Here is a 230686-nt window from a genome sequence, read left to right as displayed (position 1 = left end):
TCGTTTCGTCGGTGATCAACCAGCGCAGACGCAACCTCGCCCTCCTGGCCATGCAAGGTGCCACGCCCTGGCAGCTGACCTCGCTGACTTGTATGCGCGTATTCATTTTGGCGCTCGCGGCCAGTGTGGTCTCGCTGGCGGCCTCTTTTCTGCTGGCCCATCCCCTCTATGCTTGGGAGACCTCACAGTTTTTGATCGGCAGGCAGCCTTTTATCGCCAGCCACCAGCTGGCTTCTTGGGTAGCAGGAACCTCATGCGGAGTATTGATGGCCTTGATCGGCACGCTGCTGACCATCCGGACCATCAGCAGGATCAGTCCCGTGGAATCTCTGCGTGCGGCAATCATCCCTCCAAAAACAGCAGGTTTAGCTCGTCGTATCGCCGCTGCCTTGTGTTTGCTGGCAGCCTTGGCAATCATGCTGATGCCGATTATGCAAGCGCGGACCATTCCTGGTGAGCAACTGGTCCGTTTGCGCACCGCGGCACCCATCCTGCTTATCGCCATGGGCAGCACTTTCGGCTTCATGCTCCTGCTGGCCGCAATCTGCTCGGCGGGTCCCTCCCTGCTGGGCACGGTCACCAGCTGTTGGACCAGGTTCGTCGCTCTTCGCCAGCCCTCATGGCTGGTCGCTTGCCGGCAAGCCAGCGCCCGCATGCGCAGCCTCAGCTCCACAGTCATACCTCTGATTGTGGGGATTTCATTGCTGATGATGACTGATTCCTTCTACCAGACCAGCGCCGATTCCAGTCGCCTGCTGCCTCCCAACCTGGATGTCAGCAGCTCTGATTTCTCCATGCTCATTACGCTCCTGGGCCCCGCGTTGGTCGTCACGTTGGCTGGAGTGTGCGCCGGATACCTGATTTCAGCCCACGGTCGAAGCCTGGATCTGTCCCTCATCTCGATTGCTGGCGCGGACCCGAACCAACTTGAAATCATGTCCGCTTTGGAAGGGTTCATCATGGCAACTACCGCCGTACTCATATCCTTTACCTCTAGCATCCTCTCGGTCATGGCTTATGCTGTCGGATTCCGCAAGGTCTTTGGCGCAGCCAGCATCGGCATACCTTGGGCTCACTGGGCGCTGGTCTACCTGCTTCTGACTTCGGCGGCATCACTGGCTTCCTGGGTCACGGTGCGCAAATCAGCAGGTCGTTCCCCTGCCGGTGTGATAGCACAGTACACTGGCGAATGAACCCGGGGATCCTCAGCATGACAGCGTGAGGGGGCGCGATGAAGGGTATGGCAACCAACCTATTCGAGCTATTGAGCAATCAACGCTTGACCAGGTTCGTCATGCCTCTGCTGAGCCTGGTTTACACGCTTCTCTATGTCAGCGCCCCCACGTTTCCTCCAGTCTGGGCCGGGAACATTCCTTTGCCCGTTTGGAAGACGGTCATTGGCCTGATCGGACTCCTGTGCTCCTGCCTGCTGTACTGGAGCAGACAATTTCCCCTGCTCATCACGACCATGGAGACCCTGGTATACGTTGGCCTGTCATTTGCCACCTCGGACGATAGCTTCCTGATACCACTTGTAGGGGCTCTCTATTTCTGCATCTGTTTATCGTCAGCACCCAGGATTGCGGCAGGCGTGTGTGAGGTAGTCGCGGCCGTCAGTCTGGTCACCGTCAGCATGCATGCTGGGCACATGCTCTTTCTGGAATGGTCGGCCAGGATGGCTGTCGTCATGGCGGTCGCGGCCATTGCCGTAGCTGTCAGGTCCTACCGGATTCGACGTGAGACGCAGCAGCGTGAAGAGCAGGAGCGCATCCGCTCTGAGATGCTTGCCAGGCAAAGGGATCAGGCTATATCGCGCGCCCAAGTAGCGGGGGAGTTGCACGACAGCGTGGGCCACGACCTCACCACGATCATTGCCCTGTCCCAGGGATTTGCTGATTCGGTTGAGGTCGAAGAGCTGCAAGAAGTGCTTAAGGAGATCAATCAGGTGTCCAGGGATGGATTGGCCGACACCCGACAAGCCGTCCGTACCCTTGTCCAAGAGCATGAGGCGCTACCTGAAGAGTCCGATGATGATGGGCGCAGGTTCGGTTCCAGGCTGCACACGCTCGACGAGCTCGACACTGTAATCGCCCATGCCCGCGTGGCTGGTCTGGCTGTCGTATCTACCGAAACAGGGCGTCAGCGGCACGATCCCAGACAGGACAACCTCTGCTTCATCATCAGCAGAGAGGCCATCACCAACACGCTCCGGCACGCCTCAGATCCGAGCGCCATCGTCATCTCCCGCGACTATGAGCAGGACGGCACCCTCCGCATCAGCATCCATGACGATGGGCATGGGGATGAGCATGGGCGAACCTTGGGCGATCGGGAACCGGCCATTCACGACCACCAAGGAGTGGGTCTCAAGCAGATTGGCGAGCAATGCCGACTGATGGGAGGAAGTCTGAGTTGCGGACCAGGCAAGAACGGGGGATGGACTGTAGAAGCTATCCTGCCTGGCGCCGGCGAGAAAGAGGGCAATGCCCATGATTGACCTGATGCTGGTCGACGACCTTCCGCTCCTCCGCAAGGGGCTGGTCCGCATGATCGAGGCTGACCATGATCTCCAGGTTGTCAGACAAGCCTCCAACGGTCAGGAGGCTGTGACCATGCTGCAAGAGTTGAAAGCAGCCACACAGCCGCTGCCTCGGGTGATCCTGATGGACGTTCGCATGCCGGTGATGGACGGCATCAGTGCCACTGCGGTCATTTCCAAGGAGTTTCCCGACATTCGCACGTTGATCCTGACCACCTATGATGAAGATGATTACGCCTTCACCGGTCTGCACGCAGGCGCCTACGGCTTTCTGCTCAAGGATGTGTCTACCAGAGACCTGCACCGAGCCATTCACGCGGTGGCCGATGGAGACGCAGTGCTCACCCCCCGTATTACAGCAGAGCTCATCAACCGCGACAGAGCCTATGCCCGGCATGAGGTCAGTGATCCGCAGGCCAGGCAGCAGCTGGATAAGTTGACCCCCAGGGAGTACGAGATAGCCGGGCTCATCGCTCAAGGGCTCTCCAACCGGGAAATAGGCCAGCGCCTCACTCTCGAAATTACCTCCGTCCGGCGTTACGTAAGTCGCATACTCGACAAGACCGGTCTGCGAGATCGTACGCAAATTGTCATCACATGGTTTCAGGCCGGAATGTCTGACTGACGTTCCATGACCAGTTGTTCCGGGCATCGCGAGGAGAAAAGCAGAAAGAACAAAAGATTCCAAAGTGACGTTTTCGTTGATCTAATAAAGCTGAAGCTAAGGACTAAAGCCCAGAATTCCAGTTTGGACGAACTTTTATTGAACCTTTGTCGAACAATCATTACACATTGTGATTCTTGCTGTATTGAGTTCCAGCTATTCGGTTATGGGCACGATGTGCCAACGGCGATTGTTCGCTTTGGAAAGCCAGTTCCGTTGAATGCTGCTCAGGTAAGCTGAAACACAAAGTGGTGGCCAAACACTCGACAGAGGAGGTGGACCATGGGAATCCGTCTGGTGAGGTTGGACCGGCCGGGGGCGGTGGATGCCGAAATGATCTGGGAATATCTGCAGGCCTGCCGTTCTCAGCTTCAGGATGAAGCGGCTGGTCTCGGCCCCCTGGAGGACTGCCACAGCCTGGATGAGGTTCGTCGGTCGGGTCTGCCCGAGGTGGCTCGTCAGGCGCGTGGCGATGATCTGCCGCCGGGATTTGTGCCCGCCCTGCAGTTCGCCGCCCTTGTGCCCAGCGGCAAACTGGTGGGGATGATTCAGCTGAGGTTGCAGCTTACGCAGGCGCTTTTGCGCATGGGCGGCAACATCGGCTATTCAGTTCGTCCGGATTGTCGCCGGCGGGGCTATGCCGGGCTGATGCTGGATGAATGTCTTCGGCGGGCGGCTGCTCTGGGCATGAGCAGGGTCCTGATTACCTGTTCCCCATCGAATCTGGCCAGTCGCCGGACCATCCTCTCGCGTGGCGGGCGACTGGAGAATGTGCTCCCCAGCAGATCTGGTCAGTCAGTAGAACGGTATTGGATTGATTTGTCTACGAAACGAACAGATCGGTAAACGCAATCTTGGATGCAAAAGCAGCTTTCATGTAATTGCTTCCTGGCTAGGGTCTCTGCAATGATTTTCTCCGGCTATGACGTATATGCGCATCCAGAACGCGAACTTATTTTAAGCTTATTTTGAGCGAATGCCGGTTAGTGTATATTTTGTTTTTATGCACATTCCGTGCATTATGTACGACGGCAAAGGAACCGCCATGGGACAAACAGCTTCGACACAGAAACCATCCGATAAGCCGCAAGTCATTGCTGTCAGCTTTTTTGCCCTGGCATTCATTCTCGCTCATGTTACATCGTTTGTCACCGGTTCACGGTTCTGGGGTTCATGCACGTACCCAGCAGCTTGGCTAATGATGATTGTCTTCATGATGGTAAGACACTGGCGGCGAAACAGTGAAGGCCAGCATCATTCGAGATAGCCAATACACGAAAAGGGCGAAATAGTGGGTTCCGTCGATAACTTGCAGAGTTTCGCATCATCGCCGTCGCTGTTCGTTCGCGCGGTCTACTGTTGTCGGCGGTCAACCTCCCCACTGGTGAGCATGAGCCTGGGGAACAAGCATCGCACTTTTCTCAATATCCGCTTTTGCTGATACTGGTATGACTTCTCTTACCAAAGTGCCGATTGGAACAAAGTAGATGTACCCGGCCGCCCCTTGGCGGCTCGCTTGATAAATGGGAATATGCTGTTCCAGCTGCAGGTAAACCAGTAGTGGAATCGGCGTTTGTCAGTACGTGCTCTTGGACGCCATAATTTGTGGGACGGTGGCGGTTTTATGTCTGATCCAGCTTGTATTTTATTAGAAAATGCCTGAAATTCTGGGCTCATGGGTGAGGAAAGAATATGGATTAATAAACTATCGTAGTTGAAGCAGATGGTCTCATGGCAAAGACCATCGGAGCCAAAAATCACCAGAATATGCTGGGCCGGAATTTGAACTGATTTTTTTCCTCTGCCTGCCCAGACTCAGCAAATTGAAATAGTCATGAATAGGCAAGCAACAATAGACGACACAACCCGCGCTTTACCACATCAGTATTGACGCTGAAAGGCTCTGGAATGGGCAATATCGAAGTAAGCGTATCGAACCTTACTGTTCGAATAAAGAACAAAACGATTCTCTCTCATCTTTCATTGGAGGTTGAAGAAGGGTCTTTCCATGGGGTCATCGGGCCAAATGGCGCTGGAAAGACAACCTTGTTCACCGTCCTGGAAGGACTGCAAAAACCGGTTGAGGGAACGGTCTCCGTTCTGGGCAAGACGCCCTATCCACGCAACTTGGCCCTGCTGCGCCAAATAGGCATCCAGCCTCAAAAGTCGTCCTTCTTCCCCAAAACGACGCTCCTTGAGCACCTTACTGCAGTGGCCGATATCTACCAGGTGCCCCGGTCGCGTGTGGACGATCTTATTGATGCATTGAAACTGGATCATGTGGCATCCAACAAGGTTGAATCATTGTCCGGCGGCGAACAACAGAGACTGGCCATCGCCACGGCTGTCGTCCACCATCCTCGGCTACTCTTTTTGGACGAACCCACTGCTGCCCTCGATCCTGAGTCGCGCCATGACCTTGTGAGCCTGCTCAAATCCAGTCAGCAATTGGCCGCCACGGTTCTTTATACAACGCACCATCTGGACGAGGCGGAGCGGTTGTGCAACGTGGTCTCGATCTTGGCGGATAAGCATATTCTCGTGACGGCCAGTCCTAGCAAGCTTATTGCGCAAGCAGAGATGGAATCGACCATTCTTCTTCCGAATGCCTTGGATCAGGCCGATCATGTAGCCCGTCTCGTGGGAGCTGACTATGTAAAAGCCACACCCGACGGTCTAACAGTTCGCACCAGGGATACCGGAGTTACTTTCGCGAAATTGGTTGATTCAGGGATCAATACAAGCCAGGCGCAAGTCAAGGATGGGCGTCTGGAGGATGTCTACCTTCGCCTTCTCGAAAAGGAGAACGTCAAATGAACAGCTTCAAAACTCTATTCAAGTTGATGTTCCACTACGATATTCGTGACTGGTCCACTTTGGTTTTCACCTTTCTATTTCCTATAGCCTTGTTGCTGGTCCTGGTCCTGTCTTTTAAGAGCTACGTTCCTGGAGTTGATATTGCCAGTCAAATCAGCGCCAATGTCATTGCGTTTGGTGCGGCCTACGTGGGTATTTTTGCCGGTGCTTCGCATCTTGCCCTCTGGCGTGAGAATGGCATGCTTCAGACGGTTCGCAATTTTCCTCTATCCTGGAATGTGATTATCCTCTCCCAGGCTGTTGTGGGTATCGTCGTCCTTCTGGCGCAGGCTGTAGTGCTTGTCGTCTTGGGGATGGTCATGGGAATGAGGCTGAAACCGACGTTTTTGTCGGGATTGCTTCCCCTGGTCCTTGGCTATCTTTTGTTCTTCTTCCTGGGTGTCATTATCGCCATGATAATTTACTCCATCGCAGGGGTATCCATCCTTGCGAACATCATTATTCTGCCCCTGGGCTTCATCGGCGGAGCTATGATGCCGCTCAATATGCTGCCGTCCTGGGTGCAGACCATCGCCCCGTATACGCCCCTATATCACATGAGGGAGGCCTTGTCGATGATGCTGATTGGATCGGGCACCTGGCCTCATGCCTGGCTCGGGATTCTATACCTGGCCGTGGGCTGCATGACCTTAGGGCTTGTTTCCATATACGGTTTTCGCTGGAAATAATACTGCTGGCGGTTATGCACCGTATCCCAAAAGACTTCTCGTTTCTTGAATGGTAGTTGCGGACTCGGTTTAGGGTAATTCCTGCGCGAACCTTTCTTCGCTGCCTGCAGCCGCCTCGGATATAAGAAGGATCTTGAGCATACGCTGACCCTTCAGTGTGAAAGAGACCGATAGATTCCTCGTGTCTTAGCGCGTCTGTGGCGTTCTTCTGAGAGAATGGCGTGTATGGTCTGGCTGATTGTCCTGATATGGGTGCTGGTGGTGGCGGCATTCATCGTATTCGTCATGCGTCTGGCGCTTGGCGAGTCCCAGGACCGTGCCTTCTCCCAGTCGCTGAATGAGCGCGTGCACAGGGCCGCCCGCCGTCAGCAGGAGCGAGAGAATCAGTTGCCACGTGTAGCAGGGGGGCATCTGTCTTTCGCCCCTGGATCGGGCGAGGATGCATCAACCGCTGAAGATTCCGAACATCCCTATCCGGTCTATGTCAATTCCTCCTCCGTGGTGGAAGTTCGAGGCATGCTGGCCTCCGATTCCACGGGCGAAATAAATCTGCCCCCGCCACCGAGCAGCGATTCCACATCGTCGGTCAGCCCTAGACAACAGAAGAATGCCGCGCAGTTGGCTTCTACGGCCTCTGGGCCTCCAGCTCCCAGGAACTCCACCCTGCGATCACCCAGCCCTGAGCCTTCACGTTCGCAGCGACGGGAGCCTCAGTCCACCACCTCCGACGTCATGCCAGCAGTCAAGAGCGGTTCGCAGGCGGGAACGAGCTATCCAAGCGGAAAGTGATCGTTGGTGGTGACCGTCCGTGTCCCTTTTCGCCTTTAGGCTGGTACCTATGACAACACAGCAACTCCTTATTCTTATCGCGGTGCTGATCGTCCTGGTGCTGGCCGTGGTCGGCATTCTGGTGGCGGTCCGTAAACGCCGGTCCCAGGGGGATTCCACGCGCCCCGGCAGGGCGGAAGAGCCTGATGCCTCCCCAGCGGATTCGCATGCATCGAGTGCTTCTCCTAATCCGGACGCTTCTACGGGTTCCGGCTCAGTCGATTCAAAGGAGTCCAGTCAGTCGTCCTCAGCCGGGCAGGCAGTATCGTCGGCGCAGGAGGAGCTGGCTCATCCGGAGGCCTCTGCATCTCGTATGACCAGGCTCAAGGCCAGGCTGGCCAAGAGCCCCAACCCCTTCGGCAAGGCCCTCTTTGCCATTCTGACCAAGGACCATCTGAGCGAGTCCGACTGGGAGGATGTGGAAGACACCCTGCTCATGGCGGATGTGGGCGCCGAGGCCAGCGAACAGTTGGTGAAGCAGTTGCGTGACGATGCCCGAATTACCGGGCAGAAGGACCCCGCGGCAGTGCGTCGTGGTCTTCGTCAGCGCCTGATCGATCTGGTCGACCCCAATATGGATCGAACTCTGGTGGCTGCCCGACCTCAGGCCAACAGGCCGTCGGTCGTCATCATGGTGGGCGTCAACGGCACGGGCAAGACCACCACGGCGGGCAAGCTGGCCAGACTCTTCGTGGCCGATGGCAAGTCGGTGGTCATGGGTGCCGCCGACACCTTCCGCGCCGCCGCCGCTGACCAGCTGGAGACCTGGGGCGGCAAGGTGGGTGTGCCCGTGGTTCGCAGCGACCGCGACGGCGCCGACCCGGCCTCTGTGGCCTTCGAAGCGGCTGAACGGGCCAAAAATGATCAGGCAGATGTCCTCATTGTGGACACCGCCGGCCGTCTACAGAACAAGGCTAATCTGATGGACCAACTGGGCAAGATCCGGCGGGTGATCGAAAAGAACCTGCCCGTGGACGAGGTTCTGCTGGTCCTGGATGCCACCACCGGGCAGAACGGGATGATCCAGGCTCAGGTCTTCGCCCAGGCCATCGGGGTCACGGGCATCGTCCTGACCAAGCTGGACGGCTCAGCCAAGGGCGGCATCGTCGTTTCGGTCCAGCGTGAGCTGGGTGTGCCTGTCAAGCTGGTTGGGCTGGGCGAGGGACCCGATGATCTGGCCGTTTTCGATCCCGAGTCCTTTGTCGACGGCATTCTGGGAGACGAGTAGTCCGGCCGTTCGGCTGGTCATAAAGTGGTCATCCAATAGTCACCCGGAGGTAATGCGACGGTGACCTGACCGTCATCCTCTTCCTGTTTGATGAATCGGGAAGTGGAAGAGAATCTGACGTAGGCTGTCCGGAGGGAAGCCCTCTTTATTGGGGACTGCCCGCCCGGATGGGGAAAAGAGAGGTGTAGGCATGGATTCTGGAAATGCTGCCTGGATGCTGGTAGCGGCATCCATGGTTTTCCTGATGACTCCAGCGGTGGCTTTCTTCTATGGGGGTATGGTCCGGGCCAAGGCTGTGCTCAACATGATGATGATGTCCACGCTGGCCATTGCCGTGACGGGCGTTATTTGGGCCTTCTGGGGCTGGTCGATTTCCTTTGCAGGCAAGGATATTGGTGGTATCTTCGGCGACCCCGTCACCGGCTTCCTGCTCAAGGATACGGTCACGGCCAAGGATGGGGTCTTCACCTCGCTTGATTCTGCAAACGCTGCCTACCCACATACGATAGACATTGCCTTCCAGGCCGCCTTCGCCATGATCTGCGTGGCCCTGATCTCAGGAGCACTGGCAGAGCGAGTCAAAATCAGCACCTGGATGATCTTCGTGGCCCTCTGGATTACCTTGGATTACGCGCCCATGGCCCACATGGTCTGGAATCACGGACTGCTGGCTGCTGATGGACCCATCTCCAATGCCATCGGAGCTCAGGCCCACGACTTCGCAGGCGGTACGGTCATTCACATCAATGCCGCAGTAGCAGCCTTGGTCATTGTGCTCATCATCGGCAGGCGAATCGGCTTCCCCAAGGAGTCCATACGCCCCCACAATGTGCCCATGGTCATGCTGGGCGCCTTCCTGCTCTGGTTCGGCTGGTTCGGCTTCAATGCCGGGTCTGCCTTCGCCGCCAATGGCACAGCTGGATATGCCTGGGTTTCCACGACCATAGCCGCCAGCGGCGCCACCCTGGGCTGGCTCTTTACTGAACGGATCCGTAGCGGGCACTACACCGCCATGGGTGCCGCATCCGGCATGGTCGCCGGTCTGGTGGCTATCACTCCGGCGGCCGATGTGGTTTCCCCGCTCTGGGCCATGGTCATCGGTCTTTTGGCTGGTTTCGTTTGCTGCCTGGCCTGCGGGCTCAAGTTCCGCTTCGCCTATGACGACTCCTTGGATGTGGTAGGCATCCACGGTGTGGGTGGCTTCTTGGGCACTGTGCTGATAGGCTTCTTTGGTACCGGTACGGGCTTCCTGGCCGGCGGCAATTTCCGGCAGCTGCTGGTTCAGTTCCTGGTGGCGCTGATTGCGATCATCTACGCAGCTGTAGTAACCGGTGTGATCGCCTTTGCACTGGAGAAGACCATTGGTTGGCGAGTCAGCAAGGATCAGGAGGTCATCGGCGTCGATCAGAGCGATCAGGGTGAGAGCGCATACGACTTCGGGTCCATTCTGAACTGATCAGAAAGGAAGGCAGCATGAAACTCATTACCGCCATCGTTCAGCCCGGGCGGCTGGATCAGATTAAGCAGGCCCTAAACGAGGTCGGCGTGCACGGCATGACTATCTCGTCAGCCCAAGGCTATGGTCGGCAGGGCGGCCATAAGGAGGTCTACCGGGGCAGCACTGTCAAGGTGGATCTGGTTCCCAAGGTGCGCCTGGAGGTGCTGACCGAGGATCGCCGTGTTGACGAGCTGGTCGACACCATCGTCCAGGCTGCCGCCACCAACACCGTGGGCGACGGCAAGGTCTGGGTGCAGACCCTGGACTCGGTGGTCAGGGTCCGTACCGGGGAGACCGGCGTCGACGCCATCTGAGGCCGTCACCTACTGACCAGTTTCGGCAGGATCCCGTCGCTGTGACCGATTTATGGTCCGGCAGTTGGGGTCCTGCTTTTTCTATGTCTTTTCAGGCTTGGCTGGCCTGGTCAATTGTTCCCATCCAGACATCGGTGCGCGTTCTCAGGCCATTGCAGATGGCCCTGACGCCGATGAAGAGGACATTGAGCACGGCCCAGAGCATGGCTATCCGCCAGGTGGGTGTCCAGTTCATGGCCAGAGCCGTCATGCCCAGCAGACCGATCACGTAGATTACAGCCGTCAGGGAGCAGGTGGCTGCCAGGTAGCGATAGTCTCCGGCCCCGATCAGGATCCCGTCCAGTGCCCACATCCATCCGGCGACGGGCATGAAGACCCCCTGGACGATCATGCCCACGGTGATCAGCGACCTAATGGCCGGCGTGGGGCTAAAGAGGGGAGCGGCGAAGAGGCCCAGGGCGATCATGACCAGCCCGACCAGCACTCCCATGGCCATGCCGGCCTTGGCTGACAGGTCGGTCATGACCCGTGCCCTCGACCGCTGTCCGGCGCCCAGCTCGTTGGCTACCAGTGATTGACCGGCGATGCCCACGGCATCCAGCATGTTCAGTCCGAAGTTCCAGGCCGAGTTGACCCCCTGGTAGGCGGCCAACACCTGCTCGCCCAGGTGAGCCGCAGCCACCACGGTCATAAAGAGGCAGACCCGCAGGGCCAGGGTTCGCAGGAAGAGCGGGAAGCCGTCGCCCATGCTGGCCGCCATGCCTGAGAGCCGGGGCCGCAGTTGGGCGCCTTCCTGACGGGCCCAAACCAGGGCGGGAATGGTCAGGAAGAGCCCCATGGCCCACTCGGCGATCAGGGTGGCCACGCCCGAACCCAGAATGTCCATGTGCAGGCCGAAGACCAGAAGGACCTCCAAAGCGGTGTTGAGAATGGCGCCTGACACGGCGGCCACCAGGGTGATTTTTACTTTCTGCAACCCACGGAAGATGCCGTTGGCCGCGTAGACCAGGAGCATGGCCGGGAGGCCGAAGACCAGAGCGTTCAGATAGGTCTGCGCTGCCTGCAGGACCGGCCCGCGGGCTCCCATCAGGCTGCAGATGGGCCGACTCAAAGCCAGGAGAACGGCACAGACGACCAGGCCGATGACGAAGGCCAGCCACATGCCGTCCACACCGGCCTGCATCCCCTCCCTGCGGCGGCCGGCGCCCATGAGTCGGGCCACCTGGGAGGTGGTTCCGTAGGCCAGGAAGATGCACAGGCCCACGGTGGTCAGTACCACGGTGGATCCGATGGAGAGCCCGGCCAGGGCCGAGTCGCTGATGTGGCCCACGATGGCGGTGTCGATCATGACGAAGAGCGGGGAGGCGATCAGCTGGCCGAAGGTGGGTATGGCCAGTCCAGCGATGGTCCGGTAGGTCGCCCGCCGCTCTTCCGGCGTGATTGGTCCGGTCTTGGTTTCGGTGATGTTCCTCTGGCTGCGCATGGACGTCATGCTAATGCTCTGGACTGAAGACACAACCCCTGGAAGTCAGTCCGTGGACGCCTTGCCGGTAGATGCTGTATCACCAAATAGGCCCGAGTGCAAGCTGGATTGATGATGTGGAAGACTGTCCCCAAGTTTTGCACAGAGTTATACCCATGAGGTGGATAAGTTGCGCACATGTCCTCTAGGACACGCCTTGAATGTGGATAACTTATTTTTCTATGCACATGCAGGGGCGACTCTGTGCTGCACCGGAGAGCTCGGTGCCTCCTGGTGAATGCCTTGGGTGAAATCCTTCTCTTAGGGCTGTTAAGGACGGTCTTCTTCGTAGAATCGTGGCTATGGCTTCCGACGACTACACCGACTACACCCATCCCGAACAGCATCCCACCGATCATGCTCAGACTGGCCGTGACATGCTCTTCGACCGGGTGCCCCCGCATGACGACGATGCCGAGATGGCCGTCCTGGGCGGCATGCTCATGAGCAAGGATGCCATCGGCGAGGTCAGCCAGATGATCGACATATCCGACTTCTACCAGCCCAAGCACCAGACCATCTACGAGGCCATCGTCACCCTCTTTTCAGCCTCCCAGCCGGTGGATGCGGTCCTGGTGGCCAACGAGCTGCTCAAGTCCGGCGACTTGGAGAAGGTGGGGGGCACTGACTATCTGCACTCCCTGGTGGCCTCGGTTCCTACAGCCGCCAATGCCACCTACTATGCGGAAATCGTCCACCAGCGGGCCATCCTGCGCAATGTGATTGCGGCCGGCACCAAGATCGCCCAGCTGGGCTACTCGGCCGAGGGCTCCCAGGCCGAGGACATCGTCAACCTGGCCCAGGCCGAGGTCTACGAGATGAGCGTGGGCAGGGTTCGTCAGGATTACGAGGCCATCGGGCCGGTCGTCCATGACACCCTGGACCAGTTGGACAAGCTGCAGAACGGCGACATGGAGCGGGGTGTGCCCACAGGCTTCAAGAGTATCGACGACGTGACCCAGGGCCTGCAGCCTGGTCAGATGATTGTGGTGGCCGGCCGCCCCGCCATGGGCAAGTCCACCCTGGGCATCGATTTCGCCCGCGCTGCGGCCCTCCACAACAACATGACCACAGTGGTCTTCTCCCTGGAGATGAGCAAGAACGAGCTGGCCCAGCGCATCATCTCGGCCGAGACCGACATCCCCCTGGTGGCCCTGCGCCGGGCGGACGACATTACCCCTGAGCGCTGGAACACCCTGAACACCTTCTGGAGCAGACTCCAGGATGCCCCGCTCTTCCTGGACGATTCGCCCAACATGAGCCTGATGGAGATCCGAGCCAAGTGCCGTCGGCTCAAGCAGACCAACGACCTGAAGCTGGTGGTCATCGACTACCTGCAGCTGATGACCTCGGGCAAGCGGGTGGAGTCCCGCCAACAGGAGGTCTCCGACTTCTCGCGCGCCCTGAAGCTGCTGGCCAAGGAACTGGAGGTCCCGGTGGTGGCGCTGAGCCAGCTCAACCGTGGTCCTGAGATGCGCAACGATAAGAAGCCCATGCTCTCCGACCTGCGTGAGTCGGGATCCATCGAGCAGGATGCCGACGTAGTCTTTCTGGTCCACCGGCCGGACTTCTACGACAAGGAGGACCGCCCGGGGGAGGCCGATATCATCCTGGCCAAGCACCGCAACGGCCCCACCGACACCTTCAAGCTGGCCTTCCTGGGCGAGAAGTCCAAGTTCAAGGACATGCCCCAGGACTACCAGCAGGGAGGGGTCTGAGATCATGCATTCCACGGATTCCAAGGCGCAGCCTGCCGATCAGCCTGGTCGTCCTGGTCGGCGCTGGCGCTCCCTCCTGGCCCTTCTGGTCGGCAAGACGGTACGCCTCGTTTCGCGTCTATCCCATCATGGCGGTTCGGCCCTGCCCGGCAAGGTGGTAGAGCGGATCGACCCGGACTTCCTGGCCAGGACCCTGTCGGGGCTGCCCCGTGGAGTGGTTCTGGTCTCAGGGACCAACGGCAAGACCACGACCACCCGGATGGTGGCCTCCATGCTGGAGTCCCTGGGCCTCAAGGTCTTCACCAACCCAACCGGGTCCAACTTCACCCGCGGCGTGGTCTCGGCCCTGGTCTCTACGCTGGGGCTGTCCGGTCGGCTGAATGCCGATATTGCCGTCCTGGAGCTGGACGAGGCCTATGCGGTCCACTTCGTGCGACAGGTCAAGCCCCGCTACGCCCTCCTGCTCAATGTCATGCGTGACCAGCTGGACCGGTTTGGGGAAATCGATACCACTGCCCGGCTGCTGGGTCAGGTGGCCCAGGCCACCACGGGCACGGTGGTCCTCAACCGTGAGGATCCGCGCATCGTCAGCCTGGCCGCCCAAACTCCGGCCCAGACTGGTGTGGCCTATTTCGGGCTGTCAGACGATCTGCTGACCTATTTCCCCACCGATGACGACATGCATGCCTCGGATCAGGATGCCGATGGTGCCGCTACGGCCAGCGCTTCCCGCCCGGTTCGCCCAGGTCACCGGCTGCCAGCCGAGGTGACCCTGGAACAGGTCATGGACCACAGGGCCGCCTTCCGCCTGGACGGTCGGCTTTTGGAGACCGATCTGCGTCTGGAGGGCGTCTACAACCTCTACAACGCCGCTGCCGCCCTGGCACTGGTGAGGGTCGTTCTGGAGGACAGGGAGCCTGATGATGCAGCGCTCATGGATGCCCTGTCAAAGGTGACGCCCGCCTTCGGCCGTGGGGAGGTCATCACCTACCAGGGCGCGCCGGTTGAGCTGGTCCTGGTCAAGAACCCCATGGGCTTCCGCCTGGCCCTGTCTTCCTTCGACCCTGCCGGCCAGGACACCATGATCGCCATCCGCGACGAGTATGCGGACGGGCGCGACATGAGCTGGCTCTGGGATGTGGACTTCACCTCGCTCAGGGATACCGGCGTAGCCATGGTCTCCGGCACCCGGGCCTATGACATGGCCCTGCGCCTGGCCTATGACCAGGTGCCCGCGGAGGCGATCGAGACCGACCTGGATCGGGCGCTGACAACTTTCCTTGAGGTGCATCCCGGCCGACCCAAGCGAATCTACTGCACTTACACCTCCATGCTTCGGCTCCGGTCTGCCCTCGGCAGGCTCACGAGCGTGGATGATGCTGGGGTGGGCGCATGAGCGAGCAAACCAGAAGGAGCGCAGGAATGCCGCAGACGCAGGATAAGGCCAAGGTCAAGGCCGTGGGAGACTATCCGCCGCTGCAGATCCTCTCCCTCTACCACCGTGACATGAACATCTATGGGGATTCGGGCAACATTCTCAGCGTGACCCGCCGGGCTGAACTGTACGGATTCCGTCCCATGGTCCGCTATTACGACCCTGGCGATGCCTGGCCGGAGCGGATCGATATGATTCTGGGCGGCGGCGGTCAGGACCATGGCCAGGAACGGATCATCGACGACCTGCGGGAGCGGAGCGGACTTCTGCGCGATCTGGCCGGCCAGGAGGTGCCCATGCTGATGATCTGCGGGCTTTATCAGCTCTTCGGACATTATTTTGAGACCTCCGACCATGAGCGCCTGGAGGGGGTCGGCATCCTTGACGTGCATACCATTGCCAAGCCCGAGCGGATGATCGGCAATCTGGTGGAGCAGGCAGAGGACTTCGGCAGGGTGGTCGGCTACGAGAACCACTCGGGTCTGACCTACCTGGGGGAGGGAGCACAACCCCTGGGCAGGGTGGACGAAGACGGTCGCGGCAACAACGGCAAGGACCACACCGAGGGGGCCCGATGGAAGAAGGTCATCGGCACCTACATGCATGGGTCGCTGTTGCCGAAGAACCCGGCCATCACGGACTTCCTCATCGAGGGTGCAGCCGACAGGCGGTACGGCCAGGACACCTTCGCCCAGATGAAGACTGCCATGGACGAGAAGAGCCGGAGCGAACTGGAGCGTCTGGATTCCCTGGCTGATCAGGCCAGCTGTATCGCTGCCTCCAGGCCCAGATGAAGAGGAACCTACGGTTCCGTCTGCGGGTCCTGCACAGATTTTGATGAGTGATCGTAGGGTAATGCCAGGGGAAAGATGTTGCGGTTCCTCTTGCCACGGTGTCGAATCGGATTGGTCAATGATAACCAGCTAGACTGTAAACAGAGACGGCCGCTCGTCTCTTGGCGGTCTAAAGGGCCCGGTACTTCAAGGGCGTATGAATGCTGGGAGGCATATCATGTCGGATTTGCATATTGGTGATGGATTGCACAAGGTGCTTCTGGCTGGCATCGGAGCGCTGGCCACAGGCGTGGAGAAGGGCCAGGAGGTCATTGACAACCTGGTCAAGAAGGGCGAGCTGACGGTCGAGCAAGGGAAGATTCTTAATACTGAGCTCAAGCGCAACAAGCAAAACCGTCCCGCTCCAGCACCCGCACCTGCTCCTGCTGACAATGCACCTGCTGCTCAGGCCCCGGCTGCTGGCGCGCCCAGGTCTGCGACTCATGTTGCTCCTGCTCCCCGCCGTCCCGACCATGAGCCTCTGGCGCCAATGCCGGATCGTCGGTCCGGGTCCATCCCCATCACTTCCAATGATCCCATCGCAGGTCAGCAGGGCTGAAAGCAGTCAATTACTGTCAGCGTCGGTCGTTTGCGCCGGAATGTCTGCCGCTGGTCGGCCATGCGGATAAAGGACACAGGTGAGTGGTGAGTATGGATGCCATGAACGGACATGATGCCCCGGTACAGACCATTGGCCTCTTCGGAGTCGGCACGGGAGAGCGGCAAGGGGCAGCAGGAAGGATTCGTCACAGGCGTGGGAGGGCTCGCCGACTGGCCGAGATGATCCGCATCGTCAACCGGTTCGACATCATCCACGGCCTGACCCCGGTCACCATGCGCCGCATGTTCGAGGCGCTTGGGCCCACTTTCGTCAAAGTGGGCCAGATTCTCTCCATGCGTTCGGAAATTCTGCCGGAGGCCTTCTGCCGTGAGCTCTCAAAGCTGCGCGCCGACGCGGATCCCATCCCTTATTCTGTGGTGACCGGAACCCTGGCCGCCGAGTATGGCCGTCCGCTCGACCAGATCTTCTCCTCCATAGACCCTGTTCCGCTGGGGTCGGCTTCCCTGGCACAGGTACACCGGGCCCGCCTGGTCAGCGGTGAGGACGTGGCCGTCAAGGTCCAGCGTCCAGGGATTCAAGAGACCATGGCCCAGGATATTGACATTATGCGCAGCATGGTCAAGTGGGCCTCCCGGTTCATCCGCAGCACCCAGGTGATTGACATTCGCGGGGTGGTCGAGGAGCTCTGGGAGACCTTCCAATCTGAAGTCGACTTCCAGCAGGAGGCTGAGAATCTGGCGGAGTTCAAGGATTTCTGTGACTCATACGCCTACATCGACTGCCCGAAGCCCTATCCCGAACTGTGCACCAGGCATGTGGTGGTGATGGAGTACATCGACGGGATATCCCTCTCACGGCCTGCCCAGTTGGTGGCCCAGGGCTATGACCTGAAGGAGATCGGCACCAAGCTGGTCGACAACTATGCCACCCAGATCATGGATCGGGGCTTCTTTCACGCCGATCCTCACCCCGGCAACATCATCATCCGCGATGGTTGCATAGTCCTGATCGACCTGGGGATGGTCGGTCGCCTGGACAAGGTGACCAAATCGGCCTTGAAGGATATGATTTTCGCAGTAGGCCGCGAGGATTCACCGGCCCTGGCCCAGGGGCTGCTCCGCTTTGCCGGTACGGGAGAGGCCCGGGCCGAGGATTACCCCTATCTCCTGGCCGACCTGGATGCGGTCGTCCAGCGATTCGGCAAGCTGGATCTGGCCGATCTGGACATCGCCGAATATGTCAACGCCGTTATGAAGCTGGCCGCCCGGCATGGCATCAAGGTGCCGGGGTCGGTCACCATGGTGGCGCGCTGCCTGGTCACTCTTGAAGGGCTCCTGGACGAGTTCCTGCCCGAGGCCAATATCGTGCAGATCATCACCGATCATGTCGTTTATAGCCAGGGCACAGGATCCATCCTCAAGGAGGAGACCCGGAAGCTGGGCATCCAGGGTGACCTGGCCCTGCATGGGCTTTTGGGTGCCCTGGCTGAGTCCCAGACCGCAACCAAGATGCTGACCCGGGGCCAGTTGCGCGCCAATGTGCAGCTAGTGGGTTCTGAGGAGCCTCTGCAGCAGCTGTCCGACATGGTCAACAGGCTGACCATGGCCCTCATTGTCGTTGGCCTCTATGTGGGCTCTTCGATCGTCTACTTTGCCCGCATCAAGCCGGTGGTCTTCGGCATCCCGGTGGTCAGCATGCTGGGCTATGTGGTGGCTTTCGTTCTTTCGGTCTGGATAGTCCTGGACATCCTGATCAAGCACCGGGCCCTCAAGCGTCGGCGACGCAACGGCGAAGCCTAGGCTGAGAGCCCGTTCATCCTATATGGATATAGATACTGTCTGATGCTGAATCAGTCGGCGAAGTCCTCCACGGTTTCAGGTGATTCGTGGTTCATGAAGGCGGATTTGCCGGTGTCCATGGACCGCAACCGGTTCATCTCCTGGTCGCTGAGCTGGAAGTCCCAGATATCGAGGTTCTCACGCATGCGCTCGCGGTGGGTGGTCTTGGGGATGACGATGACCCCGTCCTGAACCAGGAAGCGCAGGGCTACCTGGGCAGCGGTCCGGCCGTGAGCCTGCCCGATCTCGGTCAATGTCGGGTTGGTGAACATCCCCTGACGTCCCTCGGCGAAGGGTCCCCAGGATTCGATCCGGGTGCCGTACTTGTCCATGTAGGTGCGTTCCTGGGGGCGCTGGTGGAAGACGTGGGTCTCCAGCTGGTTGACGGCAGGGACGATTCTATTGAACTTGACCAGATCCACATAGCGGTCAGCGTAGAAGTTCGAGACACCGATGGCGCGCAGGACTCCCTGGTCATAGAGGCCCTCAAGGGCGTGCCAGGCTGCGTAGTAGTCGTTGAAGGGCTGGTGGAGGAGGACCAGGTCCAGGTGGTCGGTACCCAGCTTCTTCAAGGACTCCTCGACCGAGGCCTTGGTCTTGTCGTACCCGTAGTTGGTGATCCAGACTTTGGTGGTCAGGAAGACCTGGTCGCGGTCGAGGCCGCTCTGGGCCAGGGCATCTCCGACGGCCTGCTCGTTTCCATAGATTTGGGCCGTGTCGATGGCCCGGTACCCGGTCTCAAGCGCATCCAGCACCGAGCGGCGGCACTCGTCCTGGTTGGCGATCTGGTAGACGCCGAAGCCTTCCATGGGCATGAGGACGCCGTTGTTGAGCTTGACGGACGGAACAGATGTGGAAGAATCATTCTGCATGGTTTCTTGCTTCTTTCTTGACAGATTGCTTGATTGGGCTGGCTGAGGGGCCGAGCATGCCTTTGTGATCTGCTGGTTCAAGGATAGGAACTTAAAGCAGCTTGAAGTCAAGCCAGCAAAGCGCGTCCAGCTCCCTGCGATGCTAGCGTGGAGAGTGAAGTAGCTGATGGCTGGAGGCGATGATGGGGTCCAAAGCACGATTGGCCGGCAAGGTTGCACTGGGTCTGGGATTGGGGTTTTTGGGAGGCTGGTGCTGGGCTCTGGCTCCTGGTCTTTCGGTAGTCACGGGCCGGAGAAAGCCTGTGGGTCTGTCCTTGCAGCCCTACGCCCATAGGGGTCTGCATGATGCTGGCTCGGGGATGGAGACGACCAATCCCAATCCTGGACAGTCCGCCTACCTGCACCGTATCCATGACTGTCTGAAGATCACATCTGGCAAGCCCTTGGGCAAGCACGCCTCCGCTCCGGCCAACTCCCGTCGGGTGGTAGCGCCCGAAAATTCGCTGGCTGCCTTCGAGGCGGCCTGCAGGGCCGGTTACGGGATTGAGCTGGATGTCCATCTCAGTCGGGACGGGCAGGTGGTGGTCATCCACGATGGGGATCTGCAGCGGGTGGCTGGCGTTAATCGGGCAGTTGCTGACCTGACTTACGATCAGCTGCGTAAGATTCCCCTGTGCCCAAGCCCTGCTGAAGCTCTTGAGTCTGAGGAAGAGATCCCGGGCTCTGCCGACCACGACGGTGGCTCTGAAAGAGAAGGCGAGGATGGGAGCCCCAACGATCCCGAAATGCAGCATGTGCCTCTGCTGTCCGAGGTGCTCGCTCTGGTGGATGGCCGGGTGCCTCTGGTCGTCGAGATCAAGATGGACCGGGGCCTGGATCGGGAGCTTATGCGCCGGACCGATGCCCTCCTGTCCAAATACCAGGGTCCTTATGTGATTGAGTCCTTCAACGTCCTGGCCCTTGCCTGGTATCGGGTTCACCACCCCGGCATTACCAGGGGACAATTGGTCGCCCCCTACCATGGTCGGGTGGACACCTGCTCCTCGGCTCTGCGCTGGATGGCCGGGTCTCTCCTCTTCAATTGGCTGGGGCGGCCGGACTTCGTGGCTTGCGAGTGGCACAGCGGGCACTCAATGCCCATGCGTCTCTATCGATTCCTGGGTGGAACGCCTATCGCCTGGACCGTCCGCTCCGAGCGCGCGCAAGAGGCGGCCAGCCCGGACTTCGACGGCATCATCTTCGAGTCGTATCTGCCCGAGAGCTGAACCAGCTATACAGCCCGGAGGCTGCAGCGGCCAGGCCTATCGCCCAGAGTGCCATGGTCAGGAAGTAGCCGTAGGGGAGGGGCACGACGCTCATGTCTACCTGGTCGGACAACTGATGGAAGATGACGGCCAGCACCCCCGCCATGGCCAGGGCTGAAAGAAGGATGGCCGAAAGAGCATCGATTACTGACTCCCAAATCGAGGAGCAGACCAAGGTTCCACGTGAAACACCGGCGGCCTGCATTCTACGATTCTCCTGACGACGCTCATTGACCGCGATGGCGCATGCCTGGATCAGAAATATGGCCGTCAGGACGATGGCCCCGCTCGCCATCTGGGGCATGGCTCGCTGCACCTCCTGTGACCTTTGGATGTCGGAACGAATGTACTCCTTCTTGGTGCAGGCCTTGATGCCCTTGCTGTCCCATGAAGCGTTGAGCTTACTGATCAAATCGTTTGTCTGGACTCGGGGAGCGGTCCTGACCAGGGTGGTCAACCCACTGTTGTCGGGAGCCAGTTGCGACAGGCTGTCATCCATGATCAGGTAGTCGCCTGTCTGACCTGTCGGTGTCATGTCAACAATGGCGGTGATGGTCAGCGTGTGACGCTTTTCGTTTTTGTCGATTAAGGTCAGCGTGCGTCCGAGGGGATTCTTTTCCTGACCGTGGCCTTTCGATATGACGGCGACCTTACCTGGTCCCAGGTCTGCAGCCGAGCCTGTGATGAAAGCAGGACTGATCGTGTCAAGCGCCTTGCCGCTTTTGTTGATGTGCATGGCGCTTATGAAAGGTGCATCGCTTTTGCTGTCTGTGTTGCCCGCTCTTCTCCAAGATTCTTTGCTGTAGGTGACGGCGGATCCTACATCTGCGGACGAGCGAAGTTGCCGGTCCAAATCCCTGGTGTCTTTGGTATCTGTTGTGACCATGACTTCGGCAGCAACCGGCTTGTTTCGGCTGAGGGATAATTGCGCCCAGCTGGACCTTCCTAGGGCTATCAATCCGGTCACGATGACCAGCATCAGTATGATCGGCACCGCGATGGCGGTGGAGCTCCGATTTTCCTTCCGCGCCCTTTGCCGCGCCAGGAGACCTGCACCTCGGAAAGCCAGTTGGAAGGGGATGCCGATCAGGTTGGCGCACGCCGGAACCAGGACAGGAGCCAGGGCACCGATGATGACCAGCAGACAGCCGGTCGTGGCCAGGATCTGGATTTCAATGTCCATGCCATTGAAGCGGTGATAGACCATGGCCAGTCCTCCAGCCAGGCCAGCCAGGGCGATTATCAGGCGAAGAGGGCCAATTGATTTGGTTCCCGACCGATTTTCTGAGTCCTGCAAAGCCTCGATGGGAGAGATGGCGGTAATTCTTCTGGCGGCGAACCAGGTTCCTAAGAGGCCTGCCAGGAGTATCCCAGCGAAGGCGAAGACGATTCCCATAGGGTGGGGATGTGCGGTCATTTCCAAGGCTTCAAGACCTGAGTTGATCAGAGACTTGGCGAATGCGGGCACCAGCAGGCATCCCGCAGAACTGCCTATGAGGGCGGCCAAACCTACCGGAATCATGAATTCCAACAGGGAGATGAGTCTCACCGTGCGGGGAGAGGCGCCCGAAAGCCGCATCATGGCATATTCACGACGACGGCGCTCGATCAGGAACCCCACAGAAGTGATGACGAGGAAGATGGAGACGAACCCGCATATGCAGGCGTACATTATGGATATTTGTGTAGCGCTGTCTCGTAAAGACAGGGTCATAGCGCGGTCGTAGGAATTCATTGCGCGTGTATCTGGCATCCCGTCGCCCTTCCGAGCGGCAATGGCTACCTGGGCCCAGGCGCTGGTAAGGACTGAAGCGGCCATGACTGCCAGGACCATGACCGTGTAGGAGGACCGGTGCTCATGCAGAAAGGATCGCACTAGGGAGGCCAGGCCGGGAGTGTGTGCCTTGGATCGAACTGCGGTTTGCGAGCCGCCCCCGCCCATCGGTCCTGAGGCCCCGGTTCCTGCCAGTGATCCACCTAGGGAAAGGGACTTGCCCTCCATGGTGTGCTCCTTTCTCGCCCTTGAATGCTGCCGCTGTTCTTATTGCAACACCGGGAGATAGCCCACTCAGGGTGTTTTCAGGGTCAGACCAGGGGAGAACCAGGGTGGCAATGAGGGATTGTGCACTTGGCGAGGGGTGCGAGAGGACAGGAGGAGCACGGACGGAGTGGCCACCCTGCCAAGTGCCATCAGCTAGGGCTGTCATAGAAGGCTATTGAAAAAAGGATCCGAACCGTGCAGGGTTCGGATCCTCGCCAGGAATGGGGCTTATGCCCGCGTCAGTTCGTTGGCTCAGTCGATGACGCCGTAAAGACGATCGCCGGCATCGCCCAGGCCGGGCACGATGTAGGCGTGCTCGTTCAGCTTCTGATCGACTGCGCAGACCACCACCTTAAGGTTGATGGAGGGGTCCATCTCCTCCTTGAGGCGGTTCAGGCCCTCGGGAGCGGCCAGAATGTTGATGGAGGTCACGTCCTTGGCGCCGCGCTCGGCCAGGTATTTGGTGGCGGCGATCAGGGTTCCACCGGTGGCCAGCATGGGATCCAGCAGGAAACACTGACGTCCAGAGAGGTCCTCCGGCAGGCGGTTGGCGTAGGTGATGATGTCCAGGGTGTTCTCGTCGCGCTTGAGGCCGAGGAATCCGACCTCGGCCGTGGGCAGCAGCCGGGTCATGCCGTCAAGCATGCCCAGTCCGGCGCGCAGGATGGGAACCACCATAGGGCGCGGGGAGCAGAGCTTCTTGCCCACCATGGGAGCGACCGGGGTCTCGATGGGGTGATCCTCGATGTCCAGATTGCGGGTGGCCTCGTAAGCCTCCAGCATGACCAGTTCGCTGATCAGCTCGCGGAAGGTGTTGGAAGGGGTGTTTTTGTCCCGCAGTACGGTCAGCTTGTGCTCGATCAGCGGGTGTTCCAGTACGTGAAGTTCCATACCTCTCAGCGTAGCTCAGCGGGTCGGCTTCTGGTAGCGACCGGCAAGCCATGCTGTCTTTAATTTGGGAATGGAAATGAAAACGCCGAACCATGCAAGCGCCTGTCGGCGCAAACGCCGCTCGCAGCGGCAACAAACGGAGCCCGGGGCTTAGCCATGGTCCGACGCAGTCCCCATTGTAGGGCATCCCGGGTCTGATCTGCGCTCACGGCGCGCTTACGCTTCCGGCTTGAAAGGGTGGCGGGTTCTACTCCAGCCGTCCTCGCCGCCAGAGTGATGCGCCCCGCATGAAGTCACGGGCCGTCTGATTGAGGGAGTTGACGGTGCGCTGTGCTGCGTCCACCTCCTTGGCTTCCTGACCGTCCAGCTGCCGGCTTTGAGCATCCCGGATGGTGGTCTTGATGCCGCGGGCGATCACGTCGCAGAAGGCTCCGGCCCGTTCCAGGGCTATGGCGAAGTCGCCGGTGAAGGCTCCGGAGAGGATGGAGTCGGCGGTTCGAATGATGTCGTCGGCCTCCGGAGCCTGATCGACGCCGGCTATAGCTGATGCAGCGGTGTCGGTGGGTTCGCCCAGCCGCCACAGCCGACTGATTCCATCAGCGTCCTTACGCATCCAGCTGCGAAGCATGTAGAGCCGCCATAGGATGCCGGGCAGGGAGTCGGGGTCGCTATCGCTCCAGAGCTCGGCCACGACATCCACGCCCTCGCGGTCCACCAGGGTCAGAACCCGTTTTACGATGACGGGGTCGGCGCTGTGGTGGACCCGGTCCAGCAGGGAGGCGGCTGAAACGTGACTCATCTCGCTGATCTGCTGCGGGTCCATGCCTCCGGAGAGCTGGTCGGCGATGGCCGGATCCAGCTGGCCCGGGCGTGAGGGTCGGGATGCTCCGGTGCCGGACGCCACGAATCCCGTGCGGGAGGACCGGATTGAGGATGAGCCGATTCTGGAGTTGCTGTCAGTAGACAATGGGAGTCACCTTCTGTATGTCGATGATGGTCGGATGATTGGGGTCGCCGGTCAGACTGAGGACGACGGCGTTGCCGGTGGGCATGAAGGGGGAGTCGTCGGGCAGCCGTTTGGACAGCGATCCGCTGGAGCACAGCCCGCGCAGCTTTTCGAAGATCCCGCCCAGGACCGGGCGATGCATGCAAATCATTGTGGTTCGGTTTCCTGTCAGCAGGTCGGCCATCTGCCTGTCCAACCAGCTGTGGGCCTGTTGGGGGCGGCGATGGTAGGAGGACTCCGTCAGGCAGGCCACCATCTCCATGGGCAGACCTACCTCGTCGGCGTAGGGTCGTAACGTCTGCACACAGCGGATCCAGGGGGAGGACAGGAGGTGGTCGGGCGCGAAGCAGGCCAGCTCCCGAGCCAGGGCGTAGGAGGTGCCGGCACCCCTGGGGGTCAGAGGACGATTCGCGTCCTTGCCTGTCCACTCCTTGCGTGCCACTGCCTTGCCGTGGCGGACGATGATCAACTGACGAGCCCGGATGCCGCCCTGCTCCACCCTGTCCACGAAGGCATCCAGTATGGTTCTGTCGCTGGGGTGGGTCAATAGTTTGCGGGCTTCGGAGGCTCCGACCCATCGTATCTGGTCGACTTCCCTGGAATCAGGCCGGTGGATGGGTCCCAGCAGTGCGCTCTGACCGGCGGCGTGTTCCGAGTCGGTCAGCGTAGCCATCCAGTAGCAGATATGTTTGAGCCTGCCGCCCTTGCCGCCCCGGCATCGGCCCTCGTTGTTCAGGGGATATTCGGCATCTCCCAGGTATGGCCCCAGCCGGACAAGACAGCCTGTCTCCTCGCCCACCTCGCGCACGGCCGCACGCATGTGGGTTTCACGATTCTCCAGCTTGCCCTTGGGCCAGCTCCAGTCGTCGTACTTGGGGCGATGGACCAGACAGAGCTCCAGCTCGTCAAGGTCGGAGCGTGGGCTGGCTCCCGGGGCCGCCCGGCCGTCGTCGCTGAATTTCATCCATCCCTGGAAGCTTGTGCGCCACCGGTAGAGGATGGCTCCGGCTGCCTCGACCGTCCTGCTCATGGCCGGGTGCCATCCCAATCGTCTGCCTTGGCGGCGGCCCTGCTGGCCTGCAGGCGTATCATCATCGCCTGGCCCTGGGGGTTCGTGTGTGACGGTCGATCAGGTACTCCTGCGAGTCGACCAAAGGCTTGCCCTGGTCATCGCGGCTGTGGCGCACGTAGGTGCCGTCGGGCTGCATGTGCCAGGAGCTGGTGGTGTCGGCCATCTGCAGATCCACATAGTCGATCAATCCCTGCACCTGCTCGGGCGCAGTTATGCGGACCAGCGCCTCCACACGGCGGTCCAGGTTACGGTGCATCAGATCGGCAGAACCTATCCAGACCTCAGGTCCAGCCAGGGGACCCTCGCCGATCTGAGGACCTTGGGAGTTAGCGAAGGCGAAGATGCGGCTGTGTTCCAGGAACCGTCCCAGGATGGAGTGGACTCGGATATTCTCGCTCAGTCCGGGCACACCTGGTTTCAGGGAGCAGATGCCGCGCTCCACGATGTCGATGCGAACCCCTGCCTGGCTGGCCCGATAGAGGGCGTCGATGATCTTTTCGTCCACCAGGGAGTTGACCTTGATCCGTATCCACGCAGGCTTGCCGTTCAGGGCGGTCTCTTCCTCACGGGCGATCCGCTGCAGTAGCCCGGAGCGGACCGTGCGCGGGGCTACCAGCAGGCGGTGGAAGGAGGACTTGGGCGCATAACCTGACAGCTGATTGAAGAGCCGGGTCAGATCCTGTCCCACCACCGGGTCGCAGGTGAGCAGACCCAGGTCGGTGTATTGGCGGGCGGTCTTGGGGTTGTAATTGCCGGTGCCTACGTGGCAATAGCGACGCAGGCCGTCCTGCTCCTGACGAACCACCAGGGAGAGCTTGCAGTGGGTCTTCAGCCCAACAATGCCGTAGACCACATGGACGCCGGCCCTTTCCAGCTGACGAGCCCAGGCGATGTTGGCCTCCTCATCGAACCGGGCCTTGATCTCGACCAGGGCCAGGACCTGCTTGCCGGCGTGTGCGGCATCCACCAGGGCATTGATGATGGGCGAGTTGCCCGAGGTCCGGTAGAGGGTCTGCTTGATGGCCAGTACTCGCGGATCGGCCGCCGCCTGCTCCAGGAAGGCCTGAACCGAAGTAGAGAAGGAGTCATAGGGGTGGTGAAGGAGGATGTCATGCTCGCGGATGGCGGCGAAGATGTCCTGGGCCTGGCTGGATTCCACCTCGGCTATCTGTCGGTTGGTGGTGGGAATGAAGGGGCGAAACTTGAGGTCGGCCCGGTCGATGGACTGCAGCTCGAACAGGACCGTGCAGTCCAAGGGGGCAGGCAGCCGATAGACCTCCTCCTGGTTGACCCGGAGCTTGCTGGCCAGCAGCTGGGAGAGGAAGGGAGAGGCGGAGTCGGAAATCTCCAGGCGGATGGGCGGTCCGAACCGCCGCTGCAGCAACTCCTTCTCCATGGCATTGAGCAGGTTCTCTGCGTCGTCCTCTTCTACGTCAATGTCTTCGTTGCGGGTGACGCGGAAGGAGCGGGCCTCTTTGATGATCATGCCGGGGAAGAGGTATTCCAGGTGGGCGATGATCAGGTTCTCCATGGTGATGAACCCGTAGCGCTCCTCCCGGCCCTCTTCGTCGGTCAGATCGTCGACAGGAACCAGACGGGAGAGGTTGTCGGGAATCTTGACGCGGGCGAAGTGGGTCTTGCCTGAGGTCGGGTTCTCCACCAGGACCGCCAGATTCAGTGAGTTGCCTGAGATATAAGGGAAGGGGTGGGCCGGGTCGACGGCCAGCGGGGTCAGGACCGGAAAGACCTGGTTGCGGAAGAACTTGGTGAGCCGTTCCTGCTCTTGGCTGCTCAGCTGTGGCCAGCTCAGCAGGATGATGCTTTCGGCGGCCAGATCCGGCAGGATGTGGTCGATGACATAGTGGGCATGCTCGTCTTGGAGCTTATGCGCTTGTTCGGAGATGGCCCTCAGTTGCTGACGGGGACTCATCCCACTGGCGGCCGTCACAGCGATGCCAGTGTCCACGCGACGCTTCAGACCTGCCACGCGGACCATGAAGAACTCATCGAGGTTGCTGGCAAAAATGGCGGCGAAGTTGGCGCGTTCCAACAGGGGCACGCTCTCGTCTTCGGCCAGTTCCAGCACGCGTTTGTTGAACTTGAGCCAGCTCAGTTCCCGGTCAAAAAAGCGATCCTCAGGCAAGGGCGAGACCGGGTGATCCGAGTGCTTGGATACGTGCCGTGCCTGGCCGTCGGTCTCGGCAATATGCTCCGCGATCTGGCTGCGTAGCAAGGCCTTGGAGGGTGCGTCAAATTTCTGAACCATACCATAGCACTTTATTCGCAGGTGCCGTCCTCTGCAATCGTTGATAACGCTTGTGGATAAATAGGAACGGCCCCCCGCAGGAGGCCGTTCCCACAAGGTCGGTCCAGATGGAATCTCTGCACAACATCATCGTTGCAACGGTCAAGTCTTATACACCCGTTCAACGTATCGGTCCTAGTGGCCATACACTTTGTGGGCTTCCGTATTCTCGAACCGTCCTTGTATATGCCATTATGCCAGTTTTCAGGCCGCTGGCAAGCATGCCTGGCAGTTGGGGCGAAGAAAGTGGTCTGCTTGGTTTTTTGTGCGATTGCGTGCATTACGGCAGGCTGAATACGCCAAGTTTGGAGGAATCTGTTGCTTCCCTGTGATTATCTGAGGCCTTTCATGGATACGGGCTCAAAAATACTGCAGTTTCAGGCGTGTCGTAATCTCGATGAATTCGTGCACAGTGAGGACGAAGCGATGTGGAGGCATAGGGTCATTCGACCACATAATCCCGAGGGGCTGGTGCCGATGCCAGGGGGCGGATGTACTGGTTGCCATGACAGCAATGAGCATAGGTAGACCGCCGATGATGGTAAAAGGCGGCATGGAAGGGCGAGAGCCTGGCTGGGCCCCGCATTCCTTAAATTCAGTTGGGTTGCCTACTGAACACCGACCAGGGAGAGTGATGGGCGCGGTCCGACAGTTTGATTTTCCAGGATCCTCAGGATCGGATCGCCTGCAAGACGAGGATGTCGTTCGGTTCAAGCAACCCAGCCTGTCTGATCGGCGGATTGCGGGCAAAGATGCTGAATATGAGTCCGCCGTGACCGGTCTGGTCTTTCTCTCGGCATCTGGAGGAATCGGGCTGACAACCATGACGGCTCTGATGGCCAAACAGCTTCGGGACATGGCCCTGTCATGCGCCCTGGTGGATCTGGACCTGGATGGCGGAGGGATGGATGTCCTGGTCGGCATCGAGGGGGCGCCTGGCATGCGGCTTGGGCGAATCCACGCGCCCCTGGGCCGGGTGGATCCTCAGGCACTCCGTGAAGAACTGCCGATCTGGGATGGCATTCCGCTGCTCAGCAATGATCCTTGGAGTGCTCCGCCACAGGGCTGGTGGGACCTGGATGCGGCGGTCAGTGCAATGGCTGGATTTGCTGATCTCTTGCTGATTGATGCCGGTCGGGGCCAGGGTCTGGGTAATCTGCGCTCGCTGAAAGGGTTGCCTTCGCTGTTGATGGTGGACATGACCGTGCTGGGCCTTGCACGGGCGAAGGCGCTTCTCCACGCTCTGGACGGCCGAAGAGGTTCTGGTGATCGCGTCCAAGACAGTCCATTGATTTCATGCAGGCCCCCCATGGCTCTGATTGGCATGATGCCCACACAGCACCGGGTCAGTCATGGCGTCGACCCGGAACAGGCGGAGGATTTTCTGGGCCGATCGGTGGACGTGGTTCTTAAGCCGCAATCGAAGCTGTCGGCATCCGTTCTGGATGGGCGTGGCCTGGAACGGGTGCCGCGGGCCTACGCGCGGGCCCTTCATCCTTTGGCTGAGCGGATCGCAGGGATGATCGTCGTCGGGCAAAAAAAAGGAGAACAGATCTCTTCTCGCGAATCGGTTCGGTCTGGAGCTGTCAAATGATCATAGGAAGTGGGAAAAGCAATGAAGATCCATTCCCTGACAACGATTCCGATCAGCCGCCCACTTTCGGGTACTTGGACGGGCTGACGAACGATCCTGCGGTGACCGACATCGCAGTGACCGGTCAGGGCCATGTCTGGATCGACCGAGGCGCGGGCATGGAGGAGGTTCTGCTTCGGCCTGGATTCGCGGGCCCTCGAGCTGTGAGGGACTTTGCCGTGCAGCTATGCGCTCAGCTAGGACGTCGCCTGGACGATGCCCGGCCTATGGCTGATGCTTCCAGCAGGGAGGGGATCAGGGTCCACGCCGTGCTGGCCCCCCTCGTTCCCGAGGGCGCCGCCATTTCCATCAGACTGCCCAACAGACACCCGCCAGGGCTGGAGGAGCTGGCGGCTGCCGGGCTGTGTCCCGCCAGCTGGCTCTTCATCCTTCGGGCGTTGGTGGTCAATCGGGCCAGCATTCTGGTAACCGGAGGCACGGGTGCCGGCAAGACCACACTCCTACGAGCCCTCCTTGGCATGTGTCCGCAGGAGCAACGGCTGGTCGTCGTGGAGGAGGTCCGTGAGCTTGGACGTATCGCCGGCCACAGGAATATGGTTTCCCTGGCTGTTAGAGAGTCCAACGTTGAAGGGGCAGGGGGTGTGGGGCTGGTCGATTTGGTCAAGGCCACACTGCGCATGCGGCCCGATCGGATCATCCTGGGCGAGTGTCGGGGTGAGGAGATAGCTGATCTGCTGCGGGCTTTCAATTCCGGTCATCGGGGTGGCATGGCAACGCTGCATGCCGACAATGTAGAACGCGTCCCTGCCAGGCTGGCGACTCTGGGGCTGCTGGCGGGGTTGCAGCCGAGGGCCCTGGCTGCTCTGGCGCAGGGGGCGTTCGATGCTGTTATCCATCTGGAACGTTCCGGCGGGCATAGACATATCGCTCAAATTGGTCGACTGACAACTGCAGCCGATGGCCGGCTTCTTGGGGAGGCCGTCTGTACATGGACGGGCCGAGGGGCCGCTACATATGGAACGGCTTGGTCGAAGTTCGCCAGGCGGTGGGGCATTGTGACCAGCGCCCAGGCGAGCGTTCCGTAGTTGAGGTGGATTATGGATGATGAGACTGTGGCCTGGCTGGCTGCAATGATGACGGCTATTGCCTGTCTGGCCGCGCTTGCGCCTAGCGGCAGCGCAGCCGCACGACTGAAGGCCATGTCAGTCAGGCCCTCGAGGCAGTCGGATCGGCCCGGCCTGGCGGTGCTGGTCACTTCCCTGCTGGCCTATGTCGACAATGGAGGCGGTCTGGTAGAGGCTTTCGAGGAGGCATCCGGGCGGCGGTTCGCCACCCAGGAGGTCACACGGGAACGTGTCATGGTCATGTTGGAGAACCGATGCTTGCCTCAGGAACGGGGGCCGACTTTGACAATTATGGCCCAGGCTCTGATGGCCTGCTATGGACTCAGCGCCATCCTGGGCTGTCGGGCTTCTGATGGGCTGCGGACCGTGGCAGCTATGCAGAGGCGGCGGGCGGCTCTGGATGAGGCCCGAGAAAAAGCCTTTGCTGTGCCCAGGGCCACGATCCGCCTCCTGTCGACCTTGCCGGTGTTGACCATCATCATGGGGGAGTTCATGGGTGCGCGACCGTTGTCCTTCCTATGTCGCCCAGGCCTGGGAACTATATGTCTGATCCTTGGGGTGGCCTTCTATGTTCTCGGTCTGGTTTGGATACATCTGCTGATGAACGATCTGGGCAGGGAGGACTTATGGATCTGAAACCACTGATTGCCGCTCTGTCGACCATACTGGCCTTGCTGTTGGTGGAGTCCGACAGCCCGGGTGATCGATTAGCCGATGAGCAGGTCTCCACGCCGTCCTTGAGCCTGGTATTGGCCTTGTTGGGAGTTGCTATTCGCCAGGGGGCCTCCCTGCCCAGGGCCTTGGATGTGGTTGGTGGGCTGCTGCCAGGCCCTTATGGGCTTCGGATGGTTCGCGTGGCTCACCTGCTCGGACGTGGCAACGGATGGGATCTGTCCTGGTCGGGAGCGATCGGGGATCCTGATTATGGGCAGTCCATGCGAGTCCTGGCTGACTGTCTGGAGCCGTCCTGGCGTTTGGGATCATCACCTCTGACGCGGATCGAGACGACCTTGCGCCAATTGGATCACCATGCCCGCAGTGTGCTGGCCCGGGCCACGGCGACGATAACCGTCAGGCTGCTGGTGCCGACCGGGCTGTGCATCCTGCCGGCCTTCGTGCTGATCGGAGTCATCCCCTGCATTGCGGCCTTCGTAGGCGGGATGTCCTGAGGGCATGGAGTCCATGCTGACACAGTTGTCCACAGGTTGCCGATGCAGGTCCACTCGTCCACATGCATCTGACAAGGAGACAGAGAGGGTCTGGAACGGGCAGAGTGAAAGGTATCGGATGCCGATTCTCTGAGGAACGGCCATTCGCCGAGGCGGGGAAAACCAAGAAAGGCAAAGGTGAGAACGATGACATATTCACAGGAGGTTGCGACGGTCTTCCATCTGCAGACCAGACAGGCAGGAGGGCAATTGGTGCCAACTGAGACATGGCCTGCTACCAGTGCCGGATCCCGGTGGCTGCAAAGAATGAGGCAGCGTTCCAACCGGTTCATGACGGCTCTGTACATCCGCATCAGCCAAGCTATGGACTCTGCAGCGAGTGCTCTGCGTGCGCGGATGGGTGTGGTGCTGGCCAGGCCTGAATCGGGGGCCATCACTGCTGAATACGCCGTGATCATGGTGGCAGCTGCCACGTTGGCTGGCGTATTGCTGGCCATCGTCAAATCCTCTTCCACGCGTACTTTGCTGATGGGTTTGGTGAAGAAGGCGCTCAGTGCCGCTGGCTGAAAGACGGTTCGAGTGGAGACGACGGTGGCGATCCGATAACGGTACTGTAACAGCCGAGTTCGCCATCGTTCTTCCCGCCGTCATGGTTCTGGCTCTCTTACTGTTGACGCTGACCCAGACGATCAGAACCGGCATGGTTTGTCAGGATGCGGCTAACGCGGCTGCCAGAGACCTGATCGTCACCCGGGGCAAGGGTGATCCCCAAGGGTTGGTGCATCGGATGGCCGGTCCGCATGCTCAAGTGAAGTTGAGCCCATCGGCCGGGCAGACGGCAGTCAGGGTGTCATGCCCAGTGGTTTCCGGCCCCATGGGCGTGCTGCCTGCGCAGGTCCATGGCGATGCCGTGGCCATATTGGAGGAATGAGTCATGTTCGGACATGTCAGGAGGACGCGCGTGAAGCGTACCGGTTCGTGGCTAGGAGGTTCGGATCCCGGCTCTGGTACGGTTTTGGGCATCATGCTGATGGCTCTGGTTGGTCTGGGTCTGGTTCTGGCGGCCCTGCTGGGCAATCTCATGATCTGTCGGACACATGCACGCACCGGTGCCGATGTCTCGGCTCTGGCTGCAGCTTCCGCCCTGGACGAAGGGCAGGCGCAGCCCTGTACTCTGGCCTCCCGGGTCGCCCGTCTCAACCGCGGGGTCCTGACAGACTGCCAGGTGGATGGGAGCGACGTGAAAGTCTCGGTGGGGGTAGACACCGGAGTCTCGATGATGCCGCGTCTGGTCCAGTCTGCCCGGGCAGGGCCTGAGCCCTGTGAATGAGAAAAGGAAGCGTGGTCGGAAGCCTTAGGAAGGAAAGCGAACGTGTCTAAAGAAATGGATAGCCTTAAACCATGGCACTAGCACTCTATCGGCGGTATCGGCCTGACACTTTTGACGGCATCATCGGTCAGAAGCAGGTCACCGTGCCCCTTACCCGAGCTCTGGATGAGAACCGGTTGACCCATGCCTACCTCTTCTCCGGTCCCAGGGGATGTGGAAAGACCAGCAGTGCCAGGATTTTCGCCCGCTGTGTCAACTGTGCCAAGGGACCGACCAGCCATCCCTGCGGCGAATGCGACAGCTGCAGGGATCTGGCCACGGGAGGCCCCGGTTCCATCGACGTGGTGGAGATTGATGCCGCCAGCCATAACGGCGTTGACGATGCAAGGGAGCTCAGGGAGCGGGCAGGCTTTGCCCCTGTGCGTGACCGCTACAAGATCTTCATTTTGGACGAGGCCCATATGGTTACCCAGCAAGGATTCAATGCCCTGTTGAAGATCGTCGAGGAACCGCCGGAACACGTCATGTTCATCTTCGCCACCACAGAGCCGGAGAAGGTGATCGGCACCATCCGCTCCCGCACCCATCATTACCCCTTCCGTCTCGTGCCCCAGGAAGTCATGGGGCCTTATCTAGAGGGCATCTGCAAAAAGGAGGGCATCAAGGCCGAGCCCGGTGTCCTCAAGCTGGCCATGCGGGCTGGAGGCGGATCGGTGCGTGACACCCTTTCTGTGTTGGACCAGCTCATGGTAGGCGCTGACGAGCACACCATCACTTATGATGCGGCTGTAGCTCTGCTGGGGTTCACTCCTGCCGCACTGATCGGCGAAGCTGTGGATACGCTGATCAACCACGATGGTGCCGGTCTCTACGGGGTCATTCAAAAGGTGGTCGTCGGCGGGTTCGAGCCCCAGCGCTTCGTTGAGGATCTGCTGGCCCATGTCCGCGACCTGCTGGTTCTCAAGCTGGCGGGGGAACGGGCTGAAAGCGTGCTTAGCGAAGATGCCGACGACGACCAGGTGGCTGATCTGCGTCGGCAGGCGGATGCTTTGGATCTGCAGGTCCTGACCAGAATGGCCGACATCATCAACGATGCGCTGGCGGGAATGAACGGGGCCACTTCGCCCAGGATGCGCTTGGAGCTGCTGGCCGCCAGGCTGCTGGCAATCGGCTGCGAACCTATGGAGCAAGCAACGGTTGCAGGGGGAACTTCCACCAGTGGCGTGGCCCCGGCACCCGCCCGTAGCGGGTTCATTGGCGCTGACAGGTCTCAGCAGAACGGTCGACCGCCCAAAGCATCACAATCTGTTCGTGCTGACGGTGCTGTTCGCCCTGAACAGTCTGGCGGGGCGGGTTCGTCGTCTGCTGCGACATCCGCCACCTCGGCCGGGTCGCGGAACATGGCAGGTTCCCATTTCGATTCCCCGGCTGAGGGAAAGCAGGAAGGCGAAGGGCAGCCTGATCATTCCGGCTCTGCCCAACCCGTGCGCAAGGAAGTTCCTTCCTCGCCGGCTCAACAGCCTGTGGCGCAGCATGATGCTTCGCGGGGACAGGAAACAGAGGTCCCGACCGGCACAGAGCTGGACAAGCGCTGGGATGCACTGGTGGCTGCCCTGCCGGATGAGGTACGCCAGTATGTGGTGCGGGACCGTGTGCCTACCGTGGCCATGAAAGCAGACCCATCCGGACGCAAGAGACTGTCTATGACCTTCGACCGTCCACTCAGCCAGCATGCTTTCGCCATGGCGGTGGCTGCACAGTCGGTTGATGGGGAGACCAAGGTGCCGCGTATCGTCATGGTTCGCGCTCGCCAGGAGTTCGGACAGTCCACCATGATTGCTCCATCGGGGACGGCTGCCAACGGTGAGACTGTGGAGTCCGTCAACAGGATGTCTCCCCAGCGTCGCGCAGAGGTCAAAAAGGAGGTGGCTCTAGCGCGAGCTGGCTTGGCCACCATGAACCTTGGAGCGGCGGTTATGCCTCATGCGGCCACGGAACAGGGGCATGCCCCTAGGAAGATGACGGCATCTGCTGGTCATGAGGGTGGGGCTGGAGCATCGGCATCGGAGGGGAGGTCCACCTCTGGAGAAGCTGCAGGAGACGGGAACTCCGACGACGCTCACCACCCAGTCGGCGGTCCGGTCCAGTCGTCTCCGGAAGCGTTGCCGTCGGCGGGCTTTGGCTCCACTGCTTCGACGGTATTGCCAGATGATGATCCCTGGGCCCACCCCATGCCAGCGACTCATGCGCCGCAAAAGGTCTGGCAGCCCGGTGAGGGCAGCGACGGATCCGATGGTCAGAAAGACCATGAATCCAAAAAAGTAGCTCTGCCGGACATGAGCGACGACACTGATCCTTGGGCCGTGCCCGATTCCGGGACCAGCGCCGCAGCCTCTGCAGTGTCCTCCGACAGTCAAAGCCATGAAGTTTCTCAGTCGGTTGATTCATCTGGTCAGGGAAGCGCCTCGAGTGCAACCTCGGCTCCGACATTAGGGACTGGAGCGGTTTCCGATGAAGGGGTCATGGCGACTGGCATATCAGCCTCGTCGGATGCGCAGAGCGACGTTCACAGTTCCGAGTCTGCCGGCGGCTTGGGTGGCCCCCAGGCAATGGCAAAGGCTGCTGGAGCTGGGAGCAGGAGAGTGCCGGCAGGCTTCGCTGGTCCGTCCTCCAGTGGTTCCGATCAGGATGGGGCCTCGCCTGCTGCAGTCTCCTCCCAGGCTCCAAGGCCGTCAGTGGATCCCGAGGACGATGTCTATTCCATGGACGATGCCAGGCTCGGGGCGGACAATGCCATGAACCAGGATGAACTGACCAAATTGTTTGACGTAACCAAGGTGGAGGACTTTGCTGCTGACGACCCCCAGAATCCGATCAACGTCCAAAAGCGCCGGCAGGAACAGGCGCAGCGACAGGGAGGTGAATGATGGCTGCTACCTATGATGGAGCCATTCAAGAGCTGATCGATGCCTTTGCTCAACTGCCGGGCATTGGCCCCAAGGGTGCGCAGCGCATCGCCTTCTACATTTTGGGAGCCGATCGGCGTAGCGCTCAGGATTTGGCCGATGCTATCGTCGCCGCCAAGGAGAAGGTTCGGTTTTGCGAGATCTGCGGCAATGTCTGCGAGACCAGCCCGTGCCCTATCTGCCAGGATCCGCGTCGTGACCGCAGCATCATCTGCGTCGTCGAGGAGCCCAAGGATGTCATGAGCATCGAACGTACCGGAGAATATCGGGGCCTTTATCATGTTTTGGGCGGGGCCATCGACCCTATGTCCAACGTTGGGCCTGGCGATCTGCGCATTCCCGAGCTCTTGAAGCGGTTGGGCACGGATCAGGTCAAGGAGGTCATGCTGGCCTTGGATCCCAACATCGAAGGCGAGGCCACCACCACCTACCTCGGAAGGCTGCTGGGCCCTCTGGATCTGCGGGTCACCAGGTTGGCCAGCGGTCTGCCCGTCGGCAGCGATCTGGAATATGCTGATGAGATCACCCTTGGCCGGGCAATATCCGGCCGTCGCGACCTGTAAAGGCCTGCGGTCACTGATTCACGGGTTCCCCGGCTGGCGTCAATGTTTCGCATATTGGTGGAGGGGGTCTGATAGAACGGTGTCGTTCGTATAATCCATGTAATCAACATGTTGCAGATGATGGTCTAGTGGCTTAACCGTCGCGGGATGGAACAGCAGTGGCACTTATCGTTCAGAAGTATGGCGGGTCCTCGGTGGCGGACTCGGACTCCATCAAGCGTGTGGCCAAGCGCATCATTGACACCAAGCGCGCTGGCAATGACATCGCTGTGGTGGTTTCCGCTATGGGGGACACCACTGATGATCTGATTGACCAGGCCATGGATGTGGATTCCAATCCTCCTGCCCGAGAGATGGACATGCTTATGACGGCGGGGGAGCGCATCTCCATGAGCTTGCTGGCCATGAGCATCCATGCGCAAGGCGAGCGCGCCCACTCCTTCACCGGTTCGCAGGCGGGATTCATGACCGATGCCCGCTACGGCGCAGCCCACATCCGCCATGTCCGACCTCAGCGTGTCATGAAGGCCCTGGACCGAGGCGAGGTGGGAATTGTGGCGGGCTTCCAGGGGGTCAACCCCGATGGTGACGCCACCACCCTGGGTCGTGGCGGCTCGGATACCTCGGCTGTGGCCCTAGCTGTGGCACTCAAGGCGGATGTCTGCGAGATCTATACCGATGTGGATGGCGTCTTTACCGCCGATCCGCGCATTGTGCCCACCGCCCGTAGGATCGCCCGCATTTCATACGAGGAGATGCTGGAGATGGCGGCCGGCGGATCCAAGGTGCTGGCCCTGCGCTGCGTGGAGTATGCCCAGCGCTTCCGTATGCCCATCCATGTGCGCAGTTCCTTTTCCCATCGCCCAGGCACGCTGATCATGCCCGACGATGTCGATGCTGACAAGATTCCCAATTTGGAGACCGGCCAGCTGCCGGATCGCCCCGCCGCACGCGCTGACAAGTGACGGGATATGACGGAAGGAAGGACATGACCAACGGCGAATCCATGGGTGACTTGTTCCCGGACCTGAACGGCCCTGAGTCACCCATCATCTCAGGGGTTGCCCACGACCGCAGTGAGACTCAGGTCAGTCTGCGTGCTGTGCCCGACCGACCTGGCGTGGCCGCACGGCTCTTCACCATCCTTGCCGAGGGCGGCATCAACATCGATATGATCGTCCAGGCTGGGGCGGCTACCGGCACCGTGGACATCTCCTTTACGTTGCCGTCCGCTCAGGCTGATCAGGTGGTTCCCATGCTGGATGACTCCCGCGAGCAACTGGGGTTCCGATCAGTGGACATCAATCCCGAGGTGGGCAAGGTGACCTTGGTGGGCGTAGGGATGAAAACCCATTCGGGTATCACCGCCACCTTCTTCCGGGCCTTAAGCGACCGACATATCAATGTGCTCATGATATCGACCTCCGAGATCCGCATCTCCGCCTTGGTGCCCATCCAGGACCTGGACGAGGCGGTACGGGCCATCCATACGGCCTTCCACTTGGATGCGGATCAGGTCGAGGCGGTCGTTTATGGCGGCACGGGTCGCTGAGCGGAGAGGAGAGAGCAATGACGAATAAGGCTGATTTGGCGGGCAACGGACGTCGCGGCATCAATGTAGCCGTTCTGGGTGCCACCGGCCAGGTAGGCATGGTCATGCGCCGCATGCTGGACGAACGGAACTTCCCCGTGGCCGACCTGCGATTCATGGCCTCGTCGCGGTCGGCCGGAGAGCAGCTGCGCTGGCGTGACAGAACCATCACGGTCGAGGACGTGGAGCAGGCCGACCTGAGCGGGATCGATCTGGCCATCTTCTCCGCCGGCGGCTCGACCTCAGGAACCTGGGCTCCTCGCTTCGCTGAGGCCGGGGCCTACGTGGTCGACAACTCCTCCCATTGGCGGATGGATCCCGAGGTCCCCCTGGTGGTGTCTGAGGTCAACCCCGAGGACTTGGATCTTATCCCCCGGCGGATCGTAGCCAATCCCAACTGCACCACCATGGCCTGCATGCCGGTGCTGAGTCCCTTGGCCAAGACATACGGTCTGCGCCGCCTGATCGTCTCCTCCTACCAGGCCGTGTCAGGGGCTGGGCGTGCCGGGGTTCTCCAGCTGCGCGACGAGGCCAAAACCGCCGTGGAGCAGGGCGCTGACCGACTGGTATTCGACGGATCGGCCATCGAGTTTCCCCCGCCCACCAAGGTGGTGCGCACCATTGCCTTCAACGCCGTACCTTTTATAGGCGACTTGGTCGATGACGGCAGCGGGGAGACCGACGAGGAGCAGAAGCTGCGCAATGAGAGCCGCAAGATCCTGCACCTGCCTGATCTGGCCGCCTCCTGCACCTGTGTGAGGGTAGGGGTCTTCACGGCCCACGGCATGAGCATCAATGCCGAGTTCGAGCACGATGTCACCCCTGATCAGGCCCGTGACCTGCTATCCAAGGCCCCCGGAGTAAGTCTGGCGGAAATACCCACTCCTCTGGATGCCGCCGGCAAGGACCCCAGCTTCGTGGGACGCATCCGCCAGGACCAGGCCGTGGAAGGCAAGCGGGGATTGTCCATGTTCGTGGCCAACGACAACCTGCGCAAGGGAGCCGCCCTCAACGCCGTGCAGATCGCCGAGCTGATCGTCCGCAAGCATTTCGCCGACAGGATTTGATTGTGCATCTGGGCTGATTGCTTGGCAGACCTAAAGTATCCCGCCTATCTCCTGGGTATGGGATGATCGGCCCTACCTGGCCCCTCCGCCTGATGGCTTTCATATAGGGTCAGCCCTGTTTGGCCTTTGCTCGGCTCGAAGCTGGTGAGGCTTGTCTGCCTGATCTCCTCTGCTGTTGATCCAGATCAAGTATCCCCTCGGCCGTGTCGCGGTCGGTGGCCAGTGCCGAGATAAGACCGGCCCGCAGACAGGCGAGGATGCTGGCAACTTTTTGCGGTCCCCAGGCCACACCTATGACCAGGGGGATTCGCTTCAGACGTTCGAATTCAATCGATATAGTGCGTTCGCACAGGCTGGTTCGGATGTGGCGACCCTGGGCATCGATGTGGTGTCCGCAGATGTGTCCCACGGCCTTGAGCTCGGTCACCTCCTTGACGAAAGCCGCATTCTCGTAGTCCTTGAAAATGTGCCCTGATCTTCCCTCCTTGACCGACCCGACTCCTACCACCGCAACTTCGGCATGTCCGCCCAGGGACAGGGTGTCGGCGATCTGGCGTTCTTTGCGCATGGCTTCAGCCACAGGGGTTGAAGACAGGATCATGGGCACTGGCAGCGTCGAGTAGCTGCCGCCCAATCGTTGGGCCAGCATGCGGCATATCTCCGGTGAATCCGTCATGGGATTGGTCGGCGAGAGGGAGCCGATCATCTGCACGACCTTGGACTTTGCCCAGTTTTGCAGGGGAACTTCACGAACCGTGTAGGCGACCGCGTTGCCATTGGAGACGGTTATCAAAGAGTCGGGCCTGGTCTGTTCAACCAGGAGAGCCGCCGCGCTTCGGGGTACGACATCATACCCGGTGCATCCTTGCGGTGGCTCCGAGACCCGAGCACAACGGAGGTTGAATTGTCGGATCAGCCTGGACTCCAGGTCTTCAAGCCGTTCCAGTGGATTCTCAATGGAGATCTTTACCAGTCCTCGCTCTTGCGCCTCCTTTAGCATCCGGGAGACGGAGGGACGGGAATAGCCTGTCTCTGTGGCGATCTGGGACTGCAGCATGTGGTCCTGGTAGTACATGCGGGCTACGCGAAGAAGCAGCTGGACCCGCTTGCGGGCATCCGAACTGGTCATCATCTGTAAATCGCTGAACATATGTACATTTTATCAGAATCAATGAAAAACTGCTTATCTGCTCTTGAAGGTCGAAAAACGGTTGTTTCCAAAGGTGAAAATGCAATCTATATGTGTTTAAACCCGTAGTTCAAGTACATATGTTCATTAATATCCTTGTTGTTTGTTGACTGCTCACATAGTCTGTCTCCTGTCAAAGGCACTGGAAGAAAGAGCCTGAAGACCAGTGCCGCGAAGTCGCAGAGCACAAACAACAAAGGAGTTCACATGGCATTCGCACGAACCATTCTGGGTGATGTCGATCCGAGCACGCTCGGCGTAGTCAACAGCCACGACCATCTGATCCGGGTGGGAGCCGGTGAGGTCTACCTGGACAAGGACCATCAACTGGATTCAGTCGAGAAGGCAGAGACCGAGGCCGGCTATTTCGCCAAGGCCTCGCTGAACTGGAGCAAGCAGGGCGGCACCGTGGTGGATATGTGCCCCATCAACTGCGGCCGTGACATCGAGAAGCTGGCCGAGGTGGCCCGCTCGGTGGAGAACCTGCAGATTATAGGCGCCACCGGCTTCCACCGTGAGCATGTCTACCTGGAGACCCAGTCCCACTGGATCAACCGCTACAGCGTGGATCAGATCGCCGACCTGGTCATCGCCGATATCCGTGAGGGCATCGACCGCAACGACTACACCGGTCCCCTGGTGGATCGCAGCCCTTATAAGGCAGGTGTCATCAAGATCGGCACTGCTTACGGCGAGATCACGCCATTCGAGCATAAGTGCATGGAGGCTGCTGCCAAGGCGGCCATCGAAACAGGCGCGCCCATCAACACGCACACCACCTATGGAACCTGTGGCCTGGAACAGGCCCAGACCCTGATCGGACTGGGGGTCCCCGCGGACCAGATCGCCATCGGTCACATTCAGCGCAATGCTGATGTCTACTACCTGGAGGAGATCCTGGATCTGGGCGTCTATCTGGAGATCGACGGCACCAACAGGATCAAGTACCAGCCCGATTCCAACAGGATGATGGAGCTCAAGGCTTTCAAGAAAGACGGCTATGAGGACCGGATCCTTCTGGGCACGGACTCCGGCAAGCGCTCCTACCAAAAGGTCTACGGCTCTGTGAGCGGTGTGGACTATAACCCGGCAGTGGACGGCCCCCGCATGATCGCCGAAGGCTTTGATCCCGACTACGTGGACAAGCTGCTCATTCGTAACGCCCACAACTTCTTCTCCTTCCGTAAGGAGGCCTGAGCGCAATGGCAGCAGACAAGACCCTGGAACGCCCCCAGCTCCAGATCGCTCTGGACACCTTTGATATGCCCTCGGCCCTGAGGCCTCTGAATGCGGCCGTCAGCCAGGTGGATGTCATTGAGTGCGGAACCGTCCTGATCATCGCCGAAGGGCTGAGGGCTGTGCGCGAGATCCGTGCCCTCTACCCCAATAAGACCATCCTGGCTGATGTCAGGATCGCCGAGGCTGGTGCGGTCATCTCCCGCGCCTGCTTCGAGGCGGGTGCCAGCTGGGTCTCGGTGGTCGCCGGGGCCAGCATGACCACGGTCGAACAGGTGGTGAAGGTGGCCCAGGAGTTCGGTGGCGAGGTCCAGATTGAGCTGGGCGAAACCTACGATCCCGAACAGGCGCGCGAATGGCGGCGACTTGGAGCCACCCAGGTCATCGTCCACCGTTCTCGCGACGCTGAAGCGGCCGGAAAGCTGACCTGGGGGGAGGACGACAAGGATCGCATCCGCCAGCTGCATCAGATGGGCTTCAAGGTCACTGTGACCGGCGGGGTCACGGCCAAGGACCTGCCCTTCTTCCAAGGGGTTCCCGTCGGAGTGGTGATTTCGGGTCGAGGCATTGTCAAGGCTGACGACCCCCTGGCCGCTGCGACCGAGCTGCGGGAGACCATAGGCAGGGTGTGGCCGCAATGAGTGGCAGTGTAACCCTGGGCATCTATGAGAAGGCCCTGAAGTCCCCCGCCGAGCCGGATGATTGGGATGCCTTCATGTCCCAGGTGGCGGCCGATGGGTTCACCTTCATGGACCTGTCCATTGACGAAAGCGACAAGCGGATGGCTCGCTTGGACTGGACGGCTGCCCAGGCTTCCGCCTTCCGTCAGGCCGCTGACCGCCAGGGCGTCCAGGTCGGAGGGATCTGCCTGAGCTGTCACCGCAAGGTGGGCCCCGGATCGGCCGATCCGGCTGTCCGCCGTCAGGCCTATGAGATCTTCCTCAAGGCGATCGATCTGGCTCATGAGGCGGGCATTCCCCTGATCCAGGTAGCCGGTTACTACGCCTACTACGAGGATCCCGATCCTGACCAGCGCGCCAGGTATGTGGAGGTTCTGGCCAGGGCGGCTGAGTATGCGGCCCAGGCCGGCGTCATGCTGGGTATAGAGAATGTGGACGGCAATGACATCACCTCCATCACCAAGGGTCTGTCCATCTGCGATCAGGTCGGGTCATCCTGGTTGAGCATGTACCCGGATATCGGCAACCTTTATGAGCAGGAGCTGGATGCCGTGGCTGAGCTCAGGGCTGGAGCCGGCAGAATGCTGGCCATCCACGTCAAGGATGTGCTACCAGGGCAGCCGCGTCGCATCACCATGGGCCAGGGCTGTGCCGACTTTCCTGTGGCTTTCGCCGAGCTGGCCCGGCAGTCCTGGTCGGGGCGGATCATGCTGGAGATGTGGAACGATGATTCGGACCAGGCCGATCAGATCGTCATGAATGCTAGGAAGAAAGTGGAAACCTGGTTGCGAGGGGCCGACATAGAGGTGCTTGACCCCAAAGGCTGAGGCAAAGGTCGCAGCCGTTACGGTTGCGACCCGAGGGTGGTTGTGCCGATCCTCCACCCCCTTGGCATCGGCAGGGAGGCAATGATGCCAGCGGTCACCCTTGATGGGTCGACCCGATCGGTGCGAGTTTGAATGTGACAGGTCGTAATACGGACTGAAGCGGACGTCGTGGTCCATTCTGGAAAAGCGACCGTGTAGACAAGGAGCAAGTGATGGCAGAACATGCATATGACCTTTCGACCATAGGAGAGGGGCAGATCAGGCTCACGGTCAGGAGGGGGGAGCGGCTGATGAACGCCCGGTCGGTCCTGATGAATCCCGCCTGTTCCGAGGCCAACGTGGCTGGAGTCCTGGCTCAGCTTCAGCGCAGGACCCTGTGGACCTCCTCACTGCCGGAGGGGGACTTGGGTGAATACGTCCTGAGCGAGTACAGGTCCGTGGGCGTCGATCTGAGCACCATGGTTCGCAAGCCGGCCAGCCGAATCGCCCTCTACTTCATGGAGCCGGGCGAACCCCCCATGCCGGCCAACGTCATCTACGACCGCGAGTACACCCCCTTCAGGTCGACGGGGATTGAGGATTACGACTGGGACCGGATGCTGGACACCCGCCTGCTCTTCCTGACCGGGATTACGGCGGCCCTGACCGATACCACGGCCCAGGTGGTGACCTATGCGGCCGAGCAGGCGGAGAAGCGCGGCATTGACATCGCCCTTGACGTGAACTTCCGCAGCAAGCTCTGGTCCGGTGACCAGGCCAGAAAGGTTCTGGAGCCCATCGCTCATAAGGCCCGCATTCTCTTCTGCTCCATCAAGGACGCCAAAAGCGTCTTCGGAATCGAAGGGACCGGCGAGGAGGTCTGCGAGCAGCTCTACCAGCGCTTCGGCAATGAGTACATTGTTTCCACCAATCACCTGGACGGTCCTTACCTGAGGACCTCCAAGGGAATCAAGAAGTACGTCACCACTACGGTTCCGGTGGTGGATCGTCCCGGCGCCGGGGATTCCTTCGTGGCTGCCACCCTCCATGGCTTCCTCTCCGATGATGTGGAGTGCGGTGTCAGGTGGGGACAGCGGGCCGCCGAGTACGCCCTGACACATATGGGCGATCTGACCCGTATCCGCGCCCAGGAACTGGATATTCCGCTGGGCGGGGATATCAATCGTTGACCCTTCCTTCACGATTCAGGCTCGCCGCAGTATTCTCCAAGGACGGAGAAGGCAACCTGGATCCTTCGGTCAGACCCCTACCGTGGGTCGGGCCGCCATCATCATGATCATCCGAGAAAGAAAAGCAACCCATTATGAGTGATACACATGTCACACAGGCTGGGGAGACACTGACCGCATACGAGCAGATAGACTCCCGTCCCCTGACCGGACATCAGAAAAGCATCATCGGCCTGGCCATAGCCGGCAACATATCCGAATTCTTCGATATGTTCCTGATCGGCTTCGTGGTCTCCCTCTTGACTTCGGCCTGGCACCTGACCGGGGTCTCCGCTGGAATCATCCTGGCCTGCTCCGGGCTGGGCACGGTCATCGGCTCCATTCTCTGGGGGCGTTTGGCCGATCGCTTCGGCCGCAAGCATGCCTTCCAGTGGTGTGTTCTCTGCTTCGTGGTCTTCACGGCCCTGTCGGTCTTCCTGCCTGACGGTGCCTGGATCCTGCTGGCCATCCTGCGCATCGGTGTGGGCATCGGCGTAGGCGGCCTTAACATCATCTCCATCCCCTATGTCCAGGAGTTCGTCCCGGCCAAGCAGCGTGGCATGCTCTCCGGCCTGGCCTCGGTCTTCATTCCTCTGGGTCTGCTCCTGGGGTCCGTCTCACAGAGCCTGATTGGCGACAATTGGCGCGTGCTGGTGGCCTTGGGCGTTATCCCCGTCCTTCTTCTGTTCTGGTTGGCGACGGTGCCGGAGTCCCCTCGTTTCTATCAGAGCGTGGGACGTGACAATGATGCCCGCAAGGCCTTGGCATGGGCTCTTGAGCTTCCCGTGGACCAGGTCGGTGCCCTGCCCAAGGTTGAGCAGGAACAGAAGGCCAGCTATCGCCTGCTTCTGTCCAAGCATCTAAAGCCGCTGGTCATCATTTCGGTTGGCTCTTTCTGCTTCATTCTGGGCTCCTTCGCCATCCAATCCTGGGGTCAGACGCTGATGAAGGATGCCTTCGGCTTCTCGACACAAATGGTGGCCTACCTGTTCATGGGCGTCTCCGTGGCCGACTGCATCGGCAGATTCGGCTCTGCCTGGCTGGCTGACATCATAGGTCGGCGTTGGACCATGTTCTCCTTCGGTATCATCGGGGCGCTGGGATGCTTCTACGCGGCCTTCTTCCACAATTCCGGCTGGCAGTTCTACATCGCCGTCCTGGTCATCATGACCTTCGCCGACGGTGTCTTCGGCATTCTCAACGCTTTCGGCGGCGAGCAGTTCCCCAACGATGTTCGTTCCACCGGACTGGGGCTGGGATACGGCATCGGCGCCACAGCCAAGATCGTAGGCCCTATATTCATGGGGCTCCTGGTGGGCGGAGACTACGTCTCCCAGCACATCAACATCGGCGTTGTCACCACGGCATTCACCTTCTTCGGTGTCTGCCTGGTCATCGGCGCTGTTATATATCTCTTTGCCCAGGAGACCAAGGGCAAGGATCTGGAAAGCCTGTGAGGATGCGCAGCAGGGTCTGTGCACGCAGGTAAGCAAACCGGGCCGGCTTTTCGCAGGAAGGGTCGGCCCCATATTGGGAATGGTGGTGGTTCGTATGACGTCCTTGGCTGATTTTCCTGATGAGGTACGTGTCGAAGTGGGGTTGGTTCGTGAGCATGTTGCCGCCCTGCATGAGCAGTTGATCAAGTGGGGGCTGGTGGTGTGGACGGCTGGGAATGTCTCGCAGCGTCTGCATTCGGCCGACTTGCTGGTGATCAAACCATCCGGTGTGCGCTACGAGCAGTTGACGCCGGAATCAATGGTGGTCACGGATCTGGAGGGACATGTGGTGGACGGATCTGCCGCCCCCTCCTCGGATGTGTTTTCGCACGCCTACATCTACCGGCACATGCCTGAAGTATTTGGCGTGGTGCATACGCATTCGACCTTTGCTACGGCCTTTGCTGCAGTGGGCCGGTCAATTCCATGCGTACTGACGATGATGGGTGACGAGTTCGGCGGCCCAGTGCCGGTGGGGCCCTTTGCCTTGATTGGTTCGGACCAGATAGGTCGTGGAGTGGTCGAAACCCTGGCGGAACATCCGGGCTGCCCTGCGGTGCTGATGCGTAATCACGGCCCCTTCACGGTCGGCGCTGATGCTGAGGCTGCAGTAAAGGCGGCGGCGATGACGGAGGAGGTGGCGCGTACGGTGTGGGCTGCTGAGCAAATCGGTACGCCTGTGCCACTGTCCGACGAGGATGTGGCCAGTCTGAACGACCGCTACCAACACGTGTACGGCCAGCACTAAATCGGAATACGATACCTCGCCCTGGCAGGTGAGTGTCGAGAGTGTAGGTGCTCGCGGGGGCAGATTCGAATTAGACTGGAGGCCATGACCAGATCTTCCCAAGAAGTGCAGCGGCAACTGGATCGGATCGTGGCCTTGGGCTATCCGGATGTGGCGGACATCAGCGCCGCCGCCTTCAGAGCCTTGGCCCAGCCCCTGATCTCCGCGCTGGAGTCCACCGAGCTGGGCGAGCAGATCCTGCTTATCCCCACCAGGGAGCTGGTCTCGCCTGAGTCGCTGATCGCTCGGACCAGCATCAATCGCATGGCTGGCTTCACCACCATGCCGCCGCGCGACATCGCCAGCTTCCTGCCTCAGAACGGGTTCGAGCCGCCCGAGGGGCCCTTTTACATCGTTCTGGAACCGCATACCGGCACCTGCTACACCAACCGCGAACCCGATGTGGCCCGCAAGCTGATCGATTCCGATGACCGCCTTCCTCTGACCTTGGAGGAGGGGTTGGCCATCGCCACCCAGCATCCCGACTGGCTGGCGGTCAAGAATGGCTTCAACCTGCTGGGTTCCCACAGTGCCGATGGACGTGTGCCTAGCATCTGGATGAGCCAGAACGCTCCCCGTCTGGGTTCGGTCTGGCCCAACTCGCGCCACACCTGGCTGGGCAACGCCTACTGCGAGGGTCGTCGCGGCGTCTCCCTTTTCCAGTGAGCACTCTGTCAGTGCTTGCAGCGTGTGGCGTTTGCATCCTTGGCAATCCAGCGGATTATGCCAGGTTCTATGCGCTCGCCTCCCACTGCGTCGTAATGCGGACCCGGACCGCATGTCCTGGCTCTTCTCCGGTAAGATAATGGCACCCCCGGTGCGGCTTCGGCATGTCCGAACCCATGGCCGGGCGACATTGTGGTTTCCGACGAACGAAAGAAGGAGGAGAGATGGATCAGGATCGTGCATCCGTGTTTGATCTTGCGGCCCAGGCCGCGGCGTCCAATGGAGGGAACAACGACCTGCTGCTGCCTCCCCCCAGGTTTGTGGGTTCGCCACAGAAGCCCAGTGCCATGCCCTACACCAAGTATGTGGCCTACAACAAGCAGGTCCCCTTTGACTATCCGCAGCGCACCTGGCCGGGCAAGACTCTGAAGCGGGCTCCCCGTTGGTGTTCGGTGGATCTTCGCGACGGCAACCAGGCCCTGGTTGACCCCATGGATTCCGAGCGGAAGCTGAGATTCTGGAATCTGTTGATCTCCATGGGCTTCAAGGAGATCGAGGTGGGTTTCCCCTCGGCCTCCGAAACCGACTATGACTTCATCCGCCTCCTGATAGAGCGCGAGTTGATTCCTGACGACGTGACCATCGTGGTCCTGACCCAGGCCCGCGAGCACCTGATTCGCCGTACCTATGAGGCCCTGCGTGGAGCCAAGAGGGCTGTGGTCCACTTCTACAACTCGGTCTCGGTCCTGCAGCGGGAGGTCGTCTTCCACAAGGACAAGGCCGGGATCAAGAAGCTGGCCACCGACGCAGCCGAGCTCTGCCGCTCCCTGGAGGCTGATGCCAAGGGCACCGATCTCTACTACGAATACTCGCCCGAGTCCTTCTCCGGTGCCGAGCCTGAGTATTCCCTGGAGGTCTGCAACGCGGTCATCGACGTGATCCGACCTACGCCGGAGCACCCCATGATCATCAACCTGCCCAACACGGTGGAGATGACCACCCCCAACGTCTTCGCTGACGAGGTGGAGTACATATCCACCAACCTCAAGGACCGGGATGCGGTGGTGCTCTCCCTGCATCCTCACAACGACGAGGGCATGGCCGTAGCCGCGACCGAGCTCAGCCTGCTGGCTGGGGCCGACCGGGTGGAGGGTTGCCTGCTGGGCAATGGCGAACGCACCGGCAACGTCGACATTTGCACGGTGGGGCTGAACCTGCTGGTCCAGGGGATCGACCCCCAGCTGGACTTCTCCGACATGCCCGGCATCCGTCGGACGGTGGAGTACTGCAATCAGATCGCCGTCTCCGAGCGGCACCCCTATGTGGGCAACTTCGTCTTCACAGCCTTCTCCGGCTCCCATCAGGATGCCATCAAGAAGGGGCTGGATGCCCGGCAGCAGGCGGCTCTGCGGGCCAACGCCAACCCCGACGACTTCCTCTGGCTGGTGCCCTACCTGCCCATCGATCCCAAGGATGTGGGCGGCAACTACGAGGCCATCATCCGGGTCAACTCCCAGTCTGGCAAGGGCGGCATGGCCTACCTGCTCAAGGCTAACCACCATCTGGATCTGCCCAAGCGCCTCCAAGTGGAGTTCGAACGGCTGGTTCAGAGCTATGCCGACAGCACCAAGCGCGAGGTCAAGGATGCCGACATCTGGCGGCTCTTCAAGGACGAGTACCTGCCCGTGGAAGCCGGTGGGAGCGTGGTCGGTGGCGAGTCTATGGCCGACCAGCGCGACGAGACCCTGCGCCAGTGGGGACGCTTCAAGCTGCTGAACGTGGCGGTCACCTCCGGCGAGGACGGCTCCGACACCGTCCTGGATGCCACCCTGCTGGATCGGGGGCTTGCCCCGGGCGATCCTGAGGAGCGCCGTCGTGTTCAGGGACATGGGAACGGCCCTATTGCGGCCTTCCTGGATGCACTCAAGTCCCTGGATCAGACCGTTTCGGTTCTGGATTACGTCGAGCATGCCATGACCGCCGGCACTGATGCCCTGGCGGCTTCCTACGTGGAATGCCAGGTAGGCGAACCAGCCAGGTCCCGGGTGATCTGGGGCGTTGGTATCGATTCGTCCATCTCCACCAGCTCCCTCAAGGCCATCATCTCGGCCCTCAACCGCTTCCAGCGCGGTTAGAGGTCATGGGGGTAAGCACAACCCCCGGCCAGCCTTACGGTCCGATCCGAACGCAACTGATTCGTTCGGATCGGACCGGTTTGTCATGATCGGTTTACTGCTGGGATGACTCTGACTCGGAGTTGCCCTCGGTGGTTCCGCTGTTGCCGCCCTCGGCCCCGCCCCCATTGCCTGAACCCGAGCCGCTGCCGGCTCCTGACTCTTCCTGCGGGATGGTCTGCTGCTGGGTGCGTTGCTGAGGTGCGTATCCGTAGTTGTAGTTGCGCTTGGGCGTATAGGAGTAGCTCTGCTTGTACCCGGTGCCCCAGCTGCCGTCCGGTCCGCCGATCTTGCCATGGTCCTCGGCCGCGGGGAACCGCTCCACCGGGCTGTTACCCAGGGCCGACTTCATGTACTGGGTGAACAGCTGGACCGGATAGAACTCATTCTGATAGACATCAGGCACCTTGAGGGCACTGCCATCCTGTCCTTGGTTCCAGACGGCGAAGGTGGTCAGAAGCGAGGGGGTGAATCCGATGAAGGAGATGGCTGTCTGGTCGTTGGCTGTACCTGTCTTGCCGGCGATGGGCCGGCCCAGGGAACGCGCGTAAGAGGCGGTGCCGTACTGAACCGTGGTGGTCATGGCCTTCTGCAGCAGGGCGACCTGGTCGGCATTGAAGACCTGGTCCGACTGGATGGCCGCGGTGTAGAGCTCCTGATCCTTGGCGTCCTTGACCTGGGCCACCAAATGCAGCAGGGGTCGCTTGCCTCCGTTGGCCAGAGTGGCGTAGCCCTGGGTCACGTCATAGACCGAAAGAGCGTCCAGACCCAGAGTGTCGAAGGTGGTCGTGTCGTCGATCTTGCCGGTAATGCCGGCCGTGTGGGCCAGCTGGGCCGTCTTCTGCGAGGTGACGTGCTCGCCCAGATCCATGAATACCGTATTGACCGAGTTGGCGAAGGCCGAGTAGAGGTTGATGTACCCGTAGCTGACCTGCCCGGCGTTGGCAACGGATTTGCCCACACTGGAGAAGGTGCGTGGAGAGTTGCCGTTGAAGACCGTGTTGAGGCTGACCCCATCCTGGATGGCTCCTAACAGGGTGTAGGCCTTCATGGTCGAACCCACTTGGAAGGTGGCCTGGTCCACATTGTTGAGCTGGTGGGTCAGATAATCGTCCCCCGCATACAAAGAGATGATGGCACCGGTCTTGGGGTCGACCGAGAGTCCTCCGGTCTGCAGGGTGGGTGGCTGGTGCTTGTTGCCGGTGGTTGGACTGGCCACCTGGAACATCAGATCCTGTTTGTCTTTCTGAATGGTGGTGATGATCCGGTAGCCGCCCGTGTCCAGGTCGTCTGCGGTGAAGGGGGCCTTTTTGCCGGAGGACAACTCGTTGCGGACCATACGCAGCAGGTAGCCGTTGGGTCCCTGGTAGACGTTCTCCGGCGAGTACTTGATGGTCTGCGGCATCTGGGCGCCGACCCGGTCCTTATGGCTGATGTAGTGGTCCTCCTCCATGATGCCCAGCACCCGGTGAAAGCGCGATTCGGCCTGCTTGGGGTTGATCGCCGGATCCCAGGAGGCCGGGGCGGGGATGATGCCGGCCAGCATGGCCGACTCGGGCATGGTCAGGTCCTTGGCGTCCTTGCCGAAGTAATTCTGGGCGGCGGCCTGGATCCCGTAGGCGCCGCGGCCGAAGTAGATGGTGTTCATATAGTTGCACAGGACCGTGTCCTTATTCTCGGTCCTGGAGATCTTCAGGGAGAGGATGGCCTCGCGCAGCTTGCCCTTGTATGAGGTGGTCTCGCCCAGATAGTAGCGCTCGGCGTACTGCTGGGTGATGGTGGATCCGCCCTGCCGGGTGCCCTTGGTCACGTTGTTGAGCAGGGCTCGGCCGATGCCCTTGAGGTCGATGCCGTTGTCCTTATAGAAGGAACGGTTCTCCGAGGCGACCACCGCATTGCCCACATACTTGGGAAGGACCGTGCAGTCGATGATTTCGCGATTCTGGTCGGCGTAGGTTCCGATGGGGGTGGTGCCGTCCGCATAGTAGACCGTGGTCTTTTGCGCCAGGGCCTGCTTCTCCGGTGGGATGATCTCGGTGGTCAGATACAGGTAGGCGAAGGCCGCCGCCCCGGCGACCAGCACCAGTCCCAACAGGGCCAGGATCCACTTAAGCACACGATGTGACTTGCGACGTCGTCCCCGGCGGGGTCCGTTACCCCGGGGGTTCCGGTCGGCATGCCGCGAGGTGGGGATGTCGGTGCGATTGCCGCCCCCGCGCGACCCGGACTGGGCCCTGCGGGTGGGCGAGGTCGAACTGACTGAACGAGTCTGATTGGCCATGCCAACCACGCTATCCGGCAGGGCTGAAAACTGTTCGACCTAGGGCTGAACGTTCATCATTTTCGTACGTTTGTGCCCTCCCTGGAGGTCTGTCCTGCCAGCTGGCACGCATATGAGGCTCTATTCCACCATGCAATCCACCGGGAGAAGGTATGCTTAGGTTGGAAATAACTCAGTAAATCAGAGGAGTTTGTATGAGCATCCGTGTAGCTATAGCGGGCGTGGGCAACTGCGCTTCCTCGCTGGTACAGGGAGTCGAATATTACAAGGACGCCAAGGATGATGACAAGATCCCCGGCATCATGCACGCCAACTTCGGAGGCTACCGCATTCGTGACGTGGAGTTCGTGACCGCCTTCGACGTGGATTCCCTCAAGGTCGGCAAGGACCTGAGCGAGGCCATTTTCGCCTCGCAGAACAACACCTACAAGTTCTGCGACGTTCCCAACAAGGGCGTGGAGGTCCTGCGCGGGCCGACCGGCGATGGACTGGGCGAGTACTACAGCAAGATGATCACCGAGTCGGATGCCGAGCCCGTGGATGTGGCCCAGGTTCTGCGTGACAAGAAGGTCGACGTGCTGGTCTCCTACCTGCCCGTCGGCTCTGAGCAGGCTGACAAGGCCTACGCGACCGCCGCCATCGAGGCCGGGTGCGCCTTCGTCAACTGCCTGCCTGTCTTCATCGCCTCCGACCCCGAGTGGGCCCAGAAGTTCCGCGATGCCGGCCTGCCCATCGTGGGCGACGACATCAAGAGCCAGGTTGGCGCTACCATCACCCACAGGGTCATGGCTCGTCTCTTCGAGGATCGCGGCGTGCGCCTGGACCGCACCTACCAGCTGAACGTGGGCGGCAACATGGACTTCATGAACATGCTGCAGCGCTCTCGTCTGGAGTCCAAGAAGGTTTCCAAGACCCGTGCGGTCACCTCCATCGTTCCTCACGATATGGATCCCCACAACGTCCACATCGGGCCCTCCGACTATGTGGCCTGGCTGGATGATCGCAAGCTGGCCTTTGTGCGCCTGGAGGGCACCACCTTCGGTGATGTCCCGCTGAATCTGGAGTACAAGCTGGAGGTCTGGGATTCGCCGAACTCGGCCGGCATCGTCATCGATGCCCTGCGTGCCGCCAAGATCGCCCTGGACCGCCATCTGGCCGGCCCTGTGCTGGCGCCCAGCTCCTACTTCATGAAGTCCCCCGCTGTCCAGCATGAAGACAACGAGGCCCGCCAGCTGGTCGAAGATTACATCGCCGGCAAGGTGGAGGGCGACGAGAGCGCCCTGGATGCCGATGTCAAGGCCGCCAAGGAGAACGGCAAGGACGTCTGGCACGCCTGAGCCTGCAGATTCTGCCTGATTGATGTCTGGCGCGCCTCTTCCAAGGTTGCCCCGGAGGCATGAATGGCAGATGCTTGGTCTGGAAAGAGGCCGGTCGCTTTTCATAGGCGGTCGGCCTCTTTGTATTCTGACCGGAACAGTGGCTTCGGATTTGCTTGCTCAACCTGACGCTGGACTCTTCAGTCCCAGGCTCCCTTCAAGAATTCCCTCTGAATTGCCCCTGGAAGATCGTCAGGAGCGCAATCAGGGTTTCAGTCTTTGGTATGGCCTACCAGGGGAGCGATCCGCTTGTCCCAGGCATCCAGGGCTGAATTGATGACCTGGTGCATGTCGTAGTAGGCGTAGGTACCCAAGCGGCCGCCGAAGACCACTTTCGGCTGCTGAGCGGCCAGCTGCTTGTACTGGGCGTAGAGGGCGCGGTCATCGCCCGTGTTGATGGGGTAGTAGGGTTCGTCGCCCTTACCGGCGAATCGGCTGTACTCCTCCCAGACCACGGTGCGCTCATGGTTCTGCCGGTCGTAGCGCTCGGGGTTGAAGTTCTTGAACTCGATGGCGCGGGTGTAGGGCACGTCAGGATCCGAGAAGTTCATGACCGGGCAGCCGAAATGGTCGTCCTCGTCATAGCGGCGCTCCTTGAAGTCCACGGTCCGCCACTTGAGTTCGCCCAGGCGGTAGTCGAAGTAGCGGTCGACCGGGCCCGTGTAGACCACGGGGACCTGCCCCACCAGAGCATCCCGGTTCCAGGGCTGGGAGTCGTCGAAGAAGTCAGTCTTCAGGCTCACCTGGATGCGCGGATCGTCGATCATTCGCTCGAACCAGGCCGTGTAGCCGTCCTTGGGCAGGCCCTCCCAGGTGTCCTTGAAGTAATGGTTGTCGTAGTTGAATCGCACCGGCAGCCGCTTGATGATGGAGGCGGGCAGCTGGGAGGGGTCGGTCTGCCACTGCTTGGCCGTGTAGTTCTTGATGAAGGCCTCATAGAGGGGGCGGCCGATCAGGCTGATCCCCTGGTCGTTCAGGTTGCCCGGGTCGGTTCCGGCAAGTTCGCCAGCCTGCTCCCGGATCAGTTCCCGAGCCTGCTGGGGGGTGTAGTGGGCGTGGAAGAACTGGTTGATGGTGCCCAGGTTTATGGGTAGGGGATAGACCTCGCCCTTGTGGGTGGTGTAGACCCGATGGGTGTAGTCGGTGAACTCGGTGAAGCGATTGACGTACTCCCAGACCTTGCGGTTGGAGGTGTGGAAGAGGTGTGCACCGTACTTGTGAATTTCGGCCCCGGTCTCCTCGTCCATGTAGGAGTAAGCGTTGCCGCCGATGTGGTCGCGCACGTCGATGACCCGCACCCGGGCTCCACTGTGCTCGACCGCCTGCTGGGCCACGGTCAGGCCAAACAAGCCAGCGCCTACAATCACCAAATCAGCATCCATGTCGGCCATTCGCCTTCAGCCACCCATCCCTTGTCGCTGTGATGCCGGGTGCCTATTGTCTGTTGTCAGGGTCCGGCATGATCCGTGATCAACCGCTGGAGTACGGCGATCCTGTTGTTTACATGCTAGCGGACGGGCCTGGTTGGGGAAACGGCGGGCGGTGATGTCGACTCAATGCGCACCTGGCATGGAGGGCTCGGTGCTTTTCAGTGGACAAGTGGAGTCTGTCTGCTATCATGGTGACTTGCTCTCACGTGGCGTTATGTCACCCAATCCCCCCAGGGCAGGAATGCAGCAAGGGTAAGTGGCCTCTGGCGGGTGCGTGGGAGTTTTTCATAGATGTCCTGCCTGGGTTGGTTGCAGTCGTGAAAACAACGCGTTCGTCGGACCAGGTGTCGGCTGTCGACCCAGGGGTTGGTTAGAGTCTTGAGGTATGACCAACAAGCACAAGCAGGGCGAAGCACAGGAAGCCTGGTACCGGGCTCCGAATGAGCAAACCGAAGCGGACGGCAGCCATGTTGACCGGGATCCTTTGACGTCTCGCCCCCGGATTTCAGCCTTGGTTCTGTGCCTGGTCGCTGGCCTGGCCTGTCTGGGTCTGGCGGCTCTGGTCTGGTGGGCAGCTGTGTGGACTGTGCCCGGGCAGACCTATGATGACATGGCCCTGACCAACTTCCGCGGTTTCCTTGATCAGACGCCCCTTCTCGAGGCTTACCTGGGACTGTTCGCCATGCCTTATGTGACTGTGGTGATCTGCGTGGTGCTGGGCCTTGTAGCCCTGGCGGTTGTTCTGGTCAGGCGCCGGTGGTGGCTGCTTGGACAAATTGCCGTTTATGCTCTGGTGGTCTACGGGGCGGCGCGTATACTCAAGCGCTTCCTGCCTCGCCCGGTGTTGATCCATTCTCAGGCTTCCACAGCCAATTCTGCCCCCTCAGGTCACACCATCCTGGCTCTGGCGGTGGTCCTGGCCCTGCTCTGTGTGGTGCCGCGTGTTTGGAAGGCTCCGGTCACCTTAGTGGGGTTCGCCTTTGACCTGTCTGTGGGCTGCTCGCTGGTGCAGGGAGGTTGGCACCGACCCTCAGACGTGGTCATGGGCATGCTTATTCCGGTCGGTCTCTGTCTTATTGCTCTGGCCGTCACTCGTGGCACCGGGATGGACGTTCCTGGAACCAGGATGTCCTCGGCTTCGATCCAGATTGTCGCCACCTTGATGCTGGTAGCAGGGTTCCTGGGGATGCTCTATGCCTGCTATATCATTTGGCAGGTCAGCCCTGGCCTGGAGATCGGCGCCCGGTGGACGGCCTACGGGGTTCATTGCTCGGCCGTCATAATGATGGCCTCCCTTCTGTCGCTGACCTTGGGGCTGGTTTTGGCGCTGAGGCAGATTACGGCCTCGCCACTTACCAGAATGGGCCTTGTCGGTCGGCCCCCGGCTCCTCCTCAAAATGACTGAAGTCAGTCGCTGAGCATACTGAACGTCTCTGATTCATCCACCATGGACCCCAGGGATCCACACCCATGCACAATGACCCCTTGATTTGCATGGTGACGGAACCTCGTGAGTAAGATGGCGTGCGAAAGACCACAATATAAGGAGAGGCCATGGCATCCGGCAATAAGCTCGTCATTGTTGAGTCGCCAACCAAGGCAAAGAAGATCGGCGGGTACCTGGGCAAGGGCTACACGGTCATGGCCTCGGTGGGCCATATCCGCGACCTGGCCCAGCCATCGCAGGTCCCGGCCTCCCAGAAGAAGGCCTACGGCAAGTTCGGCGTAGACGTGAACGATGGTTTCAAGCCTTACTACATCGTGGATGATAAGAAGAAGCACACGGTGTCCGAGCTCAAGAAGGCGCTGAAGAACGCCGACGAGCTCTATCTGGCCACTGATGAGGATCGCGAGGGGGAGGCCATCGCCTGGCATCTGGTGCAGACCCTCAAACCCAAGGTGCCGGTAAAGCGTATGGTCTTTCATGAGATCACTCCAGAGGCCATCAAGGATTCGCTCAAGCACACCAGGGACGTGGATGCCCACATGGTCGATGCCCAGGAGACCCGCAGGGTCCTGGATCGGCTCTATGGCTATGAGCTTTCACCGGTGCTCTGGCGCAAGGTGGGTCCGGGGCTGAGCGCCGGGCGTGTCCAGTCTGTGGCGACTCGGCTGATTGTGGAGCGTGAGCGTGAGCGCATGGCCTTTGTCAAGGCCTCCTACTGGGACCTGCTGGCGCGCCTGGTGCAGGAGGATGCAGGGGAATCGGCATCGTCAGGCGGTTTTCAGGCGCGGATGATCAGCCTGGGGGAGCAACGGCTGGCGGTCTCCAAAGACTTCACCTCCAAGGGCCAGCTGACGCAGGCTGCAGTCAAGGAGCAGGTCCTGCAGCTGGACGAGCAGCACGCCCGAAGCCTGGCTGAGACGCTGAAGAATCAGGACTTCACGGTGACGGGTATGGAGACCAAGCCCTACCGGCGGCGTCCCCAGCCCCCCTTCACCACGTCTACCCTGCAGCAGACGGCAGGCAACCGACTGGGCATGAGTTCCCGAGCCACCATGCGTGCTGCCCAGGGGCTCTATGAGAACGGGTTCATCACCTACATGCGTACCGATTCGGTCACCCTCTCCCAGGAGGCCATTGCTGCTGCCCGCAAGGGGGTCGAGCGTGAGTACGGGGCCGAATATCTGTCGGCCGAGTCCAAGCAGTATGTAACCAAGACTGCCGGCGCCCAGGAGGCCCACGAATGCATCCGGCCAGCCGGTTCCACCTTCCACAGGCCTCAGGAGCTGGCCGACCGTCTGGCCCCTGACCAGCTCAAGCTCTACACCCTGATCTGGCGGCGCACTCTGGCCTCGCAGATGGCCGATGCCACCGGGTCCACAGCCACTATCCGCCTATCGGCGCAGGCCGGCAAGGAGGGCACAGTCCTCTTCCAGGCTTCAGGCACCGTCATCAAGTTCCCTGGCTTCCTCAAAGCCATGGGTTCAGGCTCTGAACAGACTGATGAGGATTCTTCCCTGCCTCCGGTCCAGCAGGGGGACGTGCTTCGTGCCGCCTCCCTAGAACCTGAGGGGCATGAAACCCAGCCGCCTGCACGTTACACCGAGGCCTCCCTGGTCAAGACCCTGGAGGCCAAGGAGATCGGCAGGCCTTCCACCTATGCCAGCATCATCTCGACCATCATCGATCGCGGATACGTCTACGAGCGCGGCCGTGCCCTGATCCCTTCCTGGCTGGCCTTTTCGGTAGTCAGGTTGCTGGAGACCAATTTCCCCAAGTATGTGGACTATCAATTCACGGCGCAGATGGAGAACGGCCTGGATATGATCGCCCATGGCAAGGAGCGAGGCAAGGACTGGCTGACCCGGTTCTACTTCGGCTCGGGCCCTGGCGCCGCTCAGAACGCTGACCAGGCCCATCAGGGCTTGCAGGAGCAGGTGGCCCAGTTGGGAGACATCGACGCTCGCAAGATCAACACCATCGAGATAGGCGATGGCCTGCAGGTGAGGGTCGGCCGCTACGGTCCCTACCTTGAGGATACGGCCGACTTGGATGCCGACGGCAACCCCAAGCGGGCTTCGTTGCCACCAACCATGGCTCCGGACGAGCTGACTGTGGCAGCGGGCCATGAACTTATCGCTGCCAATGCTGGCGGTCCCCGTCAGCTGGGCAAGGATCCGGAGACCGGCGGTCGGGTTGAGGTGCGCAAGGGTCGATTCGGGCCCTATGTGGCCCTGATCAGCCCAGAAGAGGAAGCGGCCGAACAGAAGAAACCTGCCGCTAAGACTGCAAGGACGGCCAAGCGAACAGGTCCTAAGCCCAAGATGGCTTCGCTCTTCAAAACCATGGATCCAGACACGGTCACCCTGGAGGATGCTCTAAAGCTGCTCAGCCTGCCCAGGACAGTGGGCAGCATCGAGCTGACCGATGCCAAGACGGGAGCAACCAGCCAGGCCACCGTCACAGCCAGCAACGGCCGCTATGGCCCCTACCTGACGGCCACCAAAGCCGACGGCGGCACTGAGACGCGTTCGCTGACCGACGAGGATCAGATTTTCACCATTGACCAGTCCGGGGCCAAGGCCCTCTTCGACCAGCCCAAGTACGGACGGCGTTCCCGGAGCGCGGCCAAGCCTCCTCTTCGTGAGCTGGGTACGGACCCTGACAGCGGCAAACCCGTCACCATCAAGGACGGATTCTACGGTGTCTACATCACCGACGGGCAGACCAACAGGACCCTGCCCAAGCAGTACACGGCCCAGTCCATCGAACCGGAGGTGGCCTTCCGTCTGCTGGCAGAGAAGCGTGCGGCCGGACCCACAAAGCGGCGCGGCCGGACCACTCGCAAGTCGACCGCACGAAAGTCGACTGCCCGCAAGTCGGCTACTCGCGCCCGCAAAACCACTAAGAAGGCCAAGGCCGCCAAGACTTCCAAGAGTACGGAGCATCAGGCATGAGTGATGGTTTGTTCATTTCCTTCGAAGGTGTGGATGGGGCAGGCAAAACCACCCAGGTTCAACGAGCACACGACTATCTGCAGGAGTGCGGACTGCGATCCCAAGTCACCCGCGAACCAGGCGGCACCCCTGTCGGATTGACCATTCGGGAACTCGTTCTGCATGGCTTGGCTGCTTTTCCCTCGGTTGCCGTGACCGGTGGCACTGATGTGGTTGATGCCTCCGACGATCTGGCCCCCAGGACCGAGGCCCTGCTCTATGCAGCGGATCGGGCCGAGCATGTGGCCCAGGTGGTGCGTCCGGCTCTGGATCGCGGAGACATTGTGCTCTGCGACCGCTACCTGGATTCCTCAGTGGCCTATCAGGCCGGAGGCCGTGATCTGTCGGCGGACGTGATTCGTCGGCTGAGCCTGTGGGCCAGTCAGGGTTTGTTGCCCAAGCGCACCTACCTGCTGGATGCGGATCCGTCTCAGTCCAAGTCACGTCTGGATCATGAACCCGATCGGCTGGAGTCGGCTGGCGACGACTTCCAGCAGCATGTGCGTCAGGCATTCCTGCAACTGGCTCAGAGGGAGCCTGACCGGTTCCTGGTTATCGACGCCACCCAGTCCATCGACCAGGTCTGGCAGGTCATCCAAGATGATTTGGACAAGCTGATTGAGGGCCGCGAGCCTGATCTGCCACAGGTCGATGATGAAAATGATGATGCCGATGCTCAGGACGATGCCGACGATGACGAATCGACTGCAGGATATGAGGACGACGGGCAGGATGCCGAGTCGGACTGGACTGAGGCTGCGGATAGGTCCGATCAGGCACCGGAGGCTGATGACGAGCAGGACGATCAGTCCATGGACGCGGAAACAGTCGGCGGTGATGCTGACGACGATTCGATTCCTGCGGATTCCCCGGCTCGCTGGCTGCTCCGGTCCCGCCTCCTGCGGAAGACCCGATGAGCGTCTGGGATGCCATTGTGGGCCAGCAGCCCACGGTCGATCTGCTCAAGCGGACGGTGGCCGCTCAGGCGCAGGGTCATGACGAGGTGGCGCAGTCCTGGCTGATCTGCGGCCCTCCTGGATCAGGACGCTCCAATCTGGCCCGGGCTTTCGCGGCGGCCCTGATCAGTCCGGATCAGGGCCTGAGCGACCAACCCACCCGCGTCACTCAGCAGGTCCTGGCAGGAACCCATCCGGATGTGACCATACTGTCCACCAACAAGGTCACTATCGGCATCAACGAGGTCAGGGAGCTGATCATGACCTCGGAGCAGATGCCTTCAACCTCGCGTTGGCGGGTCATCATCATTGAAGACGTGGACCGGATGCTGGAGCGGACCACCAATGTGCTGCTCAAGGAGATCGAGGAGCCGGCTGAGCACACTATCTGGCTCCTATGTGCACCCAGCGCCCAGGATGTGCTGCCCACCATTCGCTCGCGAACCAGGGTGCTCAATCTGGCGGTGCCGTCCAACACTGCTGTGGCCGATTTCCTGACCGACCAGGTGGGTGTGGACCGGCCTCTGGCCGCCAAGGCCGCCCGTCTGGCTCAGGGACACATCGGCATCGCCCGTCTCTATGCCACCAAGGATCAGGTTCTGGCCGACCGTGATGAGCTGGTGGTAGGTCTGCTGGGTCTGCGGCGTGCCTCGGATGCCGTGGTCCTGGCTGGTCGGGTGGTTGATGCGGCCCGTGATCAGGCCACTGCCACCGTAGACGACGAGGTGGCCAGGGACGAGCGGGAGTTTCGGCAGATCAACGGGCTCAGGGACAAGGAGCGCATTCCCCGGCAGCTGCGCGGGGCCTACCACGCCTTGGGGGGCAAGGATCAGGTCCGTCGGCGGGTCACCAGGCTGACCCGGGATGTGCTGGACCGCAATCTGAGCACCCTGGCCAGCGTCTACCGTGATGTGGGCGTCCTGCAGAACGGTGCCGAGGAGAAGGCTGGCTTGGTCAATCTGGAGAATCGGGCGGCAATTGCCGATCTGTCCGTCAGACTCTCCAGGCAGGGGGCTATCGACCGCATTCAGCTGATCGCCCGGGCTCGCAGGAGGCTGGCTGCCAACGGTTCGCCGCTCCTGGACTTCGAGGCTCTTTTCTGCACCCTGCTGGTCTGAGTGCAAACCCAAGGGTTCATCAGGCGAAAGTGCCTGGCGAGGTCATGTCGCTGCTGCCGATCCTTGGCGACCAGGTCGATTCCCTGCACTCCAGTGCCGGCGGCAGAGCCACGTGGGATGGCAGAATGGACTGTCCCTTGGCGTCGATCAGCCGCAGGGCCTCCTGGACGATGCCCTCCAGGGGGGTCTTGACTGCGGTCAAGGTCGGACTGCTGACCAGGCAGGCCGGACTGTCCACGAAGGCGGCCACCTTGACTTGGTCGGGAACCCGGAAGCCCAGTTGGTTGCAGGCCATCAGAGCGCCCAGAGCCAGCGAGTCATCCCCGCAGATGATGGCATCGGGACGGTCGTTTCCCCCGCTGAGCATGGTTATGACGGCGTCGTGGCCGCGCTGCATGCTGCATGGACCGAACTGGACCCAGTCCGGCTGAGGAGTCATTCCCAAGGTGTTGGTCAGGGTGGAGAAGGTCGTGAAGAGCTCGGTGGCAGCGCTGGTGCTCAGTTCGCGGCTCAGATAGGCCACAGCGTGCGCGTTCTGTTCTGCCAGGTGGGCGATGATCAGCCGCATGGAGGCGGCCTGGTCCGTGCCGACCCAGCTGGTGTGGTAGGAGACCGGCCTGCCGCCGACCTGAACAATGGGCAGCCCGGATGGCAGGTCGGCGGGCATGCCGACCGGATCGTCGTCCGGCGAAGGAACGACGATGATTCCTTCGACCTGTCGGGCCGCCATGGATCTGATGGCCGCCTCGCGCTCCTGGTCGCCCCTGACGGATATGACCAGCAGGTAGCGACCCTGTTCGGTCAGCCTTCTGCTGAGCAGATCCAGGATGGACCCGTCTAGGCCTGCGGAGGTGCCGCACAGAACCAGCCCTATGGTTCTGCTACGGTCCGAGCGGAGCGCGCTGGCAGCAAAGTTGGCCGAATAGTTGAGCTTCTCGGCCGCGGCTCTGACCCTGCGACTGATGTCGTCATTCTTGCGTCTGTGGCCGGAAAGGACGCGGGACACAGTCGCCGTGGAAACTCCGGCCAGAGCTGCGACGTTGGCGATGGAAGGCTTATTGTCCGCCGTGTGTCCCATTGGTTCCCTCGAAGATCTCTCCGCGGATGTCGGTTGCAGCTGGCGGCGGGGTTACTCGGCCTGGGTCAGCTTGGTGACCAAGGAATCGGCCACGGACTCGGCCTCGTCGCCGTCGACGGTCACAGTGACCTTGTCGCCCTTGGCGATGCCCAGGCTCATGACCATCAGAATGCTGCCGGCGTCCACGGGATCGCCCTCGCCCTTGGCTATGGTGACCTTGCATCCGCTGGATGCAGCGGCCTGCGAGAACTCCGAAGCGGGCCTGGCGTGAATGCCGACCGGGTCGGTGATGACGGTGGAACGTTGTGCTGTTGCCATGATGACCAGCTCTCCTGAAGATATGGCCGATCCTGTCGAACCGGCATGTCGAGTGATGAATACGCTGGTTATCTTACCACCGTCAACAAGGAATTACAGAAAACGATTACCGTTGAAAAACAAATGGATTTGTGTATACTGAACATCGTTGCTTAAAGAACGTTTCCACCGCCGTTGTGGAGCTTGCCTCAAGGGCGGCCTGCACGCAGTGGCCAGGCACTAAGGAGTGCGACATGGAGATCCAAGGCGTGGGCATTGGCCGCGGCGTTGCCGTTGGCCCGGTTATCCATATGGCGGCCGGACTGGATGTGCCCGGTGATGAGACTAGGCCTGAGAATCTGACGGCGGATGCTGAATTCAGCAGGGTCGAATCCGCCCTGGCATCGGTCAACAGGGATCTGCTTGCGCGCGCCAAGGCCGCTCAGGATGGGCAGGGGGCCAAGGATGCCGCTCCGATACTGACTGCTCTGGCGCAGATGGCCCAGGATCCGGCCCTGAAAACCTCGATCCGATCCCTGCTGGACGGTGGCAAGACCGCCGAGCGATCCGTCTATGAGGCCTTTGCCGACTTCGAGGGAAAGCTCCAGGCCATCGGCGGCTACATGGGGGAGCGGGCCAACGATCTGCATGATGTTGGCCAGCGTGTCATCGCCAATCTGCTCGGCGTGCCGGCCCCTGGCGTGCCGGAAAGCGACAAGCCATTCGTCCTGGTCGCCCCTGACCTGTCTCCGGCCGACACTTCCAGCTTGGACATGACCAAGGTGCTGGCCATCGTCACCATCGAGGGCGGTCCGACCAGCCACACCGCCATCCTGGCCAGGTCCCGGGGAATCGTCGCCGTCGTGGGCGCCCAGGATGCCGCCGGCCTGTCCGACGGACAGACGGTCATCGTCGATGCCGCGGCCGGCAAGGTGACGGCCGACCCCACCCAGGAACAGATCGAAAAGGCTGAGCAGGCCCGTCGTGAAGCGGATCAGGCCAAGGCTTTGCGGGGCCATCCCGGCCAGCTCAAGGATGGAACCAGAATCCCCCTCCTGGCCAATGTCGGCAAGCCTGCGGATGCTGATCCGGCCCTGGAGTATGGAGCCGAGGGGGTTGGACTCTTCCGCTCGGAGTTCCTCTTCCTGGGCAATGAGCAGGCGCCCGGCGTCGAGGAGCAGGCCAAGGCCTACCGTGCTCTTCTTGAGCGCTTCCCGGGCCGCAAGGTGGTCATTCGCCTGCTGGATGCCGGTGCCGACAAGCCTCTTCCCTTCCTGACCCAGGCCGACGAGCCCAATCCTGCCCTGGGGCTGCGTGGTCTGCGCACGCTGAAGGTCCACAGCCAGGTCCTGGAGGATCAGCTGGAGGCCCTGGCCCGGGCCGATGCCGAGACCGATGCTGACCTGTGGGTCATGGCGCCCATGGTCGCTGACGAGCACGAGGCCGACTACTTCGTCCGTCTGGGCAAGAGCAAGGGGCTCAAGCGCGTAGGCGTCATGGCCGAGGTTCCTTCGATTGCACTGATGGCCGACAAGGTGGCCAAGGTGGCCGACTTCGTCAGCATCGGCACCAACGACCTGACCCAATACACGCTGGCCGCTGACCGCACGCTGGGTTCGGTCGCCTCCTATCAGACCGCCTGGCATCCTGCCGTCTTGAGGGCCATCAAGCTCATCGCTGATGCCGGTCAGGCCAATAACATGCCTGTCGGAGTCTGCGGCGAGGCTGCTGCCGATCCGGACCTGGCCGTAGTTTTGGCCGGCATCGGCGTGACCAGCCTGTCCATGACTCCGGTCGCCCTGGATGATGTGCGCGCCGAACTGGCCAAGCACACCATGGACGAGGCCAAGGCGCTGGCCGCCAGGGCTCTGGACGGTGAGTTCTATCATCCCCAGGGGTGGTGAGCAGTCGGCCGGATCCACGCGAATCCACCGGATCCGGTGCAATCGAGCAAGTCAAACAGCACGAGCAAGGAGCAGACATGACGGATTTCCAAGCCTTCCTTCCCGACACATCCTTTGCCCTGGATGTGCCGGCGACTGACTGGCGGGATGCCATCCGCAAGGCGGGCGACAGGCTGGTGGCCTCCGGGTTCACCACCGATGCCTACACGGACCAGATGATCGAGACCGTCGAGAAGATGGGTCCCTACATCGTCATCGCCCCAGGTCTGGCTCTGGCCCATTCCCGCCCCAGCGAGGCGGTACTGGGAACCGGCCTGAGCTGGGTAAGGCTGTCCACGCCTGTCGAGTTCGGCAACAAGGCCAATGATCCGGTCTCCCTGGTGATCGGTCTGGCCGGACGGGATGAGCAGGAGCACCTGCAGGTGATGTCCGCCATCGCCGGTGCTCTGACCGACGCGAAGAAGACCCAGCAGCTGGCCAAGGCCGGCACCCCTGACGAGGTCCGCGCCATTCTTCAATCGTGAACAAGAAGCAGTAAAAGCAAACAAGGAACAAAGGAGCAACTCATGGATATTCTCTGCGTATGCGGCAACGGCATCGGCACCTCGGTCCTGCTCAAGGTCAACGTCGAGCAGGTGGCGTCGGAGCTGGGCATGGACGTGACCGTGACCACCTCCGACGCGGGCAGCGCCAAGGGCACGGCCAACATGAACGACCTGGTGCTGACCTCGCCCCAGCTGGCGCCCGAGCTGGAGGGGACCACCACCCCGGTCGAGACCGTCCAGAACTTCATGGACAAGGACGAGATCAAGGGCATTCTGGAGCAGTACGCCGACTGATGCCCCCGGCGGGCATTCATCATCGCCAGGCCGATGGGATGCCCGCTCTTTCGCGGTAAGAACAAGAGAGAAATAGTAAGGACAAATGATGAATGTCTTCCTTGCGGTGCTGAACTTCATCAGCCAGGAGATTCTGAATGTGCCCGCCTACCTGATCGGCATTGTGGCGGCCATCGGCCTGATCGCCCTGAAACGGAGCGCAGGCCAGGTCATCTCGGGTGCCCTCAAGGCGGCCATGGGCTATCTGATTCTGGGTGCCGGCGCCACTGTGGTGACCAACGCCCTGGATCCCTTCGGCAAGCTGGTCTTCAAGGCCACTGGCGCCCACGGGGTCGTCCCCACCAACGAGGTGATCGTGGCCCAGGCCTCCAGCCAATTCGGCGCAGCCTCCGCCTACATCATCGTGCTCAGCTTCATCGTCATGATCCTGTTGGCACGGTTCACCCCGCTCAAGTACGTCTTCCTGACCGGCCACCATATGGTCTTCATGTCCACCCTGCTGGCTCTGGTCCTTTCGATCGGGTTCGGCAAGGGCAACAACCTGCTCATCGTGCTGATCGGCTCCCTGCTCATGGGCGTGATCATGGTGGCCATGCCAGCCTTCGCCCAGCCATACATGAACCGGGTGACCGGCAGCGACAAGCTGTCCATCGGCCACTTCAACACCTTGGGCTACGTGGTCTCGGGCGCGGTCGGCAGCGCTGTGGGCAAGAAGTCGCGTTCCACCGAGGACATCGACTTCCCCAAGGGCCTGAGCTTCCTGCGTGACTCCATGGTCTCCACCACCCTGCTCATGGTCGTCCTCTACCTGGTCTTCGCTGTCTGGACCGCCATTGTGGTGCCGGCCAAGGCCGCCTTCGCCGTCTTCCCATCACACCCGGCCAACTGGGGAGCCTTCTTCATGGCCGCCTTCGCCCAGGCCTTGCAGTTCGGCATCGGCGTGAGCATCATCCTCTACGGCGTTCGCATCATCTTGGGCGAGCTGGTGCCCGCCTTCCAGGGCATCGCCAACAAGGTGGTCCCCGGCGCCCGTCCTGCTCTGGACATCCCCATTGTCTTCCCCTACGGTGCCAATGCATCCCTGATCGGCTTCCTGTCCTCCTTCGCCGGTGGTCTGGTGGCTCTGGTCATCATCGCGGTCTGGCTTGGGCCCGTCTGGGGTCTGGCCCTGATCCTGCCGGGCATGGTGCCCCACTTCTTCGATGGCGGCGGTGCCGGTGTCTTCGGCAATGCGACCGGCGGCCGTATCGGGGCTGTGGTCGGCGGCTTCATCAATGGTCTGCTGATCACCTTCCTGCCGGCCATCCTGATGACGGTTCTGGGCAGCTTCGGCCTGTCCAACGCCACCTTCGGCGATGCGGACTTCGCCTGGTACGGCACCGTGGTCGGCAAGCTGGCCCAGTTGGGTATCCCTGCCGGGGCCGTGGTCCTGGTGATCCTGGCTGTAGTGATCTTCGCCCTGGCCTGGATCTGGCAGGTCAAGGTGGTCAACACCGGATGGATGCCTGCCACCAAGCATGCTGAGTTCATCGCCAGTGTCGAGGCTGAAGAGAAGGAGGCCAAGGCTCAGGCTCGTGCAGCCGCCAAGGCCGCCCGTGCCCAGGCCAAGGCCACCGAGGCTGCCAAGGCCGAATAGGCATGTGCAAGCGCGCCCTACAAGCGCCAGGAGAAAGGTCCTGTTGACTCCTTTCTCCAGTCCAACCCAGAGCCGCCCGGATCATTTCCACTTGGAAGGGTCCGGGCGGCTCTTCCACTTTTTGCGCAGGTTGGTGTGCTTGACCATCTCAAATATCTTCCACGGATGAACTTGACCCCGTCACTGGAGCGGGCGAGAATCGAACCATGAGGATTATCACAGATTTCGGCACCATTCCCGATCGGTACGCCAAGCGCGCCCCGCAGTCCCTCACGCGCAAGGGACGTCCTGTAGTCTCCTTCCCCTTCCGGCTTGAGGATGTACCGCGGGAGGCTCGCTATCTGCATTGGATGCTGGTGGATCCTGATTCCGTGCCCGTGTGCGGTTTCCCATGGATCCACTGGTCACTGGCCAACCTGCCCATCGAGGCCTTGCATGCCCTGCAGCCTGAGGGAAACGAAAGCACCGTTCTGGCGATTCCGGAGGACTTCTCAAGAAATCTGCCCAATCTGATCCCCGGCGTGCCCCAGGGCCGGACATCGGCTGCCTCACCCTTGGTCATGGAGGAGGAGATCGCCGACGATCCTGCCGTGCTCATGCGCTACAACGGCCCCACCCCTCCCGATCGGGTTCACGACTATGTGCTGTCGGTCTGGGCCACAAAGGAGGCTCTGCCGAATCTGGAGGAGGGATTCTGGCTGAACGCCCTGGTTCATGCCGTTCATTCCGCCCAACCTGTGGTCGCGGCGGCCCGTGCTTGGCTGCCAGCTGATGCCTGAGAGCCTGGCTTAACTGACGCATCTGCTGGTATTGGGACGGTCTAGCACTAGAGTGAGGCCATGCCCAAAGTGCGCAGATGGCCGTCATCCCTGCCTGTGCACGCAGTCGGTTGGAACGGCATCCTCCGGCATTCGGACTGGTGATGACAGTTGACCGCAATCAGACAAAGGAAGACGCTTATATGCCCTGCACCACGCTTCTGATAGGTAAGCATGCCAGTTACGACGGATCCACCATCATCGCCCGAAATGAGGATTCAGCCAACGGGGAGTTCCGTCCCAAGCGCTTCGTCCTGGTCACTCCCGACCAGCAGCCACGGCACTACCGCAGCGTGATCAGCCACTTGGAGATGGATTTGCCCGAGGATCCCATGCGCTACACCTCGGTGCCCAATGCTGTGCTCGACCAAGGGCTATGGGCCGAAGCGGGCGTCAACAGTGCCAACGTGGCCATGTCAGCCACTGAGACCATCACCACCAATGAGCGTGTTCTGGGTGCCGATCCGTTGGTGGAACTCACCCCCGCCCAGGGCCGTCCGGGTGATGAAGGCTACCTGGACGAGGTACCCGGAGGCATCGGCGAGGAAGACCTGGTCACCATTGTTCTGCCCTATATCCGCTCGGCGCGGGAGGGTGTCCTGCGGCTGGGCTCCCTGCTGGAGCGTTACGGCACCTATGAGATGAATGGCATTGCCTTCAGTGATGTGGACGAGATCTGGTGGATGGAAACCATAGGCGGCCATCACTGGATCGCCAAGCGGGTGCCCGATGACTCTTATGTGACCATGCCCAACCAGCTGGGCATTGACGAGTTCGATCTGGATGACGCTTTTGGGGAGCAGACCGATCACCTGTGCTCGGCCGACCTGCGGGAGTTCATCGCCAACAACCACCTGAATCTTGCCGTGGAGTCGGCCTCGCCCTTCAATCCGCGCGATGCCTTTGGATCCCATAGCGATTCGGATCATGTCTACAACACGCCCCGGGCCTGGTACATGCAGCGTTTCCTCAACCCCTATGACGAGATCTGGGACGGACCGGATGCCGATCATGCCCCCACCAGTGACAACATCCCCTGGTGCCGCCAGCCCGAGCGGCTGATTACCGTGGAAGATGTCAAGTATCTGCTCAGCTCTCACTACCAGGGCACGCCATACGATCCCTATGGACGGACCGGCGACGAGCACACCAAGGGACTCTACCGGCCCATCGGCATCAACCGCAACGACCAGCTGGCCCTGATCCAGCTGCGCCCCTACCGGCCTGAATCCTGCCGGGCCATCCAGTGGATGTCCTACGGATCCAACGCCTTCAACGCCCTGGTTCCCTTCTATGCCAATGTGGATCGGACGCCTGACTATCTGGCCAACGCCACTGACCGGGTCTCCACTGACAGCCTCTACTGGTCGGACCGGTTGATCGCCGCCCTGTGCGATTCCGAATTCGCAGGCACCTCGGCGGCTGTCGAGCGTTACCAGCAGAGCATAGGAGGCGAGGGCCACCGGCTGATCGCCGCCGCTGACGAGCAGGTGGCACGGCTGGAGGGCGCTGACCAGGGTACCGACAACGCCGAGGTGCGCCAGGTGCTGGAGGCCGCCAACCAGGACATGGCCGACCGTCTGCGCAAGGAAACCGATGACCTGCTTGGCCAGGTGCTGTATACCGTCAGCATGGGCATGCGCAACGGCTACCACCTGTCCGACAACTGAGCCATCCGAATCTACAAGGACCGCAAAAAAAGGAGAGCCCCATGACCGACTTCGACGATTACGTCAGGCCATACGGCCTGTTTGACAAGATCGATGCCTTCGGCTACTTGAAGGATCTGCAGGAGCATCCGGATATGCCGCGCAAGCATGGCCGGGTGCTGCTAGTCACCGCAGATACCCCGCTCAAGGCATCACGTGGTGAGGGCAAGACCACGACTACCATCGCCCTGATTGACGCCTTGCGCGCCCAGGGAGTAGATGCCGCAGCCGTCCTGCGTCAACCCAGCATGGGCATTACCGCAGCCGGGTCCAAGGGTGGCGCCTCCGGTGGTGGCAAGTCTTCGCTGACGCATCCTGAGCTGGTGGACTGGGGTTTGTGCGGGGAGATGGCGGCCATCGAATCCGCACAGAACCTGTTGGTCTCCTTTGCCGAGAAGGCTGTGGACGAGGGCCGGCTGGACACCGTCCTGGTGCCCCGGGTCAGTGAGGTGCCTTCACGGTCCTTGCGTCAGATCACCGTGGACCGAGGCAAGGGCGATCTGCCCGAGCGGACCGTGCTGACGCCAACCTGCGAGCTCATGCAGATCGTCGTGCTCTCCCGGAGCATGGAGGAGATCGAACGGCGTGTGGCAGCCATGGTCGCGGGGACCCTGGACGGTCGCCCGGTCACCTTTGGTGAGTTTGTGGAACTGTGGCGGATCACCGGCATCCTGACCGATGCGGTCAAGCCTGCCTTCACTCAGACCCTGGAGGGTTCACCGGTATATGTGCATGGCGGGCCTTTCGCCAACGTCTCCATCGGCATCCCCAGCCTGGTGTCCGTGGAGATGGCCTGCGCCCGGCACGACGTGGTCGTCGTCGAGGCGGGCTATGGAGCTGATGCCGGTGCCCAGAAGTGGCTGGACATCGCAGCCCGTGAGTATGGGGCCCAGTGGCCTGCCGCCGCGGTGATCGTCACCCGTGCCACCACTTGGCGGGACGATCCCAAGCTTAGCTGGCGCTATCCCTTCCACGTGCATCGTCTGGAGGGACTGGGCATCCCCACTTTCCCACTGATCAACCTTTGGGAGGGCGAGGACGACCAGGTGGATTCCTTACGGGAGACCGCCGACGGTCTGGGCTTCCGCAGGCCCATTGCGGGCAACCTCTTCCGTGACGGAGGCAAGGCCCTTGAGCCTCAGCTGGACGATCTGATCAAGGCCCTGCAGGAGCCCGCGAAGGCCCAGGCGGATACAGCCAGCCTGCATGATATGTCCGTGCCGGACCGGATTCGCTGGATCGCCCAGAGCGCCTACGGCGTGCCGGCTGATCGGGTTATTGAGCGTGAGGGCTTCCAGGACAGTCTCCAGGCGGCCTCCGACCTCTGCAACAAGGCAGGCATCTCCCTCGAGGATCTGGTGGTGGTGGCGGTCAAGTCGCCGGCTACCATGACCGACGATGACCGGGCCGACCAGGACAAGCGCACAGTCACTCTGAAGAAGGTCGAGGCCCATACGGGGGCCGGTCTCCTGCAGGTGAACCTGACCACCTCCCTGACCACGCCCATGCCCAAGATCGTCTGAGCGGGCTATGCATGGATTCTGCAGACCTGTGACGCGCCGTGTTGCGGGTCTGCAGAAACCGTGTATAGTATCTACTTGGCTCTTGAAAGTGCCCTGCCCCTATAGCTCAGTTGGCTAGAGCAGCTGACTCTTAATCAGCGTGTCCGGGGTTCGAGCCCCCGTGGGGGCACAGAGTCAAAGCCCAGCAATCGCAACGGTTGCTGGGCTTTTGTATGTCCCGTGAATCCAAGCGAGAATCGAATTTGTTGGATATTTGTGTGACAAAAGTCCCAGACAAAGAAAGGTTCCGCCGAGGCAGGGTGCAAGATCTGTCTGCTAATCATTGAGCGTGTTTCTCAAATCTCCTGCCCGTTGTTTTCCTCGGCCACTGATCTCAGCTCTGGCGTGACATTCCCTGCCTGCTTGTATGGAAGCCTGCACAGCAGTCGGTCATTCCTGACCTGTAGAAGAGCATGCGAATCTTGTGCTTACGAATCAAGCAGGCAGATGTGCCGGCGTGCGGGAGCGGCTTCGAAAAACTGCCAAGAGTGTGAAATCTGTCTGGGACGTGGAATCTATACATGGTTCTCAATGCGCCATGATCTGTAGTGGGTGGGATAAAATACGGGTGCCGGTTGAAGTGCAGTCGTGTTGATGGTGACACGCGGTTGGGGCTGGCGCTATATCGGATTTCAATGAATCACCTGAATCAATGGAGATCATGAGCGCTTCTCGGCCTAGTGCCATCACCTGTTTTTATTGAATGATGCCCATGTCTTGGCCCCTGTATGACCGGTTGGGGAACGGGGTGCCACGGCGGCATTGAGAGAGGGGTGAAGGGTCGAATGGAATATTCGCTTATGACCAAGCTGGCCGCAGAATGTGTCGGCACCGCCATATTGATGATCTTCGGCAACGGTGCCGTTGCCGACGTGGATCTGGAGGGCACCAAGGGCCACCATTCAGGCTGGCTGACTATCGCTATGGGATATGGCTTCGGAGTCATGTTTCCCGTGCTCATGTTCGGCGGGGTATCAGGAGCTCACATCAACCCGGCCATGACTCTGGGACAGGCCGTCATCGGTATCTTCCCCTGGAGCCTGGTTCTGCCTTATATTCTGGCGCAGCTGGTCGGAGCGGCCCTGGGTCAGCTGGTCGTCTATGCCTGCTACTTCCCGCACTACCGCATGACCAAAGACCCTTTGCCGATTTTGGGCACCTTCTGCACCACCGACGCCTCGGGTTCGCTGGTCAACTACTTCATCAATGAGTTCTTTGGCACGCTGGTGCTGGTCTTGGGAGCCCTCTGCTGCCTGCAGGGCCCATGGGGGTCTAAGGGGTTGGCTGCTGCCTCCATCGTTGTTGGCTTGATCGTCTGGGGGCTGGTCACCTCTCTGGGCGGTCCCACCGGCCCTGGCTTGAATCCTGCACGTGACCTGGTGCCGCGTTTCCTGCACTGGATTTTGCCCGTACCCAACAAGGGGGACTCACGCTGGGGCGAGGCTTGGATTCCAGTGGTGGCACCCATCATTGGTGCCATTGTCGGAGCCGTGATGTTCAAGGTCCTCTTCGCCGCCTGATCAACAGGTAGCTTCAGGGTCTCGGGCTTCCTTTCGGAGGCCCGGGATCCGGCAGTTGAACACGCAAGTATAGACATCATATTGTCATGTTGTTATAATGTTTGCGGAATTCGAGGTTGAAGATTCCGTGGGGAGGCATCCACCCTCCCGCGAACATTCGCTACGAAGCGGATGAGCTTCATCGTATGCGAGGAGGCAAATTGCTGGACGAGTATTTCCCGGAAGGCACCGTCATGTACAGGGACGGCGTGGCCGATTGGGTGGAAGCAGTGGATGTGGTCACCGCTCCGCTGGTTGAGTTGGGGAGGATCAAGCCCTCCTATGTCGAGGCCATCAAGGCTTCGATACGCAAACCAGGCGGCACCTATATTGATCTGGGTCAAGGCATCGCCATGGCCCACGCCAGGCCAGAGGCAGGCGTGGTGACCACATCCCTATCGGTGCTGAAGGTTGGCAGGCCCTTTCTGCTGGCCGATTCGCAGGACCACCCAATCAGCACGTTCTTCTGCCTGGCCGCGCAGGACTCGAACAGCCATTTAAGCCTGATGCAATCGCTGGCGACCTTCCTGAGTGACGGCAAGAATCAGGAACGGCTGGGCAAGGCCGCGAACGTTGAGGAATTGAGGACGATCCTCAAGGAAGAAAGGTAATCAATATGAAGATTCTGACGGTTTGCAGCACTGGACTGGGGTCGAGCTTCATCACCCAGCTCAACATTGACAAGGCCTTGAAAGAGCTTGGTGTGACCGGTGTCGAGACCGACCATAGCGATTTGGGCTCTGTTAACAAGGGCGATGCCGATGTTATTTTTGTCGGGCGTGACATCGCTGATGCTGCCAAGGATCTGGGAGACGTGGTTGTTCTGAACAGCCTGATCGATATGAATGAGATCAAAGAAAAACTGGCCGAGGCTCTGAAGCGCCACGGTATGGATGTTCCCCAAGGAGGGCAGGCGGCATGAACGGTGCGTTAAAAGTCCTTTTGGACATCTTCCGACAGCCTTCCGTCATCGTCGCGCTGATCTCCCTGATCGGTCTGGCCCTGCAGCGCAAGTCTGCTACGGACGTCATGAAAGGAACCATACGGACCTTCGTAGGCTTCCTGGTTCTGGCCGCCGGTGCAGGCGTGGTGACGAACGCATTGACTCCCTTTGGGGATATGTTCCAGCACGCCTTCCACGTCCAGGGCGTCGTCCCCAACAACGAGGCCATCGTCGGCACGGTCCTGGTCAAGTACGGGTCTGTGGCTGCGCTCATCTTCTTCTTTGGAATGATTGTCAATGTCCTTCTTTCGGCAACCTCATATTTCAAATATGTGTACTTGTCAGGACACGTGGCCTTCTACATGGCCACGATGATAACTGTCATCTTCGTGGCGGCCGGATTCTCCACCTGGCAGACCCTGCTCTGGGGCTCAATCGCTCAGGGCCTGGTTGTGACCCTTTCGCCAGCAGTCGTGCAGCCTTTCATGAAGAAGGTCACTGGTACCGATGATGTGGCCTTGGGCCACACCGGCGGCTCAGGCATTGCCTTGGGCGGTCTGGTGGCTATGCTCACCCGCAGCAAGAAGCATCCATCTAAATCAACTGAGGATATCAACTTCCCCAAGAACCTGGGCTTTCTGCGCGATACAACGGTCATCGTGGCCCTGTCTATGGCTGTAATCTATGTCATCGTAGCGCTCTTTGCCGGTCCCGGCTATATCGAGAGCAAGCTCAGTGACGGACAAAACTTCATCGTCTATGTGGTCTTGCAGGCCGCTACTTTCTCTGCCGGCGTCTACATCATTCTGGCAGGTGTTCGTGTGGTTCTGGGCGAGATCGTTCCTGCTTTCAAGGGCATCAGCGAGCACCTGGTCAAGAATGCCAAGCCTGCACTGGACGTCCCTGTCACCTTCACCTTCGCTCCTAACGCCGTTCTGATTGGGTTCCTTTCCAGCTTTGTCGGTGGCATCGTCGGCATGGCCATCATGGCCCTGGCCGGCACCACCGTCATCATTCCCGGTGTCGTGGCCCACTTCATGACCGGTGGTGCTACAGGCGTGATCGGTAACGGCGCGGGCGGTCGGCGTGGAGCCATTCTCGGTTCCTTTGTCAACGGCCTGGCCATCACCTTCCTGCCACTCTTGCTTCTGCCGGTGCTGGGCTCTGTGGGCAAAGGTGCCGCTACTTACTCGGATGCCGATTTCGGCGTGGCCGGCATCTTCCTGGGCTACCTAAACAAGGCCGGCGGTCAGATTGCGATCATCGTGGGGATCATTGTTGTGCTGATCCTGGTCTATGTGGTTTCCTACTTCATGAACAAGCGCAAGAGGGCTATTGCTGCTGCGGCTGATACGTCCGACAAGGCCGAAGCCGTCGCCTGAATAAGAAGCCTCTGTCTCATCTGAAGGTGACAAGGGCGACGATGGGAGGGGTCATGGGACTAGCGGACTTTTCGATACCAGTTCCATGACCTGTTCACTGCTGGAGAATATTTCAGCTTGGGCCCTGTTCAGAGCAGAGACGAGGGGCTTCTGCAATCATGGAATGAAGCAAGTCTCGATCGGCACAGGCTGCGGGATTTCGATTCATGAAAGCAAGGAAATATCAGGTGGGTCGGTTTTGCAATGGTAGATGGAATTCCCAAGTATGTGTCCGTACGAGACCATTTGCGCGGAAGCGTCAAACGGATGAAGGAAGGGGCGCAGCTACCTACTGAGTCCCAGCTTTGTGCACGCTACAAGGTCAGTCGCATCACGGTTCGCCATGCCATAGAAGATCTGATTCGAGAGGGGCTGATCGTTCGCAGCCAGGGCAAGGGAACCTTCAAGCTGAAGTCGCCTGCTTCCTCCCGCGAGGTGATCAACGGCCGCATCAGAGGATTCTGGCGCCAGCAGCATGATCTGGGCAGAACGGTCAAGACCCGGGTACTGGGTGACAGGATCGTCAAGAATGCCGATATTGCATCAAAGCTGGGTCTAGAGGCTGATGCGGACCTGATCGAGCTGGAGCGACTGCGCTATGTCAATGGCGACCTGCAGCAATATGTCTGCACCTACCTGCCGAATGCCCAGTTTCCGGAGATACTTGAGCATGATTTCTCCAATGGATCCCTCTATGACTTCATCGAAGGTCGATACGATGTCAGACTCGCCAGGAATGAGGTTGTAGTTCGCATCGAGAATGTCGATTCACGGATCGCCGGGTACTTTCATGTGGACAAGGGTCGACCCGTGCTGGCCATGGACTCCACCGTCTTCGACGGATTCGGCTCGGTGGTGGCATTCGGTGTGGCGCTCCAACCGCCTGCATATTCCGAAATAGAGTTCGTCATCAACGGCGTGCCGGACTCCAGGTAATCTCCAGGTAATGTTGTCTGCTCCGGGAGGCCGGCAACGGCATCTGGCAATGACTTTGAATGTTTGTCGGCCTTTGGATGACCTTTCATGTCGGTGCTCGAAAATTTCGGTCCGGTTCCTGTCTATGTGTCATGCTTGTCGCGCTTGAACGGTTCACCCCGCCATGGATATGATTGACCATATATGCCCGATTTCTCGTAATGAGTGCATCGGAGATGGGAAGGCAGGTACGACCATGGGGCGTCTTCAAGGCAGGAAAGAGCGCGAGCCGTTTGTGCTCGAGCATGCCAGTATCGCGACCGGTGATGAACAAGGCACGGTCCAGAAGGATATGTCTGTTCTGGTGTCCACGGACGGCCGGATAGAACAGGTCTGCCCGACCCCGCTGGCCTACGTGCCTTCCGGATATCACCGGATCAACGCTACAGGCAAGTTCGTGGCACCTGGACTCATCAATGCCCATACCCATCTCTTTGCTGATGGCAAGCCCCTGTCTGGTGGTACAGATCTGTCGCCACGTGTGGTCGACGCTGCTTTGAAAGTGGTGCACAGCCCCGCCGGCAAAGTCCTTATGGATGCCAGGATCAAGGGCAATGTCTCCACGCTGTTGAACTCGGGCGTGACGACCATTCGTACCCTGGGTGATGTGGGCTATGAGGCGGTTCGTCTGCGTGACAAGATTGATGCAGACGAGCTGACCGGCCCGCGCATGCTGGCTGCGGGTCCGCTCCTGGCAATCCCTGGAGGGCATGGCGATCCCTTCATCGCCCTGTCCTGCTCCTCTCCCGAAGAGGCAAGGCGCCGGACCAGGGAGAACCTGGACCATGGGGTCAATGCCATCAAGGTGGCTGCGACCGGTGGTGTGACCGATGCCACCAAGCTTGGCGAGGCCGGCAGCCCGCAGATGACCGAGGAGGAAATGGCCGCCGTCTGCGATGAGGCTCATGAGTTTGGTGTGCTCGTTGCTGCGCATGCTCAGAGCCCGGAAGGAGTCAAGGCCGCCCTCAAGGCAGGCGTGGATACCATTGAGCATGGCAGTGCTCTGGATGACGAGATGATCGGGCTCTTCCTTGACAATCCGCGCTCGCTTCGCGGCTTCTCGGCTTTGGACCCCACGCTGTCCGCCGGGTTGCCGTTGGTCAAGATCAGCCAGCAGGAGCTGGGAATCAGCGACATAGTTCGTGGCAACTCCGAGCTGGTCGTCGACGGCATGGTCAAGAGCGCCAAGCAGGCTCATGAGAACGGCATTGCCGTCGGCGTTGGCACCGACACCGGCATGACCTTCGTGCCCCAGTACGGCACTTGGCGAGAGCTTGACTATCTGGTGCGGTACGCGGACTTCACTCCGGCACAGGCCTTCCACGCCGCCACCCAGGTCAATGCCCGAAACCTGGGCTTCGACAATGTCACTGGCTCGGTCGACACGGGCAAGGATGCGGATCTGATCGTCCTTGACGAGGACCCTGCCAAGAATGTGCGGACCCTGGCTGATCCCAAGCTGGTCATTGTTCGTGGCAAGCCGGTCTGGCGTCCTGAGGTCAAGCACTTCGAGGAAATCGATCGCCTGCTCGATAGCTTCTGATTCTCTCGGCTTTCTCCTGAGTTCCCATGGATAGCGTTATGGGACTTTGATGGACACCCCGATTAGCTATGTCTGTATCTTAGCTGGCCTGATCGGGGTGCAATTTTTTTTTGCGTTAGTCAGGATAGGTATGTCATAGCTGAGCAAGTGCCTTTTACTGTCATTGCCAGACAAAGCTGCTGTTTTAGTGGCTCATTGCTTTGACACATTTGCTCTGGCATTAAATCATCCATTGCTATGGATCAATGTGAATGCGCATTCATTCATCGAGAAGTCCTTAAGTCTTGACATTATGCTTATTTATCCGTATGGTGATAGTGCAATCGCAACCACTTAAAGTGCGTTGCAAGAATATCCAGATGGAGGACTCAATGATGAGTAGCAGACAAAAAGGAAGTACTGCAATTGCAGCAGTTCTTTCAGTATTAGCACTTACAACTATGTCGGCATGCGGTAAAGTCGACAGTTCAAAAGCGAGTGGAAACGTATCTATCGCATGTTCCCAACAGGAGGATTTCTGCCAGGCAATCACCAAAGCATTTGCCAAGGCAAGTGGTATAAAGACTACTTATGTGCGCTTGGGTGCTGGCGAAGTACTGGCTAGATTAGCAACGAATCCAGGTGAATTCGATGTCTGGGCGGGTGGTCAGGCTGAAAATCACCTGTTGGCCGACGACAAGGGTTGGATCGAGCACTATGTGCCGAAAAATACCACCACCCTCCCTGCCGAGTACAAAGATGCTAAAGGGACATGGACCGGTTTCTATACTGATTCAATCGCCTTTTGTTCCAATACTTCTGAGCTTAAAAAGAAAGGTACAAAGGCTCCTGCCTCCTGGGATGATTTGTTAACCGATAATTTGAAAAGTAGTGTGGCCATGCCTCATCCGGCTACTGCAGGCGTGGGTTATATGGCTATGTACACTCAGGCTCTTCTACACGGCGGAGATCAGCAGGCAGCCGTCGACTACTTCAAGAAGCTCAACAGCAATGTGATGCAGTACTCCAAGTCTGCAGCCACAGGAACTGAGCAGGCAGGTCGTGGGGAAGTGACAGTGGCGATCGCTCTGGATTCCGACTGCCAGAAAGCCATCAAGGCAGGGTACTCGGATCTTAAAACCACGTATCCCGCCGAAGGAACTGGTTATGAGGTCGGTGCCCTCTCCGTTTTGAAGAATGCGCGCAACAAGGCCAGTGCTCATACTTTTGCTGATTGGTTGATGTCGACCGATGCGCAAAACCTCTACGCAGGTGTGCCTTCTTTTGCGGCCCCAACGAACCCCAAAGCGAAGATCAGCAAGGATGTGCTTAAGCAGGACACTATCAAAAAGGTGAATTGGGACGTTCGCAAAGCAGCGGATGCCCGCGATGCCTTTATCAAGTCCTTCGAGAGTGAAGTTGCATCCTCCAAGGACGCCAAGTGATGAAAGTGATGAATAGACGGAGCAAGCGGCCTCGGGAGAGTGTCTCTGTCTGGGTCATCCTTGCCTGTGTCCTGATTGTCCTCATCTTGATTTTAGGCATTCCGGTCATCAGATTGTTTACGGCTGCCTTTGGGGTCACTGGGCGTGCTGCTATGGCTGGAGCCTTTGCCAATCACGGCGAAACCTTCGTGCACAGTATCGTTCTAGGACTTTTGGTTGGTATCTGTGGGACTTTTCTGGGCTTTGTATGTGCCTATGTACAGACTTTCGTGAAGATACCAGGCAAAAAGGTACTGCATTGGCTGACTTTGCTTCCCACCATCTCGCCTCCTTTTGCTGCAGCCACAGCCATCATTACCCTTTTTGGCAAGCGGGGTATGGTGACTAACGGACTGTTTGGCTGGGAAGTGAATATCTATGGCCTGCCCGGACTCGTTATGGTCCTCACCATGACTTTTACGCCGGTTGCCTATCTGAACATCAAAGGCATGTTTGAGAATCTGGATCCTGCCACCTTCGAGGCAGCATCGAGCTTAGGTGCTTCTGAATTCCAAACCTTGTTCAAGGTCACCATACCCATGGTCCTCCCTTCGATGTTGTCGTCATTCTTGGTTCTATTCGTGGAGGGTATCGCTGACTTGGCCAATCCTCTTGTCATCGGAGGAGATTACCGAGTGTTGGCTAGCCAGATCTACTTCGCTGTTGCAGGATCCGGCGATGTTGCGGGTGCGGCTGGTGTTGCTTTGGTGCTCCTAGTGCCGGCTTTGACCGTATTCTTCGTTCAGAAGTACTGGGCCAACAAGAAGTCAGTCGTGACGGTAACTGGTAAGCCTGCAGGTTCATTGAAACCAGTCAGGTCCAAGAGTGTACTGACACCCATGTTGTTGTTCAACTTCTTGTGGATACTCCTGGTGGCCATGGTGTATTTGACCCTTCTGGTCGGAGGCTTCGTCAAGATACTGGGAGTGGATAATACGTTCACCTGGGATCATTTCACCTTCGTTCATTCTTTGGGCGCTGATGCCATCGGAACGACTCTGACCCTGACGCTTATTGCTGCGCCTCTGGCTGCCCTGTTGGCTCTCGCTATTGGCTGGTTGGTGGTCCGCCATCTGCCCAGGTTCGGACGTTTGCTTGATTTGTGGGGAATGCTGGGTGTTGCAATTCCTGGAACGGTTCTGGGTCTGGGATTCGCTTTGGCTTATTCCCAGAGCACAGTCCTGTTTGACTATGAGATACTGCCACCATTAGCGGGAGGGCTTGCTGTCGGTGGCGGGGCTATCGCCATTATTATGGTATTCGTTGCTCGTGGTGATCCTACGGGACAGCAGGCATTCATCTCGGCTCTGCAGCAGATCAATCCACAAGTGGAGGAAGCGGCCACCTCGCTTGGGGCCAGCCCCCTCACCGTAGTCCGCAAGGTCACACTTCCTCTGATGAGTTCAGCTTTGGTCACGGCCATAACCTACGGCATTACCAAATCCATGACGACTATAACGGCAATCATCTTCATAACGACCCCTGAAACCAAGGTCATGACCTCTCAGATTCTCGATGAAGTGGATGCCGGGCGATTCGGCAATGCATTCGCCTATTCCAGTCTGTTGATCGTCCTGGTGTTGGTTGTACTGGGCATAGCCAACATTGCTCTTCGTCAACTCAACCATTCAACGAGGTCTGTATCATGACAAATTCAGAAAAAACCATTCAGGAAGACAGCGTACAGCTGCAGGAAAATCATAACAAGGTCGGAACCTTGGTGCTCAAAGGCATTTCAAAGGTGTATGCGTCGAAAAAGGGAGGCTTCCGGGCAGTTGATCACACGGATTTGACGATTGATCCAGGGACTTTTGTCACTCTTTTGGGACCCTCTGGCTGCGGCAAGACCACAACGCTGCGTATGATTGCGGGATTCGAACAGCCAACCGAGGGCGACATACTTCTAGATGGTAAAAGCATCCTGGATATAAGTGCTGACAAGCGACCCATGTCCATGGTTTTCCAGTCATATGCGCTTTTCCCTCATTTGACTGTTCGTGGCAATGTGGAGTTCGGGCTGAAACTGAAGCGGATGGACAAACAAGCTCGTCGAGTCAAGGTCGACGGAGTGCTCGATATGATGGGTATCAAGCACTACGCTGAGCGCTATCCTGATCAGCTTTCGGGCGGACAGCAACAGCGCGTGGCTCTGGCAAGGGCTCTAGTTATGGAGCCCAAGATTATTCTTTTCGATGAGCCTCTCTCTAATCTGGATGCCAAGCTTAGAGTCAAGATGCGTTCGGAAATTCGTGATCTTCAGCGTCGTCTTGGTTTAACGGCCATCTTTGTCACCCACGATCAATCCGAGGCATTGACCATGTCAGATGTGATCGTTGTCATGAGCGCTGGAAAGGTCGAACAGGTCGGTACCCCTTGGGGCATTTACCATAGGCCTGCCAACAAATTTGTTGCCTCATTCCTAGGTACGGGCAACTTTATTCCCGGAAGTGTTAAGGAGGTCCTGGATACAGGTCGGGTTGATGATGGGAATGTTGCTCAGCATCTGCCTCCGGCCGCTTGCTATAGGCTGGATACTGATTTAGGGACTATGGAAGTTAGCGGTGTCCCAGGATTCGCTCCGGGTGACCAAGTCGAGGTCATAATTAGAGCCGAGAATTTGCTGGTAGGCGCGGAGTCCGAGGGAGATGGCGTAAAGATTCCTGGGGCTGTTGTATCTTCGGCTTTCGATGGCGAGGTGGTTCATTATCAGGTCAAGACCCAGGCGGGTGAGCTGACGGGCAGTGCTCCTGGTGCTGATATACCAGTCGCCGCTGGGACCAAGCTCCCATGTGTTGTTGAAACACGTGCACTGTGGGCTGTAGCTGACCAAAGGAGTGGTCAGAACCAATGAAGCGGTTTTTCGATCGGCCTGATACCAAGTGGCGCAATTTGTCCGGGGCATTGCATCTTTATGCGTTACCGGATGAGACCGATCCCGTGCTATCCCGGCTAAGCCAGGAGGATGCACGGGTCGGCCAGTGGCCTGGTCTGTCCCTGCAGCCCCCCCGCTTCATACATATGACCATGCAACGTTTAGATCTGTACCGTGAAGACCTAGATCAAGTCGCTTGGGAGCGTATGCTCGAATCTTTGGGAAGAGTTAGCTCTAGTATTGACCCTTTTTCAATCCATTTCGCTCGACCATGTATCAGAGATACGGCTGTTGAAGCTCTAGGGGAGCCTGTCGCACAATGGCAGAAGGCCGTTGCTGCTATACGGGGTGCCTTGTGTTCCGCAGGACTTGAGAGTGCCTTGACCGATGAACCGTTCGGCCCTCATTACACGTTCGCATACTGTCGGAAGGATACCTCCTCTAGTCAGGATGCGCGATTGGCGGAGGACTTGGAACGTAATTGCGAGCCTCATACTTGGCAGGTTAATACTATATATTTAGTGGCTGTGAAGCAGTATCTAGATGAAGGCGTCTTCCGCTTTGAACGGCTTCATTGCTGGCCATTGGGCATATGATTATGAAATAAGGTCGAAAAGCAGGGGGCGCGCAGTGGAGCATCAACACCGTGTGAGTATGGCGGATATAGCCCGTGTGGCCAAGGTATCGCCGTCCACGGTGTCGCGGGCTTTAAGCGGCCATCCGAAAGTTAGTGATACGGCTAGAAAGCTGGTATTGGAAACTGCGGATCGGTTAGGGTATGTTCGCAATTTGGGCGCTGCTTCCTTGGCCTCTTCCAAGTGTGACGCTATTGGTCTGCTGATTCGTGACGTGGGCAATGAATTCTACGGCGGTCTGGCTTCCTGTGTGCAGTATGAGACTGACGACACCGGTCTTAGCTTGCTACTGGCGCTGAGCGAGGACAGTCTGGAGAGTCAATTGGCTGCTGTGCGAAACCTCCTTGGACATGGCGTAGGGGGTATCATCATTGCATCCGGCCGTATCTCCTCGCAGACGGCGGATTATGCTGCAAAATTCGTGCCTACTGTCGTACTGGCGACTGGTTATGACATGCCTTCCTTTAGTTCCGTCCGTATAGATCCTAGATGCGAAGGGAGTCTCGCTAGACGTGTTGTGGAGCAGGGCCATAAAAAGGTGGCTGTGACGGCTTCGGCTGATGTTCTCGCTTCGGCCCTGCATGCCAGGACAGCTAATTTTTTAACTGGATTGGTGGTTGCTGGCGCGCAGGCTACGATTCTTTCCCTGCCTTCGCATATCGAAGATGTAATTGGCGCAGAGGTGGACAAGGCCATTGATTCCGGTGTGACTGCCATTATGGCTGGTAATGATTCCATTGCACTCTCCATCCTGGAGCATCTTGATGCAATTGGGGTTAGTTGCCCCGGGTATGTGTCGGTCACTGGCTTTGATGGAGTAGGCACATTCAGATCCCCGCTGTTGGGGCTAACGACCATGGAGCAGCCGGTTGGCGAGCTTGCTCGGGCTGCAGTATCCCTCATGAAGGATCTTCTGGACAACGATTCCGGACAACCTCATCAGGTGTTGGTCGATGGCAAATTTGTTGTTGGAAGGACGCTAGGACCGGTAAGGAGCGAACAATAGCTGATCTACCTGCCGGTTCCCTGATGACCGGATGATATGTAAGCATGTCGGTATGCACAAGGAAGGACCGAGAGTGGATCAGGTCGGCCAGACCAAGGTCGTAGGAAGGTTGGCGCCTTCGCCGACTGGGCGAATGCATCTGGGCAATATCTATGCATGTTTGGCGGCCTGGCTTGGTGTCAGGTCGCAAGGGCCTGGCGGGGTTCTGCGGCTTCGCATCGAAGATATAGATACGCCGCGGGTCGTCAAGGATGCTGATCTTTGGATCATGGATGACCTGGCCTGGCTGGGATTGGATTGGGATGGTGAGGTGGTCTACCAGTCCCAGCGCGTCGATGCCTACAGTCAGGCATTGAAACTGCTGGAATCGCAGCAATTGGTCGGCGAGCAGCCCTTGATTTATCCCTGCTTCTGCTCCCGTGCCGACATCCGAGCGGCATCGGCGCCGAATGAAGGCGATGGGTTCATCGTCTATCCGGGCACCTGCCGAGGACTTTCCCCCCAGGTGGTCAGTGAAAGGCTGGCTCGGGGGCAGAGGCACAGCCTCCGAATTGCCGTCCCTGATCAGCTCGACGAGTCGGATGCCATCTGTCGTTTCGACGATCTGATCTTTGGTCCACAGTCCTTCAACTTGCCCAGGCAGGTCGGCGATGTGGTCGTCAGACGTTCGGACGGTTTGGTTTCCTACCAGTTGGCGGTGACGGTGGACGACCTGGCCATGGGCGTCAATCAGATTGTGCGAGGGAGGGATCTGCTAAGGTCTACAGCCATTCAGATGTGGATCAGGTACCACCTGCAGCCGCAGGCTCCTCGTGTTCAGTATGCTCATTTGCCGCTAATTGATGGCGTAGACGGCAGACGGATGTCCAAGCGCTTCGGATCGCCGGACCTGGGGTCGCTTAGAAGAGATGGCTGGTCGGCCAGGCAGGTGCTGGGGGTCTGTGGCTGGCTCCTGGGACTCTTGGAACGGCCCAGACCTGCCAGTGCGCAGGAACTGCTCGATGGTTTCACGTGGAACACACTGGCCGCTGACCGCAGGGACCGGCAACTGGACCTAAGCGAGCTGAATGTTTCTGCCGCAAGGCCAAGTCGGTAGATTTTGATTCCGGCCCATCAGTCTTTCCCCTCTGCTGCCCGAGGTTGGAGTGAATTCCGGTATGAGCCACTGGCTACCATGGCCTCAGTCAAAGCTTCCGGATTTTTAAGGAGGTAGCGGATCATGGTCGCCTATATGGACCACAAGGATCTGGGAAATCGGCAGGTCAGCCAGGAACGAGCCGGGCAGATTGCGGATGGAGTCAAGCGCGTGGTTGAAAGGATAGCCAAAGCAGAGGACTCCGCCGGCCGAAAAGAAGGTTCGGTGACGCTGCTGGCGGCCACCAAGACCCGCGATGTGGGCGAGATTATGGCGGCCATTGATGCCGGGGTGCGTCGGATCGGTGAGAACCGTCCCCAGGAGGTCACCGCCAAGGCCCAGGGCTTGCTGGAACTCTGTCGGGACAGGGGACTGGCTCTTGGCACCGATGCGGCAGACAATGATTCACCCAGCGTGGGCTTCCATCTGATCGGGCAGCTTCAATCCAACAAGATCAATAAGATCCTGCCATATGTGGACACGGTTGAGTCGGTCGACGGGACCTCGCTGGCTCGGAAGCTGGCCACGCGGGCACTGGCTGCGGGCAGACCTGTGGGCATCCTCCTGGAGGTCAATGAGTCCGGCGAGCAGGCCAAGTCGGGATGTGCCCCCGACCAGGCCCGGGATCTGGCCTATGAGCTGGCTGCTATGGAGGGGATTCAGCTCAAGGGCCTGATGACTGTCGGTGCACACGTGGACGACGAAGCCGTTATCAGAACCGGATTTGCCCATTTGCGCGGCCTGCGCGACCAGATCAGGGATTCGGGGGAGACGGGCACCGACACCTGCACCATGCTGTCCATGGGAATGACCGGGGACATGGAGTATGCGGTGGCTGAGGGGTCGACTGAGGTCCGTGTAGGCACAGCCATCTTCGGTCCGCGGGCTTTTATCTGACCAGCTATTGCCTGTTTCGGAACCGGAACCTATCAAGCGGCCCGGCCTGGGTCTAGACTGTGCCCTATGAGAATCGCGCGTTTTTCCTACAAGGACACCCCACGATACGCCTTCGTGCAAACTGACAAGCAGGACGGCAAGGACTACCTGGTCGAGCTGAGTGGCTACCCCCTGACTGGCCAGCAGGTCGAGCCCACCGGCAAGCGCTACCCCCTGGACGATGAAGATGTGCGGCTCCTGGCCCCGGTCATCCCCTCCAAGATCTACGGGGCGGCCAAGAACTACCGCGCTCATGCCGCCTACATGGCCGAGCACGGCCAGTCTTCGAATCCGGAGCCTCCAGAGAAGCTCATGCTCTTTATGAAGCCCTCCACCTCGGTCATCGGTCCTGACGATCCCATTGTCAAGCCCTCCTACAGCAAGGACATGAACTACGAGCCGGAGGTTGCCGTCGTCATCGGCAGGATGGCGCGGAAGGTGAGCGTCAACGAGGCCATGGACTATGTGCTGGGCTATACCTGCGTCAACGATGTGACCCTGCGCGATCTACAGAAGAATGATCCTATGTGGACCCGTTGCAAGGGCTTTGACACCGCCTGCCCCCTCGGACCTTGGATCGAGACGGATCTGGACTATCGAGATGCGAGGATCTCTTTCAAGCTCAACGGGGAAGAGGTGCCTGAGGCCAGCGGCACCACCGCTAACCTGATCCACTCCATTCCTGAGCAGATCGCTTTCATCTCCAGCTTCGCCACCCTGCTGCCCGGCGATGTCATCATGACCGGGACTCCGCACGCCTCTGGTTCCTTGAAAAACAGGGACGAGGCCACGGTTCAGGTAGAGGGGATCGGCTACCTGCGCAATGTGGTCATTGACGAGTAGCCAATAACTGGAGAAAGAAGCAATATGAAAACTTGAGTCGAATAGGCTCAAGTTTGGGAATAGGCATCCTCCTTTCGCTGTTGTAGAAAACAGATGAACCCGTGACGGGGTCTGGTCGAGTGGTTCGGCTGGCCCCGCCGAAGAATGTTGGAGGATGCTCTATGAACGAAAACTTCACCACGATGGCTCAGCAGGCCATAGGCGATGCTATCCAGTCGGCCTCGGCGGCCGGCAACCCCCAGGTGGATGTGCTCCACCTGCTGGACTCTCTGCTGCGTCAGCAGTCCGGTGTGGTGCCTGGGCTGATCCAAGCGGCCGGTGGTGACAGCCAACGGGTCGGCGCCGAAGTCCGTCAGGCCCTGGTGGCTCTGCCGTCAGCCAGCGGATCCACGGCCTCACAGCCCGATGCCAGCCGTCAACTCAGCATGGCCCTGGCCCAAGCTGAGAAGGAAATGCAGGCCATGGGGGATGAGTACGTCTCCACCGAGCATCTGCTTATCGCTATCGCCCAGGGGCCCTCGCAGGCCGCCGATATTTTGAATCGGAACGGTCTGCAGGCCGATACCCTGCGCAGGGCCGTGCCCCAGGTGCGCGGCGGCGCCAAGGTGACCAGCCCCGATGCCGAGGGCACCTACAAGGCCCTGGAGAAGTACTCCACCGATCTGACTGCTCAGGCCAAGGAGGGTAAGCTGGACCCGGTCATCGGCAGGGATCAGGAGATTCGTCGTGTCATGCAGATCCTGTCGCGGCGCACCAAGAACAACCCTGTTCTCATCGGCGAGCCCGGCGTGGGCAAGACGGCCGTGGTCGAGGGGCTGGCCGAACGTATCGTAGCCGGTGATGTGCCCACCACCCTGCAGGGCAAGAGACTGATCTCCCTTGATCTGAGCTCCATGGTGGCTGGCAGCAAGTACCGTGGCGAATTCGAGGAGCGCCTCAAGGCCGTTCTCAATGAGATTAAGAGCGCCAACGGTCAGGTCATCACCTTCATTGACGAGATCCACACCATCGTCGGTGCTGGTGCCGCCGAGGGGTCTATGGACGCGGGCAACATGCTCAAGCCCATGTTGGCCAGGGGTGAACTGCGCCTGATCGGCGCCACCACCCTGGACGAGTACCGGGAGAACATCGAGAAGGACCCGGCTCTGGAGCGCCGCTTCCAGCAGGTCTTCGTGGGTGAGCCCTCCGTGGAGGACACCGTGGCCATCCTACGTGGTCTCAAGCAGCGTTACGAGGCTCACCACAAGGTGACCATCGGGGATGATGCCCTGGTAGCGGCAGCTACGCTGTCCAACCGGTACATTTCTGGTCGTCAGTTGCCGGACAAGGCCATCGACCTGGTTGACGAGGCCGCTGCCCATCTGCGGATGGAGCTGGACTCCCAGCCTGAGGAGATCGACGAGCTTCAACGCCGCGTCACCCGTCTGGAGATGGAGGAGATGCAGCTGAAGAAGGCTGATGACCCGGCCTCCAAGGACCGTCTGAGCAAGCTGCAGGCCGAACTGGCGGACTCCCGTGAGAAGCTGGGCGGCCTCAAGGCCCGTTGGGAGAACGAGAAGGCCGGCCACAACAAGGTCGGCGACCTGCGTGCTCAGCTGGACGCGAAGCGGGTCGAGGCCGATAAGGCCACTCGTGAGGGCGACCTGGAGAAGGCCTCCCGCATCCTCTACGGGGAGATCCCTGGCATTCGTAAGCAGCTGGCCCAGGCGGAGAACGCCGCCGAGCAGGCCAAGAACGCCGCCAATGATGCGGGTCCTGATGGGGCTGACATCGCCGGAGGTCCGGCTCAGGAGCCCATGGTTCCTGACCACGTTGATGCGGATTCCGTGGCGGAGATCGTCTCTGACTGGACCGGCATCCCTGTGGGACGGCTCATGGAGGGCGAGAACGAGAAGCTCCTGCATATGGAGGACTACCTGGGCAAGCGGGTGGTCGGCCAGCAAGAGGCCATCCATGCGGTATCCGACGCGGTCCGGCGCTCGCGTGCCGGCATCGCCGACCCCGACAGGCCCACTGGATCCTTCATGTTCCTGGGCCCCACCGGCGTGGGCAAGACGGAGCTGGCCAAGGCTCTGGCCGACTTCCTCTTCGACGACGAGAAGGCCATGGTCCGCATCGACATGTCAGAGTACATGGAGAAGGCCTCGGTCTCTCGTCTGATCGGCGCTGCCCCAGGCTATGTGGGCTATGAGGAGGGCGGCCAGCTGACCGAGGCCGTGCGTCGGCGTCCCTACTCGGTGGTCCTCTTCGACGAGGTGGAGAAGGCCAACCCTGAGGTCTTCGACCTGCTCCTGCAGGTTCTGGATGACGGTCGGCTGACTGATGGCCAGGGCAGGACGGTGGACTTCAAGAATACCATCCTGATCATGACCTCCAACCTGGGCTCGCAGTTCCTGGTCCGGGACGACCTGGACGAGGAGGGCAAGCGCAAGGCCGTCATGGATGCTGTGCAGGCCAACTTCAAGCCCGAGTTCATCAACCGGTTGGACGATCTGGTCATCTTCCATCCGCTGACCCGCGACGAGCTGGGTTCCATTGTGAACATCCAGGTCAAGCAGGTGGCCCAGCGGCTGACCGACCGGCGCATCACCCTGGATGTCACCGACTCCGCCCGGGAGTGGCTGGCCAACATGGGTTATGACCCGGCCTTCGGCGCTCGGCCGCTGCGTCGGCTGGTGCAGACCGAGGTGGGCGATCAGCTGGCCAGGATGCTGTTGGCTGGCAAGGTCCACGATGGCGATACGGTCCTGGTGGATCAGACCGGTGGCGACCATTTGGAGTTGACCGCTTGGCCCACTGAGAATCTGGTCGATGACTCGGTCACGGTCGACGATGTGACGGCTGATGGCGATACCGATGCTGATGCCGGCGATGGCGGACGCGATGGTGGCCGTGGCCGTCATGCCGCTCGTGGCGACGATCAGGGTCAGGCCCAGTCTCGCTGAGATCAATGAGGGTCGGCACCCGGGATCACCCCCGGGTGCCGACCCTTTTGGTATCACCTACTGTGCTCTATAAATTCAGTCCATAGCGGTCGCCGGATCCCGGCCCTCTTGCATGGATTCCCACTGGCTGTCGACGATGACTTGGGGGCGCCGTGCCGCAACTGTCGGAAGTTGGTCCGTGTCGATCAGGGCAAGGTGCAGCCAGCGACGACGCAGGTGCCGCAGCCGGTGCAGGCGACGAACGTTGAGCATGGCCAGAATGGTGGACAGGGCTCCTGTTACTGCCGCGATCATGGGGTTGAGCATCCAACCAAGGAAGGGTTGGCAAATTCCGGTGGCGACGATCAGGGCGATGATGTTATAGACAGTGGACCAGGTCAGGTTCTGCCTGATGACCTGGGTTGTGGCTCGGCTCAGCTCTATGGCCCTGCCGGTTCCGTCTAGGTCGCCCTGGTGCAGGACGAGATCCGGTTGCATCGGGTCTGTACTGTCCGTGGCTGCTTTAAGCTGTGGACCCAGAGCGATGCTTACTCGGGCCTTGTCTGTCAGCTCGTGGTCAGCGGTTGTCGCAGCAGCCAAAGCCACTAGGCTGGTTCGGCCCCGTTCCCGGCTGGAGGTGGCGTTTTGACCCGTCCGATCCGCCGGAACGCCCCTGCTGGTTCGGGTCAGGTCGTGGTTGAGCCTATCCATGCACTCGCGTTTGCGCTTAGGAGTCAGCTGGGTGATCAACATATCCACGCCCGCCTGACGGGCTGCACGCTCAATCCTGTCGTCAGGCTGGCGGCTTCCATCCAGGATCAGGCTGCTCACCCGCAGGGTGCGTAGATGGGTAGCGGTTCGGGTCAAGGATTCCGCGTGGACGCCCTGGCCTTCTGAGTCATCGGGGTCCAACAGAGAGGAGTCGTCCAGAATCAGGGTCCGCACCCGGCCCAGGCGGTTCATGGCTCGTGGCGAGGTGAAGAGCAGACCGTGGGCCAGGCCCGTCTCCAGGCTGGTTCGGAAGGCCATGGGGATGGTCATGGCTGCGACAGCGGGGCAGGCGATGGTCAGTACGCAGACGGCATTGCCTACAGCGTGGGCCAGGTGGGGTTGCGGTCCCAGCATGAGCCAGAGCATGAAGACCCAGACGGCCAGGATCATGATCATGGCGATGGCTGTGTGGACAATCCGATCCATCCTGCGCATGTCGGGGGATCGTTCGACCAGGGCCTGGGGGATGATCTTTGCGAGCCTGGCTGCGTAGGTGTTGTCGCCGACGGCATCAACGCGGATGGACAGGCGACCTTCCAGAATCTTGCTGGAGGCCAGGATCCGGTCGCCGGGCCCGCATGGCCGGGGTCTGTCGCCGCCTGTCAGCTCGCTGTCGTCCACCAGGGCCGACCCGGATTCCACAACTCCGTCAGCAGCGGGCCGTTCGCCTGTGCGGATCAGAAGCAGATCGCCTGGGCGAATCCGGTCACGTGCAAGGATCTGGGCGGGGACTGACTGCGGATGCTCGGGATCGGCCACCAGGCCTGAATCTGGGCGGATCTCCGTCAGGTGGTTCAACGATGCTACCAGGGAGGCTTCCATTCTGGTTCCGATGACCCGAGCAAGCAAGAGGAGGGTGATGACCACGCCGACCAGATCAAAGTAGGGGGATCGGGAGCCTTCCGGCAGCTGGGATCCGGCCAGACAGGTGACCAGGCTATACAGGTAGGCCAGGCTTGTGGCCAGCATGGCAAGGAGGTCGGGGCTGCAGCGGTGCTCGGTCATGGCCTTCCAACCGTCAATGAGTATTCCCCGGCCGCAGTAAAACATGACTGGGGTTATCAGAATAGCCTGCACCCAAGGGCTGGTCAGCCAAGAGGGTAGTAAATCAGGGCCGAAACGATCGAACAGATCCAGAACCAGGACGGGCGCGGTGAGCAGGGCGCTGACGATGGTCGGCCTGAGCAGACGATGACTGCGGGAGTCCAGATCGGCCCCCCACCGGCCCCAATCCTCGGGATCGTGCCAGGGACGGTTAGCTGGAGAGCCCGCGCCTACATCCTGGTCACGGACATGAGCCGACGGCATGAGGAAGTACCAGATGATCAGCCAGGTGACCGCACAGGCCACGACCAGATCGGCTATCGCCAGGAAGATATCGATACCCACGGATCTCCTTCGGTCTTGCTCCAACCCCTTGATATTCTCTATTCTGCCCGTCGTCGCGGCTTGGCACTGGCTTCAAGGCCGATTCCTTGCGGAAAAAACGAATTTTCGAACTACCGTCGACAGCCTGTCGAGCCGACACAGCCTTGGGGTCCAACGTTGGGGGTTTACTAGAACATATGTTCGATTCTACGTCATCGGTGGTCATGGTGGTGCTTCTCCTGCTGATCGGTATGGTTCTGGGAGGGTTGGCCGGGTATGTGCTGGGTCGCACCCAGGGCCGTAGAGCCGTCGGCATGGGGTCTGATAGCCAGGTGGATGAGCTGCGCTCGCAGCTGGATCAGGCCCAGGACCGGCTCCATGGATCCGAGGCGGCCTTGGTGGAGGCGCGGACCAAGGTGGATGGTCTGAACCGCGAGCTTTCCTTTGTCAAATCCCAGCTGGCCCAGGCCCAGCAGGCCGAGCAGATCAGAATCGAGCAGGAGCGCCGCCGTGCCCAGGCTCAGGAGGAGGAGAAACGGCGCAGGCAGGCTCAGAATCTGGAGGAGGAGAGCAAGGTGCTCTCGGCCCTGGCTCCTGTACAGAAGAACCTGGATGCCCTCCAGCACAAGGTGGCCCAGATCGAGGAGGGCCGCAAGCAGGAGATGGGCTCCCTAGGGCAGCAGCTGAAGAGTCTGGGTGAGCAGCAGGGGAGGTTGGACAAGGAGACCAGCTCCCTGGCTTCGGCCCTGCGCAACAACAAGGTGCGCGGCGCTTGGGGCGAGGCTCAGCTCAGGAATATCGTCGAGTCGGCGGGGCTCTTGGAGCATGTGGATTTCGACACCCAGGTGGTGGTCACCTCCTCGGATGGGCGCGTTCTGCGTCCCGACATGGTGGTCCACCTGCCCGGTGGCAAGACCATCCCCATTGATGCCAAGGCCCCCTATTCCGACTACCAGCGGGCCTGCGAGATCCCGGACACTGCTTCGGATGACGAGTTGCACCGCCGGGACGAGTTGCTCAAGGCACATGCCCGGGCCCTGCGCGAGCACGTCAAGGCCTTGGCCGACAAGGAGTACTGGAACGCCTTCGAAACGGCCCCGGACTTCGTGGTGGCCTTCATTCCCAACGACTCTCTTCTGCAGGCCGCCCTGGAGGTGGACCCCACCCTGATGGACGATGCCTTTGCCCAAAAGGTGGCCCTGACCTCGCCGGTGACCCTCTGGGCTGTGCTCAAGTCGGTGGCCTACGCCTGGCAGCAGCAGAACCTGTCCGAGGACGCCCGCACTCTCTTCACACTCACCCACGAGCTCTATGATCGCTTTGTGGTTCTAGGCGATCGGGCCAATAAACTGGGGCGTTCCATCACTGCAACGGTGACCGCCTACAACAAGTTCGCCTCCTCCTTGGAGTCGCGGGTTCTGGTCACTGCCCGCAAGTTGCAGCAGATGGATCCTGCCAAGGTCATCGATTCGGTCGACATGATCGATTCCGATAAGGGCAACATCAGGGAGCTGACGGCTCCGGAGGTTCTTTCCGACCAAGGGCAGTGAGTACCGCTTAGGGGCCTCCGGCGCTAGTCTGATAAGCATGAACGAGGCAACGAAGAGACAAGAGGGTTCACCCTTCAGACCCACCGGGTCGCCGGATCTGATTGGGCGCGAATCCGGAACGAACCTGCCTGAGCCTGTCGACCAGCTCCGTGTGCTCCTTGCCCAGGAGATCGGCGGGCGTCCCTTCACCGAGCTCAGCGGGGTCACCTTCCACCACCGCGGAGCTGAACTGGCCGGTCATGTTCTCTTGGACACTCTGGAAGATGCAGGATATTCGGTCGACGACTTCGATGCGGTCGGGGCGCTGACCGCTGCAGCTGTGCCACTGGCTGATGCCATGCTCCATGCCGCGGCTTCACGTGGTCAGGATCTGGACGCTTTCGTCATGGACTTCGTCTACCCCTCCATCAAGGGCCCGTCCATCGAGGGCAGGCGTGTCATCCTATTGGATGCCTGGCTGGGCCGAAAATCCTACGTGCAGACTTCATCCCTGGTCACCTTGGACAAGAACAACGAGCTCAATCTTGACTGCGGGATCATCCAGCGCCAGGGAGCGAAGACACTGGCCATCGCCTCGCTGGTGGGCGGCCGGACAGACGGCAGCATTCAGGTGGTCGATCCGGTGGACGGATCCCGGCAACGGCTGCCTTTCATCTGCGCCTACCAGGAGGATCAATTCGTCGGCGCGGCCGACGATTCCCCGGAGCGATCATGAGAGAACCTGACCCGGTGACCCGAGCGGCCATGGCCTCAGATGAGCCGGTCTTCCGACAGGTGGGTGTCGGCCCCTGGCAGGAAGAGCATTTTGGGCAGCCCCTGCCGACGGATCCGCGCTATGACCGCACACTGCTGGATCAAGGGGATCGGCGCAACGTCCTGGACCGATACCGTTACTGGAAGGTCGAGGCCATTCGGGACGACTTGGATCGCAGGGGTCGTCATGAGTTCGAGGTGGCCGTAGAGAATTGGACCCATGATTTTAATATCGGCTCCATGGTCCGCACAGCCAATGCCTTCGCCGCCAGCCGCGTCCATATCGTCGGACCTCACAAATGGAACCGCAAGGGCTCGTTGATGACCGAGCTCTATCAGCACGTGGTCCACGATCCCGACATAGCAACCATGACGACTACCCTGCGAGAAGAAGCAGTCAGCCAGGGGGAGTCCATGCCCCGTATGATCGCCATCGACAACGTCCCCGGGGCCGTTCCCATGGAGACCTATCACTTTCCCCGTCGCTGCCTGCTCATGTTCGGCGCCGAGGGACCTGGACTGTCCGAGAAGGCCTTGGAGCTGGCGGACGATGTGGTTTACATCTCCCAGTTCGGATCGGTGCGCTCCATCAACGCCGGGGCTGCGGCTGCCGTGGCCATGCACTCCTGGATCAGTCAACATGCGGAGGTGGCGGGTCCATGATTGTCATCGACTCGCTGACCAAGCGCTACGGCTCCCACAAGGTACTGAACCGTGTCTCCTTCGCGGCCAAGGACGGTCGGGTGACTGGGCTTGTGGGGCCTAAAGCCGCCGGTAAGTCGACCACTCTGCGCATCGCGTTGGGGCTTGTTCACCCTGATGCAGGCAGGGCCCTGTTCGATGGCCATCCTTTCACCCGGCTCACATCGCCCATGCGGACGGTGGGGGCGGTATTGAATCTGCGCAAGACCCATTCTGTTTGCAAGGCCAGGGATCACCTGTTGGCCTTGGCTGCGGTCAATAGCATTGATCACCGTCGAGTGGACCAGGTACTGGAGATGGTCGGCCTGCAATCGATCGCAGACAGGCCGATGGGCTCCCTGTCTCTGGGGATGAGTCAGCGGTTGGCCCTGGCTGCAGCCCTTCTGGGCGACCCGCACAACCTGGCTTTGGATGGGCCCCTTGATGGTTTGGATTCGGAGGGAAGCGAGTGGGTGAGGGGCATTTGGCGCAGTCTTGCCTCACAGGGCAGGGCAGTCCTTCTAAGCTCCCGTAAGATTAACGAGATGGCGCAAATCGCTGACGATCTGGTCATCATTGCCAAGGGGCGGATCCTTGAGAGAACGACCGTGGCCCGGTTCATCGGCGAACACTCCCGTGACTCCATTTATGCGGTGACGCCGCAGCCTGACCAATTAAAGGCCGCCCTGGCCACGGCTGCCGGAATCAGCATCACCCGCCTGCCCCCGGACAAGAACTGTCCGCCGGATGCCGCCCGCTTCCGCATCCAGGGTGCGCCCCTGGCTTCCACAGCCTCGATTCTGGCACAGGAGGGTGTGGTGCTCTATGAGTTCCAGCAGGAGGAAGTTTCCCTGGAACAGGCCTACAAGAGCGTCATCCACGGCAGAAGGGATGTGCGGCCATGAGTACCGAAAACGGTCGCCGAGCCCGTCGGAGTCGCCGAGATGTAGCCGCAGAACCTGATTACGCAACTCCACGGCATGGTTCCGCCTTTACCCGGTTGCGTCGAACCCCGGGGCTGTCCTTCCTGGATTCGCGTCGTCCGTCCGGTCAACTGACACTTTCCGGGTCGGTCCGGGGGGAGCTGCGCAAGATGTTCTCCCTGCGCTCGACCTGGACCCTGCTGCTGATCGTCATGCTGCTGCAGCCTTTGAGCACCGGCCTGATGGCTCGTGCGACCCGGATCTGGGCTGGCCTGGACCGGCAGATCGATGACCTCCCAGCCCACCTCTTGTCTGCCACCAGTGACGTTTTCTGGCTGTCCGTTGCTTCTGGCCTCTTCCCGGGTGTGATCGTGGCGGGCATTCTGGGGGTTCTGGTCCTTACGCGTGAGTTTTCTGGAGACACCATTGAGAGCACGCTGACGGCCAATCCTCGTCGAGGCATGGTCCTGATGGCCAAGGGCCTTGCCTTGGCATTGTTGACCTGGTTGGCGGCACAGGTGGGCCTGTTGCTCAGCTGGAGCTTGGCAACCCTGCTTCTGTCAGGCAAATCCGGTGCCTTGCCGGCCTCCAAGCCTGGGCTGGCGCTGATTGATCTGCTGGGCGGTCCACTCGTGTTGGTCCTCTTTGCCTTGACAGGCCTGGGTCTAGGAGCCTTGAGCCGATCCAAGGCCGGCGGGATTGGCCTGTTCCTGGGGCTGACCGTGATCCTGCCGCTGATTCTGGGCCTCATGTGGGGGTTGATCCCTCATGCCGACTGGCTACAGGCCATCTTCAGTCTGACTCCTGCCAGTCTGCTGGGCACCTTCCTCTCAGGTTTGGGTTGGACGTCAGAGGCAGGCATCGGATGGTGGCCAAGCTGGTGGCAGGCGGGCCTGATCATGGTGGTCTGGACGGCCCTGTGCTGTGCTCTGGGAACCCTGGTCTTTCGGCGCACAGACATCGGTTGACCCCGTCTTCTGCGTGTCATAGAGCACCCATATGATAAGTGGTATGCCAACTTTTACACGTGAAGAGATCAAGCACTTGGGTGATTTGGCCCGAATTGCCTTGACCGATCAGGAGGCCGACCGCCTCAAGGGCGAGCTCAACGTGATCGCCGATTCCATCACCAAGGTTCAGGAGGTGGCCGGCGATGATGTGCCCCCCACTGCCAATCCCATTCCTCTGGAGGCCTACCTGCGTCCCGATGAGGCTGAAGAGCCGCTGACCCAGGAGGCTGCCCTTTCGGGTGCTCCGGTCACCGAGTCGGGCATGTTTGTGGCCCCGCGCATTCTGGGTGAGGAGTGAGACGATGAGCGCACAGGAAGAATTGGTCAAGCAATCCGCCTCCGACATGGCCACACAGCTGCGGTCGGGGCAGGTCTCCAGCCGTGAACTGGTCCAGGCTCATCTGGATGTGATCGAGGCCGCCGAGCCCAGCATTGATGCATTTCTGCAGGTCAGCGCCGATCAGGCCCTGGAGCAGGCCGACGCCTTCGACCAGCGACTGGCTCATGAAGGAGCCGAGGGACTGCCGGAACTGGCCGGCGTGCCCATCGCCATCAAGGACATGATCGTCACCGAGGGTATCCCCACTACGGCCGCCTCCAAGATCCTTGAGGGATGGGTGCCGCCTTACGATGCCACCGTTATCAAGAAGCTCAAGGCCGCGGGGATGCCCATTCTGGGCAAGACCAACCTGGATGAGTTCGCCCAGGGTTCCTCCACTGAGCACTCGGCCTTCAAGACCACGCACAACCCTTGGGACACCGAGCGGGTCCCGGGCGGTTCAGGCGGCGGCTCGGCCTCGGCTGTCGGCTCCTTTGAGGCTCCGCTGGCCTTGGGCACCGACACCGGCGGATCCATTCGCCAGCCCGGATCCCTGACTGGCACCGTGGGTGTCAAACCCACCTACGGCGGCGTCTCCCGGTTCGGGGCCATCGCCATGGCTTCCTCCCTGGATCAGATCGGTCCGGTTTCCCGGTCCGTGCTGGATGCGGCCCTGCTGCAGGAGGTCATCGGTGGCTATGACCGCCGAGACTCCACCTCCATTCCCAAGCCTGTTCCCCCTCTTGCCCAGGCTGCTCGTCAAGGTCAGAAGCGCGACCTGAAGGGTCTCAAGGTGGGTCTGGTCAAGGAGCTGGGCGGCGAGGGTTATCAGCCCGGTGTCGAGGCCCGCTTCAACGAGGCTGTCTCACTGCTGGAGTCCATGGGTGCCGAGGTGGTCCAGGTCTCCTGCCCGCACTTCCCTTACGCGCTGGCCGCCTACTACATCATCATGCCCTCCGAGGTCTCCTCCAACCTGGCCCGTTACGATGGCATGCGCTACGGCCTGCGGGTCATGCCCCCCGAGGGCGTCCCCCAGACGGCTGCCAATATGATGGCTGCCACCCGTGAAGCCGGGTTCGGTGACGAGGTCAAGCGCAGGATCATCCTGGGCATTTACGCCCTGTCCGCCGGTTACTATGACGCCTGGTACGGCTCGGCTCAGAAGGTCCGCACCCTGGTCATCCGCGACTTTGAGAAGGCCTTCGAGCAGGCCGATGTTCTGGTCTCGCCCACGTCGCCGACCACGGCCTTCCGCTTCGGCGAGAAGATGGACGACCCACTGGCCATGTATCTGAACGATGTGGCCACCATTCCGGCCAACCTGGCCGGCACGCCGGCCATGTCGATTCCCGCCGGGCTCAGCGACGACGGACTGCCTGTAGGCTTCCAGTTCTTCGCCCCCCAGATGCGCGACGAAGTCATGTACCGGCCCGCCGCCGCTCTTGAGGCGGCCCTGGAGGAGCAGTGGGGCGGGCCCATCTCCCGGAAGCTGTCCACCCCCTGGCTGGATGGTCTGGCTCAGGATTCGACCAAGTAGGCATCGGAAGGAAACGGAATCACAATGGCTGAAAAACTGATGAAGTACGCCGATGCCGTGGCCAAGTACGACCCGGTGTTCGGCCTGGAGGTCCATGTCGAGCTCTGCACCAACACCAAGCTCTTCTGCCCGGCCCATATCGAGTTCGGCGGCGAGCCCAACACCCAGCTGACCCCGGTCTCCCTAGGCCTGCCCGGCAGCCTGCCCGTGGTCAACAAGACCGCCATCGACTATGCGGTCAAGCTGGGCCTGGCCCTGCACTGCAAGGTCAACGAGTGGAGCCAGTTCGCCAGGAAGAACTACTTCTACCCGGACATGCCCCGCGACTATCAGATCTCCCAGTATGACAAGCCCCTGAATGGCGAGGGCTACCTGGATGTGGAGCTGGACGACGGCAGCATTTTCCGCGTGCCCATCGAGCGGGCCCACGTAGAGGATGATGCCGGCAAGAATACCCACGTAGGTGGCGCAGACGGCCGCATCGAAGGCGCCGACCACTCCCTGGTGGACTACAACCGTGCCGGTGTGCCCCTGGTCGAGATCGTGACCAAGCCCATCGAGGGCGCCGGGGCACGGACCCCCGAGGTGGCTGGGGCCTATGTCCGGGCCATCCGCGACATCGTCCGGGCCTTGGGCATCTCCCACGCCCGGATGGAGCAGGGCAACATGCGCGCCGATGTCAACGTCTCCCTGCATGCCGGGCCGGACGCTCCTCTGGGAACCCGGTCGGAGACCAAGAATGTCAACACCTTCAAGGGCATCGAGAAAACGCTGACCTACGAAATCCGCCGTCAGGCCGCCCTGCTGGAGTCCGGTGGGGAGGTACTGCAGGAGACCCGCCACTGGGATGAGTCCACACAGACCACTGCCGGTGGCCGGGTCAAGACCGATGCCAACGATTACCGCTACTTCCCCGACCCTGATCTGGTCATGGTTCATGTGACCAAGGACCATATCGAGGAGCTCAAGGCCCAGATGCCTGAGATGCCGCGCGAACGTCGCGCCCGCCTCAAGAAGGAGTGGGACTTCACCGATCGTCAGATGCAGGACGCGGTCAACGCCGATGCCGTCGATCTGATTGAGGATACGGTCAAGGCCGGCGCCACGGCTGCCGGAGCCCGCAAGTGGTGGCTGGGCGAGATTTCCCGCGAGGCCAACGCCCGCGGGGTCAGCCTGCAGGAGCTGCCCATCTCGGCTCAGGATGTCGCTGATGTGGAGCAGCTGATTGCTGACGGCAAGCTCAACGACAAGCTGGCTAAGCAGACCGTCTCCGGCGTCTTGGCAGGAGAAGGCAAGCCCGCCGAGGTCGTCAAGAAGCACGGTTATCAAGTGGTTTCGGATGACGGGGCTCTGGACGCAGCCGTCGATCAGGCCCTTAAGGACAACCCGGACATCGTGGCCAAACTCAAGGGCGGCAATATGAAGCCCATGGGCGCTATTATCGGAGCGGTCATGCGGGCCACCAAAGGTCAGGCCGATGCCAAGGCAGTCAGCAAGATCGTCATGGAGCGCATCGCTAAGTCCTGATCAGGCCCGGTCCGCCGACCTGATTCCATCGGGTTCAGACCGGCGGACCTGCCCGGCTTCTCATGGTTTTCCCAGGGGCGAGGGATTACAATTGATTGCCATCGCAAGGTGGCGATCATGGAGGTGACGTGATGTCTATGAGCGGCAGGGGCAATGACCGACCGCAAACGCAAGCTGAGAGACCTGACGACGTGGCGAGCCGACAACTGCCCGACCGAATCGAGATCCCCTATATCCGGGGCGAGATGTTGCACCTGCGTCCGGCGGTCATCGCCGATCTGACGGCAATGGATCAGCTGGAGGCCTTCTACAATTCCACCGGCATCACCGGTAAGGGACCTAGTGCCGAACGAGCCGTGGTCAACGCTTGGGTGCGTAGGTCGGTGGCCTGGTCCAAGGGTCTGGCTGCCCGTGATTCTGGCGTGGGCGACCCCGAATCCCGCCGCACCCTGGCTTGGGCCATGGTCACTGATGCGGACACCGACCAGGATGGCTCGCCCGATGCCGATGCCACCAAGGGAGTCATCGGCATGATCTTCCTGATCGATGTGGATGGCTGGTCGCGCTCAGCCAGGATCCAGGTGGTCCTGGGCAGGCACTTCCGCGGGCGCGGCTACTCCCGCGACGCCATGCCCAGAATCATGACCTACGGGTATGCGGCTGCTCCCACGGGTCTGGGACTGCACCGGATCTGGGTGGCTGTGCCAGAGAAAAACACACGCTCCATCTCCGTCTATCAGTCCCTGGGATTCATGATTTCGGGCACCTCCCGTGATGCCCTCTGGGACGCCGAGAATGGCAAGTATCAGGATCAGATCGTCATGGATGCCCTGGTCGACGAATATGATCCCATCCGTTCTTTGAATGCTTTCGGCATGCATGTCATCCGTGAAAATCCTGGCGTGGCCGAAGCCCTTGTTGCACATGGATACGCTGCGGATGAGGATGGCGGCATAAGCGGGTCCGAGGAGTCCACTCCGGCAGCTCAGGATTCGCAGGTATCAGGTGACCGGTCCCATCTGTCCCCGAAGGGTGACCCGCATTCAGAACAATCTGCTCAAGGCCATGCAGGACCAGATAGCAGGAATGATGACAAGGCAGTTCCCGGTCGGAAAGACGAAGAGGATGCGGGGAAGGAGTCCGATTCCGACGAATCCGTTGCCGGGCAGTCCGACGAGGAGCACACGGCCTCGGACTGGGCTTATGGGTCGGCTGAGACCAAGCGATCCAAACGCGCCTGGTGGCGTACGCTTGGCCATGGCCGTGATCGCGCGAATGGAGGTAGTTGATGAGTGCTGAGGATCTCGACAACTACGAGACCAACGCCGAACTGGCCTTGTACCGCGAGTACCGGGACGTGATCAAGCTGTTCACCTACGTAGTCGAGACCGAGCGGCGGTTCTACCTGGCCAACAAGGTGGACTTCAACGTCCGGTCCGCTGGTCAGGACGTCTACTTCGACGTCCGTTTGACCGATGCCTGGGTCTGGGATGTCTACCGGTCCAGCCGGTTCGTCAAGAATGTCCGCATCGTCACCTTCAAGGATGTCAATGTGGAGGAAGTGCAGAAGACAGACATCGATATCCCCGATTCGTTGGGTTAGGCATCGCGCAAGGGCGAGCATCATCACGTTTGTTCCACGCAATGGCGGGAATTCGTGTGGGAAGTCGATCGGAAACCTGGGTTTATGAAAGGCCCGGGTACAGTAATAATGATTTCATACGTTTACAGGAGGATGGTATGGAGCACAAGCAGTCTGTAGTCGTCATCGGTGGTGGCCCCGCCGGCTTGACGGCGGCATGGGAGCTGGTCAAGGACGGCGGCGATAAACAATATGATGTCACCGTTTTGGAAGCTACTGAGCAATTCGGTGGTATTTCCCGCACAGTCCGGCACAACGGCAACCGCATGGACATCGGCGGCCACCGGTTCTTCTCCAAGGATGACCGGATCATGGACTGGTGGAAGGAGGTCCTGCCCCTGCAGGGCGCGCCCTCCTATGACGATAAAAAACTTGGCCGCCATCACGATCTGGAGCCCGGCGGCCCCGACCCGGAAAAGACCGACCGGGTCATGCTCAAGCGTCATCGCGTCTCCAGGATTTACTGGAACCACCACTTCTTCGACTATCCCATCTCCTTGACACTCAACACACTCAAGGCCATGGGCTTCAAGCTGACCATGCAGGCCGGGTTCAGCTATCTGAAGTCCGTCGTCCACAAGCTGCCAGAAGACAACCTGGAGAACTTCTACATCAACCGCTTCGGTCGCAAGCTCTACTCCATGTTCTTCGAAGGCTACACCGAAAAGCTCTGGGGCCGCCATCCTCGCGAGATTAGCGCTGACTGGGGTGCCCAGCGGGTCAAGGGGCTCAGCATCATGGGTGTGCTCAAGAATGCTGTCCAAAAGCTGCTGCCCAAGAAGCGCGACGCCCATCAGGTCGAGACCAGCCTGATCGAGGAGTTCTGGTACCCCAAGCTGGGTCCAGGCCAGCTCTGGGAGACCGTGGAGCGTCGCAACGTGGAGCACGGGGTTCACGTGATCACCGATGCCCGTGTGATCGGACTGACCCAGAGCGAAGGCCGCATGACCGGTGTGATCTATCGCAACGCTGATGGCAAGGAAGTGACCCTGCAGGCTGATCAGATCATCTCCTCCATGCCCATCAAGGACCTGGTGGAGGCCATCGCCCACGAGGAGCCCTCCACCGACAAGGAAATGATCAGGGTGGCTCAGGGCCTGCCCTACCGTGACTTCGTAACCGTTGGCCTTCTGGTCCGCCACCTGCGCATCCGCAACACCACCTCCATCAAGACCCTGGGCGATCCGCCCATCGTTCCCGACTGCTGGATCTATGTGCAGGATCCTGGCTACAAGATGGGCCGCATCCAGATCTTCAACAACTGGAGTCCCTACATGGTCAAGAATGTGGACGGCACTGTCTGGATCGGTCTGGAGTACTTCTGCAAGGAGGGCGACGACTTCTGGAGCATGAGCGATCAGGAGACCACTGATTTCGCCATCAAGGAGCTGACCCGGATGGGTATCATCAACGGCCCTACCGACGTGCTGGACTCGCACCGGGAGCGGGTGGTCAAGGCCTACCCGGCCTACTTCGATACCTACGCTCAGATGCCGGAGCTGGTCAAATGGCTGGATTCCTTCGGCAACCTCTACTGTGTGGGCCGCAACGGGCAGCATCACTACAACAACCAGGACCACTCCATGGCCACATCCATGGAAGCTGTGGCCAACATCAAATCGGGGCGTACTGACAAGACCAACGTCTGGAATGTCAACACCGAGAAGTCCTACCACGAGGAGAAGTAGGCAAACCTCAGCCTTCGTTTTCTTCCAAGCCTCCGACTGCAGAGTCGGGGGCTTGGTCATTTTATGACAGGGCGATGGCTGGGGGCTTCAGTGGCAGGCCCAGCAGCTGCGAGAAGAAGGCCACGCTCTCGCGGACACGTTGACGGACCACCTCTCTGATCTGCGGGTGGCCGGCGGCTCCTCTGCCATTGCTGACGATGGACGAGAGCCCGTCGGCCATCAGCCAGGCTACAGTGCGGGTGCTGGCTGTTTGGATCAGCTGGGTCTGCGGCAGGTCTCCCCGATCCAGCCAGCGGTCCAGAGCCTTGGTCAAAGGGTCGATGATCTGCTTGACGAAGCCTTCCAGTACAGCGCTGTTGGTGCTCAAATAGCTGTACCAGTTGGCCTTGTCTGCGAAAATAACGTCCATTTTCCAGATGGCCCTTATCAGATGCGGGCAGATGTCGTCCAATGCCTCTTGAACGCTCAGGTCAGGATCCTGCAGAATGTCGACTACATGATCCACGTAGGAGGCCAGGTAGGTGCGCACGCAGGCATCTACCAGGTCGTCCTTGGATTTGAAGTAGTAATAGAAAACGCTCATGCCCACGCCCTTGCCGTGGTTCATGGCGTGGATTACGTCGCGCAGGGAGGTGTTTGCGGCGCCTTTCCGGTCGAAGACCCGCATGGCCGTGGTTACGAATTCGCTCCGCCGTTGCTCACGCAGAGATGATCGGTCATTCATATGCCCAGTCTAGAGGCTTATCCATGAATTTTTGGACACGCAGGCTGTTCCTTGCACCGGTCGGGCACTCGTTGTAGGCTTATGTAAGTTCGATAAGCCGAGTCGGCATCGAATTTTCATGAGCGGTACCCCCGCACTATTCTCAAGCTATTTGCCTAGCCTAATTAGGCATAGCGAAGGAAAGGCATTACAACAGTGGCAACAAGCCAAGATATTCATTCCATGAAGCTGCCCGAACTCAAGGAATTGGCCAGGCAGCTGGGGTTGCGCGGTATTTCCGGCATGCGCAAGCCTGTCCTGATCGAGACGATCGAGGCGGCACGCTCGGGCGGCAAGGCCCCTGAGGGAGTAACCGTGGGCAAGCCCAAGGCTGCGGCCGCCGTGGCCAAGGGGGGCCAGGCCGCCGAACAGCAGCAACCGACAAAGCAGGAGGCGAAGTCCTCAGCGGAGGGCGGACAGGAGTCTACGGAGACCAAGGAATCCAAGGATGATCGTCCTGTCGGAGACCTCTTCGATGTTTTGGGCATTGACGATCATAAGAGCGGTCATACCGAGCACCGGAACCGCTTCCCCCATACTGTGGCCGACGAGGAAAACGTGGTCATATCCCGTCGCCGTCATCGCAGCACGGATTCATCCCGAGGTTCCCACACCAACCGTGGCCGGGGCGAGCGTGAACATGGTGAGGAGCGCGAAGGCTCAGGCTCCGGTTCAGTGCGCAATTTGGACGACATCCTGGCAGCACTGCCCTCACGGAATGACCGTCCTCGTCGGCGCAGCTACGAGGATCGCGGCGATGAAGGGCGCGACTACCGGCACAACGGCTATGATCGCCGAAACCGGGGCGATCGGAACGACCGCAATGATCGCAACGACCGACGCAACCGCAACAACCATCGGAGCAGCGGCCGGGATCGTGACTATGAGCCCAGGGAGAACTTCAAGCCCGAGGACCTGGTTCCCGTGGCCGGCATTGTGGATGTGCTGGACTCCTACGCCTTCGTGCGCACCTCCGGCTACCTGCCTGGTCCCAACGACGTTTACATCTCCATGGGTCAGGTCAAGAAGTACGGCCTGCGCAAAGGCGATGCCGTGCATGGATCCATCCGTCCCCCCCGCGAGGGCGAGCATCGCAATCAGCGGCAGAAGTTCGTTCCCCTGCAGGCCATCGACACCATCAACGGTATGAGCGTGGAGGATGCAGCAGGGCGCCCCCACTTCAACAAGCTGACCCCCCTCTACCCGCAGGAGCGTATGCGGATGGAGACCCAGCCCAAGAACATCACCGGTCGCCTGATCGACATCGTCGCCCCCATTGGCAAGGGTCAGCGCGGTCTGATCGTTTCGCCGCCCAAGGCCGGCAAGACCCTGACCCTGCAGTCCATCGCCAACTCCATCACCGCCAACAACCCCGAGGTCCATCTGATGGTGGTCCTGGTGGACGAGCGGCCCGAGGAGGTCACTGACATGGAGCGCACGGTCCAGGGCGAGGTCATCTCCTCCACCTTCGACCGTCCAGCCAGCGATCACACCACCGTGGCCGAGCTGGCCATCGAACGGGCCAAGCGCCTGGTGGAGCTGGGACAGGATGTGGTGGTCCTGCTGGACTCCATGACCCGTCTTGCCCGCGCCTACAACATCTCGGCTCCCGCCTCCGGCCGCATCCTCTCCGGCGGCGTGGACGCTCAGGCCCTCTACCCGCCTAAGCGCTTCTTCGGCGCCGCCCGTAACATCGAGAACGGCGGCTCCCTGACCATCATTTCCTCGGCCCTGGTGGAGACCGGGTCCAAGATGGATGAGGTCATCTTCGAGGAGTTCAAGGGCACCGGCAACATGGAGCTGAGGCTGACCAGGGACCTGGCCGATAAGCGCATGTTCCCCGCCATCGACATCAACGCATCCGGTACCCGGCGCGAGGAGCTGATCACCGCGCCCGAAGAGTTGGCTGTGGTCTACCGGCTGCGTCGCCTCCTGGGCGGCATGGAGACCGAGCAGGCCTACCAGACTCTGGTACCCAGGCTGAAGAAGACGGCCACCAACCGGGACTTTCTGTCGGCTATCAACCAGTCCATGCTGGCTCAGAAGTGACTCGGGCCTGACGCCTGACATGTTTATTGGGCCCTATCCGCGATTCAGTTCGTGGATAGGGCCCAATGCATAAGCAGTGGCGAAACAAGACACCTGTTTAGGGCGATGATCTATTCGAAGCCTGTCAGCCAAGGTTTTTCATAGTGTCGTCCCTGCCCCTGTCATGCTGCCATTTTGTTCTCCTGCCGATGGAATCTGGCAGCCATGGCGGCTCCCATGCCCAACAGGCCAGCTATGATCAGCAGGATCACGCCCGTGCTGCCGGTCAGGGGCAGGATGGCCAGCTGGTCGTAGGTGTAGGGCAGGGTCTGATCCTTTTGATCCACGCCTACCAGGCTCCATTGAATGACGGTATCCACCTGCCCGGGCCTGTAACGCGGTGTGACTGCCGACCAGGTGCCGTTCTGATACTGCGGGGTTCCCTCTGCGGACAGTCCGGCGAAGGTGACCGTCTTAACCTGGCTTCTAATCACAACAGCCTGTGGAGTCTTGCTGTTCAGGTCCGGTCCGGATTGGTCGTCGCCCAGCTGGCCGGCATCGTCGGCACCCCATCCGTAGGCCAGGCCGTCGGAGCCTAGGGCTAGTGAGCTCGGGTCGCCCGTGCTGACGGCAGTGAAGCTGAAATCTGTAGGCGCATCTTTGGGTTTGGCCAAGGATGTTGGGTCTGAGCCTTCTGTGGCATTGCTCCAGGTCAGGATCTGTCCATCGGAGCCCAGGGCGGAGGATGCTCCGGTGCCGGCGCTGATCTGCGTGATGGCAAACCCCGTCGGCAGTCCGTCGGGAAGGGTCAATAGGGCAGGGGTTTTCTTGTTCTCGCCCTTGACCTGTCCCCAGGTCCAGATGCGTCCTTGGGAGTCCAGGGCCAGCGCTTGGTGGTCTCCGGCGCTGATGGCGCTCATCTCGCCCGTCAATCCTTGAACGACAGACGGCGTGGGGTTGGCGCCGTCAGCGATCACTGGCAGGGAGGGATCGCCCAGCTGGCCGGAATCATTGGTGCCCCAGGCGTAGACTTGTCCATCCACGGTCATGGCTAGCGAATACCGGCTTCCGGCACTTATTGCCGTTGTGGCAGCCGGGATTCCGGTCACCATGGCAGGGCTGGTTCGCCCGTCTGGCGAGACGGTATCGCCGCCGGCATTATCCAGGCCTAGCTGGCCGTATTGGTTGGCGCCCCAGGACCAGACTCGTCCCTGGGAATCCAGAGCCAAGGCATGTCCGCTGCCGGCGCTGATGGACCGGATCTTGTCCGGCAGACCAGGTACCAGATGGGGCCGGCCTTGTGCATTCAGGGTGGAGTCGCCCAGCTGGCCAATGTCGTTGTTGCCCCAGGCGTAGACTTTCCCATCGGAACCTAGAGCAAGGCCATAATCCCGGCCTGCGCTGACCTGGGTGAAGACGAAGTCGGCCTCCGCCTTCTCGGGCATATCCACTCGGACCGGTATGGTGCTGGTGCTGCCCTTGGAGATGTTTGCGTTGCCCAGCTGGCCGCTGTCGTTGTTGCCCCAGGCGTAGGCCTTCCCGTCAGATCCCAGGGCCAGGGACCAGTGGGAACCGGCACTGACCTGGCTGAAGCGAATGCCTCGCAGGGCTGGCGGTGTCAGGGTGACCTTCGTTCCGCCCATCTCGGTTCCATGGTCTGGTGTCATGGTCCAGTTCTGACTCTCAGGGCTCCAGTGGGCCTTGAGCGTCATGGAGCTGGTGACTGGCTTGGAAAAGTCGTAAGCGGTCTTGCCTAGGAACCAGCCATCGAAGCGATAGCCGGCCTTGGTCGGATCAGTGCCGGGACGGACTGCTCGCTCTCCCGCTTCCAGACTCTGGCTGGGCGGCGCTGGTGAATCGCTCTCCGACTGGAAGGTTACACTCACCCCGCCCGACAGGTAACGGAAGGGCAGGTGGACCTGGGTCTGTTCTTGGTCGTTCAAGGTCCAGGTCAGGGTCACATCCACCAGCCCTGGGGCGTGCGGCGGGGTGGTAGCCGTCCAGGTCCCGTTCTTTTGTGCCTTCATTCCGGTGGTGATATCCGTTGTGTCGAATTGGAGTCCGGTCAGTTTTGCCGGCCAGGGGAAGGCGACCGCGGAGGGCCGGTTATGAAAGTTATCGCCGCTGGTGCCTTGACCCAGCTGGCCCTCGTCGTCACGTCCCCAGCTGTAGGTCTGGCCGTCGTCGCCGATAGCCAGATTAAAATCCTCGCCAGCGCTGATGCTGATCCAGTGCCGACCGGCAAGCTTTGGATCTTCCAAGCGTTCCGGAGTGGTCTGGGGGCTGTCTGCTGCAGAGGTCTTGCCGTCGCCCATTTGTCCGTAGGTGTTGTCGCCCCAGGTCCAGATATTGCCATCTGAATCCAGAGCTATGGCGTGATTGGAACCGTAATGGTGGCCACTAGCGATGGCGGTAATTCTGGTCCCCTGGGGGAAGCTGACCTGGACGGGGTCTTTGAACACCTCGGTCTTGCTGGCGCTTGACCCGTTGCCGATCTGGCCGTTTTCGTTCATTCCCCAGGTCCAGACCCTTCCCTGGTCATCCAGGGCCAGAGTGTTTTCGGAGCCGTCTGCGATGGCCACCACATGGACCTTATCAAGGCCGTTGATCTTGATCGGCGTATAGTTGCCTACGACCGCGCCGGCGGATGGATCCAACTGGTGGTAAAGGTTGCTTCCCCATGACCATACCGTGCCAGCGTCGTCCAGAGCTGTTGAGTAGTTCATTCCTGCCTGCACAGCTATGATTTTGTGGTTCTTATCGAATCCCTGGATGAGGCTGGGCGTGGAGTCGCATATGCCGTCGCACTTATGGCGGCCGGTTTCTCCTTCACTGCAGGTTCCCCAGCCATAGACGTTGCCATCCGATCCTATGGCCAGGGTGTGATTGTGACTGCCGGTGACGGCCTTGTAGGTGAATCCGGCCGGCGCTCCTTCAGGCAGCATTACCTTGACCGGGTATTCCGAATAGTTATGCATGCCGCTGTCAGCCACATTAGGGTTGCCCAAGGTCTTCAGATAGTTGTATCCCCAGGACCAGAGGGTGCCATGGTTGTCCAGGGCCATGCTGAAGAACCGACCAGCGTTGACGCTGACGAACCGAAAATCCTTGTCATTGCGGACTTCTTCGGGCCGGGGCACCCTTATGGGCGTTGACTTGTTGACAACAGTGCCATCGCCCAGCTGAGCACCACCATTATAGCCCCAGGCGTAGACGTTGCCATCCGATCCCAAAGCCAGTGAGAACCGGATGCCTGCACTGACCTGGCTGAAACGGACACCGGAGGGCGGGGGCGGGGTAAGGGTCACTCCGGTGCCTCCTGATTCGGGTCCCTCTTGCGGTTGCATGGTCCAGGTCTGGTCGGCGCGGGCCCACTTGGCTTTCAGGGTCAGGTTCGCATGCACAGGAGCGGAGAAGTCATAGGCTACCTTGCCTGCGAACCATCCTTCGAGAACGAATCCTCGGCGGGTGGGTTCAGGACTGGGGCGCGCAACCTGGGCGCCATCAGCCACAGTCGAAGTTGTCGGAGTTGCAGACTGCATGTTGTAGTCGAAAGTGACTGTGTGGCTGGTGGTATTCGATGGGGAAGAGGCGGTTGATGTTGGCTCCGAGGAACCTGCTGTGCCGGGCGAAGGCGAGGACGGCGAGGTGGGCGATGTGCTGGCGGCAGGCGCTGATTGTCCTGTTGCCGCCGCACCAGAGCCATTGGACAGGGTGGGCATGCCCGACGGCGACGATGAGGGACCGGGGGAAACCGAAGGAATCTGTCCGGGAGTGTTGGTTCCAGTGCCAATTGCTCCAGTTCCCTGAGTTTCGACTGCGGTCTCATTGGATTCCGGCGCTGCTTGACCGAATTGCAGACCAAGCATGCTGCAGACAACCAAGACGCAGCATAGGCTGACGAGCAGTGTGACGCGACGACTACGTACCATCTTCATGTGAAGGCATCCTCCCCCATGCGTCCGGCACTTGTATAGGCAGGTGTAGACGAACGAGACTCTCTCCCCAAGAGTCAATAATCCCATCCACTACAATAACACCAGTGTCACAGTGGTGGCAGGGCTTGTCGTAGTCGCCTAGGGAGCTTGATTAGACTGGTCTTTTATGAGCGATGCGAAGATGGAAACAGTGATCGATGACCAGGTGCAGAGCGGGGGTCCACAGGCCCAGGCTGCCCGCCAGGTGGAGGAACTGCGTGCCGATGTGGACACCATCGATGCCGCCATTGTCGCCATGCTGGCCGAACGGTTCAGGGTGACCCACCGCGTCGGGTTGCTTAAGGCGCAGGCAGGATTCGCCTCGGCGGATATGCGCCGGGAGAGCACACAAATAGCTACCTTGCGAGACAAGGCTGATGATTACGGGCTGGACCCGGATCTGGCTGAGGCCTATCTGCATCTGGTGGCCGATGCTGCCAAGCGCGACCACGAACGGCTGGCCGACCAGGCCAACTCACACTGAGGAAATTCATCGTATGGTCATGGCCGACGGCTCGGATCAATTCCTATGCCGTCGGCCACAAGGTATCAGCGAGTGCTGGTTAGAGTCTGACGAGCCATTTCCAAGTAATGCTGTCTTGCTGCCAGGACAGTCACCGTTATGAAAAGTCCGACAAGCAGCACGATGAGCAGACCCTGGCTACCGGTCAGAGGCAGAATATCCTTGTAGGTAAAGGGCAGATTCTCGGTTTGAGGGTTGCCTTGGCCCACATTCCAGGTGATGTTGACTGTTGTCCGGCCTGCCTTGAAGGCTGGGGTATAGAAGGTCCAGGTATTCCACGATCCCCATGCGTCGGCTGTACCGCTCCGGGTCAGTTCAAGAACTGCGGCAGTATCCGGATCCGTGCCGATTGTGACCGAGCTGATGGTCAATTGCGGCGGGCAGACCAAGGTGGCTGCCTTGACGGAAGTGCTGTCCAAATTGGTCCCTAGCTGTCTGCTGCTGTTGTCGCCCCAGCCATAGGCCATGTCGTTGGAGTCGATGGCCAGGACTTGGCGCTCGCCTGCACTGATCTGTGTGGTGCTGCCGTCCTTGCTCACCAGAACGGGGGATGCGCTGATGGATCCCGTGATGGAGACATTGCCCAGGGCGTTTTGACCGTTGTTTCCCCAGGTGTATATCTTCCCTTTGTCGTTGATTCCTGCGCAGAACCATCCTCCGGCGCTGATCTCGGTGGGTTTGAATCCATCGCTACCTCCGTCGGGATCGGCCACCAGGGTTGGTATTGCGGCATCATTGGTGTCTCCGGTGCCCAGTCGCCCGTCGGTATTCGCACCCCAGGCGTAGGCTTTGCCGTCTCTGCCAATGGCCAGGGAGTGCGAGCCTCCCGCGCTGACCTGGGTGGCGAAGAATCCTGTCGATCCGTCCTCGTATTGCATGGGTGAGGACACCGACACAGGAGTGGCCTGTGAGGCTTTGGCATTGTTGCCCAGTCTGCCGCTGTCGCCGTATCCCCATGCGTAGGTTTGCCCGCTTATGCCGATGATCAGAGAGTGCTGATATCCCGCACTGACCTGTCTGGCCTGGAATCCAGGACTGGTGGCACTTGCGTTGACGGCTACAGGAGCAGGGGCGTTCCCGGTCGTGTTGCCGTCGCCCACCTGCCCGCCGTTGCTCCTGTCCCCCCAGGCATAGACCTGATGATCCTTGCCGATGGCCAGGGAATGATAGCCGCCTGCGCTTACCTGGGTGTAGGCGAAGTCAGTACCTGCTCCGGAAGGCTTCTTCACTTGGACGGGCGTCGTATTGGTGCCGTCGGCAGCGCCCTTGCCAAGCTGCCCCCTGCTGTTGTCTCCCCAGGCGTATGCATTGCCGTCACTGCCGAGGGCCAACGAGAATCCATATCCTGCGCTTACCTGGGTGTAGGCGAAGTCGGTACCTGCACCGGATGGCTTCTTCACTTGGACGGGCGTCTTGCTGCTGTCCTTGCTACCGTTGCCGAGCTGTCCCGTGCTGTTGTTTCCCCAGGCGTAGGCGTTGCCGTCACTGCCGACAGCCAGGGTATGGTTTTTGCCTGTGCTGACCTGGGCGAAGCGGATGCCGCGCTGCGAGGGCGGAGTGATGGTGACCTGGTATCCGCCAGTGGATGGGCTGACAGTTGGGTCGACAGTAGTTGGAGCCGAAGGCGTCCAGTGCGCGACCAGGGTCAACGGGTCCGTGACTGGCTTACCGAAATCGTAGGCCACATTGGAACTGCCGTCATCCGCTTTGACGAACCACCCGTCAAAGAGGAAGCCCGTCTTGGCCACGGTCTGTCGGGGTATCAATTCGCCTTCCTCGATGTCCTTGCTTGTCCATGCAGCTCCAGTACCTCCCTCAGGGTCAAGCGTTATGCGCTTCTTGGTCCGATCGAAGGTGTAGTCGAATTGCTGTGTCTGCCTTGAGTCTCCGGTATCGTCGGCAATAGTCCATGTGATGGTGAAACTGGAGGGGCCGTACGGGTACGCGGGCGTGACGAAGGTCCAATCCTGGTTTGCATCCCAGGTGTCTTTGCCTGTCTGGGTCAGGTTCGTGGCTGGCTTGGTGCTGCTGGCCATGGTGCCGAAGATGACCTTAATCAGGGTGATCTGCGGCGACTGTGTGGTGCCAGGCACTGAGGTTGCCCCGGTTCGTCCGAGCTGGTTGTAGTAGCTGTATCCCCAGGTGTAGAGCAATCCGTCAGACCCGATGGCTGTCTGGTGATGGCTGGAGGTGGACACTGCGCGAGCCTTTATTGACTGAGCCAGGGTGATGGCTTTCGGATTGGTCTGCCATGCCGTATTATCGTTCACGCCGTTGCCCAGTTGGCCGTAGCCCTCCTTGCCCCAGGTGTAGATGCTTCCGCTGTCGTCTATGGCTTCGGATCCATCGTCGCCTGCGCTGATGGCGGTGATGCTGACAGCGTTGTCTCCGAAACTGATCGCGGTGGATCCTCTCGTGCTGACGTTGGTATCTGTAGTGGAGCCGATGGCGGTGCCGGAACCCCACCCATAGAGGTTATGATCCGTATCCAGTGCCAACACGTGTTGGTATCCCGCGCTGATGGCGATGTAGAACCGGGTATCAGGCTGTCCGGTGTTCAGGTCTTGGACACGTGTCGGAGTCGGATTGCCAGCAAGGGCGCCGTTGCCGAGCTGTCCCTTGGTATTTTCGCCCCAAGTCCAAGCATGGCCTTGACTGTCCAAGGCCGTGCCTGTGGTGAACCCTGCGCTGATGGCGATTATGTTGGACAGAGCCGTGACCTTGGTAGGGGTGGAATGGCTGTTCTTGTCTGAGCTGCCGATGCCGAGCTGGCCTTGAACGTTGTTGCCCCAGGTGTAGACTGTACCGTCCGAGGCCAGGGCCATGGCGTATGCCCGTCCCGCGCTGATTGCGGTGATTTTGGCATCGCCTGTCTGTGCCTTTACTGGTTCGTTGGAATTATCGGTAGTGCCGTTGCCGAGCTGCCCCTTACCGTTGCTACCCCAGGTGTAGACCGTGCCGTCTGAGGCCAGGGCCATGGAATAAGCGTCGCCGGCGCTGACGGCTATGAAGATTTTTCCTTTTATGGCATCATTTTCGGTAATCCGTACAGGTGTCGCCGCCGTGCCTGAGTTTTTGCTGTTCCCCAGTCCGCCGCTGGCCTGATTTCCCCAGGCGTAGACGTGTCCGTCAGAACCCACAGCCAGGGTGTGGTAGCGCCCGGCACTGGCCTGGGTAAACCTCACTGCTCTGGGCTTGGGGGGAGTCAGGGTGATTTTGGAGCCCCCGGTGTCGTCGCCATGGAGGGTATCCGAGGTTTTCCATTTCATGTCTGACGAAGACCAATGCGCTTTCAGATTCACCGGCTCGGTGACAGGACTGCTAAAGTCGTAGGCCACATTGGAGCTGCCGTCTGCCTCCTTGATGAACCAGCCGTCGAAGAGGAAACCTGCCTTGGTGACGGTGGGACGCGAAGCCTGCTTGCCTGCGGTGACGAACTGGTCCGAGGCTGATGAGCCTCCGTCCGAATCAAAAGTGACCTTCTGGGCAGTGGGTGTGAATGTATAGTTGCCGATGCTTTGCCCCTGCTGTGCAGCACCGCCAATGGACCATTGACCATCATTGATCCTGATCTTGGTGGTTCCGTAAGTGTGGTGCGGGGTAGTGACCGTCCATGGGGTATTTGAACTCCAGGTGTCGTCGCCTGCTGAGGTTCGGTTAATCGGGCTGTTGGTGTCGGTCTTGGCTACATCCGTCCTGCCGAAGGTCACCTTGGTCAGATCTATCTGGGGCGGGCCGACCGCTGCAGGCGTGGTCTGCGAACCGCTTTGAAGTCCCTTGCTACCCTGTCCCAGCTTGCCGTTTTTCGCTTCGCCCCAGCTGTAGGGGAGCCCGTCCGAGCCGATGGCCAGACTGTGCCGGCAGACATCGAATGCAGTGACCGTGACGCCTGTCAGGCTCACCTTGGTCATATCTGAATCTGATCTGGGGTCTGTGGTTCCGTCGCCCAGCTGGCCGCTGGAATTGCTGCCGAACATGTACAGGCTGCCTGCAGAGTCGACCATCGCAGAGGAGTAGTCCCCGGCGCTGACTGAAACAGGCGTCGCCGCTTCCGGGGGCAGACTTACCTGGCTGGGATAGAAGGAGTGGACGCTGTCGGCTTTGTCGCTCTTGGTCAGGGGATAACCCCAGTAGTACACCTTGCCTGTATTGCTCAGTGCCAGGACGTGCAGGTACCCTGCATCGATGTCGGTGTAGACAGTGCTGTCTGGGTTGCCGGTCGAGTCGCCGTAAATGCGCGATGGAGTGTAGACATTGGAACCACTGCTGGTGCCGTCCATGGTGCCGATGCTGAGCTGGCCGCCCTGGTTGCGTCCCCAGGCGTAGGCATGTCCTTGGCTGTCCAGCGCCGTTTGAAAATCGTATCCGGCACTGATGGTGGTGAAGGTGACGCCGGATGAAGAGACCGCTGCTGGTGAAGAGTTGACGTTGACGCCCGTGCGCCCGTTGCCGAGCTGGCCGTATTGATTGTCTCCCCATGTGTAGATCGTCCCGCTTGAGGACAGGGCCATGGCATGCCAGTATCCGGCGCTGATGGCGGTGATGGTGGCATTAAGATTCGCCTTTACCGGTACTGAAGAATTCGTGGTGGACCCGTTGCCGAGTTCGCCGCGACTGTTGTCGCCCCAGGTGTAGACGGTGCCGTCCGAGGCTAGGGCCATGGAGAATGTGGTTCCCGCGCTGACGGATATGAAGGTCTTTCCCTTGATGGCCTCGTTTTCAGTGATCCGCACCGGCGTGTTTTTGTTGATTGTGGTGCTGTCGCCAAGCTCGCCCTTGCTGTTGTCGCCCCAGGCGTAGACGTGGCCGTCCGAACCTACGGCCAGGGTGTGGTCGTGGCCGGCGCTGACCTGTGCAAATCTCACTCCTCTGGGCTTGGGGGGAGTCAGGGTGATTGCAGAGCCCCCGGTGTCGCCACCGCTGACGTCGGATGTCGTCCACTGGGCGTCGTTGACCGACGACCAATGGGCCGTCAGCGACTGCGTGCTGGTGACCGGCTTGCCGAAGTCATAGGCCACATCGGAGCCTTTGAGGAACCATCCGTCAAACAGGTAGCCTGATTTGGTGACGGTAGGAGGGGATGCCAGATGACCTGAGGTTACTGTTTGGCTCAGGGCTGGCGAGCCGGATACCAGCGAGCCCCCGTCAGGCTCGAAAGTGAGGGTATATGAGGATGAATCCCTGGTCTGGGGTGACTTGTCTCTCGGTGAGCTGTCCCTGAACGGTCTGTCTGCCTTTTTGCTGTTGAATGGTTGGACGGCCTTGAATGGTGAAGGATTGTTACTGGCCAACGGTGACGGTGAGGCGGTCGGGGCAGCGGCTCCAGCCTGTGCCTCACTGCCTGCCCGGAGCAATGGACTTGCGCTGCTGTCAGGATTGGGCGAGGGCGATTCTGTGGCAGATGCAGGTGTCATATCGCCGGTGGTTGCGTATGCGCCTGTTGATGCTCCGATCAGCGCCAGCCCAATCATGGCTGTCAACGTCACCAGTCTGCGGATGCCATGAGCATTCCCCATTCGACTCTTCCTCCCCAAGCGTGCCGATTCCCCAGGTTGTGGCCCCAAAATCTGCGTCCATGCACACTAAAATAAAGTCCCTCTATAACTTTTACTGTAGCATTACAATCTTCGGGTGGTTTAGAGTGTTGTGGTCAGGGTGTTGCAGGGCAAATTCACTGCAAGAGGCATGCTGTTGATTATGGAAGCTGTACTTTTTGCATGAACGACGATGGCTTGACTGGCATTGCAGATTGTCGTTGTCACCAGTGACACGGATAAGAAAACCGAGGCGGTGCTTATGGCTGAACCGCCTCGGTTGTATTGGGGAATTGTGTGGAGCCTACTTGCGAGGCTTCTTGGCCGGGGGCTCGCCCAGCTGGCTGGCTGTTACTCGGATGCCCGCTTCATCCTCGCCGGCTCCCTTGGTCTCGGGCTGCGTGGTCTCCTCGACCAGATTTAGATCTCCGGTGACCCTGCCCGCTTCGGCTATGTCGTCCAGGGCGGCCTTGACGGCTTCCAGACCCTCCGGTGCCACACTCAAGGAGGCAGAGAGGATGGGGGTCTTCATGGAGACCTTGGCCTCGGACTTGATCCGTCGCAGTGAGGCCAAGGCCGTGCCTGCCCAGGCCAATAGAGCCGGATCCTGGCCCTGGGCAGCTGCCCGGTAGGATTCTGGGCGTGGCCAGGAGGCCCGGTGCACCGATCCGTCTCCCTGGTGCATCCACTGCCAGGCTTCCTCGGTGGCGAAGGGCAGGAAGGGGGCCAGGAGACGGTCGAGAGCGTCCAGGACCAGTCCCAGGGTCGTGCGGGCACTGAGCACCTGGGCCTCATCAGGGGTCCTGCCAGTGGCATCAGCAGTTCCGTAGGCCCGGTTCTTGGCCAGCTCGATGTAGTTGTCGCAGAAGTCCCAGAAGAAGGACTCAGTGACCTCCAGGGCCTTGGAGTGCTCGTAGGATTCCAGAGCCTTGGTGGCCTGGTCGATCACCTGAGCAAGGCCGGCCAGGACCGCCCGGTCCAGCGGAACCGTGACATCAGCAGGGTTCCAGGTGGCCTCCGCTGCCTGGGTGACCTTATGATTCTCATCCTCCCGCCCGATGGCCAGGGCGAACTTGACAGCGTTAAGGAGCTTGACAGCCAGGCGGCGGCCAATCTTCATCTGCCCCTCATCGTAGGTGGCGTCCAGGCCCAGCCGGGCGCAGGATGCCCAATAGCGCACAGCGTCGGCGCCATACTTTTTGATTGGCTCGTCCGGCACCACCACATTGCCCTTGGACTTGCTCATCTTTTTGTGGTCCGGATCCAGGATCCACCCCGACAGGGTGGTGTCACTCCAGGGCAGGCAGCCGTTTTCCAAATGGGCACGGTCCATTGAGCTGAAGAGCCAGGTGCGGATGATGTCCTGGCCCTGGGGGCGCAGATCCATGGGGAAGGTGGCCTTGAAGAGGGCCTGGTCCTGCTCGCCCGGCTCGGCCCAGTGGGTCACGATCTGGGGTGTCAGGGAGCTGGTGGCCCAGGTGTCCATGATGTCCTTCTCGGCCGTGAAGCCGCCGGGCTGGTCGCGCTGGGATTCCTCGAAGCCCTCGGGCACATCGCTGCTGGGATCGATGGGGAGCCTGTCCTCGGCCGGGGTGATGGGATGGGCGTAGTCGGTCTCGCCGTTCTCCTTGACCGGGTACCAGAGGGGGAAGGGAACGCCGAAGAAGCGCTGGCGGGAGATCAGCCAGTCGCCGTTCAGTCCTTCGACCCAGTTGTTGTAGCGCACCCGCATGAAGTCCGGGTGGAAGTTGAGTTCCTTGCCTCGCTCCAGCAGCTCCTGGTTCAGTTTCTGATCGGTGCCGCCGTTGCGCAGGTACCATTGGCGGGAGGTGACGATCTCCAGGGGCTTGTCGCCCTTCTCGTAGAAGTTGGTCATGCGCTTGGTGGGCTTGGGCTCGCCGTCCAGGTCGCCGGACTCGCGCAGAGCGTCGACGATGATCTTGCGGGCTGAGAAGGTGGTCTTGCCTTCGGTCTGTTCGAAGATGCGCCGTCCGCCTTCATCAGTGATCCAATCTGGCACGTCCATGACGATTCGTCCGTTGCGCTGAATGATGGACCTGGTGGGCAGGTTCAGATCCCGCCACCACTGCACGTCGGTCACGTCGCCGAAAGTGCAGCACATGGCGATGCCGGCGCCCTTGTCCATCTCGGCGGCGGGATGGGCCAGGATGGGCACCTCCACCTTGAACAGGGGGGAGTAGACCTTCTGCCCGAAGTACTTCTGGTAGCGCTTGTCGTCCGGGTGGGCGATCAGGGCACCGCAGGCTGCCAACAGCTCAGGCCTGGTGGTCTCGATGTATATCGGCGTGCCGTCCGCGAACCGGAAGGCCACGCGGTGATAGAAGCCGTCATACTCGCGCGACTCCAGCTCGGCCTGGGCCACGGCGGTCTGGAAGGTCACGTCCCAGAGTCCGGGGGCCTCCTTCTGGTAGGCCTCGCCCCGGGCCAGATTCCGAAGGAAGGCCTTCTGCGCCACCCGGCGGGGATGTTCGCCGATGGTGTGGTAGGTCTGCGACCAGTCCACCGACAGGCCCAGCGACCGCCAGAGCTGCTCGAAGAGCTTCTCGTCCTCGGCGGTCAGTTCCTCGCACAGTTCGATGAAGTTCTGACGGGAGACGGGCACCTGATCCTTGGCGCTGATTTTCTTGCCCTTGGTTCCGTGGAAGGGGGGCTTGAAGTCCGGATCGTACTTGAGCGAGGTGTCCACGCGAACCCCGTAATAGTTCTGGACCCGCCGCTCGGTGGGCAGGCCGTTGTCGTCCCAGCCCATGGGGTAAAAGACATCGTAGCCCTGCATCCGCTTGAACCGGGCGATCACGTCGGTATGGGTGTATGAGAAGACGTGTCCCACATGCAAATGCCCCGAAACCGTGGGCGGCGGGGTATCGATGGAGTAGACGCCGGAGCGCTCGCGGGTGTTGCGGAAGCGGTAGACGCCGGACTCATCCCAGTCGCGGCACCACTTTTCCTCCAGGCCATCCACGCCCACCCTGTCAGGCAGGGGGGTCAGATGGGCATTGACGATTCCTTGGTGTTCAGCAGACATACCAGCATTTTATGGACGAATGGTGACAAGGGGTCCCGGTCTCCTCAACCCTTGATATGCAGGTTCCACAGGGGCAGGTAGCGGTCCAACAGCGAGCTGGGCATACCCTGGAGTCGGGGAGCGCTCAGGACCAAGGGTGTGCGCTCATAAAGCCAGTCGCTGGGGGAGAGGTCGCTGACCTGTCGGGCGAAAGCCCGCAGCCGCTCGGCATAGGTGTTCTGGTCGGTGCTGGCCTTGACCTGCTTCCAGGATTCCTGGACCTCGGTGTTGTCGAAGAGCATGGTGGCGTTGGGGTCGGCGAAACGGCCGATCTCGTCATTGTCCATGATCAGCAGGGCCATGTCGTAGTCGTGACGGGTGAGCACCTGGTCGCGGAATACAGCCTGATCCACCATGGAGACCTGGGTGGGGATGCCCACCGCCTTCAGCTGCGTGCTGATCAGATCGCCCACCTGGCTGCCGAATTCCTGGGGATAGACCAGGCGCAGGCCGCCGTGATAGTAGGACTGGGCATAGTAGGAGGCTCGACGAGCCGCTTGGACACGGTCGAATGGGAAGGCCTGCAGACCGGGATCATAGCCTGGGCTGAGCGGGTTGAGTGGTCCACCCAGCGCCTTGGCTGCGCCGCCTTCCAGATCGGCCAGCGCCTGGCGGTCCAGGGCGTAGCGAACGGCTTCGCGCACATGTTGGTCGGACAGCAGGCTGGATGCCTCGTTGTTGAAAGCCAGGACCACATTGTTTGTGCTGGGTGTTGCTGTCGGAGCCTTGCCAGCTTGCTTGGCGGTAGCCGGATCCATGTCCACTACAGCGTCCAGACGTCCCTGGTTCAGATCTTTGACGGTCTGCTCGGGGCTGCCGGCATAGCTGAAGATGACCTTGTGGATGGCGGCCTTGTCCGGGCCCCGGTAGGACTTGTTGGTGGTCAGGGTCAGGCTGGCTCCCGGCTGCCAGTCATCCACTTGATATGGGCCTGATCCGGCCGATTGGGTGGAGTAGTTGACGCGGGCCTGGCGATCGTAGACAATACCGGCCCGACCGCTCAGAGCGGTCAGCAGATGGGCATCCGGGCTCTTCAGTCTGATCACCAGGGTGGCATCATCCGGGTTGGTGACCCTGGCCAGGTCATCCAGGTCCTGATGGCCCTGATGCTGATGATCGAGGATCTGCCGCAGGGACCAGAGGGCATCCTCTGAGGTCAGCTGGCGTCCGTCGGCGAAGCGGGCATCATTGCGCAGATGAAAGGTGTAGAGCAGCCCATCGGCGGAGATCTCCCAGTTCTGGGCCAGTCCAGGAGTCGGTCGACCTTGGGCGTCGGGCCTGGTCAGGGTCTGGTAGACGTTGCCTATCAGGGCCTGGTCCGTGGCCCGGCCGGGCTCGGTACGGATGTCCAAGGAGACGGGGGCCTGCCGGGCCCGGATGTGCACTACCTGGCCCGAACCTCCAAGGTTCCAGGGCAACCGCCAGCCTCCCCGGCCAGTCAACAACGGCCAGGCCATGTAGGTGCCCGCGGTCAGGACCGCCAGTACCAGGATGAAGATGATTCCGGAGCTGATTCGTCTGTGTCTGCCGCTTGCCATGGTTTTGATTCTATCGAGAGGCCGGTCCGGCCAGGAGCTCGGCGCTGGGACATGTCTCGGCCAGTGGGCAGTGCAGGCAGTCAGGCTTGCGGGCGTGGCAGGTGGCCCGGCCGTGGAGGATCAGCCTGTGCGATAGATTGGTCCAGTCCTCGGGCGGGAAGCAGTCGCAGATCTCATGCTCGATCTTCACCGGATCGGGATGGGTGCTGCGCCAGTCGGTCCGCCAACGCAGGCGGCCGGTGACCCGGGTGACGTGGGTGTCCACAGGGAATCCAGGAATGTTGAAGGCATTGCCTAGGACCACGTTGGCGGTCTTGCGCCCCACGCCAGGTAGGCTGGTCAGCTCCTCCATGGTCTCAGGGACCTTTCCGCCGTAATCCTCGGTCAGCATCAGGGAGAGCCCCAGCAGGTGGCGGGCCTTGGCGTGGTAGAAGCCTACCGGATGGATGATGGCCTCCAGCTCGGCCGGCTGGGCCTGGGCCATGGTTGCAGGGTCGGGGTAGCGCTCGAAGAGTTCGGGGGTCACCGAATTGACCCGCTTGTCGGTGGTCTGGGCGCTCAGGACCGTGGCCACCAGCAGTTCGAAGGGGTTGCGGAAGTGCAGGGCGCAGACCGCCTCGGGAAAGACTTGGCAGAGGATGCGGTATTCCTCGTGCATGCGGGTCAGGCGCTGGGCTTTGCTCTCCCTGCCTTGGTGGTGCTTTCGATTGGATGATGCATCAGTCACTATGATCGGTTTTCTTCTTCTTGGCATTTTTGGATTGTTCGGACTGGCTGTCATTTTGCTCGGCGGTATCCGGTTCGCTTCCTGCATCTGTCGTGGCCTTGGGAGCCTGGGCCGTTCTTCCCGATGAGGGCGGGTCGAACCGGTATCCCACATTGCGGACCGTGCCGATCAGGTGCTCGTACTCGCTGCCCAGCTTGGCCCTGAGCCGCCGCACGTGTACATCCACCGTTCTGGTGCCGCCGTAGTAGTCATAGCCCCAGACCTCCTGGAGGAGCTGTGCCCTGGTGAAGACCCTGCCTGGATGCTGAACCAGGTATTTGAGCAACTCGAATTCCTTGTAGGCCAGGTTGATGGGACGGCCGTGGATTCGGGCCGTGTAGCTTTCGGTGTCCACAACCAGGTCACCCGAGCGGACCTGGCCAGTGGGTACCTGATCCTCCGCCTCTTCCGGCTGGGCATCCGGCTTGCGTGTCGGTGTCACGCGCTGACAGACCAAGCGCAACCGGGCCTCGACCTCGGCGGGTGATGCGGACTGAATGATCACATCAGCTACACCCCAGCTGGCATTGACCACGGTGAAGCCACCCTCGCTCAGAATCAGGATGATGGGTGTGGACAGGCCCGAGGCTCGGGTCAGGTTGCAGAGGGTCTTGGCCTCGGCCAGGTCGTCGCTGGCGTCGATCAGCAGCACGGTATCCTCGGGCATTCTTACCAGGGATGCGGCATCCAGGGGCAGGACGCGCACTCGATGGGAGAGCAGGGCCAAGGCGGGCAGAACCGATGCCGGGTCCTCGGCGCAGGTCATCAGGGTCAGATCCGTCACGGGGGTACCTTCTTCCCTGTCCGTTCGTCCATAGCGGTGGATTCGTTGAACAGTCGTCATCATTGTACAATCGGCCCGTCACAGGGGCTCCGAGTTCACAGGATGGCCTTGCCCTAGGATGTGACGTATGGCTCCCCGACGGGGACAGGCAGGAGGATCCATGGCGCAGACCGTAAAAGAAACCCGGGATGGGCGCGCGCCCGCCCTGACGCAGCTGATGGCCCTGGCGGCCCTGATTCTGCCGGGCGTGGCGACGGGCTTGCTGGCCGAGCCTCGGGTCGCTCGATGGGTGCAGGCCGTTCTGGTTTTGGTACTGGCATCGGCCCTGTTAGCCTCTTGGCCCCTGGTGGGTAAAGGCATCCGATCCGGTCCTGACCGAGCCATGTCCGGCCTGCTGACCTTGGTTGCTCTGGTGCCGGCCCTGGTCGTACAGGGGCCTGGTGCCCTCTGGGCCTGGCTGTCGACTGCGGCATTCCTGCTGGCCCTCCTGGCCGTGTTCATGTTTGTTCGGCAGATGCTGCGTCGGGACAGGCGGATGGTCATTCGGGGCATTTCTGCAACCGCCATGGGCGGGGTGACCGCCGTCGCTGCCTCGGGGTGGGTCTTCCTGCCAGAGCTGATCAGAGGCCTGCGACCTGACCTGATGCTGATCCTGGTGGTGCTTGTGGCCTTGCTGCTGCTGGTCGGGCTCATGACCTCGGGCTATCGCTGGGCCCAGGAGGCAGCTGATCGGCGTGGGGCCGTTGGGCTGGCGCTGATGTCGGTTCTTTTGGCCGGATCCATCGTGGCCCTGTCCGTCATGGTCTTGCAGACGACGTTCTGAGTCAGGTATTCATCAGGTGATCCAGAAGGATCTGGATGCCCATAACGATCAGAATAATGCCGCCGGCGATTCTGGCAGGCTTGCGCCAGCGGGACCCGACCGCGTATCCGATGCGCAGCCCCAGAATGGAGGCGGCGGCCGTCACCAGCCCGATGACCAGTGCGGACAGCCAGATGTTGATGTCCAGCAGGGCCAGGCCCGCGCCCACTCCGAATGAGTCGATGCTGGTGGCGATGGCCGCAGGAAGCATCTGCCGCCAGGAGAAATTCTCCTCGCCGTCCGCTCCCTCCTCCTTGCCGTAGACGCCCTCTCGGATCATGTTGACCCCGATGGCTGAAAGGATGCCGAAGACAATCCAGTGATCCACAGCGGCCAGGGAGCCCTGCAGCATGGAAGCGGCGAAGTAACCCAGCAGGGGCAGCAGAGTTTGGAATCCGCCGAACCAAAGTCCGACCAGCCAATGATGGCGCGCCCGCAGTCGGTCCACGGACAGCCCCTTGCTGATGGAGACGGCGAAGGCATCAGAAGATACACCTAAAGCGATAAACAACAATCTCAAGAACACGGCATTCCTTGAAAGGGTTCATCCCTGGTGGGATGGGCCTCGACCAGGTCTCCTCAAACCCGCCTACGCCTCGGGAGCGTCCAGCGCGGAACTGCCGATTGGAATCGGCTTTGAATTCGTTGAATGCCGTTCACATGCTACGCCATAACAATATGGACATAGATTTTACTTGTCAGCGCTGTGATAATCAAGCATGACAGGCTATCGCATCGGCCGTTTAATGAGCCATGGTCACAGTCAGACTGCCCCCTGCCGCATGGACGGCGCTACTGATCCTGGTAGGTGACGGCGTAGAACTCGCCGTTCTGGAAGCGGGCCATGTATACATCGCTGACCTTGTCTATGCCCTGTTTGGCCAGTTGCTCGTTGAGCCAGTCCTCGTCCCGTCCCATGGTATCCAGCACGTCGGGATTGACCCGTCCGTCCATGACCACCGGATAGCGCACGTCCTTGTCGCCCTCGGAGATGATGGTCAGGCTGCCGTTCTGCTCGACAATACCCCGTTTGACATCGCGGATGTCGTTGATGCCCTTGGTGCGCAGCTTGAAGTCCACCTCCTTGGCTGTCAGGTTGACCTTGAGGCAGTTCTGGACCAGCAGTTTGCCGTTCTTGATGATGGTGACCGGTTCGCCGTCAATGTACTTGCCCACTGCGTGGATATGGGTCTTGGCGTATCGGGTGATGAGGATCAGCGCCGCCCATATCAGCAGGATGACGATGTACTGGGCCATGGAGATGCTGTCGCTGTAGATGACCCCGCCGATGATACCGCCCAGGACGTAGTTCTGCAGCTGGTCCATGGGCGAGGTGGGCGCTAGGTTTCCCTTGCCGGTCACATTGATGAGCAGGGTGATGAAGAGCAGTCCGACGATCAGCTTCAGGGCCACGTTGACGTAGAAATTGATATCCATGGGTCACTCTCCGATCACGGTGATGTCTGGGTGGTACAGGTCGGCGCGCTGCAGCAGGAACTCGGAGCCGGAGCTGTTGAATACCAGGGTGTAGTAGCCCTTGGGGGTCTTGATGATCATGTCGTTGTTGCGCGAGGTGTCGTTGATACTGATTTGCTCAGGCTTGACCTTGAGTTTGGCGGCGGACTTGTCGATGACCGTGGTAAGCTGACCGCTCTGCAGGCTGGCTGTGCGCAGATTGGTGTAGTCGCTGTACTGGATGGCCGCCGCCAGCAGAAGCAGGGTGGCCAGGATGATGGACAGATCCTTGTACTTATGGTTCCAACGGTGGCGGGAGTACATGAACAGGAAGAAGAGAAAGGCCAGGGCCAGAACGACGACCACGATGATCCTGATCATGGTCCAGTTGGTCTGCCCACCCTTGAGATATTGGTACGTATAGAAAGTCATAGCCGCTCCTGCCCTTGCGCGCGCACCCGCAATTGGCAATCGTAGACGGCCAGACGTGTTTTGGGAGGATTTGGGCATGCAAAACCCCGGTTCAGGCGCTCGATTGGGCCCTTGCCGGGGTGGTTGTGACCGCTAGTCGGCCCTGGAAGTCAGTGCTGTTCGGCCAGGCGCTGGCGTGCAGCCTTGATCTGGGTCTCGGCGGCCTCCGCGTTGGTCCAGTAGTCGCCGGGCATGACCTCCTTGCCTGGCTCCAGGGCCTTGTACTGCTCGAAGAAGTGCTTGATCTCCTGCTTGTGGAAGTCGGAGACGTCGTCGATGTCTTTGATGGCATCGTAGCGGACGTCAGCGGGAACGCAGAGGACCTTGTCGTCCCCGCCAGCCTCGTCGACCATGTGGTAGAGACCCACGGCGCGGCATTCGACGATGCAGCCCGGGAAGACCGAATCGGGAATCATGACCAGGGCATCCAGGGGATCGCCGTCCTCGCCCAGGGTGCCGTCGATGTAGCCGTAGTCGTCGGGGTAGCCCATGGAGGTGAAGAGGGTGCGGTCCAGCCTGATGTGGCCGCTGTCGTGGTCCATCTCATACTTGTTGCGGGAGCCCCGAGGAATCTCGACCAACACGTCGAATGTCTCTGCCATTGTCCTGTCTCCTTTTCGGTCTGGACGGCATAGGAATGTCTCATACACAGCATAACCGTCCCGGGGCACATTCGACCACAGTGCTTCGCTGACGCTCACGCCTGCTCGGCGGCCGCTCATACTCGATTCATGGGGTGGGCGAAGAGTGAGGACAAGTATGAACAAGCGCAGATGGACGGGTCTGCTGGCGGCCTTGGCTGCATTGGTGACCCTTGTAGGCCCGGCGGCCCCCGCCATGGCCGGCGGTGGATCAGGGCATTCGGGCGGCGGTGCTGAAGGCAATGGCCGGTTTTGGCAGGGCTGGACCTACAAGGATGACGACCAAGGCTCCTTCGGTGGCTATGAGATGGGCAGCATCGACAGGGCCTTCTCCAAAATGGGGATTGTAGATGGCGGCAATGCCACCACTGCTCGGGTCAAACGCCAGGCTCTGGATGAGGCCAACGGCAACTGCCAGGCACGCTTTAACGAGGCCCATGCCGACGAATCCGGACAAAGCCACTGCCGGGTGACCGGCGTGGGTGTGGTCACGGGCTACCGCGGCTCTCAGCGGGTCTTCGATGGGGTGAGCATGGCCATCCACAGCATATGGATGGACAACTGGCGAAACCAGGTGGCCAACCGCACCTTCAGCAACCGTGGGGTGACCTATCGGACCGGCGAACCTTTTTGGGATCAACCCGGAGACAACCTGGACAAATTCGCTGACATGTACGCCGGCAACGAGCACAGCATCTCCCTGGTGGTCTTCATGCTCAATGACTATGAGCCAAAACCGGCCGATCTGCCGCCGAATCCACCCGACAAGAAAGTGGATCCTGGCACCAGCGCGGATGGAATGACCAATCGCACCCGCATCGAGACTGGAACCGGTCGGGGCGGTCGCGAGTTGACCTTCAGCGATGTCTTTGATCCCCAAGGTAAGCAGTACCGTGTCAGCGGGCAGAAGGTCAAAGACCTGACCAGCGGCGAGGATCTGACCAGCAAATTCGCTTTCAACACGGCCGATGGAAGCAGACCGCCCGGCAATAGGGCTACAGCCACCTGGAAGGGCGGGACTCTGCCTGAGGAGCATCAATGGGTATGGCAGCTGGATGTGACTGTCGAGCAGCCGGATATTGGGGTCATCCTGGACTGTGGAAAAGTCCGCTGGAAGGGCACCGTCCGTCAGGTTGATCAGTCGACCCCTGAACGCCGCACTCCTACATGGAAGCCCAAACCCGACAAATCCTGGATTTTGCGCGATCCTGCTGCTGGGCTCTGGAAAGCAGTCATTGACCCTCAGTGGACCAACAAAACCGGTGCAGATGGACATGCCTTTCTGGACGGCGACAGAGTGGGGTCGGTGGTCAACGCCACTGTTGAAGCCCATCTGATTGAGGCTCCTAAGGTTTTTGCCCTGACTGACGACTGGAGCGCTGCCGACTATCTGGTTGATCAGGATGGCGCTCGGGCTATTCGCATCTTCGAGGTCGAGGCCAAGGCGGATGCAGATGGGCACTACCGCCGAAGCAGCATCCAGGACATTGTGGACAAGGGCAGGGATGTGACCGACCGTTTCGAGATCAGCGTGACCGGCACTCGGGCGCGGGCACAGTCCAAAAGTGGATGGCTGAAGGGTCTCAAGGGGATGGAGGATCCTAGGCAGGTCACCATGCTGGTTCCCTTTACGGTTCGCTTTGCCAACGGTGGTGGTGCATCCAAGGTTCGCAAGGATCTGGGCGGAACACCTGACCAGGAACTGACTTTCTGCAAGGCCCCGAACGGCCATGGCAGCCAGGGCGCGGCGCTGACCAACTCGGGTTCCCAGACTGTCAACACGCAGAGCGTACAGACCAACAAGCCGGGCATCTGCGGATACCTGCCTCCGGTGCGCAAGGATGTCATCTCGGAGGCCGGCCAAGGCGGGGAGCAGGCAAGTGTTGACGGCAAGGTGGTCTTTCCTGGTCAGCGGCTGGAGTATCAGCTGGATACCCAGCCCAGCCTGCCCGACAATCTGGCCTATCCTGTCAAATCAATCATCCTGACGGATGTCTACGATCGCTGGTTTTTGCCCGATAAGCAGACTCTTGAAGTGACTGATCTGCAGAGCGGCGACGTCATCGCCAAGACCGGATACGCCACAAAGTGGAAGGACAAGGAGCACAGCCTTCGGGTGACCATCACCGACCCCGCCCGGATCAGCCAGTGGCGTGCCGGGGGCAATCCCAGGATCCGCCTGCGTTTTGAAGGCAGGGTTGATCCCAAGGCTCCAACGGATCATCGTGTAGACAATCAGTGGGTACTGACGCTGAACAACTCGTTGACCCCCTCCAACCAGGTGAGCAATCCGCCGGCCGGCTTCCATCCCTCAAAGAGCGATGTCGGTGCGCATGATTCGGGCATCAGCATCGACGGCAAGGTGCTTTTTGTGGGCGACCGAGGGGCCTACCGGATCAGTCTGGACGCCCGTCGCAAAGACACCGCCTATCCGGTCTGGCGGCTGGGTATGACGGATGCCTACGACGCTCGCCATCTGGATATCAATTCCAAACATATCGAGGTTTTGGGTTCCGACGGCCGCGATTACACCAAGGCTTTCAATATCCAGGTGGAAAACGGTGTAGTCCTGGTCTTCGCCAAAACCGTGGATACCTATGTTCCTGCCACCGGCGTCACACTCAAAGGGGATCCCCAGCCTGCCGATCTGGCTGCCTATGCTGCTGCCCGCGGTCATAATCCCCTCAGAGAGCCGGCTATTGACCAAGGACTGCTCGGGCGCACCTACGATGTGGTCCTGCCTTACACGGTCATCCGCGCAGAATCAGGTTATGTAGTACGCAACCAAGCGACCCAGATCGTCAACGACCTGCATAAAGCGACCAACGTGGTTACCAATCCGGTCAAGTTGCTCAATCCCGCCAAGGATGTGGTGGTCGCCGTGGGCGGGAAAAGCGCACATGGCGGCAGCATCTACCGCGATCGGCTCTTCCTCTATCGTCTGGACTCCAGTCTGCTGCCGGCCGGAAGGGCTTACCCGCAAGTGAAAACCTGGCGGATTGAGGATCGGCTGGACCCCACGGTGGATCGATTCACTGGCCATTGGGCTGTCTACGCAACCCAAGACCTTTACGAGAACGGGCACATCCTGATTCATCATGGACAAATCATGGCCGGTTCGGATATGTCTGCAGATATCCATGGCGATCCCTTGTTTACGATGACCGCAGATCCTGCAGGTCTGGTCAAAGTAGAGGCCACATCGCGATATCTGGCTCTGGTTAGTGCTTCAGGCGACCGCCCGGTCGGCTGGAGGGCCTACCTGCAATGCAGGCGGCTGAAGAACGTGGAACGTCATGAGAATCGATTCACTGAGTTCTATCAGAACAAGACCCTGGTCTCCAACACAGTCTGGACCAGAACGCCCGATATGACTCCGGCTCTGCATATCGAAAAATTTGATAAGGCAGGCGGCATGCCCAAGGGTGATCGGGATCAGCCAGAGCAGGCTCTCAGGACTCATGAAGATGTCGCCATTGTCTTCCGAATCACCAATGATTCTCCTCGCGATCCCAGCGATGGGACCGGAGCCATCTTCCCCGCCCGGCAACTCCATTTGGAGGATCAGACGGTCGCCGGTCAGGGACGGGTGACCGGGATCCGCTATCCCGACAACTGGTCGACCCTGATGCTCCGACCTGGCCAGTCTGTAGACGTGCATGCCACAGTGACGGGCATATCAGGTATGCACACCGACAGGGCTCGGGTGGTAGGCAGTCCTCTGGTACCCTGTCCAGTGCAGGATCAGGCCTCTCTGCCTCAACTGGAGAATGGCCAAAAGGCATCTGGGCGAGCGGATTCGCACGGAGTGGTAGTCGATGGTCGCCGGTTCTGTGCCGATCGATCTGTCGAATCCAACAGTGATGATTGGAACGCTCTGAAAGTCGCGCTGCCTAAGACTGGATCTGCGGTGGTGCTTCCCCTGTCCCTCGCTGTTGCAACGGTCATGACTGGGCTTCTCATCTTCCAGTTAGTTAGGCAGGTGTCCGCCAAAAATCATAAGAGACAGTGACCCTGGAACGAGTACGGAGACTCGGCATACGTATCCTGGTCTATCGATTGGTCGCATTAGGCCGATCGGCAGACCAGGGGCGGCCGCGACCGGACGCAGGGCAGCAGGTCTAGTCGGCGCAAATATCGACCAGTTCCGGATGCAAGGTGGATTTGCCATCAGTCCGCCAGGCGAATTTTAGTTATTTTGACCATTTCCAGATATCTGCGAAGTTTAGGTTATTCCCGTCCTGAGAAGTTAGTAATGGGCCAAGTGAAAGTTTGACTGAACAAATGATCATGCTGTTGGTATTAAAGCATCCAATGACCAATGACTGAGTCAGGCGGCTGCTTGATGGATTGTCAGCTTCATGTTTGAGTGCTGCGGCTGCGTGCAAACGATAGTTTTCTGCATCTTGCAGCTAATCTTCAGCGTTGATGTCCCTCCTGATCACGCACGTTATCAGAGCGGTTATGAATGTGATCGTCTGGTTTCTTGGATACCATTGGTTGCATGAAATATCAGCCAAGGATGGCGGCGGAGAGGATTAGCAATGGCGAAGGAAAACACCGAAGGCTCTAAAAATGGAGGGAAAGCCTTGATGGCGGTGCTGAATCAGGCCGTGCGAATTCCGGGGATGAAAGTGAATCGTGAGCGGTTTCTGCGCGAGCAGTTCGCCAACGCTCCACGGCAGGTCATTGATGACATAGTAAAGAAGGGGCCGGTGGCCGCCGGCTGCGATCGGAAGGTTCTTTATAAGATGGCACGGCAAATCGTGCTGAAAAGAACAGGACAATCCACTGGCGCATCTTTCTTGGCTGGAGTGCCGGGAGGGATTACCATGGTTGCCACAATTCCAACAGATGCGGCCCAGTTCTACGCTTTTGCTTTTATAACAGCCCAAGAGATCGCCTATCTGTATGGAGAGGAGGATTTCTGGGAAGGTGCCCTACCAGATGATGAGTTGATAGGGAATCAATTGCTTTTATACCTCGGTGTCATGCTTGGCGCTGCTGGTGCCAGTTCGGCGGTGCGTTTGATCTCCACGCAACTGGGGAAATCCGCTTTGAAGCGTCTGCCACAGAAGGCCTTGACAAAGGGAGTGATCTATCCGATCGTCAAATCGGTAGCCAAGACTATGTCCGTAAAAATGACTAAAAACGTCTTTGCCAAAGGGGTTTCCAAGGCTGTGCCGATAATTGGTGGAGTGGTGTCGGGAGGGATTACCTGGACGACTATGCGCCCTATGGGCATGCACCTTATTTCCGTTATGGATGAGGCTCACTTTGGCTATTCACAGTCTGATGCGGATCGTGACTATAAAAAGGTACTGGATTTAGACATGGTCAATTCGCAGACATCCGGGAATCCGCAGACGTCAGAAACGTTGAATACGCCGGTAGATTCTGAAGATGTTGAGACCTCTGATGCTCTGACTGTTCTAGAAATTAGCGAAAATTCAAATGATTCAGCGGATCTAGAGGATGCGGGGGGTTCTGACGGACTATAGACCGATCTGAGTCCAGGAGGACTTGTCCTTAAGCTGTTCCCCTAGTCTGACACAGAAGTAAAAACATGATTTGGCAGTAAACCATAAGTCATTAGATCCAACGCAACTATGATCCAGACTAGGGGGAAGGGATTGCGTTAATTCTCCTCCGCGTCCAGCAGCACCACGCCCTGGGGTGGATTGCTGTCAATGGCTCCCACGGTTTCATGAGGCAGATAGGGCTCCTCCATGGAGGAGATCTCCTCAGGTGTAAGTTCCAAATCTAGCGCAGCTGCGGCATCGTCAAGGTGCCGGGCCTTTGTGGCGCCGATGATTGGCGAGGCTACGCCTTTGGCCCACTGCCAGGCAATGGCTACCCGGGCCATAGGTACGTTGTGCCGCTCTGCCACTTTCTGCACGCGGTCAATGATGGCCAAGTCGTTGTCTTCGGCCCGGTCGTACTTGCCGCGCGAGACCTTATCGGTGGCGCTACGAAGGGTGTCAGCGGTCCAGGTGGGCCGTGTCAGATGGCCAGCGGCCAGAGGGCTGTAGGGCATGAGCGAGACGTCCGTCTTTCTGCAGAAGGGTATCAGGTCCTTCTCATCCTCCCGGTAGAGCAGGTTGTAATGGTTCTCCATGGCGCTGAAGGGGGTCCAGCCGTTGTCATGGGCGACTTTCTGCATGTCCTGAAACTGGCTTGCGTACATGGCCGAGGCACCCAGCGCTCGCACCTTGCCGGCCTGGACCAGATCGTTGAGCGCTTCCATGGTCTCCTCGATTGGCGTTTCATAGTCGAACCTGTGGATGATGTAGAGGTCCAGGTAGTCGGTGCCCAGTCGCTTGAGCGTCCCATCGATCTCGCGATGGATGGCCTTGGAAGAAAGCCGTCCCTCGTTGAAGTAGACCTTGGAGGCGATGACCACCCGGTCGCGGCTTGTATGCTTTCTCAGCGCCTTTCCCAGATATTCCTCACTGGTCCCGGCCGAGTAGCCGTTTGCTGTATCGAAGAAGGTGATGCCCAGGTCCAGCGCGTGCGCAACGACCGCGTCGGTCCCTTCCTCATCCAGTGTCCAGTCGTGCATGGTGCCTGGCTTGCCGAAGCTCATACATCCCACGCAGATCTTCGATATGTTGATATCCGTTTCGCCCAGTTGTGTGTACTGCATTTAAGCCCCCTTGGCCTTCCTTGGTGCAGATGCAATCATGCTAGCAAGTTCAAGTCGGTGGAAGTCTACTTCTTTGGCTTATGGATCTAACAGTAATATTTGTAAAGGTGCATTGTCTTCTTATCGCTCTTTGTCAAAGACATGAGACTTTTATGGCATGCCCGGCTTCTGTGTTCAGTTCCGCAGAATGTGTCGATACTGGTGGCGTTATTTCCCGTGAGTGATTTGGAGTCAGTCAGTTCTTAATCTAGAAGTCCCGAGTCTTGTCATTGGTAAATCGGTACTTTATATAACCGCCATGACAGGGTACGTCTGATGTTTATTGATGTACGTCATCTCCGTGTTTTGTTCTTTAGTAAATGGATGCGTTGCGAGCAATGCGGTCAGGCTAATTGCCAACTGGATATGTCATTATTTTCCGCTGATACAATTAACGTAAAAGTTGAAGTTAACCTTTAATGAAGAGGGTTCACGTGACAAGCAGAAATGATATGAGCTGCGTTGCTTTTTCGCATTTGTTGCGTTTCAAGCGCTCGCATTATCCGTATTCCGATAGGTATCTTAGTGAGGTAAACAATTCGCCGGATACGCATGCAAGAACAGAAAAACAGCATATGGTGCAGTGGTTTGCAGACAATACGACCCATGGATCGGGCGCCTATTCCCGGCAGAAGCCAAATAACAGTGCAAAGAATTGTTATAACAAATTAGAGAACGCTGCGTCGTTGCTGTGGATTGCCGAGGCGGTTGGCGTTGAAGAGCCGATCGTAGCAGCAGCTTTCGAGGCTGCAAGGCAGGCGGGAAACTATCGCCGGGCCTGTGGTGCGATCCGCAAGATTATCACCTGGCCCATGATTATTGAATCATTATGACGGCATCGAAGTAGATCAAATATAGTTTTCATTACGTATCGTAGGTACTCAGTTTTCAGCGCAGACTGCTTTGAGCAAAGGTAGTTTTAAACACAGGTTCGTATAGAAAGGGTTTGCATATGCCCGAGATTATTTGCCCCAAATGCGGAACAGCATTCACCATCGACGAAGCCGGATATGCCGATATTCTGAAGCAGGTTCGTGACAAGGATTTTGACAGACAGCTTCATGAACGGCTTGAGCAGGCTGAACGCGAGAACAGCAAGATTCGTGAGCTGGATCAGGCGCAGGCCGAGCAGACGCTACAGAAGACCAAGAGCGCAAAGGATGCCCAGATACAGGACTTGCAGGCAAAGCTGGAATCCGAGCAGGCTGCCAAGGAGCTGGCCGTTTCGGAAGCCTTGAGGAAGGTCGAAAAGGAGAAAGACGATCTGAGCGCCAAGCTGGACAAGGCCGAGTCGGAGAAGCAGCAGGCGCTTGATCTGGCAGAGGCCAATTCGAAGAGCGAGCTACAGAAGGCAGCTGCGGATAAAGATGCCGAGATCGTCAAATTGCAGAATCAGTTGGATGCCTTTGAGTTGCAGAAGAAGCAGGAGCTTGCTCAGGCTCTGGGTCCGGTGGAGAAGGAGCGTGATGATTTCAAGGGTAGGCTTGAGAGGCTGCGGCTCGAGAAGGAGTCGGAGGAGAAGCTTTCCAAGGAGCAGCTGAAGTCGCAGCTGCAGGAGGTCGTCGCGGACAAGGATTCCGAGATAGCGGAGCTGAAGAGCAACCTTGACAAGGCTGAGCTGCAGAGCGAGATCGAGGCCAAGTCGCTCAAGGAGCGTTATGAGGTTCAGATCCAGGATCGTGACGAGCAGATTGAGCGGCTGCGTGATCTGAAGGCGAAGCTGTCCACCAAGATGGTGGGGGAGACGCTTGAGCAGCATTGCCAGATCGAGTTCAACAAGCTGCGGTCGACGGCCTTCCCCAATGCCTACTTCGAGAAGGACAACGATGCCAGGACGGGCAGCAAGGGCGACTTCATCTTCCGTGACAAGGATGATTCCGGCACGGAGATCGTGTCCATCATGTTCGAGATGAAGAATGAGACGGACACCACCTCCACCAAGCATAAGAACGAGGACTTTTTCAAGGAGCTCAACAAGGACAGGCGAGAGAAGGACTGCGAATACGCCATCATGGTCTCCCTGTTGGAGCCTGACAGCGACCTGTACAACACGGGTATCGTGGACGTCTCCTATCGCTACCCGAAAATGTATGTCATCCGTCCACAGTTCTTCATTCCGATAATCACTCTGCTCCGGGATGCTGCCAAAAACTCTCTGCAATACAAGAATGAACTTGAAGAGGTGAGGGAACAGAACATCGATATAACTCATTTCGAGGAAGAGTTGGACTCTTTCAAGAATGCTTTTGGTCGTAACTACGAAATCGCCTCAAAAAAGTTCAAAAACGCGGTAGAGGAGATTGACAAATCTATCAACCACCTGAACAAGATCAAGGACGCTCTGCTAGGTTCCGAGAACCAGCTTCGTCTGGCCAACAACAAGGCACAGGACGTAACCATACGAAGATTGACCAGAAATAATGAGACCATGAAGGCCAAATTCGACGAAGTAAAGAAATCCAAATCCATAGGAGACTAAGAATGTGAACGGTGCATTCATGTGGAGGGATGGGCATAGAGGGCTTTCTCTGATTTTGCGGTTGGGCCGTCCACCTGTATCTGACTGCACCTTATTGGCCAGTGTTCCGATATGCCTCAAGTACGCTGAGATAGAAAAAACAAAATAGATCAATAAAGGCTCGGAATCTAAACGATTCCGAGCCTTACTGGTAGCGGGGTCAGGATTTGAACCTGAGACCTCTGGGTTATGAGCCCAGCGAGCTACCGAACTGCTCCACCCCGCGTCGGCTGTTCAACACAGCAGTTATCTATGTTACGGATTCCAGCGCACTTGTCAAGTCCGTGTGTGGGCAGGCCTGCGCTGGGCCATAATGGAGTCATGCCTATCACCATCCCCACCGGATTGCCGGCCAGATCCATCCTGGATTCGGAGCGCATCTTCGCCCTGGAAAGTCACGAGGCGGAGCGCCAGGAGATGCGTCCGCTCAAGCTGGTCATCCTCAACCTGATGCCTACCAAGGTGGAGACCGAGACCCAGCTGCTGCGGCTGATCTCCAAGTCGCCGCTCCAGGTGGAGATCGACTTCATGAAGACTTCCACCCATCAGGCAGTGCACACCAGCATGGATCACCTGGTCAAGTTCTACGAGAATCTGGATTCCTTCAAGGACAACTGTTATGACGGTCTGGTCGTGACGGGCGCCCCGGTGGAGCAGATGGACTTCGAGCAGGTCGACTACTGGAAGGAACTGACCCGCATTCTGGACTGGGCGTCTACCCACGTCTTCTCTACTATGTATCTGTGCTGGGGGGCCATGGCCGGGCTCTACTACCGCCACGGCATCGCCAAGCGCAACCTGGATCGCAAGGTCTTCGGGGTCTTTCCCCAGTATCTGCAGGATGAGTACTGCTTCATCACTAATGGTTTCGACGAAATTGCCCTACAGCCCCACTCCCGCTGGGCCGGGATGGACGAGGACCAAGTGCGGGCCTGTCCTGATCTGCAGGTGCTGACTTGGGGTCCACAGTCCGGGCCCGGGCTTATCAGCACCCAGGATTTCTCGGAGATCTTCGTGCTGGGCCACTGGGAATACGACCGTGACACTCTGGCCCACGAGTACCAACGCGATATGGCCAAGGGCCTGGATCAGGTGCCTTTCCCGGTCAACTACTATCCTCACGACGATCCGACATTGGAGCCGGTCTTCTCCTGGCGTGCCCATGCCAACCTGCTCTGGCGAAACTGGCTGAACTGGGTCTACGAGACCACCCCCTACGACCTGAACCAGGTGCCGACCCTGCGAGCGGCGGGCCGACTGGGTACCGACCGATCCATCAGACACGCTCCCGGATGCCCACGCGTGGACGGATATCGGCCCCTAGCGGGTGACGGGTATGGGCTCATTCCGGGCGCTGTTAAGAGTTGATGACGATTGCATTACATTCGTCATCAACCTGTCCACGCCGCGGTTCGGATTCGACCTGCGGCCACTATCTGTGACACACTAGATGAATCTGTGGTTACCGTGGCTCTTGGTGTGGGCTACACTACCCATACGGTGCAGCCATGAGTCGCATACGCGCTATAGTGTTCACTGTGTCGTTCAGGAGGCGATAGATGCTAGAGGCAATGGGAAGTGAAGCTTTCAGTCTGGCCATGGCCAAGCCGAGCGAGCTACCCACCATTGAAGATTTCCTGCCTCCTGAGATTCTTTTCCAGGGAACGCCCTTCGCTATGAACCGGATCATCCTGATCAGGTTTGTGGCCATGGTCATCATCCTTCTGGTGCTGGGAATCACTGCCGCAAGGGCCAAACTGATCCCCTCCCGCTGGCAAGGAGCTATTGAGTGGGTCATCGAGTTCATCCGCGACTCGGTCGTCTACGACACCCTGGGCGAGATTCGGGGCAAGCGCTACGTGCCCATGATCACGACCATCTTCCTGACCATCTTGGTCTTCAACCTCTGCGGCATCATACCGGGCATGAACATCGCGGCAACAGCGACCATCACCATGCCCTTGGTCTTTGCCATCTGGACTTTCTGCCAGTACATGGTGACGGGCTTCCGTGAGCAGGGCGTCTGGGGCTACTTCAAGTCTGAGCTCTTCCCGGCTGGAGTGCCTTGGCCTCTCTACATCATTCTGACGCCCATCCAACTGCTGGAGATGGTCATCGTCAAGCCGGCCTCTCTGACCATTCGACTCTTTGCCAACATGATCGCCGGCCATCTGCTGGTGGCGGTCAGCCTGGCCTTCACCCAGTTCTACATCATCGAGGCCAGCAACAAGCTCTTGGCCTTCGCTGGCGTAGGTTGGTTCGTTCTGGGCTTCGCCCTGACGGCCTTTGAAATCTTCGTTGCGGCCCTTCAGGCATACATCTTCGCCATCCTGACCACGGTCTACATCTCCATGAGTTACCCTGAAGAAGGTTGAGCGAAAAGAACAGCCGCGGTCGGCGCTTCAGGCGGTCGCAGCCCACATATTCGTCGGTTCCGTCCGGTAGACGGGGGTCGGGGCCGAACCACAATCCAAGAACCGGCAACGGTGGAGGAAAGGAAAATAAATGGACATCATCACACTTGCTGAGGTCTCTGGCAATCTGAGCATCCTGGGATACGGCATCGCAGCTCTCGGCCCCGCACTGGGTCTGGGCATTGCCGTCGGCAAGACCGTCGAGAGCATGGCTCGCCAGCCTGAGATCAGCGGGCAGCTGCGGACCACCATGTTCATCGGTCTGGCTCTGATCGAGGTGCTGGCCCTGCTGGGCTTCGTGGCGCTCTTCATCGCCTGAGCCGTGCGATTCCTGCATGATCCGGCTTCGATAAGGGAAAGGAGGAGCCAATGTACGCTCTAGCGGCAGGCAAGGGGATCCAGCTATTCATTCCCCAGCTCTATGACATTGTGTGGTCGCTGGTCATCCTGGTCATCCTGGCCGTCTTCTTCTACAAGTTCTTCATGCCCAAGTTCCAGGCCATTTTCGATGAGCGCTCGGCCAAGATCGAGGGCAATATTCAAAAGGCCGCCAAGGCTCGTGAAGAGGCGGATCAGGCCCGCAAGCAGTATCAGGACCAACTGGGCAAGGCTCGTGTTGAGGCGTCCCAGATTCGTGACGACGCCCGCGCCGAGGCCTCCAGGATCGTGGCGGATGCCAGGACCCGGGCAGAAACCGAGGCCAACCAGATCACCGAGAACGCTCAGCGATCCCTCAAGTCCCAACAGCAGCAGGCGCTGGTCTCGCTCAAGGGCGAGGTGGGCACGCTGGCTACGGCTCTTGCCGGCAAAATCCTGGGTTCGCAGCTTCAGGATGATGCCGTGCAGTCCTCCATGATCGACTCGATCATCGCGGACCAGGGTGGACAGTCCTCGGACAAGCGGCAGGCATGATGACTGATTGGCGGACGATGGGAACGTTGATTCCACGAAAGGGGAGGTGACATGCGAGGAGAGACTTCGCTGAGCTCCGACAAGGAGACCAGGGCCAAGTATGCCCCCTTGCTCAAGAGCAAGGGAGAGGATGCCCTCCGCGTGGCCATGGAGCTCTATACCTTCGTGACCCTGCTTGATGCCAACAGACCCCTGGAGCGTGCGCTGACCGACCCCTCCCGTCCGGCTGAGGACAAGTGGCGCGTGATCGACACCATCCTGGCCGACAAGGCTGATCCTCTGACCGTGGATATCCTCCATGACCTGACTGATCATCAGTGGAGCCGTGTGGTGCACATTGCCAACGCGGCCGAGGACATGTCGGTGGACGCCACTGCTTATTACGCCGATGCTCTGGGCATTACCAACCAGGTGGCCGGCGAGCTGGCTGAGATCCATTCGGCCCTGCTCGGGATGCCTTTGGTGCTCTTCCGGCTCTCCGACGAGTACAGTGATTCCAAGGCGCGAGCCGACCTGCTCAGAGCGCTCCTGGATGGGCAGCATATGCATCCGGTTACCGAGCAGATGGCCCTGAACGCCACCATCGATCTGCGCGGACGGCGCTTCCCTGACACCATCGTTTGGTTGGTGGATCGCTTCTCTGAGCATATGGATCAGATCATGGTCACCGTCACCACGGCGGTCTCCATGAATGACCAGCAGGTCAGCCGCCTGCAGGAGGTCTACGGGCGCAAGCTTGGTAAACCGGTCCACATCAACTCGGTGGTCGATCCCTCGGTCCTGGGCGGTATGAAGGTCCAGTATGGATCGGTCTCTACAGACGGCACGGTGGCTACGCAATTGAAGCACCTGAAGCGGCGCATGGCCGTGGCAGGATGAGCGGAGAACCGACAGACTTGAACAAGAACAGAAATAAGGAGTGATCATGGCAGAAATGACCATTGATCCCGCCGTGGTGCGCAAGGCGCTCGACCAGTTCGTCGAGTCCTACAAGCCGACGGACACCCCCACCCAGGAGGTGGGCTATGTCCGTACGGCCGGTGACGGCATTGCGCATGTGGAGGGACTGCCTGGTTGCATGGCCAACGAGCTGCTGACCTTCGAGGACGGCACGCTGGGACTGGCCTTCAACCTGGACGCCCGAGAGATCGGCGTGGTCATCCTGGGCGACTTCGCAGGTGTCGAAGAGGGCCAGGAAGTCCACAGGACCGGCGAGGTGCTTTCGGTGCCCGTCGGCGACGGTTATCTGGGGCGTACAGTCAACCCCCTGGGCGAACCCATCGACGGCTTGGGTGAAATCAAGAGCGAGGGCCGCAGAATCCTGGAGGCGCAGGCTCCCGATGTCATGCACAGGCATCCCGTCGACGAGCCCCTGGCCACTGGTATCAAGGCCATCGATGCCATGACTCCCATCGGCCGCGGTCAGCGTCAGCTGATCATCGGTGACCGGCAGACCGGCAAGACGGCTATCGCCATCGACACCATCATCAACCAGAAGCGCAACTGGGAGTCCGGAGACCCCAAGAAGCAGGTGCGGTGCATCTACGTGGCCATCGGCCAGAAGGGCACCACCATCGCTTCGGTCCGTTCCTCCCTGGAAGAGGCCGGCGCCATGGAGTACACCACCATCGTGGCCTCCCCGGCTTCCGACTCCGCAGGCTTCAAGTACATAGCCCCCTACACCGGTTCGGCCATCGGCCAGCACTGGATGTACGGCGGCAAGCACGTCCTGATCGTCTTTGACGACCTGAGCAAGCAGGCCGAGGCCTACCGGTCCATTTCCCTGCTGCTACGTCGTCCGCCGGGGCGTGAGGCCTATCCTGGCGACGTCTTCTACCTGCATTCGCGTCTGCTGGAGCGGTGCGCGAAGCTCTCTGATGATCTGGGTGGCGGGTCCATGACCGGTCTGCCCATCATCGAGACCAAGGCCAATGACGTCTCGGCCTACATTCCGACCAACGTGATCTCCATCACCGACGGTCAGATATTCCTTCAGTCCGACCTCTTCAATGCCAACCAGCGTCCTGCCGTCGATGTGGGCATCTCCGTCTCCCGAGTGGGTGGTGCCGCCCAGACCAAGGCTCTGAAGAAGGTCTCCTCGACTCTGAAGATTTCCCTGGCCCAGTATCGTTCGCTCCAGTCCTTCGCCATGTTCGCCTCGGATCTGGATGCAGCCTCCAAGGCCCAGCTGACCCGTGGAGCCAGGCTGACCGAGCTGCTCAAGCAGCCCCAGTTCACGCCCTACTCCATGGAGAAGCAGGTTGTTTCCGTCTGGATCGGCACCCACGGCAAGCTGGATGATCTGGATCTGGAGGACGTGTTGCCCTTCGAGTCCGGACTTCTGGACTATCTGGATCACAACACGGACATCCTGAAGACCATCCGCGACACGGAGGACTTCACTGACGATACCGAAAAGGCCCTGGACAAGGCCGTGGACGAGTTCGCCAAGACCTTCGTGACCCACAAGGGCCAGACTCTGGATGGCCACCAGGCCGACCAGGAGCAGGAACAACCGGTGGACGTCCAGCAGGAGAAGCTGGTGGCCGACGGCAAGAGCGGCGGTAAGGCCGGGAAGCGGTAGACCATGGCCTCACAACTCGCATTCAAGTCAAGGATCGCCTCCACTTCGGCATTGGAGAAGATTTTCAATGCCCAGGAGATGATAGCCTCCTCGCACATCGCCAAGGCCAGGACCGTGGCCATGGACGCGAAGCCTTACTCCGATGCGATCTTCGATGCAGTCCAAGCCCTGGTGGCCCACACGGACGACATCCGCCATCCCATTGTCAGGAAGGACGAGAAGAACCCGCGTGTGGCCGTGCTGGCGCTGACAGCCGACCGTGGCATGGCCGGGGCCTATACCTCCTCGGTCATCCGCGAGACGGAGTCGTTGCTGGCTCGCCTGGACCAACAGGGCCGACAGCCTCAGCTCTTTGTCTACGGTCGCCGCGGCGTCTCCTACTACCGTTACCGCAACCGCAGCATCGTCAAGACCTGGGAGGGCCACAGCGATCGGCCCGGTGTGGATGTAGCCAGGGAAATCTCCCAGGCACTGCTGGACACCTATATGACTCCAGCGGCCAAGGGAGGCGTCTCCGAGCTCTACATCGTCTTCACTGAATTCATCAACATGGTGGTGCAGAAGGTTCGGGTGCTGCGCATGCTGCCCCTGGAGCTGATCAGGCCTGACCAGGAGCAGCCTGAGGAGGCCATTGATGCCCCTGTGCCGGACGACGAGCATGGACGTCAGGGCGACCGCTACGCGGCCCTGTATGACTTTGAGCCCAGCCCCCAGGAGGTGTTGGATGCCGTTCTGCCCAAGTACATTCAGTCGCGCATCCATGAATGCTTGTTGACTTCGGCCGCCTCGGAGACCGCCAGCAGGCAGAACGCCATGCACACCGCCACTGACAATGCCAGGGGATTGATCGACGACCTGACCCGCAAGCTCAATGCCACCCGTCAGGCGGCCATCACGCAGGAACTTACCGAGATCGTCGGCAGCGCCGATGCGCTCAACAAAGAGGAAGAGTAGGAACGCCAATGGTTGCACAGCAAGAACAGCCGACCACAGCGAGCCGCAAGCCGGATTCGGCCTCCAAGGGGCGCGTCACCCGAGTCCAGGGTTCGGTCATCGATGTGGAGTTCCCGGCAGGTCATCTGCCGGACATCTACAATGCCCTGACCGTGGACCTGAGCAAGTCCTCGAACACCGAGGGCGAGTCGCTGACCACCATCATGCTGGAGGTGGAGCAGCACCTGGGTGATTCCACGGTCCGCACCGTGGCCCTGAAGCCCACCGACGGCCTGGTTCGTGGCGCCACCGTTACTGATACAGGCGGGCCCATCATGGTGCCCGTGGGCGACGTGACCAAGGGGCACGTCTTCGATGTGGCCGGCAACATCCTTAACAAGAAGGAGGGTGAGCAGATCAAGGTCACCGAGCGGTGGCCCATCCATCGCAACCCGCCTGCCTTCGATCAGCTGGAGTCCAAGACCCAGATGTTCGAAACCGGCATCAAGGTCATCGACCTGCTGACCCCCTATGTGGAGGGCGGCAAGATCGGTCTGTTCGGCGGCGCAGGCGTGGGCAAGACCGTGCTCATCCAGGAGATGATCCAGCGCGTGGCACAGAACCACGGCGGCGTCTCGGTCTTCGCAGGCGTGGGCGAGCGTACCCGTGAGGGCAACGACCTGATCGGCGAGATGGACGAGGCTGGTGTCCTGGAGAAGACCGCACTGGTCTTCGGCCAGATGGACGAGCCTCCGGGGACCCGTCTGCGTGTGCCCCTGACCGCCCTGACCATGTCGGAGTACTTCCGCGACGTGGAGAATCAGGATGTGTTGCTCTTCATCGACAACATCTTCCGGTTCACCCAGGCCGGTTCCGAGGTCTCCACCCTGCTGGGCCGCATGCCCTCGGCCGTGGGCTACCAGCCCAACCTGGCCGACGAGATGGGCGCTCTGCAGGAGAGGATCACCTCCACCAGGGGCCACTCCATCACCTCCCTGCAGGCCATCTACGTGCCGGCCGATGATTACACCGACCCGGCACCTGCGACCACCTTCGCCCACTTGGACGCCACCACTGAGCTCAGCCGTGACATCGCCTCCCAGGGCATCTATCCAGCTGTGGATCCGCTGGCATCCACCTCCAGGATTCTGGATCCGCGCTACGTGGGACAGGCTCATTACGACTGCGCCAACCGGGTCAAGGCCATCCTGCAGAGGAACAAGGAGCTCCAGGACATCATCGCCCTGATCGGCATCGATGAGCTGGGCGAGGAGGACAAGACCACCGTCAACCGCGCCCGCAAGATCGAGCAGTTCCTGGGCCAGAACTTCTACGTGGCAGAGAAGTTCACCGGCCGCAAGGGTTCCTACGTGCCTGCGGACGAGACCATCGAGGCCTTCACCCGCATCTGCGACGGCGCATACGACGACGTGCCCGAGCAGGCCTTCTCCGGCATCGGCGGCATCGACGACCTTGAGCACAAGTGGCACGATATGCAGAAGGAATACCGGTAATCATGGCGGACACGGGCAAGGCCTCCATGCAGGTCAACATCGTCTCGGCGGACAGGCCCATCTGGTCAGGTCAGGCGCGGTCGGTCACCGTGCCCGGCACCCAGGGGTCCATGGGCATCATGCCCGACCACGAACCGGTGCTGGCCCTGCTGCAGGAGGGCAACATCCGGGTTCAGGCCACCGATGGCGGTCGTCAGTCCTTCCATGTGGACAATGGATTCGCCTCCTTCGACAGCAACAAGCTGACTGTGGCCGTGGACCACTACCTGGAGGACGCTGATCAGGGACAGTAGTCCTGACCTCTTTCCTCTTCCGCCCGGCTGGTGCTCTTGCATTGGCCGGGCTTTTTTCTTCTTGGCCCGGAACAGCGGCTGATATATTGGCATCTGTGCGAATCATTGTTGCCGACTGCTCCGCCGAATACTCCGGGCGTCTCAACGCCAGCCTGCCGCCGGCCAGGCGTGTCCTGCTGATCAAGGCCGACATGAGCTGTCTGATCTTCTCGGAGCTGGGCTCCTACAAGCCCCTGAACTGGATGTGCGCCCCCTGCACCATCAGGGAGATCGAACCCGAGGAGGCAGGCAAAGAGGGCGCGGGCACCAAGGCTGATTCCGTGGCTGGGACTGGACCGGATGAGGTAGTCGAAGCTGCTGCGCCCGATGCGCTGATCGCCCAGGAGCAGGATCAGGACCAGACTCGGCCTGTCCATAAGGTTCTGCGTGTTTCGGCCGTAAAATCCAGCGATGTGCTCACCATCAGGCTCTACCAGGTCTATGCCGACGACAGCTACGACCTGGGGACGGATCCGGGCTTGGTCAAGGACGGCGTAGAAGCGCATCTGCAGCGCTATCTGGCTGAACAGATCGACCGCATCGGCCCGGGAGCCACCCTGGTGCGCCGGGAGTATCCCACGCCCATCGGCCCAGTGGACATCATGGCCGTGGACGGCCAGGGGCGGCATGTGGCCATCGAGATCAAGCGGCATGGCGGCATTGACGGGGTGGAACAGCTGACCCGCTACTGCCGCCTGCTCAACCGCGACCCTCTGCTGGCCCCTGTCCGTGGAATCTTTGCGGCCCAGACCATCACCCCCCAGGCCAGGGTCCTTGCCGAGGACAGGGGATTCGAGTGTCTGATTCTGGACTACGAGGCCATGAAGGGCGCTGACAGCGATGAACTGACCCTCTTCTGAGGCAGTTTTCGGTCTTAAATAACATGTATGTAAGATAGCTCACATATATGCTCTCTTAGATCTACAAGACCTGAAAGGCTACTAGATATTGGGGTTGACGGCCTGACACGCCACTACAGGTGGTATTGTGCTCGCGCCTGGGAGTGTGTAGAGTGCAATCATCAGGTTCCAAGAAGAGGGCTATAGAGCTTGGAACATCACGGCTACATGTAAGGGAGAGGCGATTATGTCCATCACGGTCTACACCAAGGCGCACTGTCCCCAGTGTGATGCCACCAAGCGTCAGTTGACCAAGCAGGGGCTGGAATTCGAGCAGGTGGATTTGACCGAGGATCAGACCTTGATCGACCAGTTCATCGCCCAGGGATTCAAGCAGACCCCCATCGTAGTCACTGACCAGGAGACGTGGAGCGGGTATCGCCCCGATCTGATCAGGAAGGCAGCACAGAGCGCCAAGGTCTTTGCCTGATCAAGGCACTCGGAGCCCGGTTCACGGATATGTGGACCGGGCTTTTTTGTTAGCTTGGTGAGCAGTAGGGTTGATCGAAAACACAGTGTGCGCCTACTTGGTTGGTAGATGCCAGGTAGGCAAGATCTGCAGGTGTCGGCCAGTCTTTGCCGGCTAGGGCCACCCCGCCCGCACTGTCCAGTTGCTGGATGGTTTCAGTCTCATGATGAATCGCCGTCCGGGTGGTTGTGAGAGCGGATGATAACGCGGTATCCGGTATTCGTATATCGAAAAGCAAAGAAAGACGTCTCGCGTTCTCTAGGATTGTCGACTGTATGCCGCAGTGGGCGGGAAGCGGGCGAGAAGCAGTGAAGAGGAGACGATGAACAGGACGAGAGCAAGTAGGGAGGTGAGGGCATGAATTGGACTTTCATGGCGCAGAATCTGCACTTCTTCGTCAATGCGGCCTATGTAACGGTCTTCATCTCCTTCTTTGGCGTGGTGTTCTCCATGCTGATCGGGCTGGTCTGCGCCGGGTTGGAGGTCTTCAGGATCCCCCTGCTCTCGCAGGTGGCAAGGGTATATATCGAGCTGTCAAGAAACACCCCGCTCCTGGTCCAGCTCTACTTCCTCTATTTCGGGTTGCCCAAGCTCGGGGTCAACTGGAGCGCCCAGACCTGCGCCATCGTCGGGCTGGCCTTCCTGGGCGGTTCCTACATGGCCGAGGCTATGCGCGGTGGGTTCGAGGCCGTGCCCCAGGTGCAGATCGAGTCTGCCCGCGTCCTGGGATTCACGCGTGGGCAAACGCTGTCGAGGATCGTGCTGCCCCAGGCCCTGAGCAGCGCCATACCGGGCGTGGTAGCCAACATCATCTTCCTGATCAAGGAGTCCTCGGTGGTCTCGGCCATCGCTCTGGCCGATGTCATGTATGTCACCAAGGACCTGATGGGCACCTCCTACGACACCTACGAGTCGCTGACCCTGCTCATCGTCACCTATTTGGTCATCCTGCTGCCCATCTCCGTCATCGGAACCGTTCTTGAGCGGAGGTTCGACTATGCACGGCGTTGAGGTGCTCTTCCAGCCAGGGGTCATGCCCAGGCTCTTCCAGGGGCTCTGGGTGACCGTCTGGATAGCCGGCGTCTCGGTCCTGCTCTCCCTGCCCCTGGGGTTGGTAGTCGGATGGCTGATGACCCGGCGCAACCGCCTGATCCGCTTCCTGATGAGGATCTATTTGGACTTCATCCGCATCATGCCCCAGTTGGCCCTGCTCTTCATCGCCTTCTATGGGCTGTCCAGGGCATGGAACCTGAATCTGGATGCCACCGGCGCCTGCCTGCTGGTCTTCGTGCTCTGGGGTGGGGCCGAGCTGGGCGACCTGGTTCGCGGGGCCCTGGAGTCCATTCCCCGTACCCAGGTGGAGTCGGCCTACGTGCTGGGACTGAGCTCATGGCAGACCTTCTCCAGGATCATCCTTCCCCAGGCCCTGCGCCGACTGCTGCCGGCAAGCGTCAACCTGGCCACCAGGATCGTCAAGACCACCTCTCTGGCCGCCCTGCTGGGCGTCATCGAGGTCATCAAGGTCGGCCAGCAGATCATCGATGCCAACCGCTTCGCCTACCCCCAGGCGACCCTGTGGATCTACGGGGTGATCTTCTTCATGTATTTCTTCATCTGCTGGCCCCTGTCCCTGGTGGCCCGGCATCTGGAAAAGAGGTGGGCCCATGACTGAGGGGCAAACGACGGCGAATCAGCCACAGGATGACCAGGAGGAAGGGGCGGTGCTGACCGTCGAGCACCTGGTCAAGCAGTATCCGCAGGCACAGAGCCCTGTGCTCAATGACATCTCCTTCCAGGTGCCCAAGGGCAAGGTCTTTGTGGTCCTGGGCCCCTCGGGCTCAGGCAAATCCACCCTGCTGCGGACCATAGCCGGACTGGAGCCCATACAGGGTGGCCGGATTCTTCTGGATGGTCAGGTGGTGGAGACCGGTCATCCCCTGGGCAAGCACAGCGGAGGTCCTGGCGGCCTGATGTCAGGCACCCGCAGCTCTGACCTGCGCACCAGGATCGGCATGGTTTTCCAGAGCTACGACCTCTTCCCCAACAGAACCGTGCTGGACAACGTGACCCTGGCGCCCATCCTGGTGCAGAAGCGCAAGCGGGACCAGGCACGGCAGGAGGCTCTGGAGCTGCTGGATCGAGTGGGTCTGGCCGACCGCCGGGATGCCTGGCCCAGCCAGCTCTCGGGTGGCCAGCGGCAAAGGGTGGCCATCTGCCGGGCGCTCATCCTCCATCCCGAGATCATGCTCTTCGATGAGGTGACTGCGGCTCTGGATCCAGAGATGGTCCGCGAGGTCCTCCAGGTCATACTGGAACTGGCCGACCAGGGGCTGACCATGATGATCGTCACCCATGAGATGGCCTTCGCCAGGGGCATTGCCGACCATATCGTCCTCCTGGATGGAGGCACCCTGGTCGAGCAGTCCGACGACCCGGAGGCCTTCTTCACCCACCCGGCCACTGACCGGGCCCAACGTTTCCTATCCACCTTCACCTATGAGCGCAGGCGGGATCAGGACCAGGATCAGGAGTCCTGATGAGGACTTCGCATATTCGTCCGGCGGCCTTCGCCGGAACCGTCCCTAGGGGCGGCCATAGGAAAGAGAACAGGAAAAGAGGGATCATGACCGCAAGGGTAATGAACCGATTGATACGGACGGCGCTGGCCACGGGGGCGACGATCGCGATGATGGCTTCCATGGCGGCCTGCGGCCCTTCGGCGGCCACCCCCAGTGACGCTGGAAGCGGCTCGGCAAGCAACTCCGGCTCCTCGGCAGCATCCGGGTCTGCGCGCACCCCGGAGCAGATCACCAAGTCCGGGAAGCTCAAGGTGGCGGTCTTCACCGACAAGGCCCCATTCGGCTACGTGGACAAGGACGGCAAGAACCAGGGCTACGACGTGGTACTGGCCGAGCGCCTGGCCAAGGACCTGGGCGTCAAGCCCGAATACACCTCGGTGGATCCGGCCGCCCGTGTGGATGTGCTGTCCAGCAACAAGGTGGACGTGGTTCTGGCCAACTTCACCGTCACCGATGATCGCGCCCGCAAGGTGGACTTCGCCAAGCCCTATATGAAGGTCTTCCTGGGCGTGGTCTCCCCGGATTCTGCGCCGATCAAAGATGTCAAGGAGCTCAATGGCAAGACCCTGATCATCGCCAAGGGCACTACGGCTGAGCCTTACTTCGAGCAGCACTACCCTGAAGTCAAGTTGCAGAAGTACGACCAGTACGCCGATGCCTACAACGCTCTGTTGGACCACCGTGGCGATGCTATGAGCACCGACAACACCGAGGTGCTGGCCTGGGCCAAGGCCAACAAGGGCTTCTCGGTAGGCATCACCAAGCTCGGGGACGAGGCGGTCATCGCCCCGGCTGTGCGCAAGGGAAACAAGCCTTTGCTGGACTACATCAACAAGGAGCTGGTCAAGCTGGGCCAGGAGCAGTTCTTCCATGAGGACTACCGCAAGACCCTGGAGCCGGTCTACGGCAGTGCGGCCAACCCCGACGAGATCGTGGTCGAGGGCGGCAAGGACTGAACTGGTCGTCTCGCTTATGACAGGGGCCCGTGCCCATCCAGTCGCATTTGGATGAGCACGGGCCCCTATTTGCCTGAGTTGGTGAATTGACAGGTCAGTAGGCGGCCAGGATGTCAACCACGAAAATAAGGGTCGAGTTGGCCGGGATCTTCTGCTGTTGCTGGCTGCCATAGCCCAGTTCGGGCGGAACTATCAGAAGAACCTGAGAGCCCACCGTCTGGCCGGCCAGACCCTGCTGCCAGCCCTTGACCACCTGGTCCAGGCTGAAGTCGCTGGCCTGCCCCCGGTCCCAGGAGGAGTCGAACTGCTTGCCGTTGGAGGCCAGCCAGCCGGTGTAGTTGGCGCTGACACTCTGATGCTGGCCGACCTTGGCCCCCTTGCCCTTAATCAGGGGCTGGACGACCAATCCTCCCTTGGGCTGGTAGCCGTTGAAGTCCAGAGAGGGCTTGCCCTTGTCATTCAAACTGATTTTTGGCAGGTCGCTGGGCAGGTCGGTCACCTTTTGACCCTCGGCGCGGGTCAGGTTCTTGGACCTGGAGACGAAGGTCAGGGCCATGATATAGGAGCTGGTCGCCTGACTGCTGGTGCCGGAACCTGACTCATCGATGCCTACGGCAACGGTCGAGTTGACCTTGAGGCCCTTGAAGGTGTCATAGTATGCGGGGATGGATTTCTTGCTGATGACGATGGAGCACTCCGGGCTGCTCTTGTCCCAGGTGGAGTTGATCACCTTGCCGGTTTTTGCATCCAGGGCCAGGCTCCTGGTGCATACGCGGTCCCCGTCGCGGATGACCTCGCCATCGCCCCTCTGGATGACCTGATGGGTCTGGTTCTCGACCTTGAAGGGGGTCTTGAAGCTGATGTCGGGCTTGCTGCCAAGTTTGCCGCTGGCTGATACGCCCTGCATGGTGTCCCCCGAGTGCCCGTCTCCGTCAGAATTCCCGCCGCAGGCCGACAGTCCAAGACATAGGGCCAGAGCGGTCATGGCGCCCAGCAGACGCTTGCTGCCTGATTGTTTTGCGATGATGGTCATAGAAGACCAGTTTAGGGCTTATGGGTGATTTCCCGGTGCCGGAAACCAGATCATAGGGAGCCGACGGTAGAATGTCGATAATATGGAGCAAGTACCCGAAGAAACCGATGAGATGACGCGGCCTGACAAACCCTCGCGTCACAGCATGATCATGCGCGGCATCGTCACCCCCATCTTCGGACTGCTGGCTGTGGCTGCCATTGTGCTGGGCATTATGAACGCCACGGTCTGGAAGCCTTCGGCCCACGTGGATGCGCATGCGCGCACGAAGGCAGCCTATGTGGTGACCGATCCAGGTGTGCTTCCCTTGGTGGACAGTAGGGTGACCATGCGTGTGGATGCGGCCTCTACCGGGGCCTCCAGGTCCACAGCGCATAAGTCGCAGAAGCCGACCATCTGCATGGCCCTGACCACGGCTAAAGATGCGGCCGGCTGGACGGCCGGGCAGGATGTGGCCCGGGTGCGTGGCCTGGATGATTGGCAGACCTTGTCCGTTGGCAGGGACACCAGCCCAGGCAAGGCCGTCAAACATGATCAGGGCGTGGCCTTTCAGGATTCGGATATGTGGAAACAGGTTGCCTGTTCTGACAGCAGCGTGTCGATGTCTCTGAAGACCGAGGACCCGCAGGCCGTCCTGCTGGTGGCGGTCCCCCAGGGCTCCCGTTCCCTGGGGCTGGAGATGCTCTGGCAGCGGGACAAGCTGCCTAATTTTGCCATGCCCTTCTACTTCGCCGGTGGTCTGCTGGCCCTGCTGGCCGTTCTTTCGGCTACGGTCTTCGCCATGGAGCCGGCTAAGCGCCGCAAGCAGACCGAGCCCGAGCAGGAGTCTGAGGAAACTCCCGAGGTCAGCGTGGCCCAGGCCCTGGGAAGCGCGATTCTGCCTGGGCTGGGGCAACGGCGTAGCTCGACCTCGGGTCGGCGTCGGCGTCATGCCCGCGGCCAGGCGCGACAGGGGGATCCAGGTCCCCCGCCCAGGCCGCCCGTGGTGATTGATCCGCGCAATCGGAATCTGGTCGCCGACCAACAGGAGGATGGCGACCGGAGAGCTGAGGATGAGTCGTCCACCAGGGTCATCAGCAGTCAGGAGATGGCCTCCTACCTAGCCAGGCTTGCCCACGAGGGGGAGGAGGAGCGCCCATGAGTACGAACAAGCCGATGAACAGGGTGGCGGCAGCAGCGGCACTGGCCTTGTCCCTGGTCCTTTTGCCGGGACTGTCTGCCTGCGAGGGGCAGGTTCCCCAAGCTCGCCGGACCGAGCCTCAGAGCACCGCGACCACCGCCCCTGAGCCCAATCTGACCCCTGCCCAGGAGGCCCGCATACGCAAGAGCATCGGGGCTGTTCTGGACCAGGCCAACGAGGCCAAGGATCCGGCCGGGCTGGACCAGCGGGTCAGCGGCCCCCAGCTGGAGATCCGCACCAGCGAACTGACCATTGCCCAGGCCACCGGGCAGCTGGATCCCAAGACGACCATCCCTACCACCATCGCTCAGACGGTCATCCCCGGCGATCCGGGATGGCCGCGCTCGGTCTTTTCGATTACCACCACCACACAGGATCAGCAGTCCAAGCGCCTCTTGGTTCTGGACCAGGAGTCCGCCCATGAGAACTACAAGCTCTGGGGGGTGGCCCGGCTCTTCCAGGGGGCCCAGCTGCCCAAGTTCCCGGTGGCCACCATCGGCGCCAGGATGGGGCAGGGCGACGATCAGGGTCTCAAGGCTACGCCGGTGGAGGCCGTGCGCCGTTATGCCGACCTCCTGCAGAATCCCCAGGGCAGCAAGTATGCCAAGGAGTTCGCCCAGGATGACTTCCGCAACTCTTTGGGCACGCTTACTCAGGTGGTTCAGCAGGGGATCGAAGCCAACAAGGGCAGCCAGTCGCAGACCTTCACCCCGGCACAGGGGCAGCTGCGGGTCATGCACTCCTCCGATGGAGGCGATCTGGTCGTGGCCCGGATCGATTCGGTCTGGACCAGGCAGGCGGGTGAGGGCCGCGAGTCCTCGCCGGCCTCGGATGCCGAGAAGGCCCTCTTCGGACAGGGCAAGCCCACCAGCACCATGAAGGTCACCTATGTCAACGTGATCGCCCTTTACATACCTTCAGCGGACTCGCATGAGCCCATCAGGGCCGTGGGTGCCGAGCGTGAACCCATCAAGGTGGAAGCGGTCTGAAGGGCGGGATTGCGCTGGGTGAACGCCCGATCCTTGGACTAGATTGGCTTCCAGGAGTATGCAATCGAGGGCGGGCCGAAGCTGCAGTCGGCAGCCGCCAGGTTTAGGAGGACTGACATGGCGAACAAGAACGGGCAGGGGCAGCCGGGCGTCTCGCTGGCAGGAGCGGTCGACCTGGGCGCGCTCAAGCATCAGGTCGATGCTCAGCCAGGCCAGCAGGGCGGCGCACCCGCTGCCGGCGGCTACGTGATCGATACCACGGAGGCCAGCTTCCAGGCCATGGTCCAGACCTCAGCCACCTTCCCCATTCTGGTCCTGCTCTGGGTCCCCACCGACGACCGCCTCTTTCCCCTGGCTACCCGTTTGGCCCAGGCCGTCAATGCCCAGGAGGGGCGCATTCAGCTCTCCCGCATCGACATCGCCTCCAATCCGCAGATCGCCCAGACCTTCCAGGTGCAGGGCGCGCCGGCCCTCTTTGCCCTGCTGGCAGGCCGACCCATGCCAATCCTGCAGGGGTTGCCCACCGATGAGGAGATGAACCAGATCACCGATCAGCTCATCCCGCAGGTGGTTCAGATGGCACAGAAGGCCGGCATCACCGGCAGCGCCCCCTACCAGGAGACCAACGACCAGGGCCAAGATGAGCAAGCCGGCCAGGCAGCGGCTGATGCCATCCCTCCTGCCCATCAAGAGGCTCACCGGCTGGCCCAGGAGGGCGACTATGAAGCTGCGGCCGAAGCTTATGGCAAGCTGGTCCAGGCCGACGCGACCGACGATCTGGCCAAGCGGGAACAGGCCAAGTGCCTGCTGATGGCCCGTTCAGCCACGGCCGATGTCCGCAAGGTCCGCCAGGCGGCTGCCGATGCCCCTGACGACCTGCAGGCCCAGTTGGATGTGGCCGATGTGGATATGATCGGCGGCCAGATCCAGGATGCCTTCGATCGTCTGCTGGACTTTCTGGCCGGGCACCGGGATCAGACCGATCCCATCCGCCGTCGTCTGCTGGAGTACTTCGTCATTCCTGAGCCGACCGATCCTCGGCTGGCCAAGGCCCGCCGCCGTCTGTCCACGCTGATGTACTGAACCGCTCCTGGGTCAGGAATCTCGGTTCTGGTCGAAGTTGGTCAGGAAGCGCGGTCCGCTGGCTTTCAGCTCCCGGTCGAAGTTGGTCGCCCAGTCGCCGAAGGGATGGTCGGCCAGCCCATCGTTGGAGAATCTCGGGTCATCGGTGATCTCCGTGGCGCAAAAATCAGGGATGGTCAGGTCGGTCACCGGCCCGGTCCGCTCCACCTCGGCCACCACCAAGGGGGCGTTTCCGTCCCCAAAGACATCCAGGTTCCACCAGTCCTCGTCCAGCCAGACTCCATACCGGTTCTTGACGATGGGAATGCCGCCTCGCAGGATCAGCTCCAGGGCGATGCCCGGGTCGATGGCCCTTTCGGCCTCGTAGCGTGTGCCGCCGACGGAAGGTCCCTTGGCGGTCATTGAGGCAGCCTCGAAGTGGTCGCCTTCCTCAAGCAGAGTGTGGAGGGCATCGGTTCGGGTCGTCATGGGAACCACCGGGTCCACCTGGCCTTGCAGGCGCACACGCAGGGCGAAGTTGTCCTCATGTACGTAGTAGCTCTGCACGATCAGGGTAGGTCGACTCTCTCCGAGCAGCTCTCGGGGAAGGTTTCGGCAGAAGAATCTGCGTTCGAACTCGAAATCGTCCTCGTTCTCGTCCTCATTCATGGCCATGCATCCCATGGTACGGTAGGCCGGGTGCGGCCACCATTTGCCGTCCACAGCCCATTCGAGTTGTCCAGGTATGTGAAGGTCGCTTGTGATGGCCGGGTGAAGGAACTAGAGTGTGAATCATCCCGAGAGAAGATCATCCGGGAATGTTGGCGGCTTCGCGCCACCGCATGAGGATGCAATGGCGCAACCGGGGCGGTGACACGAAGCCATGCCATCACAATACCTACGAAACGCCTGAAATCTTGGGGCAACACGCCGGGAACAGCGTGAGCTGGACCGACACGTGAGGACGCGCATGGGTGCGAAAATGCGCAAAGTGTCCTAGTATGGTCTCTGTTGTCCACTGGAAAGTGGCTGTCGGGTTCGTAGCTCAGCGGATAGAGCGTCTGTCTCCGGAACAGAAGGTCGAGGGTTCGAATCCCTTCGAGCCCACCAAGATGAAATCCCTGCGGTCAAAGGCACAGGGATTTTTTTTTATATATGACTCCCGTCTGTCATTATGTCCGGGATTATGATCATGGCACTCACTGGATGAAATAAGCGCATGCGATGTGTCACGATATGTGCGGTGAATCACTAAGCTTTTGAGGAACATGACCCTTGGCCCGCTTGTGTCCTCGTTCTCAGGTGCCATAGTGAAAGGGTAAGACCGAACGTCGGGGAGGGCCGACGCTTCCGCGTTGTGGCGGAGCCTCCTTTCCCCGGTGAAGCAAAGGAGTTCACATGGCCAATCGAATCAATGCAGGGGATGCTGTCCTTCACGTCCTGGAGCAGTGGGGGGTGCCGCGCATCTATGGCCTGCCCGGCGGTTCCTTCGACTCCATGATGAACGCCATCCACAACGAGCGCGAGCGCATCGACTTCATCCAGGTCCGTCATGAGGAGGCCGGAGCCCTGGCCGCCGCCGGCGAGGCCAAGCTGACCGGTCGGATCGGTGTTTGCTTCGGCTCGTCGGGTCCCGGGGCGGTCCACCTGCTCAACGGCCTCTACGATGCCCGTGAGGACGGTGTGCCGGTGCTGGCCCTGGTGGGCGAGGTGCCGCAGGCCTTTATGAACATGGACTTCTTCCAGGCCATGGACGAGGTGCCTATCTTTACCGATGTGGCCGTATTCGCTCGGGCTGCCACCAACGCCCAGGGGCTGCCGGTCCTGGTGGACGAGGCCATCCGCCGCGCCTATGCTAACCACGGGGTTTCTGTAGTCATCATTCCCAAGGATCTGGCCTGGGCTGAGATCGACGACCGCCCGGTGGCATCTGCGCTTAACTTCCGCAAGCCGGAGCCTCTGAAGCCCGCGGCCGACCAGGTCAGCAAGGCGGTGGAGATCATTCAGTCCGCCAAGGCGCCGCTGCTCTACTTCGGCCAGGGCGCTGCCGGGGCCCGTGATGAACTGGTCGCCATGTCCGAGCGCTTCAAGATGCCCATGGTCTCCACCTTCCCGGCAAAGGGGATTGTGGAGGACACCTATCCTGCCTACCTGCAGTCGGCCGGCCGTGTGGCCACCAAGACCGCTACGGAGGCCATCTACACTTCGGATCTGACGGTCTGGGTGGGTTCGGACAACCCCTTCGGGTCCATGTTCGTCACTCCCAACACCAAGGTCATCCAGATCGATCTGAATCCGGCCAAGCTGGGCAAGCGCTTCCAGGCCAATGTGGTCCTGGCCATCCAGGCCGATGCCCGCGAGGCCCTCAAGGCTATAACCGCCGCCGGCCAGGACCAGGAGGAGTCCGTCTTCTACAGGGCCTGTCTGCGCAGCAAGGAGAACTGGGACCAGTGGCTGGCCTCCTTTAATGAAGACACCCGCACGCCCCTGAGGCCCGAGCCTGTCTTCCACATCATCGATCAGCAGCTTGAGGACAATGACATTGTCATCCCCGATGTGGGCAATGTGGACATCGACTTCCTGCGTCTGCTGCATCTGAAGCCCACCAACCGCTGGACCGTCTCCGGCAAGCACGCCACCATGGGCTATGCCGTGCCGGCCGCCTTGGCTGCCAAGCTGGAGCATCCGGAATCGACCGTCTACTCCCTGAGCGGCGACGGCGGATTCGCCATGCTCGGCGAGGAGGTGCTGGCCCAGCTCAAGTACCATGCTCCGGTCATCAACGTGGTCTTTTCCAACCAGTCCTTGGGCTACATCGAGGCCGAGCAGCGCGACGACAGCCATCAGCCCCTGAGCGGAGTGGACCTGCCGGACACCGACTGGGCCAAGGTTGGTGAGGGCATGGGTGCCTTGGGCTTCACCGTGCGCACGGTGGATGATGCCCGTCACGCCTTCTCCGAGGCTCGTAAGGCCGACAGGTCTTCGGTCATCGACATCAAGCTGACGAAAGCCAGCCCTCTGGACACCCGTTACATGCGGTTCCCGGAGACCTGCTCGGATCCGGACCAGGTCGAGAAATTCGTCAAGACCTACGAGGCTGGCGATCTACGCTCCCTGGCCTACTGGATGGGTCAGGAGGCTCGCAAGGGCTGAGACGGGTACCGCTTGCGCCGGGCGGGCACTCCTATAGTGGACGGTGTCCGCCTGGGGCTTCGGCCCGGCATGGGTGCGGCGGACCTGAAGAAAGGACGGATCCATGGAAGATGGACCAGAAGAGATCGGCACGCCATATGCGCCTCAGGCCCTGGGGGCTTACAGTCAGGCTGTGAAGGCCGGGGGCTTTGTCTTTGTCTCCGGACAGCTGGGCATCGACCCGGACACCGGCGATCTGGTGGAGGGCACTGCGGCTGATCAGGCCACCCAGGCCCTGAAGAATGTCAAGAACATCCTGGATGCAGCCGGCAGCGGCATGGAAAAGGTGGTCAAGGCCACTGTTCTTATGCGGCGGGTGGAGGATTTCACCCAGGTGGACCAGGCCTACTCCCAGGTCTTCATCGGCTCGGTGCGGCCGGCCCGCGTGGCTTTCGGTGGCGCGGACATCCCCAAGGGGGCCTTGGTCGAGATCGAGGTCGTAGCTCTGGCCTGAGACAGGCCGGTTGCTGGTCACCGCCGTCGCTAGACTTGGGGGCATGAGTCCTGAAGCACTTGCCCGTATCATCTCTTCGACCGCCGTCCAGATGGCCCAGTCAGGCCGCTTGGGAAGCCTGGAGCCCGACATGGTTCCTGATGCCGACCATCTGGCGGTCATGCGCCCCAAGGATCGCTCCCACGGGGACTGGTCCACCAACATCGCCATGCAGCTGGCCAAGAAGGCCGGAATGAGGCCTGAGGAACTGGGACAGGTCCTGGCCGAGGCCCTGCGAGAGGCCGACGGGATCGCCCAGGTGGATGTGGCCGGCCCAGGCTTCATCAACATAACCCTGGATTCGGCCTCGGCGGCTGCTGTGGTCGATGCGGTGTTGGAGGCGGGATCCGCATACGGAAGCAACGATCACCTGAGCGGGCGCACGCTTAATCTGGAATTCGTCTCGGCCAATCCCACGGGTCCTATCCATATCGGCGGCACGCGGTGGGCGGCCGTCGGCGACTCCATGGCCCGGGTTCTGGAGGCCAACGGCGCCAAGGTGGTCAGGGAGTATTACTTCAACGATCACGGCACGCAGATCGACCGCTTCTCCCGCTCACTGGTGGCGGCGGCCCACGGCGAGCCCGTGCCTGCTGACGGCTACAAGGGCTCCTACATTGATGAGATCGCCTCGCGGGTGGTCAAGGAGGCCGCCGACCAGGGGCAGGACATCCTGGCCATGCCCAGGGTGCGCGACGAGGATGGTGCAGAGGGGGACAGCCCCCAGCGTGAGGCCTTCCGTACGCGGGCTGTGCCCATGATGTTCGCCGAGATCCAGCAGTCCATGCGTGACTTCCGGGTCAATTTCGATGTCTGGTTCCATGAGAACAGCCTGTATGAGTCCGGCCAGGTGGACCGGGCCATTGACGAACTGCGGGCCAAGGGCGACATCTTCGAGAAGGACGGGGCTACCTGGTTCCGCTCCACCACCTACGGCGACGACAAGGACCGGGTGATCATCAAGTCCGACGGCCACGCAGCCTATGTGGCGGCCGACATCGCCTACTATCTGAATAAGCGGCGCAGGCCCAAGGATCCCTGCGACGAGGCCATCTACATGCTGGGTGCCGACCATCACGGCTACATCGGCCGGATGATGGCCATCTGCGCGGCCTTCGGGGACACCCCCGGAGTGAACATGCAGATCCTGATCGGCCAGCTGGTCAACGTCATCAAGGACGGCCAGGCCGTGCGCATGAGCAAGCGGGCAGGCAACGTGGTTACCATCGACGACTTGGTGGATGCCGTGGGCGTGGATGCCGCCCGGTACTCCCTGGCTCGCACCGACTACAACCAGAGCGTGGACATCGACCTGGACCTGCTGGCCTCGCACACCAATGACAACCCCGTTTACTACGTGCAGTATGCGCACGCCCGCTCGAAAAATGTGGATCGGAACGCAGCCCAGGCGGGCATCGACCCGTCCGCGGCCGACCTGTCCCTGCTGGACACTGCGGCTGACAACGAAGTTCTGGGCGTTCTGGCCCTCTATCCCAATGTGGTTCAGACTGCCGGCGATCAGAAGGCCCCCCACCGGGTGGCCCACTACCTGGAGCAGCTGGCGGGGGTTTATCACCGCTGGTACAACCTGGAGCGCGTGGTGCCCATGGAGCCGACCGGCCGTGAGGATCTGGATCAGGACGAGGACAGGAATCCACAGCCGGCCCGTGCGGCGGCGCGTCTGCGGCTCAATGATGCTGTGCAGCAGGTCATCGCCAACGGTCTGGGGCTGCTGGGTGTCCAGGCTCCGGACCGTATGTAAACCCTTAAGGTCACCGGGAGGTCGTTGATGGAAACAGGGATGTGCGGGCTGGGGCCCGACGGGTTCTGGCCCGGAGCTCTGCAGCGGAACCACCAGGGCATGCTGACCATGCACGGGTGCTCCATGGAGGACCTGGCCAAGCGTTACGGCACCCCCATGTATCTGATGGACACTGCGATGATGGCTGAACGAGCCTCGGCCTTCCGTCAGGCGGCCCTGCGTGACCTGGGCGGTGCGACCACCAGGGTCAGCTACGCGGGCAAGGCCTTCCTGAGCAAGGAGACCGTGCGGATCATGCTGCGCCAGGGATTGGATATCGACACCTGCTCCCTGGGCGAGATGCTGATCGCTCAGGCCGCCGGCGCCCCCGGCCGTCGTCTGGTCCTGCACGGCAACAACAAGTCCGACCAGGAGATCGACCTGGCTGTGAGGGAGGGCTACCGGGCCATCGTCATCGACGCGCCCGACGAGCCTGCACGAATCGCCGCTGCTGCAAGGGCCCAGGGACGTCGCGCCAAGGTCATGCTCCGGGTGACCGTGGGTGTGCACGCCGGTGGCCACGAGTACATTTCCACTGCACACGAGGATCAGAAGTTCGGCATTCCTCTGCTTCCCCAGGGCACCGACGTGGGCCTGCTGGACCTTGGGCCTGAGCCTGGATCCTCCGGACAGGCTGGGGCAGTGGCTTCGGCGGCCATGAAGAATGACACCCCCTTGGCTCCTGGCGATTCTGTGGTCTCCCCGTCCTCCTCGGCCCTGTATTCGGCTGCCAACGGGCCTGCTGAACCTGCTGATCCCGCCCGGATCAAAGCCATGTCCGCCCTGGCTGACGGACCGGCCATCGCCCTGCTCAAGGAGATTCGCTCTTACGAGCGAGAACTGGAGCTGGTGGGCATCCATACCCATATCGGCTCCCAGATTCATGACTCTTCGGCCTTCATCGAGGCCGCCCGTCGCATGATGCTGCTGCGGCACACCTTCTGGGCCACCGACGGATACCTGATGCCCGAGGTGGACCTGGGTGGCGGCTTCTCCGTGCCCTACACCCCGGATGAGGATCGGATGGATCTGGACCAGACCCTGACCAGTCTGGGAGCTGACATGGTCGCCATCAACCGCCGTCTGGGTATGCCCATGCCGGTCATCGCCTTTGAGCCCGGCCGCTGGATCGTGGCTCCCTGCGGCATGAGCCTGTACCGGGTGGGCACTGTCAAGCCCGTCCCCCTGTCTGACGGAAGCGTGCGCACCTACGTTTCGGTTGACGGCGGCATGAGCGACAACATTCGTCCGGCCCTCTACGGGGCCGAATACACGGCTGTTCTGGCCAACCGGGAGGGCAGTGCGGACCGGATCCAGGCCCGTGTGGTGGGTAAGCACTGTGAATCGGGAGACATCCTGGTGCAGGATGTGCCCCTGCCTGCGGACATCCGCCGGGGTGATCTGCTTTTGGTGCCGGTGACCGGCGCCTACGGGCGGACCATGGCCAGCAACTACAATCAGGCTTTGATCCCTCCCGTGGTGGGTCTGGACCAGTCAGGTGCTCACCTGATGCTGCGACGGCAGACCATGGATGACCTGCTGGCCTTGGATCAGGGATGATGTGCTCCGCCTTGGTGGATGCGGGTGTCGGATTGGCTTTCTAAGATGGAGCAACACCCTGCGACAGGCCCCGATGGGGCGGATGGAGGATCCATATGCCTGAACGCATGCAGCAGCAGGAGGCCGTCAGGCCCATCCGCATAGCACTTCTGGGGGCCGGGACCGTGGGTTCCCAGGCCGCCCGCCTCCTGGTGGAACAGAGCCAGGACCTGGCCAGTCGAGTGGGCCGTCCCCTGCAGCTGGTGGGCATCGCCGTCCTCCATCCTGACAAGGTCAAGGCTGATTGGATCGATCCGTCCCTGCTGACCACAGACTCAGCCGACCTGGTCACCCGGGCGGACATCGTCATCGAGCTGATCGGCGGCATCGAGCCGGCCCGCACCCTGCTGCTCAAGGCCATCGAGTCCGGCGCCAGCGTGGTCACCGCCAACAAGGCCCTCCTGGCCCAGCACGGTCCTGAGCTCTACCGGGCTGCCGAAGAGCGGGGTGTCGACATCTACTTCGAGGCGGCCGTGGGCGGGGCCATCCCCATCGTGCGGCCCCTGCGTGAGTCCTTGGTGGGCGACGGCATCACCAGCCTGGTGGGCATTGTCAACGGGACCACCAACTACATTCTTGATGAAATGACCACCAAGGGTCTGCAATTCGATCAGGCCCTGCGCGACGCCCAGGCCAAGGGCTTTGCTGAGGCGGACCCCACTGCCGATGTGGACGGGCTGGATGCAGCCGCCAAGGCCGCCATCATGGCCACGCTGGCCTTCCACACTGATGTGCGCATGGATGACGTACCCGTCGAGGGCATCCGCGCCATCACCGCCGACGATATTGCGGCCGCACAGACCGAGCACCGGGTCATCAAGCTTCTGGCCGTGGCTGAACGCGGCGAACAGGGTATCTCCGCCCGGGTCTACCCGGCACTGATCCCAGACAACCACCCCCTGGCCTCGGTCCATGGCAGCTTCAACGCCGTCTTCGTCACTGCCAAGGCCGCCGACGACCTCATGTTCTACGGTCGGGGCGCAGGCGGGGCACCCACCGCATCAGCCGTTCTGGGGGATGTGGTCACCGAGGCCCGCCACATCGTCCAGCATGGCATGGGTCCGGGAATCCCCATGTACGCCAACATCCCCATGGCCCCGCTGGATGCGTCCCGGGCCGCCTTTGCCGTCCGCTTCCTGATTCACGACAAGCCTGGCGTACTGGCGGCCATTGCCCAGGTCTTTTCCGAGGCGGGCATCTCCATCAACGGCGTCAACCAGGACATCAAGCCCACCCTGCATGACCCGGGTTATAGCGGAGAGATCCAGCAGCTTCGCGTGGTCACCCACCTGTGCGATGAGGTGACCCTGCGGCAGGTGGTCGAGCGAATCTCCACCTTCGACTCGGTCACCGGGCAGGCCTCCATCCTGCGCGTCTTCGATCGGCAGGCCCAATGATGGCAGCTGCTGCAGAGGGTCCGTCTACTGTGCGGGTACGTGTGCCAGCCACCAGTGCCAACCTGGGTTCAGGTTTCGATGCGGTCGGTTTGGCGCTAGACTACCATGACGAGATCGTCTTCACCCGTTCCGTGGATCCGGGCGACACCACCGCCTATGTCGTGATCAAGGGCGAGGGGGAGCGGACTCTGCCCCGGGACGAGACACACCTGGTCGTCTCTACTTTCAGGCGGGCCTGCCAGGTCTTCGGACTGCCGAGGTTCGGCTTCATCATGCGCGCGGTCAACCGAATCCCCCAGGCCAGGGGGTTGGGATCCAGCGCCGAGGCAATCGTGGCTGGAATCGCGGCGGCAGCGGCCTTCGCCCATAAGGGCCCACTGCGCCGTGATGCCGTCTTCGCGCTGGCCGCTCAGATCGAGGGGCATCCCGATAATGTGGCGCCTGCCGTCTACGGTGGGCTGACCGTCTCCTATGATCTGGCCACTGGCGAGGGGGTGGGTTCCCTGCCCATAGCCGGGGGCGCGCCCTTGGAGGGTGGCTACCACACCCTGCGCTACAAGGTGGATCCGGCCATCAAAGCCACAGTCTTCGTTCCCGGCGCTCATCTGTCCACGCAGAAGGCGCGGCAGGCCCTGCCCAACCGGGTGCCGTACGCGGATGCCGTTCACAACCTGTCACGGGCGGCCCTGATTCCTGGCGCTCTGAACCCTGGATCCCTGGATGACCAGGGAGCCGAGGCCAATGAGCAGGCTGCCAGATCCAACGCCCTGCTCTTCGTGGCCACCCAGGACCGGCTCCATCAGCCATACCGGGCTGGGCTCATGCCCTCATCAACCAAGCTCCTGCAGCTCCTGCGCCGTCAGGGTTACGCGGCTGCTGTCTCTGGAGCCGGGCCCTGCATTATCGTCCTGCATTACGGTGATGCCGAAAATGAGCTGCAGACCCTTGCCAAGGACTATCTGGATTCCGGCCGCTGGCGGATCCTGTCCTTGGGCGTGGACTGTCAGGGGGTCCAGGTGGAAGGGAACCAGGAAGGCTATCGTGAACACTGAAGACAGGCATATCCCACTCATCCTGGCCTCATCCTCTCCCTCCAGGCGGCGGCTTCTGGTTCAAGCGGGCATCGACCCCATCATCCGACCCTCGAAAGTGGATGAGCCGGCCGTCCTGGCGGAACGGGCCCGTCAGCTGGGTTGTCACCTGGAGGACCTGGATGTGCGCGAACGGGTCAGTGTTTTGGCCGAAGCCAAGGCTTCGGCTGTCCAAGCGACCATGGATGCCGTCAAGGATGCCGAAAGGCGCTCGCGGGGCGATCTGGTCACGTTTAGACCTCTGAGCCAGGGCGATTCGGATGCATCCTCCAGGGATCCCATGAGCCAGGTCATTGGGGTCTGGGGCGGTATGCTCGGCGCCGGGCGCGGGCCCCTCCTGCTGGGGTGTGATTCACTGTTCAGCATGGACGGCGCCGTCATGGGGAAGCCTCACCAGCCGGAGCGTGCTCTGGAGCGGCTGATGGCCATGCGCGGCCGAACCGGCACCCTGGTCACCGGCCACTGTCTGATCGATCTGGCCACCGGCCGACGGGCCCGAGCGGTCAGCAACGCTCAGGTGACCTTCGGAGACTATGACAGGGCCGTCATGCAGGCCTATGTGGCCACCGGCGAACCCTTGGAGGTGGCCGGTTCCTTCACCTTGGAGGGATTGGGCAGTGCCTTCATTCAGGGCATCCAAGGCGATCCCAGTGGAGTGATGGGATTGAGCATGCCCACCCTGCGTGCCCTGGCCCAGGAGCTGGGCGTCTCCTGGCCTCGACTGTGGGCCGGACGAGTCATGCCTGAGCGGCAGCAGACAGCCGGATCGACGCATGGTCCTGAAGGACTGGTCGCCCCCGTGGAGAACGTCCACCAGCCTGGCGACGGGTGGGTGGACTGCGCCTGCGGCAGACGTCACTGGGGGCTCAACGGGGCTGCCGGCGTCTTGCTGGCCCGGCGTGATGCAGACACGGGCGCGCCGGTCAGCGTGCTTCTGCAGCACCGGGCCCGGTGGAGCGCCGAGGGCGGCACCTGGGGTGTACCGGGCGGCGCTATCTCCGACGGGGAGAACCCCCTGGAGGGCGGTCTGCGCGAGAGCTATGAGGAGGCCAACATCCGCCCGGAGGACATTGAGGTGGTGGGCTCCTACCTGGAGGATCATGGCCCCTGGGGCTACACGACCATCCTGGCCTTTGAGCGTCCTGGCCATCAGGTCGAGCCCCGCATGAATGACGATGAGAGCATTGCCCTGGAATGGGTGGATCTGGACAAGGTCGCGGACCTGCCCCTTCTGAAGGCCTTCGGTCAGGACTGGCCGCACTTCCGGCAACGCTTGGAGACTCTGGCGGCCGAAGGCTGAAGAGAAGGCCCGGTCGGGTTCATCAGCTCAGAAGCACAGCGACCAGGGCGATGATTACGGGCGAGCTGATCGTGCTCAGCAGGATGCCGTCCCTGGCGAAGGTGGTTCCCACCTCGTACCGGGCCGCGTAGTTGTAGACGTTCTGGCCGGTGGGCAGGGCCGCCAGAACCACGCACCCGTACAGTTCCGCACCGCTGAAACCCATCATGAACCGGGCCAGCAGGTAAGCGATGATGGGCATGACCAGATTCTTCAGAATCACCGCACACAGGGTGGCACGACGGTCGGTGCCCCGGCCCATGGGCCGCGAACCCCGCAGTGACATGCCAAAGGCCATGAGGATCATGGGCACGGCCGACTGCCCGATCATGTCGATGGGCTTGTAGACGAAGTCGGGGATGACGAAATGACCGGCCTGGGCGCTGATGGCCGAAATCACTATGCCGCCTATGGAGCCGATGAGGATGGGTTGCTTCAGGGGCTGTTTGAGGATGGTCTTGATCGAGAGCTTGCCGGAGGTGGTCGCATCCAGGACGGTCAGCCCGATGGGGGTGAACAGGGCCTGTTGCATGACCAGGATGGGCGCCACCAGTGTGGGATTGCCCAGAATATAGGTGGCCACAGGCAGCCCGATGTTGTTGGAGTTCAAATACAGGGAGTCCAGAGCGCCGATGGTGGCTTCGGCGGCCGGCAGGTGGAAGCTGGCTGCGTTCAGGGCCACGAAGAGCAGACCCACAGCCGCCGCCGACAGGAAGGCCACGATGATGCTGGGGTGGAAGATGACCGACAGCTTCTGCTTGGAGAGGATGGCGAACATCAGGCAGGGCGTTGAGACAAAGAAGGAGTACTTGTTCAGTACCAGCTGGGCCGTGGGACCACCGACATGGAAGCGGGCGGCCACATAGCCCACGGCGATGACCACGCCGATGATGAAGAATCCTTCCATGGCACTGAGCAGTCCAGGCACTCCGGCATCCTCCTCGTCTCGCATGGTGGACGGCGGCCTCCCAGGCGGAGTGCCACCGCTTCTGTCGTCCCCATTGTGCCACCCGGGCCTCATGCTTGCGGCTGCAAGTCCACCTGCGATTCCCGGCCCGCTAGCATGGCATTATGGCCAAGAACACACAGACCGATATTGATCTTCTCGCCGGCGTGCAGGGGGCTGAACCTGCCCAGGCCCTGGCAAGGATACTGGAGTCCATGACCGCCCTGAACTCGGTCAGCGACCAGGAGAGCGCCCTGGCTGATGCCGTCCAGAGGGCCCTGTCGTCAAGGGCTGACCTCTTGGTCCGACGGTTGGGCGACACGGTCGTGGCCTCAACCCAGCTGGGCCGCCCCCACCGCATTGTCCTTGCCGGTCATTTGGACACCGTCCCCGTGGATGGGAACCTGCCCCCGCGCTGGCTGGAGCCCGGTGACCCGGACATCCGCGCCGACCTGGCTGCCGCCCACCCAGGATCCAGGGTGCTCTATGGCCGGGGCACCGCCGACATGAAGGCCTCAGATGCCGTCTTCCTCCACCTGGCGCTCACCCTGCAGAAGCCGGTCTATGACCTGACCTTCATCTTCTACGACCATGAGGAGGTCCGGGCCGATCTGAACGGGCTGGGCCGTGTGGTGGCCGCCCACCCCGACTGGGTACAGGGGGATTTCGCCATCATCGGCGAACCCACCGACTGCACCATCGAGGCCGGCTGCAACGGAACCATGCGCTTCGACCTGATCACCCACGGCACGGCGGCCCACTCCGCCCGGGCCTGGATGGGCAGCAACGCCATCCACGCTGCCGCGCCCATTCTTGACCGGCTGGAGCAGTACCATCCGGCCACGGTGAAGGTGGATGGCCTGGACTATCGAGAGGGGCTTAACGCCACCATGATCGAGGGCGGCCTGGGCACCAACGTCATCCCCGACCGCTGCCGGGTGCATGTCAATTACCGGTTCGCCCCCGACAAGAGCCTGGCCCAGGCCAAGGAGCTGATGATGGGTCAGGGGACGGGTGCTGAGCTGGGCAATGGCGAACACATGGCCCTGGGCGGAGTTTTCCAGGGATTTTCGGTGCGCATGTGCGACGAATCGCCCGCGGCCCGTCCTGGTCTGGACTCGCCTTGGGCGCGTTCGCTGGCGGACCTGGTCGCCCGAACCACGGGTCAGCAGCCTCGCGCCAAGCTGGGATGGACCGATGTGGCGCGGTTTTCAGCCCTTGGCCTACCGGCCGTCAATTTGGGGGCGGGGGATCCCCTGCTGGCCCACAAGGCCGACGAACAGGTGCCCCTGGATGATCTGGTTCGGCTGGAAGCCATACTGGTCGAATGGCTCAATGGACCTGATAGCCGCTGATCTGTGACATACTAGAGGACGGTGGTTCTGCCTGACCACTTGCAGCGTAGGCGTTGATCCCCCCGGACGGAGACCCAGTGATCCGTGCGGGCGTCGGTGTCCGCCTGCGTCAGGAAGACTTTTTGCCAAGGCGTTTCGATCGGGCGTACGCAGGTGCGCGGCTGCAGTGAGAGTGCAGCGTGAGGACGGATCGGAACCGTGAGAGCGGTGCGAGGCGGCGTGCCGCAAGGAGCATTGTGCCCGAAAAAACGAATACTGAGGATACCCAGGATAATAGGTCCGCTATCAGGGATAAACAGGAACGGCAGGTCGACCAGACCGCTGGTTCCGGCACCCGTCGCCGCGCTGGACGGCGCGTGGTCAGAGTGGCCGGTGCTGCTGGTGCCGACGTGCCTGTGAAGGTCGAGGCCGAGAAGCGCAAGGCCTCCCGCAAGGCCAAGGAGGAAGACGACGAGTCCAAGCCCTCTGCCACCCGTCGCCGTCACGCCCGCAAGCCCAAGGAGGATCAGGCGGCCGATCAGGACGTCCAGGTGGATGAGAGTGAGACCAAGCCGACCAGGACGACCACTCGTCGTCGTACCCGAACTGCTGCCCGCCGACGCACCGAGGAGCATACCCAGGAGGGTGAGGCTGATCAGGAGCGTCAGGAGCGTGCCATTGAGGCTGTGGAGGCACTGACCTCGGGCCGCAGTCAGAGGTCAGGTCGGAAGGCCGAAGAGCAGGATGAACGCCCGCGCGCCTCCCGCCCCCGTCCTATGACATCCCTGCTCTTCCAGGAGCCCGTCATACCCGCCACCCGGCCTGAGCACGATGAGCGTGACGAACGGGATGATGAGGACGAGGATGCCGAGCAATCGCCCAAGGCCTCTCACCGGAGCAGGTCCAGGAACACTTCGGAGGGCGGTTCGCGCCGTTCCCGCAGGCTCAACGCCGAGGAGCGCAGGGCCGCCGACGAGGTGGAGCGCATCGAGGAGGATCTGGACCACGAGGGCATCACCTTCGTGAACGACGAGGACCAGGAGCAGGACGAGGATCAGCAGGAGTCCGGCACCCGCACCCGTCGTCGTCGCCGTGCCAAGAGCGATGAGGAGGACTCCGAGAAATCCGTTTCCACCCGTCGCCGCCGTCGAGGGCACGAGCAGGACAAGGACAAGGATGATGAGGACGAGGCCCCGCTGACTCGTCGTCGCCGCCGTCGCAGGGGTTCCAAGTCCGCCGAGGGCGAGTCGGAGGTGTCCGGCACTCGCCGTTCCCGCAAGCAGCAATATATTGACGAGATCACTGACGTGGAGGGCTCCACCCGTCTGGAGGCCAAGAAGCAGCGTCGGCGGGACAACCGCCGCGAGCGTTCGCGTCAGTCCCAGCTGGTCGAGCAGGACTTCCTGGCCCGCCGTGAGAACGTCAACCGTCTGATGGTGGTGCGTGAGAAGGAGCACCACACCCAGATATCGGTCATCGAGGACGACATCCTGGTGGAGCACTATGTCTCCGACATTCAGGAGGTCTCCACTGTCGGCAATATCTACCTGGGCCGGGTCCAGAACGTCCTGCCCAGCATGGAGGCCGCCTTCGTGGACATCGGCCAGGCCCGCAACGGTGTGCTCTACGCTGGCGAGGTCAACTGGGATTCCACCCGTCTGGAGGGCCAGCCCCGCCGGATCGAGCTGGCCTTCAAGTCCGGCGACCCTGTGCTGGTCCAGGTCACCAAGGATCCTATCGGCCATAAGGGCGCCCGGCTGACCTCGCAGGTCACGCTGGCCGGCCGTTTCCTGGTTCTGGTGCCCTCGGGCGGCATGACCGGCGTCAGCCGCAAGCTGCCCGACCGCGAGCGTTCCCGCCTTAAGAGCATCGTCTCCAGGGTGGCTCCCAAGGATATGGGCGTCATCATCCGCACGGCGGCCGAGGGGGCCAGTGAGGAGGCCCTGACCAAGGATCTGGAGAACCTGCAGCGTCAGTGGAGCAAGATCGAGGACAAGCGCAAGGAGTTCCTGCACGGTAAGCGCCCCAAGCTCCTGCAGGGCGAGCCGGACGTGGCCATCCGCGTGGTCCGTGACATCTTCAACGACGACTTCGCCAAGCTGGTGGTTCAGGGCGAGGGGGTCTATGAGCGGGTCCGTAACTACCTGGAGACCATGGCCCCCGACCTGGAGGAGAAGCTCGAGCACTGGGACCCGGCTGAGCACCAGGGCAAGGATGTCTTCGACCGCTGGAGCATCGACAGTCAGCTGCGCAAGGGCATGGAGCGTCAGGTCTACCTGCCCTCCGGCGGTTCCCTGGTCATCGACCGTACCGAGGCCATGACCACCATCGATGTGAACACGGGCCGCTTTATCGGCAAGGGCAAGTCCCTGGAGGAGACGGTGACCCGCTGCAACCTGGAGGCTTCCGAGGAGATCGCCCGTCAGCTGCGCCTGCGCGACATCGGCGGCATGATCATGATCGACTATGTGGATATGGTCATGCCGGCCAACCGCGACCTGGTCCTGCGCCGCCTGGTGGAGTGCCTGGCCCGGGATCGCACCAAGCATCAGGTGGCGGAGGTCACCTCCCTGGGTCTGGTGCAGATGACCCGCAAGCGGGTGGGCCAGGGGCTGGTCGAGGCCTTCTCCGAGGAGTGCCCCACCTGCCACGGCCGAGGCTTCATCCTCCATGACAAGCCGACCATCTCCGCCTCCTATGCCGACCCCTATGCGGTCAAGGGCGGCGACCCCTTCGTCAAGACCAACAAGCATGGACATGGCTCCTCTGCCAAGGAGACCCTGTCCACCGGCTCGACGCCTGCGGTCAAGGCCAAGCTGGCCAGGATCGCTGCGGCGGCCCAGGCGGCATCGGACGAGGACGAGGCTCAGGCTGAGTCGGCGGATGTCGTCAAGGAGTCATAGACTAATTTCGTTTTGTCAGCGGGGCAGGCACATTTGACGACGCGGTGTGTTTGCTTCTATACTGGTTAGCTGGTGTCTGGACGGGTCCGTCAATTGCAAGGCGGGACTCGGATACCGGGCGCATACAGCTTTGGACAACAGGCAAGGTAGGGCTATGTACGCGATTGTGAAGGCCGGAGGCCATCAGGAGAAGGTCGAGGTCGGTGACCAGATCACGGTCAACCGTCTGGCTGCCAGGAAGGGCGAGTCGGTCGAGTTTCCGGTCGCGCTGGTTGTCGATGGATCCAAGGTGACCATGGCCGCCAAGGATCTGGCCAAGATCTCCGTCAAGGGCGAGGTCGTGGACGACGAGGCCAAGGGCCCCAAGATCAACATTCAGAAGTTCAAGAACAAGACCGGCGTGGCGCGCCGCAAGGGCCACCGCCAGAAGCAGACCGTGGTCAAGATCACGGCCATCGCCTGAGGGCCTAGGTCGAGGTAGGAAAGGAACCAGACATGGCACATAAGAAGGGCGCGTCCAGCTCACGCAACGGGCGCGATTCGAATGCACAGTACCTGGGCGTCAAGAAGTTCGGCGGCGAGGCCGTAGTGGCCGGCAACATCATCGTTCGCCAGCGTGGCACCAAGTTCCATCCCGGCCAGAACGTCGGCCTGGGCAAGGACCACACCCTCTTCGCCCTGACGGACGGAACGGTTCGGTTCGCCAACCGGCGTGACCGCAAGGTCGTTGACGTGCTTACCGCCTGATTGCCTTTATAGGCATCAGCCAAAGGCCATCCCTGTCATGGGGTGGCCTTTTTGCATATGTATGAAGATGCCGGGCATTCAGCTCTCAGGGGCCGCATGTCAGGCCGGATTGAGTACCATGGGCCCCTATGAGCGCATTTGTGGATCAGGTCACCGTCCATGTCAAGGGTGGCGATGGCGGCAATGGGGCTTCCTCCATCCGCCGCGAGAAATACAAGCCCCTGGCCGGGCCCGATGGGGGCGACGGCGGCCAGGGCGGTTCGGTCATTCTTCAGGCCGATGCCAACGCCACCAGTCTGCTCGACTACCGCTTCCTGCCGCACCGCCAGGCCGAATCGGGCACCATGGGTCTGGGCGGCGACAAGGACGGTAGCCGCGGCCAGGATCTGATTCTGCCAGTGCCGGTGGGCACTGTGGTCTTCACTGCCAAGGGAGGTCAAGGCGAGCGCAAGCAGCCGGGGAAACGCCTGGCCGACCTGGCTCATGCAGGGGACCGGTTCGTGGCGGCCCAGGGCGGCGTGGGCGGCCTGGGCAATCGCTCCCTGGCCACCAAGGCCAGGCGGGCTCCCGGCTTCGCCCTGCTGGGGGACCCTGGGCAGGAGCGCGACCTGGTGCTGGAGCTCAAATCCATCGCCGACGTGGCTCTGGTAGGTTTCCCCAGCGCAGGCAAGTCCAGCCTGGTGGCAGCCATGAGCGCGGCACGGCCCAAGATCGCCGACTACCCATTCACTACCCTGGTGCCCAACCTGGGCGTGGTACAGGCAGGGGAGGGCCGCTTCACCATGGCCGACGTGCCAGGGCTGATCCCGGGGGCTTCCCAGGGCAAGGGCCTTGGACTGGAGTTCTTGAGGCACATCGAGCGCACCGAAATCATCGCCCACGTCATTGATTGCGCCACCCTGGAGCCTGATCGGGACCCCATGAGCGATTATCGTGCCCTGGAGGAGGAGCTTTCCCGCTATGCCGATCGCCTTGAGCTTCCGCTGGGGGTCATCCCCATGGCTGAGCGGCCCAGGGTGATCATCCTCAATAAGGCTGACCTGCCAGAGGCCCGCGAACTGGCTGAATTTGTCCGCCCCGACTTTGAGGCCCTGGGCCTCAAAGTCTTCATAGTCTCCACAGCCTCGCATCAGGGACTCAAGGAACTGGGCTACTACCTGGCCGGTTTGGTGGACCGCCTGCGCAGGCAGCTGCAGGAGCAGCAGGAGGCCAGGCAGGAGGAACGCGTGGTCATCCGCCCCTTGGAGCGTCGGCGCAGGAATGGCGACCAGTCTGGGGACTTCACTCTTGAGCGGCATCAGACCCGATCTGGACAGACCTGGTTCAGGGTCTGCGGAGCCAAACCCGAGCGCTGGGTTCGCCAGACTAACTTTGACAACGAGGAGGCCGTGGGATACCTGGCCGACTGCCTGGCCCGGATGGGTGTGGAGGATGCCCTGCGCAAGGCCGGTGCCAGGCCTGGAGACGAGGTTCGTATCGGCCCTGGCGACGATGCGGTGGCCTTCGACTGGGATCCGAGCGTGGCGGCCGGCGCCGAAATGCTGGACGGCACCCCCCAGGTGGCCCGGGGCCGTGACCTGCGTCTGGAGGAGAGCCAGGGGCTCAACCGCCGCCGCACCAACAGCGAGCGCCGCCGCCAGTACCACCAGATGATGGATGCCCGGCAGGCGGTGCGTCAGGTCATGGAGCAGGAACGGCGGCAGGGGCACTGGGCCGATCCTTCCGTGGACGATGATCCCCACGACAGGCAGGGTCTGCTGGGGCGCTCGGAGGAGGCTGGGCAATGACCGGCGGGGAGGAATCCGACGAGGCCGCGGTCCGCTCCCGGGTGGCCCAGGCACGCACCATGGTGGTCAAGGTAGGATCCAGCTCCCTGACCGATCCTCACGGGCACTTGGATCTTGACCGCCTGCGTTCATTGGTAGGTGCCCTGGCCTCTGCGGCCGTCAATGGTGCTCGCCTGGTCCTGGTCACCTCCGGGGCCATCGCAGCCGGCTTCGGCACCCTGGGATTTGACCAACGCCCTGATGACGTGGCCACCCAGCAGGCTACGGCCTCGGTGGGCCAGGGTCTGCTCATGGCCCAGTACGAGACTGCCTTCGCCCGTTATGGCCTGCGGGTTGGCCAGATCCTGATCACCGCCCGTGACACCACCCATGCCGTTCAGTACCGCAACGCCCGGCGCACGCTCTGCCGTCTGCTGGATCTGGGGGTCATCCCCATCGTCAATGAGAACGATGCCCTGGCCAGCAACGAGATCCGCTTCGGCGACAACGACCACCTTTCGGCCCTGATCGCCAACATCGTCAGCGCCGACGCTCTGGTCCTGCTGACTGACGTGGATGCCCTCTACACCGAGCCCCCATCCCGGCCAAGTGCCCGCAGAATCAGCTTCGTGCCCGATGTGGCAGCAATCATGGACCAGGTGGATGCCCAGGGGTCCATCTCCGGGCTGGGGACCGGGGGTATGTCCACCAAGCTGGAGGCGGCACGAATTGCTGCGGCCTCCGGCATGCCCGTGGTCCTGACCCGCGCCGACCTTGCAGGTCCTGCCCTGGCCGGTGACAGGGTGGGCACCCTTTTTGCCCCCATCCGTCCGCGGGGCTCCTCGCACCGGCTCTGGATCAAATTCGCCTCCCGTCCCAGGGGCGGCTATCTGGTGGATCAGGGGGCTGTCGAAGCCCTGCGTGGCGGTCGGGCCAGCCTGCTGGCGGCTGGTGCCAGATCGGTCCAGGGTGAGTTCTCGGCCGGGGATCCGGTCTGGATCCACGATGAGTCTGGTCACCAGGTGGCCAAGGGCCTGTCCGGATACGATTCCGAGGAGGCTCAGGACATGCTGGGTCTCAACACCAAGGAACTCCGCCGCCGACTGGGTGCCCACTATGCCCACCCGCTGGTGCATCGGGACTCTCTGGTTCTGGTCTGAGCGCAGCCCTGGGGGTGCTGGGCGGTACCATGGCAACATGACTATGGCGCAATGGCAGACCCTGAGCAGACGCATAGATGCGGTGGCCCCCAGTGCCACCCTGGCCGTGGATTCAAAGGCCAAGGCCATGAAGGCCCAGGGTATGAATGTGATCAGCTTCGGCGCCGGCGAGCCCAACTTTCCCACGCCTGACCACATCGTGCAGGCGGCGGCCCGCGCCTGTCTGGATCCGCGCAACCACCGCTATACGCCCACGGCGGGTCTGCCCCAACTCAAGCAGGCCATTGCTGACAAGACCCTGCGCGATTCGGGCTACCAGATCGACCCGGATCAGGTGGTGGTCACCAACGGCGGCAAGCAGGCCGTCTACGAGACCTTCCAAATCCTCTTGAATCCCGGCGATGAGGTCATCATCCCCGCACCCTATTGGACCAGCTACCCCCAGATGGTTCTGCTGGCTGGCGGTCGGCCGGTTCCGGTGTTGAGCGGAGCCGACCAAGGCTATATCCCCAGTCTGGAGCAGCTGGAGGCAGCCCGAACCGAGCGCACCCGTGCCATCATCCTCAACCTGCCTGCCAACCCCACCGGGGCTGTCTGGCCCGCTGACTTGGTGGCTGCCGTGGATCGCTGGGCCATGGAGCACCAGATCTGGGTGATCAGTGACGAAATCTATGAGCATCTGACCTACCAGGGGGCACACACCCCCTATCCGGGCGCTCTGGTGCCGCAGGTACGCGATCAGCTGATCGTGGTCAACGGTGTGGCCAAGACCTACGCCATGACCGGCTGGCGGGTGGGCTGGCTGGTTGCCCCACTGCCGGTGGCCCAGGCGGCCGCCAAGCTTCAGGGGCATATGACCTCCAACGTGGCCAACGTCTCCCAGCAGGCGGCTCTGGCTGCCCTGACCGGCGGCCTGAAGGACGTGGAAGCCATGCGGTCGGCTTTCGCCCTGCGTCGGCGGGCCATCGTGGATGCTTTGAATGCCATGGAGGGGGTTACCTGCCCTGAACCCCTGGGTGCCTTCTATGCTTTCGCCGACGTGACCGGTCTGCTGAATCGGCCAGTGGGCCCGCAAGGCACGGTCTGTGCTACCTCGGGTGAGCTGGCCGAGGTCATCCTGGAGCAGATCCAGGTGGCTGCCGTGCCCGGTGAGGCCTTTGGCGCGCCCGGCTGCCTGCGCTTCTCCTACGCGTTGGCAGACGACGACCTGGCTGAGGGTATGCGGCGCCTCGCGGACTGGGTCAGCGCCTGATCCAGCTCATCCGGCTCTTGGACGAAATGCTGTCGGGGCAACACGGTTGGACGCAATCCGCCCTTTAGGCTAGACTTGCGATTTGGCGGTTTTTCCTCCCTGCCGAGTAAGCTGGTGGGAAGTTCCGATAGGGAAGTGGCGCAATTGGTAGCGCAACGGTCTCCAAAACCGTAGGTTGTGGGTTCGAGTCCCGCCTTCCCTGCCAAGGCTTGCAGCAGATGATGCAGAACAAACGAAGGACGGATGACCATGGCACAGAAGGATGGGGCTGAGGAAGCCAGGCCGAACTTCTTCATGCGTATCGGGCTCTTCATCAAGCAGGTCATCGATGAGATCCGCAAGGTGGTGACTCCCACAGGCAAGGAGCTGGTGGGCTGGTCCGTGGCTGTTTTCATCTTTGTGCTGCTGCTGATGATCTTCGTGACCGTGATGGACTTCGGGCTGGGTAAACTGGCTTTCCTGATATTTGGCTGAGCCGTGACAAGGTAGAAGGTGGAGTGATCCATGAGTGATGATCTGACCAGAGAGGGATTGGACCCCGATCAGGCCGCTGAGTCGGCCCCGTCGGCGTCCGACGATGCCCCCACGCAGGAGGATACCCAGGTTCAGGATCAGCATCTCGGAACCTCTTCGGAGCAGGCCGAGCAGGACAGCACACCTGCCGAATCCGCCCAGGCCAAGGACACTCAGGACGATTCTTCCGATTCCGACGATCAGGCCGACCAGGAGGATCCCGGTCAGCGTGCCGTGGACGAGTTTTCCAAGAAGCTGCGCACCCTTGAGGGCAAGTGGTACGTTCTGCACACCTACTCAGGCTATGAGAAGCGCGTCAAGGCCAACGTGGAGTCCCGTGTGGCCTCCTTCGGTTTGGAGGACAAGGTCTTCCAGGTGGAGATCCCCATGGAGGAGGTCGAGAAGCACACCGACAAGGGCAAGAAGGTCGTCACCCGTGTGCGTGTGCCTGGCTACGTGCTGATTCGCATGTGGCCCGACGAGAACGCCCGCCGCATCATCCGCGACACCGAAGGCGTCACCGGGTTCGTCGGCCCCAGCAAGGAGCCGGCTCCGCTGACCCGCAAGGAGGTCGTCCAGATGATGGCCCCCATGATTGCCTCCGAGGCGCTGAAGGCCGCTGGGGACAAGCCTGAGGCCGCCAAGAAGCGCACGGTGGAGGTCTCCTACGCCGTCGGCGATCAGGTCACCGTCACCGAAGGGCCCTTTGCCACTATGGCTGCCGTGGTCTCCGATGTGGAGCCCACCACCCAGAAGCTGACTGTACTGGTCTCCATCTTCGGCAGGGACACTCCTGTGGAGCTGGGCTTCGACCAGGTCGAAAAGATCGTCTGAAAGCTTTCGGCCGGTCCTCGGTCGATGCGATAATCGTCAAGCTTGTGCCCCCTTGTGGAGCGCATTTGGAAAGAACAGGTTGCGGGAGGGGACTTACGGTCTCCGACATCACCGCTTCGTAGAAAGAAGAACCAGCATATGGCTGCAAAGAAGAAAGTCACCGCGCTGATCAAAGTGCAGATTGAGGCCGGCAAGGCCAACCCTGCACCCCCGCTGGGTCCTGCACTGGGCTCCCACGGCGTGAACATCATGGACTTCTGCAAGCAGTACAACGATGCCACCAAGGACAAGATGGGCCAGGTCATCCCCTGCATCATCACCGTCTACGAGGATCGTTCCTTCACCTTCATCACCAAGACTCCGCCGGCAGCTGACCTGCTGCGCAAGGCCGCCGGTGTCTCCAAGGGTGCAGGCAACCCGCTGACCACCAAGGTGGGTTCCGTCACCAAGGCCCAGGTCCGCGAGATCGCCCAGACCAAGATGGAGGATCTGTCGGCCCGTGACGTCGAGGCCGGTATGAAGATCATCGAAGGCACTGCCCGTTCCATGGGCATCACCGTCACCGACTGAAATTTTCGTTGTGAGCGGTAGGGCATACGCTTGCCCGCACCGCGACTGCTGATAGGAGAAGCAGATGACCAAGCGTTCCAAGAAGTACCGCGAGGCGGCCGAGAAGGTCGATCGCACCAACCTGTACACCCCCGAGGAGGGTATCGCTCTGCTCAAGAGCATGCCCAAGCGCGGGTTTGACGAGACTGTTGAGGCCGTCTACCGCCTGAACGTGGATCCCCGTAAGGCCGACCAGCTGGTCCGTGGCACCGTCAGCCTGCCCAATGGCACCGGCAAGACCGTGCGCGTCCTGGTCTTCGCCCGTGGTCCTCAGGCGACCGCAGCCGCCGAGGCCGGAGCTGACGAGGTGGGCGACGACGAGCTGGTGACCAGGGTCGCCGGCGGCTACCTGGACTTCGATGCCGTGGTGGCTACCCCCGACATGATGGGTAAGGTCGGCCGTCTGGGCCGTGTCCTGGGTCCCCGTGGCCTCATGCCCAATCCCAAGACCGGCACCGTGACCATGGATGTTGCCAAGGCGGTCACCGAGATCAAGGCAGGACGTATCGAGTTCCGTGTGGACAAGAACGGCAACCTGAGCTTCCCCGTGGGCAAGGTTTCCTTCGAGCAGCAGGCTCTGGAGGAGAACTTCCACGCGGTCGACGAGGAGATCAAGCGCCTGAAGCCGGCCACGGTCAAGGGTCGCTACATCACCAAGGCCACCGTCACCACCACCATGGGCCCGGGCGTTCCCCTGGACATCGCGGTGCTCTGAGTCGGTTCGGCTGTATATTTCAGGGCGGGAGACCTTCGGGTCCCCGCTCTTTTCATGTCCTGGTTCGGCACCAGTCAGTCGGCGTCCGGGTGCGACCTGCGGATCCTGCCGATGATCAGGGCTGCCTGGAGGACGAAGGATTCTCGCGGGTCCATGGCATCCCATCCGGTCACCTCCACGCAGCGCCTGAGCCGGTAGCGCACGGTGTTGGGATGGATGCCCAGCTTCTTGGCGGTGACCTCCAGCGAGTTGCCCGAGCGCAGGAAGGTGAGCAGGGTGGTCGGCAGGGGCCCGTCCGGATCCTGGCCGGCCAGGCTCAGGTAGACCTCCTGGTAGAGCTGGTCGGCAGCGTCCCTGTCCCCGTTCAGGGCTCGTTCGGGCAGCAGGTCGTCGGCGTGCAGTGGTCTGGGCAGGGCGGCGGTGATGGGATCGGCCACGGCCGGGGCTGCTGCGTGCGTGCTCAGTGCGGCTCGTATTGAGGCGCCCGCACCGGAGATCCCATGGTGGAGAGATCCCAGGCAGACAGCTGACTCCTCAGCAAAGAAGTGCAGGATGGATGCGCAGAAGTCGACCGGGGTGCCTGACCGATTGGGGTCGATCAGAACCACCATGAGCCCCTCGTTCTCGCCCACCAGCGCCCTGCCGCCTTGACGGGCCACCGTGGTGTGGATGGGATGACGGGCGTTTTCCATGCCCTGCCCCTCATCGTTGCCTTGGGCCTCACCAACGACGGCGAAGCAGTCGAATTCGGTCGGCCATCCCAGCCGTGCCAGATCGTCAACGGTCCGTGTATCCGCCGTTTGTTCAATCAAATGCCGGATGATCCTCGACTCCGTTGCGGCCTTGCGTCCGTTTCTTGCCTCGGCCAGGTCGGCGTAGAGAGCGGCTGCTGCGGTGGCGGCATGACGGGTGTAGACCAGCGTGGACCGTTCCCCCTCGGCCCCCATGGTCCGGCCCGCCTCCTCAAGCATATCCAGAATGACCTGGGTCAACTCCATGGCCCGGTGTGGGCCCAGGCTCCGGGAAAGCTCGGCTGGTACGGGGGAGGGGATCTCGTTGCCTTCTGTGCCTCGGGCATCAAGTCGGGAGAGCAGGTCATCCAGAGCTGTTCGAATGGCTCCTTCCAAGGTTCTGCGGCCATTGGCGGGCAGGGACCTGGCCCAAGGCAGTGTCTCATCCAGATGGTCCAGTGTCTTCCGGAGAATCTGCTCCATGGCGGTATCGGAAGCGGCAGGTGCCCAGTGAGCTTGCTGCGCCTCAGCAGGGTCGTCGTCCTGCGGCCTGGGCCGCTTCGACTTGCCGATCATGACGGCCGGTCCATCAGGTTTTCGGCGCGGGCGCAGCGGCTCTGTCGGACCATGTCCAGGATCAGGAAGGGCACCACCATGTCCACCGGCAGCATGTGCCGTTCGAAGTTGTTGGCTGGGGCGGTGATCATGACCCCCATGATCAGCAGGAGGGGGAACCAGCACAGGATCCCGCGCCAGTGGCCGGCTGCCAGTCGGGCGACGATTAGCAGCAGGGCGGCCACCACCCAGAAGTTGGCCCGTGCCACCAGGCCCAGCAGAGGGGTGTCGGCCCAGGTTCTGACGAATCCGGTCACCCCGTTGCGCCAGTCATGGCACCAGGCCGCCAGCCAGGAGCCTGAGTTCTGCACGTAGCCATTGTTCAGGTAGTAGGACATGGCCACGTAGGCGGGGTCACCGGGGTCGAAGTAGCCGTAGGACTCGGCCATGAAAGCATCCAGGTAGATCACCGGGTTGCGCAGTCCCACCTGGAGCCAGGCCCGGTTCAGCCTGGACAGCTGCTCGGGCGTGACGGTTCTCCAGCGATAGACGATCAGTTTGGGCTGGTTGCCCGAGGACTTGACCCGGTCGGCCTCCCAGGGGGTGTACTGGATGGCGGCATTGTCCAGATCCATGATGGGCTCAAGGTCGGCTCTTGCCTGGGCCGGAATCCCTTGGGGATTGCGTTGGGCCACCCGGGCGATCTGCTGCAGCTGGATGCTGCGGCTCTCCACGGGGTCACCCTGGATGACCGTCCCAGTGGCCGTCAGGGCACCGGTCACCCCTGTGAACAGAACCAGGGGCAACAGGAGTCCGATCAGGATGGTGGCCCATTGGCGACGGTGGATGATCAGGGCCAGGACCAGCTGGGCCAGAACGATGTAGAGGGCGTACTTGGCACTGATCAGCATGATCAGGGTGCTCAAGGCCAGGGCAGGCCGCAACCGGGCCACTTGGCTGGCATAGTGAGGCGAGCTCCTGTCCTCTGACTCCAGCTGGTGCCAGATGCCGAACCACCAGATGAAGGCGAAGGCGAAGAGGGGGGACTTGGTCAGGCTGAAGGTGCTGAAGACCACAAAGGGGGAGAAGAGGAAGAAGAGCATGACCAGGGTGCGGGCCAGGGCTCCAACTTGTTCGGTTCCCTTGCCGCGCAGGAAGCGGTCGGCGGTGACAGCGCAGCAGAAGGCCGCGAAGATCACCTGCAGCCCTGCCAGGAGGACGATGCCGGCATCATAGGATCCGGTCAGATGGTTGGAGGCCATGATGGTCATCCCGTAGACCAGAGTCAGCACCATGTTGTGCTGGTCGGTCAGGAAGACCGGATGCCCTGGCAACAGGTAGTGGCCTATGGGGTAGACGTCCATCTGGGTGAAGGCATTGCTGCCGTAGGGGGGTTGATCGCCCTGCAGCTGGGCCAGGAAGTTGGCGCATTCCTGGGCCTGGGCGTACAGGTCGGCCCCGTAGGCAGCCAACAAGGTAAGAAAGGCCCAGGCCCAGCCCAGCAGGAGCAGGCGCATGATGGGCCGCCAGCCGCCGGTTTGCCGGGTGATGAAGGCCGCGTAGGCACGCATTCGTGGGCGCTGCGCCAGGGCGGTCAGCCGCTGTGGCATTCGTAGGGGTTCGCAACCCAGCAGAATCCGGCGGCAGGCCAGGACCAGAGCCAAACAGACGGCCAGGGTTCCCAGCATGATCAGCACCTGGAGCAGGCCCACCTCTGTTATCGAACCTTCCTGACGGTAGATGGGGCCCAGCCCGGTGCAGCAGGCAATCCAGAGACAGGCCAGCAGGGCCAGGACCAGGCCGACGGTCCGGGATGCACGAGACCCAGGCCTGACGGTCTGCAGGGCCGAAGTCTGCGCAGGTTGCTCGCCTGCCTCTCTCGCTTGCGCCCTTCCGCTGTCTGCGCTCAAAAGAACCCCTTTCGCGGGCCGTTCCTGGTGTACGGTTTCCCCATTTTATCCAGTGCCCATCCGAGGATGCGCTCAGACCTGTCCAAGGGTCTCCTGTGAAAAGATACAAAAACCGGCCGCCGCTTTTGTGGATGGTTCGCTACCGGGGCTGACCCCTTGTGCCGTATAGTGGAACGCGTGCCTCATCAGAATATCAAGTGGCAGCCATCGGCATCGCTGGATAGTGGCGTACTCTCCTCGATCGTGGTGCTCGACACCGTCGATTCGACCAATACGCTCGTGGCTCATGCTCTGGAAGCCTCGACGTATTCGGATGCGCGCGACCGGGTCGAACGGCTGTTTGGGGGCGGTGAACCGACAACGAGCACGGAGACCGTGAAGGGATTGGCCTCTGGCACACGGGGAAAAGCCGAAGATACACCTCGAAAAAATGCCCGTCAGGGTGTTTCTACGACTACACGGTACGAGGGAAGAGTCGCAAGTAAAGGTATTCGGCGATGGCCGGGCGCCGGGGGTAGCACCATGCCGCTGAGCGTAGCGGTTGCCGATGCGCAGTCCCGGTGCCGCGGTCGTCTTGCCCGAACCTGGGTCAATCAGCCCCGATGCTCCCTGCTGGCCACGTGGGCACTGCCGCTGCCCACCAGCTTGCTGACTGGGCCCTTTGGTGGATGGATGCCCATGGTGGCGGGTCTGGCCGCTCTGGAGGGTCTGCAGGATGTGCTCGAGTACCACGGCTGCCCGCTGACCGACGACGGCGACCCTGAACGGGTTCTGACGCTCAAGTGGCCCAACGATCTGTTCTGCCGCGGGGCCAAGCTGGGGGGCATCCTCTGCGAGCTGGTTCGGGTGGATCAGGACTGGTCGGCCCTGGCCGTCGGCATCGGCATCAACCTCTTCCTACCCCGGCAGGCACTGCCTATTGCGGAGTCCACCTCCCTGCAGCTCCATTACCGGGACCTGCCCGATTACCAGACCCTGCGTGACGACCTGGTCGATGCCATCAGCTGGCACCTGAGTGGGGAGATGGCCCCCCTTGGCATTGACGGGTCGCTGGACAGGGCTTTGAACGGGCCGCAGGGGCTGCGCTCGCGGATTGCCGCGCTCAGCTGGACGCTGGGCCGACGGGTCAGGGTCGTTCCCGTAGCCGGTGAGCCCGTGGAAGGCCGTGCCCTGCAGATCAATCCGGATGCCTCCCTGCGGGTGCGGCTGCCCGACGGCGGCCAGGTTGACGTGTCCACCGCCGACGTGGGCGTCCTGCCCGAAGTGGCTGCTGTGGGGGCCTAACACCATCCTGTTCATACTTTCCGTCAGTCCAATCATCCTTGAGCAACCAGTGAGGAGAGGGGAATGAAAAAACTGCTGATCGCCAACCGCGGCGAGATAGCCCTGCGGGTTGTGCGCACTGCCCAGGAGATGGGTATCGCCACCGTGGCCGTCTACGCCGACCAGGATCGGGACGCCCCCTATGCCCAGATGGCGGATGAGGCCTACCTCTTGCCTGGGGACACCAATATGGAGACCTATCTGAATGAGGACCTGATCGTCTCCATCGCCCGCCGGGCCGGCGCTGACGCCCTCCACCCGGGATACGGCTTCCTGTCCGAGTTCTCCTCCTTTGCGCGAAAGGTGATTGAGGCGGGCATCACCTGGGTGGGTCCGGACCCGGAAGTCCTGGACGAGCTGGGCGACAAGATCACCGCCTGCAAGGTGGCCGAGCGGGCCAGGGTGCCCGTGGTGCCAGGCCTGAGCGAACCCGTTACCGACATGCGCCCCCTGCTGGACTTCGCCGACGAGCACGGCTACCCGGTCATGATGAAGAAGGCTGACGGCGGCGGCGGCCGGGGGATCACACTGATCAACGACAGCGACGAGCTACGCACCTTCTACATGAACCATGATGCGCTTCAGGGCGGCGACCTGGGCGACTACTTCATCGAGAAGTTCGTGGACCGGGCCCGGCACGTGGAGACCCAGTCCGGCAGGGACAGCCATGGCCAGTTCACCGTCTATTCCACCAGGGACTGCTCGGTCCAGCGCCGCAATCAGAAGCTGGTGGAGGAGGCTCCTGCGCCCTTCCTGTCCGACGACGTGATCGCCCAGCTGGAAGGATTCTCCCGCCGCCTGTTCGACACGGTGGGTTACGTGGGCCTGGGCACCTGCGAGTTTCTGGTCACCCCCAGGGACGACGTCTACTTCATGGAAGTCAATCCCCGGCTGCAGGTGGAGCATACGGTCAGCGAGCAGGTCTGTGGGCTGGACCTGGTCCGTGAGCAGCTCCGAATCGCTGACGGCGGCTCTCTGAACGTTGCGCCCCCGCCCCGCGGTCACAGCTTCGAGCTGCGCATCACCAGCGAGGACCCGGCCACCAACCTGACCCCCAGCTCAGGAACCATCGAGTCGATTCAGTGGCCCTCCGGCCCCGGCATCCGCGTGGATTCGGGCGTCGAGGTGGGCGACACGGTCTCGCCAAGGGACGACTCCATGATGGGCAAGCTGATCGTGACCGCCCAGGACCGCCCGGCAGCCGTGGCCAGGGTCCGTCGGGCCCTGCGCGAGATGAGCATCAGCGGGGTCCCCACCCCGGCCGGCCTCTTCCAGAAGATCTTCACCAACCCCGAGTTCACCGCCGAGGATGGCCACTCCTTCGACGTGTCCACCAAGTGGCTGGAACGGGTCTACCTGAATGTGGAGCCTGCCTCCAACGGCAGCGGCCAGCCCGCCTCGGTCTCCGGAGCCTCCGCCCAGGAACAGGATCGGGACAGTGATCCCATGGAGACCTACAACGTGGAGATCGACGACAAGCGGGTCAGGCTGGCCCTGCCCCAGTCGCTGCTTGGCGGCATGGGCGGCATGGGCGGCCACGGCGGCATTGCCAGGCCCCGGCAGCCCCTGCGCGGTCGCGGGCTGCGCGATCAGGAGCCCGGCGCACCCCGGCAGGATGCGGCCAGGTCCGGCGTCATCGTGGCCACCATGCAGGCGGTGGTCACCCGCATCAACGTGGCCCCCGACCAGGAAGTGGACAAGGGCGACCTGCTGGTGGTGCTGGAGTCCATGAAGATGGAGAACTACGTCTATGCCCCGGCCAAGGGTCGCGTGAAGACCATCGATGTGTCCGTGGCCCAGGGGGTGGATCCGGGCCAGACCCTGGTCACCCTGGATCTGGGCGGGGAGGAGCAGGCATGAGCGTCACCGAATCCACCTTGGGCGCCCAGCCGGTGCGCCAGGGCATCCACCGGGCCGCCGCCCTGGCCAAGCAGGCCGAGGAGCACGCCCGTGACCGTCAACATGCCAAGGGCAAGCAGACCGCCCGTGAGCGCCTGGACCTGCTCTTTGACAAGGACACCTTCGAGGAGGTGGGCCGCTTCGCCGGCGGCGACATCGCCGGGGACCGGGCGGGCTCTGCGGTCATCACCGGCTTCGGCCTGGTCTACGGGCGCAAGGTCGGCGTCTACGCCCAGGACTTCTCCGTTCGGGGCGGCACACTGGGCCGGGCCGAGGGCGAGAAGATCTGCCGGCTCATGGACATGGCCCTGCGGATCAAGGTCCCCATCGTGGCCATGATCGACTCGGGAGGCGCCCGCATCCAGGAGGGTGTGGCCGCCCTGACCCAGTACGGCCGAATCTTCCGCAAGACCTGCCAGGCCAGCGGCTTCGTCCCCCAGATCTCCCTGATCCTGGGACCCTGCGCCGGCGGTGCCGTCTACTGCCCGGCCCTGACCGACCTGATCATCATGACCAAGGAGAACTCGGACATGTTCGTCACCGGTCCCGACGTGGTCAAGGCGGCCACCGGCGAGACCATCAGTATGGACCAGCTGGGCGGTGGCTACGTGCACAACACCCGTTCCGGCGTGGCCCACTACCTGGGCGAGGATGAGGCCGACGCCATCGACTACGCCAGGACCGTCCTGGCCTACTTGCCCGCCAACAGTGACCAAGAGCCTCCCCGCTATGCCTTCATCTCCGGCCATGCCGAGCGCCAGGCCGCCAAACGACTGGCCACGGTCATCCCCGAGAACGACCGGCAGCCCTACGACGTGCTGGATGTCATCCACGCCATCGTCGACTACGGCGAACTGGTTCAGGTCCAGGAACTCTACGCCCGGTCCATCGTGGTGGGCTTTGCCTGCCTGGAGGGCCGGCCGGTGGGAATCGTGGCCAACCAGCCCATGGTGGATGCAGGCAGCCTGGATGTGGAATCCTCCGAGAAGCTGGCCCGCTTCGTCCGCCTCTGCGACGCCTTCAACCTGCCGGTCATCACCCTGGTTGACACCCCTGGCTACAAGCCGGGCTCGGACCAGGAGCACGCCGGCATCATCCGCCGGGGGGCCAAGGTCATCTACGCCTACGCCAACGCCCAGGTGCCCATGGTCACCATTGTGCTGCGCAAGGCCTTCGGCGGCTCCTACATCGTCATGGGCTCCAAGGCCATCGGCGCGGATCTCAACTACGCCTGGCCATCCTCGCAGATCGCCGTGCTGGGAGCCCAGGGCGCAGTCAACATCATCCACCGGCGCGACCTGCAGGAGGCCAAGGAGGCCGGCCGGGACGTGGATGAGCTGCGAAACAAGCTGGCCCAGGAGTACGAAACCACTACCGTCAACGCCAATCTCTCCCTGGAGATGGGGGAGCTGGACGGCATGATCGACCCGGAGCAGACCAGACCGGTCCTGATCCAGGCCATGGACCTCCTGGCGGACAAGCAACGTGTCAGGGTCAACGACAAGCACCACGGCAATCAGCCTCTATGAGCTTCCCCTCGTCATTATCAGCAATTCCCAACTCTCTATGAATAGGACATCATGACCAGTACATTCTTCATCAACCGTCTCGCTGAGCAACCGCACGCGCTCATGTTCGCCGGCCAGTCCAACCCCTGGACCGTGGCTCTGGCCGATCTGCAGGGTGATCCCGACATCGACAAGGCTCTGAGGGAGCGGATGGCTGCGGCCACCGACCTGCTCAGGGCGGTCAAGCCCGACCTGCTGGCCACCAACGGCCGTCAGCTGGACCTGTTTGGCTACAAGCCTGACCCGGTCAGGCTGGGGCCGGCCGCCGACGCGGCAGTGAGCGTGCCCGGCATCGCCCTGGTACAGCTGGGCGCTCTCATGGACATGGACCAGCTGGGCTACGACGCAGCCCAGGCCCGTCCGGTGGCCCTGCTGGGACACTCCCAGGGCATCATCGGCGTACACATGGTCCAGGAGATCCAAGCTGCCGGATCCCTCAAGGCCGCCCAAGGTGCCATCGACCAGATCCTGGCCACCGCCATGCTGATCGGCGCGGCCGGTACCCGTCAGGCTCGTCGTCTGGGCATTCACCGCCAGGGTGAAGCCACGCCCATGCTTTCGGTGCGCGGCGCCACCCGCCATCAGGTGGAGGTCCTGGTCGACCGGGTGCCTGGCGCTCGCGGCCCCATCAGCGTGGCCGTGACCAACTCGGATCGCAACCTGGTCCTGTCCGGCTATCCGGAGGATCTGGCTGCCTTCGCCATCGAGGCGAGCAAGGAGAGCGAGCATCAGCGCCAACTGCGCGAGGATAAGGTCCGTGGCGGAACCGCCTTCTCGCCGGTTCTGGAGTACCTGGATGTGACCCTGCCCTTCCACTCGCCGCTCATGAAGGAGGCCGTGGATCTGAGCGTGGACTGGGCTTCACGCTGCGGTCTGGACACCGAGCGTGCCCGGGTTCTGGCTGAAGAGGTTCTGCTCAACCATGCCGACTGGGCCGGCCGGATCGCCGAGGTCATGGACCAGCAGGATGCCGCCTTCCTCTGGCTGGTGGATCTGGGCCCGGGCGAGACCCTGGGCAAGCTGGTGGACAACCTGGTCCAGGGCACCGGCGTGGGCGTGGTCGAGGCCTCGAACCAGGCCCGGCGCGCGCAGCTTTCCACCATGGAGGAGGATCCGGCCCGGACCCAGGACTGGTCCAAGCTGGCCCCCCGTCTGCTTGAGACCCCGGCAGGTCCCCGTGTGGAGACCGCCTTCAGCAGGTTGACCGGCAAGCCCCCGGTCATGTTGGCCGGCATGACCCCGACCACCGTGGAGCCCGAGATCGTGGCCGCAGCCGCCAACGCCGGCTACTGGGCCGAGCTGGCCGGCGGCGGCCAGGTGACCGCTGAGGTCTTCGACCGCCATGTGTCTCAGCTGGAGGACCAGCTGCAGGAGGGCCGCACGGTCGAGTTCAATGCCATGTTCATGGATCGCTACCTGTGGAACCTCCAGTTCGGCAGCCAGCATATCGTGCCCAAGAAGCGCGCCTCCGGCACCCCCATCGACGGGGTGGTCATCTCTGCCGGCATCCCTGAACTGGACGAGGCCGTGACCCTGATCCATCAGCTCAACGAAGAGGGCTTCCCCTACGTGGCCTTCAAGCCCGGCACGGTGGATCAGATCCGCCAGGTCGTGGCCATCGCCCGCAAGGTCGCCCCCACCCATATTCTTATGGAGGTCGAAGGCGGAGCCGCCGGCGGTCACCACTCCTGGGAGTCCCTGGACGATCTGCTCTCGACCACCTACGCCGAGGTCCGTGCCTGCCCCAACATCGTTCTGGTGGCCGGCGGCGGCATCGGCACACCTGAGCGGGCGGCCGACTACATCAGCGGCCAGTGGTCCCGCGCCTACCACCTGCCGGACATGCCCGTGGATGGTGTCATGATCGGCACAGCGGCCATGACCGCCAAGGAGGCCCACACCAATCCCGAGATCAAGCGGGCTCTGGTAGCCACTCCCGGCATCGACAGTTCCACCCCCGATCCGGACCCCTTCGCCCCCATGGGTGAGAAGTGGGTGCCCAGCGGCAAGTCCGTGGGAGGCGTGGGTTCCGGTCTGAGCCATCTGCATGCCGACATCTACGAGATGGAGAACTCCTCCGCCGAGTGCGGCCGTCTGCTGGTCCGGGTCATGAAGCACCCCGAGGAGCTGGAGACCCGTCGCGGGGAGATCATCGAGGCCCTGAACAAGACCGCCAAGCCCTACTTCGGCGATCTGGAGACCATGACCTACCAGGACTGGGCCCAGCGCTTCGCCGACCTGGCCTACCCCTGGGCCGACGACACCTACATCGACCGCTTCCTGCATCTGCTGCGGCGCATCGAGGCCCGTGTCTGCGAGCGTCAGAGCGGCGAGTTCGACTCCATCTTCGCCTCCAGGCAGGATGTGGCCGAGCCCGAGCAGGCGCTTCGTCGACTGCATGAGGCCTATCCACAGGCGGCCGAGCTCAAGGTGGTGCCTACCGACGTGGCCTGGTTCCCCGTTCTGGTGCGCGAGTACCCCAAGCCCATGCCCTTCGTGCCGGTCATCGACAACGATCTGCTGCGTTGGTGGGGTCAGGACCAGCTCTGGCAGTCCGAGGACCCCCGCTACGGCGCCGACTCGGTCAGGGCCATCCCCGGACCCATCTCCGTGGCGGGCATCACCACGGTGGACGAGCCGGTGGCCTCCATTCTGGGACGGTTCGAGCAAGCGGCCATAGACCGGGTGAGCGACCTGGACAGCAGTCCCGCCAAGGCCTACAGCCAGCTGGCAGGCGCCGCTGACGCGCAGGAGTTCATCCGCCGCAGCCCAAACATCTCCTGGGTGGGCCATCTGATGGCCAATCCGGCCTATGGGACGGCCATGGACGACCCCAACTACACCATCACCGCCACCGGCCAGGACGACCAGGGCGAGCACTACGACCTGGACATCCACCTGGACACCTACTGGGATGACGACCCCGACGGCGGCCTGGACCGGCATGCGGTGCGCGACATCGTCGTGCCGCTGACCATCAAGAGCGACCAGGTCGGCCTCTTCCCGGTGGTCGACCGCAGCCGCCTGCCCAAGGACGTCTACGCCATGCTGGCCGACACAGCCGGCATCGGCAACACCACCATCACCGGCGACAAGCTGGAGGCCATGCCTGTCATCAAGAAGGACGGCGACGACCCTGACCACCCCTTCGGTCTGGCCCACACCGGCTACACCCTAGCATCCAACCTGGGCTTCGACCATGAGGCGGCCACCGGAGGTGCCCTGCCCGATGCCTTGATCCCCTCCGGTTTCGCCCCCGACGCGCTGGTGGGTCCGGCTTGGCCGGCCATCTATGCAGCCCTGGGATCCGTCTATGTGGATGGCTTCCCCATCATCGAGGGCCTGCTCAACGCGGTCCATCTTGACCATCTGATCGAGCTGGAGGTCAGCGAGAAGCGCCTGCTGGAGCATACCGGCCAGCGGATTGAACTGACCAGCTGGGCCGAGCCCTACCAGGAGTCCTCCTCCGGCCGGGTGGTGACCATCCATGTGGTCCACGCCGCCCAGGACGGGACTGTGCTGGCCCGCGAGGTCGAGCGCTTCGCCATCCGTGGCCGTGCCTACAGCGACCAGCTGCCCCAGGAGGCTCCCGAGTACGGCGGCATCCGCGCTGACACGGTGGACACACCCCGCAGGCTGCTGCGCCGCGTCACTGTGACCGCCCCCAAGGACATGACCGCCTTCGCACGCACCTCCGGGGACTTCAACCCCATCCACACCTCCAAGCGGGGTGCTGCGGTCTCCGGCCTGTCTGCGCCGCTGGTGCATGGCATGTGGCTGTCGGCCACCGCCCAGTACGCGGCCCAGGCCACCGATGAACAGGGCGTCCACTATGAGATTGCCGGATGGACCTACAACATGTATGGCATGGTTCAGCTGGGCGACAAGGTGGAGATCAGCCTGGAGCGTGTGGGCAAGGTCCGCCATGGCGGCCTGGTCCTGGAGGTCACCTGCAGGATCGACGGCCAGCTGGTCTCCCGTGGCACGGCGATTGCCCGCGCACCACGGACCGCCTACGTCTACCCCGGCCAGGGGATTCAGCAGCAGGGCATGGTCCTGGACGAGCGGGCCAAGTCTCCGGCCGCCCGTGAGACCTGGGAACGGGCCGATGCCCTGACCCGCAGCAAGCTGGGGTTCTCCATCCTGGCCGTGGTACGCGATAACCCGCACACCCTGACGGCCAAGGGGGTCACCTACCACCATCCGGAGGGTCTGCTCAACCTGACCCAGTTCACCCAGGTGGCCCTTGCCACCGTGGCTTTCGCTCAGACCGCCCGCCTGCGTGAGTCCGGCATGGACATCTGGCCCGCCTACTTCGCCGGCCACTCCCTGGGCGAGTACAACGCCCTGAGCTCCTTCGCCGGGGTCATGTCCCTGGAGACGGTTCTGGAGCTGGTCTTCCACCGCGGGTCCACCATGCACTCCCTGATCGAACGCGACGAGCAGGGGCGCAGCAACTACCGGATGGGCGCCTTGCGTCCCAACCAGTTCGGCGTGGGCGACTCCGGGGTCAAGCAGTATGTGGAGTCCGTATCCAAGGAGTGCGGCGAATTCCTGGAGATCGTCAACTACAACCTTGCCGGCCAGCAGTACGCCATAGCCGGAACCATCGCCGGCCTGGAGTATCTGCGTGCCGACGCCAACCGCCGGGCCAAGGAGGCGGGCGGCAAGCCGGCCTTCATGTACGTGCCCGGCATCGACGTGCCCTTCCACTCCACTCTGCTGCGCAAGGGGGTGCCCGAGTTCCGCGATACCCTGGACGCCCTGCTGCCCGAGCACATCGACTACTCCCGCCTGGAGGGTCGCTACATACCCAACCTGGTTGCACGGCCCTTCCAGATGACCAAGGAGTTCGCGGCCTCCATCCTGGAGGTGGTTCCTTCCGAACGCATCAAGCAGGCTCTGGACGATCCCCAGGTCTGGGATCAGTATGCGGCCGACGACCAGAAGCTGGGCCGTCTGCTGCTGACCGAGCTGCTCTCCTGGCAGTTCGCCTCTCCTGTGCGCTGGATCGAGACCCAGGCAATCATGTTCGATGCCCCCGAGCAGGGCGGCCTGGGCGTCGAGCAGCTGATCGAGGTAGGGCTGGGCCATTCGCCCACCCTGGCCAACCTGGGCACCAAGACCCTGAAGCTGCCCGACTTCCGCGAGCGTCACGTGAGCGTCTACAACCTGGGCAGGGACGAGAGCCGGGTCTATCTGACCGACACTGATCCCATGGCCCCGGTTCAGGATGAGCCCGCAGCTCCGGTTCAGGTCTCCAGCCCTGAACCTGCTCAGGCTGCTGCGCCCGCACGTGCATCGACTCCAGCTCCGGCTCCGGCCCCTGCAGCATCCGAGGATTCGGTTCCTGCTCCGGCCCCGGCGACCGGCGGTCCATCGGGTGCTGATGTAGCCGACCTGCCCTTCAAGGCCTCGGACGCCATCGCCGTCCTGCTGGCCTACTCCACCAAGATCCGTCCCGAGCAGATCGGGCAGACCGACACCACCGACACCCTGACCAACGGCGTCTCCTCCAGACGTAACCAGCTGCTGATGGACATCAGTTCCGAGCTGGGCGTGGCCAGTGTGGACGGCGCCGCCGAGGCCAGTATGACCGACCTGAGCGCCCTGGTCAACAAGGTGGCCCCCAATTATCGGCCCTTCGGCCCGGTGCTCTCCGACATCGTTCGTGAGCGCATCCGCGACCTCTTTGGCCCCTCCGGTCTCAAGCTGCAGCAGGTCGAGCAGCGGGTCTCCGATGTCTGGCAGCTGGGTGCTGGCTGGGTCTCGGCCACCGTGGCCAGCCTGGTCCTGGATACTCGTGAGGGTGCTTCCTCGCGTGGCGGCGACCTGGCGCTCCTGCCCACTGAATCCGTCTCCACTGTGCCTGCGGCCAATGCGCTGATCGATCAGGCCGTTCAGCAGGTGGCCCAGCGTCACGGCGTCACGGTCTCCATGCCCTCTGCAGGGGGTGCTGTCGGCGGTGCCGTGGTCGACTCTGCTGCCCTGGATGCCTTCGCGGCTCAGGTGACCGGCTCTGAGGGTGTGCTGGCCTCTACTGCACGATTCCTCCTGGACAAGCTGGGGCTTAAGCCTCCGACCGTCCAGCCTGGCGAGAATGAGGACGCTGCCGTCGTGGCCGCCGTCGATGCCGAGCTGGGCAGCGACTGGCCCGAGCAGGTGGCGCCACGGTTCGAGGCCTCGCGCGCCGTCCTCTTCGACGATCGCTGGGCCAGCGCCCGTGAGGATCTGGCTCACATCTACCACGAGCACGATGATGACCGCAGTCGCCTGAGCTTCGTAGGAGCCGGACGCGAGGTGCATGATCAGGCCGTCTGGTACGCCGAACAGGCGCGCAACCGTGGCGAGCAGGATCTGGCCCGGGTCTTCACCGGCATAGCTGACCAGGCCATGACTCCTGCCGACTCGAACCAGACCGCTGCACGATTCGCCAAGGATGTGGCCGTAGTCACCGGCGTGGCCCCCAAGTCCATCGCAGGATCTCTGACTGCAGGCCTCCTGGAGGGCGGGGCGACAGTCATCGCCGTCTGCCATTCTCTGAAGCCGCAGACCGTGATCTGGGCCCGCGACCTCTACCGTCGCCATGCCGTGGGTGGCGCCCGTCTCTGGATCGTGCCCGCCAACCTGTCCAGCTACCGGGATGTGGATGCCCTGGTCGACTGGGTCGGCAATGAGCAGCGCAAGACCACGGGGGCCACGACCACCGTGCTCAAGCCCGCCTACGAGCCCACCCTGCTGCTGCCCTTCGCAGCCCCCGCCATGCACGGGACCATGGCCGACTCGGGCCGGCTCTTCGAGTCCCAGGCCCGGCTCATGCTCTGGAGTCTGGAACGCCAGATCGCCGGGTTCGCCGGCATCGGGGCGGATACCGACGTTGACCACCGTCTACATGTGGTCCTGCCTGGCTCACCCAACCGCGGCATGTTCGGCGGCGACGGGGCCTATGGGGAGGTCAAGGCCGCCCTGGACGCCATCGTCAACCGGTCCCGCCCCGAGCAGGACTGGTCCGGCCGGGTCACCTTCGCCCACCCGCTGATCGGCTGGGTCCGTGGCACCGGGCTCATGGGCGGCAATGACCCGCTGGTCCAGGTGGTGGAGCGCCACGGCATCCGCACCTACTCCACTGAGCAGATGGCTGATTCCCTGCTGGAGCTCTGCACTGTGCAGGCCCGCCAGCAGGCTCTCCAGGCCCCGCTTAAGGCCGACCTGACCGGTGGTCTGGGCTCCAGTCCGCTGGACCTCAAGGCCCTGAAGGCTGAGGCTGCCCAGGATGAGGATCCGTTGACACCGGCTCCAGCCGGAAAGCCCGGGGATGCACCCGCAGATGCCGACAAGGATCCAGACCGGGTCATCAAGGCCCTGCCCACACCCCGGGTGCCCGCTCAGGCCCCGGTGGACCTGAAGGATTGGCAGGGCGTGACTGCTCGGCCCGAGGATCAGATCGTCATCGTCTCCATCGGTGAGATGGGTCCCTGGGGCTCCGGCCGCACCCGCTTCGAGGCCGAGATGGGCATCCACTCGGATGGCCAGGTTGACCTGAGCGCCGCCGCAGTCCTCGAGCTGGCCTGGAACATGGGTCTGGTCGAGTGGCAGGACAGCCCCAAGCCGGGCTGGTACGACACGGACGGCGAGCTGGTGCCTGAGCAGGACATCGCCGAGCGCTACCACGACCAGGTAGTGGCCCGCTCCGGCATCCGTCCCTTCGACGACGGCATGGGTTCTGACTACCGCCAGGGCACCAACGAGGAGGAGGTGGACGTCTTCCTGGATCACGACGTGGCCTTCTCGGTGCCCACCAAGGACATGGCTGAGGAGTACGTGGCCCAGGATCCTGACCACACCAGCATCGCCCGCGACGAGGAGTCCGGCGAGTGGACCGTCACCCGCCTTCCCGGTTCCCGCATCCGCGTGCCGCGCCGGGCCACCATGTCCAGGACCGTGGGCGGCCAGTTCCCCAAGGGCTTCGACCCGGTCAAGTGGGGCATTCCCGCCTCCATGGTCGGGGATGTGGATCAGATCGCCCTCTGGAACATCGTGACCACCGTGGATGCCTACCTGTCGGCCGGATTCACCCCGGTCGAGATCCTCCAGGCCGTGCATCCCTCCAAGGTGGCCTCCACCCAGGGGACCGGCTTCGGCGGCATGGCCTCCATGCGCAAGCTCTACCTGGACCGCTTCCTGGGCAAGGAGATTCCCACGGACATCCTCCAGGAGGCTCTGCCAAACGTGGTGGCCGCGCACGTCATGCAGTCCTACATCGGCGGCTACGGCAACATGGTCCAGCCAGTCTCGGCCTGCGCCACGGCTGCGGTCTCCCTTGAGGAGGGCGCTGACAAGATCGCCCTGGGCAAGGCGGACTTCGTAGTCACGGGCGCCATCGACGACATCGGTGTGGAGTCGGTCATCGGCTTCGGCAACATGAACGCCACCGCCGACTCCGCCGAGATGTACGCCAAGGGCATCCAGCCGAGGTTCTTCTCTCGGGCCAACGATCGTCGGCGCGGGGGCTTCCTGGAGTCCCAGGGCGGCGGGACCATCCTGCTGACCCGCGGTGACATCGCCCTGCGTATGGGTCTGCCTGTGGCTGGTGTGGTCGGGTACATCCACTCCTTCGCGGATGGTGCCCACACCTCCATCCCCGCACCCGGGCTGGGGGCTCTGGCTGCCGGCATGGGCGGCAAGGACTCGGATCTGGTGCGCTCGCTGGCCAAGCTGGGCGTGAGCCCCGACGACATCGCCGTGGTCTCCAAGCATGACACCTCCACCAACGCCAACGACCCCAACGAGTCCGAGTTGCACAACACCCTGGCCCACGCTATCGGGCGGACGGACGGCAACCCGCTCTACGTCATCTCCCAGAAGAGCCTGACCGGCCATGCCAAGGGCGGTGCCTGCATCTTCCAGATCAACGGGCTCACCCAGCTCTTCCGGTCCGGGGTCATCCCGGCCAATGCCTCCCTGGACTGCGTGGATCCGGTCCTGAAGCGTGACGACCATCTGGTCTGGCTGGAGCAGCCTCTGAAGGTGGGCAGGATCAAGGCTGGGCTGGTCACCTCCCTGGGCTTCGGCCATGTCTCCGGCATCGGGGTCATCGTCAGCCCTGGAGCCTTCGAGGCAGCCGTGCTCCAGACCTCCGGCCAGGAGGCTCTGGACGAGTGGCGTCGCCGAGCCAACGACCGTCTGGCCGCTGGTCAGCGCCATCTGGAGGAGGGCCGCATGGGTCGGGCCCCGCTCTATGAGCCCATCGACAACCGCCGCTTCCATGAGGACGGCCACGGGTATGTGGGCCACGAGATTGAGAAGGCCATGCTGCTGGATCCCCAGGCCCGCCTGGGTGCCGACGGCTACTACGACCGGGGGTGAGAGCGGCGTGAACCAGCTGGACTTCCGTCTGAAGCAATAGGCGGGAGTCCGGTGAGGGAACAGTCATTGCGATGATCGGGGAGGTGGGCCAGACGGCTCGCCTCCCTTATTGTCTTGCCATTGGGTGCGGCTGTCCCTTGTCTTCAAGCCTTATGTACAAGGGCTCCCTTGCAGGTATGCGAGCTATCTGGTCGTCAGGACTTATTGGTCATTGGAGCTGTTGTAATGGCTGCGCATAAGGGATTTTGTCCGAATATTGCCTGCATGTTGCTCAACCGGCGGTGTGCTATTGCCAGGCTGCGATTGGAGCCTTTTCACAAAAAGGTATAAAAAGTAGATGGGTGACCCAGATTTTACTTGGGATTATTGCTGGGCCACCCAAATGGCCGAACTCGTCTTGGGGGAGTGTCCGGCCTCTTACTCGTGCGAAGTTTTAGTGCTCGTGATCGCTGTAATGGAATTCCTACTGCTGAGGTTTGCTGCCATAATACTCATGGCAAGAAGCCCGATTATCATAGCCACGCCGATATTTTCCCCTTCAGCTGTGGGCAGGACGCCTACAGTCAGGGGGAGTCGCTGGTTGTTGATGCCGCCGGATCGGTCGATCAATTGAACGATTAGCGGATGGCCACTGTCACCATAATTGGATGTATGCGGGGGTTGGGGTGACATCCCAAGTGTCATCGCCGTTTCGTATCAGTCAGGTTCTCTGCTTCTGCTCAAGGAGCATCTCAGCGGACACACCACTTGCAGGGAAAAGGAATTGCGGCGGTAAAGCGATTGACTGCATTGAGGGGATTGCCTGTTTCTAGTGGTCTATTCGGATTTGTCTTCTGGACATGAGTCCTTATGCCTGCAGCCAGGTCCTGGGAATGGAAGGCACCTATGCTGCATGGAGTGATTTGTAAGGAGTACCGTTTTATTATTCGGAACAAAGGCAGGCAAACCCCGCGTGTGCGCGATGTTGTCGCCCAGCTCTCACTAATTATTGACGCCGCACGGATAAGTGTCCCTCATAGGAAGCGTCAGCCAGTGAATAAGGGTAACTGGCACTGACCTAGCGTTTCCGCTCAGGAACCGCACTTATCGGTGCTCACTGCGCTCGCGGGCATAGCCATATTGCAGCAAGTTATCGTTCATGTCTAAGGAAATACAAGGAACATCGCGACACCGAAAGCGACACCGCACAACCCGAATATCGTAGCCCCAGCGAGTTGCTTCATGTAATCAGGCTTGTCCCAATTGTTTTTGAGGTCATCCGAACATGCTGACAGACAATGTTTAATCACCGATATCATTCCATTCCCTTTCTTAAGAAGGAGCTGCAAGATGCAAGACTGTCAAAATAGGTAGGGTCAAATCGTCGACGCTAAAGCAGAACAAGTCGTTGCATAGGTTATGGTGTAGCTCCGCATCAGCAAGCTAGCATCTGACCTTATCTGCAAACAAATTTCATCTCTTCGTTAGTCAAAGCAGAAGAACCTGGCTAACTTCTCGTCAATTATGTTTGGCTATAGTTCCTTTCCCAACTGTGGCCAACTGCTTGTTTCCCGCCGTTCTCGTTTTTGAGAACCGCGTAATAGATATTTACTGATGTTGCTGTAAATGCTATCAGAAGAATTGATGCTCATACTGTTATCGCCAGCATGATTTCAACTTTTGTGATCGATGTTCGGACATAGCGGAATTCCCATTCTCGAAAAATAAGGCTGCTGTGCGTGGCGAATTTGTCAATGCCAATTACCTCTGATTTTCGTTCTCTAACATCGGATGGCAGCACGTTATCCGTGTGATTCTCATTGCTCTGTAAAGATGGATAATCTTGCAGAAATCTGTCAGCCAAGTTCCGTGCAGAACGTTTATTCTTTCCATGCATATCATTCGATAAGGAGTGGTCACCGCGTGAGCATGGATGATCCCGTAGTACTCAGGCAGTCGCTGGTACGGGTAAGGTGTTCCTTGGATCCAGGGGATTGATCCATGGATACGCAGAGAAGCGATACTGGCGATGGCGCGATCTCTTGTTCAAGGTGGATGAACCGCCTGGGACTAGTCCAGCCGCCAAGGGATCAGAATTTCTGTACGAATCTTCATGGTTATTCGCAGGGGAGGGGTAATCAGCGCCGGTTTCCATGCCACCGAGGGGGTTCTCCCCAGTGATGTATACGTACGTTTATTGCCAAGTTCAACCGGGCGATGTTCGAGGTACTGCATGTTCCGACCGGCCCATGTGCTATGCTCTGTACCGAGCCAACGGCTTTGCGGGCGTAGCTCAATGGTAGAGCCTCAGTCTTCCAAACTGATTACGCGGGTTCGATTCCCGTCGCCCGCTCCACGGTAATCGTTGGTATTCCGACATTCTTGGCGGGTTTCCTAACCTCTTGAAGTGGGCAGGGTCGAGCCTGACTGAGTGAGATTTTCCCCAGTAATCGGCAATTTACGGGCTAAATGGGTACACGATAGGGTACACATCGAGGACTGTTGGATAGTGGCGGTTGCCAGGCGGGTCAACAGCGTTATGCCAGCGTTGTGACTCCTGCTACTGACGCAGTTGGGACGTTGCGGAGTCTTCGAGTTCTGATCGGATGATTTGCAGCAGGAGCCGATGGGGGGCATACTCGGGCCTATGGATGATGCCGGGTTTGGACAAGTGCTGGGGTTGGGACATGATCTGGTCGATCTGGAGAAGTTCGGTCGGCAGCTGGCTATGCCGGGCACGCGCATGACAAGCTTGTTCTCACCAAGGGAGCGGCGGCAGGCCGAGCAGCGGGCCCTGCTCAAGCATGACGACACAGCGGCGCACTTGGCCGTGCGCTGGGCCGGCAAGGAGTCGGTGCTCAAGGCCTGGTCGCAGGCGTTGGGATCTGAGCCATCACCCTATGGTTTGAATGATTTTCCTTGGAGCGGTGTGGAGATTCTGGATGACGGTCGAGGACGGCCGAGTGTCAACCTAGAGTCCTCCGTGGAATCCAGGCTTTATGATTCCTTGCCTCTAACCGGTGGTCAGTTCGATCAAATGCAGTTGTGCTGGCACATCGCTCTCAGTCATGACGGACCGGTTGCTTCGGCTGTCGTGCTTCTGTGCAGGTGCGTTTGAATCCGAGGCTAGTGACTGGAGTCTGTATTGAATTATGTATCGGTGAATCCGACGAGCGGTTAAGCGGAAGCGATCAATGCATAAAGCCATGATCTTGGTGAAGTCGCTGTTCCCTACTATGACGGTTAGGCTATTCAGCATCGTGGCTGAGAAATATACTTCCATACACCTTCTATTTCAAATGTGATAATGACATTTTTTGTCACAGTGGCTGTTTGATCTACTAAACAACCTTTTCGATCCGCGTTCATCTCAAAGGCGAGAATGGTATTTCTATATGCACAATGCAAATAAAGAAGCAGCAGCCCTTTAAGTTCGTTGCTGTCCGCAAACTTAAGGACAATCCTATCCACTCACGCTGGCTTCAAGTATCTCCTAAATAGAAGGACAGCATATAACTTGTAGGGTGATGATCTAAAACAATATGTCCCTAAGGACTCCGCTTGTTTATGGTTGTAAACTTGAACTGGTACTTCAATGATGTATCTCGATGGACGAGGTCACTGAAACATAAACGGCGGGGGCGTTGATTGAATTGATACCTTCGGATTTGGGCTTGAGCGTCAAGGCTATGTCGCTTTGGGGTAAGACGAACCGGCAGGATAATAGTTTTTGGTTACAGCTGTTCGTTCATCTGAGTGACTCTGCGGCGGTCGCTGAACGTCTCTGGCTTGAATGGGTGCCTTCTGGCACCAAGGAGATCATCATTCGTGATATCGGTGATCCTGAACTGGCGCGTAAGGCCAGTATGTTTATCACCGGTGTTCATGATATCGGCAAGGCGACTCCGGTTTTTCAGAGCAAGCCCCTGACGCATGCATCGGGTATGCGAGGTCTCTCGTTACAGCAGAAACCCCAGCAGGCGGGGCTGAAATTTCCAAAGCGCCCCCTGACAGAACTGAATAGACCAACCCACTCCATAGCAGGCCAACGGATTTTGGAGTCGTATTTGACCAAGGTTCAGCATTGGGATCAGGCCGTGGCCAGATCCTACGCCTGTGTCGTCGGGGGTCACCATGGTCAACCTCCCAAGCTGGTGGCTCTGCGCAAGTCCGATGAGGATGTGCGAATAGGAGTTGCCAAAGGTTACGAGGACTGGGTGACAGTTCAGCGCGAATTGATCAAGTTCATCGCGAATCAGTGCGGACTAACCGACGACGACTTCGCCAGATTGGCTGGACATAGATTAAAAATCTATGCTGAGTCTGTGCTTGAGGGGTTGGTCATCATGGCCGACTGGATTGCCAGCAACTGCAAAGATGACCTGTTCCCCTTGGTTCCACTTAATCCCCGAAACGATGATGCGCAGGCCCAGGAGTTGGCTAATTCAGTGCGTACCAAGGCTGGTTTGCAGGCTCGACAGGAGCGAGGTTGGCGAAATCTCAAACTGACACCGAAGTGGGAGCCAGTTCATGACCAGATCGGCGTCGAAGAGCGGTTCGCGTCTAGATTCGAGCTGCCGCCCGGTGCTCATCCGCGGCCAGTGCAGGAGCAGGCTGTACGTCTGGCGGAAACGACTTCTCAACCCGGAATCATGGTCATTGAGGCTCCCATGGGCGAGGGAAAGACCGAGGCTGCATTGGCCTGTGCGGAAATCTTGGCTGAACGGACTGGCAGAGGAGGTGTATGTGTAGCTCTGCCTACTATGGCCACCACCGATGCCATGTTCTCACGCTGTAAGAGCTGGATTGACCACTTACCGCAGCCTGCGGGTCGTTCTGAAAAATCCACTTCGCTCAGGCATAGCAAGGCAGCTCTCAATAAAGAATTTATGTCGATGGGGACTTCAGCTGCAAGCACTGCTACCTCATCAATTTTTGACGATGACAACCCACAGGTTTCTACTTCTGCTGCTCACCGAACTCCATATCGGCCTACTTACCCTGAGGCGGTAGTGAATGATTGGTTCCATGGGAGGAAGAAAGGCGTTCTGGCAAATTTCCTGATTTGCACCGTAGACCAGGTCCTTATGGCAGCACTAGAAATGAAGCATGTAAGTCTACGTCAACTGGCTCTAGCTAACAAAGTCGTGATTATCGATGAATGCCACGCCTACGACACATACATGCGTGAGTACCTCAAGCGAACACTGGAGTGGCTGGGAGGGTTCCATGCCCCGGTCATTCTTCTATCGGCGACACTGCCTACGTCACTGCGTAAAGAGCTGGTCGACGCTTATCTGGAAGGTTATGCGTCTGTGATCAACGGATCGGGTCGTTTCCAAAAGCGGGATGGATGCACGCTTCACCATTCCGTAGTTGCCGATGAGGATGATGCTGCCAACGCGCGTATTTCCGATGGACAGAAGTTAGCAGTTAGCAAATTAGTCGACTCGGCCGATATGGATGCCTATCCGCTCATCACGTATACGTCGGGGATAAATCGACGAACTTGTAAGGTGCGACCTTCGGGCCGTTCGGTCGACATTGACTGCCAGGTTATAGATGACGATATTGAGCATCTGACGAACTTACTACAGGAGAGGCTAGCCGATGGCGGTTGTGCGGCCGTGATCTGTGACACTGTGAGGCGTGCTCAGCTAACTGCTTCTGCCTTGGCAGAGGTATTCGATCCAACTGAAGTTAGATTGACGCATTCACGCTTCATTGATCGGGATCGCATGGATAACGAACGGAGATTGCGGGAGGAATTGGGGCCGAACGCGACTCTGGCAAATGGCAGACGTCGACGCAGACTAGTCGTAGTGGGCACTCAGGTCTTGGAACAATCCTTGGACATTGACTTCGACCTCATGGTAACTGATGTGGCTCCCATTGATATTCTTCTGCAACGTATGGGCCGTCTGCATCGACATCATCGTGGAGAAGAAGAGAGCGACCGCCCAGCCGGTCTGCAGAGGGCCTTCTGTTATCTGCGAGGCATTGGTTCCTGGGCCGCAGGTGGACCGACATTCTCAGACGGTGTGGATAGCGTATATGAGCCTGCTTCTCTACTCGAAGGCCTCGCTGTGCTATGCTTGTATGCGAATGGTGCTCACCGTCAGTTGAATCTTCCTGGTGATATTGCCTCATTGGTGCGGACTGCCTACGAACAGAAAAGAGTTGCACGGCGAATACCTCAGCAATGGCGACAAAAGTATTGCTTTGGTGTAAAGCGTCGCGCTGAGAATGAAAAAGATGAGATTCATAAGGCTAACGCCTATCTAATCACAGATTCCGCTTTTGCTGTTGATGATGAGTCGAGGACACTGGTGGATTTGTTTAACAAAACTGTAGATTCACAGGTTGATGAGGAAGCTCAACGAGCTGTTAGGGATATGAAGGATTCTGTGGAGGTGGTTCTTTTACGTCAATGCGCCGATGGTGTTGCTCTATTGCCTTGGGTGGGGAGTGAGAATGTTCCATGCGGGTCTCCGGTGCCTACTGACAAAGAACCCAGCAGTTTTCTGGCACAACTAATACTGCAATCTGCAGTCAGACTTCCACCATCCGTTTGCGAAAAGGCTAGGGATTTACTCGTAGAAGTAGATAAACGTGCAAGAGACCTAACTAATGCTTGGTGTGATTCAACTTTGTTACTTGGATGTCATCCATTGGTTCTCAAAGAAGTGAGTCTAAATGGTTCAGATAAAATGTTGTACACCACGACGATAGGTGGTTTTCAGATCGAATATTCTCGAGAAGAAGGGCTCACCACGGCGGCTGTTGATAGTGGTGAAAGGAGCTAGCTTATGTCAACCTTTGAAGTTCGCAGTTGTTGCGCTGGCTGAGAGATGGGTGAAATTTGTCAAAGGAGGTATGCATCAATGCACGATATCGGTGAAGCGGCCGAAGAAGGAAGGCCCAAATACAATCTCCTGGAAGAACCTTGGATAAACGTCATTGATACAGACGGTTGTGCTAGTGCGGTTTCTCTTCGTGATGTTTTAGTCAATGCTCATAAGATCAAGAAGTTCGCGAATGATATGCCTAATCAGGATTTGCCTTTGCTGAGATTGCTTGTGGCAATACTGTATCGAGCTTATGGCCGAAATTATGGTCCTGGATCGGGTGAAGTTAATATAGCGGATCTTCGAAAACTGTGGAAAAGAGAGTGGCAGGCAGGACATTTTAACACGCAAATAATTCTGGATTATTTTAATCAATTCTATGATCGCTTCAATTTATTTGACGCAAAACATCCCTTTTATCAAACACCGGAATTATCATACCCGGCTAAGAAAGAGTTTGATAGTGTAGGTGAGCTTGAGGGTGACGTACCCAAGGCTGATAAATTCGTGTTTTCTATGCGTCATCGAAACGATTTGAAAAAGCTGTCTTCAGCGGAAGCGGCGCGCTGGCTGCTGTTTTTTCAAGCATTTGACATAGCGGGCAACAAATCTCCGGTAGTAGGGGAGACGCATGTAACGAGTGGGAAAGTAGTCGCCCCTAAGTCTAGGGTTCAAACAGGGTGGTTGGGAGCTTTAGGCTGTGTTTACCTTGAGCAAGATTCCCTGTTTCGTACACTTATGTTGAATTGGTGCCTGTTTAATCCATATAGGAGAACAAGGGAAGATATCTGGTTTGGTAATCCTCAAGATCGTCCGGCTTGGGAGAGAGAACCTGCCGGTCCCGACTTGAATGATCATTATCATCTTAGCGGAATAGTTGATTTGCTTACGCTTCAATCTCGCCGAGTTCGCTTGATACCGGACCAATCTGGACGGAATGTAATCGGAGTCATCAGTTGCTACGGTGATGTCATACAAGCACACAACATGGATTCACTGGAGCCTATGTCAGCTTGGAGATATGGAACTGAGAAAAAACGCAAAGAGTTACAATTGCCGACTTTACCGCGTGTTCCAGTAACGTTTACAGCCGACAAAGCTATATGGAGACAGTTGCAACCATTGATTAGTGCCGGTAATAACGGTGCAGGTGAAAGCGAGGATACTCGCCCTGGGGTCATTAAATGGTTGGAATACCTGCTGGTGAATGGTTGTCTCGGCGATGATGCTTCTGGTAGCGTTCTCAAGTTGGCCCGCATTCACACTCAAGCTATGACCTATGGACAATATCAAGCAAATTATGTCGATTCAGTTGACGATTATCTTGATGCCAGTGTGCAATTGTTCCGATTAGACTCTGCAGCAGTAGATGTAATCGTGAACGCAGTTGAGCAAACTGAGAAGTCAGTCGATGCATTGGCAAAAATGGCTGGTTGTTTGGAAGAATCGTCCGGAAATCAGGCCAATGAAGATTCGGTGACTAAGTCTCAGCAAAAAAGATACAAAATAGCTTCCGAGGCTGTTAAAGAACGAGCATATGAATCACTGGATTCCTTATTCCGTGAGCGGATCAGCGATTACACCCCGGTGATGGATATTGAAGATTACAGACAAGAATGGTATGACGCAATACATCGTAATTTAATCGAAATAGGTTGGGAATGTCGCAAAAATGCTTCAGCCCCTTCGTTTGCCTCGAAATATATCCGGAGTTCGTCGAAGACGACCGAAGGTGAACGCAGGAAGAAAAAAACGGTAAGTTTGTCAGCTGCTGTTCTTTTCATGCGGTTCAAACACAAATTGAATGTTTATTTGGGGCCTCTTCCAAGTGATAGGCATAGCACCATCAAAAAAGATACGGAGGGCTAATTATGATGCAATCGAATACGAGCAGAAGTGCTTCATCTGTCCCGACTCGCAGTGATCGGAGGAGGGCATTAGGCAAGTATGTTAATCAGAAAATTAGAAGACTGCAGTCCGCATATATCTCTGGTTCCAGTTCCGACGCTAGGGGCCGCATGGCTTTGTTGAGGAAAGGCTTGGATACTGGAGCGGTGCGATGGTTAAGTGTGGGTATTGATTTATACAGTGATTGGCCGCGAGAGACCTTGGGTGATCCGACCGATGAAAGCGACTATTATATAAAACCTGAAATCAGAGCCATCGCTACTTCACTGCAGGTGTATGCACTGCATCAGCAATCAAAATCTGAAGCCATGGCATGGATGCCCGGCCGTATGGATACAACCGGAGCCATGTCCGAACAGGCCAACAATGTTGGGCCGCAAAATTTGCATAGTTTTGGTCATGCCTGCTTTGAAATAGATGGGAAACAAGACGACTTAGGGTCGAAAGTCACCCCAATCCTCAAACAATTGCAGTCCATGGAGGATTTCCCTGATTTTGACAATATTAGGCATCATTTATATTCATTGATACGCATGATGCGGGGCCAGAGTGTTTCGTTAGACTACAACAGCTTCGCTCGCGATTTGTATGATTTGCAATTTCCTAATAGCAGTTCTTCGGCCTTTGATAGGTGGGCTCGTGAGTATTTCAATGCTCAGGTAAATCAGACAAATGCTAAGGACCGATCTTCAGAAGAATAATCGCCATCATATAACAAATACAGTTCAACTATATGTTCTCACATAAGAGATCAAGGGCTGAAGGCAAAGCTGATAGATAAAACAAGAATAAGGAGAAGATGCCATGTACATGGATATCTATGCAATTCAGAATGTTCCTCCGAGCAACATTAATCGAGACGAGACCGGCAATCCTAAAGCAGCCTTGTATGGAGGTGTTTTGCGTTCTCGAGTTTCTAGCCAGGCCTGGAAGAGGGCTATGCGGCACACATTTTGTGTGCGTATGGGCAAAGACCATATAGGGAAGCGGACTATGAATGCTGTTCAGTTGATTGTGGACTCCATGCTAGAACAACGCCCTAAGTGCGATGCAGAAAAGGCATCAAAATACGCGTCTGCGGTATTGAAAGCTATCGGTATAAAGACCAAACCCTCCAAGAGGGCTGGTGCTGCAAGCGGCAAACCGGTTACGGATTACCTGGTCTTCCTTGCCAATACTGAAATAAAGCGATTGGCTGCACTTGCTTTGGAATGGATGGATCAAGGCAAGAAACCCACGCAGAAACTCGATACTGATATGCAAAAGGAGATGGCGGACATATTTCATAATGAACAGGCGGTGGATATCGCTTTGTTCGGTCGCATGCTGGCAGATGCTCCCGATTTGAATACGGATGCCAGCGCTCAAGTTGCCCATGCCATTTCCGTGGATGCGATCAGGCCGGAGTATGACTTTTTCACTGCGAAAGATGATTGCTCGGAAAACGATAACGCGGGAGCAGCCATGATGGATTCAGTTGGATTCAACTCATCTACTCTTTATCGCTACGCAAATGTGAATCTTACCGCATTGCGAGAACAGCTTGGCAATATAGAAGTTACGTCAAAGGCAGCCTCAGTTTTTGTGGAAGCCTTCATTCGATCGATGCCGACTGGTAAGCAGAACTCATACGGTAACAGGACTCTGCCTGAGACATGCATCGTTGCATTCCGAGACAATCAGCCTATCAATGCAGTGGAAGCCTTTGAAAAGCCTGTGAAAGCTAGCGAAGATAAATCAATAACGCAGATAGCCTGTCTCCGACTGATTGACGAGTTGCATAGGATTGAAAAGGCTTATGATGAGAAGCCTAAACATACTTGGGTTACCAGCACCATTGTTTCACCGGAGGATTTGGAGTCGACTGAGAACTTGGTTAGTTTGACGACTTTGATCAATCAAGTCGGTGCTGAAACGAAGAATGAGCTGAAACAGCACGAGCAGAGTCGTTAGGATAGCCATGAGCGTGTTGTTACTGCGTCTGGCCGGGCCATTGCAATCGTGGGGGAGCTCATCGCGTTTCCAGACTAGACATACCGGTACAGAGCCTACAAAAAGTGCCATAATTGGTTTGCTAGCTTCAGCACAAGGCCGGCTTCGTGGCGACGAAATCGAAGATTTGTTACGTTTGCATTTTGGGGTGCGCATCGATCAGCCGGGAAGGTTGGTTAATGATATGCAGACTGCGGAGCAAAAACAGCAAACTGCCAATAATCATGTTGTCAAAATTGAAGTGAGCGAGGAAGACGGAAGCTTCAGGTATAAGAAAAAACCCAAGAAAAATAAGAGCAACAGATTAGTTACTCATCGGTACTACTTATCAGATGCAAAATTCCTAGTGGCGCTTGGTGCAGATTCTGCGCTTCTGGAAGGTTTAGACCAGGCCTTGCGTCATCCTCGGTGGTCTTTGTATTTGGGCCGCAGGGCCTGCCCACCGGATTACCCTGTATCGCTTGGTTTGGTGCAAGAAGAGCGTATAGATAAGGCTTTGCGTACTTACCGATGGATAGCGGCTGATTGGTACAAAAAGCGCCATCAGGGCCGTCAGCTGGAAGTGGTCTGCGATGAGGACTGCGCCCCTGATGCAGGCAACGGGGTGATTTCTTCCCAGGTCGACATTCCGGTGAGCTTCGGATCCGCTCGCAAGTATGCGGTCCGCACAGTCAATCGCTATAAGATTCCCAACCCGGATGGTCCGGATCCTGACGAGAAAGGTGCTGAAGCCGTCCTGGATCATGATCCGATGTCGTTCTTTTAGGAGGCAGGCATGTATATATCCAGAATACCGCTAAACACCGCGCGGTTTGCGGCCAGGCAACTGATCTCCTCGCCTTACAGGCTTCATGCCGCCGTAGAGAATGCCTTCCCGCCGGGTGTTGTTCGTAAGAGCGATGAAGGACGTATCTTGTGGAGATTGGATTTCTCCCGTGACGGAAACTCGACCTGGTTGTATGTGGTAAGTCCAGAACGGCCTGATTTTACCCACATCGTTGAGCAGGCTGGCTGGCCTACCCGAGCCGAGTGGGAGGTGAAGGATTACGAGCCCTTGATCACTCATATAGCCAAGGGGCAGGAGTGGGCTTTCAGATTGCGGGCCAATCCTGCAAGAAAGGTCTATAAGGACATGGGCAAACGGCCAAATCCTGCAGTGGTCGGCAAAGTGATGGGCCATGTCACTATAGATAAACAGTTGTCATGGCTGAAGAAATGCAGCGAGCGCAACGGATTTGCCCTCCTAGGCAGCTCTGAAGAGGAGGCTGGACTATCCTGTGTCGTTTCCCAACGCCGCAAGGAGCAGTTCGCTCATGGGAACAGCAAAGTCACCTTGATCACGGCCCAATTTGATGGACAGCTCCGTGTAACCGATGCTCAAGCTTTCCAGCATTGCCTGCGGCAGGGCATCGGCAGGGCCAAGAGTTTCGGATGCGGACTGCTGACGGTGGCTCCGATCCGATGATTTATGTATCAGTCTATGGGGCCTGCCGGGAGAACCGAGATTCCCGGCAGTCCCCCTCCTGAATTGGGTGACCTGGTGCGGGCCGAGGATAGGCTCTCCTTTGCTTATTTCGAGCACTGCGTTATCACTCGCGAGGGCTATGTACCAGATGCGCTTCCTCAACGAGGATGTCAGCTCTTGTACCATGCAGCAGCTGCGCGGACGTGAAGGAGCCCGAGTTCGGCAGGTCTACCGTCACTGGTCGGAACTGACTGGCGTAGCTTGGGATAAGCGAACCTATGATCATGAGGATTTCGATGCCGGCAACGAGATCAACAAGGCCCTGTCGGCTGCTCATACCTGCTTGTACGGTATCGCTCACTCGGTGATTGTAGCGCTTGGATGTTCGCCAGGTTTGGGATTCGTCCATGTTGGCCATGAGCGTTCCTTTGTCTATGACGTGGCTGATCTGTACAAGGCCGAGATATCGATTCCTGTAGCTTTTAAAACTGCTGCAAAGCAACCTGATGACATCGGGTCGGCTACCCGGCATGCCATGCGTGATGCCGTCTAGGACCTCTCGCTCATGCGACGGATGGCTCGCGATATTCCACGGCTGCTTGGGGCACCTGTTTCTTCCTCTTCCGATGAAGATGGTGGGATCTTGGAGCTCTGGGATGAGAAGGTCGGCGGCGTCCCAGCCGGGAGATCCTATGCAGATGAAGAGGAGGAGATGAGCTGATGGTGGTCGTCGTTTTAACGGCATGCCCGGTGGGTCTGCGCGGGGATTTGACTCGATGGCTCCTAGAGATAGCCTCTGGAGTTTTCGTTGGCCACGTCACCGCTAGGGTCCGGGACCGGCTTTGGGAACGCATCACAGGGCAAATCCGAACCGGCAAGGCCATTATGGTCTATTCCGCCCGCAATGAGCAGCATCTGAGTTTCAAGGTGCATCGCTCGGATTGGAACCCCGTAGACTGTGAGGGATTGGCTCTTATGGAGAAGCCTGCTGATGGTGGCGATGGCAGATCCGCAGGTGGTGGAAACCGATACCGTCGGACTGGTTGGAGCAATGCCAGCAAGTACAGACGTGCGGCAAGGTTCCGTCGCTCGCGCTCCAGCTGAGCGCAACCGGACTTGTGTACTTTTCAAACGAGCTTTACCGATGAGTGCTGAGCACTGATTACTGGGTGAGTGCATGGCTAAGGAGCTCAGTGTAGATGGTTTGAATTGCAGCGGCTGAGACGGGAATAGAGAGGGCTCGAAATGCAAACTCATTAAAAAATAGAGATCTTGTCTATTATATTGTTGGGATTGCAAGGATTTCTAAGTGTGCTCCCCGCATCCGCGGGGATGATCCCCTGCGGACGTTCGGATACATGCCGTTCGACCCGTGCTCCCCGCATCCGCGGGGATGATCCCACTGGGAACTCGGGCCAAGGGAGAAAGCATGAGTGCTCCCCGCATCCGCGGGGATGATCCTGCGAAACGAACCTACCTGGACATGTCACGATGGTGCTCCCCGCATCCGCGGGGATGATCCCGTGACGCCCTTGGAGGTCACTCTCATGACCGAGTGCTCCCCGCATCCGCGGGGATGATCCTGTGAGCTTCAACCTCGTCTCCTTTGCTATGATGTGCTCCCCGCATCCGCGGGGATGATCCTCTCAGTAGGTATACATGCTACCAATTCCGTCGGTGCTCCCCGCATCCGCGGGGATGATCCGGCGAGGTTGGCCAGGCTGGATGCGCCGCCCTGGTGCTCCCCGCATCCGCGGGGATGATCCGTCCCACGGGTGGGCGACATATGGGAGTTTTATGTGCTCCCCGCATCCGCGGGGATGATCCGTATGGCCTATATCCCTGATGATGTCTCCCAGAGTGCTCCCCGCATCCGCGGGGATGATCCCTAAGGGTGCTCCAGACAATCCCGACGAGGCTGGTGCTCCCCGCATCCGCGGGGATGATCCCGAGAGAGCAAGGGAAGAACGATGAAGGATATTGTGCTCCCCGCATCCGCGGGGATGATCCTTCACCTGTGTCTGTGGGTTGGTCTTCCAGTCGGTGCTCCCCGCATCCGCGGGGATGATCCCCTGCTTCCTGGTCCGCACCTTGTTCTCGTTCATGTGCTCCCCGCATCCGCGGGGATGATCCTCGGATGTGCAGTATCGGCTTATGAAGCGCCTTGTGCTCCCCGCATCCGCGGGGATGGTCCTTCCAGCAGATCGCTTCCAATAACAAATGGACCGTGCTCCCCGCATCCGCGGGGATGATCCCGGCGTAGACTCGTTCCTGCGGTACATGTATCCGTGCTCCCCGCATCCGCGGGGATGATCCTGTTCATGACAACCTCCTTGTTGTCAATGCCTCGTGCTCCCCGCATCTGCGGGGATGATCCCAAGCTGTCTCCCAATGACACGGAGCTGACCCTGTGCTCCCCGCATCTGCGGGGATGATCCCCGGATCAACGCCCAGGACAAGCCAGACAAGCAGTGCTCCCCGCATCTGCGGGGATGATCCTCGTTGTAGATGCGCACCGTGATATCGGTGTCGGTGCTCCCCGCATCTGCGGGGATGATCCGGCCGGATGCCGTCCCGGAGGCGTGGTCCTGGAGTGCTCCCCGCATCTGCGGGGATGATCCCAGCGTGGGCGCACTGATTGAAGGGGCGATACAGCTAGTCAACGCACTGGTGCTCCCCGCATCCTCGGGGATGATCCTTCACCTGTGTCTGTGGGTTGGTCTTCCAGTCGGTGCTCCCCGCATCCGCGGGGATGATCCCTTGCCGTCGGACCAATCCTCTGGCTTGCCGAGGTGCTCCCTGCATCCGCGGGGATGATTCTACAGGCGGCTTGCAGGGCATCGGGGATGATCCTGACGGAGAAGTTGCTGCTCGACCACATCGAGCGTGTTCCCCCGCATCCTCGGGGCTGATCTTAAAGGACATCTAATGGATGTCCTCAGGTTCACCAATATGAGAGGAGGCGATCAGAAAATACTTGAGGATTTCATGAGAGAAAGGGCATCCAGGGATTGTGCCTGTACCTGTCATGACAACATTCATGAGGATCTGATCGATGGCTATCCGTCGAGACATCCCCTCATCGAGAAATGGGTGAAACCGAACGCCTGGTCTGGGATTCGCTGGATGATGCGGACAGGAGAATGATCCAATAGGATCGCATATACTACGGTACAGGTTGCGGCGGCGGCAAAGCAGAGGTGAATTTCTATGGAGTTATCGGTATAAGGCGATTCGACTAGTTCATTCCCGGGCTCCGACATACTGTTTCAATCAGTAAAAGAATCACTATTAGGAGTGTCGGCGAAGAATCCATAACCACTTCATGGTTTGAACATGAGTATGGTTTGAAGAGGATTGTTTGATTCTCTGGAGATGATCCGGCTGTCTACTCGGCCAGGGACGAGAATGCTGTGCGCTCCCTGCATATGCGGGGATAATCCCATTGGCGGTGTGGCTGGTGCGGCAGTAGGAAAGTGCTCCTTGGCATCCGCGGGGACAATCCTGCAGGGGAATCGGAAGGATACCCTCATGTTCGTAAAGATGAGAGGAGATGAATGGCTATGGACGAGGATTTCATGAGAAAAATGGCAACCAAGGATAAGGCCTGTAGCACTTATGACCATATTCCCCAGAAGAGGATTGATGACTATACGTCAAAGTATCCCATTACTGATGACATGGATGATGCAGAGCGCAGAGTCTGGGATTCGCTGGATGATGAGGACAGGCGAATGATCCAGTCGGATCGTACATACTATGGGACAAACTATGGTGCTGGCTTCGGCGGCGACACCAAGGTGAGTTTCTACGATGTCCTTGGCATCAGGCAGTTCGACTGATTCATCCCCGGATTCCTGTATGTTTTTGTAATCAGCAAGAGAATCGCCACTGGAGCGCTGGGGGAGAGTCTATAACCGCTTCATAGTTCTTACATGAGTGTTTGATTCTCTGGGGATGGTCCAGCCGTCTGTTCGATGGAAAAATGAGAATGCTCTGTGTCCCTAGCAGATGCGGGGACAATCCTGCGGGGCATGGGATGGATGCCCTACAGGTTCACAACGATGAGAGGAGACGAATGGCCATGGATGAGGATTTCATGAGAGAAATGGCAACCAAGGATAAGGCCTGCACCACTCATGACAACATCCCCCAGGATCTGATCGACAGTTATGCGTCGAGGCATCCCATCACCGAGAAAATGGATGAAGCCGAGCGCCGGGTCTGGGATTCGTTGGATGATGAGGATAGGAGAATGATCCAGTCGGATCGCGTCTACTATGGTACAAATTACGGTACAGGTTGCGGCCCCGGTGACGAGTATGTGAGTTTCCGTGATGTCATCGGCATCAGGCAGTTCGACTGATTCGCTCACCAAGCTCCACAGGCTGCTGCAATCAGTAAAAGAATCACTATTGGAGCGCCGGGGAGAATCCATAACCGCTTCATAGTTCGAACATGAGTGTTTGATTCTCTCCAGCCGGAGTAATCGCATTGGTGTGCCCTGATTGAGGGTTTTGTCTGCTTTGTATATGACTAGCACGGTGTTTGAACACGGATTGTCATGGTTTTCAGATGCGCATGATCGGCTGGTCAGAAGACGCGGCCCGGGTGCTCCTCGGGCACATGGGGGATGATTTTGGGCCTGCAGCATTTTTGGTCGCCGAAATCAGGTGTTCCTCGCTTCTGTGTGGGTGGGCTGTGTCGCTTTCAGGATGACTCCATTTATCTGCTATTGCCTGTATGCCAAGTGTTTGCGAATTGTACTTTCTGCTCTTAAGCGCGGGTGCGCCGCCCGGTATAAGCTTGTAGGCGATGTGTCCACGAGTAGCGGACTTGGAGGTGTGGTCGCCGATGGAGCAATTCGACGATGCGGATGGCGCGGAATCCGGCAGAAGCGAGGCAACGGGTTCCTCAGTCGTGCAACCGCACCCGGATGAGGCGACCGCAGTGAACAAGGTTTCGGCTCATCCTGAGGCGACCATTCCGGACTCTGAATACTCCCTGGCTGAGATTGAGCAGCGCCGTGCTCGCCCGGTCCGCTGGGTTGTCTTCGCACTGGCGGTCCTTCTGGCCATCGTCATTCCTTATGGATATGGGCGCTCGCTGGCTATCAACCATACCCAGGGCGTGCTCCACTATGCCTCGGTTCTGGATCCGCGCGGCATTGCCCTGATTGCTTGGACGGTGACCGTGCTGACCTTTATGGGCATCGGCATGTCCATCATCGAGTCGTCTTCCTGGTTCTGGCGGGTGGTCTTCGTGCTGAGCCTGGCTGCCGAACAGCTGATCGCCGGCCTCTGCCTGCTCAAGATGAACTTCTGGTACAGCACCTTCGTGGTCTATCAGCATCAGGCCATCCTGGCCAACGCGGCCAACTTGGGCATCATCGCGGCCGGGCTGGGCGTGGCGGTCTTTGCCGTTATTTTTGTGGCTATCCTGGTCTGCGTGCGCAAGGATTCCCCCTGGAACACGCTGACTCACAGCTGGTCGGCACTGTCCATGTTCTTCATCATTGAACTGATTGCCATCGCCATCGTCCTCTTCGGAGGCCTCATCACCGCGGCATGAATCATAGGATCGCTGAATTTACCAGAATATGCTGCACGATGGGTGTCGGTAACTGTCAGTTGTGGTTTTGGGTTGATTCCTGTCCGCACGCTGTCAAGAGGTGCGAACGTAAGACCAAAGCGCAATTGATCACGGGGGAGGGGGGGCTGATGCATATGGGCTTTACTCGGCTAATTCCCGATCCAGGCGTTTGGCTATCCGCTCGGCGTAGGAGGTATCTATGATGACTAGGCTCCCGCAGGTCACAAACAGAGCGACGAAGGGCCAGCCCATGAGGGTATGGACCCATTCGGGAAGGGTGAAGAAATCAGTGAGGAGCATGAGCGGCACCAGGATGTAAACGCTGTAGCCGAGGACATGCATGGTGTAGGGAATGGTAGTTCCTGTGATGTATCGCATGCCGATCCAGTAATTGTCGAGGGCGATTTGGAGTTCGCGGCTGCTGGCCGGGGTCATTTGGTGTTGGGGGAATTGCCGGTGGGTGGCCCAAACCCATGCGCCGACGCCGATGGCGAGGCCTAGGACGCAGCTGACGATCGCTGTGGTCCGACGGGGCATGCCCAGGAGGACATCGCCGCCCTGGAGTGGATGGTACGGTTCGAAGCGGTGCCATGCGCGGGCTATTTTTAAGGCGGATATGAAGATGATGACGATCAGCGCGATGATGGATAAGGGGACGGAGTAGTGTCTTCTGTTGTATTCCCTGGCTTCCGGGGTCCGGTAGCGCATGGGGGCCTTAACGGGCTGGTTGCGGACGCGGTCCCAGTAGACGCGGGTGAACCGGTCGGGCAGGAAGCCGATGGCTTCGTAGCGCCACCATGCGGGGCGGCTGGCGTGCCAGCTCGGTGTCGGCCGTGCCCGGCGGCGAACCTGGTCCTCACGCCGGTGGTCGCGGGCGAGGGCGCGGACCTGGCGGGCGCGCAGGAGCCTGGTGACGGGGTTGTCGGGCCCCTTCCAGGCCAGAAGGCTGACCTGGTCCTGGGTGAAGATGACCAGGTCGGGGTCGGGGGTGTGGCCGACGCCGACCTCGGGCAGGGGGGCGTCGTCGCCGGGGACCACGCCGGGTCCGCAGGCAAGGCCGCCCACGGAGCAGATCCTGCCCGCGTACCATGGACCGGATGACCCGGCGGCCTGTTCGGGTGGCTGCACATACTGGCCGACCAGGCGGACCACTAGCCCGTCCTCTCCCAGACCGTCGAACCATCCGGTGCCTCTGTAGGCCCCGGATACGGTGGCAGGCCCGTCGGCCAGGACGACCAGCGAGCCCAGGGGCAGGACCTGCCCGGGCCGGGGCCGGCCGATCCTGCCGCGCCGCCGCCACACATACCCCTGGAAGGTCTGCAGGCACAGGCCCCGCGCCAGGAGGTAGGGCGCCAGGACGCGGTCCATCAGCCGCCTCGACCTCCACGCATTGAACGACATCAACACAAACAACCAGACCAGCATCGCCGGAGAGCCTAATACGACATCTATCAATAGGTACACCATCAGTACGCACCCACTAATATCATCCCTGGTTTCAATCCGAGCCGCGCACATGGCAATGCGGGAGACAGCGGGAAAGCTACCATAGATTGTCCTTCATGTGGCCCCACTGCCATCTCCATTCCCGCGATTGACGGAATCGTCGTAAAAAGCGTTGCCGGCTACTGTACCGAGGTATCCTACGGCTAAACCAATTCCACCTCCTACAATCGTACTTGGTTCAGGGGCGATTGAATCCCACAACTGCTCCAGCGGCAGCTCATGCTGCAGCACCGATAACACCACCAGAGGCAGTGATCAGACCATGAGCCATAGCATCTTGGGTAGCTGCCTGTTGTCAGTATGTGCCGAAGGAATCAGCAATGCCGCTCATTGATTAAAAACCGCCAGAAAGAAAATCGCCGACCATGAAAGAGCGGTTCAACGTGCTCAGTTGCATAGCCTAGGCGGTTGCTTCATTAACGCATCCGTCAAGGTCGTTTTTGGTCTTCTCCCCTCTATCCCTTTTATCGAGTATGTCCTATGTGACCGGTAACTGAATCAGAGATGAAGGTGGGGGTAGGAGGTTGATTTGGTGACTTCATCAAACCTTCGTTCATAGGATCGTTCCTCGGCGTTGATATATCCCATGAACACTATTTCCGTCACGTCTTGGCGGTTGAAGAAAACGATCTTGGCCGGATCAGTCATGCCATACGGGAATTGTACGGCACCATAGTCAAAGTAACCCGTTGTTCCATGCATGACTGTCAACGGAGCACGGGCGATGATAACCAGCAGGGTACCCGGGTCTCTTCTGGTTTTCACCACGGATCCCAAAGGAAGAATGGTATTTTCTGATTTGATGGAGTTCTGCTCGGATTGTTTCATTAGGTGCCCTCTTTGGTGGATGAATGAAGCTACATTCCCTCAACTTCTCTAACAACCTATGGTAGGGCTACACGGTAAATCACGGTCGGTTCGTGCAACACAGTGCGATATCTTCGCTACATCGGAGTGAGATGGCTGATTCCTCATTGGCGCTAATCCAATTTTCGTTATGCTTTCCTTCATTTTGTTGATTCCGTCGCTGTTTGTTTGGTCCGCAAAATGTGTATAATGGACTTTTGGCGTGTTTCGCCCGCGGATCGAGAGCGCTTCAGCATAGGGCTGGTGCACCGCGTAACGGAAGAATGCAAGAGGAGGAGCCGTGGCTCTTACGAGTGAGCAGAAGCAGGCAATCGTCAAGGAATACGCGACCCACGAGGGTGACACCGGTTCCCCCGAGGTCCAGGTGGCTCTGCTGAGCAAGCGCATCTCCGACCTGACCGAGCACCTCAAGCAGCATCAGCACGACCATCATTCGCGTCGCGGTCTGCTGCTCATGGTCGGCCATCGTCGCCGGTTGCTGGATTACCTCAAGAAGGTGGACATCAACCGCTACCGTTCCCTGGTGGAGCGTCTTGGACTGCGCCACTAATATGCATGCTTTCGCCCGGGCCTAGCGCTCGGGCGCTTTTGCATGACTGAACCAGGCACCGTTGACCCCGGGATGGGGTTGTAGAAGATGGTGCTGAATTGAAATGCAAGGTTGGTCCGCAAGGAATGAAGATAGCCGGACATGGGGTTCGGCAGGACCAGACCGAAGTAGAAGGATCTCCGGCAGTCAATTGATGCCGAGCATCCTGACATCAGGTAGTAAACAAGCAGTAAACAAAAGGAGGAACCCTATGGAGGGTCCCGAAATCACGGCTGTAGAAGCCACGATCGATAACGGATCATATGGCAAGCGCACGGTGCGCTTCGAGACGGGTCGTCTCGCCCAGCAGGCGGATGGGGCAGTAGCCGCCTATCTTGATGACGATTCCATGGTGCTGTCCACCACCACCGCCGGGTCCAGCCCCAAGGAGAACTACGACTTCTTCCCGCTGACCGTCGATGTGGAAGAGAAGATGTACGCCGCGGGCAAGATCCCCGGCTCCTTCTTCCGCCGCGAGGGTCGGCCATCCAACGAGGCCATCCTGGCCTGCCGGTTGATTGACCGCCCCCTGCGTCCCCTCTTCCCGCACACCCTGCGCAACGAGGTCCAGGTTGTGGAGACCATCCTGGCTGTTAACCCCGAGGATGCCTATGACGTGCTGGCCCTGAACGCGGCCTCCGCTTCCACCCTGATTTCCGGACTGCCCTTCGAGGGGCCGGTCTCGGGTCTGCGCCTGGCTCTGATCGATGGTCAGTGGGTGGCCTTCCCCCGCTGGAGCGAGCGCGAGCGCGCCGTCTTCGAGCTGGTCGTGGCCGGCCGTGTGGTCGAGGGCGGGGACGTCGCCATCGCCATGATCGAGGCAGGCGCCGGCAAGAACGCCTGGAGCCTGATCTATGACGAGGGCCAGATCAAGCCCGACGAAGAGGTGGTCGCCCAAGGTCTTGAGGCCGCCAAGCCCTTCATCAAGGTTCTGTGCGAGGCCCAGAGCGAGCTCAAGGCCAAGGCTGCCAAGCCCACCAAGGACTTCCAGCTCTTCCCCGAGTACACTGACGAGCTTTACGCTCGCATCGACCAGGTGGCACACGCTGACCTGGACCAGGCCCTCTCCATCGCGGAGAAGCTGCCCCGCCAGGATCGTATCCACGAGATCAAGGAGAAGGTCCGCGAGGCCCTGGCCGACGAGTTCACCGACATGGACGAGGCCGAGAAGGACAAGGAGCTGGGCAACGCCTTCAAGGAGCTCCAGCGCCAGATCGTCCGCCGCCGCATCCTGACCCAGGACTACCGCATTGACGGCCGTGGCCTGCGCGACATCCGCACCCTGTCCGCCGAGGTGGACGTGGTGCCCCGCGTGCATGGCTCCGCACTCTTCCAGCGCGGCGAGACCCAGGTGCTGGGCGTCACCACCCTGAACATGCTGAAGATGGAGCAGACCATCGACGCCCTGTCCGGCCCCACCACCAAGCGCTACATGCACAACTACGAGATGCCGCCCTATTCGACCGGCGAGACCGGCCGCGTGGGTTCGCCCAAGCGCCGCGAGGTAGGCCATGGCAACCTGGCCGAGCGCGCGCTGATCCCGGTTCTGCCCAGCCGCGAGGAGTTCCCCTACGCCATTCGTCAGGTCTCCGAGGCCATCGGCTCCAACGGGTCCACCTCCATGGGCTCCGTTTGCGCCTCCACTCTGTCCCTGCTGGCTGCCGGCGTGCCTCTGAAGGCTCCTGTGGCGGGCATCGCCATGGGTCTGGTCACAGGCGAGGTTGACGGTCGGCCCACCTACAAGACCCTGACCGACATTCTGGGCGCCGAGGATGCCTTCGGCGATATGGACTTCAAGGTGGCCGGCACATCTGAGTTCATCACCTCCCTGCAGCTGGACACCAAGCTGGACGGCATCCCCGCCGACATCCTGGCCGCCGCCCTGCAGCAGGCTAAGGAAGCCCGGGCCACCATCCTGGACGTGATCAACGAGTGCATCGATGGGCCTGCTGAGATGAGCCCCTATGCGCCGCGCATCATCACCACCCAGGTTCCTGTCGACAAGATCGGTGAGGTTATCGGACCCAAGGGCAAGATGATCAACCAGATCCAGGAGGACACCGGTGCCGATGTCTCGATCGAGGACGACGGCACGGTCTACATCGCCTCCGAGGGCGGCGAGGCTGCAGCCAAGGCCAAGGAGGTCATCGACCAGATCGCCAACCCGCACGTGCCCGAGGCGGGAGAGACCTTCAACGGCAAGGTGGTCAAGATCACCAGCTTTGGCGCCTTTGTCAACCTGACCCCTGGCACCGACGGGCTTCTGCACATCTCGCAGATCCGCAACCTGGCCAACGGCGAGCGCATCGACTCCGTGGAGGACGTCCTCAAGGAAGGTGACACCGTCGAGGTCATCGTCCAGGGTGTGGATGACCGCGGCAAGATCTCCCTGGCCATTCCCGGCTTCGAGGACCAGGAGTCCACAGGAGGCCGTGATCGCGGAGGCCGCACAGACCGTCGTGACCGTGGCGGTGATCGTCGTGAGCGCAGTGGTCGTGGTGACCGTGATCGTCGTGATCGCCGCAGCCGTTCCTCCGAGCGCGAGGATCGGTATGAGGCACCGCGCCGCTCTCGTTCAGAGCATGATGATCGCTACTACGACGACGAGGACCAGGAGGATCGTCCCCGGCACCGTCGCCAGAGCCGCGACCGTGATTATGAGGATGGCGGAGACTGGTTCGAGGACGAGGACCGTGGCTCCCGTCGCGATCGTCGTCGGGTCTCCCGCGATGATGACGAGGATCGTGGCGGCCGGGGCCGTGGCGAGCGTCGTGGCCGTGGCGACCGCGGCGGTCGTCATGAGCGTCGCTCTTCCGGACGTAGCGGCTATCGTGGCCGCAGGGAGAATCCGCGCTACGCTGCCGACGAGCACTACGACGAGTACCGGGCCGACCGGGAGGAGCGCTCAGAGCGTCCCCGTCGCCGGGTGCGCAGGGACTTCGACCCCTTCGACAGTGAGGACTGATTCCTACTGAAGCCGGGACCCCGTTCCATTGGACGGGGTCCCGTTTTTGTCTCCTCTGAATTTAGTGAGAGAATGAGGGCATGTCCGTATCAATGATCGTGCTCATCATCATCGTTTTGCTGGTCGTGTTGCTGGTCATCTGGGGTATCGGGGCTTACAACGGTTTGGTCAATCTGCGCAACCGAGTAGCCAATGGCTGGGCCCAGATTGACGTCCAGCTCAAGCAGCGTTCCGACCTGGTGCCCAATCTGGTCCAGACGGTCAAGGGCTACGCCTCACACGAGTCCACCGTCCTGGAGGAGGTGACCAAAGCCCGCGCCGACGTGGCCCAGGCCCAGACGGCTGGCGGGGACCAGATACAGGCCCGTGCCGGTGCCGAGCAGCGGCTGGGCCAATCCCTGGTCACTCTGATGGCTCGGGCGGAGGCCTACCCTGAGCTCAAGGCCAACCAGAACTTCCTGGACTTGCAGCGTCAGCTCAAGGACTTGGAGGACAAGATCGCCTACGCAAGGCAGTTCTACAATGATGTGGTCCAGAAGTTCAACACCCGCATCGAGACGGTCCCCTCAAACATCATCGCATCCCTTTTCCGCTTCCGTCAGGCCCAGTACTTCCAGGCCGACGAGGGTAGCCGCCAGGCGCCCGTAGTGGACTTCGGACAGTGAACGCCCCAGCAGCCTCCTCCGGGAAACCGGTCTCAGGCCATCCCTCCTGGAGCACTTCCCGCTTTTTCCGAGCCTTGGCACTGGCTTTGGTGGCAGCCTTGGTGACGTGCATAGTCGCTGCTCTGCTTATCTTCAGCAAGAATTGGCCGGACCTGGTATACGATTCAGTGGACTATGATGTCCAGGTCCTGGATAACGGCGATTTGCGCATCAGTCAGGATCTGACCGTAACCATGAACTCCCGTGAGGACGACAACGGCGATAAACGCCCTTGGCGGGAGCTCTACCAGCGTTATCAGATCAAGCCCGACCGGCTGACGGGCATCAGTGACATAAGCGTGCGCGACCTGACCAATGGCTCTACATATAGGCAAGCCGATCCGCCGACGGATCCTGATAACCTCGATCAGGTTCCCGACTGGGATAAGACCATGGCTGGCACCTGGTATATGGGCACAGTCTCGGACTCAGGATTGGAATCCTACAAGCCGGGCGACTCGGACCAAGGATCCGCCTGCGGCGCCCAGGGGGACCGGTGTCAGGTGGAGCTGGGTTGGAACATTCCGCAGATTGCCGAGGATTCAGGTCGGCGCTTCCGCATCGACATGACCTTCCACGGTGTCACTACTGCCCATCCCGATGTGGCTGAATTCCAATGGGAGCCCGTGGGCGACACCAACCAGATTTCCGTCGAGCATATGAGCGCTGATGTCAGGCTTCCCAAGCTTATAGGAACAGAGAAGGACAAGGATGCCAAGGCCTGGCTCCATTTCGCTGGCAAGGGTTCCTACCAGGTGGGCGATGACAGCCGTATCCACTTTTCAGCTGACCAGATCGGGCCAGGTCAGCATCTGGATTTGGTGGTTCTCTTCGATGCGAAGAGGGTTTCCTCCGTGGTCAGGACCGACTCTCAACCGGCGCGTGACCGCATCATCAAGCAGGAGCGCCAGCAGTATGAGCACTGGCACGCCGAGCAGACCAGACGGGCGCGGATCGGACTTTTGGCTGGTGTACTGACCGTCTTAGCTGCTATCGCGCTGATTGTAGTGATGCTCTGGCAGGCCTTCCGCACCTATGGAGACTCCCAGTACCGAGGCGATATTATCTACTACCGTCAGCCTCCTGATCTGTCACCGGCCGTGGCCGCTGTTATCAACGATTTGATGCTGACCAGAGAATCCCCTATTGGCAGGCAATTGTCAGCCACCATTCTCTCCCTGGCCTCCAAGCGGGCCATCGCTCTGATTCCGGTCAAGTATGAGGACCGGGCGAATTCCGGCGGAGGTTCCCTGACTAAGGTGATGCGCTCGCTGCTCCACAAAGGCAAACGGCAGTCCATGGAGGTGGTCATTAATCCGGTCTGTAGTCAGGATCGAGCCTCCCTGGCCCTGTCCTTAAGCGAGGAAGCCTGCCTGACCATGCTGGAAGGTGCTTCCGCTCTGATGGGCTCCAAGGATGAACGTTTCGACCTGTACGAGATGATTGCTCTCTTCTCCAGCACCGAAGCTAATCATGGCAAGGTCTATCTGGAGGCTTTCGACAAGGCCGTCAAGTATGAGACCAACAATGCTGACCTGCGTGCCTATCGTCATGGTATAGAGATCTTGCCCTTCCTGGCCGTGCTCTTGGCCGCTTTCATCCTGCTGGCTGGATTCCTGCCGGGCACCGTGCTGGTACGTGCGCCATTGGCCGTGCTTCTGGTGGCTGTTGCAGCATTCTCCATTCGTTATGGTAGTTGGCAAGTGCTCAGCAGGAATGGACAGCTCATGGCTGGTCAGGTGTCAGGGCTTCGGCGCTATCTGCTGGACTTCAGCGATTTTAGCCACCGGGGCGTGGAGGATCTGGTGCTCTGGGACCGCTACCTGGTTTACGCTGCGGCCTTCGGTATAAGTGACCGGGTTGTCGCTCAGCTGGCACAGGCCAGCCCTGAACTGACCGACTTCGACTGGCTGAATAATAATGCGCGCGGGAGCCTGCTCTACTGTACCTTCCTGCCTTACAGCCAGAATGTTTCGGTCGCTTCCTCCGTGAGTGGTCCTGAAGCATTGGCTGCAAATTCAATGCTTGGCCAAGGCAGGGTGGTTGATCTGGGTACTCAGCTGACCCAGGGACTCGAACAGATAGGCGGCCTGATCGGCCAGGCCAGCGGCAACAGTTCCGGCAGTGGTATTGGTGGGTTTGGCTCCGGTGGTGGTTCCTTCGGCGGCTCCGGTGGCGGCTCCGGTGGTGGTTCCTTCGGCGGTCGTTGATATTGGGCCACAAGCTAAGCTCGATAGGAAGCCGGCGGCATTGTACATGTATGACATCGTCGATGCGGGCCTTGGGGCCCTTTACTACGACAGCGGTCGGACTGGGTTGCATGGGATTGTCCATCGAGGGCAAGCCGGACCAGGCAACGGCCATCGACGTCATCCATCAGGCCCTGGATGCCGGTTGTCGGCATCTGGATACTGCCTGGTCCTACTACGAGTCAGGTGGTCCTGAGCAGACCAATGAACGACTGGTTCGCCAGGCTTTGGACTCCTGGAAGGGACCCCGTCAGGATGTGCTGGTGGCCACCAAGGTTGGGCACTACCGCAACTTCCTGGACTTGCAGCGTCAGCTCAAGGACCTGGAGGACAAGATCGCCTACGCCAGGCAGTTCTACAATGATGTGGTCCAGAAGTTCAACACCCGCATCGAGACGGTCCCCTCAAACATCATCGCTTCTCTTTTCCACTTCCGTCAGGCCCAGTATTTCCAGGCTGACGAGGGTAGCCGCCAGGCGCCCGTAGTGGACTTCGGACAGTGAACGCCCCAGCAGCCTCCTCCGGGAAGGCGGCCTCGAATCATCCCTCCTCGGGCCATCCCTCCTGGAGCACCTCACGCTTTCTCGGGGCCTTGGCGCTGGCTCTGGTGGCAGCCTTGGTGACGTGCCTCGCTGTCCTGTATATGTCCAACAGGAATCGTCCCGACCTGGTATACGATTCGGTGGATTATGATGTCCAGGTCCTGGATAATGGGGATTTGCGTATCAGTCAGACCCTGACTGTCACCATGAATTCCCGCGAGGACAACCACGGCAACAAACGCCCTTGGCGGGAGCTCTACCAGCGCTATCAGATCAAGCCTGACCGGCTGACCGGCATAAGCGACGTAAGCGTGACTGACCTGACTAATGGCTCCACATATAGGCAGACCAACCCGCTAAAGTATCCTGATGAAGTCAGGTACATTCACGACTGGGACAAGAACTGGGCTGGCACCTGGTATATGGGCATGGTCTCGGGTTCAAGGCTGAAATCCTACAAGCCGGGCGATGCGGGCCAAGGGTCCGCCTGCGGCGATCTGGGGAATCAATGCCAGGTGGAGCTGGGCTGGAATATTCCGCAGACTGCCAAGGATTCAGGTCGGCGCTTCCGCATCGACATGACCTTCCACGGGGTCACCACTACCCATCCCGATGTGGCCGAATTCCAATGGGAGCCCGTGGGCGACACCAACCAGATTCCCGTTGAGCATGTGAGCGCCAATGTCAAGCTGCCCAAGCAGACAGGAACGGAGAAGGGCAAGGACGCGAAGGCCTGGCTGCACTTCGCTGGCAGGGGTTCCTACCAGGTGGTGGATGACAGCCGTATCCGATTCTCCGCAGACCGCATCGAGCCGGGCCAGCATCTGGATTTGGTGGTGCTCTTCGATGCGGGGAGGACTTCCTCGGTGGTCAGGACCGATTCTCAGCCGGCACGTGACCGTATTGTTGGGCAGGAGCGTCCGCAGTACGAGCGCTGGCATGCTGAGCAGACCAGCCGGGCGCGGATCGGACTCTTGACGGGCGTCTTGGTACTCTTGGCTGCTATCGCGCTGATTGCAGTGATGCTTTGTCATGCCTTCCGCAATTATGGAGACTCCCAGTACCAAGGCGATATCATCTACTACCGTCAGCCTCCTGATCTGTCACCCGCCGTGGCCGCCGTTATCAACGATGTGATGCTGACCCGAGAATCCCCTATTGGCAGGCAATTGTCAGCAACCATTCTCTCCCTGGCCTCCAAGCGGGCCATCGCTCTTATTCCCGTTGAGTATAAGGACCAGGCGAATTTCGGCGGAGGACGCGTGACCCAGGTGAAGCGCTTGCTGCTCAAAGACAAACAGCAGTCCATGGAGGTGGTCATCAATCCGGTCTGCAGCAAGGATCGAGCATCCCTGTCCCTGTCCTCAAGCGAGGAAGCCTGCCTGAGTATGCTGGAAGGTGCCTCCACTATGATTGGCGCCGAGAATGAACGCTTCGATCTGTATGAGATGATTGCTCTCTTCGCCAGCACTGAAACCGATAATGGCAGGGACTACCTGCAGGCTTTTTACGAGGCTGTTGAGTATGAGACCAACAATGCTGACCTGCGCGCCTATCGTCATAATGTAGGAGTCTTTGCCTTCCTGGCCGTGCTCTTGGCTGCTTTCATTCTGTTGGCCGGATTTCTTCCGGGCACCGTACTGGTACGTGCGCCCTTGGCCGCGCTTCTGGTGGCTGTGGTGACATTCTCCTTGCGCTATAACTGTTGGCGGGTGCTGAGCAGGAATGGACAGCCCATGGCCGGGCAGGTGTCGGGACTTCGGCGCTATCTGCTGGACTTCAGCGATTTTAGCCACCGGGGTGTGGAGGATCTGGTGCTCTGGGACCGTTACCTGGTTTACGCTGCGGCCTTCGGCATAAGCAGCTGGGTCGTCGCTCAGCTGGCACAGGCCAGCCCTGACCTGACCGACTCCGACTGGCTGAATAATAATGCGCGCGGCAGCCTGCTCTACTGGACCTTCCTGCCTTACAGCCAGGATGTTGCGGCGGCTTCCTCCCTGAGTGACCCTGAAGCATTGGTTGTCAATTCAGCGGTCGGCCAAGGTGCCGTGATTGATTTGGGTACTCAATTGACCCAGGGACTCGACCAGATTGGCGGCCTGATTGGCATGGCCAGCGGCAACGGCTCTGGCAGTGTTATTGGTGGGTTTGGCGACGGCGGTGGCTCCTTCGACGGTGGCGGCGGTGGTTCCGGTGGCGGATCCTTCGGCGGCCGCTGAGACCGGGCCGCCAGTTAAGCTCGATGGAGGCGTACATGTATGACATCGTCGATGCGGGCCTTGGGGCCCTTTACTACGACAGCGGTCGGACTGGGTTGCATGGGATTGTCCATCGAGGGCAAGCCGGACCAGGCAACGGCCATCGACGTCATCCATCAGGCCCTGGATGCCGGTTGTCGACATCTGGATACCGCCTGGTCATACTACGAATCGGGCGGCCCCGAACAGACCAACGAGCGACTGGTCCGCCAGGCTTTGGACTCCTGGCAGGGCCCCCGTCAGGATGTGCTGGTGGCCACCAAGGTTGGGCACTACCGCAACTTCACTGATGGGCGACCCACTTGGGCTGTGGACGGTCGGCCGGAGAGCTTGATCCGGCACGCCAAGGAGTCCGCTCAGGCCCTGGGCGTGGACACCATTGACTTGCTCTATATGCACCGTCCTGACCCGCAGGTGCCCTACCAGGAGTCGCTGGAGGCCATGGCTGAGCTGGCTAAGCAGGGTGTGGCCCGGACCCTGGGTGTCTCCAACGTAGATATTGAGCGGATGGACCTGGCTCGCAAGATTCTGGGCGATGATCTCGTAGCCGTGCAGAACCAGTTCTCACCCACCTTCACCAGCTCCCGCCAGGAGCTGGACCATGCGGCCGAACTGGGTCTGGCCTTCGTCTGCTGGAGCCCCCTGGGAGGCTTCCGAGCGCCCAAGGACGAAACCCGTTATGATGCCTTCCGGCAGGTGGCTCAAGAGCGCGGTGTCTCCCACCAGCGTGTGGTCCTGGCCTGGGAACTGTCCCAGAACAGCAACGTCTTTGTGGTTCCCGGGGCTCACAGGGCGGCCACCATTCTGGATTCCCTACAGGCGGCTGACATGGAACTGAGCGAGGACGAGATGGACCGCCTGAACCGGGCGGCGACTGCATGAGTCACAAGCCTGAACCAAGAGAGCAGGGCACCCAGAGCGCTCAGGGCCAAGCCTGGGATCGGGAACGGACCCTACTGGACAGCAGTCCCCTGCCGTCACTGGACGATCAGGGCCGGCCGATCCCAGTCACCATTCCCATAGCCTTAGCGCCTGGGATCAAAGTGGTCTACACCACCAGGTTGGGCGGGGTCTCCTCGGGCGATTATGCCCAGCTGAATCTCGGCGGTAAGGGGGGCGACGACCCAGAGGCGGTGGCTGCCAACCGTCAGGCCCTGGGCCGCCAGCTGGACCGTCCCATGGTCCTGGTGGATCAGGTTCACTCAGCCAGGGTTTGGGACGCCGACCAGGGTCAGCCCCAGGGGCGCTGCGAAGCCGATGCGCAGGTGACCACCCGTCGTGACCTGGCCCTGGGCATCTTCGCGGCCGATTGCCTTCCTGTGCTGCTGACCGACCCCCAGGCCGGCGTGACGGGTGCGGCACATTGCGGTCGTCGTGGTCTGGTGGCTGGCGTCATTCCAGCCACAGTCCAGGCCATGGCCGACAAGGGCGCCAACCCCTCCAGGATCGTGGCAACGCTGGGGCCTCGGATCTGCGCAGACTGCTATCAGGTGTGTTCGAACCTGGCTGATGACTTCGAGAAGCGCTTCCCCGGCGCATCCGGACCATGCCGATTCGGCGGAATCGCCATCGACATCGCCGCTGCAGCCAGGATGGAACTGAAGGCGGCAGGAGTGACCCGTATCGTGGACTCCACCCCGCGGGTCGCTGCCGCCACCAGTTACCTTTGCCAGGATCCGGATCTGGAAGAGCTCTGCAGCCATGACAATGAGGGCCCCTCCCTGTCGAGGCGTCTTGAGGACCTGCGCCGACCCTTGTGCACCCTGGAGAATCCGCTCTGGTACTCCCACCGCCGTGCCTCGCTGGCCAGCAAGGCGGGGGAGGGGCGCATGCTGGCCCTTATCCTGGCCGACGACTGATGCAGTATGTTGATTGACTGGCTTCTGACAGCTGGAGCAGGCCTCGGGTGCAGATGTTCGGTGCAGATAGCACCGGGTCTGCGCCCCTTCCTGTCCTGGCGTGAGTACCGTTGAGTTTATGAGTGAGAGCAGAGCATCAGCAGCCCCGTCCGAGGTCAGTCAGGATAACGCCGAGCCAGAGGAGCAGATTCAGCCAGTTGTGGCGGTAATTCTGGCGGCCGGGCTGGGCCTTCGATTTGACGAGAGCAACCCCAAGCAGCTGGTGCAGGTGGGCGGCAAACCCATCATCACCTGGTCAATTGACGCCTTCCAGTTCAATGCCCGGGTCACCGACATTCTGGTCGTGGTCAACGATCGGGTGCGGGAGGCTGTCGAGGCCATCGTGGGCGATGACACCTACGACAAGGTCCGCATGGTCATTCAGGGCGGCATCGAGCGCATGGACAGCACCGAGGCGGCCCTGCAGACCCTGGCCGAAGCGGAGATCCCCCAGGATGCCAAGCTGCTCATCCACGATGCCGTACGCCCCTTCGTCAGCCAGGAGTCCATCAATGGCTGCATCGATGCCCTGGATACTTTCAACGCCGCAACCGTGGCCGTGGCCTCGACCGACACCATGCTGATGGCCGGGGATCTGGGGGATCGCAAGGTGGTCCGTCAGGTGCCCGACCGAGACAACATGTTCCGGGCCCAGACCCCGCAGGCCTTCCGCTTCGGCACCCTCCGCAAGGCCTATGACCTGGCTGCCGCAGACCCCGACTTCCATCCCACCGACGACACCCGGGTGGTGGTGGACCGCCTGCCCGAGGAGCCGGTGGCCATCGTGGCCGGCAGTGTGACCAACATGAAGATCACCCTGCCCTCGGACGTGCCCATGGCTGAATGGATAGCGCGCTCCCTGGCCGGGTGAAGCCCTGTGTACCATGGGGCACATGGAGCAGATCAAGGTCATCGTCGCCGGATACGATCATTACGAGGGTGTTGATGTCAACCCCTCCTATCAGGTCTCGCAGGCTCTGGCCGAGCATGGCATGGAAGGCATGCGGCCAGTCGGCCCCACCGAGGAGGATCCGCTGGAGGGCGTGGATCTGGCCATTTCCTCCGTCACCATGCCTGTCAGCTTCGCCAAGGCCTGGCCCATACTGCATGAGGCCATAGAGCGTGTGCGTCCGGATATCATCATCGCCACAGGGCTCAAGCGTCGGGCTCGCGGCATCGCCATGGAGCGCTGCGCCGTCAACCTCAAGGAGGACGACGCTGACGAACGTGAAAATCTGGGGGAGCAGGAGTCTCGAGATACCATCCGTCATGCCAACCGCCAGCCCATCGACTCCCAGGGCCCGGCCGCCTACTGGACCCGACTGCCGCTGAGGGCCATCCTGCACGACTTCGGCACCTGCGGCATTCCTGCCACGCTGAGCTCGGACGCGGGCACCTATGTCTGCAACGCGCTCTTCTACAACCTGCTGGCTTGGGCAGCAGGACACAAGGATGTCCTGGCCGGGTTCGTCAGCCTTCCCCTGGTCAACGAAAGCGGCGGTCAGGAGTGCGGTCTGCCCCTGGATCAGCAGATAGAGGCTGTGCGCGAGGTGGTCAATGAGACCATTCGCTACTATCGCAGGCCCTCCTCCAGTCCCATTCTTATTGCCTGAGACCCGTATGTAAGGCCAATGTGTCGGCGGCAGGTCAGACGGCGACTTTTGGTCGGTCATGGGGTAGAGTCGAGGTAAATCCACCGGACCGAAGACATCCTTGTCACGGCCCGGCATGTCCTGGTGGCGAAGAGGAGTGTTTCCATGGCCGAAGATCAGTTTCCCGTTGTCCTGCGAGGCTATGACAAGGAGCGGGTCGACCAGGCCTTGGCGGCCTCGCGGAGCAATCTAGCCCGGCTGCGTCAGCAGATCAAGGCCGATGACGATCGCATTTTGAAGCTGGAGGCGGAACTCCAGGAGGTCAAGTCCCGCAAGCCCGAACAGCCGCGCAATTCCTTCGCTTCCCTGGGGGCCAACGCCCAGCAGCTGCTGGCCTCGGCCGAGCAGACCAGCACCGAGCTGCTCAACCGCGCCAAGCAGGATGCGGCATCCACCAAGACCTCCGCCCAGGAGAAGGCGACGACCCTGGTCAACAAGGCTCAGCTTGAAGCCAAGCACATCGTGGACGAGGCCAATGCCAAGGCCAAGTCCATCGTCGAGGCCGCCAACGACGAAGCCAGGACCGTCACCACCACCGCCAAGCAGCAGAGCGAACAGAACAAGGCCGCAGCCGATAAGGTCGTGGCCGAACGCCGTCAGGCTCTGGATCTGGAGCTGCAGAACTCACGCGAGGAGCATGAGAAGCGGCTGGCCACCAGCAAGGCCACCCAGGACAAGGAGCTGTCCGAACAGAAGGCCAAGGCCGCCAAGGAGATTGCCGACAAGCGGCGCAAGAGCGACGAGGAGATCGCCAAGCTCAAGAAAGAGGCCAACGATCAGATCCAGAAGGCCCTGGCCGAGGCCAACAAGAAGCTGGCCGACGTGCGTGAGCAGGTCTCCAAGAGCCTGAATGATGCCCGTCGGCAGGCTTCGGAAATCACCGACAAAGCCAAGTCCGAGGCCCAGCAGATCGTGGACGAGTCCAAGGTCACCAGCGCCGAGACCATGGCCAAGGTCAACGCCGAGGCCGAGCAGGTCCGCTCCGACATTGCCGCCCAGCAGGAGGATGCCACCAAGAAGGTGGGCGAGCTGCTCAAGAACCTGGAGGATCGGCGGGTCAAGACCGAGAAGGAGACCCAGGAGCTGATTGAACAGGCCAAGGCCACCCGCAAGGATGCCGATTCGTTCGCCTCCTTCAAGCGGGAGGAGTCCGAGCGCAAGGCCAACCAGTTGTTGGAGGAGGCCAAGCAGCGCGCCCAAACCGAGATCGAGGACCAGCGCAAGGCCGCACAATCCGAGCTTGACGGGCTCAAGGACCACATCGCCAAGCTGCAGCACCGGGAGGCCACCATTACCTCTCGGGTCGACGAGCTGCGGAACATCTTCTCCAAGTCCTTCGGCAACTTCGACGGCTTCCATGATGAGGCTGTGATCAATGACCAGGACGAGGGGCAGGCGCCCAGCGTGCCCGTGGTCAACGCTGTACCTGCCGCGGATCCGCTGCCGGCCCCTGCTTCGTCGGCTTCGGCGACATCCTCGGAGGCTGAGGGTGAGGATCAGGCCGTCGATCAGCCCCTTGCCGATGCCCAGGCAGACACCCCTCAGACACTGGTCGATCCGGTTCCAGCCAGCCAACCGACCGATGGCGTGGCCACTGATTCCACCAGTAATCCCGAGGATGAAGCCAACGTGACTGCGGCTGTCAGGTCCTCAGCCAATATGCCTACTCAGGTTCTGCCCTCTCCGGCGCCGAGCGCCCTTTCCGATGCATCCGCCCAGGCCGATGACGCGCCGGCCCAGGATGAGGCCGGACAGATGGAGAAGGCAGTCACCGATCAGGAAACTACGGTTATTCCGCCCATCAACGATGACGCTGCCCCGACCGATCGGGACTGATTAGCAAAGGACATTGTTCCTTGGGGCCGGATCGCAGGCATGGTCTGTGATCCGGCCCTGTCGTTCTGCCTTGCTTGGAAGTTGGGTGGCTGTCAATCTCGGCCAGAACCCCTGCTGAGGCCTAGAGTCGATAGTGAAGAGGTGCAGGCCAAGGGTCACGGGGTTGGGAGAGCGTCATGCAGCAATCACGGCACGCGTCATCACATGTGTCCGCCACGGGGTCGTCCGGGTCGGCTGTGGCCTCACGCCCATGGAGTGCCCAGGTGCGCCGTGGAGTGGACCTGCAATCCCTCTATGCCCTGGTGTATCTGGTGGTGGCCAACCTGATCGCAGGGGTTCTGAATCTGCCCTCGGTGGCTGCGGCCCTGGGCATTGCCCGTCAGCCGGGGCTGGGGGATCTGCTGGGCGATCTGGTCATGCTGGTCTTTCTCTTCGGCACCCGCGGTCAGGATCTGCTCGGGCGCGGTTCCAACCCTGTGCAGTACAAGGCGCAGACCAATCCTGGTCCGGCCGTGCTGATCGGGGCCATCCTGCTGATCATGCTGGCCAGCAGCATCGAGACCGGCTTCACCTGGGTGGTCAACCAGGGATCACAGGCTCTGGGGCTGGTCTACCACTCCACCACCTCCCAGATCGCAGCGGGCCAGCATGGGTTCCTGTCGCCCCTGGACACGGCCATCCTGGTCCCCATCGTCGAGGAGTTCCTGCTGCGCGGCGTGGTCATGGGGCGACTTAAGCCCTACGGACGAACCTTCGCCATCGTCACCTCCTCTTTTATCTTCGCCTGCCTGCACGGAGACATCACCCAGAGCCTGTTCACCTTCCTGCTGGGTCTGGTTTTGGGTGTCATCGCCATGGAATACTCCATCCTCTGGTCCATGGCTTTGCATATCTTCAACAACCTGGTCCTTGCTGACGCCATGATGTGGCTGACGCAGACGGTGCCGGCCCGCACCGGCATGATGATCAACCAGGGTATGACCCTTCTGGGCCTGGTTGGGGGACTGGTCGTCCTTTGGCTGATTCGGGGACAGCTGGCAGAACACCTCCGCGCCAATCGTTCACGCCACGGCACCTATAAGGGCTGGATCTCCCTCGGGCTGGCCGTCCTGGTGGCCCTGGCCGTCGTCAATGCGGCCCAGCGCTTCTCCCTGGCTTGACAAGGGTACAGTTGTCCACATCCTCCGCCAGGCGAACCCTTGAGGGCCGATTCCCGCTATGCTGGATGCAGGGATGCAGATACATCCGCATGAAAGGAAACAAGGACAGACCGTATGACATCAGTACTGACACCACTGGATCAGACCCGTTTGGAGGGCCTGCGCACCGCCTTCGATGAGCGCGAGGCCAACCACGTCGCCATGAACGCCGTCACTCAGGTAGGCATTGACGAGGTGGCCCACAACTATAACCGCTCCCGTCTGCTCCAGCACCGATTTTCGGTCAGCATCGATAATGGCACGGTCACTTCGCAGGCGCATTCCGGCCGCTGCTGGCTCTTCAGCTCGCTGAACGTAGCCCGATTCGTGGCCCGCAAGGCGCTGAACATCGATGGTGAAAGCACAGCCAATCCTATGGGCGATTTCGAGCTGTCCCAGAACTACGCCATGTACTATGACAAGCTTGAGCGTGTCAACTACTTCCTGCGCGACGTGGCGGCTCTGGTGCGTGCCGGCGAGCCCGTCGACTCCCAGCTCATGCGCTTCATGATGGGCGACGTCATGGGCGATGGCGGCCAGTGGATCATGGCCATGAACATCTATAAGAAGTACGGCGCAGTGCCCAAGCAGTTCTATCCCGAGACCGCCTCCTCGCAGAACACCAGCCAGATGAATGATCAGCTGCGTCGCCTGCTCCACCAGGCCACGGCTCACATGGTGGCCAATCCGGACGGGATCGACGAGATCGTCGATCGAACTCTGGAGGCCGGTCATCGTATCCTGACCATTCATCTGGGCACCCCGCCCACCAGCTTCGACTGGGAGTGGACCGACAAGGACGGTGTCTTCCACCGGGATGGGCGGATCACCCCACAGGAGTTCTGGAAGCGCTACGTGAATGCCGGGCTTGAAGACTATGTCTGCCTAGTCGACGATCCACGCCCCGAGCACCCCAAGGGCCGCAAGATTGGCATCGAGCACCTGGGCAACGTGGCTG

The 230686-nt window shown here is 60.4% G+C and carries 176 protein-coding genes, 5 tRNA genes, 1 other RNA gene, 2 pseudogenes and 1 CRISPR repeat array (2 of these 185 cut by a window edge); of the genes and pseudogenes, 151 read left to right on the top strand and 33 right to left on the bottom strand.

All coding sequences use genetic code 11. The features are described from left to right. The 10 genes from LPC22_RS03445 to LPC22_RS03400 all read left to right on the top strand — a co-directional run. A protein-coding gene (locus LPC22_RS03445) for an FtsX-like permease family protein (protein ID WP_229132135.1) crosses the window boundary here: on the top strand, positions 1 to 1193 show its 3' portion. It extends 193 nt beyond the left edge of the window; the window shows 1193 of its 1386 coding nt (coding positions 194-1386); its start codon lies beyond the left edge, outside the window; its stop codon occupies positions 1191 to 1193. A gap of 38 nt (positions 1194 to 1231) precedes the next feature. Then, positions 1232 to 2497 (top strand): sensor histidine kinase, encoded by a 1266-nt coding sequence (locus LPC22_RS03440; RefSeq protein WP_229132133.1) that lies wholly within the window; start codon positions 1232 to 1234, stop codon positions 2495 to 2497. After that, entirely contained in the window at positions 2484 to 3164 is a 681-nt protein-coding gene (locus LPC22_RS03435; protein WP_308443376.1) for a response regulator, read from the top strand. Before LPC22_RS03440 ends, LPC22_RS03435 begins: the two co-directional genes overlap by 14 nt. Positions 3165 to 3485: 321 nt before the next feature. Continuing rightward, positions 3486 to 4049: a GNAT family N-acetyltransferase gene (locus LPC22_RS03430; RefSeq protein ID WP_229132122.1), complete on the top strand. Its 564-nt coding sequence runs from the start codon at positions 3486 to 3488 to the stop codon at positions 4047 to 4049. Between the two features lie 1062 nt (positions 4050 to 5111). Next, a complete protein-coding gene (locus tag LPC22_RS03425; protein WP_229132120.1) occupies positions 5112 to 6020 on the top strand; it encodes an ABC transporter ATP-binding protein in 909 nt (302 codons plus the stop codon). Further along, positions 6017 to 6748: an ABC transporter permease gene (locus tag LPC22_RS03420; protein ID WP_229132118.1), complete on the top strand. Its 732-nt coding sequence runs from the start codon at positions 6017 to 6019 to the stop codon at positions 6746 to 6748. Before LPC22_RS03425 ends, LPC22_RS03420 begins: the two co-directional genes overlap by 4 nt. A 225-nt stretch (positions 6749 to 6973) precedes the next feature. Next, a complete protein-coding gene (locus tag LPC22_RS03415) occupies positions 6974 to 7537 on the top strand; it encodes a hypothetical protein (RefSeq protein WP_229132116.1) in 564 nt (187 codons plus the stop codon). A gap of 49 nt (positions 7538 to 7586) precedes the next feature. Further along, on the top strand, positions 7587 to 8804 hold the full coding sequence (ftsY, locus tag LPC22_RS03410; protein ID WP_229132114.1) for a signal recognition particle-docking protein FtsY: 1218 nt from the start codon (positions 7587 to 7589) through the stop codon (positions 8802 to 8804). A 190-nt stretch (positions 8805 to 8994) separates the two neighbouring features. After that, a complete protein-coding gene (locus tag LPC22_RS03405; protein WP_229132111.1) occupies positions 8995 to 10260 on the top strand; it encodes an ammonium transporter in 1266 nt (421 codons plus the stop codon). A gap of 17 nt (positions 10261 to 10277) precedes the next feature. Continuing rightward, positions 10278 to 10616 carry a P-II family nitrogen regulator gene (locus LPC22_RS03400; RefSeq protein ID WP_121914953.1) on the top strand — a complete coding sequence of 113 codons (339 nt, stop codon included), beginning with the start codon at positions 10278 to 10280 and terminating at the stop codon, positions 10614 to 10616. Between the two features lie 91 nt (positions 10617 to 10707). Here the strand turns inward: LPC22_RS03400 and LPC22_RS03395 are convergent, their stop codons facing one another. Then, positions 10708 to 12099, bottom strand: a complete 1392-nt coding sequence (locus tag LPC22_RS03395) for an MATE family efflux transporter (protein ID WP_229132109.1) — start codon at positions 12097 to 12099, stop codon at positions 10708 to 10710. Positions 12100 to 12515: 416 nt separating this feature from the next. On the opposite strand from LPC22_RS03395, the gene dnaB reads away from it, so the two are divergent. The 5 genes and pseudogenes from dnaB to LPC22_RS03370 all read left to right on the top strand — a co-directional run bounded on the left by dnaB (position 12516) and on the right by LPC22_RS03370 (position 18485). Then, positions 12516 to 13856, top strand: a complete 1341-nt coding sequence (gene dnaB, locus LPC22_RS03390; protein WP_121915062.1) for a replicative DNA helicase — start codon at positions 12516 to 12518, stop codon at positions 13854 to 13856. Between the two features lies 1 nt (position 13857). Then, positions 13858 to 15252, top strand: a complete 1395-nt coding sequence (locus LPC22_RS03385) for a MurT ligase domain-containing protein (protein ID WP_373312884.1) — start codon at positions 13858 to 13860, stop codon at positions 15250 to 15252. Positions 15253 to 15278: 26 nt separating this feature from the next. Further along, entirely contained in the window at positions 15279 to 16085 is an 807-nt protein-coding gene (locus tag LPC22_RS03380; protein ID WP_229132106.1) for a type 1 glutamine amidotransferase, read from the top strand. 217 nt (positions 16086 to 16302) lie between these two features. Further along, positions 16303 to 16470, top strand: a pseudogene (locus LPC22_RS08510) (phasin family protein); the annotation flags it as partial. A 305-nt stretch (positions 16471 to 16775) separates the two neighbouring features. Beyond that, a complete protein-coding gene (locus tag LPC22_RS03370) occupies positions 16776 to 18485 on the top strand; it encodes an ABC1 kinase family protein (protein WP_229132324.1) in 1710 nt (569 codons plus the stop codon). A gap of 50 nt (positions 18486 to 18535) precedes the next feature. Here the strand turns inward: LPC22_RS03370 and LPC22_RS03365 are convergent, their stop codons facing one another. Continuing rightward, positions 18536 to 19396, bottom strand: coding sequence for an aldo/keto reductase (locus LPC22_RS03365; RefSeq protein ID WP_229132104.1), 861 nt, complete (start codon positions 19394 to 19396; stop codon positions 18536 to 18538). 182 nt (positions 19397 to 19578) lie between these two features. Between LPC22_RS03365 and LPC22_RS03360 the strand changes: the two genes are divergently transcribed. Then, positions 19579 to 20661 carry a glycerophosphodiester phosphodiesterase family protein gene (locus LPC22_RS03360; protein WP_229132096.1) on the top strand — a complete coding sequence of 361 codons (1083 nt, stop codon included), beginning with the start codon at positions 19579 to 19581 and terminating at the stop codon, positions 20659 to 20661. Here the strand turns inward: LPC22_RS03360 and LPC22_RS03355 are convergent. From LPC22_RS03355 to LPC22_RS03335, 5 genes are all read right to left on the bottom strand, one after another. Then, a complete protein-coding gene (locus LPC22_RS03355; RefSeq protein ID WP_229132094.1) occupies positions 20630 to 22702 on the bottom strand; it encodes an ABC transporter permease in 2073 nt (690 codons plus the stop codon). The two genes, LPC22_RS03360 and LPC22_RS03355, sit on opposite strands and share 32 nt — an antisense overlap. A gap of 291 nt (positions 22703 to 22993) precedes the next feature. Beyond that, positions 22994 to 23632 (bottom strand): uracil phosphoribosyltransferase, encoded by a 639-nt coding sequence (gene upp / locus LPC22_RS03350; protein WP_015022561.1) that lies wholly within the window; start codon positions 23630 to 23632, stop codon positions 22994 to 22996. Between the two features lie 247 nt (positions 23633 to 23879). Beyond that, positions 23880 to 24575, bottom strand: coding sequence for a hypothetical protein (locus tag LPC22_RS03345; RefSeq protein ID WP_024626983.1), 696 nt, complete (start codon positions 24573 to 24575; stop codon positions 23880 to 23882). A 13-nt stretch (positions 24576 to 24588) separates the two neighbouring features. Next, positions 24589 to 25668, bottom strand: coding sequence for an NUDIX hydrolase (locus LPC22_RS03340; RefSeq protein WP_229132086.1), 1080 nt, complete (start codon positions 25666 to 25668; stop codon positions 24589 to 24591). 61 nt (positions 25669 to 25729) lie between these two features. Continuing rightward, complete coding sequence (locus LPC22_RS03335) at positions 25730 to 27976, bottom strand: RNA degradosome polyphosphate kinase (protein WP_229132084.1); 2247 nt, start codon at positions 27974 to 27976, stop codon at positions 25730 to 25732. 673 nt (positions 27977 to 28649) lie between these two features. Here LPC22_RS03335 and LPC22_RS03330 point away from each other — a divergent pair. From LPC22_RS03330 to LPC22_RS03275, 12 genes are all read left to right on the top strand, one after another. Next, entirely contained in the window at positions 28650 to 29609 is a 960-nt protein-coding gene (locus LPC22_RS03330; RefSeq protein ID WP_229132082.1) for a CpaE/TadZ family protein, read from the top strand. Next, complete coding sequence (locus LPC22_RS03325) at positions 29606 to 30694, top strand: TadA family conjugal transfer-associated ATPase (protein WP_229132080.1); 1089 nt, start codon at positions 29606 to 29608, stop codon at positions 30692 to 30694. The genes LPC22_RS03330 and LPC22_RS03325 overlap by 4 nt, the downstream gene beginning before the upstream one ends. A gap of 12 nt (positions 30695 to 30706) precedes the next feature. Then, on the top strand, positions 30707 to 31369 hold the full coding sequence (locus LPC22_RS03320; RefSeq protein ID WP_229132078.1) for a hypothetical protein: 663 nt from the start codon (positions 30707 to 30709) through the stop codon (positions 31367 to 31369). Continuing rightward, a complete protein-coding gene (locus LPC22_RS03315; RefSeq protein WP_229132076.1) occupies positions 31360 to 31902 on the top strand; it encodes a pilus assembly protein in 543 nt (180 codons plus the stop codon). Before LPC22_RS03320 ends, LPC22_RS03315 begins: the two co-directional genes overlap by 10 nt. Positions 31903 to 32088: 186 nt before the next feature. Beyond that, positions 32089 to 32469 (top strand): DUF4244 domain-containing protein, encoded by a 381-nt coding sequence (locus LPC22_RS03310; protein ID WP_024626975.1) that lies wholly within the window; start codon positions 32089 to 32091, stop codon positions 32467 to 32469. Further along, entirely contained in the window at positions 32456 to 32833 is a 378-nt protein-coding gene (locus LPC22_RS03305) for a TadE family type IV pilus minor pilin (RefSeq protein WP_229132074.1), read from the top strand. Before LPC22_RS03310 ends, LPC22_RS03305 begins: the two co-directional genes overlap by 14 nt. A 30-nt stretch (positions 32834 to 32863) precedes the next feature. Then, the gene (locus tag LPC22_RS03300) at positions 32864 to 33232 is read left to right on the top strand and encodes an Rv3654c family TadE-like protein (protein ID WP_229132073.1); all 369 of its coding nucleotides are present in this window, start codon (positions 32864 to 32866) and stop codon (positions 33230 to 33232) included. A gap of 71 nt (positions 33233 to 33303) precedes the next feature. Continuing rightward, a complete protein-coding gene (gene dnaX, locus LPC22_RS03295; RefSeq protein ID WP_229132072.1) occupies positions 33304 to 36159 on the top strand; it encodes a DNA polymerase III subunit gamma/tau in 2856 nt (951 codons plus the stop codon). Further along, positions 36159 to 36761 carry a recombination mediator RecR gene (recR, locus tag LPC22_RS03290; protein ID WP_015022549.1) on the top strand — a complete coding sequence of 201 codons (603 nt, stop codon included), beginning with the start codon at positions 36159 to 36161 and terminating at the stop codon, positions 36759 to 36761. Before dnaX ends, recR begins: the two co-directional genes overlap by 1 nt. Before the next feature lie 158 nt (positions 36762 to 36919). Continuing rightward, on the top strand, positions 36920 to 37726 hold the full coding sequence (locus tag LPC22_RS03285) for an aspartate kinase (RefSeq protein ID WP_024626971.1): 807 nt from the start codon (positions 36920 to 36922) through the stop codon (positions 37724 to 37726). Between the two features lie 23 nt (positions 37727 to 37749). Then, entirely contained in the window at positions 37750 to 38313 is a 564-nt protein-coding gene (locus tag LPC22_RS03280) for an ACT domain-containing protein (protein ID WP_029678247.1), read from the top strand. 17 nt (positions 38314 to 38330) lie between these two features. Then, the gene (locus tag LPC22_RS03275) at positions 38331 to 39419 is read left to right on the top strand and encodes an aspartate-semialdehyde dehydrogenase (protein WP_229132071.1); all 1089 of its coding nucleotides are present in this window, start codon (positions 38331 to 38333) and stop codon (positions 39417 to 39419) included. A 109-nt stretch (positions 39420 to 39528) separates the two neighbouring features. On the opposite strand, the gene LPC22_RS03270 is transcribed toward LPC22_RS03275, so the two are convergent. Next, a complete protein-coding gene (locus tag LPC22_RS03270; protein ID WP_229132062.1) occupies positions 39529 to 40569 on the bottom strand; it encodes a sugar-binding transcriptional regulator in 1041 nt (346 codons plus the stop codon). Positions 40570 to 40815: 246 nt separating this feature from the next. Between LPC22_RS03270 and LPC22_RS03265 the strand changes: the two genes are divergently transcribed. The 8 genes from LPC22_RS03265 to leuA all read left to right on the top strand — a co-directional run bounded on the left by LPC22_RS03265 (position 40816) and on the right by leuA (position 49643). Continuing rightward, a complete protein-coding gene (locus LPC22_RS03265) occupies positions 40816 to 41805 on the top strand; it encodes a phosphotriesterase family protein (protein ID WP_045935859.1) in 990 nt (329 codons plus the stop codon). Between the two features lie 5 nt (positions 41806 to 41810). Continuing rightward, entirely contained in the window at positions 41811 to 42485 is a 675-nt protein-coding gene (locus LPC22_RS03260; protein WP_024626967.1) for a 3-keto-L-gulonate-6-phosphate decarboxylase UlaD, read from the top strand. Further along, a complete protein-coding gene (locus LPC22_RS03255; protein WP_229132052.1) occupies positions 42482 to 43351 on the top strand; it encodes an L-ribulose-5-phosphate 3-epimerase in 870 nt (289 codons plus the stop codon). Before LPC22_RS03260 ends, LPC22_RS03255 begins: the two co-directional genes overlap by 4 nt. A gap of 212 nt (positions 43352 to 43563) precedes the next feature. Continuing rightward, positions 43564 to 44520: a sugar kinase gene (locus LPC22_RS03250; RefSeq protein WP_229132049.1), complete on the top strand. Its 957-nt coding sequence runs from the start codon at positions 43564 to 43566 to the stop codon at positions 44518 to 44520. A gap of 134 nt (positions 44521 to 44654) precedes the next feature. After that, the gene (locus LPC22_RS03245) at positions 44655 to 46016 is read left to right on the top strand and encodes an MFS transporter (protein WP_229132047.1); all 1362 of its coding nucleotides are present in this window, start codon (positions 44655 to 44657) and stop codon (positions 46014 to 46016) included. Between the two features lie 94 nt (positions 46017 to 46110). Continuing rightward, a complete protein-coding gene (locus LPC22_RS03240) occupies positions 46111 to 46803 on the top strand; it encodes an L-ribulose-5-phosphate 4-epimerase (RefSeq protein WP_024626963.1) in 693 nt (230 codons plus the stop codon). 84 nt (positions 46804 to 46887) lie between these two features. Continuing rightward, positions 46888 to 47508 carry a DUF5701 family protein gene (locus tag LPC22_RS03235; protein WP_024626962.1) on the top strand — a complete coding sequence of 207 codons (621 nt, stop codon included), beginning with the start codon at positions 46888 to 46890 and terminating at the stop codon, positions 47506 to 47508. 224 nt (positions 47509 to 47732) lie between these two features. Then, the gene (gene leuA / locus LPC22_RS03230; RefSeq protein WP_229132044.1) at positions 47733 to 49643 is read left to right on the top strand and encodes a 2-isopropylmalate synthase; all 1911 of its coding nucleotides are present in this window, start codon (positions 47733 to 47735) and stop codon (positions 49641 to 49643) included. A gap of 94 nt (positions 49644 to 49737) precedes the next feature. Here leuA and LPC22_RS03225 read toward each other — a convergent pair whose 3' ends face one another. Further along, positions 49738 to 51963 (bottom strand): transglycosylase domain-containing protein, encoded by a 2226-nt coding sequence (locus LPC22_RS03225; protein ID WP_229132043.1) that lies wholly within the window; start codon positions 51961 to 51963, stop codon positions 49738 to 49740. Between the two features lie 194 nt (positions 51964 to 52157). Between LPC22_RS03225 and LPC22_RS03220 the strand changes: the two genes are divergently transcribed. Next, the gene (locus LPC22_RS03220; RefSeq protein WP_024626959.1) at positions 52158 to 53300 is read left to right on the top strand and encodes an inositol-3-phosphate synthase; all 1143 of its coding nucleotides are present in this window, start codon (positions 52158 to 52160) and stop codon (positions 53298 to 53300) included. A 251-nt stretch (positions 53301 to 53551) separates the two neighbouring features. On the opposite strand, the gene glf is transcribed toward LPC22_RS03220, so the two are convergent. Continuing rightward, positions 53552 to 54730: a UDP-galactopyranose mutase gene (glf, locus tag LPC22_RS03215; RefSeq protein ID WP_229132041.1), complete on the bottom strand. Its 1179-nt coding sequence runs from the start codon at positions 54728 to 54730 to the stop codon at positions 53552 to 53554. Positions 54731 to 54965: 235 nt separating this feature from the next. On the opposite strand from glf, the gene ffs reads away from it, so the two are divergent. From ffs to LPC22_RS03190, 5 genes and pseudogenes are all read left to right on the top strand, one after another. Next, an RNA gene (ffs, locus tag LPC22_RS03210) (signal recognition particle sRNA small type) lies at positions 54966 to 55056 on the top strand. Positions 55057 to 55154: 98 nt separating this feature from the next. Beyond that, the gene (locus tag LPC22_RS03205; protein ID WP_229132038.1) at positions 55155 to 56174 is read left to right on the top strand and encodes a phosphatase PAP2 family protein; all 1020 of its coding nucleotides are present in this window, start codon (positions 55155 to 55157) and stop codon (positions 56172 to 56174) included. A gap of 149 nt (positions 56175 to 56323) precedes the next feature. Beyond that, positions 56324 to 59170: a type I DNA topoisomerase gene (topA, locus tag LPC22_RS03200; RefSeq protein ID WP_229132036.1), complete on the top strand. Its 2847-nt coding sequence runs from the start codon at positions 56324 to 56326 to the stop codon at positions 59168 to 59170. Further along, positions 59167 to 59820 (top strand): annotated as a pseudogene (tmk, locus tag LPC22_RS03195) (dTMP kinase); the annotation flags it as partial. The gene topA and the pseudogene tmk, both read left to right, overlap by 4 nt. 302 nt (positions 59821 to 60122) lie before the next feature. Next, a complete protein-coding gene (locus LPC22_RS03190) occupies positions 60123 to 61283 on the top strand; it encodes a DNA polymerase III subunit delta' (RefSeq protein WP_045924934.1) in 1161 nt (386 codons plus the stop codon). A 19-nt stretch (positions 61284 to 61302) separates the two neighbouring features. Here LPC22_RS03190 and LPC22_RS03185 read toward each other — a convergent pair whose 3' ends face one another. After that, on the bottom strand, positions 61303 to 62361 hold the full coding sequence (locus LPC22_RS03185; protein ID WP_229132035.1) for a LacI family DNA-binding transcriptional regulator: 1059 nt from the start codon (positions 62359 to 62361) through the stop codon (positions 61303 to 61305). A 51-nt stretch (positions 62362 to 62412) separates the two neighbouring features. Further along, a complete protein-coding gene (locus LPC22_RS03180; RefSeq protein ID WP_229132033.1) occupies positions 62413 to 62679 on the bottom strand; it encodes an HPr family phosphocarrier protein in 267 nt (88 codons plus the stop codon). Positions 62680 to 62912: 233 nt separating this feature from the next. Between LPC22_RS03180 and ptsP the strand changes: the two genes are divergently transcribed. The 23 genes from ptsP (at position 62913) to clpB (ending at position 89402) form a co-directional block, all read left to right on the top strand. Continuing rightward, positions 62913 to 64562, top strand: coding sequence for a phosphoenolpyruvate--protein phosphotransferase (gene ptsP, locus LPC22_RS03175; protein ID WP_229132030.1), 1650 nt, complete (start codon positions 62913 to 62915; stop codon positions 64560 to 64562). A 77-nt stretch (positions 64563 to 64639) separates the two neighbouring features. After that, a complete protein-coding gene (locus tag LPC22_RS03170) occupies positions 64640 to 65086 on the top strand; it encodes a PTS sugar transporter subunit IIA (RefSeq protein WP_121914979.1) in 447 nt (148 codons plus the stop codon). A 42-nt stretch (positions 65087 to 65128) separates the two neighbouring features. After that, the gene (locus LPC22_RS03165; protein WP_024626949.1) at positions 65129 to 65401 is read left to right on the top strand and encodes a PTS sugar transporter subunit IIB; all 273 of its coding nucleotides are present in this window, start codon (positions 65129 to 65131) and stop codon (positions 65399 to 65401) included. An 88-nt stretch (positions 65402 to 65489) separates the two neighbouring features. Then, positions 65490 to 67037, top strand: a complete 1548-nt coding sequence (gene ulaA / locus LPC22_RS03160; protein ID WP_229132022.1) for a PTS ascorbate transporter subunit IIC — start codon at positions 65490 to 65492, stop codon at positions 67035 to 67037. 206 nt (positions 67038 to 67243) lie between these two features. After that, a complete protein-coding gene (locus tag LPC22_RS03155) occupies positions 67244 to 67816 on the top strand; it encodes a YbhB/YbcL family Raf kinase inhibitor-like protein (RefSeq protein WP_024626947.1) in 573 nt (190 codons plus the stop codon). 182 nt (positions 67817 to 67998) lie between these two features. Beyond that, on the top strand, positions 67999 to 69525 hold the full coding sequence (locus tag LPC22_RS03150; protein WP_229132020.1) for a C69 family dipeptidase: 1527 nt from the start codon (positions 67999 to 68001) through the stop codon (positions 69523 to 69525). Positions 69526 to 69566: 41 nt separating this feature from the next. Beyond that, on the top strand, positions 69567 to 71087 hold the full coding sequence (locus tag LPC22_RS03145) for a formate--tetrahydrofolate ligase (protein ID WP_229132019.1): 1521 nt from the start codon (positions 69567 to 69569) through the stop codon (positions 71085 to 71087). Positions 71088 to 71182: 95 nt separating this feature from the next. Then, positions 71183 to 71256: transfer RNA gene (locus LPC22_RS03140), tRNA-Lys, on the top strand. A gap of 655 nt (positions 71257 to 71911) precedes the next feature. Next, the gene (locus LPC22_RS03135; RefSeq protein ID WP_229132010.1) at positions 71912 to 72646 is read left to right on the top strand and encodes an MIP/aquaporin family protein; all 735 of its coding nucleotides are present in this window, start codon (positions 71912 to 71914) and stop codon (positions 72644 to 72646) included. Positions 72647 to 72762: 116 nt separating this feature from the next. Further along, positions 72763 to 73296 carry a PTS sugar transporter subunit IIA gene (locus tag LPC22_RS03130; protein WP_229132002.1) on the top strand — a complete coding sequence of 178 codons (534 nt, stop codon included), beginning with the start codon at positions 72763 to 72765 and terminating at the stop codon, positions 73294 to 73296. 5 nt (positions 73297 to 73301) lie between these two features. Beyond that, the gene (locus LPC22_RS03125) at positions 73302 to 73607 is read left to right on the top strand and encodes a PTS sugar transporter subunit IIB (protein WP_229131993.1); all 306 of its coding nucleotides are present in this window, start codon (positions 73302 to 73304) and stop codon (positions 73605 to 73607) included. Next, a complete protein-coding gene (gene ulaA, locus LPC22_RS03120; RefSeq protein ID WP_024626940.1) occupies positions 73604 to 75010 on the top strand; it encodes a PTS ascorbate transporter subunit IIC in 1407 nt (468 codons plus the stop codon). The genes LPC22_RS03125 and ulaA (LPC22_RS03120) overlap by 4 nt, the downstream gene beginning before the upstream one ends. 243 nt (positions 75011 to 75253) lie before the next feature. Further along, complete coding sequence (locus LPC22_RS03115) at positions 75254 to 75985, top strand: GntR family transcriptional regulator (protein ID WP_284143459.1); 732 nt, start codon at positions 75254 to 75256, stop codon at positions 75983 to 75985. Between the two features lie 235 nt (positions 75986 to 76220). Further along, on the top strand, positions 76221 to 77567 hold the full coding sequence (locus LPC22_RS03110) for a metal-dependent hydrolase family protein (protein ID WP_229131989.1): 1347 nt from the start codon (positions 76221 to 76223) through the stop codon (positions 77565 to 77567). Positions 77568 to 77926: 359 nt separating this feature from the next. Then, positions 77927 to 78991: an extracellular solute-binding protein gene (locus LPC22_RS03105; protein WP_229131987.1), complete on the top strand. Its 1065-nt coding sequence runs from the start codon at positions 77927 to 77929 to the stop codon at positions 78989 to 78991. After that, complete coding sequence (locus LPC22_RS03100; protein WP_229131986.1) at positions 78991 to 80679, top strand: ABC transporter permease; 1689 nt, start codon at positions 78991 to 78993, stop codon at positions 80677 to 80679. Before LPC22_RS03105 ends, LPC22_RS03100 begins: the two co-directional genes overlap by 1 nt. After that, positions 80676 to 81881 (top strand): ABC transporter ATP-binding protein, encoded by a 1206-nt coding sequence (locus tag LPC22_RS03095; RefSeq protein WP_229131984.1) that lies wholly within the window; start codon positions 80676 to 80678, stop codon positions 81879 to 81881. Before LPC22_RS03100 ends, LPC22_RS03095 begins: the two co-directional genes overlap by 4 nt. Beyond that, positions 81878 to 82498 (top strand): 2'-5' RNA ligase family protein, encoded by a 621-nt coding sequence (locus LPC22_RS08450; protein WP_373312866.1) that lies wholly within the window; start codon positions 81878 to 81880, stop codon positions 82496 to 82498. The genes LPC22_RS03095 and LPC22_RS08450 overlap by 4 nt, the downstream gene beginning before the upstream one ends. Further along, positions 82446 to 83543 (top strand): LacI family DNA-binding transcriptional regulator, encoded by a 1098-nt coding sequence (locus LPC22_RS03090; RefSeq protein ID WP_229131982.1) that lies wholly within the window; start codon positions 82446 to 82448, stop codon positions 83541 to 83543. The genes LPC22_RS08450 and LPC22_RS03090 overlap by 53 nt, the downstream gene beginning before the upstream one ends. A gap of 52 nt (positions 83544 to 83595) precedes the next feature. Then, the gene (gluQRS, locus tag LPC22_RS03085) at positions 83596 to 84639 is read left to right on the top strand and encodes a tRNA glutamyl-Q(34) synthetase GluQRS (protein WP_229131980.1); all 1044 of its coding nucleotides are present in this window, start codon (positions 83596 to 83598) and stop codon (positions 84637 to 84639) included. A gap of 123 nt (positions 84640 to 84762) precedes the next feature. Beyond that, positions 84763 to 85575, top strand: coding sequence for a YggS family pyridoxal phosphate-dependent enzyme (locus tag LPC22_RS03080; protein WP_229131978.1), 813 nt, complete (start codon positions 84763 to 84765; stop codon positions 85573 to 85575). Between the two features lie 66 nt (positions 85576 to 85641). Continuing rightward, positions 85642 to 86457: a fumarylacetoacetate hydrolase family protein gene (locus LPC22_RS03075; RefSeq protein ID WP_229131976.1), complete on the top strand. Its 816-nt coding sequence runs from the start codon at positions 85642 to 85644 to the stop codon at positions 86455 to 86457. Positions 86458 to 86618: 161 nt separating this feature from the next. Further along, positions 86619 to 89402 (top strand): ATP-dependent chaperone ClpB, encoded by a 2784-nt coding sequence (clpB, locus tag LPC22_RS03070; RefSeq protein ID WP_229131974.1) that lies wholly within the window; start codon positions 86619 to 86621, stop codon positions 89400 to 89402. Between the two features lie 75 nt (positions 89403 to 89477). Here clpB and LPC22_RS03065 read toward each other — a convergent pair whose 3' ends face one another. After that, complete coding sequence (locus tag LPC22_RS03065) at positions 89478 to 91541, bottom strand: P-type ATPase actuator domain-containing protein (protein WP_229131973.1); 2064 nt, start codon at positions 91539 to 91541, stop codon at positions 89478 to 89480. A 176-nt stretch (positions 91542 to 91717) separates the two neighbouring features. On the opposite strand from LPC22_RS03065, the gene LPC22_RS03060 reads away from it, so the two are divergent. From LPC22_RS03060 to LPC22_RS03010, 11 genes are all read left to right on the top strand, one after another. Then, entirely contained in the window at positions 91718 to 93070 is a 1353-nt protein-coding gene (locus LPC22_RS03060) for a DNA recombination protein RmuC (RefSeq protein ID WP_229131971.1), read from the top strand. A 37-nt stretch (positions 93071 to 93107) separates the two neighbouring features. Then, complete coding sequence (locus LPC22_RS03055) at positions 93108 to 93785, top strand: type I phosphoribosyltransferase (RefSeq protein ID WP_229131969.1); 678 nt, start codon at positions 93108 to 93110, stop codon at positions 93783 to 93785. After that, entirely contained in the window at positions 93782 to 94486 is a 705-nt protein-coding gene (locus tag LPC22_RS03050) for a TrmH family RNA methyltransferase (RefSeq protein ID WP_229131961.1), read from the top strand. Before LPC22_RS03055 ends, LPC22_RS03050 begins: the two co-directional genes overlap by 4 nt. Further along, the gene (locus LPC22_RS03045; protein WP_229131959.1) at positions 94483 to 95409 is read left to right on the top strand and encodes an ATP-binding cassette domain-containing protein; all 927 of its coding nucleotides are present in this window, start codon (positions 94483 to 94485) and stop codon (positions 95407 to 95409) included. Before LPC22_RS03050 ends, LPC22_RS03045 begins: the two co-directional genes overlap by 4 nt. Beyond that, positions 95406 to 96395, top strand: a complete 990-nt coding sequence (locus tag LPC22_RS03040; RefSeq protein ID WP_229131957.1) for an ABC transporter permease subunit — start codon at positions 95406 to 95408, stop codon at positions 96393 to 96395. The genes LPC22_RS03045 and LPC22_RS03040 overlap by 4 nt, the downstream gene beginning before the upstream one ends. A 43-nt stretch (positions 96396 to 96438) precedes the next feature. Continuing rightward, positions 96439 to 96735, top strand: coding sequence for an Asp-tRNA(Asn)/Glu-tRNA(Gln) amidotransferase subunit GatC (gatC, locus tag LPC22_RS03035; RefSeq protein WP_015022515.1), 297 nt, complete (start codon positions 96439 to 96441; stop codon positions 96733 to 96735). A 4-nt stretch (positions 96736 to 96739) separates the two neighbouring features. After that, a complete protein-coding gene (gene gatA / locus LPC22_RS03030; RefSeq protein WP_229131955.1) occupies positions 96740 to 98293 on the top strand; it encodes an Asp-tRNA(Asn)/Glu-tRNA(Gln) amidotransferase subunit GatA in 1554 nt (517 codons plus the stop codon). Positions 98294 to 98317: 24 nt separating this feature from the next. Next, positions 98318 to 99820, top strand: a complete 1503-nt coding sequence (gene gatB / locus LPC22_RS03025; RefSeq protein WP_229131946.1) for an Asp-tRNA(Asn)/Glu-tRNA(Gln) amidotransferase subunit GatB — start codon at positions 98318 to 98320, stop codon at positions 99818 to 99820. A 245-nt stretch (positions 99821 to 100065) separates the two neighbouring features. Continuing rightward, positions 100066 to 101109 (top strand): GNAT family N-acetyltransferase, encoded by a 1044-nt coding sequence (locus LPC22_RS03020; RefSeq protein ID WP_229132321.1) that lies wholly within the window; start codon positions 100066 to 100068, stop codon positions 101107 to 101109. Then, a complete protein-coding gene (locus LPC22_RS03015; protein WP_015022511.1) occupies positions 101109 to 101423 on the top strand; it encodes a DUF2469 domain-containing protein in 315 nt (104 codons plus the stop codon). The genes LPC22_RS03020 and LPC22_RS03015 overlap by 1 nt, the downstream gene beginning before the upstream one ends. A gap of 137 nt (positions 101424 to 101560) precedes the next feature. Next, positions 101561 to 103150, top strand: coding sequence for an NAD(P)/FAD-dependent oxidoreductase (locus LPC22_RS03010; protein ID WP_229131944.1), 1590 nt, complete (start codon positions 101561 to 101563; stop codon positions 103148 to 103150). Positions 103151 to 103211: 61 nt separating this feature from the next. Here the strand turns inward: LPC22_RS03010 and LPC22_RS03005 are convergent, their stop codons facing one another. Further along, on the bottom strand, positions 103212 to 103874 hold the full coding sequence (locus LPC22_RS03005; RefSeq protein WP_121915001.1) for a TetR/AcrR family transcriptional regulator: 663 nt from the start codon (positions 103872 to 103874) through the stop codon (positions 103212 to 103214). Positions 103875 to 104096: 222 nt separating this feature from the next. On the opposite strand from LPC22_RS03005, the gene rho reads away from it, so the two are divergent. Next, the gene (gene rho / locus LPC22_RS03000) at positions 104097 to 105962 is read left to right on the top strand and encodes a transcription termination factor Rho (RefSeq protein WP_373312865.1); all 1866 of its coding nucleotides are present in this window, start codon (positions 104097 to 104099) and stop codon (positions 105960 to 105962) included. Positions 105963 to 106123: 161 nt separating this feature from the next. Here rho and LPC22_RS02995 read toward each other — a convergent pair whose 3' ends face one another. After that, positions 106124 to 109879: an RCC1 domain-containing protein gene (locus LPC22_RS02995; RefSeq protein WP_229131940.1), complete on the bottom strand. Its 3756-nt coding sequence runs from the start codon at positions 109877 to 109879 to the stop codon at positions 106124 to 106126. 166 nt (positions 109880 to 110045) lie between these two features. On the opposite strand from LPC22_RS02995, the gene LPC22_RS02990 reads away from it, so the two are divergent. Continuing rightward, positions 110046 to 110402, top strand: coding sequence for a chorismate mutase (locus LPC22_RS02990; RefSeq protein WP_229131938.1), 357 nt, complete (start codon positions 110046 to 110048; stop codon positions 110400 to 110402). A gap of 65 nt (positions 110403 to 110467) precedes the next feature. Here the strand turns inward: LPC22_RS02990 and LPC22_RS02985 are convergent, their stop codons facing one another. From LPC22_RS02985 to LPC22_RS02965, 5 genes are all read right to left on the bottom strand, one after another. Next, the gene (locus tag LPC22_RS02985) at positions 110468 to 115957 is read right to left on the bottom strand and encodes an RCC1 domain-containing protein (RefSeq protein ID WP_229131936.1); all 5490 of its coding nucleotides are present in this window, start codon (positions 115955 to 115957) and stop codon (positions 110468 to 110470) included. A 322-nt stretch (positions 115958 to 116279) separates the two neighbouring features. Beyond that, entirely contained in the window at positions 116280 to 119021 is a 2742-nt protein-coding gene (gene valS / locus LPC22_RS02980; protein ID WP_229131934.1) for a valine--tRNA ligase, read from the bottom strand. A 44-nt stretch (positions 119022 to 119065) separates the two neighbouring features. Further along, positions 119066 to 120598: an ABC transporter substrate-binding protein gene (locus tag LPC22_RS02975; RefSeq protein ID WP_229131933.1), complete on the bottom strand. Its 1533-nt coding sequence runs from the start codon at positions 120596 to 120598 to the stop codon at positions 119066 to 119068. 10 nt (positions 120599 to 120608) lie between these two features. Continuing rightward, positions 120609 to 121256, bottom strand: a complete 648-nt coding sequence (nth, locus tag LPC22_RS02970; protein WP_229132318.1) for an endonuclease III — start codon at positions 121254 to 121256, stop codon at positions 120609 to 120611. 61 nt (positions 121257 to 121317) lie between these two features. Continuing rightward, complete coding sequence (locus LPC22_RS02965; RefSeq protein ID WP_229131932.1) at positions 121318 to 122148, bottom strand: winged helix-turn-helix transcriptional regulator; 831 nt, start codon at positions 122146 to 122148, stop codon at positions 121318 to 121320. Between the two features lie 160 nt (positions 122149 to 122308). On the opposite strand from LPC22_RS02965, the gene LPC22_RS02960 reads away from it, so the two are divergent. Next, positions 122309 to 122971, top strand: coding sequence for a hypothetical protein (locus LPC22_RS02960; protein ID WP_229131931.1), 663 nt, complete (start codon positions 122309 to 122311; stop codon positions 122969 to 122971). Between the two features lies 1 nt (position 122972). Here LPC22_RS02960 and LPC22_RS02955 read toward each other — a convergent pair whose 3' ends face one another. From LPC22_RS02955 to LPC22_RS02940, 4 genes are all read right to left on the bottom strand, one after another. Further along, positions 122973 to 123536: a manganese efflux pump MntP gene (locus tag LPC22_RS02955; protein WP_229131930.1), complete on the bottom strand. Its 564-nt coding sequence runs from the start codon at positions 123534 to 123536 to the stop codon at positions 122973 to 122975. 266 nt (positions 123537 to 123802) lie between these two features. Continuing rightward, positions 123803 to 124447: a DUF421 domain-containing protein gene (locus LPC22_RS02950; RefSeq protein WP_024626892.1), complete on the bottom strand. Its 645-nt coding sequence runs from the start codon at positions 124445 to 124447 to the stop codon at positions 123803 to 123805. 3 nt (positions 124448 to 124450) lie between these two features. Continuing rightward, entirely contained in the window at positions 124451 to 124897 is a 447-nt protein-coding gene (locus tag LPC22_RS02945; protein ID WP_121915011.1) for a DUF3290 family protein, read from the bottom strand. Positions 124898 to 125046: 149 nt separating this feature from the next. Next, positions 125047 to 125538 (bottom strand): inorganic diphosphatase, encoded by a 492-nt coding sequence (locus tag LPC22_RS02940; RefSeq protein WP_024626890.1) that lies wholly within the window; start codon positions 125536 to 125538, stop codon positions 125047 to 125049. A 157-nt stretch (positions 125539 to 125695) separates the two neighbouring features. Here LPC22_RS02940 and LPC22_RS02935 point away from each other — a divergent pair, with 157 nt between their 5' ends. Further along, complete coding sequence (locus LPC22_RS02935) at positions 125696 to 129589, top strand: LPXTG cell wall anchor domain-containing protein (RefSeq protein ID WP_229131929.1); 3894 nt, start codon at positions 125696 to 125698, stop codon at positions 129587 to 129589. A 532-nt stretch (positions 129590 to 130121) separates the two neighbouring features. Continuing rightward, on the top strand, positions 130122 to 131078 hold the full coding sequence (locus LPC22_RS02930) for a hypothetical protein (protein ID WP_024626888.1): 957 nt from the start codon (positions 130122 to 130124) through the stop codon (positions 131076 to 131078). A gap of 137 nt (positions 131079 to 131215) precedes the next feature. On the opposite strand, the gene LPC22_RS02925 is transcribed toward LPC22_RS02930, so the two are convergent. Continuing rightward, the gene (locus LPC22_RS02925) at positions 131216 to 132223 is read right to left on the bottom strand and encodes an aldo/keto reductase (protein ID WP_229131928.1); all 1008 of its coding nucleotides are present in this window, start codon (positions 132221 to 132223) and stop codon (positions 131216 to 131218) included. Positions 132224 to 132714: 491 nt separating this feature from the next. Between LPC22_RS02925 and LPC22_RS02920 the strand changes: the two genes are divergently transcribed. Beyond that, on the top strand, positions 132715 to 133095 hold the full coding sequence (locus tag LPC22_RS02920) for a hypothetical protein (protein WP_229131927.1): 381 nt from the start codon (positions 132715 to 132717) through the stop codon (positions 133093 to 133095). A 119-nt stretch (positions 133096 to 133214) separates the two neighbouring features. Next, positions 133215 to 134741: a DUF2130 domain-containing protein gene (locus LPC22_RS02915; RefSeq protein ID WP_229131926.1), complete on the top strand. Its 1527-nt coding sequence runs from the start codon at positions 133215 to 133217 to the stop codon at positions 134739 to 134741. A gap of 188 nt (positions 134742 to 134929) precedes the next feature. On the opposite strand, the gene LPC22_RS02910 is transcribed toward LPC22_RS02915, so the two are convergent. Next, positions 134930 to 135006: transfer RNA gene (locus LPC22_RS02910), tRNA-Met, on the bottom strand. A gap of 95 nt (positions 135007 to 135101) precedes the next feature. On the opposite strand from LPC22_RS02910, the gene LPC22_RS02905 reads away from it, so the two are divergent. The 15 genes from LPC22_RS02905 to LPC22_RS02835 all read left to right on the top strand — a co-directional run bounded on the left by LPC22_RS02905 (position 135102) and on the right by LPC22_RS02835 (position 148372). Further along, complete coding sequence (locus tag LPC22_RS02905) at positions 135102 to 136148, top strand: homoserine O-succinyltransferase (protein ID WP_229131925.1); 1047 nt, start codon at positions 135102 to 135104, stop codon at positions 136146 to 136148. A gap of 191 nt (positions 136149 to 136339) precedes the next feature. Next, a complete protein-coding gene (atpB, locus tag LPC22_RS02900) occupies positions 136340 to 137155 on the top strand; it encodes a F0F1 ATP synthase subunit A (RefSeq protein ID WP_024626882.1) in 816 nt (271 codons plus the stop codon). A 130-nt stretch (positions 137156 to 137285) separates the two neighbouring features. Continuing rightward, complete coding sequence (gene atpE, locus LPC22_RS02895) at positions 137286 to 137513, top strand: ATP synthase F0 subunit C (RefSeq protein ID WP_015022486.1); 228 nt, start codon at positions 137286 to 137288, stop codon at positions 137511 to 137513. A 50-nt stretch (positions 137514 to 137563) separates the two neighbouring features. After that, the gene (locus tag LPC22_RS02890) at positions 137564 to 138106 is read left to right on the top strand and encodes a F0F1 ATP synthase subunit B (RefSeq protein ID WP_024626881.1); all 543 of its coding nucleotides are present in this window, start codon (positions 137564 to 137566) and stop codon (positions 138104 to 138106) included. A 51-nt stretch (positions 138107 to 138157) separates the two neighbouring features. Beyond that, complete coding sequence (locus LPC22_RS02885; protein WP_229131924.1) at positions 138158 to 138985, top strand: F0F1 ATP synthase subunit delta; 828 nt, start codon at positions 138158 to 138160, stop codon at positions 138983 to 138985. A 46-nt stretch (positions 138986 to 139031) separates the two neighbouring features. After that, positions 139032 to 140690 carry a F0F1 ATP synthase subunit alpha gene (gene atpA / locus LPC22_RS02880; RefSeq protein ID WP_121915022.1) on the top strand — a complete coding sequence of 553 codons (1659 nt, stop codon included), beginning with the start codon at positions 139032 to 139034 and terminating at the stop codon, positions 140688 to 140690. 3 nt (positions 140691 to 140693) lie between these two features. Further along, complete coding sequence (locus LPC22_RS02875) at positions 140694 to 141644, top strand: F0F1 ATP synthase subunit gamma (RefSeq protein ID WP_024626878.1); 951 nt, start codon at positions 140694 to 140696, stop codon at positions 141642 to 141644. 8 nt (positions 141645 to 141652) lie between these two features. After that, complete coding sequence (gene atpD / locus LPC22_RS02870) at positions 141653 to 143137, top strand: F0F1 ATP synthase subunit beta (RefSeq protein WP_024626877.1); 1485 nt, start codon at positions 141653 to 141655, stop codon at positions 143135 to 143137. Positions 143138 to 143139: 2 nt separating this feature from the next. Continuing rightward, positions 143140 to 143430, top strand: a complete 291-nt coding sequence (locus tag LPC22_RS02865) for a F0F1 ATP synthase subunit epsilon (RefSeq protein ID WP_229131923.1) — start codon at positions 143140 to 143142, stop codon at positions 143428 to 143430. Between the two features lie 95 nt (positions 143431 to 143525). Beyond that, positions 143526 to 144329, top strand: a complete 804-nt coding sequence (gene nucS / locus LPC22_RS02860; protein ID WP_229131922.1) for an endonuclease NucS — start codon at positions 143526 to 143528, stop codon at positions 144327 to 144329. Positions 144330 to 144555: 226 nt separating this feature from the next. Beyond that, positions 144556 to 144798: a glutaredoxin-like protein NrdH gene (gene nrdH, locus LPC22_RS02855; protein WP_024626874.1), complete on the top strand. Its 243-nt coding sequence runs from the start codon at positions 144556 to 144558 to the stop codon at positions 144796 to 144798. Between the two features lie 396 nt (positions 144799 to 145194). Further along, positions 145195 to 145848 (top strand): amino acid ABC transporter permease, encoded by a 654-nt coding sequence (locus tag LPC22_RS02850; RefSeq protein ID WP_101432896.1) that lies wholly within the window; start codon positions 145195 to 145197, stop codon positions 145846 to 145848. Beyond that, positions 145835 to 146509: an amino acid ABC transporter permease gene (locus LPC22_RS02845; RefSeq protein ID WP_024626872.1), complete on the top strand. Its 675-nt coding sequence runs from the start codon at positions 145835 to 145837 to the stop codon at positions 146507 to 146509. The genes LPC22_RS02850 and LPC22_RS02845 overlap by 14 nt, the downstream gene beginning before the upstream one ends. Beyond that, complete coding sequence (locus LPC22_RS02840; RefSeq protein ID WP_284143458.1) at positions 146502 to 147374, top strand: amino acid ABC transporter ATP-binding protein; 873 nt, start codon at positions 146502 to 146504, stop codon at positions 147372 to 147374. The genes LPC22_RS02845 and LPC22_RS02840 overlap by 8 nt, the downstream gene beginning before the upstream one ends. Positions 147375 to 147475: 101 nt before the next feature. Continuing rightward, positions 147476 to 148372 carry a cysteine ABC transporter substrate-binding protein gene (locus tag LPC22_RS02835; protein ID WP_373312883.1) on the top strand — a complete coding sequence of 299 codons (897 nt, stop codon included), beginning with the start codon at positions 147476 to 147478 and terminating at the stop codon, positions 148370 to 148372. A 94-nt stretch (positions 148373 to 148466) separates the two neighbouring features. Here the strand turns inward: LPC22_RS02835 and LPC22_RS02830 are convergent, their stop codons facing one another. Continuing rightward, positions 148467 to 149405 carry an FKBP-type peptidyl-prolyl cis-trans isomerase gene (locus tag LPC22_RS02830; RefSeq protein WP_229131920.1) on the bottom strand — a complete coding sequence of 313 codons (939 nt, stop codon included), beginning with the start codon at positions 149403 to 149405 and terminating at the stop codon, positions 148467 to 148469. Between the two features lie 82 nt (positions 149406 to 149487). On the opposite strand from LPC22_RS02830, the gene LPC22_RS02825 reads away from it, so the two are divergent. The 3 genes from LPC22_RS02825 (at position 149488) to LPC22_RS02815 (ending at position 152657) form a co-directional block, all read left to right on the top strand. Continuing rightward, positions 149488 to 150546: a hypothetical protein gene (locus LPC22_RS02825; protein WP_229131919.1), complete on the top strand. Its 1059-nt coding sequence runs from the start codon at positions 149488 to 149490 to the stop codon at positions 150544 to 150546. Then, complete coding sequence (locus LPC22_RS02820; protein ID WP_229131918.1) at positions 150543 to 151574, top strand: DUF8094 domain-containing protein; 1032 nt, start codon at positions 150543 to 150545, stop codon at positions 151572 to 151574. Before LPC22_RS02825 ends, LPC22_RS02820 begins: the two co-directional genes overlap by 4 nt. Positions 151575 to 151691: 117 nt before the next feature. Continuing rightward, on the top strand, positions 151692 to 152657 hold the full coding sequence (locus LPC22_RS02815) for a tetratricopeptide repeat protein (RefSeq protein WP_229131917.1): 966 nt from the start codon (positions 151692 to 151694) through the stop codon (positions 152655 to 152657). A gap of 12 nt (positions 152658 to 152669) precedes the next feature. Here the strand turns inward: LPC22_RS02815 and LPC22_RS02810 are convergent, their stop codons facing one another. Then, positions 152670 to 153311 carry a CYTH domain-containing protein gene (locus LPC22_RS02810; protein WP_024626865.1) on the bottom strand — a complete coding sequence of 214 codons (642 nt, stop codon included), beginning with the start codon at positions 153309 to 153311 and terminating at the stop codon, positions 152670 to 152672. A 359-nt stretch (positions 153312 to 153670) separates the two neighbouring features. Here LPC22_RS02810 and LPC22_RS02805 point away from each other — a divergent pair. The 8 genes from LPC22_RS02805 to LPC22_RS02770 all read left to right on the top strand — a co-directional run bounded on the left by LPC22_RS02805 (position 153671) and on the right by LPC22_RS02770 (position 163509). Continuing rightward, a tRNA-Arg gene (locus LPC22_RS02805) sits at positions 153671 to 153746 on the top strand. A gap of 288 nt (positions 153747 to 154034) precedes the next feature. Beyond that, a complete protein-coding gene (gene spxB, locus LPC22_RS02800) occupies positions 154035 to 155789 on the top strand; it encodes a pyruvate oxidase (RefSeq protein WP_229131916.1) in 1755 nt (584 codons plus the stop codon). A gap of 103 nt (positions 155790 to 155892) precedes the next feature. Beyond that, the gene (locus LPC22_RS02795; RefSeq protein WP_024626863.1) at positions 155893 to 156282 is read left to right on the top strand and encodes a Rid family detoxifying hydrolase; all 390 of its coding nucleotides are present in this window, start codon (positions 155893 to 155895) and stop codon (positions 156280 to 156282) included. A gap of 43 nt (positions 156283 to 156325) precedes the next feature. Beyond that, positions 156326 to 158083, top strand: coding sequence for an arginine--tRNA ligase (argS, locus tag LPC22_RS02790; protein ID WP_229131915.1), 1758 nt, complete (start codon positions 156326 to 156328; stop codon positions 158081 to 158083). A 27-nt stretch (positions 158084 to 158110) separates the two neighbouring features. After that, entirely contained in the window at positions 158111 to 159682 is a 1572-nt protein-coding gene (locus LPC22_RS02785) for a diaminopimelate decarboxylase family protein (protein WP_229131914.1), read from the top strand. Between the two features lie 95 nt (positions 159683 to 159777). After that, positions 159778 to 161118 (top strand): homoserine dehydrogenase, encoded by a 1341-nt coding sequence (locus LPC22_RS02780; protein WP_229131913.1) that lies wholly within the window; start codon positions 159778 to 159780, stop codon positions 161116 to 161118. Further along, the gene (thrB, locus tag LPC22_RS02775; protein WP_229131912.1) at positions 161118 to 162170 is read left to right on the top strand and encodes a homoserine kinase; all 1053 of its coding nucleotides are present in this window, start codon (positions 161118 to 161120) and stop codon (positions 162168 to 162170) included. Before LPC22_RS02780 ends, thrB begins: the two co-directional genes overlap by 1 nt. After that, positions 162160 to 163509 (top strand): Maf family nucleotide pyrophosphatase, encoded by a 1350-nt coding sequence (locus LPC22_RS02770; RefSeq protein WP_229131911.1) that lies wholly within the window; start codon positions 162160 to 162162, stop codon positions 163507 to 163509. The genes thrB and LPC22_RS02770 overlap by 11 nt, the downstream gene beginning before the upstream one ends. A 22-nt stretch (positions 163510 to 163531) precedes the next feature. On the opposite strand, the gene LPC22_RS02765 is transcribed toward LPC22_RS02770, so the two are convergent. After that, the gene (locus tag LPC22_RS02765; RefSeq protein WP_229132315.1) at positions 163532 to 164476 is read right to left on the bottom strand and encodes an AEC family transporter; all 945 of its coding nucleotides are present in this window, start codon (positions 164474 to 164476) and stop codon (positions 163532 to 163534) included. Positions 164477 to 164619: 143 nt separating this feature from the next. Here LPC22_RS02765 and dapE point away from each other — a divergent pair, with 143 nt between their 5' ends. The 12 genes from dapE (at position 164620) to rplA (ending at position 176327) form a co-directional block, all read left to right on the top strand. Beyond that, on the top strand, positions 164620 to 165849 hold the full coding sequence (dapE, locus tag LPC22_RS02760) for a succinyl-diaminopimelate desuccinylase (RefSeq protein ID WP_229131910.1): 1230 nt from the start codon (positions 164620 to 164622) through the stop codon (positions 165847 to 165849). A 236-nt stretch (positions 165850 to 166085) separates the two neighbouring features. Next, positions 166086 to 168731, top strand: a complete 2646-nt coding sequence (locus LPC22_RS02755) for an Rne/Rng family ribonuclease (protein WP_373312864.1) — start codon at positions 166086 to 166088, stop codon at positions 168729 to 168731. A 154-nt stretch (positions 168732 to 168885) separates the two neighbouring features. Beyond that, positions 168886 to 169194, top strand: a complete 309-nt coding sequence (rplU, locus tag LPC22_RS02750) for a 50S ribosomal protein L21 (RefSeq protein ID WP_024626855.1) — start codon at positions 168886 to 168888, stop codon at positions 169192 to 169194. A 32-nt stretch (positions 169195 to 169226) separates the two neighbouring features. Next, positions 169227 to 169478 (top strand): 50S ribosomal protein L27, encoded by a 252-nt coding sequence (gene rpmA, locus LPC22_RS02745; RefSeq protein WP_015022457.1) that lies wholly within the window; start codon positions 169227 to 169229, stop codon positions 169476 to 169478. Positions 169479 to 169606: 128 nt separating this feature from the next. Continuing rightward, the gene (gene obgE, locus LPC22_RS02740; protein ID WP_229131909.1) at positions 169607 to 171265 is read left to right on the top strand and encodes a GTPase ObgE; all 1659 of its coding nucleotides are present in this window, start codon (positions 169607 to 169609) and stop codon (positions 171263 to 171265) included. Then, entirely contained in the window at positions 171262 to 172404 is a 1143-nt protein-coding gene (proB, locus tag LPC22_RS02735; protein ID WP_229131908.1) for a glutamate 5-kinase, read from the top strand. Before obgE ends, proB begins: the two co-directional genes overlap by 4 nt. Before the next feature lie 43 nt (positions 172405 to 172447). Beyond that, positions 172448 to 173656, top strand: coding sequence for a pyridoxal phosphate-dependent aminotransferase (locus LPC22_RS02730; protein WP_229132310.1), 1209 nt, complete (start codon positions 172448 to 172450; stop codon positions 173654 to 173656). Positions 173657 to 173785: 129 nt separating this feature from the next. After that, positions 173786 to 173861: transfer RNA gene (locus LPC22_RS02725), tRNA-Trp, on the top strand. 44 nt (positions 173862 to 173905) lie between these two features. Continuing rightward, positions 173906 to 174130, top strand: a complete 225-nt coding sequence (gene secE, locus LPC22_RS02720) for a preprotein translocase subunit SecE (protein ID WP_024626851.1) — start codon at positions 173906 to 173908, stop codon at positions 174128 to 174130. A 30-nt stretch (positions 174131 to 174160) separates the two neighbouring features. Beyond that, positions 174161 to 175003, top strand: a complete 843-nt coding sequence (nusG, locus tag LPC22_RS02715; RefSeq protein ID WP_229131907.1) for a transcription termination/antitermination protein NusG — start codon at positions 174161 to 174163, stop codon at positions 175001 to 175003. Positions 175004 to 175141: 138 nt separating this feature from the next. Then, entirely contained in the window at positions 175142 to 175573 is a 432-nt protein-coding gene (gene rplK, locus LPC22_RS02710; RefSeq protein ID WP_015022451.1) for a 50S ribosomal protein L11, read from the top strand. A 64-nt stretch (positions 175574 to 175637) separates the two neighbouring features. Next, entirely contained in the window at positions 175638 to 176327 is a 690-nt protein-coding gene (rplA, locus tag LPC22_RS02705) for a 50S ribosomal protein L1 (protein ID WP_029678147.1), read from the top strand. Positions 176328 to 176401: 74 nt separating this feature from the next. On the opposite strand, the gene LPC22_RS02700 is transcribed toward rplA, so the two are convergent. Together LPC22_RS02700 and LPC22_RS02695 are read right to left on the bottom strand one after the other, a co-directional pair. Then, on the bottom strand, positions 176402 to 177634 hold the full coding sequence (locus tag LPC22_RS02700; protein WP_229131906.1) for a PucR family transcriptional regulator: 1233 nt from the start codon (positions 177632 to 177634) through the stop codon (positions 176402 to 176404). Continuing rightward, complete coding sequence (locus LPC22_RS02695; protein ID WP_229131905.1) at positions 177631 to 179523, bottom strand: DUF6020 family protein; 1893 nt, start codon at positions 179521 to 179523, stop codon at positions 177631 to 177633. The genes LPC22_RS02700 and LPC22_RS02695 overlap by 4 nt, the downstream gene beginning before the upstream one ends. Before the next feature lie 522 nt (positions 179524 to 180045). Between LPC22_RS02695 and LPC22_RS02690 the strand changes: the two genes are divergently transcribed. The 17 genes from LPC22_RS02690 to LPC22_RS02610 all read left to right on the top strand — a co-directional run bounded on the left by LPC22_RS02690 (position 180046) and on the right by LPC22_RS02610 (position 211442). Continuing rightward, a complete protein-coding gene (locus tag LPC22_RS02690; RefSeq protein WP_229131904.1) occupies positions 180046 to 180807 on the top strand; it encodes a biotin--[acetyl-CoA-carboxylase] ligase in 762 nt (253 codons plus the stop codon). Positions 180808 to 180870: 63 nt separating this feature from the next. After that, entirely contained in the window at positions 180871 to 182706 is a 1836-nt protein-coding gene (locus tag LPC22_RS02685) for an acetyl/propionyl/methylcrotonyl-CoA carboxylase subunit alpha (RefSeq protein ID WP_024626845.1), read from the top strand. Next, positions 182703 to 184274, top strand: coding sequence for an acyl-CoA carboxylase subunit beta (locus LPC22_RS02680; protein WP_229131903.1), 1572 nt, complete (start codon positions 182703 to 182705; stop codon positions 184272 to 184274). Before LPC22_RS02685 ends, LPC22_RS02680 begins: the two co-directional genes overlap by 4 nt. Positions 184275 to 184325: 51 nt before the next feature. Next, on the top strand, positions 184326 to 193679 hold the full coding sequence (locus LPC22_RS02675) for a type I polyketide synthase (protein ID WP_229131902.1): 9354 nt from the start codon (positions 184326 to 184328) through the stop codon (positions 193677 to 193679). Positions 193680 to 195940: 2261 nt separating this feature from the next. Continuing rightward, a tRNA-Gly gene (locus tag LPC22_RS02670) sits at positions 195941 to 196014 on the top strand. Positions 196015 to 196305: 291 nt separating this feature from the next. After that, on the top strand, positions 196306 to 196776 hold the full coding sequence (locus tag LPC22_RS02665; protein ID WP_183129825.1) for a holo-ACP synthase: 471 nt from the start codon (positions 196306 to 196308) through the stop codon (positions 196774 to 196776). Positions 196777 to 197302: 526 nt separating this feature from the next. Continuing rightward, a complete protein-coding gene (gene cas3, locus LPC22_RS02660; RefSeq protein WP_147437949.1) occupies positions 197303 to 200464 on the top strand; it encodes a CRISPR-associated helicase Cas3' in 3162 nt (1053 codons plus the stop codon). A gap of 78 nt (positions 200465 to 200542) precedes the next feature. Then, positions 200543 to 202375, top strand: coding sequence for a type I-E CRISPR-associated protein Cse1/CasA (gene casA / locus LPC22_RS02655; protein ID WP_183129817.1), 1833 nt, complete (start codon positions 200543 to 200545; stop codon positions 202373 to 202375). A 149-nt stretch (positions 202376 to 202524) separates the two neighbouring features. Beyond that, positions 202525 to 203115, top strand: coding sequence for a type I-E CRISPR-associated protein Cse2/CasB (casB, locus tag LPC22_RS02650; protein WP_229131901.1), 591 nt, complete (start codon positions 202525 to 202527; stop codon positions 203113 to 203115). A gap of 103 nt (positions 203116 to 203218) precedes the next feature. Continuing rightward, positions 203219 to 204367: a type I-E CRISPR-associated protein Cas7/Cse4/CasC gene (gene cas7e, locus LPC22_RS02645; RefSeq protein WP_121915053.1), complete on the top strand. Its 1149-nt coding sequence runs from the start codon at positions 203219 to 203221 to the stop codon at positions 204365 to 204367. A 7-nt stretch (positions 204368 to 204374) separates the two neighbouring features. Beyond that, positions 204375 to 205172, top strand: coding sequence for a type I-E CRISPR-associated protein Cas5/CasD (cas5e, locus tag LPC22_RS02640; RefSeq protein ID WP_121915054.1), 798 nt, complete (start codon positions 204375 to 204377; stop codon positions 205170 to 205172). A gap of 9 nt (positions 205173 to 205181) precedes the next feature. After that, positions 205182 to 205871 carry a type I-E CRISPR-associated protein Cas6/Cse3/CasE gene (gene cas6e / locus LPC22_RS02635; RefSeq protein WP_121915055.1) on the top strand — a complete coding sequence of 230 codons (690 nt, stop codon included), beginning with the start codon at positions 205182 to 205184 and terminating at the stop codon, positions 205869 to 205871. Between the two features lie 139 nt (positions 205872 to 206010). Beyond that, a complete protein-coding gene (cas1, locus tag LPC22_RS02630; RefSeq protein WP_229131900.1) occupies positions 206011 to 206424 on the top strand; it encodes a CRISPR-associated endonuclease Cas1 in 414 nt (137 codons plus the stop codon). Between the two features lie 167 nt (positions 206425 to 206591). Next, positions 206592 to 206975, top strand: coding sequence for a type I-E CRISPR-associated endoribonuclease Cas2e (gene cas2e, locus LPC22_RS02625; RefSeq protein WP_121915056.1), 384 nt, complete (start codon positions 206592 to 206594; stop codon positions 206973 to 206975). Positions 206976 to 207182: 207 nt separating this feature from the next. Then, a CRISPR array of direct repeats spans positions 207183 to 208691; the repeat unit is 28 nt; unit sequence GTGCTCCCCGCATCCGCGGGGATGATCC. Positions 208692 to 209428: 737 nt separating this feature from the next. Continuing rightward, positions 209429 to 209713, top strand: coding sequence for a hypothetical protein (locus tag LPC22_RS02620; RefSeq protein ID WP_229131899.1), 285 nt, complete (start codon positions 209429 to 209431; stop codon positions 209711 to 209713). A gap of 257 nt (positions 209714 to 209970) precedes the next feature. Then, positions 209971 to 210237: a hypothetical protein gene (locus LPC22_RS02615; protein WP_229131898.1), complete on the top strand. Its 267-nt coding sequence runs from the start codon at positions 209971 to 209973 to the stop codon at positions 210235 to 210237. Positions 210238 to 210725: 488 nt separating this feature from the next. After that, the gene (locus LPC22_RS02610; protein ID WP_121914060.1) at positions 210726 to 211442 is read left to right on the top strand and encodes a hypothetical protein; all 717 of its coding nucleotides are present in this window, start codon (positions 210726 to 210728) and stop codon (positions 211440 to 211442) included. Between the two features lie 162 nt (positions 211443 to 211604). On the opposite strand, the gene LPC22_RS02605 is transcribed toward LPC22_RS02610, so the two are convergent. Both LPC22_RS02605 and LPC22_RS02600 read right to left on the bottom strand, forming a co-directional pair. Further along, complete coding sequence (locus LPC22_RS02605) at positions 211605 to 212831, bottom strand: hypothetical protein (RefSeq protein WP_121914061.1); 1227 nt, start codon at positions 212829 to 212831, stop codon at positions 211605 to 211607. A 636-nt stretch (positions 212832 to 213467) separates the two neighbouring features. Then, a complete protein-coding gene (locus tag LPC22_RS02600) occupies positions 213468 to 213797 on the bottom strand; it encodes a DUF4176 domain-containing protein (RefSeq protein ID WP_229131897.1) in 330 nt (109 codons plus the stop codon). Between the two features lie 319 nt (positions 213798 to 214116). Here LPC22_RS02600 and rpsO point away from each other — a divergent pair, with 319 nt between their 5' ends. The 13 genes from rpsO to LPC22_RS02535 all read left to right on the top strand — a co-directional run. Beyond that, complete coding sequence (rpsO, locus tag LPC22_RS02595; protein WP_024626835.1) at positions 214117 to 214386, top strand: 30S ribosomal protein S15; 270 nt, start codon at positions 214117 to 214119, stop codon at positions 214384 to 214386. 250 nt (positions 214387 to 214636) lie between these two features. Then, entirely contained in the window at positions 214637 to 217390 is a 2754-nt protein-coding gene (locus LPC22_RS02590) for a polyribonucleotide nucleotidyltransferase (protein WP_229131896.1), read from the top strand. A gap of 80 nt (positions 217391 to 217470) precedes the next feature. Next, positions 217471 to 218055, top strand: a complete 585-nt coding sequence (locus tag LPC22_RS02585) for a LemA family protein (protein ID WP_229131895.1) — start codon at positions 217471 to 217473, stop codon at positions 218053 to 218055. A 167-nt stretch (positions 218056 to 218222) separates the two neighbouring features. Then, the gene (locus LPC22_RS02580) at positions 218223 to 220304 is read left to right on the top strand and encodes a DUF2207 domain-containing protein (protein ID WP_229131894.1); all 2082 of its coding nucleotides are present in this window, start codon (positions 218223 to 218225) and stop codon (positions 220302 to 220304) included. A gap of 50 nt (positions 220305 to 220354) precedes the next feature. Continuing rightward, positions 220355 to 220846 (top strand): aldo/keto reductase, encoded by a 492-nt coding sequence (locus tag LPC22_RS02575; RefSeq protein ID WP_229131893.1) that lies wholly within the window; start codon positions 220355 to 220357, stop codon positions 220844 to 220846. Next, positions 220843 to 223104 (top strand): DUF2207 family protein, encoded by a 2262-nt coding sequence (locus tag LPC22_RS02570; protein ID WP_229131892.1) that lies wholly within the window; start codon positions 220843 to 220845, stop codon positions 223102 to 223104. Before LPC22_RS02575 ends, LPC22_RS02570 begins: the two co-directional genes overlap by 4 nt. A gap of 39 nt (positions 223105 to 223143) precedes the next feature. Further along, positions 223144 to 224025 carry an aldo/keto reductase gene (locus LPC22_RS02565; RefSeq protein ID WP_229131891.1) on the top strand — a complete coding sequence of 294 codons (882 nt, stop codon included), beginning with the start codon at positions 223144 to 223146 and terminating at the stop codon, positions 224023 to 224025. Then, positions 224022 to 225002, top strand: a complete 981-nt coding sequence (locus tag LPC22_RS02560) for a purine nucleoside phosphorylase YfiH/LACC1 family protein (protein WP_229131890.1) — start codon at positions 224022 to 224024, stop codon at positions 225000 to 225002. Before LPC22_RS02565 ends, LPC22_RS02560 begins: the two co-directional genes overlap by 4 nt. A gap of 118 nt (positions 225003 to 225120) precedes the next feature. Beyond that, positions 225121 to 225912 carry an IspD/TarI family cytidylyltransferase gene (locus LPC22_RS02555; RefSeq protein WP_024626829.1) on the top strand — a complete coding sequence of 264 codons (792 nt, stop codon included), beginning with the start codon at positions 225121 to 225123 and terminating at the stop codon, positions 225910 to 225912. Positions 225913 to 225934: 22 nt separating this feature from the next. Then, on the top strand, positions 225935 to 226654 hold the full coding sequence (locus tag LPC22_RS02550) for a pyroglutamyl-peptidase I (RefSeq protein ID WP_229131889.1): 720 nt from the start codon (positions 225935 to 225937) through the stop codon (positions 226652 to 226654). A 144-nt stretch (positions 226655 to 226798) separates the two neighbouring features. Next, positions 226799 to 228529, top strand: coding sequence for a cell division protein (locus tag LPC22_RS02545; protein ID WP_229131888.1), 1731 nt, complete (start codon positions 226799 to 226801; stop codon positions 228527 to 228529). Between the two features lie 176 nt (positions 228530 to 228705). Then, positions 228706 to 229689 (top strand): CPBP family intramembrane glutamic endopeptidase, encoded by a 984-nt coding sequence (locus LPC22_RS02540; protein WP_229131887.1) that lies wholly within the window; start codon positions 228706 to 228708, stop codon positions 229687 to 229689. 114 nt (positions 229690 to 229803) lie between these two features. Beyond that, a protein-coding gene (locus tag LPC22_RS02535; RefSeq protein ID WP_229131886.1) for a C1 family peptidase crosses the window boundary here: on the top strand, positions 229804 to 230686 show its 5' portion. 482 nt of this gene lie beyond the right edge of the window; 883 of the gene's 1365 nt are visible here — the first part of the coding sequence; its start codon is at positions 229804 to 229806; its stop codon lies off the right edge, out of view.

This window comes from Bifidobacterium mizhiense (assembly GCF_020884755.1).
Classification (GTDB): domain Bacteria; phylum Actinomycetota; class Actinomycetes; order Actinomycetales; family Bifidobacteriaceae; genus Bombiscardovia; species Bombiscardovia mizhiensis.
This window is presented reverse-complemented; position numbering and strand designations above follow the sequence as displayed.

Bases quoted from the DNA above. Each gene is read 5' to 3' on its own strand.
- LPC22_RS03440 (WP_229132133.1), top strand. From the start codon at position 1,232: ATGAAGGGTATGGCAACCAACCTATTCGAGCTATTGAGCAATCAACGC.
- LPC22_RS03435 (WP_308443376.1), top strand. From the start codon at position 2,484: ATGCCCATGATTGACCTGATGCTGGTCGACGACCTTCCGCTCCTCCGC.
- LPC22_RS03430 (WP_229132122.1), top strand. From the start codon at position 3,486: ATGGGAATCCGTCTGGTGAGGTTGGACCGGCCGGGGGCGGTGGATGCC.
- LPC22_RS03425 (WP_229132120.1), top strand. From the start codon at position 5,112: ATGGGCAATATCGAAGTAAGCGTATCGAACCTTACTGTTCGAATAAAG.
- LPC22_RS03420 (WP_229132118.1), top strand. From the start codon at position 6,017: ATGAACAGCTTCAAAACTCTATTCAAGTTGATGTTCCACTACGATATT.
- LPC22_RS03415 (WP_229132116.1), top strand. From the start codon at position 6,974: ATGGTCTGGCTGATTGTCCTGATATGGGTGCTGGTGGTGGCGGCATTC.
- ftsY (WP_229132114.1), top strand. From the start codon at position 7,587: ATGACAACACAGCAACTCCTTATTCTTATCGCGGTGCTGATCGTCCTG.
- LPC22_RS03405 (WP_229132111.1), top strand. From the start codon at position 8,995: ATGGATTCTGGAAATGCTGCCTGGATGCTGGTAGCGGCATCCATGGTT.
- LPC22_RS03400 (WP_121914953.1), top strand. From the start codon at position 10,278: ATGAAACTCATTACCGCCATCGTTCAGCCCGGGCGGCTGGATCAGATT.
- LPC22_RS03395 (WP_229132109.1), bottom strand. From the start codon at position 12,099: ATGCGCAGCCAGAGGAACATCACCGAAACCAAGACCGGACCAATCACG.
- dnaB (WP_121915062.1), top strand. From the start codon at position 12,516: ATGCTCTTCGACCGGGTGCCCCCGCATGACGACGATGCCGAGATGGCC.
- LPC22_RS03380 (WP_229132106.1), top strand. From the start codon at position 15,279: ATGCCGCAGACGCAGGATAAGGCCAAGGTCAAGGCCGTGGGAGACTAT.
- LPC22_RS03370 (WP_229132324.1), top strand. From the start codon at position 16,776: ATGGATGCCATGAACGGACATGATGCCCCGGTACAGACCATTGGCCTC.
- LPC22_RS03365 (WP_229132104.1), bottom strand. From the start codon at position 19,396: ATGCAGAATGATTCTTCCACATCTGTTCCGTCCGTCAAGCTCAACAAC.
- LPC22_RS03360 (WP_229132096.1), top strand. From the start codon at position 19,579: ATGGGGTCCAAAGCACGATTGGCCGGCAAGGTTGCACTGGGTCTGGGA.
- LPC22_RS03355 (WP_229132094.1), bottom strand. From the start codon at position 22,702: ATGGAGGGCAAGTCCCTTTCCCTAGGTGGATCACTGGCAGGAACCGGG.
- upp (WP_015022561.1), bottom strand. From the start codon at position 23,632: ATGGAACTTCACGTACTGGAACACCCGCTGATCGAGCACAAGCTGACC.
- LPC22_RS03340 (WP_229132086.1), bottom strand. From the start codon at position 25,668: ATGAGCAGGACGGTCGAGGCAGCCGGAGCCATCCTCTACCGGTGGCGC.
- LPC22_RS03335 (WP_229132084.1), bottom strand. From the start codon at position 27,976: ATGGTTCAGAAATTTGACGCACCCTCCAAGGCCTTGCTACGCAGCCAG.
- LPC22_RS03330 (WP_229132082.1), top strand. From the start codon at position 28,650: ATGGGCGCGGTCCGACAGTTTGATTTTCCAGGATCCTCAGGATCGGAT.
- LPC22_RS03325 (WP_229132080.1), top strand. From the start codon at position 29,606: ATGATCATAGGAAGTGGGAAAAGCAATGAAGATCCATTCCCTGACAAC.
- LPC22_RS03320 (WP_229132078.1), top strand. From the start codon at position 30,707: ATGGATGATGAGACTGTGGCCTGGCTGGCTGCAATGATGACGGCTATT.
- LPC22_RS03315 (WP_229132076.1), top strand. From the start codon at position 31,360: ATGGATCTGAAACCACTGATTGCCGCTCTGTCGACCATACTGGCCTTG.
- LPC22_RS03310 (WP_024626975.1), top strand. From the start codon at position 32,089: ATGACATATTCACAGGAGGTTGCGACGGTCTTCCATCTGCAGACCAGA.
- dnaX (WP_229132072.1), top strand. From the start codon at position 33,304: ATGGCACTAGCACTCTATCGGCGGTATCGGCCTGACACTTTTGACGGC.
- recR (WP_015022549.1), top strand. From the start codon at position 36,159: ATGGCTGCTACCTATGATGGAGCCATTCAAGAGCTGATCGATGCCTTT.
- LPC22_RS03280 (WP_029678247.1), top strand. From the start codon at position 37,750: ATGACCAACGGCGAATCCATGGGTGACTTGTTCCCGGACCTGAACGGC.
- LPC22_RS03275 (WP_229132071.1), top strand. From the start codon at position 38,331: ATGACGAATAAGGCTGATTTGGCGGGCAACGGACGTCGCGGCATCAAT.
- LPC22_RS03270 (WP_229132062.1), bottom strand. From the start codon at position 40,569: ATGTTCAGCGATTTACAGATGATGACCAGTTCGGATGCCCGCAAGCGG.
- LPC22_RS03265 (WP_045935859.1), top strand. From the start codon at position 40,816: ATGGCATTCGCACGAACCATTCTGGGTGATGTCGATCCGAGCACGCTC.
- LPC22_RS03260 (WP_024626967.1), top strand. From the start codon at position 41,811: ATGGCAGCAGACAAGACCCTGGAACGCCCCCAGCTCCAGATCGCTCTG.
- LPC22_RS03255 (WP_229132052.1), top strand. From the start codon at position 42,482: ATGAGTGGCAGTGTAACCCTGGGCATCTATGAGAAGGCCCTGAAGTCC.
- LPC22_RS03250 (WP_229132049.1), top strand. From the start codon at position 43,564: ATGGCAGAACATGCATATGACCTTTCGACCATAGGAGAGGGGCAGATC.
- LPC22_RS03245 (WP_229132047.1), top strand. From the start codon at position 44,655: ATGAGTGATACACATGTCACACAGGCTGGGGAGACACTGACCGCATAC.
- LPC22_RS03240 (WP_024626963.1), top strand. From the start codon at position 46,111: ATGACGTCCTTGGCTGATTTTCCTGATGAGGTACGTGTCGAAGTGGGG.
- LPC22_RS03235 (WP_024626962.1), top strand. From the start codon at position 46,888: ATGACCAGATCTTCCCAAGAAGTGCAGCGGCAACTGGATCGGATCGTG.
- leuA (WP_229132044.1), top strand. From the start codon at position 47,733: ATGGATCAGGATCGTGCATCCGTGTTTGATCTTGCGGCCCAGGCCGCG.
- LPC22_RS03225 (WP_229132043.1), bottom strand. From the start codon at position 51,963: ATGGCCAATCAGACTCGTTCAGTCAGTTCGACCTCGCCCACCCGCAGG.
- LPC22_RS03220 (WP_024626959.1), top strand. From the start codon at position 52,158: ATGAGCATCCGTGTAGCTATAGCGGGCGTGGGCAACTGCGCTTCCTCG.
- glf (WP_229132041.1), bottom strand. From the start codon at position 54,730: ATGGCCGACATGGATGCTGATTTGGTGATTGTAGGCGCTGGCTTGTTT.
- LPC22_RS03205 (WP_229132038.1), top strand. From the start codon at position 55,155: ATGACCAACAAGCACAAGCAGGGCGAAGCACAGGAAGCCTGGTACCGG.
- topA (WP_229132036.1), top strand. From the start codon at position 56,324: ATGGCATCCGGCAATAAGCTCGTCATTGTTGAGTCGCCAACCAAGGCA.
- LPC22_RS03190 (WP_045924934.1), top strand. From the start codon at position 60,123: ATGAGCGTCTGGGATGCCATTGTGGGCCAGCAGCCCACGGTCGATCTG.
- LPC22_RS03185 (WP_229132035.1), bottom strand. From the start codon at position 62,361: ATGGGACACACGGCGGACAATAAGCCTTCCATCGCCAACGTCGCAGCT.
- LPC22_RS03180 (WP_229132033.1), bottom strand. From the start codon at position 62,679: ATGGCAACAGCACAACGTTCCACCGTCATCACCGACCCGGTCGGCATT.
- ptsP (WP_229132030.1), top strand. From the start codon at position 62,913: ATGGAGATCCAAGGCGTGGGCATTGGCCGCGGCGTTGCCGTTGGCCCG.
- LPC22_RS03170 (WP_121914979.1), top strand. From the start codon at position 64,640: ATGACGGATTTCCAAGCCTTCCTTCCCGACACATCCTTTGCCCTGGAT.
- LPC22_RS03165 (WP_024626949.1), top strand. From the start codon at position 65,129: ATGGATATTCTCTGCGTATGCGGCAACGGCATCGGCACCTCGGTCCTG.
- ulaA (WP_229132022.1), top strand. From the start codon at position 65,490: ATGAATGTCTTCCTTGCGGTGCTGAACTTCATCAGCCAGGAGATTCTG.
- LPC22_RS03155 (WP_024626947.1), top strand. From the start codon at position 67,244: ATGAGGATTATCACAGATTTCGGCACCATTCCCGATCGGTACGCCAAG.
- LPC22_RS03150 (WP_229132020.1), top strand. From the start codon at position 67,999: ATGCCCTGCACCACGCTTCTGATAGGTAAGCATGCCAGTTACGACGGA.
- LPC22_RS03145 (WP_229132019.1), top strand. From the start codon at position 69,567: ATGACCGACTTCGACGATTACGTCAGGCCATACGGCCTGTTTGACAAG.
- LPC22_RS03135 (WP_229132010.1), top strand. From the start codon at position 71,912: ATGGAATATTCGCTTATGACCAAGCTGGCCGCAGAATGTGTCGGCACC.
- LPC22_RS03125 (WP_229131993.1), top strand. From the start codon at position 73,302: ATGAAGATTCTGACGGTTTGCAGCACTGGACTGGGGTCGAGCTTCATC.
- ulaA (WP_024626940.1), top strand. From the start codon at position 73,604: ATGAACGGTGCGTTAAAAGTCCTTTTGGACATCTTCCGACAGCCTTCC.
- LPC22_RS03115 (WP_284143459.1), top strand. From the start codon at position 75,254: ATGGTAGATGGAATTCCCAAGTATGTGTCCGTACGAGACCATTTGCGC.
- LPC22_RS03110 (WP_229131989.1), top strand. From the start codon at position 76,221: ATGGGGCGTCTTCAAGGCAGGAAAGAGCGCGAGCCGTTTGTGCTCGAG.
- LPC22_RS03105 (WP_229131987.1), top strand. From the start codon at position 77,927: ATGGAGGACTCAATGATGAGTAGCAGACAAAAAGGAAGTACTGCAATT.
- LPC22_RS03100 (WP_229131986.1), top strand. From the start codon at position 78,991: ATGAAAGTGATGAATAGACGGAGCAAGCGGCCTCGGGAGAGTGTCTCT.
- LPC22_RS03095 (WP_229131984.1), top strand. From the start codon at position 80,676: ATGACAAATTCAGAAAAAACCATTCAGGAAGACAGCGTACAGCTGCAG.
- LPC22_RS08450 (WP_373312866.1), top strand. From the start codon at position 81,878: ATGAAGCGGTTTTTCGATCGGCCTGATACCAAGTGGCGCAATTTGTCC.
- LPC22_RS03090 (WP_229131982.1), top strand. From the start codon at position 82,446: ATGAAGGCGTCTTCCGCTTTGAACGGCTTCATTGCTGGCCATTGGGCA.
- gluQRS (WP_229131980.1), top strand. From the start codon at position 83,596: ATGCACAAGGAAGGACCGAGAGTGGATCAGGTCGGCCAGACCAAGGTC.
- LPC22_RS03080 (WP_229131978.1), top strand. From the start codon at position 84,763: ATGGTCGCCTATATGGACCACAAGGATCTGGGAAATCGGCAGGTCAGC.
- LPC22_RS03075 (WP_229131976.1), top strand. From the start codon at position 85,642: ATGAGAATCGCGCGTTTTTCCTACAAGGACACCCCACGATACGCCTTC.
- clpB (WP_229131974.1), top strand. From the start codon at position 86,619: ATGAACGAAAACTTCACCACGATGGCTCAGCAGGCCATAGGCGATGCT.
- LPC22_RS03060 (WP_229131971.1), top strand. From the start codon at position 91,718: ATGTTCGATTCTACGTCATCGGTGGTCATGGTGGTGCTTCTCCTGCTG.
- LPC22_RS03055 (WP_229131969.1), top strand. From the start codon at position 93,108: ATGAACGAGGCAACGAAGAGACAAGAGGGTTCACCCTTCAGACCCACC.
- LPC22_RS03050 (WP_229131961.1), top strand. From the start codon at position 93,782: ATGAGAGAACCTGACCCGGTGACCCGAGCGGCCATGGCCTCAGATGAG.
- LPC22_RS03045 (WP_229131959.1), top strand. From the start codon at position 94,483: ATGATTGTCATCGACTCGCTGACCAAGCGCTACGGCTCCCACAAGGTA.
- LPC22_RS03040 (WP_229131957.1), top strand. From the start codon at position 95,406: ATGAGTACCGAAAACGGTCGCCGAGCCCGTCGGAGTCGCCGAGATGTA.
- gatC (WP_015022515.1), top strand. From the start codon at position 96,439: ATGCCAACTTTTACACGTGAAGAGATCAAGCACTTGGGTGATTTGGCC.
- gatA (WP_229131955.1), top strand. From the start codon at position 96,740: ATGAGCGCACAGGAAGAATTGGTCAAGCAATCCGCCTCCGACATGGCC.
- gatB (WP_229131946.1), top strand. From the start codon at position 98,318: ATGGCTGAAAAACTGATGAAGTACGCCGATGCCGTGGCCAAGTACGAC.
- LPC22_RS03020 (WP_229132321.1), top strand. From the start codon at position 100,066: ATGTTGCACCTGCGTCCGGCGGTCATCGCCGATCTGACGGCAATGGAT.
- LPC22_RS03015 (WP_015022511.1), top strand. From the start codon at position 101,109: ATGAGTGCTGAGGATCTCGACAACTACGAGACCAACGCCGAACTGGCC.
- LPC22_RS03010 (WP_229131944.1), top strand. From the start codon at position 101,561: ATGGAGCACAAGCAGTCTGTAGTCGTCATCGGTGGTGGCCCCGCCGGC.
- LPC22_RS03005 (WP_121915001.1), bottom strand. From the start codon at position 103,874: ATGAATGACCGATCATCTCTGCGTGAGCAACGGCGGAGCGAATTCGTA.
- rho (WP_373312865.1), top strand. From the start codon at position 104,097: ATGAAGCTGCCCGAACTCAAGGAATTGGCCAGGCAGCTGGGGTTGCGC.
- LPC22_RS02995 (WP_229131940.1), bottom strand. From the start codon at position 109,879: ATGAAGATGGTACGTAGTCGTCGCGTCACACTGCTCGTCAGCCTATGC.
- LPC22_RS02990 (WP_229131938.1), top strand. From the start codon at position 110,046: ATGAGCGATGCGAAGATGGAAACAGTGATCGATGACCAGGTGCAGAGC.
- LPC22_RS02985 (WP_229131936.1), bottom strand. From the start codon at position 115,957: ATGGGGAATGCTCATGGCATCCGCAGACTGGTGACGTTGACAGCCATG.
- valS (WP_229131934.1), bottom strand. From the start codon at position 119,021: ATGTCTGCTGAACACCAAGGAATCGTCAATGCCCATCTGACCCCCCTG.
- LPC22_RS02975 (WP_229131933.1), bottom strand. From the start codon at position 120,598: ATGGCAAGCGGCAGACACAGACGAATCAGCTCCGGAATCATCTTCATC.
- nth (WP_229132318.1), bottom strand. From the start codon at position 121,256: ATGCACGAGGAATACCGCATCCTCTGCCAAGTCTTTCCCGAGGCGGTC.
- LPC22_RS02960 (WP_229131931.1), top strand. From the start codon at position 122,309: ATGGCGCAGACCGTAAAAGAAACCCGGGATGGGCGCGCGCCCGCCCTG.
- LPC22_RS02950 (WP_024626892.1), bottom strand. From the start codon at position 124,447: ATGGATATCAATTTCTACGTCAACGTGGCCCTGAAGCTGATCGTCGGA.
- LPC22_RS02945 (WP_121915011.1), bottom strand. From the start codon at position 124,897: ATGACTTTCTATACGTACCAATATCTCAAGGGTGGGCAGACCAACTGG.
- LPC22_RS02940 (WP_024626890.1), bottom strand. From the start codon at position 125,538: ATGGCAGAGACATTCGACGTGTTGGTCGAGATTCCTCGGGGCTCCCGC.
- LPC22_RS02935 (WP_229131929.1), top strand. From the start codon at position 125,696: ATGAACAAGCGCAGATGGACGGGTCTGCTGGCGGCCTTGGCTGCATTG.
- LPC22_RS02930 (WP_024626888.1), top strand. From the start codon at position 130,122: ATGGCGAAGGAAAACACCGAAGGCTCTAAAAATGGAGGGAAAGCCTTG.
- LPC22_RS02925 (WP_229131928.1), bottom strand. From the start codon at position 132,223: ATGCAGTACACACAACTGGGCGAAACGGATATCAACATATCGAAGATC.
- LPC22_RS02920 (WP_229131927.1), top strand. From the start codon at position 132,715: ATGAGCTGCGTTGCTTTTTCGCATTTGTTGCGTTTCAAGCGCTCGCAT.
- LPC22_RS02915 (WP_229131926.1), top strand. From the start codon at position 133,215: ATGCCCGAGATTATTTGCCCCAAATGCGGAACAGCATTCACCATCGAC.
- LPC22_RS02905 (WP_229131925.1), top strand. From the start codon at position 135,102: ATGCCTATCACCATCCCCACCGGATTGCCGGCCAGATCCATCCTGGAT.
- atpB (WP_024626882.1), top strand. From the start codon at position 136,340: ATGCTAGAGGCAATGGGAAGTGAAGCTTTCAGTCTGGCCATGGCCAAG.
- atpE (WP_015022486.1), top strand. From the start codon at position 137,286: ATGGACATCATCACACTTGCTGAGGTCTCTGGCAATCTGAGCATCCTG.
- LPC22_RS02890 (WP_024626881.1), top strand. From the start codon at position 137,564: ATGTACGCTCTAGCGGCAGGCAAGGGGATCCAGCTATTCATTCCCCAG.
- LPC22_RS02885 (WP_229131924.1), top strand. From the start codon at position 138,158: ATGCGAGGAGAGACTTCGCTGAGCTCCGACAAGGAGACCAGGGCCAAG.
- atpA (WP_121915022.1), top strand. From the start codon at position 139,032: ATGGCAGAAATGACCATTGATCCCGCCGTGGTGCGCAAGGCGCTCGAC.
- LPC22_RS02875 (WP_024626878.1), top strand. From the start codon at position 140,694: ATGGCCTCACAACTCGCATTCAAGTCAAGGATCGCCTCCACTTCGGCA.
- atpD (WP_024626877.1), top strand. From the start codon at position 141,653: ATGGTTGCACAGCAAGAACAGCCGACCACAGCGAGCCGCAAGCCGGAT.
- LPC22_RS02865 (WP_229131923.1), top strand. From the start codon at position 143,140: ATGGCGGACACGGGCAAGGCCTCCATGCAGGTCAACATCGTCTCGGCG.
- nrdH (WP_024626874.1), top strand. From the start codon at position 144,556: ATGTCCATCACGGTCTACACCAAGGCGCACTGTCCCCAGTGTGATGCC.
- LPC22_RS02850 (WP_101432896.1), top strand. From the start codon at position 145,195: ATGAATTGGACTTTCATGGCGCAGAATCTGCACTTCTTCGTCAATGCG.
- LPC22_RS02845 (WP_024626872.1), top strand. From the start codon at position 145,835: ATGCACGGCGTTGAGGTGCTCTTCCAGCCAGGGGTCATGCCCAGGCTC.
- LPC22_RS02840 (WP_284143458.1), top strand. From the start codon at position 146,502: ATGACTGAGGGGCAAACGACGGCGAATCAGCCACAGGATGACCAGGAG.
- LPC22_RS02835 (WP_373312883.1), top strand. From the start codon at position 147,476: ATGAACCGATTGATACGGACGGCGCTGGCCACGGGGGCGACGATCGCG.
- LPC22_RS02830 (WP_229131920.1), bottom strand. From the start codon at position 149,405: ATGACCATCATCGCAAAACAATCAGGCAGCAAGCGTCTGCTGGGCGCC.
- LPC22_RS02825 (WP_229131919.1), top strand. From the start codon at position 149,488: ATGGAGCAAGTACCCGAAGAAACCGATGAGATGACGCGGCCTGACAAA.
- LPC22_RS02820 (WP_229131918.1), top strand. From the start codon at position 150,543: ATGAGTACGAACAAGCCGATGAACAGGGTGGCGGCAGCAGCGGCACTG.
- LPC22_RS02815 (WP_229131917.1), top strand. From the start codon at position 151,692: ATGGCGAACAAGAACGGGCAGGGGCAGCCGGGCGTCTCGCTGGCAGGA.
- LPC22_RS02810 (WP_024626865.1), bottom strand. From the start codon at position 153,311: ATGGCCATGAATGAGGACGAGAACGAGGACGATTTCGAGTTCGAACGC.
- spxB (WP_229131916.1), top strand. From the start codon at position 154,035: ATGGCCAATCGAATCAATGCAGGGGATGCTGTCCTTCACGTCCTGGAG.
- LPC22_RS02795 (WP_024626863.1), top strand. From the start codon at position 155,893: ATGGAAGATGGACCAGAAGAGATCGGCACGCCATATGCGCCTCAGGCC.
- argS (WP_229131915.1), top strand. From the start codon at position 156,326: ATGAGTCCTGAAGCACTTGCCCGTATCATCTCTTCGACCGCCGTCCAG.
- LPC22_RS02785 (WP_229131914.1), top strand. From the start codon at position 158,111: ATGGAAACAGGGATGTGCGGGCTGGGGCCCGACGGGTTCTGGCCCGGA.
- LPC22_RS02780 (WP_229131913.1), top strand. From the start codon at position 159,778: ATGCCTGAACGCATGCAGCAGCAGGAGGCCGTCAGGCCCATCCGCATA.
- thrB (WP_229131912.1), top strand. From the start codon at position 161,118: ATGGCAGCTGCTGCAGAGGGTCCGTCTACTGTGCGGGTACGTGTGCCA.
- dapE (WP_229131910.1), top strand. From the start codon at position 164,620: ATGGCCAAGAACACACAGACCGATATTGATCTTCTCGCCGGCGTGCAG.
- rplU (WP_024626855.1), top strand. From the start codon at position 168,886: ATGTACGCGATTGTGAAGGCCGGAGGCCATCAGGAGAAGGTCGAGGTC.
- rpmA (WP_015022457.1), top strand. From the start codon at position 169,227: ATGGCACATAAGAAGGGCGCGTCCAGCTCACGCAACGGGCGCGATTCG.
- obgE (WP_229131909.1), top strand. From the start codon at position 169,607: ATGAGCGCATTTGTGGATCAGGTCACCGTCCATGTCAAGGGTGGCGAT.
- proB (WP_229131908.1), top strand. From the start codon at position 171,262: ATGACCGGCGGGGAGGAATCCGACGAGGCCGCGGTCCGCTCCCGGGTG.
- LPC22_RS02730 (WP_229132310.1), top strand. From the start codon at position 172,448: ATGGCGCAATGGCAGACCCTGAGCAGACGCATAGATGCGGTGGCCCCC.
- secE (WP_024626851.1), top strand. From the start codon at position 173,906: ATGGCACAGAAGGATGGGGCTGAGGAAGCCAGGCCGAACTTCTTCATG.
- nusG (WP_229131907.1), top strand. From the start codon at position 174,161: ATGAGTGATGATCTGACCAGAGAGGGATTGGACCCCGATCAGGCCGCT.
- rplK (WP_015022451.1), top strand. From the start codon at position 175,142: ATGGCTGCAAAGAAGAAAGTCACCGCGCTGATCAAAGTGCAGATTGAG.
- rplA (WP_029678147.1), top strand. From the start codon at position 175,638: ATGACCAAGCGTTCCAAGAAGTACCGCGAGGCGGCCGAGAAGGTCGAT.
- LPC22_RS02700 (WP_229131906.1), bottom strand. From the start codon at position 177,634: ATGATCGGCAAGTCGAAGCGGCCCAGGCCGCAGGACGACGACCCTGCT.
- LPC22_RS02690 (WP_229131904.1), top strand. From the start codon at position 180,046: ATGCCGCTGAGCGTAGCGGTTGCCGATGCGCAGTCCCGGTGCCGCGGT.
- LPC22_RS02685 (WP_024626845.1), top strand. From the start codon at position 180,871: ATGAAAAAACTGCTGATCGCCAACCGCGGCGAGATAGCCCTGCGGGTT.
- LPC22_RS02680 (WP_229131903.1), top strand. From the start codon at position 182,703: ATGAGCGTCACCGAATCCACCTTGGGCGCCCAGCCGGTGCGCCAGGGC.
- LPC22_RS02675 (WP_229131902.1), top strand. From the start codon at position 184,326: ATGACCAGTACATTCTTCATCAACCGTCTCGCTGAGCAACCGCACGCG.
- LPC22_RS02665 (WP_183129825.1), top strand. From the start codon at position 196,306: ATGGATGATGCCGGGTTTGGACAAGTGCTGGGGTTGGGACATGATCTG.
- casA (WP_183129817.1), top strand. From the start codon at position 200,543: ATGCACGATATCGGTGAAGCGGCCGAAGAAGGAAGGCCCAAATACAAT.
- casB (WP_229131901.1), top strand. From the start codon at position 202,525: ATGGCTTTGTTGAGGAAAGGCTTGGATACTGGAGCGGTGCGATGGTTA.
- cas7e (WP_121915053.1), top strand. From the start codon at position 203,219: ATGTACATGGATATCTATGCAATTCAGAATGTTCCTCCGAGCAACATT.
- cas5e (WP_121915054.1), top strand. From the start codon at position 204,375: ATGAGCGTGTTGTTACTGCGTCTGGCCGGGCCATTGCAATCGTGGGGG.
- cas6e (WP_121915055.1), top strand. From the start codon at position 205,182: ATGTATATATCCAGAATACCGCTAAACACCGCGCGGTTTGCGGCCAGG.
- cas1 (WP_229131900.1), top strand. From the start codon at position 206,011: ATGTACCAGATGCGCTTCCTCAACGAGGATGTCAGCTCTTGTACCATG.
- cas2e (WP_121915056.1), top strand. From the start codon at position 206,592: ATGGTGGTCGTCGTTTTAACGGCATGCCCGGTGGGTCTGCGCGGGGAT.
- LPC22_RS02620 (WP_229131899.1), top strand. From the start codon at position 209,429: ATGGCTATGGACGAGGATTTCATGAGAAAAATGGCAACCAAGGATAAG.
- LPC22_RS02615 (WP_229131898.1), top strand. From the start codon at position 209,971: ATGAGAGAAATGGCAACCAAGGATAAGGCCTGCACCACTCATGACAAC.
- LPC22_RS02610 (WP_121914060.1), top strand. From the start codon at position 210,726: ATGGAGCAATTCGACGATGCGGATGGCGCGGAATCCGGCAGAAGCGAG.
- LPC22_RS02605 (WP_121914061.1), bottom strand. From the start codon at position 212,831: ATGGACCGCGTCCTGGCGCCCTACCTCCTGGCGCGGGGCCTGTGCCTG.
- LPC22_RS02600 (WP_229131897.1), bottom strand. From the start codon at position 213,797: ATGAAACAATCCGAGCAGAACTCCATCAAATCAGAAAATACCATTCTT.
- LPC22_RS02590 (WP_229131896.1), top strand. From the start codon at position 214,637: ATGGAGGGTCCCGAAATCACGGCTGTAGAAGCCACGATCGATAACGGA.
- LPC22_RS02585 (WP_229131895.1), top strand. From the start codon at position 217,471: ATGTCCGTATCAATGATCGTGCTCATCATCATCGTTTTGCTGGTCGTG.
- LPC22_RS02575 (WP_229131893.1), top strand. From the start codon at position 220,355: ATGACATCGTCGATGCGGGCCTTGGGGCCCTTTACTACGACAGCGGTC.
- LPC22_RS02565 (WP_229131891.1), top strand. From the start codon at position 223,144: ATGACATCGTCGATGCGGGCCTTGGGGCCCTTTACTACGACAGCGGTC.
- LPC22_RS02560 (WP_229131890.1), top strand. From the start codon at position 224,022: ATGAGTCACAAGCCTGAACCAAGAGAGCAGGGCACCCAGAGCGCTCAG.
- LPC22_RS02555 (WP_024626829.1), top strand. From the start codon at position 225,121: ATGAGTGAGAGCAGAGCATCAGCAGCCCCGTCCGAGGTCAGTCAGGAT.
- LPC22_RS02550 (WP_229131889.1), top strand. From the start codon at position 225,935: ATGGAGCAGATCAAGGTCATCGTCGCCGGATACGATCATTACGAGGGT.
- LPC22_RS02545 (WP_229131888.1), top strand. From the start codon at position 226,799: ATGGCCGAAGATCAGTTTCCCGTTGTCCTGCGAGGCTATGACAAGGAG.
- LPC22_RS02540 (WP_229131887.1), top strand. From the start codon at position 228,706: ATGCAGCAATCACGGCACGCGTCATCACATGTGTCCGCCACGGGGTCG.